The sequence below is a fragment of the Cohnella algarum genome, from assembly GCF_016937515.1.
Lineage (GTDB): Bacteria > Bacillota > Bacilli > Paenibacillales > Paenibacillaceae > Cohnella > Cohnella algarum.
The window spans coordinates 568,412-799,097 of sequence record NZ_JAFHKM010000002.1; the positions used below are offsets into that span (position 1 = coordinate 568,412).

The window sequence follows — 230,686 nt, forward strand, 5'->3', positions numbered from 1 at the left end:
CTGCAGTGATAAAGGAGGCAGCAGGCTTTCCCTGATGGCCGCTTCCGCCATCCGCGTTCGCGAGAACCTAGCAAGCTATAAAATTTTTGAATATTTCGTCTTATTCAAAACCACGCCCAGTACGCGGGCATTCGCATGCTCAAGGGACTGCCTTACTTTTTTGAGCAATGCTTTTTTGGTCTTGCCTTGGCTTGCGACGATAAACACGCCGTCGCATAACGAACAGATTTTCAGGCCGTCGGTAACCGTCAGCAGCGGCGGCGAGTCGAACAGGACGATATCGAAGTGTTGCTTGATGTCTGAAATGAGGTCCGGCAAATATTCTGAAGCGAGCAGATCGGATGGATGCAAAGGCGTGATACCGGAAGTCATGACGGATAGCCTGGGGATTTGGGTTGCCTGAATAACCGACTTCCATCCCTTTTCGTTCAATAACGCGTTCGTCAGACCGGATACATTGGAAAGCGAAAACAGGTGATGCAGGGACGGGTCTCTTATATCCCCGTCGATCAGAAGCGTTTTTTTCCCTTCTTGCGCATAGGCGACAGCCAGATTGGCAATCGTGGTCGACTTCCCGTCGCCGTTGCCGGGCGAAGTTACCATGATCGTTTTGACGGGATCCTCGCCGGATGCAAACTGGATATTCATTCGAAGAGCCCGATAAGCCTCGGATAAAGATGAGCTTGGGTTGCGGTGCACGATCAGTTTCGAATTAGCGGTTTGCGGCGGCATATGTCTGTTCACCTGCTTTGTGAGATGGTTGGGAAGGGAAATTGTTGCTCCTGCGAGGCTTCAAGTCCTTGCTGCGAATCACTTGAATGACGGACAAAGTCGGATAACCGACCGTTTTTTCGATATCGGCTTCCATTTTCACCGTATCGTCCAGGTAATTGCGCAAAATGACAAAACCGATAGATATCATGCACGATAGAAGGAACGCCAGCACAACATTAAGCATCGGATTTGAAGCCAAATTGACGGGAGGAGCGTTCGGATCCGCCGGAGTGAGAATCGTTACGTTATCCAGCTTCATAATATTCGGAATTTCGCGGCGGAACGTTTCGGCCACCTCGTTGGTCAACCTGACGGCCGTTTGGTAATTCTCGTTGTAGACCGTCACCGTCATGATTTGCGAGTCTTCCGACGAGCCGGCCGCTACGGATCCCATCAGCTGCTTGCCGGTCATGTTCAAATCCGGATTGGCTTCGGCAACCTTGTTCAGGATGGCCTCGGACAAGATGATTTCTTTGTACGAGTTGATTAGCCGAATGTTCGTGTTGATCGAGTTAATGTCGATCGAAGTGGTACCGTTGTTGGGATTGGCATAGTTAATAAGTAGTTTTGCAGAAGCCCGGTAGTATGGCGAAGCATTGTTGTAACTGTATAACGCGGTAGCAAGACATGAGATGATGACGACGAGTGCGATTAGCCACAGGTGTTTTCTGAGTAAGGCAAGTACTTCCTTTAATTCCATTCCTAATCCTCCGCTCGAAAAAAAGATTCAGCAATCTCGGCAGTTTTTTGTTACAATAAGGAACATTTCGGAGCTATTTATAAGATTATGATACAATTTGTAACTTGTCAACTGCTTTGCCGATCTTATCTTTCGTTTTTTTGAGAAACGAGCAGCGGCTCCGCTCTTTCGCGTTCAATGATTTCTTCCAGAGCTGTAAGCAGCGGATGACGGAGCTCGTGATTTTTAATCGCGAAATCCAGCGTCGTTAAAATGAATCCCAGCTTTTCGCCGACGTCGTACCGCTTTCCTTCGAATTCATAGGCGTATACCCCCTGGTCCTGGTTCAGCCTTTCGATCGCGTCCGTCAGCTGAATTTCGCCGCCCGCTCCGATTTCATGCTTTTCAAGGTAATGAAAAATATCCGGCGTCAATACGTAGCGGCCGAGAATGGCCAAATTCGACGGCGCTTTTCCTCTCGCCGGCTTTTCTACGAATTTGTTCACCTGATAGAGTCGGCCGTTGGCAAGCAACGGGTCGACGATCCCGTACCGATAGGTCTCTTCGATCGGCACGGACTGAACGCCGATAACGGATTGCTGGAGCCGCTCGAATTGATCGACCAATTGCCGGATGCACGGAGTTTCGGCCTCTACGATGTCGTCGCCGAGCAAAACGGCAAACGGTTCGTCGCCGATGAATTTGCGGGCGCACCAAATGGCATGGCCCAATCCTTTCGCTTCTTTTTGACGTATGTAATGGATCTCGACCTTGGAGGACTTGATCACTTCGCCAAGCAAATCGACTTTTCCCTTTTGCATCAGCATTTGCTCGAGCTCGAACGCGTTGTCGAAATGATCCTCGATGGCCCTCTTGCCTTTTCCCGTGACGATAATGATATCCTCGATGCCGGAATTGATCGCTTCTTCGACAATGTATTGAATAGTCGGCTTGTTGACGATCGGAAGCATTTCTTTCGGCATCGCTTTGGTCGCGGGCAGAAACCGGGTTCCCATTCCAGCGGCGGGTATAATCGCTTTTCGAACTGTTCTCATCCTCATCCATCCTTTTTATTGAAGTGGCATGATACAATTCGTATCACTTTTATACGTTCACAATACGATGTGTATTCGCTTACTGTCAATGCCTTTTTTCATTTCTTTTTTCATAAACTTTCGGCTTCCGCGCTGGAAAAGGATTGTAAGGGTTTACAGCATATTCCGTAAACTTTATCTGAAACATATTGTATCTTTTTCTGTAAAAAATGATACGTACCGTTGCATATTGTTTGATTTTCTGTATAATTTAATCCATGAGTAATGTCGGACTCTGTTCGAGGAGGCATCATGAGTTTAATTGCCGGTGTCGTAAAAACGGACCAAGCTGTCGATTTTCCGGCAGATGACGGACTTCGCCTCATGCAGGCGATGCGCAACTATCCCGCCGACGATTCGCGGGTCTGGCACGACCGTTTCGCGTTTCTCGGTTGCCATGCTCAGCGGGTGACTCCCGAATCGGTTCATGAAGTTTTGCCTCTATATAAAGAAGAACTCCGATTGGCCATTACGGCGGACGCCTTCCTGGACAACCGGGATGAATTGTGCGACAGGCTGCGGATCCCTTTTCCCCTTCGAAACGGAATGTCCGACAGCGAGCTGATTTTGCTGGCTTACGAAAAATGGGGAGAAGATTCCGCCAAATTTTTGCTCGGCGACTTTGCCTTCGTCATTTGGGATGCGGACAAACGCCAGCTGTTCGGCTCGCGGGATTTGACCGGCAGCCGGACGCTGTACTACGCTTTCGGACGGAAACGGGAAAAGTTCGTCTTTTGTTCCGCCGTCGCGCCGATGTTTTCCGTTCCGGGCATCGAGAGGGAGCTTGACCGCGACTGGCTGGCCGACTTTCTGGCTCTCCCTACGGCTCTCGACTCGACCGATCCCGGCTCAACCGCTTATCGGCACATCGGCCAGATCCCGCCGGGGCACTCCTTCACCCTGAGAAACGGCAGGCTCTCGCTTACCCGATACGGGTCGTTGGTATCCGAAGAACGGCTGAACCTGAGCTCCGACGGGGAATACGAGGAAGCGTTTCGCGACGTGTTCGGCAAGGCGGTTTCCGCCAGGCTTCGGACGCACAAACAGGTCGGAGCTACGCTTAGCGGGGGACTCGATTCCGGAAGCGTCGCGAGCTTCGCGGCCATGGCGCTGCGGCATGAGGGAAAGACGCTTTATACCTACAGCTCGGTGCCCGCGCCCGACTTCAAGCCGTGGACGGCTCCTCACATGGTCCCCGACGAGCGGCCGTTCATCCGGGAGACGGTCCGGCATGTCGGCAACATTCGGGACCGCTACCTGAATTGCCCCGGACGGAGCCCGTATTCGGAAATCGACGAGTGGCTTCGGATGCTGGAGATGCCGTATAAATTTTTCGAAAACTCCTTCTGGATAAAAGAAGTTTTCGAATCGGCCCGTTCGGAAGGGATCGGCGTGCTGCTGACGGGGGCCAAGGGAAACAACACCGTATCCTGGGGCTCCGCGGCGCAATACTGCGTTTTTCTGCTGAAAAAGTGGCAGTGGATTCGCTTCTATCGGCAAGCCACCCTGCTCAGCAAGCAGATGAAAATGCGCAGATCGCGGCTCTTCCCCAAGATCGGCATGCTGGCCGCTCCCTTTCCAGGCGGCTTTCCGTTCTCCGGAGCAAAGCCGGAGCGGACGTTTCCGTCCATGATTCATCCGGACTTCGCGGCGAAAACCCAAGTGTTCGAAAAGAAGGGCGAGCTGTTCGGCCGACTCGAGAACCCCAACGAGAGCATGCTGGAGGAACGGCAAAATTACTTGGGCAACCTGGCCCTGCTGAGCATGCAGGGCATGTCGGGCGCCAAGCTTTCGCTTCGCTACGGACTGTGGGAACGCGATCCGACGTCCGACCCGAGGGTCGTTCGTTTCTGCTTGTCCGTTCCGATCGAGCAGTATGTTCTGAACGGGGTCGGACGCTCGTTGATCCGCAGGGCAACCGAGCGGTACTTGCCCGACAAGATTCGGCTGAATATGCGCTTCAAAGGCGTGCAAGCGACGGACTGGGTTCACCGGATGCTGCCGAGCTGGCCGGAATTTGTCCGGGAAGCGAAGGCGATTGGCGACAGCGCGATTGCGGCCGAGTGCTTAAACGTCTCTCAAATTCGAAGCTCGCTGGTCAAACTGGAGGCGCAGCCGCCAAAGCCCGAGCTTGCCGTAGACCCCGACATGAAATTGGTCATGCGCGGCCTGATTGTGAACCGGTTTTTGAAAAGCTTCGAATAAATTAGCGTGAAAGGAGGTGAAATCGATGAAAAAAATGTGGAAAGAGCCGCAAATAGAAGTACTTAACGTTCGGGAAACGATGCTTGGAACGGGTTCGACGAATGTGGACTGGGTTTGGGTTGGTTCCCAACTCGACGCCGATCTCTATGACGACGGTCAGCAGACGGGCGGCAACACCGGTCCTATTCTGGCTTCCTAATCGTAGTTTCTAAGCTTCAAGCGGCCCTTATGCCTTCAGTTTTCGGGATAAGGGCCGTCTATTTCATGACCGACTGAGGCGGTGGTATTCATTCGTTTCGAACCTAAATTCCGCTATACCGCTTTCGGCTTCCGGATCGCCAGCGAGATCGAGTTTCCGGAGCTGCTTCCCGGTTCCGACCGCGGCCCTGCGGATATCGAAATCGGAATGGCCGATCTACTGGACGCATGGAAGGAAGAGGAAACGGCCAATCGCATTTATCGGGTCAAGGATAACCGGGTTCTTTTTCATTTTCCCGACGTCGCCATCGCTTCGATCAGCGACGGCCGTAAAATCGGCGTTTGCCCGCTGCCCGGCGTCGACGAACGACTCGTTCGCCTTTACATACTCGGGAGCTGCATGGGAGCCGTTCTGTTTCAAAAAAGGATTCTTCCGCTTCACGGCAGCGCAATCGTGATCGGAGGCAGAGCCTACGCGATCGTCGGAAATTCGGGCGCCGGAAAATCCACGCTCGCGGCTGCCTTCGTCGAACGAGGGTATTCCCTCCTGACCGACGACGTCATTGCGGTTTCCGTTTTGCCGGAAGCCGGAGGCGTTCCGCACGTCATTCCGGCTTATCCGCAGCAGAAGCTATGGCAAGAAAGCATCTCCTTGCTTGAGATCCAGGCAAGCGAATATCGTCCTTTATGGAACAAAGCGGACAAATTCGGCATTCCCGTCGTTTCGAAATTCGCGAGCGAGCCGATCCCGCTGGCGGGAATTTTCGAGTTGACGGCGGCCAAGCAATCGGGCGTGCAGCTGCATCCCGTCGAACGCCTCGAAAGCTTGCCGCTATTGCGTTACCATACGTACCGCAACTTTTTGATCGCTCCCTTGCATCTGGAGCAATGGCACTTCGACGCGTCGGTCGCGATCGCGCGCGCGACTCCGATTTACCGGCTGACTCGTTCTTCCGGCGAATATACCCTGCACGAGCTGCCGGGCCGCATTCTTCAAACCGTCGAAAAGGAGAGTATCGTGTTATGAAGGACCTTGCCGCAATACAGCCGGACACCACGGTTTGCCAGGTTCAAGGGCACGTGACGAGCGATATGTCCGGCGAAAAAGTGATGATGAGCATCCGGAACGGCAACTACTACAACCTGGGGGAAACGGGGGGAAGGATTTGGGAGCTCCTTCAAACCCCGACGACGGTCAGACGCATTGTCGATACCCTCGTTCAGGAATACGACGTTGATCCGCTGTCATGCGAGCAGCATGTGATTTCCTTCCTGCAGCGTCTTGTCGACGAACAGCTGATTCAAGCGGAGTAAACGGCAATGAGGAAATGGAAAAAGTTTCTCTCCCTTCGCTCCGATAAAAAGAAGCTTCTGTTGGAAGCCCTTCTCTACTTGGGCTGGGCCCGCATCCTGAAGGCGCTGCCCTTTTCGCGGGTCGCGCCGATGCTGGGGGAGCCGATGACGGAAACCTCCTACGACCGCAACCTCGCGAACGAAAGGATCGCCCTGCAAATATCCCAGGCGATTCGGGTCGCCAGCAAGCATACGTGGTGGGAAAGCAAGTGCCTGGTTTCGGCGATCGCCGGCATGAAAATGCTGCAGCGGCGGCGAATCGGCAGCACGCTTTATATGGGAACGGCCCGGGACCCATCGGGCAAATTGGTGGCGCACGCCTGGCTCCGCAGCGGCGGACTGATTCTTACCGGAGCCGGAGGGCTGGAGCAGTATACCGTTGTCGCCAAATTCGGCCAACGGATGCCGGAAACGAAAGGGATTCCCACATGAAACTCATCGTAAACCTTTGGAAGCAGCTGCATGCCTTTGCCGGATTCAAACTTTATCTTAACCTTTTTACGATGCTGCTCAGCAGTCTCGCGAACGGGATCGGGCTGCTGCTCCTGATTCCGATGCTTCATTTTGTCGGCGTCTCCAGCATTCAGTTCGGAAATATTCCGTTGGTTTCATCCTTGTTCGAGTCGTTAAGCGCGTTTACGATCGATATCAATTTGCCGATCGTCCTGGCGATCTATCTGCTGCTCACGATCGGACAAACGCTCCTGCAGCGGAATCAGGTGCTGCTGGATACCCGGATTCAGCAAGGCTTCAGCCGGCATCTCAAGGTGAAAGCCTACGGGGCGCTGCTGCAAGCCAATTGGGAGTTTTTCCTTAAAAAAAGAAAATCCGATTTCAATCAACTGTTGACGACCGAAATCGGGCGCGTCGCCCAAGGCGTATCCCTGATTCTGGGCTTCGTTTCGGCCTTGATCTTTTGTACGATTCAAATCGGAATCGCCTTCTGGTCGTCCGCCGCCCTGACCTCGTTCGTTCTGATCAGCGGCTTGATTCTTGCGTACTTCTCGCGCAAGGGCGTGTCGAAGGCCAAGCGGCTCGGCAAACAAACGACGGAGCTCTCCTTGGACTATTTTTCGGGACTTTCGGATCAGTTGAACGGGATCAAAGATATAAAAAGCAACCGGCTTGAGGTTTCCCATCTGAATTGGTTTCAGTCCGTCAGCGTGCAGATCGAGCGAAACGTGACCCGTTTCGTTCAACTGCAAATGAATACGAAGTTTTTCTACAACGTCGTCTCCGCGCTGCTCATGGTTGCGTTTATTTTTATCGCCCGCGTGCTCTATCAAGTCGAAATCGAGCAGTTAATTTTGATCGTCCTCATTTTCATCCGGTTATGGCCCTTCGTCATTTCCATTCAGAACAATATCCAGCAGCTCGGCTCCGTGCTTCCCGCTTTCAAGAGCCTGGACGATTTGCTTAACGAGTGCAAGCTTCATAACGAACGGTTTCCGGCGGAAACGAAATCCCCGGTCCGGCCGCTGCCCGTCGCGCAAGGGATCGAATGCAGCGGAATTTGCTTTCGCTACGATCCCGATTCGCCCGTCTACGCATTGAACGACATCTCGCTGCGAATCGCCGCCAATCAAATGACCGCCGTTGTCGGCAAGTCCGGCGCGGGGAAAAGCACGCTGATCGATATCCTTACCGGTCTGCTCCGGCCCGAGCGGGGCCGGCTGCTCGTCGATGGCGCGGCCATTACCGATGAAACGATTCCTTCGTACCGGCAATCGATCGGTTACGTTTCGCAGGACCCGTTCCTGTTTAACGCCAGCATCCGCGAAAACCTGCTGATGGTGAAGCCCGATGCGACGGAAACGGAGATTTGGGAAGCTTTGCGATTTGCCGCATCCGACGAATTCGTACGGAACCTTCCCAACGGCGTCGATACCGTCATCGGCGATCGGGGAACGCGGCTGTCGGGGGGCGAGCGTCAACGGATCGTGCTGGCGCGGGCGATTTTGAAAAAGCCGGAAATTCTCATCCTGGACGAAGCCACCAGCGCGTTGGATCACGAGAACGAAGCGAAAATTCAAGCGGCCCTGGAACGGCTGAAGGGAAGCATGACCATCATTGTCATCGCCCATCGCCTTTCCACCATTCGCAACTCGGACCAGGTCGTCGTTTTGGAAAACGGCCGAATCGTCGAACAAGGAGGATATGTTCAGCTTTCCAATGACAAAAAGGGAACGTTCCGAACGCTGTTGGAATATCAGATGGGGAGTTAACGTCCGTATCGCGTAAAAGGCCAGCCGCAGCTGACGGCTGGCCTTTCGCTATGGTGACGGGTCGTTCCCTTCATACGCGTTGTTCCGTTTCCGGCCGCGACCTTACCCGTGTCTGTCGCTAATTTCGCGATATAATTCCAATATCCGTCGGTTCGAAACCAACACCGTTCGCAAATATTCGTTAAGCTTGTATTCGAAATTTTGCTGCTCGCTGCTCGTCAGCCTCCAGCAGGCGGAATATACGAACAGCCCTTCTTCTTCGCGGAAATTTTCGATAACGGAGGTTAACCGGACCGTATGCAGCCCCAGTTGGATCTCCAGCATCCATTCGACGTCATCGCGCGCGGGAATCCGCAAAAAGGTCTGGAATCGGCAGCCTTTGAAGCTGATTTCCTTCAACAACACCTTTTGCTTGTTGCTGCGGATTTCTTTTTCCTGAATTTTTTTGATCGATATATCCGCAACCAGATGATAAATTTTGATCGGAAGGCAATCTCGGTAATTCAGTTCGTCTTCATCAGCGGCAAAGTCCAACGGCCTTCACTCCGATACCATATGTATCATAATCCTACTTTGAATGTATGATACATTTCGTATCTAGTCAAGGTTTTTTTTGACATTTGTGCTACAGAAACGTCATAATTATACTTGCTTACTTTTTTGATGTCGTGTAGGTTTAATCGTCATCCTTACGGATCATACTAACGATTAAGCGTTGCGACGTTTCGTCGCAATCAATGAAATTGTTTACTATTCGTATTATGATTGAACAAGAGAAACGCCTAAGGGGGACAATTAATGAATATCGGCAGCCGTATTGCATTCCTTAGGGAGAAACAAGGCTGGACCCAGGAGGAGCTCTCGTCTTCCCTCGGAATATCGCGCGCAGCCCTTTCCCACTATGAGAAAAACAGAAGAGAGCCCGATACGGAGACGCTGACGAAAATCGCGGACATTTTCAAAGTTTCTCTGGATTACCTGGTAGGACGTACCCAAAATCCGAATTCGACGTTGGAGACGGACGTTCGGCAGTTCGTTGAAGATCTTGAGCTCTCCGATCAGGAACTGCTCGAACGCTTCTCCCTTACGATTGACGGCCGCAAGCTTTCGCCGGAGGAGGCCAGGCGATTCATCGCCTTCGTCAGAGCGGAACGTCAATTAAACCAATAAACGAACTTTCGGATACAAAAATCTCTAAGGCGACGGATCGTTTCGGATCCTTTCATCCGTCCTTGGAGTTTTTTTGTTTGACTCGTTATCGCGGCTCATCGCTCTTGTATGTAATCATCTGCAGCGCTTCCAGACGTCGTTCCTCACGGATGCCCATCTGAATCATGATTTTTCGGATGTCGAGTTCCAATGGTTGAATGGATTCGTTCCTTTTGTTCGATTCTTTCGAAACACTTTCGTTTCTCTCCATTTCCACCCAATCCCCTCATTTTTCTAACCTCAAAAAAAAAACACCGACTACCCTTATTCTATAACAGAAGCGCCGCGAAGAATGTTGAACATTGTTGTCGTTTCCACGGAATTTAACCAGAATACTTACCATTTTTCCATATTTTAAGAGAGAAAAAAGGGGACTTTGGATCGATTACAAGTCATAAAGGCTTCGTCGGCCTTGAAAGGCGGCGAAACGCAAAGACACCCCCGAACCTTCCGGGGGGTGCCGCCGAACTTATTTAATTCCCGCCGACCCGGGACAAATCCCGCATGTTCGCTTCGAAGGCGGCGAGCAGCGCCTGCTCTCCGCTCAAGCCTTGGGCTTGAACTTTGGCGATTTGCTCCATCATCCGCTTGTAATCCTTCGGAATGACCTTGACGAACCGCGGGAGGAACTCCGTCCACTCGCCGAGCACGCGCGCGCCGAGCTCGCTGCCCGTATAGCGGACATGCTTCTCGACCATGCCGCGGACTTCGGCGATTTCGGTTTCGTCCTCCAGCTTTTCGAGCAGGATCATCTCGAAGTTGCAGCGCTTGACGAAGTCGCCGTCCCAATCGATGACGTAGGCGATGCCGCCGGACATGCCCGCCGCGAAGTTGCGGCCGGTGTTCCCGAGGACGACGACGCGCCCGCCGGTCATATATTCGCAGCCGTGATCGCCCACGCCTTCGACGACGACGTTCGCGCCGCTGTTCCGGACCGCGAACCGCTCGCCCGCCACGCCGCGAATGTAGGCTTCGCCGTTCGTCGCGCCGTAAAACGCGGTATTGCCGACAATAATGTTCTCTTCGGCTTTAAAGGTCGCCTTCGGCGACGGGTAGACGACGATTTTGCCGCCGGACAGCCCTTTGCCGATATAGTCGTTCGCATCGCCTTCCAGCGAAAGCGTCATGCCCTTCGGCACAAAGGCGCCGAAGCTTTGGCCGGCGGTTCCGACGAAATGGAACCGGATCGTATCTTCCGGCAGTCCGTCCTTGCCGTGCTTCATCGTCACCTCGTGGCCGACGATCGTCCCGACGACGCGGTTCGTGTTCTTGATCGGGAACGTCCCTTCGACGGACTGCTTGCTCTCGATGGCAGGCGCCGCCGCCTGAAGCAGCTGCTGCATGTCAAGCGACTCTTCCAGGCCGTGATTTTGGCTCTTCGCTTTGTAGCGGAAAGAGCCTTCCGGCAGTTGCGGCATGTGCAGCAGCGGGGCCAGATCGACGCCCTGCGCCTTGAAATGCGCGATCGCTTTCTTCGTGTCGAGGCGATCGGTGCGTCCGACCATCTCCTCGACCGTCCGGAAGCCGAGCTGCGCCATGATCTCGCGGAATTCTTCCGCCAGGAAGCGCATGTAGTTGACGACGTATTCCGGGTCGCCCATGAACTTCTTGCGCAGCTCCGGATTTTGCGTCGCGACGCCGACCGGACACGTATCCAGCTGGCAGACGCGCATCATGATGCAGCCGAGCACGACGAGCGGAGCCGTCGAGAAGCCGTATTCCTCGGCGCCGAGCAAGGCGGCGATCGCGATGTCGCGGCCGGTCATCATCTTGCCGTCCGTCTCGACGACGACGCGGTCGCGCAAATTGTTCAGGATCAGCGTCTGATGCGTTTCCGCCAGGCCGAGCTCCCACGGCAATCCCGCGTGGCGAATCGAGCCGATCGGCGAAGCGCCGGTGCCGCCGTCGTATCCGCTGACCAGAATGACGTCGGCGCGGCCCTTGGCGACGCCCGCGGCGATCGTGCCGACGCCGACTTCCGATACGAGCTTCACGTTGATGCGGGCTTTCGGGTTCGCGTTTTTCAGGTCGTGAATCAGCTCCGCCAAATCCTCGATCGAATAAATGTCATGGTGCGGCGGCGGCGAAATCAGGCCGACGCCCGGCGTCGTGCCGCGCACTTCGGCGACCCACGGGTACACTTTGCGGCCCATCAGCTGGCCGCCTTCGCCCGGCTTCGCGCCTTGCGCCATTTTGATCTGGATTTCATCGGCGTTGGACAAGTAATAGCTCGTCACCCCGAAGCGTCCGGAAGCGACTTGCTTGATCGCGCTGCGGCGGGAATCGCCGTTCGCGTCCGGAATGAACCGGGCCGGATCCTCGCCGCCTTCGCCGGAGTTCGACTTGCCGCCGATCCGGTTCATCGCGATCGCGAGCGCCTCGTGCGCTTCCTTGCTGATCGAGCCGAACGACATCGCGCCCGATTTGAACCGCTTGAAGATCGATTCGACCGGCTCGACCTCCTCGAGCGGCACGGGCGGCTGGTCGAACTTGAAGTCGAGCAGCGACCGCAGCGTGCGGATTTCCTCGTATTCGCCCTGGACGAGGGCGGAATATTTCTTATACAGGTTGTAGTCGTTGGCGCGGGTCGCCATCTGCAGCGTATGAATCGTCTTCGGATTGAACAGATGGTCTTCCCCGTCTTTGCGCCATTGGTAGTCGCCGCCGGAATCGAGTTCCGTCTCGGCGCCTTCCTGTTTCGCGTAAGCGCGGTAGTGCGGCTTCAGCGTTTCCTCGGCGATCGTCGCGAGTCCGATGCCTCCGATCCGGGAAGGCGTCCACGTGAAATATTTCTCGATCAGGTCTTCCTGAAGGCCGATCGCTTCGAAAATTTGCGCGCCGCGGTACGATTGGATCGTCGAGATCCCCATTTTCGACAGGACTTTGACGACGCCTTTATTGGCGGCTTTCAAATAATTTTTGACGGCTTTTTCGTGCGAAATGCCCTTCAGCCGGCCTTGGCGGATCAGATCGTCCAGCGTCTCGAACGCCAGGTACGGGTTGACGGCGCTGACGCCGTAGCCGAGCAGCAAGGCGAAATGATGCACTTCGCGCGGTTCGCCCGATTCGAGCAAAATGCTGACCTTCGTCCGCGTGCCCTTGCGGATCAGATGATGGTGCACGGCGGATACGGCGAGCAGCGACGGAATCGCCGCGTTGTCCGCATCGATGCCCCGGTCGGACAAGATCAAGATGTTGTGCCCGCGCTCGATGACGCGGTCGGCCGCTTCGCAGAGCAGCTTCAGCGCGCTTTCCAGCCCGGCTTCGCCTTCGTCGGCCGGGAAGAAAATCGGCAGCGTAATCGACTTGAAGCCCGGACGGTGCACATGGCGCAGCTTCGCGAAATCCTCGTTCGATACGATCGGCGAGACGAGGCGGATGTGGCGGCAGCTTTCCGGCTCCGGATTCAGCAGGTTCCGCTCCGGCCCGATCGTCGTATACGTGGAGGTTACGATCTCCTCCCGGATGGCGTCGATCGGCGGATTCGTCACCTGCGCGAACAGCTGCTTGAAGTAGTTGAACAGACGCTGCGGACGTTCCGACAGGACGGCCAGCGGCGCGTCGTAGCCCATGGATGCGAGCGGCTCCACGCCGCTGGACGCCATCGGCTCGATGATCTTGCGGATATCCTCGAACGAGTAGCCGAACGCCTGCTGGCGCTGCTGGACGCTGTCATGGTCCTCTTCCGGCAGCTCGGTAGCGTCCGGAAGATCGTCCAGATCGACGAGGTGGTCGTTCAGCCACTCCCGGTACGGATACTCGGACACGATTTTCTTTTTCAGCTCTTCGTCGGATACGATCCGGCCTTCCTTCGTGTCGACGAGCAGCATGCGGCCCGGACGAAGCCGGTCCTTCAGCACGATGTCTTCCGGCGGAATTTCGATGACGCCGGCCTCGGATGCCATGATGATCAGGTCGTCCTTCGTCACGTAATAGCGCGCGGGACGCAAGCCGTTCCGGTCCAAAATGGCGCCGATTTGCACGCCGTCGGTAAAGCCCATGGCGGCGGGGCCGTCCCAGGGCTCCATCAGCGTGCTGTGGTATTCGTAGAACGCCCGCTTTTCGTCGTCCATATGCTCGTCGTTTTGCCAAGGCTCCGGCACCATCATCATCGCGCAATGCGCGAGAGGACGTCCGGCCAGGTACAGAAACTCGAACGTATTGTCGAACTTGCCCGTATCGGACAAATCGTGATTGATGATCGGTTTTACCTTTTCCAGGTCGTCGCCGAACAGCTCCGATTCGAACAGCGTCTGCCGGGCGTGCATCCAGTTTTCGTTGCCGCGCAGCGTGTTGATCTCGCCGTTGTGAATCATATAATGGAACGGATGCGCCCGCTCCCAGCTCGGGAACGTGTTCGTCGAAAAGCGCGAGTGCACGAGCGCGATCGCCGTCTCCATGTCCGGATCGTGCAATTCCGAATAAAACTGCCCGACCTGCTCGGTCGTCAACATGCCTTTGTAAATGACCTTCTTGCTCGAAAGGCTAGAAAAATAGAACGAATCGCCGCCCGGAATTCCGGAATAGCGGATCGCCTTCTCGGCAAGCTTGCGAACGACGTACAGCTTTCTTTCGAACGCCAAATCGTCGGCAAGTCCGGCGGCGCGTTCGATGTATACCTGGCGGACGAACGGTTTGACGCGCTTGGCCGAAATGCCGAGCATGCTGTCGTCCGTCGCCAGCGTGCGCCAGCCGAGCAAACGAAGCCCTTCCTGCTCGACGATGGAGGCGAAAATTTCCTCATGTTTGGCCCGCTGGCCTTCGTCCTGGGTCAAAAAGACCATGCCGACGGCATAACGGCCTTCTTCGGGAAGCTGGATGCCGAGCTTGGACGTTTCTCTCTTCAGGAATTTGTGCGGAATCTGCATCATCAGGCCCGCCCCGTCGCCCGAATTCGGTTCGCTTCCTTGCCCGCCCCGGTGCTCCATGTTAAAGAGCAGCGTCAGCGCCTGCTCGATAATCTCGTGCGATTTGCGGCCTTTGATATGGGCGACGAAGCCCATGCCGCAGGCATCCCGTTCGTATTGCGGATCATACATCCCCTGCTTCGGAGGCAATCCGTTCACGAGCTCTTTCATCTTAAAACGCATCCTTTCTATAGGAGAAGATCTGGAAGAGGAAGGAACGATCAAACGCTGGCGGCACCGACTTCCGGGTCTATAACGCAAACGCTCGAAAGCGATCGGCAGCTGAGCGCCGGGCGGCCATCCCCCTTGTGCGAACCGTCCGGAAACTACTGCCTTTCGCCGTAAAGTCTGGTACAATAGTAACGCGCAACGAGTCGAAGCGGCAGCCTCGGCCAAACGCTTCGACGGTCAAGCCCGGAGTCCGACCCGGCTTGAGATGGTTTTTTATTGTTATGTTATTTTAACACCTTCGTTCGGAAAATGACAATTTAATATTTCGCCAATAGTTTGCAGAAAAAGACAGGGTTCGAATAATTATTCATGAGTGGAGGCTTGCGATCATGACTCGGAAACGACACGGCCTGTACGCCGGAACCGTTTTTCGCAAATTGGCCGCCGTCGCGCTGGCCGGGACGCTGGCATGGACGGCATCGGGGGCGCTGCCGGCTAACGCCGCGGAAGGGGATTCGGCAGATCGGGCGCCGACCGCCGCCGTCTCTTCCGCCGACGCGTATCGGATCGTGGTGCTGGGGGATTCCATCGGGGTCGGCTACGAGCCCGGAGTCGCCGCCGCTTCCGACGTTTACGGCTATGCCGACCGCCTGTACGAGCAGGCGCTCCTGCACGGCCGGGCGGAGTTCGCCAATTACGCCATTCTCGGCCTGAAAACGGAAGGACTGGCGAACCAGCTCCGGGGCGCGGCGGAGCGGAAGGCGCTTCCCGCCGCGGCCATTCAGGACTTCGCGGATCCGCGCATCGAGCAGCAAGCGGAGGCGGTCGCGGCGCTGGGGGCGAAGCTGGCCGACGATTTGGCGCAAGCCGATCTCGTGGCCATAACGATCGGGGGCAACGATTTTCTTGCGTTTGTCCGCGACCTGCTCGAAAAGCCCGCCGAAGAGGCGGCGCGGACGCTTAACGCGGAAATCGAAAGCAAACTGAATAATTATGCAGAGCATGCAGAAACGGCCGTCCGGCTCGTACGCGAGCTTGCTCCGAACGCTGTCATTCATATGTCGGATCAATATTTGCCTTTTCCGAGACAGGCGAACCCGGAGCTGTACGATCTTCTGATCGGGCATATGCGCGAATTGTCGGCCGATTTGGACGAACTCGCGGCCAAGCTGCAGGCGGAGAACATTCCGCTGAACATCGTTCGCGTCAGCTCCGCGTTTACGGGCTTCGAGCTTTCGTTTACCCACGTTTACGCGAACAAGGACATTCACCCGAACCAGAACGGCTACAACGCAATCGCCAAAACGTTTTCCGAATCGATATGGAACGAATACGCAAAATTGTCCGCCGCGAACAAGGGGTCGGCAGCTTCGCCCGCCGCTCCCGCCATTTACATCAAAGGCAAGCTGCTTGCCACCGCGAACAAGCCGAAGCTTCGCAGCAGCACGACGTTCCTCTCGCTCAGGGACGTGGCCGACGCCACGGGAGCGCAAGTCGACTGGAACGCAAAGACGCAGACGGCCCTGTTCAAATTGAACGGACGCGAGGTCGCGATCACGATCGGCTCGAAGACGCTGGCGGTCAACGGGGTCGAGCAGCCGCTGGCGGCTCCCGCCTATTTGGAAGCGGTCGGAAACGAGAAAAAAACGTACGTCCCGCTCGCCGCGATCGCGAACGGCTTGAATTACCAGGTCGTCTACCGTCCCAAGCTGTACAGCGCCTTTATCAATCCGTAATTTAGCTCGGTAACGGCTTTTTATGCAGCTTTAGTATATCCTGCCGCCGGCTTCCTAGTCCGCCGCCGAGATCAAAAAACGGGATGGCCCGGAACCTATCCGGACCATCCCGCTTCTATTTTTTACGGTTTTTCCACTTTAACGCGTATCGTGACCGTCTTGCCGTCGTATTTCGCTTTGACCGTCGTGCTGCCTTTGGCGACGCCCGTGACGACGCCCGATGCGTTTACCGTCGCCACCTTCGTGCTGGTCGCCGTCCACGTCGCGAGCGAAGTCACGTCGACCGTTTTGCCGTTTTCGTACAAGGCGGTCAGCTTCACGGAACCGGTAGTTCCCGGCTTCAGCGTCAACGGCCCGTTGGAGGCGGTAATTTTGGTCAGCTTCGCGGTGACCTTGAACGGGATCGTGAGCGTTTTGCCTTGAATCGAGCCCGTGATTTTGCCGCTGCCTTCCGCAATCGCCTTGACTCTCGCGCCGTCGACCGTCGCGACGGTTTCGTCCGACGACGCCCATTCGATGCGGGACGCGATCGAAACCTTTTTGCCGCTCTTCGTCTTGCCCGTTACTTTAATGTTTTTCGTTTTCTTCAACGTCAGCTCGATGCTCGTCGGATCGATCGTAAAGGAAACGAATTCTTCCTCGACCGTTACCGTCATTTTGACGGTGGCGTTCAAGTACGTGCCCGTCAATGTCGCCTTGGCCGCCGCCAGGCCTTTCCAGGTCGTTTCCTTCACGAGCAGATTGACCGAAGAGGAGGTCCACTTCACTTTATCCGTAATCGTCTCTTCATTGCCGTTCTCGTAGACGACCGTCACTTCCGGATAAGCGACCTCCGTGCCGATGATCATGCTCATCGATTCGGTCGAAGGGATCAGCAGGTGAACCTTTTCGTTGACGACGACTTCGAACGACCCGGAAAGCACGTCTCCGCCGCCGTTCGTCAGCGTCGCCGTCAGCGTCGCCGTTCCCGTTTTCAGCGCTTTCCACTTGCCGTCCTCGATCTCGACGACGGAATCGTTCGAGCTGGTCCACGTTACCGCGTCGCTGATGTCGATCGTTTCGTCGGCAAGCGTCTTGCCGCCGACGGAAGGCAGCGTGCCGCTCTCGTCCGCGTACGTGTCGATCGTTTCCTCGTCGATCGTCAATTCGGTAATGGTGGGATACACCGTGACGTTGAGCGTTTTCGTCAAGCCTTTGTACGATGCCGTAATCGTCGTCGTGCCGGCGCTCTTCGGCGTGACGTACGCCTTGCCGCCCGCGATGTCGACCGTTGCCGTCACCAAATTGGAGGACGTCCAGGTCACCGCCGTCGTCACGTCGGTTTTCGTCTCCAGGTTGTTCAGCACGTAGGCGCTGATCTCCTTCGGACCGCCCTGCAGCGAAATCTTCAGCGTTTTTTCCGGAGTGATGCGCAGCGCTTCGTACGGAGTCCGGACGACAAACGTAATCGTACCGGTTACGCCCAAATACGTCGCTTTGATCTCGGCCGTGCCGACCCCGACCGGCGTGACGGCCCCGTCTTCGTCAACCGTCACGACGCCGGTATTGCTGCTCGACCACGTTACCTTGTCCGTGACGGTTTCGGTTCCGCCCGCTTTCAGCGTAGCCGTGACCGTGAGCCCCGTGTAATCGTCGTCGCCGACGTACATCTCGATCGGACCGCTTTGGTCGAACTTCAAGCTCGAATAGGGCGAAGATACGGTCAGCTTCACCGAATCCGTGCGCCCCAGATAGCTGACTGTAATGGTCGCTTCGCCGGAGGCGAGCAGCGTCACGACGCCGTCCTCGACGGTGGCTACGCTGCTGTTCGAAGTCGACCAGGCCGCTTCGTCGGTCACGTCGGTCTCTCCGCCGCCGTTCGTTTCCTTGCCGATGGCATTCAGCGAAAGCGATTCGCCTTGCCGGATATCCAGCTTGTCGGCCAAAGCGGCCGATTCCCCCTGCTTGCGAAGCTCGATGGAGCTGTAGCGATATACCGAATTTATCGTGACGGTTGCCGTATAGCCGCTGTATTTGCCCGTAATCACGACATTTTTCGCGCTTGAACTTGCCGTAACGACGCCGCCGCTAACGGACACCGCCGAATTCGAGGAAGTCCACGTCGCGACCGAGGTTACGTCTTTTTTCGTCGTCGAGCCGCTTACTGTGGCCCACAGGGTCAACGCGATCGAATCTTCGTTTACGTACACCGTGTTCGAGGGAATCGAAGACAGTTCCACGGCCGTTATCGTATCCTCCGCCGCCGCGAGCCCGCCTGCCTGGCCCCACAATAAAGCCGCCACCAATAGGGCGACGATCCAACGAGTCGTCATGCGCTCCGGACGCCGCGGTTTTTGCGGAACCGCTTGAATCGCGTTGCTGTTCATCGGGTTGAATAATCCTCCTACTGATTTCTTTATCGTCATCATCCGATATTGTTATCGGCAATTCGTCCGAGATAATGAAGGGATAAAGGGAAATTCGGGAAAAAATCAGGCCATTAGACTCAGAAAAAGAAAGAAGGCCGGCAGCCGGATCCGGCCGCTCAGCCTTCCATTGATCTATCAAGCATTTGCGGGCGCTTGGCCGGCGCCGTTGTCGCCGTCCGGCTCGCCGGCCGCGCCGCGGCGGCGGCTCCGAACCGCAAACAGCGCGAGAATAAGCGCGACGAAGGCGACGGCGTATGCTCCCAGCGTATAAAGCTGCGTCCGAACCTCCGCGATCCCCCCTCCCGCGATGAGCAGGCGCAGCGCATTGATCGCGTAAGTCATCGGCATCCAGTCGCCGATTCGCTGCAGCCAGACGGGCAGAAGCTCCGCCGGATAGGTGCCGGCGCTGGCCGCAAGCTGAAGCGTCAGCAAAATGACCGCGACGAACCGTCCGACGTTGTCCGCCAGCGTGACGAAAAATTGCACGATGGTCATGAACGTAAGCGAAATGACCGCCGTGGCCAAGATGAACATCGGCACGTTCGGCACTTCCAGGCCGATCCCGAACAACAGCAGCGCATCCGCCAGCAGCGTTTGCGCCAGCGCCACGGGCGCGAACAGCAGCAGCTTGGACAAATACCAGCGGAAGCCGCTGCGGACCGGGCCGGCCGCATCCCGCAGCGGAAGGATGATGGTCGACATCAGCACGCCGACGTACAGGCCGAGCGCCAGGAAATAAGGCGTCATGCCGGTGCCGTAGTTCGGGATATCGGCGAGCTTGTGCTCCTGAACGGAAACGGGGGTCGCGAACATGTCCGCCTGTTCGTCGGTGCCGGCTCCCGCCGCCGCTTGCGCGGACGCCTCGCCCAGCTTGTCGGCGAGCTCGATCGAGCCGTCCTGCAGCTTCAGCAAGCCGCCCGCCAGGTCGGTCGTGCCGTCCGCCAAGCGGCGCGCGCCTTCATCGACCGCGTTCGCTCCCTTGACCGCGCCGCTTAATCCGCCTTTCAGGCTTGCGGCGCCTTCGGCGACCTCCTGCGCGCCGTCGGCCAGCTTCGCTGCGCCGGAGGAAGCTTCACCCAGCTTGCCGCTCAGCGCCTCCGCCCCTTGCCGCAGCTTCGCTTGCCCGGCCTGGAGCTCCTTCGCTCCGGCCGCCAGCTCGCCCTGCCCGGCGGCGAGCTTCGCCGCGCCGTCCGCCACGCTCGCGGTGCCTTGCTCCAGCGCGTCCGCGCCGGCGGCGACGGACTTCGCCGCCGCAAGCAGCTGCGCGAACGCCTCGTCGCCCTCCATGCCGCCGTTCGCCGCGGCATATTGCTCCAGCCCGGCCGCCAGCTGCGCCGCCCCGGCCGCAAGCTCGGCGCCGCCCGACTTCGCGTCGGCCGCTCCGTTCGCGAGCGCTTGACCGCTCGCGGCCAGCTCGCCGGCTCCCGACGCCAGCCGGCTCGCCCCTTCTTCCGCGTCCGCGGCCCCGGCCGCCAGGGTCTTGCCGCCGCTAGCCAGCTGCGCCGCCCCGGCCGCAAGCGTCCTGCTTCCGTCGGCTACCGACTGCGCGCCCGTCTGCAGCTTGGCCGCGCCGCCGGCCAGCCGGCCGACTCCTTGCTTCAGCTCCGACGCGCCGTCGGCCAGCTTCGCCAGATTCGCTTGCAGCTTCTCCGCGCCCGATTCCGCCTCTTCGGCCCCGTCCGCAAGCTTGGACGCCCCTTCGCTCGCCTCGCTGAATCCGCTCGCGGCTTCGCCGACCGAATCGTACACGGCTTGCGCGTAGGCCTTCGTCACCGATTGTCCGACGTCGGCTTTCAGCTTCTCCGAAGCCTCGGCCCCGATCCGGGACGACAAATAGTTCCACCCGTCGTCCACGTAGTACTCGATTTGGGCCGGCTGGGGCGTCTCCTCCTCCAGCGTCGTCGCTTTTTGCGAAAAATCGTCCGGAATGACGAACGCCATCGAATAGCGATGCTCCTTGAGCCCGTCCATCGCCTCCCGCTCGTCCGTGAAACTCCATTTGAAGCTGTCGTCCTCCTTCAGTTCGTCCGTCAAATCCAGGCCGATGTGAAGCTCCTTTCCGTCCATGAAGGCGCCGGCATCCTGGTTGACGACCGCCACCGGAAGCTCGTTGAGCTTGCCGTACGGATCCCAAAAAGCCCCGATCAGCATTCCGCTATATAACAGAGGGATGACGGCCAGGCCGGCGATCGACAGCATCGTCATTTTATTTCCGGCGAGCCGCTTGTATTCGGCTTTGACCGCTCCTCCGCGGTTTTTCTTCTTCATTTTTCTCCCGCTCCTTCTCTTTCCGCGTTTATAAGCACAATATTATTTGCGAAAAATACGAATTGACCAATTTGACCATTCGGTCAGTCAAAACCAAAAAAAGAAAGCGTCAGCGGTTAGCCAACCCTTCGATGCAGTACAATCGGAAGCTGTCGACGACTTCCTCTTTCGTAAGCGGATCGTGCAGATGAGCGCCTTCCGCCGTCAACGCCAAATACATCTTCAACATCATGTACGCCGTAAGCCGCGGGTCGCACGGACGGATTTCCCCTTTGGCCGCCGCCGCCTCCACATGCTTCGCGATATAGCCGATAATCGCCCGCTCGATTTTCTCCAGCCCTTGTTTGGCCATCGGAGTTCCGATATCGAGCACTTCCTGGGACAGCTTGGCCGCAAGCGCGTGCCGGTCGCGAAAATCGAGCACGCGATGAAGAACCTTGAGCAGGTTGTCCGCAAACGAAAGAGACGAATCCAGCGTCTCGTCGGCTGCGGCCTTCAGATCGCGGATCAGCTCCTCCATGATTACTTCGAATAGTTCTTCTTTGTTCGCGTAGAACGTGTATATGGTTCCTTTGCCGACGTTCGCAAGCTTGGCAACCTGGTCCATCGTCGTCGCCTTGTACCCGAACGAGGCAAACGAGCGGGCGGCCGCTTCGGTAACCTGCTTGCGCCGATCCGGCGTTTTGCGCTCCTGAGCCACCGCGCATCGCCTCTTTTCGCTAAAAAATGACCAAAATAACAAAACGGTCATTTCGTTCTGAAGACAACTTTATCACAGCCCGCCTCAATCTTCAAGCATTAGCTTTCGTATTCTTTTCGCAATCCTTCCAACAGTTCGAGCGAACGTTCGGACCACCGTTTAAGGCGGGCCATCCGCTCCATCTCGGCCGCCAGCGCCGTCCGGCGCGTTTCTTCATAGGAAGGAATCGCTCCGTCGTACGGCTGGACGGCCGTGGACGGAACCCATACTTTTTCGCGGTAAGCGGAAGCCCGGCGCTCATGAAAGATCGGGGCGTCCGGATCGTAAGGCCGGTGCAGGTCCCCTTGCGTCGGATGCTGAAGCACGGCCAATATTTGCACGAGCGTCCTTTTGCCGTCGATCTCCGCGATCTCTCCGATGTATTCTCCCGTTTTATGGCCCGCTTTGACGATTCGGCCGATTTCCATGTTCTTTTCCATGTTCATGTTCGGAACCTCCATGTTTTCGTTTACCTTTTGATTGGATTGTACCGCATCGGCCCGGACAACGCACGAGAGCAAATGGTACCATTTGGATGATTTGAGGAGGAATGCTAATTCGTTCCGAAGAATACTTGTCCCGAGTCCCGGAAGCGCGTAATATGGAATGTAGGTAAAGTGGAGGAATGTTTACAATGCGTAAAAAACGAGTTCTGCTGCTTTCCGAAGGATTCGGCACCGGTCATACGCAAGCGGCCCACGCCATTTCGGTCGGGCTTCGGCAGTTGTCTCCCCGGATTCAGACGAAAGTGATCGAGCTGGGGACTTTTCTCAATCCGGTTATCGGGCCGCTGATCCTGTCGGCATACCGCAAAACCGTGAGCACCAGTCCAAAGCTGGTCGGCAAGCTTTACCGGAACCAGTACGACAAATCGTTGACCCGGATGAAACGGTTCGCCCTTCACCGGATTTTTTACAATCATGTTTCGGATGTCGTGGGACAGCTCAAACCGGATATTATTGTTTGCACGCATCCGTTTCCCAATGCGGTCGTCAGTCGGCTCAAGCGGCTCGGGCTCGATGTGCCTTTGTATACCGTCATTACCGATTACGACGCGCACGCCACCTGGGTTAACCCGGAAGTCGACATGTACCTGGTCAGCACCTCTTCCGTTCGCAACAAGCTGATCGCGCGCGGCATTTCGCCCAATAAAATCGAAGTGACCGGCATCCCGGTTCATCCGAATTTTTGGCATCCGCACGACCGCGCCGAAATTTTAACCCAGTTCGGATTGGCGGACATGCCGACCGTGCTCATTATGGGCGGGGGCTGGGGGCTCCTGTATTCCGAGCAAATGGTCGAGTATATGACGACCTATGCGGACAAGGTGCAGCTCATTCTGTGCGTCGGCAATAACGAAAAAGCCCGGGAAAAGCTGCAGGAAGACCCCAAATTCCAACATCCGAATATCAAAATCATCGGCTTCACCAAAGAAATCAGCAAGCTGATGGACGTCTCCGACCTGCTGGTGACGAAGCCCGGCGGCATGACGTGCACCGAAGGAATGGCCAAAGGCATTCCGATGCTGTTCTACGAGCCGATCCCGGGTCAGGAGGAAGAAAACCTGGAGTACTTCGTCAAGCATGGCTTCGGCGAGTCGCTCACGTCCGTCGAGACGATCGACCGCTGGCTGCGGCTGATTCAGGAGCCGTATGCGGCCGATCAGCACCGTGGAACGCTGCTGGAGCTGCGGAACGCGGAATACAATCCGGCCAAATGCTCGCAGGCGATTTTGGAGCTGCTGGAATAGGCTTCTTGGCGGTCCGCAAGCGATTCGCAAACGAAAACGCAACCTTACCCGGGATGAAATGCACGCGCTGCATCTCATCCCTCTTTTTCGTTCGCGCGGCCCCGTCCCGCCCGATCCTCGGCATGCTTCTTGTCCCGACTCCTCGATTCGGCATCGTTCCGACTCCTTGTCCTCTCTCCTCGTTGCCAGTTCCTCGTCCCGACTCGTTCTGGCTTCTCATCCGGGCGAACGGATGCTTGGAATAATTTGGTGAATGGCCCTTGGATATACTCTCCAGATTTCCTCTTACTGCGATATCCCTTTCGCTCAGTGATTATTGGATAGCGGAAGAACAGGCGGTTTTTTTTGCAAAAAATTAGGGTATGATCCACGGACGTACTCTCGAAGTCCACCCTTATCGCGATATCCCTTTCGCTCAGTGATCGGATAGCGGGGACGCCTCCCAGCCGTGCGTTATTGGACCAGTTAAACTATAAAAAACTCACCTCTCCTGAGCAAACGGGATACCGGCACCAGGACGCGAAACAGCTACTACCCCTCCTGAGCAAACGGGATACCGGCACCAGGACGCGAAACAGCTACTACCCCTCCTGAGCAAACGGGATACCGGCATCAGAACGCGAAACAGCTACTCACCCCCTCCTGAGCAAACGGGATACCGGCACCAGGACGCGAAACAGCTACTCACCCCTCCTGAGCGAACGGGATATCGGCACCAGGACGCAAACAGCAACTCCCCCTCCTGAGCGAACGGGATATCGGCACCAGGACGCGAAACAGCTACTCACACCCTCCTGAGCGAACGGGATACCGGCACCGGGACGCAAAAAATAAAAACAGCCCGCCGGCAACAATGGCCTAGCGGGCTTATGGGGCGGGCCGGAGGACGAGGCTTATGCATGCACGGTAATTGCCCATGCCTTACGGGAAATTCGGCGAAAAAGAAACCGTGTCCGTGAACGAAAAATTTCAAAGAGAAACCGGTACCGATGACCGGTAACGATATCGATATGTTACCGAACCGGCTTTACAATCACGTCCTCGCGCCAGGTTTCCCCGGCAAACTCGAACGCTCCGATGACATCCGGCTCGGGCAGCAGCGAAGCTTTGACCGGATTGCCCGTGTGGTCCAGGTACGAATCCGCCGGCACATGGGCATGATACAGGCAGATCGCGTCGGCCCAACCGTCGCTTTCGACGAGCAGCCCCGTCGCCTCCCAAGGCGCGAGCTCCCGCCCGTCTGCCCGGACCGGAAGACGCCGGACGCTTACCGCCGGTGCCTCCGTACCGAAAGGGACGATAACGGTCGCAAGCTCCGCTTTGCCGACGGCCGACATCGCGCGCTTAACCACCGGATTGGCGGAATATCCGCTTTTCTCGAAATAGAGCCCCGATTCCAGGATCAGCTCGTCGGACAGCACGATGAACGGGCTTGATCCCGTGGCGGCGAAACGCTTCGGTCCCGGATCCGCATCCGGCTGCGGGTATACGAGCAGCGCGTTGGCGTCCGGACCGTTCGTGCGAATCCGGCGCCCGGTCGGGTCGTACACGGCCTCTCCCGGAGGCAGATGGAAGTATTGCTCGTACACGTGCCGTTCCTTCGCCTCGAACAGGTCGACGACGAGCCAGTAACGGTTTTTGACGAACAGCGTCTTCCGGGAGTGAATGACCGGATCTTCGTAGCGCGTATACCCGTAGTGGCTGGCGAAAACGTAATCGAACCGGCTTTCGCTGCGGAAATCCCATATTTTGCAGGCGGCCGTCGGCGGCGCTCCCCAATGGAGGCCCCTGACGTGCTGGTCCTGGCCGTCGACGACGACCGTATTGTGCGCGCGGGTCGAGACAACGTACTTCCGCTCTTTGTTCCATTCGTACAGCCCCATGCCCGAATCCGCCACGAGCTCCTTCCCGCCCGCGTAAAGAACGAGGCCGAGCGCGTCCGAATGGGCGTGGCCGTTGATGCCGACGCCGGCCCTCATCGCCATGTACATCGCGCCGCGTTCCCAGCTCTGCCGGGAGACGACATACCCGCCGACGGGAAAGCACGCGGCCGTCTCGCTCGGCGGCGCCGAAGGGAGGCGGCCGTAACGTTCGATCGCTTCCGGCCCGAGCCGCCACAGCAGCGCGAACGGCAGCCGCGCGTGCCCCGCGAATTTGAAATCCGGCCGCCCGAACAAATACGCGCCGAGGCTCATCGCGTCCCGCAGCTCCCGCACGTCGCTCGCGCCCGTATCCCCGATTCGCGGCAGCTCCCCTTCCGGCGTCAGCAGATGGTTCAGCACGACGAACATGTTCTCCAGCGTCTCCATGTATTCGGAAGCCTCGAGCTTCGCCGCCCGGAGCAGCGGCACCAGCTCGTACAAATCGCGCATGACGACCAGATGGTAATTCGGGCTCGCTTCGAACTGGACGCCGTCCGGATACACGTTTTGCCGGATGTACTTCGGCATCTCCCGCAGCCCGTAGGCGAGCCATTCGCCGGCCTCGCGCAGTTCCGGCAGCAGCAGCGCGACCTGAATCAGGCCCCGAAGCTGCATGCAGGCGTGGTTCCCGTGATCGGCGTGGTACTTCCGTACGTACCTGGCGTGCTGCGCGAACGACTTGACGAGTTTCATTTTCACTTCCGGCGCAAACGACGGGGAACCGAAGAAGATCGCGAACGGCTCCGCCAGATGGAACATCCGAACCCCTGCCGAAAGCGGCTCCCACGTATTGTGCTGAACCCGAAACGCGTCGCCCGCCGGGGCCGGGCAATCGTCGAGGAAATGACCGATCATTTCGTTAAAGCATGCCGCGTAAATTTCGTCGCCCGTCAGGGCGTAAGCGCGGGACAAAAACTTCGTATACGCAAATCTCGTCAAATGCAGCTGGTACTGCGAGCTGTCGTAAAGCCAGCCGTTCCAGTCGAACGCGCCGCGGGGGAAAACCGCCCTTTTTCCCTTGAACAGCGGAATGTCGCCCGAAACGATCCGGTCCGCTTCCGCAATGACCGCCAGCGCCTCTTCCCCGCCGCCGTAAGCTTCGCGAGCCGCCTTCATCAGCTTCGGCACGTCCCGAAAGGCGAAATAATACCGCCCTCCCTCGTCGGACCCGATCAGCCGCAAGTAGGCGTCCCGCGCTCCCGCCGCGTCCCCTTCGGCCGCAAGCCGCCGAACCTCGGCAAGCTCCGGCCGGTCAAGATCGAGCTCCCGCGCGAAAAAATCCCCGTCGGCCGGCAGCGGCACCGTAAAGCGCGGATCCTTCCGCAGTTCCTTGTAACCCAGCGTCTTCGTTTGCGTCATCCCAGACTTGCTCCTTTATGCATGCTCACGGGCGCAAAGCCCGCTCTATTCCTTGATCGAGCCCAGCATGGCTCCTTTGGCGAAATACTTTTGCAAAAACGGGTAGACGATAACGATCGGCAGCATGGCCAGCAGGATCGCGGCGTTTTGCACGTTGGGGCCGAGATTGGCCGCAAGCTGCGCGTCGACCGCGGCTTCCGCCGAAATGTTCGAGGACCCGATCGCCACCATCTGCCGCAGCAAAGGCTGAATCGGCCACTGCGTCGTATCGTTCAGATAGATGATCGCCGAGAAAAACTCGTTCCAGTATTGCACCATGAAAAACAGGGTGAACGTCGCGATAATCGGCTTGGATAGCGGAATGACGATCGAAAACAAAATGCGGAATTCCCCCGCTCCGTCGATTCGCGCCGCCTCGTCGAGACTTTCCGGCAAGCTCTGAAAAAACGTCCGGATGACCATGATGTTGAAGGCGCTCGTCGCGGCCGGCAGCACGATCGCCCAAAGCGAATCGATCAGTCCCAGGCTTTTGACGACGAGATAGTTCGGGATGAGCCCTCCGTGAAAAATCATCGTGAAAAAGATGAACAGCAGCAGAAACCGCCGGCCCGGCACGAATTTTTTCGACAACGCGTAAGCGAGCGTAATCGACACGACGAGATTGACGCACGTTCCCAGCACCGTGATGACGACCGAGTTTTGCAGCGACTTCAGAAAGGTCGGCGCCTGCAGCAAATAGTCGTAAGCGGCGAGCGTCCACGTTTTCGGCCACAAGTAGAAATTGCCGGCAAGCGATTCGGACGGAGGGCTGAACGAGACGGCGATAATGTACAGGAACGGCAGGATCACCGTTAAGCAAAACAGAACAACGAGCAGCGCGTTCAAGCTGTCGAACCATGGAATTTTGATTTTCATCCGGCGCCCCTCCTAGAAAATCCCGTCTTCGCCGAGCCATCTGGCCGCATAATTCGCCGCAACCACCAGAATCAGGCTGACGACCGATTTGAACATGCCGACCGTGATCCCGAAGCTGTAGTCGAACTGCTCCAGGCCGACGTGATAGACGTACAAGTCGAATACGTTGGAGACGTCCAGATTCAGGCTGTTCGTCATCAGGAAAATTTGCATGAAGTTCGAATCGAGCGACGATCCGAGCCGCAGCAGCAGCAGGATGACAATCGTCGATTTCAGGCTCGGCAGCGTAATGTGCCAAATATTTTGAAAGCGGTTCGCACCGTCGACCTTGGCCGCCTCGTACAGCTCCGGGTTAATGCCGGCCAGCGCCGCGAGGAAAATGATCGTTCCCCACCCCGCGTCCTTCCAGATCGCCTGGAACACGACGAGCGGACGGAACCATTCGTTGCTGACGAGGAACATTGCGCTCGTCCCGAACCAATCCTCGAGCAGGTTGTTGATGACTCCGGAAGGACCGAAGAAGGAGATCGTCATCCCGTAGATGACGACCCAGGACAAAAAGTGGGGAAGATAAACGACCGTTTGCGAAACGCGCTTGAACGGACCGAATTTAATTTCGCTCAGCATGATGGCCAGAATGATCGTCACCGGAAAGAACACGATCAAATTGTAAAAGCTCAGCAGCAGCGTGTTTCGGAGCAGCATGAAAAAATCGTCCGTACTGAAAAAATCCCGGAAATGCTGAAGCCCGACCCAGGGGCTGTCCCATATGCCGATAAACGGGCTGTAATCCTTGAACGCGAGCAGCAGTCCCCACATCGGGGCGTAATGAAAGACGACGAAATAAAGAATTCCGGGAGCGGCCAGCAAATAAAAGGGCCACAACCGCTTCATATGGCTCAGACGAAACGCTCCTGTCACGCTCGTTCCCCTCCTGTCCGGATCAAAAAAAGGGGCTTGAAACCCCTCTTTTCGATCTCTCTTTTCTAAAAACTATTGTTGGTCCGCATTGTATTGGTCGAGCAGCTCCTGCTTGATTTGCGCGCCGACTCCGCCGGCCCAGGCGTCGATTTCGGCCTGAACGGCCGGCCATTCGGCTTCGCCTAGCACGTACTGCGTCATGACCGCGCTCATCTTCTTGAAGCTGTCCGGATTTTTCGCCGCGGTCGGCGAGTTGTACGGCAGGAACGGGTTGGCAATGCCGAACTGGCTGATCGTATCCAGCGACTTCTTCTGCATTTCCAAAATTTCCGGCACCTTCGAGTTCGCGTACACGTACGGGTCGACCCGGTTTTCCAAAATGAACTGCGACGGCTTGTCGAGGTCGTACTGCTTCTTCTGTTCCTCCGTCTGCACGGCGATGCCGTCCTTGAATTCGCTCGAATGCACGCCGATGATGCCTGCCTTCGAGAAGGCGACGTTCTCCTCCGAGGCGGTGAAATCGAGGAAGTCGACGATTTTCTGCACCTTCTCCTCCGGCACGGAGCTCGGAATCGCCCACAGGCCGTAATAGCCGCCGAGAACCGCTACCCCTTTGTCGCCGTTCGGGCCTTCGAGCACGTCAATGATCGCGACTTCCGCGTTCGGGTCGGCTTGCTTGAGCTTTTCCATGTTCGTTTCCAGCATGTCGGAGACGTTTCCGGCGAACACGCCCGCGACGCCGGCCAAAAACTTGTTTCTGGACTGCTGCTGGTTTTTCAGCACGGGAGCGTCTTTGTCGATCAGGCCCTTGCTCCAGGCCTCCCGCAGCCAATCCAGGTACGCCTTTTGCTCCGGCGTTTCCGCGTCGCGGACCGCCTGGCCGTTCTCGACCGCCCAATCGTACGGCATGCCGAGCGCGAACTTGATCGGCAGCGTGCCGGCGAACGGTCCCGGGGCGCTTGCGCCTTCCGCTCCGAACAGGGCGAGCGGGACGGTTTTGCCGCCGCCGGCCGGATCGTTCTCCTTGAACACCTCGAGCGCATGGGTCAGTTCGTCCAGCGTCTTCGGAACGGCCAGATTGTATTTGTCCAGCCAGTCCTTGCGGATCAGGAAGCTCGCCTCGCCGCCGCCGTACAGGCCGCGCGGGCGGGGAATGCCGTATACCTTGCCTTCCACCCTGACGTTGTTCCATACCTTTTCGTCGATCAGCTTGATGTTTTCGGTATTTTCCAAATAAGGGGTCAAATCGTGGAACGCGCCCATTTGCACCAGATTGACGAATTTGTCGTCCTTCCCGCCCTCCATCAGCAGAAGATCGTACGAATCGCCCGCCGACACGGCTACGGACAACTTATCCTTGTAGGCTTCGGAAGGAACGAACGAGATGTCCAGCTTGACGTTCGCGCGCTTTTCCAGATCTTCCTTCGCCTTGTTGCCTTCCGTCACGGGCGGATCCCCGAACAAAATCGTCATCGCCTTGATTTCGGTCGGCGCCGCTCCTGCCTGCTGGGACGAACCCGGCTGCGCGGACGAACCGCCCGCGGAAGAATTGCCGGCCGCTCCTCCGTTATTGCCGGAACATCCCGCAAGCGCGGCTCCGGCCAGCGTAAACGCCGCCAAAGAGAGCAAAAGCTTTTTTTTCCCTTTCATGTTGTTCCCCCGTTTCAATGTAGTTCGGTTCGGTTGACTTCGGCTTACATATCGGATTATAAAAAAAGCGGTAAAGCGTTTACATGACAGATCCGAGCGAAAGTGTCGCCGTTTTTAACATTTGCTCGGCAGACTATACCCCGGCAATGGGCAGTGTACTATAATCGAATTACTTAAACCAACCTCCCAAAACGGAAGGGGTCCGCAAATGGCATCCCCGTTTTTTCATTTTTTGACCAAAAGCTTTTACGCAAAAATGATTGCCGTCATGTTCGCCGTGTCTATCGTACCGTTAATCGTATTGTCCGTCATCTCCATCTCGGTATCCAGCACGACCGTCGAAAGCCAGGTCAACCGGCTGAACGCGCAGCTGGTCAACCAGATCGTCGACCGGGTCGAGCTGACGATGACGAGGCTCCGCGAGCTCAGCGGCCAATACTCGTCGATCTCGTCCATCCAAAGCGCGCTCGTCGCGCCTTCCGCCCAATATTTCGACGACGTCGTGCGAAAGAGGGATCTGATCTCCGTCCTGGGCACGGCGTCCGCCGTCATCGGCAACGTGGAAGGGCTGCAGGTGTATTCCGCCGTGACGGGCGAGGTGCTGTCTTCGGCGGACGCCCCGAGCGCGCTCGGGGATTCGCCCTACAAGCCGGTGTTCGATCTTTTTCTCGCTTCGGGCGAAAACAACCTGTTCCTCGACAAGGAGTCGTTTCCCGGCCTCGAATTGCTCGACAATTCGACGTATTACGTCAGCCGCCTCCCGATCGAGCCCTACGAGGACATGAAAGGCGCGCTGCTCATTTCCATGAGCAATGCGGAATTTTTGCGCCAGATTCAAAATATCCAGCTGGGGTCCCGGGGCTCGGTGTCCTTGCTGACGCAAAACGGGGCCACGGTCGCCACGACAAGCAAGCTCGGCGCGGAAGAGGATGCCGAGCGCATCCGGCATATTTTGCGGCAATGGCAGGACGCCGGGAAGCCGGACCAATTCGCGATGGACGCTTCGATCATCTCGGTCAAGCAGACGTCCACCTACGACAAATGGATCGTCGTTTCGGAAATTCCGTCCGGGGAGCTGAATCGAAGCTCGGACATCATTCGCAAAACCGTGACGTATTTCCTCGTCGTTCTCATTCTGGTCGGCCTGCTCGCCATCGTCGGCTTCGGCTACCAGCTGTACCGGCCGCTGCAGGCGATCAAGCGCCAGGTGGCCGCCTTCAAAAAAGGGCGCTTCGACGCCCGCGTCACCCGGTTCGCGAATAACGAGATCGGGGAGCTCGGACGGATGCTGAACGCGATGGCCGGCCGGATCCAGGAATTGCTTGCGGACCTGCAGCAATCGGAGGATTTGAAGCGGAGGCTGGAAATCCGGGCGCTCCAGTCCCAGATCAACCCGCACTTTATGTACAACACGCTGAACACGATCCGCATGTTCGCCATGCTGAAGGATTACGACAAGATCAATGCGATCATGGGGCGGCTCGTCTCGATGCTTCGCTACTCGATGGAAAATGTCGACCAGACCGTTCCGCTGCGGCAGGAGCTGGATTACGTCCGCGACTACATCGAGCTGCTCAATACGCGCTACAAGTGCCGGTTGACGCTTCGCGACGAAATCGAGCCGGAGCTTGCGGACATGGAAGTTCCGAAGCTGAGCCTGCAGCCGCTCGTCGAAAATTCGGTATTTCACGGGATTTTGCCCAGGAAGGCGGAGGACGGCCATATCGACGTCCGGGTACGCGCGGTTCCGGAAGAAGGGAGCATCCTGCTGGAAATCGAGGACGACGGGATCGGCATGGAGAAAAACAGCCTGGAAAAGCTGAAGCTGCATTTGCTGCGCGAGCAACTGGGGGAAAATATCGGACTGCTGAACGTCTGGTTGCGGCTGCGGCTCCTGTTCGGCAAGGGGACGCATTTCGAGCTGGACGGCGCGGAGGGAGAAGGAATGCGCATCCGCTTCCTGCTTCCCGCCGAGGCGGTTCACGTAAAGGAGGTTGCCGATGAACAAGGCTAAAGTCATTCTCGTGGAAGACGAACTTCCGGCCAGAACCGTGTTCCGGCAAATGATCGGGGAACGGGACGATTTGTTCGAGCTCGTCGGCGAAGCGGAGGACGGCCGCGACGGCTTGGACCTGTTTTGGGCGCACAGGCCCCACGTCATCGTGACCGACATTACGATGCCCGGCATGAACGGTCTCGACATGCTGCGCGAAATCGAAAACAGCGGGGAGCCCCAGCCGCAAAAAATCATTTTGACCTGCCATCAGGATTTTCATTACGCGAAGCAGGCCATTCAGCTCAAGGCCGCTTCCTATCTGCTCAAGGACGACTGTCTGTCCGATCCGAAGCTGCTGACCCGGACGATGGAGGAGCTGACGTCCCGGTTGGCGTCTATCGACCGGAACCGGCAAAAGCAGCTTCAGCTGGAGCGGCAGGTCAGATCCAACGAGATCGAAATCGAGCGGAATCTTTTTCTCGATATGCTGCGCAGTCCCGCCGCCGAGGAAAAATGGCTGGAAAACCTCGAGTCGTCCGGCTTTCCGCAGCGCGGCGGGCGGCTTCACGCCATCCTGCTCGAGCTCGACAGCGGCTCCCTGCGCTTCTCGCTCGACCAGCTCGAAGAACTGAAGCTGTGGCAGTTTGCCGGAGTGAACGTGCTCAGGGAGCTGCTCGGCGGCTTTCCGGCGCGCAAGGTGATTTCGCTGGACAAGGGACGGTTTCTGGCGTTATACGCGGCGGGTCCGGAGCTTCAGGCGTTTCCGGTCGCGATCGACCAGGTGATCCGTTCGTTTCATGCGTTTTTGAAAATGAACGCCTTCGCCCTGCATATCGCGTCGGATAAGGGGCTTGCGGAGTGGACGGCGGCGCTTCGAAAGCTCGCGGCGGCCCCCTACCCGTTTTTTTACGGCGGCAGCCGGACGGCCGGGATCGGGGAATGCGACGGCTTGAACCGGTTCGAGCGGGTGCCGGAGCCGTACGGCAGGCACTGGAACAAGCTGCTGAAGCAGGCGCTGCTGGAATCGCGCCTGACCGAAGCGCCGCTGGAGAAGGAGCGGGCCTCCTTTTTCCGTCAGGCGAAGGAGCAAAACTGGGAACCGGAGCAAATTAAATCGCTGTACGGGAGGGTTTTTCTGGAATTGAGCCGGTTTGCGCCGGAAGCCGGGCAAAGATCGGGACTGGAGGCCGAATTCCGCAAAAAGCTCGACCAGAGCCAGACGTTCCAGGCCGTGCACGATACGACCGTCGCCTGCTTCCGCCAGCTGCAGCAGCAGCAGGGCGACGCGAAAAAAATCGACGCCTCCATTGCGGCGCTCGTTCAAAAAATGCACGAGGATTTGAGCTACCCCTACAAGCTGGAGGAGCTCGCCGCGTCGATCAATTACAGCGTCCCTTACTTCAGCGCCATGTTCAAAAAAACGACCGGGGAAAGCTTCATCCACTATTTGACTCGCCTGCGGATCGAAAAGGCGAAGCTGCTGCTGCTGACGACCGACCAGAAAACGTTCGAAATCGCCGAGGCGGTCGGCTTCGAAAACTACCGGTCGTTCAACCGCATTTTCAAGAAAGAAACCGGGATGTCCCCGTCGGATTTTCGGAAAGGGTAAGGCTCGGCCGATCGAAAAAAGCCGGCCCGCCGGGCAGCGTTTCATCTGCTTGACGGGTCGGCTTATTCGCGGGTTCTGCCCGATGAGTCTCGCTTGCGTTACAGCGCGCTGCCGCCGTAAAGGAAGCGGTATTCCCAGTGCTTGCCGGCGATCGAATCGACGCGCACGCCGCCCGATTCGTTCGAGTAGGTTTGCAAAATCTGCCCGTTGCCGAGGTAAATGCCGACGTGCGTAATGCGCGTGCCGAACGGGCTTTTGGACGTATAGTTCGAGGCGCTTGTCCCTTTGTAGGACATGAAAAACATCAGATCGCCGCGCTTCAGCTTCGTCCAGTCGGTCGTCACCTGCGACTTGCTTCGCACGTATTCCCCTTGGCCCCGGGAATCGGCCGGCAGCGTAATGCCGAGCGCGTCCTTGAACGCCTGCCTCACGAAATCGGAGCAGTCGAACGTCGCCGTGTTGCTGCGGCTCGAGCCGTACTCGTACGGCGTGCCCAAATACTTCATCCCCGCGGCGATGACGGCTTCGACCTGCGCGGATACCGAGTCTCCGCCCGTCGAAGGAGCCGAAGGCGCAGCCGGTGCGGACGGCGTAGACGGCGCGGGCACGCTGCCGGTCAGCTTGATGTATTTGGAGTTCGTGCTGACGTAGCCCGACACGCCGCTCGCATCCTTAACGGCATACCAGTAGGAATTGATCTTCGAGGTGACGGTGACCTGCTCGCCTTTTTTCAAATAGCGCATGAATGCGCCGGAGGTCGACGGTGACTTGCGGAACGAAACGCCGGACACGATGACGGCATTGCTCCCGTCGACCGCGCCGGTTGACGAGCCCCCGCCAATAAGATTGACGTATTTGGCTTGCGAGGAAACGTAGCCGACCTGGCCGGAAGCGTCCTGCACCTTATACCAGTAGCTGTTCGTCTTCTCCAGAAGCGTCAGCGACTCGCCCGATTTCAAATACCGCATGACGGTAGACGACGTCGACGGCGCCGTACGGAAGCTCACCGACGCCACAATATGGACCGACTGCGGCTCGGCGGCGGCGGCCATCCCCGCCGGCGCGATCGCGGCCATAAGCAAAGTTCCCGACAGTAACAACGTGATTCGTCTCATGAGTATAGGATCCTCCCGTGATGTCGACGTTGCGAAGCGCTCGTTCGGCTTCGGGGATTATTATAGGCAGCCCCTCTCAACGCCTTCTATCGGACCTGAATCACGGGAACTTGTCGCGGAATAGGAAAATAGAATTAAAAAAAACAAGGAAAAAAGAAGGAAGTTCCCCGCAGTGCAATGATGAGAGCGCCTCAAGGGAACCACCAATTACCAAGCCTTATTCCAGGCGCTTGTCCTAAAAACTAGAAAAAACAGTTCTCTATGAGTATTTTTTAATGTCGCTAGGGAATGACGATCGAGAACGTTTCGTTCGTTTCGTCCTTGTTCGCTCCGCATGCCGCCAGGCGGTATTCCGTGCCTTCGTCCGTCTTTGTTTCCGTCACGCTGCCGCAAAAATCGACGAGCTTCTGCGGGTTCCCAAACGCATCGTGCGCATTGTCGAACCGATACTGGATCGTCTCCCCGTCGAAGATCAGGTTGTAAAAGATCGGATCGCCTTCGATCGTATAGGCGGTGACCTGCACATCGTCCGGTTTCTTGCTTTCGACATTGTCCGCAAACCCGGTCCAGCGCTCCGCGTTCGCCACTCCGCGAAGCCCGATGACGACATCGCCGTTCCGCTCGGCGGCTTCGGACGTATATTCGAGCCCGTGAATCAGCTCGTACAGCTCCTTGGTCGCTTCCTCCGTCAGGTTGTAGCCGGTTCCGGTATCGCTGGCATCCATGTACATGCCTTTGGAGCCTTTCGCTCCCGCCTCGTCGACCCACAGATGAATCGCTTGCGGGACGCCGTCGCGCTCGATGACGACGTCGTAATCGGCAAACGCGACGTCCAGCAAGCCCGGAATTCGCTCCGCCGACGAGATTGCGCTTTCGAACGCCCGGATTTGCCCGGGCTCGGTAAACGAGCCGTACTCCGCTTCATTGATCAATCCGAAATTGACGAACCGGCTGACCGTTACTTTCGGCTCCGCGTTCGTTTCGGCGTACACGTCGCCCGGCACCGTCGTTTCTTCCGCCGAACGTCCGCATGCCGTCGCCAGAAGCAGCACGGCAGCCATCAGAAAAGCTGAAATTTTTCTCATCTCGAATTCCTCCCCCGGTTTAAGACGTTTTCGTTCCGAAAAAGTTTCAGAGCGCTTGGAGAAATTCGTCTCGCGAGCGACTCGAATCGGCCATCTGGCGACAAAAAACCTCCAGCCGTCGGCTGGAGGTTGAAGGCGCAGCGGCTTACGCTTGCTGCATGCGTTCCCGAAGCTTCTCGATTTCGGGATTTTCGAGATATTCGTCGTATGTCGTCATCCGGTCGATCAGGCCGTTCGGCGTAATTTCGATAATGCGGTTGGCGATCGTCTGGATGAACTGATGGTCATGCGACGTGAAAATCATCGTCTCGTCGGTTTCGATCAAGCCGTTGTTGAGCGCCGTGATCGATTCCAGGTCGAGGTGGTTCGTCGGCTCGTCGAACATCAGCATGTTCGCGCCGCTCAGCATCATTTTCGACAGCATGCAGCGCACCTTCTCGCCCCCGGACAGCACCGACGCCTTCTTCAGCGCTTCGTCGCCCGAGAACAGCATGCGGCCGAGGAAGCCGCGCACGAACGATTCGTCCTGGTCCTTCGAGTATTGGCGCAGCCAGTCGACGAGCGAAAGGTCGACGCCGTCAAAGTACGCCGAGTTGTCTTTCGGAAAATAAGCCGGCGTAATCGTGACGCCCCACGTCACCGAGCCGGAATCCGGCTGCACTTCGCCCGCCAGCACCTGGAACAGCGCCGTCTTCGCCTGGCCGCGAGGGCCGACGAGGGCGATTTTGTCGCCTTTGTTGACGACGAAGGACACGCCGTCGAGCAGCTTCTCCCCGTCTACCGTAAGCGACACGTTGTCGACCGTTACGATCTGCTTGCCCGCTTCGCGTTCCGGCTTGAACTGGATGAACGGATATTTGCGGTTGGAAGGCCGGATATCGTCGAGCGAAATTTTGTCGAGCATCTTGCGGCGGCTCGTCGCCTGCTTCGCCTTCGATTTGTTGGCGGAGAAGCGCTGGATGAACTCCTGCAGCTCCTTGATTTTGTCTTCCTTTTTCTTGTTTTGCTCCCGCATCAGCTTGAGCGCCAATTGGCTGGACTCGTACCAGAAGTCGTAGTTGCCCACGTAGAGCTGGATTTTGCCGAAATCGATGTCCGCGATATGCGTACAAACCTGGTTCAGGAAGTGCCGGTCGTGGGATACGACGATGACGGTGCCCTGATAACGGGCCAAAAACTCTTCCAGCCAGTTGATCGATTCGATATCCAGGTGGTTGGTCGGTTCGTCCAGCAGCAGGATGTTCGGATTGCCGAACAACGCTTGCGCGAGCAGCACGCGAACCTTCTCGTTGCCGCCGAGCTCCGCCATCTTCTTGTCGTGCAGATCGGTCGTGATGCCGAGGCCGTTCAGCAGCTCCGCCGCCTCGCTTTCCGCCTCCCAGCCGTTCATTTCGGCGAATTCCGCTTCCAGCTCGCCCGCCCGCATGCCGTCTTCATCCGAGAAATCCGCCTTCGCGTAGATGGCGTCTTTCTCTTTCATGACCGCATAGAGCCGCTCGTGGCCCATAATGACGGTTTCCAGCACGCCGAACTCGTCGTAGGCGAAGTGATCCTGCTTGAGCACCGCCAGCCGTTCTCCCGGCGTAATGTGCACTTCGCCGGACGTCTGCTCGACCTCGCCGGATAAAATTTTCAGAAACGTCGACTTCCCCGCGCCGTTCGCTCCGATCAAGCCGTAGCAGTTGCCGGGGGTAAACTTGATGTTGACGTCTTCGAACAAAGCGCGCTTTCCGTAACGCAGACTAACGCCGCTAACCGAAATCATGACTTCACTCCATTCTTGTTATCGAAAAACCGAATTGCCTATGGCGAATCGCATCGTTTCGCCGTGATGAAGCATGAAAATCCGATCTTCCGCAATATTCAAACGGCATCGTTCCGCTTCCAGCCGCTCCAGGGCGTCCCGGGGCGTGTCGTCCGCAAGCTTGAACGAACCGTAGTGCATCGGCACGAAATAATCCGCCCGGACGTCCCGGTAAGCTCTAAGGGCGTCTTCCGGGCTGATGTGCTGCGGAGCCATGAACCATTCCGGCTCGTAGGCGCCGATCGGCATGAGCGCCACGTCGATTTTGCCGAAGCGGCGGCCGATTTCCGAAAATCCGCGAAAATACCCGCTGTCCCCGGCAAAGTACACCGTCGGGCCCGCATGGCTTTCCATCACCCAACCGCCCCAATGCGAGTCGTTCGTATCCCACAGCGTCCGGCGCGTCCAATGCTGGGCGGGAACGAAGGTAAACTTGACGCCGTGCAGCGACACCTCTTCCCACCAGTTCAATTCTTCCACGAGGGGAAAGCCTTTGTCCAGCATTTTGTGGCGGAGACCCGCGGGAACGATCAGCCGCTTCGTTCCTCTCAACCTGCGCAAGGATGCCAGGTGCAGATGATCGTAATGCGAGTGGGACACCAGCACGACGTCGACGGGGGGCATGTCCGACAATTCCACGCCGGGCGGGGCGAGGCGCTTCTGAAGCGCCATTCGGCGCGCCCATACGGGATCGGTCACGATGTTAAGGCCGCACATTTGAATGAGAAACGTCGAATGCCCGATCCATGTAATCGAAGGCTCGGAACGGTTCGTTTGCAAATACCGCAAATCCGGAACGACGTTCGGAACGCATTCGCTGTAATCTCGGCTAAGGAAGTTCTGGAGACGGTCCTGACTCCACCGGAACAACTGGCGTCTGGCCGCGCTGTTCGCAGGGGCAGAATCCATGTTGACGAAGCGGTGTTTGCGCATGTAACCCCTCCGATGATGTGCTCATTCATACTATAGCAGGAATCGGGGGAATGTACCAACGGGGTCCCAAATATCCGGACATTTTTCCTCTGTAAATTTCATAGGAGCGGAACGCCTGCTCCAAATTTCCGGGCGTCACGAAGCAGGGGGACTTGTCAAACGTATAAAGGCTGGAGCGCATCAGCACCGAAGCGACGAAATGGGAACAAAAATACGTGTTTTTGCGGTGCAGCTCCTTTTTGAGCAGGACGCCGGCAAGCCCGAGCAAGCTGTAGCCGTAGCGGTCGCAATCGGCCATCATCGTTTCGACGTACTCGCGCATCCGATGATATTCCTCTGCGGGAACCGGACAGCGGAAAACGGCGCAATCCGCGTTTCCGTAAAAGGAATCGCGGAAATTTTCGCGGATGAGGCCCGCGAACAGCGGGTTGCGAAGTTTTTTTCTTCCGAAGCTGTATACTTCGTGCAAGCCGGGATCAAAAGCGATGGAAGCATGATTCAAATCGTCTTTCGTAAACCATTTGATCGTATTGCTGAACATCGTCCCGGTTGCCGAAAGCACGATATAAATATTCGCCGAGGGCGAATTCAAGTTTTCAATCGGCATGACGACCTCTCCTTACGAGCATCAAATACAATTTTATGCTAATGTAAAACGTGCGGGAAGAATACGTACGCCGGTTGTGTTTGCGGCTAGGACTCGAGACGAGTCTCGAACCCCGACTTAAGCCCGGGAAACTCGTCGATTCCCGCATTCATGAACGTTGACGATTGGGAGGCGAACGAAAATGAAATTGCTGTCGATCGAACCGACGCCCAGCCCGAATTCCATGAAACTGAACGTGGACGAAAAGCTGGCCCCCGGCGAACGCCACACGTATACATTGGACAAAAGAGACCAAGTTCCTCCTTTTTATTTGCGTCTTCTTGCGATTGACGGCGTCAAGAGCGTATTCCGCACGGCCGACTTCATCGCGGTCGACCGGCGTCCGAGCGCCGATTGGGCGGAAATTTTAGGCGCCGTTCGCGAGCTGTTCGGAGCGGGCGGCGTCGCGGCGGAAGCGCTGGGCGGACCGGAAGCGGGAGGCTTCGGGGAAGCGCACGTGCTGGTGCAAATGTATCGCGGCATCCCGATGCAGATCCGGGTTCGGCACGGAGGGCAGGAGGCAAGAGCGGCGCTGCCCGAACGATTTGCCGCGGCGGTGTCGGAAGCCGCCGGCGCGACGATGATCCGCGAGCGGAAGCTGGAGGAGATCGGCGTCCGCTACGGGGAGCCGCAGGACATTTTGGAGGAGATCGGACGCGAGCTCGACGCGGCCTATCCGGACGAGCGGCTGCGCGAGCTGATCGCGCAGGCGCAAGCCGCCGGCGCGGGCGGCGCGGAGGCGGCGCAGCCGGAGCCTCCCGCGGAGCTGCCGCGGGAGGAGCTGGAGCGGCGCTTGTCCGCTCCGGACTGGCAGACGCGGTACGCGGCGCTCTCCCGCGTCAAGCCGGATGCCTCGCTGCTGCCGCTGCTCGCCGCGGCCGTGCGCGACGCGCACGTCTCGGTGCGCAGGCTCGCCGTCGTTTACCTCGGCGACCTGCGCAGTCCGGAGGCGCTTCCGCATTTGTTCGAAGCGCTCCAGGACTCTTCCGTCGCCGTGCGGCGGACGGCCGGCGACACGCTGTCCGATCTGGGCGACCCCGCCGCGATCGGACCGATGACGGCGGCGCTCGCGGACGCGAACAAGCTCGTTCGCTGGCGCGCGGCGCGGTTCCTGTACGAAGCCGGCGACGAGACGGCTTTGGAGGCGCTCGAGCGCGTCGCCGCGATCGAGCCCGAATTCGAAGTGCGCCTGCAGGCCGAAATGGCCGTCGCGCGTATCAAGAGCGGCGAGGAAGCCGCCGGCTCCGTGTGGCAGCAGATGACGCGGGCGCGCGAGGGCAGGCAGGAGTGACGGCAGGCTGCACAAAAGGGACGGGACGGATCGGAGCCTCGCTCCGGCCGTCCCTTTTTGAACGCCTTGATCTTCAACCCAACGGGGTTGCCGCGCCATCTTCAACCTTTAGGCGTTATCGCCGCCGTCAACTTGCCCGATCATTCCGACCTCCGGTCGCGCCTCGTCGAAATCAATCATGTCGAATATCCGACCGATGATCCGCCTTGCCGGTATCAACCGCCCTGAATAGCCGACTTCCTACCGCATTTCCGACACTAACCGTCTGAATAGCCAACCTTGACCCTGCATTCCGGTTCCATTTTTCGGTTCACTTAAATCCAGTTCCCTCCGACCCGCTCTCCCCGCAAAAATAGGTCAATTTAATACGCGGCAACCGTTTTGTAATGAAACCGTAATATCGCTTTCACCTGTCCTTCACATTCAGGGGATACAATACAGACATGACCCCCCTTTTCATTTATATATCTCTCCACTGACCTGCGGCCCGAAGCTGCAGGTTCTTTTTTTACCGCGAACGGCACTATCCCCTTTACTCAGCACTATTCGTTACATCACCCTAACCTCGATATCCTTTCCCTTATCTACCGAACCCTGATTCCGGTATCCCCTTTGCTCAGTATCCTTCGCTAGGCGAACCCTAGTTCCGATATCCCTTTCGCTCAGCACCTTCCAGCCAGCAAATATAGACTCATTTGACGTTGAGAAAGCTAGGGTGCGTTTTGGCGAACTGGCCCGACTGACCCGACGGGATATCGAGACTAGGGTGCGTTTTGGCGAACTGGCCCGACTGAGCCGATGGGATATCGAGATTAGGCTGCGATTTCGCAAACTGCCCCGACTGACCCGACGGGATATCGAGACTAGGCTGCGATTTCGCAAACTGGGCCCGACTGACCCGACGGGATACCTTACAGCCTGATTTCGCGGCCTTCCTTCGAAGATCGGTAGATCGTTTCGATCAACCGGACCGCCCTGTAGCCGTCTTCCCCGGTAACGGCGGGATCGCGGTCCTGTTCGATCGCCTCGATCATATCGGCCAGCTGCATCCGATGGTACGCGGAAGAAATCGCCTTCGGGTCGGCCGCGCCCCCGAAGTCGCCCGCTTTCGCAAGCTCCGGGCGTTCCATTCCTTCCGCCGTCCAATGCTCGATCGTATATCCTTGGACGCGAATCGTTCCTTTTTCGCCATACAAACGCAGCGTCGAAGGAAATCCCGGCTGAAAGCTGGTGGATGCCATGATGGTGCCGAAAGCGCCGCTTTTGAATTGCAAAATCGCCAACCCCAAATCCTCCGCCTCCATCCGGTGCGTTTGCGTCGCCGTTTTGCCGAATACCGTCGTCACGTCTCCGCCGAACCAAAGAAGCAGGTCGATCGGATGAATGCCCTGGTTCATGAGAGCGCCGCCGTCTTCTCGGACGGTTCCGCGCCAGTCGGCGCTGTCGTAATAAGCTTGGGTGCGATAAAAAGGCAGCGAAACCTCCGCAAGCAGCAGCCGGCCGATCGCGTTTTGGTCGATCGCTTTGCGAACCGCCTGATAGTCCTCCGCGAAACGAGACTGGGAAATCACGGCCAGTTTTACTCCTTTCGTCCGGGCGGCCCGAACCAGCTCCCAGGCGGATTCCGCCGTCATCGCGATCGGCTTTTCGACGATCACATGTTTGCCGGCTTTAACGGCATCCAATCCGATCGCGGCGTGACTTCCGCTGGATGTCGTAATGCAAATGACGTCGATGTCCGGGCGGGCCAGCAGTTCCTTGTAATCCGTCGTCCAGAAGCAGCCCTCGCGCTCGCCCGTTTTAGCCGCCCGTTCTTCACCCCTGCTGGAGACGCCGACCAGCTTCGCCCCCGGAATGTCCTTCAACGCGGCAATATGCGTATCGGCAATCGAACCGCAGCCGACGATGCCAAATCCCCATTTTTTAGCCACTTTCGATCATCCTCCCCAAAATAATCGATCATAACCCGATGCCCAATGCCGAATTCCTTATCCCGCGATAAATTTTATGTATGCGATTACGATTATAACCGAAGATGCGCCGTGATGGATATCGGATGAACCCCGAATAGGCACCTGCGGATAGGCATTCGCATATGGTGCAGTATCGCTTGCCGGCCTAAAGACGAAGGAGGAACCCAACATGCCGAAACAACGGTCGACCCGCGTTCGGCCGATCGCTCGCCAAGCTTCCGGAAAACATGTGGCGAAACTTGCGTCGAATACACAAAAGATCAAAACGAAAGAACCCGACCAAAAGACGTCCGCCAAAAAAGTTAGACTGCATCAAAGCGGCCTTGAAACGAAGCCGTCCGTCCGCAAAATTCCGTGGTGGGTGCTGCCCGAAGAAGAACGCGCCCTGCTTCCCGGCGGGGGAGGAAGTCCTGGCGGTCCGGGGCTTTTTCCGCCGCCCCTGGGTCCGAGTCCGGGCCCCGGTCCCGGACCTGGACTGTTTCCGCCCGGGCCTGGTCCATTTCCCCCGGGGCCTGGTCCGGGACCGTTCCCGCCCGGACCGGGGCCATTCCCGCCCGGACCGTTGCCACCGGGGCCAGGGCCTGGTCCGTTTCCGCCGGGGCCAGGGCCTGGTCCGTTCCCGCCTGGACCCGGACCGTTCCCGCCCGGACCGTTCCCGCTTCCGATCCCGCTTCCCATTCCGGGTCCCGGACCGTTTCCGCCCCCGCCTTTCCCGGGTCCGGCGTTTATCAACGTTCGCGTCATCGGCGGATTCGCGTTTCCGGGAGCGACCAGTTCGACATTCGTGCCGTTTTATCCCGGAATCACGCTTCGCCAGGCCCTGATTTCCTCGGGCTTGGTCAGCTTCGGACCGCTGGGCCGCATTACATCCGTAGCCGGCATCCGCATTTTCGGCAGCGTCGGCGTCGGCATTTTTTATAACGGACGGCTTATTCCGGAATCCCTGTTGAACGCCCCCGCTCAACCGAACAGCACGATCGCGCTTCAATTGTTTTATCAATAAGGAGAAAAAAGCAAGGAGAAAAAAGCCGGATCGAAGAGCATGTTCTTCGTTCGGCTTTCTTCCCGGTTGGCTTAATTTGCCGCAGAACCGCAGCATTTTTTGAATTTTTTTCCGCTGCCGCAAGGGCACGGATCGTTGCGTCCGATCTTTTGACCGGTTTTGAAGCTGATGACGTCCCCTTGCCGCGCGGACGGCGGCGCCGCGAGCACGTTCGCCGGGACCGACTTGGCCCTGGCGGCGGACAGTTCGCTCGGACTGTATCCCTTCAGCACCCATTGCCGGGTGCTGTTGTTCATGGCAACGAGAATATCCACGACAGCCGATACATCCGCTTCGTCGCGGAATTCGAAATGATGTTGCACAATGCCGAAGGCGTCGCTGAGCGATTTGCCGCTCTTGAATTCGTCAGCGCACAGATCGGCGATCAAATCCGCTTCGCCGCGTTCGATCTTGTAGTTTCGGGTAAAAAACCGAACCAGATCAAGGTAAGCCTGGGTACGCTCGACAAATCCGGGTTCGCTTGCCTCCAGCAGCTGAGCCCGGGTAAACGGCCGATAGTCCAGCCCCGACCGCATCTCCTGTTCCGAAAGAACCGCTTCCGGGTCCTCGACATCGCGAAATCTAAAAATGCCGTCGTCGTCCACGACAAACGCGTCATAGCAACCGATCGCATCGACAATCATCTCGAAAAGGTCCCGTTCTTCGTCGTAGGGTCCCGCAAGCTCTTCGAGCATGCGCTCCAGCTCGGTTTCCGGCAATACGCCATAGTAATAAAGCAAGCCCTGCGTCAATTTGATCCGCTCGGTGTTCTTTCGCACGAGGTCGGGAATCCCCGCCAGGCCTTCCATCTCCTTCAGCCGCTCCACCAGCTCGACCGGCATGACAAGGACCGGCTTTCCCTTCACCTCCGCGGGAAACGCCAGCGCCCGTTCTCTCATATATTCGACGATGAGAGGGGAGAACTTCGGGCTGCTGATCAGCCCATCGTTTCGAATAAACGTTCTCAGCAGTTCCCAGCGGGACGAATCCCATAACTGGGTCAACCTCGCGGCCCCTTCGGGGAGTTCCGCCGCCACCGACTCGACGACCGCCTGACGGTTCCCGCCGGTTTTTGCTTCCCGCATATCGAGAAGCCTCTTTACCCTCCGCATTTCTTCAACCGTCAACAGCTTTAAGGCATCGCGCAGCCGGAGCGGCAATTCCGGCTCGATCAACCTCTTGCTGGCAAAGCCGTTTCCTTCGTTCGGCATCCTTGTCTTCATCCTTCCGCTTCGTACATGGGTCGGCTGCGAAAGTTATTTTCACCGCCCGGATTTTTCCGCTTTCTTTCACTTTATACTTTACGAACGCAATAGGGCAAGCCTGCACCCTCGCAAGTCCGCCCCCAAAATCGACCATTTTCGCGGACGACTGCCGTCTCGGCCCGCAAAAAGCCTCCATCCCGGCCGCAAAGCAAGCCGCCGTCTTTTCGGCCGAGGAGAGAAAAAACGCCGCCCGCAGCTCCCCTTGGGAACTCGCGGGCGGCGCTCAGGCCGTTCGCCTCTGCCTATTTGGCAAACGTCAGCTTGTCCAGATTTCCGACGTACCGCAGGGATGAGTCGGTCGATCCCTTGAAGACGACGCAGATGGTCTGCGTTCCGGACAACGTCCGAAGCAAATCTGCGCTTGCCGTCCTGTACGTGCCCCAGCCGCTGCCGGTATTCGGCAGGCTGACGGTGCCGACAAGCTCGCCGTCCTTGTCGTTCAACCGGATCTCCGCGACGACGTCGGCAGGCGTGCGGCTGGTCGGCGCGTCGTAGACGATTTCGACGCGGTTTTTGCCGGACGTGCCGAAGTCGAGGTTCGCGTAGGTCATCCATGCGCCGGCAAACGTGTTGCCGACGGTGGTGCCTCCGTTGTTGCTTTCGGTTTTCAACGGTTGGTTGTTAAACGTATTGACCGCCGTCGTCCACTCGGTGCGGTCCTCGAACTCGACGACGAGGTCGGGCTCGCTGAGCGCGAACGCCGCGTTGTCGTAGTTGCCGATGTACGGATGGTTCGTATCCGTCGTGCCGGTCAGCACGAGGTAGATGTCCTGAACGCCGGTCAGCGGCTCCGTCAGCTTGCCCGTCGCCGTCGCGTACGTGCCCCAAGAGCTTGCGGTCGGCGGCGTGCTCACCATGCCGACCCGCTCGCCGTCCGGGCTGCCGAGACGGACTTCGACCGCCGCGTCCGCCGCGACTCTGCCGCTGTTGCCGGAGTATTCGATCGCCAGCGTGTCGACGCCTTCGCCGCCGAAGTCCATCCGCTCGTAGGCGAGCCATGCGCCGTCGTACGTACCGGCGATCTGCAGCCCGCTTTTGCCTCCCTCGGTCTTCAGCGCGCCGCCCGACCATTCGTCGTAGCTCTCCAGCTCCAGCTTGGCATAATCGGTGCGAACCGGCTCGCTAAGCGAAAAGGAAGCATTGTCGAAGTTTCCGATGTACGGGTACGCCGAATCCGTCGTGCCGGTCAGCACGAGATAAATATCCTGGACGCCCGTCAGCGTCTGCGCAAGATCGATTTCCGCCGTTGCGTAGGTGCCCCAGGAGCTTGCGGTGGCCGGCGTATTCACCTTGCCGACGAGCATGCCTTCCGGGCTTCCGAGGCGAACTTCAACCGCCGCGTCCGCCGCGACTCTGCCGCTGTTGCCGGAATACTCGATCGCGAACTTGTTGACGCCCTCGCGGCCGAAATCCATATGCATGTAGGCCAGCCATGCGCCGGTGTACGTATTGGCGATTTGCTGTCCGCTCTTGCCGCCTTCGGTCTTGAGCGGCTGATTGTTGTATTGGTTTACGCCCGTCGACCATTCGTCATAGGTTTCCAGTTCCAGCTTGGCGTAGTCGGTCCGAATTTCCCGATAGCTCAGCGTCATCCGGTCGAAGTTGCCGATATACGGAAGCGCGCCGGTCGTCGAGCCTTTCAGGACGACGTACAGCGTCTGGGTTCCGGTCAAAGTTCTGGACAGCTGAACCCCGGCCGTCTTGTACGTGCTCCAGTCGCTGCCCGTAGCCGGCAGTTCGACCGTGCCGACCCCTTCGCCGTCCGGACTGCCCAGCCGCAGTTCGAGCGCGGCGTCCGCGGGCACTCTCGTCGAATTTCCGACGTATTCGACTTCAAAATAATTCGCGCCCTCGTCCCCGAGATCGACGTCCGCATAAGCAAGCCAAGCTCCGTCGAACGTGTTGGCGACGACGGTGCCGCCGTTGCCGCCTTCCGTCTTGAGCGGGTTGTTGTTAAAGCCGTTGACGGCCGAAGTCCATTCCGTATAGCTTTCGAACTCCAGCGTTCCGGGCGTTCCGCTGCCCGGCTCTTCGGGTTCTTCGGGGTCGACCGGTTCTTCCGGATCGATCGGACCGAGCGGCGGCAGCGGCTCCTTCTCCGGAACGGGCAGCGGTTCGGGCAGCGGCTCCTCCTTGACCGGAGGCTTCTCTCCCGGCGCCGGCTCGGTCTCGGGCTCCGTCACGACCGGCTCCGCGAGCCAAAGGGATTCGTAGACGTTGCCGTTGAAGGCGTCGACCAGATAGATATTGACCTTGAACTTGTCCGCGTTGACGTTGTAAATTTGCGTCAGCTCGAAGCCGCCTTTTTCCACTGGGAAGGACGTCGTCATCCAGGCGCGGTTTCCGCCGTCCATCAGTTGGAAAACGGCATAAGCCGAATCGGCATAGTCGCCCTTCAGCGTTCCCGTGACGCTGACTTCCATGTTGCCGGTCCGATCGACGTCTGCCTTCAAATCATAGACGTCCCACTGAATATCGGAGGTGTACGCGACATCGGAGGCCAGCGCCCGGCCGAAGGTCCGCCCCCGGCTCTCGTCCGCCTTGACGCGCACCTGCACCTGGCCGGCCTCGAAATCGAGCGGCCCAACCGTTTGGGGATTCGCCGCGACGGGCTTCCACGTCTTGCCGCCGTCCGTGCTGAACTCGTAGTCGGCCGGCTGCTCGAAGCCCGGGACCGCCGTCCAGCCGAACGTATTCGCTTTGTCGTCGACGACCGGCCCCGTCGGAGCGTCCGGTTTCTCCATCGGTTTGACTGCTTCGAGACGGAGGTCGAAGGCGATATCCGAACTGGTTGCATTCGCCTGGTGAACTTCGACGGCCAGCACGTTGGTGCCTTCGACCAGATAGGAAGGATCGATTTGGTAAGCGACCGCGTTCCTTTCGTCGTTTACGGTGACGTTAGCCAACGTATCGTAGCCGATCGTGCCGGAAGGCAGATTGGACCGGATGACTTCGTTCCCGTTCAAATAAACGACCGCGCCGTCGTCGCGAACGAGTTCCGCTTCAAGCTGAAGCAATCCTTCCGTATCGGACGCCTCGAACGTTTTGCGGAAATAGGTGGTCGGGTACTTGTTGTTCGCGTTCGCCCCGAAGCTCACCCTCGTTTTCGCATAACCCGTATTGTCGTACCCGAGCGGCGCGGCGCCGGAAGCCCAGGCGCTGTCGTCGAACGACGGGCTCGTCCAACCGTCGCCGGCATATTGCCCCTTGTCGTAATACTTCCAGGTCGATTCCGACGCGATCAGCTCTTTGCGTTCGAGCGAGCCGTCGATGTCGTCCGCGTATTCCGTCGTCGGCGGCGCCGCGCTTTCGGCTGCGCCCCAGCTCGTATTCGGCGTATCGCCCATTTCGAACGCCAGCGTGCCGCCTGCCATGATGTCGGCGTAGGAAATCCAGGCCTGATCGAAATTTTGGCCGTTCAGCGAGGCGGACTGAATGAAGCGGTTGTCCGAGGACACGTTGTTCGCCTTGATCGTAAACGTTTTGCCGCCGTCCAGATGAAGCGTCAACTCGTCGAAGATCGGGGAACCGATCAGGAAAATCGGGGTGCCCGGATTTCCCGGATACAGCCCCATCGCGCCGTACACGAACCAGGAAGCCATCGCCCCGGCATCGTCGTCCATCGACGGCAGGTAGCCTTCCGGATCCGCCCGGTAGACGCGGGCTTCGATCGGATACGCGTATGCCCCGTGGTTGTGGTATTTTTGCGTCACGACTTCCGTCGTATACTCCCTTACGTAGTACTGAGTCAGATAAGGATAACCCAAGTAGTTGAACAAATAGGGCACATGCAGATCGGGCTCGTTAATGGCTACATATTCCCCGATATCGAAGAAGTGCTGCAATTCCTTCGCCATTTCCGTTTTGCCGCCCATCAGCTCGGCCAGCCCGTCGATGTCCTGCTGGACGGACCAGCGGTACGTCCACAAGTTGCCTTAAAGCGTATTTGTCGACCGCGGTCACGTCCGCTTTGGCGACCGTACCGCCGTTCGGCGTGAAAAATCCGCGCTTGGTCCCGTTTTCGTCGACCTGATCCGGGTTCCAGAGCGATTTGTACGATTGGGCGACCGCCATATACTTGTTGTAGGTCTCCTCGTCGCCGAGCATTTCGGCAAGCTTCATCGTGAAGTAGGCGCTGAACGCCCTTTCCAGCTTCCCGGAGATTTCGCCGTCGCTTACGGAGAAGTTGTCCGCGTCGACCGCCATGCCCTGCAGCGCCTTGCGCGCGTCGAAGTCGGTGAATCCCTTCGCGTAGGCGTCCAGGATGACCGCGCCGTTGAACTCGTTCCGCACGGTCGGGCTCGGCCAATAGCCCTCGCCCCATTGGACGTACGAGCCTCTCGTGTCGTACAGGTCGACCAGCGATTTGACCATGTTTTCGTACTTTTTCGGCTCGAGAATGGAGAACAACGGGTATTTGCGATAGTCGTCCCATGTCGTCCAGCCGTTGTAGTATTCGAAGTCCTCGCCGAGCTCCGAAGCCTCGCGCACCGTGTTCTCGTCACGCGCCGCGCGGAACGTGCCGCCGGAGCTGGTGACGTTTTTCGGATGGAGGAAGGAGTGGTAAAGCTGGGTGTAGAACACCCGCTTGTTCTCCTCGTCGGCGCTTTTCACCTCCACCTTTTTCAGCACGTCGCTCCAGGCGCCGCGCGCGCGCTGATGCTGCGCTTCGAAATCCCAATCCGGGATGTCGTGCTCGCGCTCGAATTGCGCCTGCTCGACGCTGATCGGCGAGAGGCCGACTTTCGCCTGAACGACCGGGTTGTCCGCGGTGTCGAAATTCAGCCAAACGCCGCTGTTCGCCCCGGACCGTTCGGATACCTCGCCCGTTTCGTTCCCTGCCCAGGACGTGTACGAAGTAAAGTCGTGATCGAACTGAATGGAGAAGTAAAGCTTGTAATACCCGTGGCCGCAGACGTTTTTCGATTGGACCATGCCCGTAATCTCGTTGCTGCCGACGACCTTGAGATTCGCGTCCACCATTCCCGCGTACGAGTTGGACAAGTCGACGAGAACCGATCCGGTGCCGTTCCCCGGGAACGCATACCGGTGGAAGCCGGCGTTTTCGGACGCCGTCAGCTCGACCTCGACGCCGTTTGCCAGCGTCACGCCGTAATAGCCGGGGGAAGCTGATTCGCTGTTTTTGTCGTACGGCTCCTTGTATTCGTTGCTGTTTTTCGTGAAAGCGCCGGTCTGCGGCATCATCAAAATATTGCCGCCGGCGCCGCTGCAGCCGACGCCGCTGAAGCGCACCTGGGAAAAGCCTTTCAGGTTCTTGTCCTGATAGTAGTAGCCGCTGAACGCGCCGCCGTCGCTGTCCGGCCCCACATGAACGAGGCCGAACGGCAGCGTCGGTCCCGGATTGGTCTGCCCGTTGTCGCCCAGCGTGTTAATGAACGGGTCGACATAATCGATCGGCTGCAGATTAACCGCCGGTTCCGCCGGTGTCTGGCCGGGCTCCACTCCGTACAGCTCCACTTCGTAAATTCTCGTCGCATTGTTGTCGTAAGACGCCCGGTCGAAATAAATCATGACGTAACGGGCCGTGAACGCCGGGACTTGACGGTCGACGATCGTATGCGCGTTGTTCCGCACGACGTCGACTTCGACCCAGTTCTCGCCGTCATCGCTTTTCGCAAGCCGATAATCCTTCGAATTCCAGAATGGGCTGTTGGACGACTCCCCGATGGCCGCGTGCTGCACGATCCACTGGTTGATTTTGTATTCCTTGCCCAAATCAAGCTTGAGCCATTTCTTGGCGACGCCCGAATTGTCGCACCACTTGGTCGTCGTCTTGCCGTCGACCGCGTTGGCCGCCGCTTCGTTCGCATTGCACTGCCCCGAAGCCGTCGCCGTCGCGTTCAGCGCGACGTTCCAGGTCTTCGTCGTATCCGCGGCCGCGGACGATGCCGGTACGGTTTCCGCCGCGAATGCCGCGGACGGATTCATCGCGCCCAGCAGCAGCACTACCGTCATGACGGCCGCAATCAAGTTTTTAAACATGGCGATCGGGTCCTCCCGCTTTCGTATTAGTTCGTGACGTTCGGCAGCAGGCGATGGATCATCATGGCGACTTCGGCGCGCGTGACGGGGTTTTTCGGATAGAATCGTTCGCCGTCTCCCTGAATGAGGCCGAGGGACCGCGCCTCGTCGACAGAGGCCGCCGCCCAGGAGGAGATCCGATCTCCGTCGGCAAAGTCCGCCTTGCCCGCGCCGCTTTCGGCGAGGTCGAAATGCCCCGCCGCGCGGGCGAGCGCCACGACTGCTTCCTCGCGCGTAATTTCGTCGTCCGGCCGGAACAGGCCGTCATAGCCTTCGACGATGCCGAGCGAAGCCGCCTGCGCGACCTGTTCGGCGTAGTACTTGCCGGACGCCACGTCGCGGAACGGATTCGCCGCGTCCGCCGGAACCGCCGTTTCGTCCTGCCAGCCGACGGCGCGCATCAGCATCGTGGCGAACTCCCCGCGCGTAATGCTGCGGGCCGGCTCGTAGCGCGTCGCGTCGACGCCGGTGACGATATGCTTCGCGGCCAGCGACTTGACCGCCGTTTCGGCCCAATGCGCGGACAGATCCGCGAAGCTTTTGTCGTATTCGAGAATCGCGTACAGCGAGAAGTGATCGGCTTTGAACGTGAAAACGCCGTCCTTGAGCGAGCCTTTGATATATTCCGGCAACCCGCCGTTCACGTAGTAGACGCCCGCGAGGTCGGCCGCGATGGCGCTCGCCTGCTCCGGCGTCAATCGGATCGTCACGTAAGCGGGCTTGTCCAGATTGCCGATGTCCGTAACGCTCCCTCCGGCGACGTACTGAATGACGACCGAAAGCACGACGCCCGTCGGCTTGTAGGCCGGGTCCGCTTGAATCGACCGGCCGATCGTTTGGTTCGCTTCCGACGTCAGCGTCGCGTTGAGCACAAACCGTACTCTAGACGACGCGTCGTCGGAGCCGGCCAGCGCGCCGACCGAATAGCGGATCGAAACGGCCCCGGCGTTCAGGACCAATTCGAGATTTTTGTCCTTCAGCGCCTTGACCGAAGGTCCGGGCAGCTCGAGCGCGTCTCCGGACCGGATCGCTCCTTCGGGGAGCTCGATCGTCACCTCGCCGTCCGATTGTCGGATGGCCTCGTCCATCGCGCTTTGGCCGACGAGATACCGTCCGTCCGCCGCGAGCTGCGGCTTGACGACGGAGCCCGCCGCCGTCCCCGCGCTCTGCGGGATCGCGTCCGGATTCGCCGGAATCGGGATACCCGGGGTTGGCTCGGGATCCGGCGTTCCGGTCGGCGGTTCTTCGGGGTCCGGGTTGCCGCCCCCGCCGTCTCCGATCGTCCGAACGACGGAAAACGTCCCGCTGTCGACGGCCCCGCCGAACCCGGCGATCACCTCGTACGCTCCGTACGGCGCCAGATCGGCATCCGCCGGAATCGTTACGCTCGTCTCGTAGCGGCCCTCGTTTACCGCGATCTCGTCGATATAAAATACGGTCCGCGCGGGGCTTACGATTTTCACCGTAACTTCGCCCGTCTCGGCCGGAGTTGTGCCCGACATCGTGATCGTGCCGCCCCGCAGCACTTCCTTCGCGCTGATGCCCAGCTCGAAAGAAACGGCCGCGAACGCCGATACCGGCATTAGCGCGAATAGGGCGGCCAGAACGGCTGCTGCAACTTTTTTCACCGCGTTTGCTCCTCGTATAGTATTTTTTGAAAGCTCTTTTCGGTTAATTTCCAGCCCCCGAGGGGCTGGAAGAGCCATTCTAAATTTCCAGTTAGCTCCTTGAAAACTTAATTAGGGACTGGACTTTTCGGCATGCCTCTGGACAATGGAACTTATGGGTCCATTCGGGGAAATTCTTCTTGCTCCTGTAGCCACGTCTACATCAAAAGTCTGTTTCTCCGGTACTCGTTTGTGCTTCTTACCCGCTGGCCGTTCCCTTCGGCAACCCATGCCCGGCACTAGCAGATTCGGGGCAGCTCATGGCCCGAAGTGTGTTCTCATAGGCGAGGGTGATTGATCTGCGAGTGCGCCGGAGGCATCCCGGAGAGTCCGTTCCCTGAATTCCCTATCGAAAGGAGGAATTCCACTTGAAGCTGTTTGTCGGTATTGACGTCAGTTCGCAAGAACTGGAAGCGTGTTTCATGAACCCTGACGGCGACAAGCTTGAGACGCTTAAAGTGAAGAACGATTTGCAGGGGGCATCGCACCTGCGGGATCGTATCGTCGCCATGGCGGACAAGCAGTCGTCTTCCGAAATTCACATCGGGCTTGAGGCGACCTCGGTGTACAGCTGGCATCCTGCCATGTACATGCATCAGGATCCGGCGCTTCAAAAACGGAAGGCTAAGGTCTTCACCATTAACCCAAAGCTCATCAGCAAATTTCGAGAAGCATACCCGGATCTGGACAAGACCGATCGCCTCGATGCCTGGATTATCGCAGATCGTCTTCGTTTCGGCCGCCTGACGACCACCATCGTTTTGCAGGAGCAGTACGTCGCACTCCAGCGCTTGACGCGCATGCGTTTTCATCTCATTCATAATCTCACGCGAGAGAAACAGTACTTCCTGCAAAACCTGTTTTACAAGTGCAACGCCTTCACGACCGAAGTCGAGAGCTCTGTGTTCGGCCATGCCATTCTGGAGATGCTCTCTGAGAAGTACAGCCTTGACGATATCGCCACCATGGAAGTCGTCGATCTGGCCGATTACTTGCGAGACAAGGGCAAGAATCGCTTTCCCGATCCGGAGAACGTCGCCCGCTGCATTCAGAAGGCGGCCAGAGCCTCGTACAGGCTCTCCAAGGTCGTCGAAGATTCCATCGATCTGGTGCTTGGTGCGTCCATCCAAGCGATTCGGAGCATCCAGACCCAGCTTAAGGATTTGGACAAGGCCATTGAACGAATTCTCGATGGGATGCCCAGCTCCAAATGCTTACGCTCGGTTCCCGGTATCGACCGCGTGTACGCCGCCGGCATTATCGCCGAAATCGGCGACATTGAACGATTTAGCGATCAAGCCGCCGTGGCCAAGTACGCGGGCCTCACATGGCGTAAGCATCAGTCCGGCCCATTTGAGGCCGAAGACACCAAACGCATTAAATCCGGCAACCGATTCCTTCGCTATTACCTGGTTGAAGCTGCCAACTCGGTAAAGAACCACGATGTGGAATTCGGCGAGTACTACCGAAAGAAATACAGGGAAGTGCCCAAGCACCAACACAAACGCGCCCTCGTCTTAACGGCAAGAAAACTCGTGCGTCTGGTCGATGTGCTGCTACGCAACGACCAACTCTATACGCCTCGAAGGAAGGTGACGACTGCGAAGGATTGACGCCTCCTTTGCCAGAGTCCTCGACGGATTCCCAGTTAAAATCTGGTAAATACCTTGATTTTCAACTGGGTTTGATTTGATGTGCCCTTTTTTCTCGACTGAAACACTTGAATGCCAAGAAATTTTCCAGTTCATTCGATTTCAGGACTTGACATCATACCGCTGGACTCTCGTTCCGTCCATCACCGGTACACCTGCGCCCTGGCCAGCTGATCCGGCACGCTCGGATCGTTGTCGAACCGGTTCAGCACGAACACCTTGACGCTGTATTCGGTCCCGCTGACGTCAAAATATTGGGTTACGCTCAGCTCGTCGCGCGGGATCGGCACGGCATTGATCAATTGGGGCGTGTCCCCCTTGAGCAGTTGGAAGACGGCATAGGCCTCTCCGTCGTATTCCTCGAGCTTTTCGACCGTCGCATCCAGTTTGAGCCGCTCTCCCCGGGCAAGCTCGCCCTTGATTTGGTAAACGTCTCGCGCTCCGTTCAGCGTGTAAGGCTTGTCTGAGGCAAGGCTCGCGCCCGCCGGCCTTCCTTCGGCTTCGCTGGCCGCGACGCGCACCCGCACGTCGCCCGCCGCGTAAAGCCCGTCTCCGATCGGCTGCGGGTTTGCCGTCACGGGCGACCACGTCGCGCCGCCGTCCGTGCTGAATTCGTAGTCGGACAAATCGGCGTAGCCCGGCACGTTCGTCCAGCCGAACGTGTTGCGGCCGTCGTCCACGACCGGAGCCGTCGGCGCGGCGATTCCGCTGCCCGTCCATTCGACCGTGGCGGGAGCCGAGTTGTCGCGTTCGTCTACCGCCGTCACCGCGAATCGGTAGGTCGTCACTTCGTTCGTTCCCTCGATCGTGAAGCGATAGTCGGCCGCGCCCTCCGCAGCCGGCACGAAGGCGCTCCAATTCGCGCCCAGCCTTCCGCTCGTCTCGTAAATCCGGAAGCCCCGAACCGCATCGTTCTCGGCCGAATCCGCGGGTTTCGTCCACGACAATTCCGGCTTGCCGTCTTCCGTTTCCGATACCGACAGCCCTTGAACCGGCTCAGGCCGCCCGTCCGTCCGGACGATCGTATACGTATCGAACGGTTGTTCTTCGCCCGATCTGTACGATTCGATCGTGAAGCTGTCCTCCGTCATCCGGATGCCCGAGTAAATCGCCTTGTACGGCTGCTCGTATACCGCCGCATAGTACCGGTCGACGCCGTTTTTCAAATCGTAAAACTTGGTCCCGGACGCATTGTTGATCATGTACAGCGTGCCGTCCGGGTTCAGCGCGTTGCCGTTTTCGTCCGTCTCGACGCTTTCGACCGGCTTGTCGCCGTACATCTGGTGCGAGCGCATGTACGTATGGTCGTGGCCCTGAAGGACGACATCGATTCCAAGCTCGTCGAAGATAGGGTAAAGCGTTTTGCGCAGCTCCAAAATGTCGGCGTCCAGCGAATGTCCGCCCAGCGAATAGATCGCTTTATGAATCGCGACGACCTTCCACTTTTTGTCGGTCTCCGCCACTTCCCTCTTCAACCATTCGATCTGCTGCCTGAACGACTCTTTCTGCCGGTCGTCCCAGCCGATATCCATCGTATTGAGGACCATGAAGTGCGCATCGCCGTAGTCGAAGGAGTACACGGTGCCCTCGGGAAGCTCGTCGTCGATCGCACCGGTCGGGTAATTGAAATGATAAGAAAAATTGGAGTTATAAGGCCCTTCATGATTGCCGATCAGCGCCATCAGCGGGAGATCCATCAGCAAGTGCTGCGGTTTGCCGAAGTAGTCAAGCCACTGGGATTCCAGCGCTCCGGCATCCACCTGGTCGCCCGTCATCAACAAAAACTTGGCGTCCGGGTAGTCGGCCACGGCGTTCCCTAACGTTTCCGCCCACACTTCATAATCGTGCGTGTTCGAGCCCTGGGAGTCCGTCAAATAAAGAAAATCGTACGACGTCTCGCTGTCGGCCTCGGTCGTGAACGTCCCGGTCTCGCTCCAATTGCCGTCGCTGCCGACCCGGTACTTGTAAGCCGTGCCCGGCGTCAGGCCCTCGGCCAGCACCTTGTGGCTGATAAAAGAGCCGGTAGCGGAGCCGGTGATCCGCAGCGTCAGTGCCTGCGTCTCCTCCGGCTTGCCGACGAAACGCTTCGTCTGCGGCGAGCCGAACTCGGCGTCGGCCGGCACGATCTCGACGATGCTGTCCATGATGTTGGCCGGCGCCCTGTCCGGCCGGTCGTACCGCGTATACCAGGCGAACGCGCGGTTCGTCTTCGGACTGCCGTTAAACGACATCGCGATCGCGATCGGGGAATAGTCTACCGGTTCCGTTTCGTTCGACAGGTTGACCGGGCTGAACCGGAAGGCCGCCACCGGCGTGCCGTCCGCCTGCAGCAGGCCGGCTTGTCCGTCGTATGTAACGTTCAGCAGTTGGCCCGTCCTGACCGCCGTCTCCAGATGGAGCTTCAGCTCGGACGGAGCGCTGCCCGGCTCGACGCTTTCCAGCGCGATCGGCGAACCGTTTGCCGTCACGGCCAAATGATCCTTCAGTCCGTCCGGCAGCGTTCCCAGATCGGCATAGGTCGTCATCGTGACGCTAAGTCCGTCCGCCGCCGCGCTTGCCGCCACCGGGCCGTTGTAGGACGCCGGCAGGGTGAAGGCCGAGGCGGGCACGATCTCTTTGGCGAGCGTCGGCGTGGACCACCGCAAATACAGGTTCGATCCGCCGTAGTCTTCGAAGTACTCGACCTTGAAGTCGTACTTCTTCCCGCCTTCGAGGGCAACGGGCGCGCTCGTCTGCTCGACGTCCCAATCGTTCACCCAATGGTCAATGACCAATTGTCCGTCGATCCAGAGCCGGAAGCCGTTGTCTCCGATCATATAAAACGTATATTCGCCGGTCTCGGGCGGCGTGATTCGGCCCGTCCACCGTACGTTGGCGTCGTCCGAACGGCCTGTCCACGTTTGCAGCGGCTCTTCGAGATTCGAGAAGTTGATCTGCGTATCGATGACCGTCGCTTTATGTTCGCCGAAATCGAACGTCTCCGTTCCGGCGTAATACTCGCCCAGCAAGCCTTGATCCTTTCCGGCAATCGCGCTCGCGGCCAGCTCGACAGCCGGTTCGTTTCCGGCCGTTTCCAGGGTTTGCCCGCTCGCGGCCGTTTCCGCAGCCGTCTCGGCTCCCGCCGGTCCGCTTTCCGCCGCCTGCGCGAAATAGTAGCCCGAGCAAACGGAAGTCCACAGCATGACGGCAGCCAGCAAACGGCTGGTCCGCGCGGATAATTTTTTCACTTTGCGTTCCCTCCCGGTTGTGATGTAATGAATCGTTACAATGAGTAAGCATAGTTTTGTAGACGCCGCTCTTCAATTCATGCTCTATTAACGCAACGTTATCTTTTTGTTAAACTTCATAGAACGACAAAAAAACGCAGAACGAAAAGACCGTTCCCGGTCTCGTTCGTTTTGCGTTTCCGCGCAGCTTTTTGATTCCGTCTCTCGTTTGCAGACATTGTTCGGGAAATGAGCCGCTAGTCCCGATATCCCCTTCGCTCAGCAGCAACTATTCCCTATCGGCGGCTTCCGTCCCCTGCCAACGGCTTTTTATCCCCTATCGACGGCATCCGTACCGTTCCAGGAAACCCGGCTCTCATTCTCCTTCTCGGTTGCACGCTGCGGGTCGGACATTTTTTGCCCGTTCGGCCGGATTTGCGGACGATATCAACCCGAACGGAGAGGGAGATCGCATCGAGGAGCGCGGTGCGGCTTATCTACAGTGGATTTTGTCCAATCAAATCCGGTTTTTTCGCGAAGCCCTCGGGCTTGGTTGGATTTTGTCCAATCGAGCGAGGCCATTTTGTCCATTCCGACCGAAATCGCCGCTCCTCGTTGGATAAAATCCACTCTAGGTTGGATTTTCCGCGTTTTTCGCTTCTCCGATTGGATAAAATCCAACATAAGTTTCCGGACACGGGTATTCCGCCGCTTAAGCGATGCCCAAAGCAGGTTGTCTCGCCGACATCGGTTTCCTCTGCAGGCTTTCCGCCTCCATCGACCACCCAACCAAACTTCGTCGTCCTGAAGGACAGAGCATGCCGTTTTAGAAACTTGAACTTTCCGAATCGCGCAAAAAAAAACGTCCCCGCCGCGAAACGCTTGCCTCGCGCCGGGGACGTTTTTTTAGTAGAGGACGTCGGCCGCTCCCGCCTGCCTGAACAAGGCGTCGTTCCGTTCGACGGAACCGCCGTCCGCCACCAGCAGCATTTTGCCCTCGTCGATCGCTTCGGCGCACCGGTCCGCCCAGTCCGCCGGGATGCCCATGCGCTCCAGCGTTGCGTCGAATCCCGGCTCGTCCCGGTTCCAGTTCAAAAACCCGAGAACCGGAAACGCGGCCGCATTGCCGGACGAGCCGCCTCCTTGCAGGGTTCCGACAAAGGCCGCGGTCGGAACGCCGGCGTCTTCCTCGGCATAGCCGGCTCCGACGCCGTCCCTGCGCTCCTCTTCGCCCCGGATGCCGACCGCTTCTTCCATCGGAACGGTCAGCCCCCCGCTTAGCAGCGGCGAGTTTTCCGCATTTTTGACAATAACCCTTACCTGCGCTTCGTCCCTGCCGGCCGCGCGAAACCGCTCCACTGCGTCCATCACCTGCTGCTCCCGATCGAAAATGCCGATTGTCGTTGCCATCTGGCGTCTCCTCCTCGCGGCGCTTGCGAGAACCGCGATCGATTCGAGATCCGGTCCCGCAAACCCATTTGTTATCCTGCCTAGCGTTCCCCATTCGGGACGGCGTCATCGCCCGATCGAAAAAGGTTTTCGCGGCGCGGTGCCGATTACGGCTTCGGGATCGATCCGGTGGACGAGCGCCCTGGCGCGGGTCTCCTCCAGGCGATGGACGGTGCACAGCACGACCGGCGAAGCGGCGGCAATGCGGCTGCTTTTGTCCGGCAATTTCGTCACTTTGCGGTTCAATCCTTTAAGCAGGGCGTCTCCGATTTCATCGCTCCGGCTGCTGGCAATCCACAGCGTCCGCGTCATCGGGGAGCTTTTGAAGCCGACGCCCATTCCCCAAAACGCCAACGCGTATGCGACAAGGGAATGAAACGCCTCCGCCCACCCGATCAGCCATCCCGTGCAAAGCAGCAGCAGCGCGTTGAAGCCGTACAAAGCGTACACCGTCCAGTTGCGGGAAAAACGTTCGAGAAAATAGTCCGACAAGTCCAGGAATCCTCCGTACCGGATCACCCAGCCGATCCCGATCCCGAGGCACGAGCCGCCCGCGATCGACGCCAGCATCGGATTGACGGTCAGCACCGGAGCCGGATGAAGCAAAAACACCCCCGCGGAAAAAAGCAAAATGGAGAAAACCGCCGAGGGGCCGAAGCGCTTGACGACTTTCCGATAGCCCAGCAGCACGAAAGGAAGATTGAACAAAAACAGAAACAAGCCGAGCCGCATACCGGTAAAATGGGAAAATAAAGCCGACATTCCGGTCAATCCGCCCACGACCATCCGGTGCGGCATGAGAAACAGTTCCAACCCGACCGATGCCAGAATGGCGCCCGCCGCAACTCCCGTCCATTTTCGGACCGATCCTTCGGAAGACGGAACCGCGAAACGTTTCATCATGCAGCCTGACCCCTTCCTTTATATCGTTCTCAGCCGGAGGGGCTGTTTTCCTTTACACTCCTTTTGCTGAAATGAAACACTTTGTCGAGAAGCTTGTAGATCGCCTTCGTTTCTTTCGTCAAAAGCGGGCCGAGTACGGCCAGAATCAATACGTAGAGTGCGGCAAAAGGCTGCAGGATCGCCATTAATCCCCCGCTTTGCCCAGGTTGGCGACGATAATCGAAAATTCGCCGCGGGATACGATCGTAAGCCCGATGTTGGTCGAAGATTTGGGCGACAGTCCGGCGGACCGCCCGGCCAGCATGCCCGCGGCGAAATTCCCGATCAGCGTAACGATCACGGCTCCGACCGCAAGCACGATCGTCCTGCCTTCGATCAGCGTCGCCGGATCGATCGACAGCCCGAAGCTGAAGAAAAACAACGCGCCGAAAAAGTCGCGAAACGGCACGATCAAATGCTCGATCCGCTGCCTGTGCACCGTTTCCGCCAGCACGAGACCGACCAGCAGCGCCCCGATCGCTTCCGCCACGTGCAGCGTTTCGGAAAAACCGGCCACGATAAACAATACCGCGAAAATAATGAGCAAAAACACTTCGTTGGAACGGATATTCAGCGCCTTGTTCAGCAGCGGAACGGCTTTTCTTCCGATGATGAGCAGCGCCAGCATGAATCCGAGCGCGATGCCTGCCGACACCAGAACGCCGCCGAGCGAAGCCGAACCGCTCAGCACGAGACCGGAGAGAATCGATAAATAGACGGCGAGAAACACGTCTTCGAACATGATGATGCCCAGAATCATTTCGGTTTCCGGATTGGCCGTCCGCTTCAAATCGACGAGCACCTTCGCCACGATCGCGGACGAAGAAATCGTCGTGACCCCCGCGATGATCAGCACTTCCTTGAGCGGAAAGCCCATCGCGAAACCGAATGCCAGTCCGAGCGTGAAATTGATCGCGATATAAATGCTTCCGCCGACGACGATGCTTTTCCCCGCTTTGATCAGCCGGCCGACGGAAAACTCGAGTCCGAGATAGAACAACAGGAACAGGACGCCGATCCGCCCCATGACTTCGATCAGCGGGGCGCTGTTAATAAAGCGCAAGTCGAAGTGGCCCCAATGAAAGGCGTGCGGGCCGACGGCCATCCCGATCAAAATGTAAAACGGAATGACCGAAAACCTTAGTTTGGTGGCCAGCAGACCTACCGCCGCAACCAGGGCGATGGCGATTCCGATTTCGAGTACGATGTGCGTCAGATCCATTTAGCCGCCCCCGTTCGCGAGAATTTCCTTGAACTTTTTCTGCTGATGTCTCTCGCCCATGACGACGATGGTCGCTTCCGGGGTCAGCACGTAATCGGGGCCGGGGTTCGTTTGTTTTTGCTGGTTTTTGGCCACGACCGCGATGACGGTGACGCCGGAATTTTTGCGGATGTTCAATTCGCCGATCGTTTTGCCGACGCATTTGCTCGCGGGCTCCAGTTTGTACCACTCGATCACGAGCTCGTCGAAAGCCATCTCGATATTTTCCAGCGATTTCGGCTTGTACGAGAGGCCACCGATAATGCCGGCCACCTGGCGAGACTCCTCGTCCGTCAGCGTAACCATGGAGATGGAGTCGTCCGGATCGTCGTGATCGAAGTGGTAAATCTCCCTTCGCCCGTCGTCGTGAACGATAATGACCAGCTTGTCTCCGCTGTCCGCAACCATTTGGAACTTTCTTCCGATTGCGGGAAGCTCGGATTCGCGAATGTTCATGGTTTGAAACCTCCACTATATTCATTTTTTAGGTTTGGCGAGCACAGAACGGCCGCGCCGCCGTTTCCGCGCCCTTCTCATCGGTGCTCCGGCCGCTTATCGGCTTAAATGGGTACGCGAAAACAAGCGTACGGCCGTGCCGAAAAAAAACGAACGCACCTACGTTGCGAAAACTTCGAAATGGAGAATGCCTTAAAATCGCGCTTCGTTTGAAATCAAAGCGAGCGCCAACGCAAATCGAATATTTGAAAAGGGGGTTAAAAATCAAGACACGAAATTGGAAGTAAATTTAAGAGGAATTAAATAAAGCCGTTTAAGACGGAGGGAAATCGCGGGATACGCGTACGACAAACAAACCCTCGGGCGATCGATTGCGCGCTCGGGCTTGACGAGTCTGAACAGCAGGACGAGCAAAGCGCCCGCGGCCGCCAACGCTTTCTTCGCGAAGGACGTTTGCGAAGCTCCGACGGCGTTCGAGTTGGAAACCATCAGCTGCCCCATCGTCACGCGGTTGTTCTCGCTTATCAAGCTTTCGGACTCGGGAAACGGGATGAAGGGAATCGACAAAAAAAGCATAAAAAACAGCAGCAGCCATTTCGTCGTCGAGCGGGTCTGTTTTGTCCGTGTCATTTCGCTCACCTCCTCGTCCGCTCAAGATTTGCATCAACCGATAAGTCAAGGATACCACAAGACGGGCTTTCGGGCCAAACCCGGTCACCCTATTTTTATCATATTCCCGGCGTTTTAGCCGTATCCATTTTACATCAAGCGGTTTGCAGCCGCGCTTCGGAGGTGTGCAATGAGCAACCAGGCGCTTCAAATCGGTTATGTCAGCACTTACGTGCCGAAAAAATGCGGTTTGGCCACCTACACCCATCATCTAAGGGAAGCGGTGGGTGCGGTCAAAAACGCCTCCTCGCCCGATCCCGTCATCGCCCTGTGCGATCCGGAGGAAGCGGGCCTTTACGACGAACAATTTCATTTTCCGCTGCGGCGGCACGAACCCGCGGATTACGTCGAAATGGCCGATATCGTCAATCGCAGCCCCATTCGGATTTTATCGCTTCAGCATGAATTCGGCATTTTCGGCGGCGAGGCGGGGGCGTACGTGCTGGAATTTCTGGAGCGGGTTAAAAAGCCGGTCGTCACCACTTTCCATACCGTGTTCGAGCATCCGAGCGAGCCTTACGCTTCGGTTCAGGCGAAAATCGCGGCCCGAAGCGAGCATATCCATGTCATGAACCGCAGGGCCATCGGTTATCTCCACGACAGCTTCGACATTCCGTTGGACAAAATCTCCTTTATTCCGCACGGGAGCCCGGTTCCGGACCGGAAAGAACAAAAGTCGACGCGCCTGAAATACGGATGGGAAAATCGCAAGGTGCTGTTCCAATTCGGCCTGCTCAGCCGGAGCAAAGGCGTGGAATCGCTTTTGCGGGCGGTTGCCCAAGCGGTGAAGGCCGTCCCCGACCTTCTCTATATCATCGCCGGCCAGACGCATCCCGAGGTCCGCAAGCGCGAGGGCGAAGCGTACCGGGAGGAGCTGTCCTCGCTCGTCGAGCAGCTCGGCCTGACGCATCATGTGCGGATGATCAACCGCTATTTGCCGGAAGACGAGCTGACGGCGCTCATTTCCGCTTGCGACCTCTACGTTACGCCGTATCCCGGCTTGCAGCAGATTACGAGCGGAACGCTCGCTTACGCCGCCGGCCTCGGGCGCCCGATTTTGAGCACCCCGTACAGCTACGCGAAGGATCTTGTGCAGGGCTACGAGGGACTCCTGCTTCCCTATGGAGACACGGAAGCCTGGAGCGGAAAAATCATCGAGCTGTTTACGTATCCCGAGCTGCTCGCCCATTGCGAAAAATGGATGGCCGACATCGGCAGCAGCATGCAGTGGCCCCAGGTAGGAGCGCAGTACCTGGGGCTGCTCGAGCGCGTGGCGGCGAAAACGTCCTGGAGCATGGCGGATGTCGGCTAATGCCGCTTATCGGCGGCCCGGTGCGCCCTCCTTCCGTCATCTGCGCCGTTTGACGGACGACACCGGGTTGCTCGAGCATGCGCTCGGACGCATTCCGAGACGCAAGGAAGGCTATACGACCGACGACAACGCGCGCGCGCTGTGGGCGGTATCCGAGTGGCTGGCTCCGGAACGCGCGGAGCGGCTCGCTCCCGGCGAGCGGGAACAGCTGGCTTCGCTTGCCGACGTTTACCTGGCCTTCCTGCTCTGGAGCCAGCGCGAAGACGGATGGTTTCACAACAACGTCGCCTATACCCGGATTCCGGAACCGGAGTCGGCATCCCACGATTGCCAGGGCCGATCCCTGTACGGATGCGCTGTCGCCTGGGTCCGGCTCGAAGCCGGCCAGAGGGAAACGGCCTTCGTCATGCTTCAACAGGCGATGGGGACGATCGGCCGGATCGGTTCGCTGCGCGGGCGGGCGTTCGCCCTCGCCGCGTGCGCCGAGCTGCTCGATGCCGCCCGGCTCGGAATGATCGTTCTGCCGGACGGCTGGCGGGAGGAGCTCCGCGACCATCTGTTTCGCCTGGAGGAGCTGCTGCTCGACGCATACCGGGAAGGGTCGCGCGGCGACTGGCATTGGTTCGAGCCGATCATGACCTACGGCAACGGCGTTCTCCCGTGGGCGCTGCTCCGGGCGTACCGCGTCACGCGGCGAACCGAAGCGCTGGAGGTCGGACTCGACAGCCTGTCCTTCCTGCAGCAGGCGATGACGACCGAAGGCGGATGGTTCAGGCCGATCGGGAACGAGCAGTGGCGAACCCGCGAGGTTGCGAGCCGCTGGGACCAGCAGCCGCTGGAAATCTTCAAGCTCGCGCTCGCTTTCGAGGAAGCGGCGACGGCGCTGGAAGCGGCGCGGAAAGACGGCGTCTTCCTCGTCGTTTCGCCGGATCTCGCCAACGGCGGGAGCGGCCGGCGCCGGGAGACCGGCGCGCTGGCGGCGGCTCGCCCCGCGATCGGATCCGCCGCTTCGGCCGGCAAGACCGCGTCCGAAGCCGTCCTGGCGGCGCCTGGCGATATGGGCGGCTTGGCCGGATTGGAAGGAACGGTCGCCGAAATCGGCGAGTTTATCGCGACGCTGCGGCAGCTGCGCAACCGCTGTCTCGACTGGTTTTTCGGGGGGAACGATTTGCGGGTGCAAATGGTCGATCCCCGGGACGGATCGTGCTGCGACGGCCTGCAAAAAAACGGGCCCAACATGAACTGCGGCGCCGAGGCCGCGCTTTCGTATTTGATGACCGAGGCGCTGTGCGCCCCGCGTTGATCGGGAATGTTTAGAATTTGTTCAGAGGGGGGAGATACACTGGAAAAAAAAGCGAGATTTTCGCCGCCGGAGGTAGACATACATGACGATGTCCAGAAGAAACGAGCCGTTTCGCTACGCATTCCATCCCGGACAGCCTTGCTTGATTCGGCCGTACGAGATCAACGGAAATCGCGTTGCAAGCGGCAAACAAGCCGAAGCCACTATGCTGGACCTCAGCCAAGGCGGCGGCAAACTCGAAACCGCGTTGAATTTCCGGCTTTCCCATAACGAATGCAAAATCGTGCTGTCGCTGAACCTGACCCGGACCCTCGAATTGCGCGGAACGCTCGTCTGGGAGGAACGGAGGGCTCACGACTACCAGTACGGCGTCCGCTTCGACGATGCTCATCGGCAGGAAATCACCGACGAGTTGAAAGCATTCGCGAAGCTCAAGCATCAGCAGGCGGAAGAAGCCAAATTGGCCCACGTTTGACCCGAGGGGGCCGGCAGCGGAAATCGCGCTCCCGGACACCCTCGTTCGTTCACCGCTCGCGAAGCCGTTTGAGCGCTTCCCCGAAATCGTCCGGCAGCGGCGCGCTTACGGACAGCTTCTCCCCGGTCCACGGATGGAACCAGAGAAGCCGCTCCCCGTGCAGCGCCTGCCGGGAAATGAGGCCGCGTTTGCCGCCGTACAAGCCGTCTCCGGCCAGCGGGTGGCCGATGGCCGACAGATGGACGCGAATCTGATGCGTCCTGCCCGTTTCCAGCCGCAGCCGGACAAGCGTGTGGTCCCCGAATCTCTCCACCACCTCGTAATGCGTAACCGCCGGATCTCCCGTTTCGCTTACCCTTCTCCGCGTGGAATGATGGCGGTCCTGCCCGATCGGCTTGTCGATTTTCCCCTTGTCCTGGGCGATGACGCCTTCCGCCAAAGCCAAATAAATCCGCTCGATCTTTTTCTCCCGCATCGCCTTGTCGTACTGGTAGTGGGCGAATTCGTTCTTCGCGTAGAGAACCGGTCCCGTCGTTTCCTTGTCGATACGGTGGATATGCCGGATTCTGACGTTCTGGTTCGACATTTCGTAATAGGACGATACCGCGTGGGCAAGCGTCCGACGCTGCCCCTTCTCGCTCGGATGCACCTCGATGCCGGACGGCTTGTTCACGACGAGCGTAAAGTCGTCTTCGTACAACACGTTCAGCTCCATCCAGTCCGGCGGAAAATCCCGCTCTTCGTCCGGAAACAGCTGCAGCCGGAGCGTCGATCCCTGCAGCTGCGCGCCCTTGGACTGAAGCAGCTTCGCGATGAGCTTCGGCGGAAGCGGCGTAAGCTTCATGGCCTGCGGCAGCGGCGCGCCTGCGGCTCCGTCCGGAAGCTTGACGTCCACCCAATCGCCCCGCCGTCTTCCCAGCTTCGGCGGCGCGCCCGCCGCCGCGCCGGCGGGGAGCCTGCGGCCGCTTGCCGCCGCGCCGCCGCCGACCGTCGCGGCAAATTTGCCGCCGGCCGCGGCGGACCTGCCGGCGCCGGCGGTTCTGCCGCGCGCTTCGGCGAACCTCGCCCCCGCCGCGGCCGATCTGCCTCCCGCGCGGGCGATTTTGCCGCCCGTTTCAGCCCGCCGGCTGCCGGACCCGGCTCCCCGGCCCGCCGCCGCGGACGCTTTTGCCCCCGGCTTCCCGCCGCCGGCCTTCGCGGTTCTTGCGCCCGCCCTGTCCGTTCTGTGATTCCGTTCTTGATTTCGCTGCCGGTTCCTGCCGGATCCGCTCATGTTTTATCCACTCCGATCGCCGGTTTCGCACAAAATATACGGGAAGGGAACGCAATTGTCAAATTGCGCCTTGCCGATTCCGCAGCCAGCTTCGAAGCGCCCATTTCCGTTCCCTGCGTTTCATGTATTTGGGCAGCGTACGGTAAATATCCAGGCATTCCCGGTTCGCCTGGCGGGCTTGCTCCTCCCGGCCAAGCCTCGCATAGACGGTTCCCAGCCGAAAGTAGGCTTCGCAGGAGGACGAATGAATTTCCTGGAACTGGCGCAAATAATCCAGCGCTTTTTCCGCGTCCCGGTCCGCGTACGCTTCCGCAAGCCGCAAATAAGGCAGCCCGTATTTAACGCGGGGGCTGATGTCCAGCGCCTTCAGCATCGCCTTTTCCCCTTGCTCGATTTGGCCGAGTCCGAGCTCGGCAAGTCCCAAATCGCTCCAATACTCCGCCGAATGTTCCATTTGGCGCTCGATGCCGAGCAGCACCTCGCGGGCTTCGCGGAACTTTTTCGCCTCGATATGCAGGTGCGCGAGCTCGGATTTGGCGGAAACGTCATGCGGATTGACCGCCAGCTGCCGCTTCAGCTTCGCGGCGGCGCTGCGGCGGCGGAACGGGCGGACGAGACTCGGCGTCAAGCCGATGAAGCGCCGCTCCAAAAAATAGAGAACGATCAACAGGACGAGCAGCGCCACGAATGGATTGCCCAGCAGCGCCCACAGCAAACCGAAAAGAAAAAAAGTTTTCATTTCGTCTTTTTCCTCCCTCTGCTTTCTCGTTGCCGATTTTCCCCGGATCGTTTCCCGCTATGGCGTAACCGGCCTGACCCTGCGCGTGGCCGGGGCTTCCAACGGATTGTCGGGCCAAAAGTGCTTCGGATAGCGTCCTTTCAAATCTTTTCGCACTTCGAAATACCCGGTCCGCCAAAAGCTCGCCAAATCTTTCGTCACCTGGACCGGACGCTGGGCGGGGGACAGCAGGTGCAGCGTCAGCGGCACCCGCCCTCCGGCGATGCGCGGCGTCTCCGGCTGGCCGAACATCTCCTGAAGCCGGACCGCGAGCGCCGGAGCTTCCGGATCCGAATAGTCGATCGGCAGGCGCGATCCGCTCGGAACGACGACGTGCGTCGGAGCGGCTTCGTCCAGCTTGCGGCGCCGTTCCCAGTCAAGCGACGCTTCCAGCGCGCTCGCCAGCTGCAGCCGCTGCAGGTCGGCCCGGCTTTTCATGCCGTGGACGTGCGGGGCGAGCCATTCCGGAGCGGAAGCGGCAAGCGCCTCGTCCGACCAGTCCGGCCAGGTTTCGTCATGGCGCCGCAGGAACCGAACCCGTTCCTGAAGCTGCCTCGCGGAGCGGGTCCAAGGCAGCAGGCGCAGCCCTTCCGTTCGGACGCCCTCCAGCAAAGCCGCCGTCACCGCTTCCGGATCCGGCCGGGAAAGCGGACGCTCCGCCAACGTGATCGCCCCCAGCTTGCGAACGCTTCTGGCGCGCACCGCCTGGGCGCCGGCATCCCATGCGACCGATTCGGTTTCCTGAATCCAGCCGGCGAAATGCCGCTCCAGCTCCGCTTCCTCCAAAGCCGCGGCGAGCTGGATGCGCCCCTCCTGGCCCTGGTCGTCGAGCTCCGCGACGACGACGAATTCCGCTTGGGCGAGCGGCGCGTTTTCGGACATGACCGCCCCCCTGCCGCCGCTTAGCGTATAGCGCCCGGGACCGCGCCGGCGGCCGATCCGGTCGGGATAGGCGAAGCCGAGCAGAACGCCGATCGCGGAGACGGACCGGCCGCCGGTCGCCGGTGCCGGTCCCGCCGGAGCGTTCGCACCGCTCGCGGACGGGCGGTTCGCGCCCGCCTCATGCGGGGCGGGCAAAGCCGGCGCGGCGAGCGAGCGGCGAAGCTCCCTCGCCTCGGCAAGCAGCCGTTCGCGCGCGCGCTCGTCGACGGCCGCCGCGGCGGCCCCGCCCCGCAGCGCTTCGACGCGCAAGCCGATGTCCGGGCTGCGGCCGGCTTCGCCCCGCAGCGGATCGCGGTCGCCGAGCAGCGCCGCCAGCTCGCTCGCGAGCACGGTATGGCCGAGCACTTCGGCCATGAGCAGCATGTGCGCGAGCCGCGGATGCGCGCCGAGCGCAGCCATGCGGCGGCCGTGCGGCGTCAGCGCGCCGTCCGCCGTCAAGGCGCCGAGCGAGCGCAGCAGCTCGACCGCTTGCGCGTAAGCCGCTGCCGGCGGCGGGTCGAGCCAGGCCAGCTCGAGCGGATCGGCGACGCCCCAAACCGCCAGATCGAGCGCGAGCGCCGCCAGGTCGGTTTCGCGAATTTCCGGCGCGCCGGCCGGCGCGAGCTGCCGGTCCTCCTCCTCCGTCCACAGCCGCCAGCACGCGCCGGGGGCGACGCGTCCCGCGCGCCCTCGCCGCTGGTCCGCGGACGCCCGCGACACCCGGATCGTCTCCAGGCGGGACATGCCGGTGCGCGGCGAAAACCGCGGCACCCGCATGAGTCCGCTGTCGACGACGATGCGAACCCCCGGCACGGTCAGGCTCGATTCCGCCACCGACGTGGACAGCACGACCTTGCGCCGTCCCTCCGGACTCGGCGCGACGGCCCGGTCCTGCGCCTCCTGCGGCAAACTGCCGTGCAGCGGCGCCACGTCCACCGGCCGGCCCGCGAGCGCCGGCCGCAGCCGCGCCTCCGCGCGCCGGATTTCCCCGGCGCCGGGCAAAAACACGAGCGCGTCGCCCTCGGGATAGAGGGCTAGCGCCTCGAGGACGGCCGCCGCGACGGCGTCCTCGATCGGCCCCTCCGCCCGCCGCGCCGCGTACCGCGTCTCGACGGGATGCATGCGGCCGGGGCACTCGATGACCGGCGCCCCGCCCAGCAGCTCCGCGACCGGCTCCGTCGCCAGCGTCGCGGACATGACGAGCAGCCGCAAGTCGTCCCGGAACAGCTCGCGCGACTGCAGGCACAGCGCGAGCCCCAGATCGGCTTGCAAGCTCCGTTCGTGGAATTCGTCGAAAATGACGATTCCGACCTCCTCCAGCGCCGGATCGGCCTGCAGCATCCGCGTCAGCACGCCTTCCGTTACCACCTCGATCCGGGTGCGCGGCCCGATCCGCGTGTCCATGCGCACGCGGTAGCCTACCGTTTCGCCGACCGTCTCGCCCAGCGAGGCCGCCATAAAACGCGCGGCGCTGCGGGCCGCGAGCCTCCGCGGCTCCAGCAGCACGATTTTCCTTCCCTGCAGCCACTCTTCCCGCAGCAGCGCGATCGGCACGCGCGTCGTTTTGCCCGCGCCCGGAGCCGCCGCCAGCACCGCCATCCGCTCGGTTCGCAGCGCCTCCGCCAAGTCCGGGATCGACCGGTCGATCGGCATCGATGACATTCCCGCTTCCTCCCCGCAATCCGTTTCTCTCTTCAGCTTATCATGTTTGCCTTTCGCCGATAAATTCGGCCGCTTGGGCCAGCCCCGCTGCCGGCTCTCCGACGCCGAAATATTCGAGGCCGACGTAACCGCCGTAACCCGCTTCCCGCAACGCCTTGAAGACGTACGGGTAGTTGATTTCCCCGATGTGCAGCTCATGGCGGCCCGGGTGCCCGGCCGCGTGAAGATGCCCGATCAGCGGGAGATTGGCGGTCATCCTCCGGATCAGGTCGCCTTCCGTGATCTGCTGGTGATAAATATCGTAAAGCGCTTTAACGTTCGGGCTGCCGACCTCCCGCAGCAGCGCGAACGTTTCCTCGGACGAGGACAAAAAATAACCGGGGTGATCGACCGCCGTGTTGAGCGGCTCGACAAGCAGGGTGATGTCGGATGCCTCCAGCAAAGGCGCGCACTCCCGCAGCCCGTCGATCATATGCTGAGTTTGAACGGCCCGCTCGACGCCCGGGCGGTCCGCTCCCGTCTGGGTAATCAAGCGTTTGCAGCCGAGCCGGCCGGCCGCCTCGATCGATTCCTTGAGTCCCCGGATATAATCGCCGCGGGCTTCCGGATCGAGAAGCGTGACGAATTTCGTGCAAAACGCCGCCACCTCCAGCCCGTGCTCATCTTTCGCTTTCCGGATGGCGTCCAGATCCTTGTCCCACCACGACCAAAATTCGACCGCGCCGATTCCCGCTTCGCGCGTTTGCCTCATCGCCTCCGCGCTGTCCGTTCCGCGGAACACCGCGTCGATACATACCGACAATTTCATGAAAAAAGCACCCCCGACGTTTAAAAAGGCGGCCGCCGGCGAACCCTATTCGATCGCGGCCTCCGTGCACGTTCATTGTACACCGCCGGGCCGGCCGGCGTAACCCGTCCTTTTCCCGAAATGGGCGAACGGTCCTTGACAGAAGGCGGGCAAAAGGATAATTTTATATTGACATATCAGTAGGTCAAAAAACGGCAATGGAGGTCCCGAGCATGTCTCCCCGCACGAAAGAGCAAAACGAGGAAATCCGGTCGGCCCGCGTCAAGCAGATGATCGCCGCCGCGGCGGAAGTGTATTTGGAAAAAGGAATGGCGTTCGAGATGCGGGACGTGGCGTTCAAGGCCGGCGTCGGGTATGGAACCGCCTATCACTACTACTCCAACAAGCATCGGCTCGTTCGCGACATGCTCGACCAGGCCCTGGAGCGCGCGGCGGCGCTGACGGCGGAATCCATGCGGACGGAAGCGCCTCCCCGACAGCGGCTGAACGATCTGGGCAAGCGTTTGGCGCGGCTGTGGAGCGCCGATCCGGCTTGTCTGATTTTGTACCGGATGGCTTCCGAAAAATTCCACCAGCTTCCTCCCGAGGATGCGGCCTCGCTCGGCAAAGCGTTTCAGACCGGATTGTTCGAGCCGATCGAGCGGGCGCTGCTCGAAGAGTCGGGGCCGAAGGAAGCCGAACGGTCCGCCAACGTCTGGCTGGGAGCGCTTGTCGGCTGCGCCAATCTGTGGCTGTACCACGATCGCTCGCGAATCGGCGAGCCGGATTGGATCGAGCTTTTATATGAAGGACTTAAACGGAAGGAGAAACAATTATGATTACGTTAAAATCCGCCCAGGAGATCGAAAAGCTGAAGGCGGTCGGTGCGCTCGTGGCGGAATGCCATAAGGAAATCGCGAGAATGATCCGGCCGGGCGTTTCGACCTGGGACATCGAGGAGCTCGTCGACGACAAGCTGACCCGCGCCGGGGCGCGAGCCTACACGAAAGGGTACAAGGGCTACAAGTACGCCACGTGCGCGTCGGTCAACGACGTGATCGCGCACGGATTCCCGAACAAGACGCCGCTCAAAAACGGCGATCTCGTCAAAATCGACATCGTTGCCCAGCTCGACGGCTGGGTCGGCGATTCGGCGTGGTGCTACGGCGTCGGCGAGCTGTCGCCGGAAGCGCAAAAATTGATGCGTGTGACGAAGGAATGCCTCGACATCGGCATCTCCCAAGCGGTCGTCGGCAACCGGATCGGCGACGCGATGAACGCGCTGCAGAAGCACGCGGAAGCGCAAGGCTTTTCGTTGGTTCGCGACTTGGCCGCCCACGGGGTCGGTCAAGAGCTGCACGAGGAGCCGAGCTTCATTCACGTCGGCACGCCGGGCAAAGGCTTCCGCTTCAAAGAAGGCATGGTGTTCACGATCGAACCGATGGTCAACGCCGGAACGTGGCGGATGACGATCGATCCCGACGGCTGGACGTGCCGGACGGCCGACGGCAAGCTGTCGGCGCAATTCGAACACACGATCGCGATCACCAAGGACGGCCCCCTTATTTTGACGGATCAGGGCATTTGACCTTGCCTTTCGTTACTTGACGACGAGCAGCAGACGGTTGCGGGAAGGATCCTCCACCAGCCAGCCGCCGTCCTGCTCGGCGACCGCGATCCCGGCTTCGCGGATGCTCGCGAGCGTCGGCTCCAGCGCTTCCCGCGAAGCGAAAGCGATCGTGTAGAAGTCAAGGCCCGGCGCATTATCCGGCGCCGGAGGGGCGCCGACTCCCGCCCAAACGTTCAGGCCGATATGATGGTGATAGCCGCCGGCCGAAACGAACAGCGCGGAGCCACCGTAATTCGCCATCAGGCCGAAGCCGAGCACGTCGCAATAAAATTCGCGCGCCTCGGACAAATGGCTGACATGCAGGTGGATGTGCCCGATCTTGGTTCCGGCGGGAAGACCCGCCCATTCGTCGTCCCCCGCTAGAGCGAGCAAGCCGCGAATGTCGACCGCTTCGGTTCCCATCGCCACTTCACCGCTCGCCGTGTAGTTCCATGTTTCCCGCGGACGGTCCGCGTAAATTTCGATGCCGTTGCCGTCCGGATCGTTCAAATAAATCGCCTCGCTGACGAAATGATCGCCCTGGCCGATCGGAACGTTCCGCCTGGCCAGATTGCGCACCGACAAGCCGAGCGCTTTCCGCGTCGGGACAAGAATGGCGAAATGGTACAGGCCGGCCGTTCTTCTCCGTTCGGTCGCGACGGCGCCCGAAAGCTCTTCGATGATCAGAAGCGGCTCCGTGCCCCCTTCCGCCGTCAGTTGCGCGACGCTGCCCTCCCGTTTCAACAGCTTGAATCCGATGACTTCCTCGTAATATTGAATCGACCGCTGCAGATGGCTTACTCTCAAATGCACGTTGCCGATTTCCGTTTCCGGATGAATGCGGTTCGCCATTTCGAACATCCTCCTGTCGATCCGCACTCCGAGTCGATAGCGGATCTTACGATAAGTAGATTACTTTTCGTAAGTATCATACCGTATTCAAGCATGAAGGTCAACGAGGCGAACGAATTCCTTTTAAAAAAGTGTCCACCAGCAGCCGAAACGTAACGTCCAGTTCGAGCGGCAACCCGAAGGCGCCCTGGCGTTCGAGCGTCACGAAGCCGTGCAGCATGCTGCGGACGACTCTTACGGCATGAAGGGCTTCATCCGCTTCGATATCGTAATCCTTCATCGCCTCGACGAATCGACCGACCAAGTCGCCGCCCGCTCGCGCCAGCTCCTCGTCGCCCGGCTCCGGAGCGCGTTGCAGCGCTTCGTACAGTCCCGGGTGCAAGCGGGCAAAGGAAACATAACTTTCCGCTATGGCGCGAATCCGCTCGTCGCCCGCAGTGCCGGAAGCCGAGGCGTCGATCTCCCCGGTCAGCAATTCGATCCCCTTTAGCGCCAGCTGACGCCGCAAATCGGCCAGCCCGTTCACGTGGTTGTATAGAGAAGGAGAGCGGATTTGCAGCTTTTGGGCGACGGAAGCGAGCGTCACCGCCTCAAGCCCTTGCGCGTCGGCAAGTTCGGCCGCGGCGCGAACCAAAGTAGGCAAATCAAGTCCGATTCTTGGCATCATTATGACCTCCGAAACTTTGTTTCAAGTAACGATCCGCTCCATCGCCTGCTGCGGATGCTTCAGCATTCGGCCGTGCCCGACGGCAAGCAATGCCGGCCGAAGCCCGGTCAGCTTTCGCGCGCTGGCCAGCGCAGTTTCCTTGTTCCAGGTGGCGAACGCCGGAAACGGAAAGCCCGCCTTCAACTGGCCGGAAACAGCCAGGCCGCCGCGCGTCTGCAACGCGTCGCCCGCGACGAGCGCGCGGTTGCGCGTGTCCAGAAACGCCATCGAACCCGGCGTATGTCCCGGCGCGGCGACGGCGAGCAGCGACCCGACGCGGTCCCCGTCCCGCAGCAGCACATTCGGACGCGTCCGCACCTTTTTCGGGACGCCTCCGCGAATCGGGGTTTGCGGTTCGCCCTCGTCCAGCGACACGTCGCCGGCGAGCAGTCTCGCATCCCGCTCCGAAATGCAGACCGGAACATCCGGAAGCGCGGCTTTCAGCGCATCGAGCGCGCCGACATGGTCGTCGTGGGCATGGGTAAGCACGATCCGCGCGATCGGCTTGCCGATTCGCTCGGCCGTTTTCAGAATGCCCTTGACGCTGAAAGGCATACCCGCATCGATCAGCGTAAGCCCGTCATCCTCCTCGACCAGATAAACGTTCACCGGAAAAAAACGAGGCATAAACGTCAACTGCCAAATCGTATCCTCGCGAATCACTCTCATCGAAATCGCCCCCCGCTAAAACTAACTTCATTAGTTTTGTTGTTGTTTTCATTATAAACTAATTACATTAGTTTTGGCAACCGCAAATCGCTGTTTCGAGTCTCGCCTTCCGGCATTCCTCATGTGTCGGGCCGGGCTTGAGCTTGATATTGTTCGACGCAAGCTTGGCAAATGCATGCTTTTGCCCGCTTTTCCGGAGGGATGCGGTCGCGAAGCGCTTTCGGTATCGAAACCTTTTTGCACCAGCAGTCTTCGATCGGTTTTCCGGCATGGACGGCGCATCGGTTCGGCTGCCCGCAAAGCGGACATTCGGCTGGATTTATCAAGACCGGCTTCCCTCCCCCGAAAATATACGGAACCATTTCCGTTCGCCCGTCTATTATAGCAAATCCAGGCGAAGAGCAAAGGGAGAATCGCGGTCGCCGCCTTCGTTCGGCGGAATTTCGCCCGCGCTATCCCTATCGCTCAGAGGAGCCGACTTTTTTCGAGGCTTGAGTCCGTTTTGCTCGACAAATCCCGCGCTTTCGCTCGTTTCGGAAAAACTCTCCCCCTCGGCCGATCTACTCCGATTTTCTCCCTTATACGACGATATCCCGTTGACTCAGCCAGTTAACTCCGCCAGTCGACTCGGCCAGTTGACCCGGCCAGTTGACTCGGCCAGTTGACTCCGGCTAACTCAGCCAGTTGACTCAGCCGGCGAAGTCCCCCCTCTGCGCCTAACATACGAGATTTTTCTCCCTTTTATTTGGAATTTCAGCATTCACAAAGGAACAAATGTTTGGTATAATAAAGCAGAACAAACGTTCCCTTTCGATCGGAGGAATGCGCCGTGATCGAGCTGATGTCCTTTGAGGAGTTTTGCGAGTTGGTTCGCGATGAAAGCCACTGTATCCGGATCTTGTTTCAGGCAAAATGGCCCCATGGCTTCCGCTGTCCTCGCTGCGCGCATCCTCACGCTTCCGTCACTTCCACCCGCCGGCTTCCTTTATACGACTGCCGCGCTTGCGGCAAGCAAACATCGCTTACGGTCGGCACGATTATGGAGGGCAGCCGCACGCCGCTTCGGCTCTGGTTTCAGGCTCTTTTTCTGCATGCCCAGCCCGACGATATCAATGCCGTGCAATTGTCCGAACGGATCGGCGTTACCTATAAAACAAGCTGGCTCATGTGCCACAAAATTCGTCATGCCATGCGGCAAGCGGAGGACGGACAGCTGCTCACCGGCACCGTCTGCATGATCAACGCGATATACAGCGAAAAATTCCGCGCCTCCGCAGAAGGGCACAAGCAGGAACAGCCCGTGATCGTCGGCGCCAGCGTGGGCCTCTGCGAGGAGATGTCCCGGATCAAAATCAAAAAGCAGCCCAAAACGCCCCGCAGCCGGGCGCCCGAAATATCCGATCGGGATCGGTTCGAGGAGGAATGGGTAGACGAGGAGGCCGATGTCGATCTTCGTTGGCGCCTCATGCGCTATCGTTCCGGAAAGCTGAAGCGGATTTTCAAAACCGCCGAAAACTGGCTGGCGGACTTATTTCGCGGCATCGGCAGCAAGCATCTGCAGGCGTATCTGGAGCATTTTTGCTATTTGTGGAACCGGCAAGCGGGGATGATTTTCATCGAGCTGTTAATCGACTGCGCAACGCGATCCACCATCACCTATCCGGCTTTGACGGGACGCCCGGCAAGAGCAAGCACGTTCGCTCGCTTGCCGCTATTCCTCCCGCCTACTTCCCATCTGCAAGTTGAGTTGAATTGAATGAAACTCTATTTGACGATTCTTGCCCACGATTCGGCCTATTTACGGGTCAGCTTCCTAATGATTTATTCTGATTTGATTCCATCCATGCGACGTTCGATGTTCATGCTGGTGCCGATTACCGTTTATGTCCGTTCCGGTTTCATGCCGCCGAATGTCTTTTATATGCCGCTACGGTTTTACGCCACCAATTGCTGCCAAGCCACTGCGATTCCACGCTATCGATTATCTTCTATAAACCATTCCGCTTTCATACCGTGGATTATCTTTTATAAGCCACTACGGTTCCACGCTGCCGATTGACCTTTCAGTTCCATGCCATGGATTATCATCTTTTATAAGCCATTACGGTCTCATGCTGCCGTTGCCCTTAACGGTTTCACACCCAATTTCAAAAAGCTATTCCGATTCCATATTACAGCTAATTACCGTCTACGGTTGTTCCGTTTCTTTTGCGATTATCGGGTTTCTGCTTACCGTGGGGATTGCCTCAGGCACAATAATAACGCAGTTTCATTTCCTGAGCGAACGGGATTTCGTAACTAGCGGTTTTTTTCGGCAATGTGTCCTGGCGGGAATTTCGCGACTAGCGAATTCTTGTAATAGTTGGTCCTTGGCGGGATGATTGTGACTAGCGAATTTTTTGCGGCAATTTGTCCCGATGATTTTGTGACTAGCCAATCTTTTACGGTAATTCGTTTTGGCGAGCTTCTGAGCGAACGGGATATCGTCGTAAGGGAAAAATAAATGGATAGTCTCCCCCAACCCGCCGTCCCCAAAGAAAACGGCCTCCCGAATCGAGAGATCCGGAAAGCCGAAAAGTTTATGCCGAACAATATTTGAATCGAAGAGGATGCCGCTGCCAACGGGTTAAGCCCGCGCCTCTTTCAACCGGAACGTCACGCTGCGGAAATCGCCGCGCATATTCGGTACCGGCAGGCCGGCGTACATCAGCTCGTCGCCGCCGTAAACGCGATCCGTTCCGAGAAGCGAGTAGCTTTTGTCGGGGTCGAGGCCTTTGAAGCGAAGCCGGCTCAGCGGACCGTTCGGCACCGCGAGCGTCCGGACGTATACGGCGTAGGCCTCGGACTTGTCCTGGGATACGAACTGCCAGGCGGTTTCGTTGCCTTCGAACGGGCTCAGCAACCGGTAAAAATCGCCCTGCTGAACCAGGCCGCGGATTTCTTTGTATTCCTCGACCTGGGCTCGGATGGCGGTTTTCTCGTCTTCCTCCAGCTTGGACAGGTCCAACTCGTAGCCGAAATTGCCGGACATGGCGACGTGTCCCCTGATTTCGATCGACGTGAAGCGGTGCACCTGATGATTCGGGACGGCCGACACGTGACTCCCCATCGCGCTGACCGGATAGACGAGACTCGTGCCGAATTGGATTTTCAGCCGTTCGATCGCGTCGGTGTCGTCGCTCGTCCACGTTTGCGGCATGTAGTACAGCATACCCGGGTCGAAACGTCCGCCTCCCCCGGCGCAGCTTTCGAACAGGATGTGGGGGAACGCCTTCGTGATCCGCTCCAGCAGTTCGTATAAGCCAAGCATGTACCGGTGGGCCGTTTCCCGCTGCCGCTCGGGCGGCAGGGCGGCGGAGCCGATTTCCGTCATATTGCGGTTCATGTCCCATTTGACGTAAGCGATCGGCGCGCTCGAAAACACGTTTTCCAATTGCTCGTAGATGGCGTCCCGCACTTCCCGGCGGGAGAAGTCGAGCACCAGCTGGTTGCGCCCCGTGGTCCGCCGCCGATCCGGCACGTGCAGGCACCAGTCCGGGTGCGCGCGGTACAAGTCGCTGTCCGGAGAAATCATCTCCGGCTCGACCCACAGGCCGAATTGAAGCCCTTGATCGTTGACCTGAGCGGCCAACCCCTCGAGCCCGCCCGGCAGCTTCTCCTTGTTGACGAACCAGTCTCCGAGCGAGCGCTTGTCGTCGTTGCGGCGGCCGAACCAGCCGTCGTCCAGCACGAACAGCTCGATGCCCAATGGTTTGGCCGCCCGAACGATCCGCATCAGCTTTTCGGCATCGAAGTCGAAATACGTGGCCTCCCAGTTGTTGATCAGGATCGGACGCTCTTTGTCCCGGAAAGCGCCGCGGCACAATCGGGTGCGATACAGCCTGTGGAACGTCCGGGACATGCCGCCCAGGCCTTCGGGCGAATAAACGAGCACGGCCTCGGGCGATTGAAGCGACTCCCCGGCTTCCAGCAGCCATTCGAAGTCGAACGGGTTCAGCCCGATCGCAACCCGGGTCGTCGCAAACTGATCGACCTCGGCATACGCCGTAAAGTTGCCGCTGTATACCAGGTTGAAGCCGTACGCGTCGCCCTGGTCCTCGGTCGTATCCGGAGAAACGACGGCCAGAAACGGGTTATGCTGGTGGCCGCTTGCGCCCCTGCGGCTCTCGATCGACAGCATCCCCGGCGCGAGCCCTCGCCGCTCGATATGCCGCTCGCGCGTCCAGGTTCCCGACAAATGCAGCCCGTCGAACCGGGCATGCGAGAAATCGACGTTTGCGCTCAGCAGCCGCAGGACGCGTACCGGCCGTCCGCTTTCGTTCACGATGCGAACGGATCGCGCGATCGCGTCGTGGTCGCGGAACGCGGTGTAGCTTGCGATCAGCCGCAGCCCGGCTGCGGCGTCCGCGAGCTCGATTTCCAGCGTTTCGGCTTCGCCCTCGCTTTCGGCGTATACCGAAGGAAGCCCCTCCAGCGCCGGCTTGCCCGCCATAATCCGGTGCCCGGCGTATTTGAACTCGCTGATCGTCGTGCCGTCGGCGAGGCGCACTTGGTAAGCCGGAGCGCGAAAATCGCTCGTGCCGTACCCCGGATACTCCTGAGGCAGCGTGTCCAGCGAAAAGGTTTCATCCTCCGGAAACGGGTTGGGCTGGAAGGAAGGCCTTGACGTCGACGGAATCGGGTCCCCGAACGCCGGGGCTTTGACTTTGCGGCCCCAGTAAACGTGGGCGAGATAGCCGTCTTTTACGATTCGCAGCGCATAGCTGATATTTCCCGATTGCAAATGAAAGGTACGGGTCGACGCTTCAAACTCGATCGGCAAATTGTTCACACCCTCTGCTAATTCGCTTTGGAAAGCTTAGTTGTCGAACAGCTTCAAATATTTTCCGTACCCTGCCCCTTCCATTTCTTCCTTCGGAACGAAGCGCAGCGCGGCCGAGTTGATGCAGTATCGAAGCCCCGTCGGTTGGGGACCGTCCGGAAAGACATGGCCCAAATGGGAGTCGGCGTCCGTACTGCGCACCTCCGTGCGGATCATGAAATGGCTGTAGTCTTCTTTTTCCCGGACGTTCTGCGGTTCCAAAGGCTTCGTGAAGCTCGGCCAGCCGCAGCCGGAGTCGTATTTGTCCGTCGAACTGAACAGCGGTTCTCCCGACACGATATCCACGTAAATGCCTTCCCGGTGATTATCCCAAAATTCGTTGCGGAAAGGAGGCTCCGTCGCGTTGTTTTGCGTAACTTCGTACTGCAGATCGGTAAGCCTCTCCTTCAGCCGCCGCTTGTCTTCCGGCGTATTCCAATGGGCGGCGATAAAAGCGTCCCGGCCGGACCCTTTGCGGTACATCCGGTAACGGAGCGGATTTTTCTTATGGTAGTCCTGATGGTATTCCTCGGCGGGATAAAACGGCTGCGCAGGCACGATTTCCGTGACGATCGGCCTGCCGAAGCGTCCGCTCGCCGCAAGCTCCTTTTTGGATCGCTCGGCTTCCCGACGCTGCTCCTCGCTGTGATAAAAAATGGCAGTGCGGTACGACGACCCCCGATCATGAAATTGTCCGCCCTCGTCGGTCGGATCGATTTGGCGCCAGAACAGGCCGAGCAGCTTCCCGTACGGCATCAGCTCCGGATCGAACGTGATTTGGACCGCTTCGGCGTGGCCGGTCGTCTCGGAGCAGACCTCTTCATACGTCGGATCGGGAACGTGGCCTCCCGTGTAACCCGACACGACCCGAATGATTCCGGGCAGCTCCTCGAACGGAGTCACCATGCACCAGAAGCAGCCTCCCGCGAACGTTGCCAGCTCATAAGCGTTATCTTGACGACTCGTATCGCTCATCGTCGAACCTCCCCGTAATGTTTATGCCTGAATGTTTTTGTTCCTGCCTCTATTTTAACAGAGTCCGGCCGCAAATTCATGAAACGGGAACGATCGGGAACACTAGCGGCAATCGGCCGAAAAGGAGGAAGAACGTTGTCCAAGCAGCAAGGGCACGGCGCCAAAAACACCCAAACGAAAACGTCCGACAAAAAAGGCAACAGTTCCGGCAACAACCACTGATCAGTTCAGCTTGATCCAGCTGTGATAATCATGGATGGCGATCCCCGCAAAGGCGTTATGCTTTTTGTCGATCAACGCGCTCGCTTTCGCCAGCTGCTCGTCCATGAAAGCCGCGCTTTTTCCGGAAAAGGTTACCGCCGCGCCTTCGTCGATCCCCTTCGTTTCCACCGCGACGGTCGCGGGGACGCCGAGATCGGCCGCCTCGGACAGCTCCTTCGCCGCCATGGCGGCAATGGACTCGGCCGAGTTCCGGTAGGCCAGAATCGTCACCGCGTCCAGCTTGCGGATCATCCAGAAGCTGAGCGACTCGTCGCTGGTCGCGGAACGGTACTGATGCAGCCAGAACGGCAGGTCGGCCGCAAGCGGCAAGCCGATCTCGCCGGCGCGTCGGGCCAAATAGGAGACGTTTTTTTGCCATTGCGCGATCAGCGTCTCGTCTTCCATGTTCCAGGAAGCCATGGCATAAGGCTCGATGTCGACATGAAGGCCGGAAAAGCGCTCCTCCGGGGCGGCTGCGGCCTGGTACGTCTCGACCCAGCCCAGAAACGCGTCGATTCCCGCGCGCCCGCTCAGGAGCCCCCAGGAGGCTCGTCCGTCGAGCGCCTCGACCGCGATCCCCCGCGCCCCCGCTTCGCGAATGAACGCCCCGTACTCCGCCGGCTTCACGTCGCGGTTGATTTGCAGGTAGACGACGTTAATGCCTTTCCGTTCCAAAAAGTCGAGTATCTCGGCGCCGGATTCGCGAATTTGCGGCGTATCCCACAGCCAGGTCGCCTTGATCGCGGGTTGAGTTGCTTGGGCTTGGCCATCTTGATCCGCTTGATCCGCTTGCGCCGTTTCGGCGGCTTGCGCTTGCGGCAGCTGCCACCCGAATCCGATCATCGCCGCGACGGCCAGCAGAAAAGACGCTCGTCCCATGAAGTTTCGCAAATTTGATCATCCCTTCGCGTAATGTTAAAATGACCGCCATGAGAAAAAAACGCATTGCCATTGCCGCTGCGGCGGCAGCCTTGCTGTTGATTGCCGGCTTGGTGAAGTGGTGCGGCCCGTCCACGGAAAATATAAACCGCAATTCCGCAACCTGGGTCTGGGATTTGAAATCGCTGCTCGACGAAAACGGCGGCAGCGCGGACGGCATCGTCTCTTTCATGCGGGAACGCGACGTCCGATACGCGTACGTGCATACGACCGACGATATGGGCGCAGGCGAAACGAACGAAATGTTCCGTTCCTTCATCCGAAAAGCCGCCGAAGCCGGAATCGAGGTCCACGCGCTCGGCGGGGAACGCGATTGGGTACTGCCCGGCAAGCGCGGCGGGATGAGCGATTTTCTCGCCCGCGTCGCCGAATACAATGAAACGGCGGAGGAGGCGGAAAAATTCGCCGGCATCCATCTGGACGTCGAGCCCTATTTGCTGGACGAGTGGGAAGCGGACGAAGCGCTCGTCGCAAGCCGCTGGATCGAAATGATGGAGGAATTCGTCTCCTTCGCCCGGCTCCGCGGCCTCGAGACCGGCGTGGACCTGCCGTTCTGGCTCGACCGCATTCCCGCCAAGGCCGGCAACGGCGATTCCGTTACGCTGGACCAATGGATGATGTCCTCCGTCGATTCGGTCGCGCTCATGTCCTACAGGGACGAAGCCGAAGGAAACAACGGCGTCCTCTCGCTCGTCCGGGGCGAAATGGACCACGCCGCCGAAACCGGCCGCACCTTGTGGATCGGCCTCAACGTCGCGAAGGACAGCGACAACCTCCTGACGTTTTACGAGGAGGGTCCCGACAGCTTCCGCGGCGTCGCCGACCGCATCCGACGGGAATACGGAGACTCCCCGGCCTTCGGCGGCATCGCCGTGCACGATCTCGCCAATTGGATGCGAATCGAAAGTTGAAAAAAACGCCGGCCCCTTTGTCGAAAGGGCCGGCGTTTTTTTGCCGTTTGCGCTTATGCCGCATCCCTCCCGGCTCAGCCCGCGGACGGCTGAACGACCGGAAGCTGCTGCTCCACGGGAGCGCCCAAGCGATGAATATGAGGCAGGTCGAACTCTTTCAGCGCATTGCGCGTATCGACGATCGGCACGCCGAGCGCGGCCAGTTCGCCGTAAGCGAAGGCGTCGTGATCGGTCACGAGCACGAAGCAATCGTAAGCGCGGAATTTATCGAGATGATAGGCGACCGAACGGACGGTTTCGCCCTCCTGGTCCTTGAACGACGTCGCGAACGGATCGTAATACTCGACGAGGGCGCCGCCCTTGCGGAACAGCTCGTACAGCTCCAGCCCGGGCGATTCGCGCAAATCGTCCACGTTCGGCTTGTACGCCATGCCGAGAATCAATATTTTCGAGTTTCGCAGCGACTTGGCGTCGCGGTTCAATATGTTCGCCGTCTTGTTCATCACGTAATAAGGCATGTTCGTGTTGACCGATTGGGCCAGCTCGATAAAGCTGCTGTAGAAACGGTAGCCCTTCGCTTTCCACGACAAATACATCGGATCGAGCGGAATGCAGTGTCCGCCGATGCCCGGGCCCGGGTAAAACGGCATGAAGCCGAACGGCTTCGTGCTCGCCGCCTTGATCACTTCCCAAATGTCGATCGACATCCGCTCGCACATCATCGCCATCTCATTAATGAACGCGATGTTGACGCTGCGGAACGTGTTTTCGAGCAGCTTGGACATCTCCGCCACTTTGGGCGAGGAGACGGGGACGACGGTTTGCACGATATTTTCGTAAAGCAGGACGCCGAGCTGCGAGCAGGCGGGCGTCGTGCCGCCGAGCACTTTGGGCGTATTGTAAGTAGCGAACTTTTCGTTGGACGGATCGACCCGCTCGGGAGAAAAGCACAGGAAATAGTCTCGCCCGACCTGAAGCCCGAGCCGGCGCAGCTCGGTCTCGATCAATTCTTCGGTCGTTCCCGGATAGGTCGTGCTTTCCAAAATAATGAGAAGCCCTTTTCGCATATGCTGCTTGATCCGGTCGACGACATAGACAATATACGAAGTGTCCGGGTCCTGGTTGGCGCTGAGCGGCGTCGGCACGCATATCGATACCGCGTCCAGATCCGCCAGCACGGAGTAGTCCGTCGTCGGCCGAAACTTGCCGGAGGCCAGCGATTCGCACAGTTTGTCGTCGGACACGTCCTTGACGTAGGACTCGCCGCGCTGAAGCCGGACGACCCGATTTTCGTCCACGTCGATGCCGTGCACGGTGAAGCCCTGGCGAACCATTTCGACGGCCAGCGGCAAGCCGACATAGCCAAGCCCGATGACGCCCAGCTTGGCCTGCTTCGTTTCGATCGCCCGGTAAAGACGCGAATAATTGGCGTTCATAATTGAATTCCTCCTTATTGGGCAATAATGGGCAAACGTTTTATAACAACCGTTCGATCCGGGCTTCCAGCTCGACCGGGGAAAACGGCTTGGTCACGTAATCCGCGACGCCGAGGGCAAAACATTTCCGCTTCGTTTCCTCCGCCCGGTTGTCGGTGAAAACGACGATTTTGCCGGCCGCCTCCGGATCTTCTCCCTTGATGCGGGTCAGCAGATGGTAGCCGTCGATGCCGGACAGGTTGAGATCCGTCACGACGACGTCGGGCTTTTCCCTGCGGAACAGCTCGAGTCCGCGCTTCCCGTCGCGCGCGGCCAGCACGCGATAGCCCTTCATGCGGAGGCGCAGCTGCAAATAGCCGCTCTCCTCCTCGTCGCCGTCGACGAGCAGCACCGACTGCGAACCGCTCGCCGCCTTCCGCTCGTGAAACAGCGCGATTTCCTCGCCGGCGGGCAGCTGCTCGAACCGTTCGACGACTTCGTCGAACCATTGCGGATTCCGTTCCGCCCGCTCGCCCACGCCGGCAAGCATGACGACGTAGTCGCCCGCCGCGATTTTCGCCAGCAGCCCCTTGACCAGGAGCGCCATATAATGCGTTTCGCTCCAGGGAGAATCGAACAGCAGGAAAGCGGCCCGACGTTCCGCCGGATCGGCCAGCGCTTCGACCGGCATCCGACGCTCGGTCTCCAGGAGCGAACGCACGGCATGCAGCATATCGTCGAACGCCCCCATGCTGCGGACGAGCAAAATGCCGCATTGGACCGGCTTCGCCTGCTTGTCGAACCAATATTTTTCCAACACCGCTTGATACATTCTGTCATTCAGCTTGCTTGCGACCGAAGCGCTGCTCATCTATGCCTCTCCTCCTGTCATTACGGTCGATGGCTTCGTTCCCGAATCCTGATTCCAGCTTTGTCTCGTCATGACGCCCCAGGAATTGTTTTTGCGCAAAAATTCGATGTGTCCCTGCAGCCGCCAAAGCACCCCGATCTGGTAGTAGCCCAAAAACATGAGCGCGGCGAAGCCGATCATTTTGAACGTATCCTTCACGCTCGGGTAGCGGCGGAACGCCAGCTCCTCCAGCACGAGACTGCCAACGGCCAGCAAATAGCCGTTCAAAAAGTTGATGATCGCGAACGTCAGCAAAATCGGCCACTGCGTCATATCCATCGCGACGTACCCGACGAGCGCCAGCAGGCCGGTGAGCTTGAAATACGGGTTCAGCGTTTCGAACAGCACGTTGTACGGAACCGTCAGCAGGCCGAACACCTTGTACTTCGGATTGAAAAACAGGTCGCGGTTTTCCAGCATGTTTTTCAAATTGCCGCGGCCCCAGCGCTTGCGCTGGCTGCTCAGAATCCGGTACGAGTCCGGAGCCTGGGTCCAGCAAACGGCGTCCGGGCAATAGGCGACGCGGTACGGCAGCTTGTTTTCGAGCATGTACCGGTGAAGCTTGATAATGATGTTCATGTCTTCGCCGGGGTAGCCGTCGCGGTAGCCGCCGACTTTGACGACAGTGTCCTTGCGGAACATCCCGAACGCCCCGGATACGATAATGAGGCCGTTAATATGGCTCCAGCCGATCCGCCCGCCGAGAAACGCCTTCATGTATTCGAGCGTTTGGAACATCGGCCACATTTTTTTCGGCAGGCGCACGTCCGCAATGTCGCCGTCGCGGATCGTGCAGCCGTTCGCGATCCGGACGTTGCCTCCGATCGCGACCGTTTCCGTCGGGTTTTCCATGTAGACCCGCGACATGCGGATAAGCGCGTCCTTCTCCAGCAGGGAATCCGCGTCGATCGAGCAGATCAGCGGGTAGTGCGACAGGTTGATGCCGGCGTTCAGCGAATCGGCCTTGCCGCCGTTGCTTTTGTCCACGACGTACAAATTCGGGTAATCCGGGTTATAGTACACCGTCTTGATTTTCGTGCAATCGATCTCGTAATGCACCGTCTCGTCCGTTTTCGGCCGCAGCCGGAACGCCTCGATCAGCACCTGCAGCGTATTGTCCTTCGAGCCGTCGTTGACGACGATGACCTCGTACGTATGGTAGCTCAGCGTAAGCAGCGACTTCACGTTCTCGATGATGGTCAGTTCCTCGTTGTACGCGGGAACGAGCAGCGAGACGGGCGGCGCGTACTCCGAGCCGGACAGCGACCGGAAGCGCGAATACACCGCTCCTTTGATCATTCCGTAAACCCCTTTGTACGACAAAAACAACACGACAAAATAAAGCAGGCTGACCGCCATGACGTAGTACATGACGACCGTGCCGTAGCCGAGCAAAAGCTCTCTCATTTCATACCTCCTGGAAACGCCATTTGCTCGCGGATGACGGCCTGCGCGGCTTCGGCCGAAGGGCCGGCGTTTTTCGCGTTCGCCGTCCGGTAAAGCTCCGCAAGGCCTTCTTTTCCGTATTGGGCGAGACTTTTGGCGCCGTTGTAGCGAACGTGCCATTCGTCGTCTTCAAGCGCTTCGCGCAGCGGAGCGACGCTTTCGGCCCGGCCGCTCCGGCCCAGCGCTTCGGCCGCGAGCGCCCGGATCTCCCAATCCGGATGGGCGAGCATCCGCTCCAGCCGTTCCGCCGGCGTGGCGGCTCCTTCCAGCGTCAGCAGCCGGGCCGCCTGCAGGCGAACCTCCTTCTCTCTCGAGCCGGTCAGCCCGATCAGCCGCTCCGTGAAATCGCCCGGCGGGCGTTTTCGCATCGCCGCCAGCGCCAGCAGCGTTTTGCCCTCTTCCTCGCTCTGCAAAAAGTCGGCGACGATCCGCGAGCTGTCCAGCTCCGATTCCAGCAAAATATCCGCGATCAGCTCGTAAGAGTCCGTCCGGTAAGCCAGCAGCGTCAGCGCCATTTCGCGCAATTCGCCAAGCTGGCCGGCGCTTTTGGCGATCGCCCGGGCGACGATGAACGCCAGCGGCCCTTTGACGGACTTGAGCAGCCCAAGCATTCCCGGAACGGCCCGGCTGGCGCGCATGCAGCCGAGCCGGTGCGCGGCGTCGAGCTTCACCCACTCGAACGGGCTTCCGAGCCTCGCGAGCTCGGCCTCCGCGAAGCCCATCTCCTCGCACAGCGCGATCAGCTTCGCTTGCTGCACGCCTTTGAGCCGCTCGATCCAGTGAAGCAGCCGGTCCTGGACGAAACGGCTTTCCGCGGGCGTCGGCGGCGTCGGCGGCGCGTGAAGCTTGTCCGCGCCGTCCAGATTGGCGAGCACGTACGTAAACCAGTCGTCGTATTTGGCGTTCGTTCGTTCCGCGAGCTTCCGTTTCCGGTTCCCGGACAATTTCAACGCGAACAGGACAATAAGCCCGATGGCGATCAACGCCAGCATGGCCAAAATGAAGTAACGGGCCATTTGCAAATTCGAATACACTTTTTTAGCCTCCCGTTTTCGGCTTGCCGCCGATTTCGCGGTACGCGTTCTGCATCATGAAATAGCCGGTCTTCAGCCGTTCCGTATACGCGACCGTCTCCCAGCCATCCCATGCGTACAGCGGCGCTTGCGACAGGTCGTACGGTCGGCCGCCCGCCTCCTCCGCATTCAGGCCCGAAACGGCGTTCGTCTGCTTGTCGACGATCCACGGGACGAAGCGGATGCCCGCGATCGTCTCCGTCTTGAACGCCTTGTCCGGCATTTCGTAACTCACGGCCTGAAGCGAGCTCGGATCGGCGATGCCGAGCAGTATCCATGGAACGCGAAGCTCGATGAAGCCGCCTTCGTACTGCCACATCGCAAGCGAATCGAACGCCGGCGAGGCGGGACTGTTCGTTCCGCGCCTGAGGCCGCCCACGACGACGTTCTCGTAGGGATGGGCGGTTTTCGTATCGGGCGGCTCCATCTTCAGGCTCAGCGGCAGCCTCCATTCGTTAAACAGGCCGGAGTCGTCCGCCAGCTCCGCTTCCGACATGTCGATCATGCCGTAGACGAATCCGTACAGCCGCTTTTCCATATCGTAGTTGGCGGCGATCCGAACGCCCGTCTCGTCGTCCTTGCCGATCGTCACGAGCGTTTCCAGCCCCTCGTTCAGCGTGACGCCCGGCAGCTCCTTGCCGTGGCGGTTGCCGCCGGGCAGCGTGTCCGCGCCGATATGGAGCGTCTCCTTGTCCGGATCGAAATCGCGGTCAAGCCGGATCGACAAGTAAACATACGCTTCGTCGTGCGCCGCGTAAATCGACTCGACGCCGGGGACGCTTGCGGCAAGCTCCGTTTTTTCCGTCTCGTCCAGCTCGTCCCAATCGCGGCCGTCTCCGTCGATGCGGAGCTTGTCCTCCAGTCCCGGGTACATGCCGAGCAGCCCGAACTGCTTTTCGTTCGTCAGCACGTTGAGCCAGTAGGCCCGCCGGTCCTCCGGCAGCTCCATCGGCATCGTGTTCCACGTCTTCTTGAACCACTCGTCCTGCCACATGAACAGGATCGCCCCGGCATAGCCTTCGCCGCGGATCATTTTCGTCATGTCGGCGTCGATTTCCCCCTGCTCCGCCTCGTTGTGGCCGCCCTGCGAGCGGCCGAGCGGGCCTTCGTGGGAGACCCCGGCCGAGGACGGCACGCCGTACTCCGTCACCATGAGCGGGATGTCCTTGTGGTATGCTTTCAGTCGCCGCAAATACGCCGCGTACGTATCCGTCCGCCCGTCCTTGTCGCCGACGCGGAAAAAATCCGGATAATACGGGTAGGCATGGTAAGAGGCGAAGTAGCCGGCGTTCCAATCGACGGGCCGGACATGCGTCGCGTCGACGCTGACCATATCCTCGGTAAACAGCGGCTCTTCCGGGTGGGACAGCACGTCCGTCGTCACCCAGTTCGTGAACGTCATCGGATGCTGCCAGCCGTAGGCGATCTCCGTCGCGGCGGCGCGGTCAAGCATCCGCGCGAGCCAGGCTTCGAACGCCGTGGCGCCTTCGGAAGCGGCGAAATATTCGCCGGCGAACGCCTTTTTGTCGGCGTGCAGCTCGTTCGTGTTCGCGACCATTTCGGGGTCCCACTCGGTGCCGATGCTCCACGCGAGCAAATATTGCCCCGCGTTCGTCCGGTAGCTTCCCGAGCTTTTGCCCGGGGACTCCGGCTCCTCCAAATCGCCGTACACGGCTTTGACGTCTTTTTCGATCTCCGCGAGGAATGCCGCCGTAATCTCTTCGTCGTAGGCGTCGCGCTTCTCGATCAGCTGCTCCTCCGGCGACCAGATGCCCTGTATGAAATAAAGCGGATCGTCCGCGTGTTTGTTGTTGAACTCGACAAGGCTCGAGTAGAAGACCGGCTGATGGCGCGTATAGACGCGAATGACGTTCGCGCCCATCTCCTTGATTTGGGCGAACCAGCGCATGTAATCGTCCCGCGCGATCGGAAATTCGCCGGGAAAATGTCCCGGGACCGTCGCGCCCAGGTTGACCCCTTGCACGAAAAGCGGCTGCCAGGCTCCATCCTCATAGATCTGGATGACCTCGCCCTCGGTCCGGAATTTCAGCCGCGTGCCGTCTTCGGCCGTCAGCCGTTCCACTTCCTTGTCCGCGTAAACGAAATGGCTCCACAGGTAAAAACCGGACGCGCAGACGACCGCAAGCAGCCCGATGCCGAGCAGCCGCTTGGCGCCCCGGCCCAAGCCGCTCCGCCGTCCGCCCGTGCCCGCCATTATTCGACGGTTACGCTTTTGGCGAGATTTCGGGGCTTGTCCACGTCAAAGCCCCGCGCAACGGAAGCGTAGTAAGCGAGCAGCTGCAGCGGAATGGCGGCCAGCGCCGGCATCAGCATCGGATGCGTATCGGGCAAGGGCAGCGCCCTGCCGGCCTGGCGCGCCAGCTCTTCCGCCTGCGAAGCGGGCGCGACGCCGAGCACGCGGGCGCCGCGCGCCATCACTTCGCGGATATTGCTGACGGTTTTCTCCGTCAGATAAGGATCGGTGGCCAGCGCCACGACCGGCGTGCCCTCCTCGATCAGCGCGAGCGTGCCGTGCTTGAGCTCGCCTGCCGCGTAGGCTTCGGAATGGATGTACGAAACTTCCTTCAGCTTGAGCGAAGCCTCCATCGCGGCCGCGTAGTCCATGCCGCGGCCGATGAAAAACAGATGATCGCGGGCGGCGATTTCCTCCGCATAAGCTTTCACTTCCGCGGCGGATTGCCGCAGCGCCGTTTCCGCCTGATCCGGCAGCGCCTGAAGCGACCGGACGACTTCGCCGATGTCGGCGTCCGCCATCGTTCCCCGCGCGCATGCCAGATGCAGCGCGAACGCGTACAGGACGAGAAGCTGCGTCGTGTACGCCTTGGTCGAGGCGACCGAAATTTCCGGGCCGGCCCAGGTGAACAAGACGTCGTCGGCTTCCCGGGCAACCGTGCTGCCGACGACGTTCGTCACCGCGACGGCGTAAGCGCCATGCCGCTTGGCCTCGCGAAGCGCGGCCAGCGTGTCCGCCGTCTCGCCCGATTGGCTGACGACGAGGACGAGCGTGTTCGGCCCGACGATCGGCGAGCGGTACCGGTACTCCGAGGCGACGTCCGCCTCGGCCGGGAGCCGGGCCCATTTTTCGATCGCCTGCCGGCCGACGAGGCCGGCGTGGAAGGCGGTGCCGCAGGCGACGATATGCACGCGGTCGAACGCGTTCAGCCGTTCCTTCGAAAGCTTCAGCTCCGGAAAGTAGATCCACGGGTATCCGGTGAGCAGACGGGTGCTCAGCGTATCGCGGAACGCCTGCGGCTGATCGTGGATTTCCTTGAGCATGAAGTGGTCGTAGCCGGCTTTTTCCGCGACGGCCAAGTCCCAATGGACGCGAAACGGCTCCTTTTTGATAAAGTTGCCTTCGATCGTCATCAGCTTCGCTTCTTGCCTGGTCAGCACCGCCATTTCCCCGTCGTCGAGGATGTACACGTCGCGGGTATGCTCCAAAATCGCGGGAATGTCGGAGCCGATAAAATGCTCCCCGTCGCCGATCCCGATGATGAGCGGGCTGTGCAGCCGCACCGCGATCAGCTTGTCCGGCTCCCGCGCGGACAGCACCGCCAGCGCATAAGCGCCGCGCATCCGGCGCGTCGCCGCCTGCACGGCTTTGACGATGTCGCCCTCGTAATGCGAGGCGATCAGATGGCCGATCACTTCCGTGTCGGTTTCCGACACGAACTCGACGCCGCCGGCGACCAGTTCTTCTTTCAGTTCCATGTAATTTTCGATAATGCCGTTGTGCACGACGGAAATGTTTTGCTCGCCGCACGTGTGCGGATGCGAGTTTTGGTCGGAAGGCTTGCCGTGCGTCGCCCACCGGGTATGGCCGATGCCGATCGTGCCGGCCGGCATTTCCGTCTGCTCAAGGCGCCGTTCCAGATCGGCGATCCGCCCTTTCGCTTTCACGACCCGGAGTCCGCCTTCGGCGCAAACCGCGATTCCTGCCGAGTCGTAGCCGCGGTACTCCAGCTTTTTCAATCCCTCAAGCAAAATGCTCGGCGAAGACTTGTCGCCGATATATCCCATAATTCCGCACAAATTCGATCACTCCAGACTCAGCATTCGATTGCGTTGCTGTCGATTCCGTTGTTGCACCATGTATCATAAACCGGGCAAAAGCGGCTTGCCTGAGAGATTTCTAACATTGCGTGTAGGAATTCTCACAATCGGCCCAGGAAAAACTTACAATTCTTTCATTTCCAAAGCGGCTGAAAGCCCCGAAATGTCCGGCGCGGCGGGAAAAAAAAGAAAATCCCGCCGCAATGCGTCGCATTGTAGCGGGATTAAGATTTTATTATTTGGATTTTAACGTCTTTCGCAGCCATAGCTCATATTCCTGCGGAGTATCGAGATCGACCGGCATCGGCCCGGGCGAATCGACAAAACGGACATCCTTCCGATGAAGCGCCAGCACGTCCCGCGCGCCGACATCGCCTTCGACGGCCAGCAGCTCGGGAAACAGCCGCCGGTCGAGCAGCACCGGATGGCCGGGCTTCCCTTCGTAGCGCGCCTGCGCGGCAAGGCAGCCCGTCTCCCGGTACAGGCCGATCGCCCGGTCGATCGTCTCGGCCCGGAGATCCGGCTGATCGCCCAGCAGGACGACCGCCGCCGCTCCCCGCAGTTCCTCGATCCGGCGAATGCCCGCCGCGAGGGAGCCGCTCAGCCCCAGCCCGGGCTGCGGATTGACCGCAAACGCGACGGGCAGGCCGTCCAGTTCCCGGCGGATGGCGGCTTCTTCCGTCCCGCACACGACGACGATGCCGGATGCGGACGACGCGCGCAGCGCCGCGCTCGCCACATGGCGGATCAGACTCGTTCCGCAAGCGGGGAGAAGCGGCTTCGGCCTGCCCATCCGGGTCGACAGGCCGGCGGCGAGGATGACGATCCACACGTCCTCGCGAGGCGATTGCGCATCCCGGTGAAGCGATTGCGCGGCCGCATCGGCAGCATGGAGTTCGCCTTGCGTCTCGGGTTCATGCGGCATTTCCGTCGCCTCCTTCGGTTAAAGCCAGGGCGCCCGAACGAGCACGCCCGCCTCCTCCAGCGCTTCCCGGACGCGGCGCGCGAATGGCAGCGCGTGCTCGCCGTCCCCGTGGAGGCATATCGTGTCCGCGGCCAGCGCCACTTCCGTCCCGTCGCCGGTTACGACGACGCCCGTTTCCGCGATTCGCAGCGCCTGGGCGACGGCCTGCTCTTCTTCGCGGATAAGCGCATCCGGCTCGCTTCGCGGAACAAGCGTCCCGTCGGCCCGGTACGCGCGGTCCGCGAACGCCTCGCCGGCGGTGCGAAGGCCTGCCCTGGCGCCGGCCCGGATCCACTCGCTGTTCGCAAGGCCGAACAGGATGAGCCCGGGATCGACCTTGCGCACCGCTTCGGCGATCGCTTCGGCCAGCGCGGCGTCGGCTGCCGCCATATTGTAGAGCGCCCCATGCGCCTTCACATGCCGCAGCCTTCCGCCCTCCGAGCGAACGAACGCCTCGAGGGCGCCGAGCTGGTAGACGGTCATCTCGTACGCCTCGTCCGGAGAAACGCGCATCTCCCGGCGCCCGAAGCCGGCCAGATCGGGCAGCCCCGGGTGCGCGCCGATCGCCACGCCCCGCTCCAGCGCGAGCCGCACGGTCCGGCGCATCGTCCGGGGATCGCCGGCGTGAAAGCCGCAGGCGATGTTGCACGAGCTGACGAAGCGGAGCAGGTCCTCGTCCCGTCCGATCCGGTAAGCGCCGAAGCTTTCGCCCATATCGCAATTCAAATCCATTCGCTTCAATCGAATCCGCCTCCCCGCGTCGCTTTCGCGCGGACGCCGGCCCGAAGCGCGGCCAGCGCCGCTTCCGTCCATAAATTCAGGCGCTGCGCTTCCCATAGCTCCGTTAGCCGAAAGCGGACGCGGTCTCCGGGCCTGAGCTGCGCAAGCAGCGGCAGATCGGCCGCGATCGCCTCGGCGATTCGCGGATAGCCGCCGGTCGTCTGCCGATCGGCCATCAGCACGATCGGCTTGCCGCCGGAGGGCACCTGAATCGTGCCGAACGCGACGGGCTCGGACAGCATTTCATCCTCGGCGGAGCCGGGGGGCGGGATCGGATTCGTTCCCGCTCCCCCCGTCAAGCGATAGCCCATCCGGTTCGACTCCGGATCGACGACGAACGCCTCCGCGAAAAACCGTTCGACGTAGGAAGGCGAGAACCGTTCGTACTGCCCTCCCGGAAGAACGCGAACGACCGGTTCGGCGCCGTAGGCCGGCAGCATGGACGCCGAAGCCTGCCAGCCCGCCCCGGCAAACGTCCGCTTGCCGTTCGGACGCTTCAGACGCTCGCGCGCAAGCAAGGTTAACGCGGCAGCGCAACCGCTTGGCGTCAATCGTTCCAAGACATCGCCTTCCTGCAGCGCCCGGCCGGAAAATCCTCCGATCCCCGCGGAGAGCATCGTGGATCGGCTCCCCATGACGACCGGCACGTCGAACCCGCCGCCGATCGCCAAATAGGCCCGGCAGCCCGAACGGGCGGCGCCGAAGCGCAAAACGGCCCCCGCCGCCACGAAAAGCGGCTCCCAAAGCGGCGCCGCTTCCCCGTCGATCGTCGGGGACAAGTCGGCGCCGGCGATCGCAATCAACGCTTCGCGCTCAAACAGCAGCGCCGGCCCGAGCAGCGTCATCTCCAGCGCCGCCGCGTTTGCGGCGTTGCCGACGAGAATGTTGGCCGCCCGGTACGCAAACGGATCCATCGCCCCGCCTTCGACGATGCCGTACTGCCGGTAGCCGAGGCGTCCCGCGTCCTGCACCGTCGTCAGCAGGCCCGGCTTCAGAACGGAAACGCTCATGTTTCCGTCTTTCCCCATTCGTCGAATTGGCGCTTGCCGATCGGAATAAATTTGACGGTTTGTCCCACTCTCAGCAAGGTCGGCGGCGTCCGGTCGGGGAAAAACAACGAAAGCGGCGTACGCCCGATCAACTGCCAGCCGCCCGGCGAGTCGGCCGGATAGATGCCCGTCTGGCCGCCCGCGAGCCCCACGCTTCCGCGCGCGACGAACAGGCGCGGCGTCGCCCTGCGCGGGACGGCAAGGCGCGGATCCACGCCGCCGAGATATGGAAACCCGGGGGCGAAGCCGAGCATGTACACCTTGTACGTTCCGGAAGCATGGATACGGACGACCTCCTCCGGCGTCAGGCCGCAGCGGACCGCCACCGCTTCGAGATCCGGTCCGTTTTCGCCCCCGTAGCAGACCGGAATGCCGACGACGTCCTCGTCTTCGTCCTCGATCCGTTCGAGACCGACCAGCAGCTTCTCCAATAGATCGCGAACCCACAAAAACGGGCTTTCCTCCGGTCCGATCGGACCCATCACCGTGCGGTCCCGTATGCGCTTTCGGTACATCGCCATGCTATCGTAATAAACGGCGACCGACGTAAACGCCGGCACCGCTTCGATCATCCCTTCGAACGGCCGTTCCCGCAGCGCGCGGTAAAGCGCCCGCACTCGCCGGTGCGTCTGGGGATCGATGTCCGTCCCGAACTTCGCGATGACGGCCGCATCGCCGAGCGCCGTGATTTCCGGTTGCAGTTGCACGAGCGTTCACTCCTCCTTGAAGCCTTTGGAGTTATCATAGACCGCCCGACCCGAGACTGCAATAGCCTTCCGTAGCTCCCTTCAGGGTCCTTTTTCCTCGTCGGACGGGGGCATCGAGCGCCGTTCTCCGCGGCCTGCCCGGCGCAGCGCCTCCCGCAGCAAATATTCGATATGGCCGTTCACGCTTCGCAGTTCGTCGGCCGCCCACCGTTCCAGCTCCTCGTAGAGCTTCGGATCGATGCGAAGCGGGAAACTCTTTTTGGCCGGCATCTTCTGTCGCGTTCTCCTCTTAGTAGAGGCTTCCCGCGTTAACGACCGGTTGGGCGGAGCGGTCCGATACGATGGCAACCATCAAATTGTTCATCATGGCCGCTTTTCTTTCTTCATCCAGAACGTATCCTTCTTTCTCCAATTGCTCGATGGCGGCTTGCACCATGCCGACGGCTCCCTCCACGATTATGTGACGCGCCGCCACGATCGCGGATGCCTGCTGCCGCTGCAGCATGGCGCCGGCGATTTCCGGAGCGTAGGCCAGGTGAGTCAATCGCGCTTCCAGCACTTCCACCCCGGCCGCCGCAAGCCGTTCGTGCAGCTCGCGCGTCAGCTCCGCCGCGACGATTTCCGTATCCCCGCGAAGCGATACCCCTTCCCCGCCGCCGTTGTCGTACGGATACTTCGTGGCGACATGGCGAAGCGCCGATTCGCTTTGCGTCTCCACGAATTGCTCGTATTTGTCTACCTCGAACAGCGCTTTCGCCGTATCGATCACCTTGAACACGACGACGGCCGCAATTTCCACCGGGCTTCCCTCGATGTCGTTCACCTTCAGCGTAGCGCTGTTGAAGTTGCGTACCCGCAGCGACACCTTGCTCCGATTCGAAAGAGGCACGACGAAATGGATGCCGCTTTTGCGCACGGTTCCCAAATATTTTCCGAAAAACGTAATTACCGCCGCTTGATTGGGCTGAATGACCGTAATGGAGGTCAGCAGAAGAAGCGCGGCCAACGACGAAATGCCTCCGAGCGCCCACCATTCCTGGGCAAACGTATAAACGGCGGCTCCCAGTAAGGCCAACGTAAGAACAAGCGCAATAAATCCGTTTCCGCTATAACCTTTGAATTCCTTCATGAAAAGTGCCCCTCTCGTGGAAGTAGATCATTTTGATGTTTGTATGATATCACTTTTTCAATTATATGTAAAACTTTAGGGGCGCCTCAGCAGGTCCGTCAGTCAATGTGCTACGTTTCCCCAGTCTTATGACGGTATCCCCTTCGCTCAGCAGCTGCCCGGTCGGCTGGCTGACGACCCATTTCAGCAGTAACGTAACGCGGCTCTATGTTTCCCTTCGCCAGCCTTATGACGGTATCCCCTTCGCTCAGCAGCTGCCCGGTCGGCTGGCTGACGACTCATTTCAGCAGTAACGTAACATGGCTCTATGTTTCCCTTCGCCAGCCTTATGACGGTATCCCCTTCGCTCAGCAGCTGCCCGGTCGGCTGACTGACGACCCATTTCAGCAATAACGTAACGCGGCTCTATGTTTCCCTCCGCCAGCCTTATGACGGTATCCCCTTCGCTCAGCGGTCTCCCCCTCCAGAATTAGCCACATTTTCAGGTTCGGATCCCTTGTTTTTCAAATAGGAGTAAAGCTCTTTGCTTAAATCGCAACTAGAAACCGGCACCTTTAACTTTCAGAAGGATTACTGAGCCAGCGGGATATCGTCACAAGCGCGCAAAACCGCAGCACCTACTGAGCCAGCGGAATATCGTCATCAGTCTGCAAATACGCAACACCCACTGAGCCAACGGGATACCGTCACAAGCGCGCAAAACCGCAGCACCTACTGAGCCAGCGGGATATCGTCATCAGTCTGCAAATACGCAACACCCACTGAGCTAACGGGAACCCGTCACAAGCGCGCAAAACCGCAGCACCTACTGAGCCAGCGGGATATCGTCATCAGTCTGCAAATACGCAACACCCACTGAGCTAACGGGAACCCGTCACAAGCGCGCAAAACCGCAGCACCTACTGAGCCGGGGGATATCGTCATCAGTCTGCAAATACGCAACACCCACTGAGCCAACGGGATACCGTCACAAGCGCGCAAAACCGCAGCACCTACTGAGCCAGCGGGATATCGTCATCAGTCTGCAAATACGCAACACCCACTGAGCCAACGGGAACCCGTCACAAGCGCACGAAAAAAGGCAGGCCCCTAATGGCCTACCTCGCCTCGGATAAAATGCAGTTTTGCGACTCGTTTCTTAAATGCTCCAATTGCTGCGTGACCTCTTCGATCATCCGGACGAAGGAGAGCAGCCTTTGAGCGCTTGCGGCTTGATCTTCCGCGTATCCGGCGGCAAGCTCCGACTCCTGCCGAACTTGCGAAAGCAGCCGGTTGACGCGAGACAACCGATCCTCTACGGATTTCAAGGAGTCCTTGGACATGCTGGCAAGCTTGGGGATCTCAGCCGCCCCACTTCGAATCCCCGCCCGTATTCGTTCGCTCTGGCCGCCTCGATCGCCGCGTTCAGCCCTAAAATATGCGACTGGTCGGCGACTTCTTTCATGACCGTTCCCAGCATTTGCACGAACGGACTTCATCGGCCAATTCCTTGATGCTGCCGTGGGTAACCTTTTGCGATTCCGCCGTGCGGTCCGCCGTTTCCGCCGTGCGGTCCGCCGTTTCCGCCACGTGCTCTCCGCTGCCGCTGAGCTCAGTCATCATGGAAAACAAATCCTGAACGGCGGCGTTTACGCCCGTAAGGAGATTTTTTTGTTCGGCCGCCAGCCATGATGTCCGTCAGCTCGGGAATGGCGCTTATTCGCCGGTACAGCTCGTCCACGAGCCGGTCCGCCACTTTGTTAAATTCGTTTTCTTTTCCATGGAGCATAGACAAATCCCGATCCGTTATGCCGACGTAGTCCAACTGTTTTTTCCGATCAGGGTGCAATGAGATCAAGCGAATCCCCCTTCTGTCATTCCAAGGATGCTTATCGCCGGAGGATAGGCTTTATCAATGGGTACTATTACATATATCGGCAGCAATTCCTGATTCCGCAATAGGAGTTTACGCATATTTTACAATGATCTCTCCGCTTGACATTGGAGCTTTTAACCATTATCATGAACATATGAATAATTGCTCATATATATAAATTGCTTTTTTGCTGTTCGATTTCGTTTTTTCGCATATCATACGTTTGGCAGACGTTTCGCCGCTGCCGGGCAGCAAAGGGGTTTTCCGGATGACCAATCATACGCATTCTCACGATCACGAGCATTCTCACGATCACGAGCACGATCTCGAACGATCGCCGAGCCGCGGACATTCCCATCATCACGGGGGCCATAACCACCATCACGGCCACCATCACGGACACCATCATGGACACGACCATGCAAGATCCGGCAATAAAAAAGGGCTGGCCATCGCCCTGTCCATTACGGTCGGCATTATGGCGCTCGAGTTCGTCGGCGGCTTATGGACGAACAGCTTGGCGCTGCTGTCCGACTCCGGGCACATGCTGAGCGACGCCAGCGCCTTGCTGCTCAGCCTCGTCGCGATCTGGTTCGCATCGAAGCCGTCTTCCCCGAGCAAAACGTACGGCTTTTACCGGTTTGAAATTTTGGCCGCGCTGTTCAACGGCATCGCGCTTTTCGTCATTGCGGGATTTATCGTGTGGGAGGCGATTCAGCGGTTCGGCAATCCTCCCGAAGTCGCGAGCGGATCGATGATGGCGATCGCGGCCGTCGGTCTGCTGGCGAACCTCGCGAGCGCTTGGGCGCTTATGCGGCAAGGCGACGTCAAAAACAACGTCAACGTAAGAAGCGCTTATCTCCATGTGCTGGGCGACGCGCTCGGCTCGGTCGGCGCCATCGTCGCGGGCGTTGTCATGCTTGCCTTCGACTGGTACGCGGCCGATCCGATCATTTCGGTCTTCGTCTCCCTGCTCATTTTGAAAAGCGCTTGGGGCATCATTCAGCATACGGTTCACGTTTTAATGGAAGGAACGCCTTCGTCCATCGACCAGGCCGAGGTGAAGGAATCCCTGATGGCCATCGACGGAGTCAAAGACGTTCACGATTTGCATATTTGGACAATTACTTCGGGCTTCGACTCGCTAAGCTGCCATGTGCTCGTCGAGGACGGAAAAGACTGTCAAGGCGTTCTGCAAAACGCCATCCGCCTCATCGAGCAGAAATACGGCATCGAGCACACGACGATTCAGGTGGAATCCTCGGCGATTCATCACCGGGAGATCAAAGTTTAGCCGCCGCTCGCAGGCAGCAGAGAAGCCGAGGGCGCCGGGGCTTGCGTCCTCAAGCCTCGGCGTTCGCTTTGTTTCGGTCGCCGACGACGACCGTAAACTCCTGCTGCTTGCCGTCGCGAACGACCGTCAGCGTCAATTGGTTGCCGATCTTGGCTTCCGCTATGCGGTCCTGCAGATCGTCCTTGTTCTTTACGTTCTCGCCGTTGATCCGAACGATGACATCGTATTGACGGAGACCGGCTTCGTACGCCGGCGTTCCCGGCAGCACCTGCAGCACCATCGCGCCCTCGCGGGAGCCGAGCTTCAGCCGGTTCATCCAGGATTCGTCGATGTCGGAAACGGAAACTCCGATGTAGGACGACGGAATCGGCGTTCCGGATTCCAGGTATTCGATCAGCGGAACGACCGTGCCGCTCGGGATCGCAAAGCCGATGCCTTGGGCTTGGGTGCTTTTGGCCGTATTGATGCCGATCACATGTCCGCTTAAGTCGATCAGCGGCCCGCCGGAGTTGCCGGAGTTGATCGAGGCGTCCGTCTGCAGCAGATGCCTGTATTCCCTTTGTCCGCTGCTGCTCACGACCGGGATGTCGCGCTCTTTGGCGCTGATGACCCCGACCGTCACCGTGTGCTCGAAGCCGAACGGATTGCCGATGGCCACGACCCAATCGCCCACGTTCAATTGATCGGAATCCCCGAACGACAGCGTGGAGAATGAACGGCTTCCGTCGATTTTGAGCACGGCGAGGTCGTGTTCCGCGCTCGATCCCAGCAATTTCGCCACGAACGGCTCGTTTTCTCCCTGGACCGTCACTTCGATCCGATCCGCCCCGCTGACGACATGCTCGTTGGTCAGAATGTAACCGTCGGCCTTGTAGAAAAAGCCGGAACCGGCTCCGATCCGCTGCAGTTCTCCGCCTTCCGAAGCTCTCGGCTGCTGCTCCGGATCCCCGAAAAAGTACCGGAAAAACGGATCGTTGAAATAAGGCGACGTCTGCCTGCCCGACTTGGCGTACGTTTCGATCAGGACGACCGCCGGATTCGAAGCTTGCACGATGTCGGGGATCGAATGGGTCTTGCCGGCCGACAGCGCCACGTTCATTACCCCGCCCTGCCGGACGGCTGAACCGGACGCATAGCTTTCTTCCGGAGAAGGCCCGACGAAAGGATTCACTCCCGCGGCGACCAGCAACATCGCCCCGACCGCTCCGCCCGCGACGGCGGCTGCGGCTCTTGTCCATTTTCCGCGAAACATCATCAAGATTCCTCCCGCAAAAATTTCTGTCGGATTAATCCATAACGTTTCCACCCTTTATCATAATTTCCATCCTTAAATCCGCCTTAAACGCAGGTGAAAAAAAGATGAATTTCGTCCGAGCAGCCATCGGCAAACCATCGCCCCGATTCGGCTGAAAGTTTGCTTCGGCGTTCGGTTGAAATTCATCTCCATGCCGTCTGCCTTTACATCTCCGCCCGTCTGCCCTCCGCTTGCCGGACGCGGTCGGAGGAAACCGCGCTTCGATTGCCGAGCAGCAGCAGCGCCGAACCGATCAGCAGCACCCCGTTGAGGACGAACACCCAGCGGATCGGAATCCAGCCGCCAAGCGCGCCCCCGACGATCGGGCCGAGCATCGTCGCCAGCTGGGTAGCCGACTGGTTCAGGCTGAATGCCCGTCCTCGGAACTCCGGCTCCGTCACCTTTACGATCAGCGCGTTCAATGCCGGATAAACGCCGGCGAAAAACAGTCCGTAAACGAAGCGGAGCGCGCCGAACCCCGCGTAATGGCCGACGAAAAACTGCAGAATGTTGCCGATGCCGCCGCCCAGGAGCCCGATGACCAGCACTTTGACGAAGCCGATCCGGCTTCCGATTTTCCCCCATTGCGGCGCCGCGATCAGCGTGGCGATGCCGACCGCGGAAAAGATAATGCCCGATTGCAGCGAAGCCTCGTCCTGATCCGCGCCGAGCTCCATTACGTATACGGTAAGCAAAGGCTCCAGAATCATGACGGAAAACGTAGCCAGCGCCACGAGGCCGAGCGCGCTCGCGAAGGCGCGATTGGAGAACGCCAGCTTGATGTCTTCGCGGACGCGCGAGCGTTTGGCGCTGCGGTTGAAGTTTTTCTCTTTGACGAAAAAATGGGCGATCAGCGCCGAGACAAGCACGATCGCTCCCGAAAACAAAAACGATTCCCGGTTGCCCATGTAGTGGCTCACGACGCCGCCGACAAGAGGCCCGATGATGCCCCCCGTCGCGCCGGACGTCGCCATAATGCCGAGAGCGTAACCGGAATTCCGCTCCGGCGTGTTCGTTCCCACCAGCGCGATCGATGCCGGAACGTAGCCGGCCAGCAGTCCCTGGAACACCCTTACGACGAGAAACAGATACGGATCGTGCACGAAATACGTCAAAACGTAAAGAACCGCCAGGCTATAGCCTGAGCGGATCAGCATCGGCTTGCGGCCGTATTTGTCGGACAACGAACCCCAATAGGGCGCGATCAAGGCGCTGGCCAAAAAGGTGATACCGAAAGCCAAGCCCGACCAGAGCTCGAGATGGCTCGTTACGCCGAGATCCGCATGCAAAAAAAGCGGGAGAAACGGGATCGAAATCGAATACGCCGTGCTGCAGAAAAAGACGCCTACCCAAAGCACAATCAAATTTCGTTTCCAAGAATACTCCATTCCGCCGTCACATCCTGGTGGTTTTTCGTCTCCGGATCGACCGGTAGAGGTAAATTCCCCCTATGATGAAAAGAAGCAGTAGCGCGCCGACCGCATAAGCGATATGCTCGAGATTCGGCACGTTCACAACCAGCTCGAAACGGTTCGCCTCGAACAAATCGACGTTCCATTGATGCGTTCGGCCGCCGTCGGTCACTTCATCGGCGTTGCTTCCGTCCGCCTTGATCGGCAGCGTCAACACGATCGCGAACTTGAGCTGGCTTTGAATAAGCTTCTTCATCAAGTCCGGCAGCGTCGACAGTTGCCCGATCCATTCCTGCTGGCCTTGCTCAAGCATCGGCGCCAAATCGAGGGTAACCGCCACCGCATGCTTCGTGTAAAACCATTTTTTCTCTTCGGCATCCTCCACTTCGATGCCCTCCGGGAGGTCGGTCAAATCGCCGCTGTACTCCCTGAGATCGACGCGTCTGGAGGCCTCGATTTGGGCTTGTCCGTCCCGGTCGGTAATCCGAACGCCCATTCCCGCCTGTTCGAAGCGTTCGGCCAACTCGTTCATAATATCCGCTTTGCCGATGGCGGTTAAAATTTGCTTGCTGACCGAAAGGTCGAGATCGAGATCGGCGGTCCCGTTCCGGTTGATCGTCACGTGCGCTTCCCCTTGGGCGCAAGAGGAAAGCAATAGCACGCTTCCGACCAAAAGGGCCAACAGCTTCGTCCATTTTCGAGCGCGTCCGTGTTCGTTCATGTGTCACCCGATTCCATAGTTGTCTGCTTTTATTCTATCAGAATCGAACGACGGAATGGAGGTCGGGGACAAATTTGTACGACTATTCTGCAAGTTTTTCCGTGTCGCTTCGTTCGGGCGGCTTGAGCAATCCCAGCTCCAAACAGTGCCGGACGGACAGCATCTTCAATTCCCCGCCGAACCGAATGCCGATCGTGTCCCGCTCCAAGCCCGCAATGACGCCGATGCCGAACGCCCGGTGCCACACTTCCGAGCCGACCGCCAGTTGCGACGCATCCGAAATCGCGTCCGGATCGCGTTCGCGACGCTCCGTTTTGTCGGGCGGCCCGCCCCGATCGCTCGCGGCGGCTTCCGGCTTCGCCGGCTCCTGCAGCCGGCGCACCGCGGCGACGAACGGGGACTCCTTCGTCTCCATTCCGTCCTTCCACTTGTAAGTCAACAGCTTCAGGTCCCGCTTCGCCCGGGTCATGCCGACATAAAACAGCCTCGCCGCTTCCTCCATCGCTTCCGGCCGCCCGGCTTTTTCTTCGTCGGTCTCCTCCTTCGAGGGAAGAATTCCGTCAATCAGATCGATCATATACACCCGCTCGAATTCCAGCCCTTTGGCGCTGTGCAGCGTGGACAGCGTTACCGCTTCCTCGCCCTTGCGGGTCTTGGCTTTTCGCATGACCGCCTCCAAATAGGTAAGCCGCGCGGCGAACTCCTCCATCGTGCCGAGCGTATCCGCAACCGATTCCAGCGTGTTCAGCACCCCGGCCAGGTAGTCTTTGCGGAACCCGAGATTTTCGCACATTTTGTCCAGCGCCTTCTCGTAGCCGAGCTTGCCCCGGATCGTGCGGATCGCCTGAAGCGGCGGCGCTCCTTTCATCTTTTCGATCGTTTCCTTCAATTCTTCCAGCAGCTTGGGCTGATAGTCCTGAAGGGGCACGCGCAGCAGCAACTCGTCGAAAACGTTGCCCCCGCCCGCGGCCGCTTTCAATTGCGCCATCTGCTGCTTCGTAATATACCCGCCCATCTTGGCATGAATGCGCTCGAGCAAATCCGGGCGGCGATCGTTGAACGTCATCCGCATGAAATTCAAAATATCCTCGACGACCCAATGGGAAAAAAAGCGGTAATCCGAGTCCTTCATATAAAACGGAATCCCCGCGCGCTCCAGCTCGTTCGCCAGCGCGATCGCCGAGGAATGGTTGCGGTACAGGACGGCGGTTTCGCTTAAAGGGGCCGTCCTGCCAAGCTGCTCCGCCAAATATTTCGTCTGGACGCGATGGTCGTTGAATTGCCGGATGCGGACGGGCGCGTGCGGGGGATTGTCCGTAAACATATTTTTGTCGTATCGGGCTTTATTCCGCTTGATGAAGCGGTTGGCCACCTCGACGATCTGCCTGGAGGAGCGGTAGTTTTGCTCCATCATCAGCACGGCGGCCTGCGGGTATACTTTGCGAAAATCCAGCAAATATTGCGGCTCCGCCGCCCGCCACGTATAAATGCTTTGGTCGTCGTCGGCGACGACGCACAGATTGCCGTGCCCGCGAACCAGCTTTTCGACGATGCGGTGCTGCGCCAGGGACGTGTCCTGGCTTTCGTCCGTCATCACGTAATCGTACCGGCTCTGATATCGGCGGAGCAGTTCGGCGTCGGTCTCCAGCGCTTCGTTCGCGATCGTCAGCATATCGTCGTAGTCGATGAGCCGCAAGCCCGGATCCGACCGCTTGAACGCCTCGTATTCCCGGACGATGTCCGCGGCGCGAGGTACCCCGCATTTTACCTTTTGCCATTCGGCGGGGGGCAAAAGGCGATTTTTGACGAGACTGGCATACGTAAGCAGCTCCTCCATCTGGTCCTCGGTCGGCAGGTCGTGCGCGATTTGCTGGTAAAGGTTGCGGAGGATAGCCTTTTTGTGCAGCGGAAACGGACCGGATTCCGGCGGCGTCCCGTCGTTCCCCGCATCCCCTTCGATCAGGCGGTAGGCGACTCCCTTGCGGCGAAAATGCTCCCTTGCCATCTCGTAAGCCAAACTATGGATCGTCGAAAAACGCACGCCGCCTTCCGCCAATCCCGGAAAAAACGAGGAAAACCGCGCCTTCATATCGCCCGCCGCCTCCCGGCTGAAGGTGACCGCGAGAATGCGGGACGGAGAAACGCCTTTTTCCTCGATCAAGTAGCCGATCCGCATCATCAGCGTCGTCGTCTTGCCGGATCCCGGCGAGGCAAGCAGCAGCAGCTGCCCTTCGGTCCGCATGACCGCTTGTTTCTGCACTTCGTTCAACTTAACGCCGAGTTCCCTTTGTTTACGGCTCCAATAATCTTCCTTGCCGGTCATTTTCGTTTCCCTCTCTATGGCTCTCTTGCTTCGTACCTGAATTTTTTTCTATTATAGCATGGGTAGTTCGCTATTCCTCCCCAAAACTCGGTATTCGCGCCCATCCGAATCAGGCGCTTTCCTGGACGACAACAAGGGCCGAAGCGTCTCCGCTTCGACCCTCTTGTAACTGTTTTTACTCTGCCTGCCCTGCGACTTCCAGCAAGCGCAAAATTATGACGGCCGCCTCCGCGCGGGTAGCCTGATCGAACGGAGCGAACCGGCCGCCGGATTTTCCGGCGACGAGGCCCGCCCGCCCGGCTGCGGCAGCCGCCGCCTTCGCCCATGCCGGGATATCGGCGCTGTCGGAGAAGCTTTCGGCCGAAGCCTCTTCATCCGGCGGCAGCTGCAGCGCCCGCGCGATCATCGTCGTCATTTCCGCCCGGCTGATCGGCGCGGCCGGACGGAACGTTTGATCCGCATAACCGCTGACGAGGCCCGAATCGACCGCCGCGGCTGCGAGCGGGCGAGCCCAACCGTAGATCGCTTCCGAATCGGCAAAATTCGGAGCGCCGCCATTCAACGAAAGCCCGAGCGCGCGAACGAGCATCGCGACAAATTCGACGCGCGAGATCGCTTGATCGGGCAGGAAGCTCCCGTCCGCATACCCGGTAACGATTCCTTTTGCCGCGGCTTCAAGGATCGCCGTTTGCGCCCAATGTCCCCCGATGTCCGAGAAATCGGCCGCCGGAGGGACCGAAGGCTCCTCTTCCGCCTCGTCGTCAGGGACGGAGAAAACGGCAACCTTCGAAAAACGAGCGATTTGCGCCGCGAAGACGTCGCCTTCCGTTCGACCCTCGATTTCAACCCAACGCTCGAGACTTTCGTCATAGAAGAACAACGCCGCTCGGCGTTCCTCTCCGACGCTATCTGCCGCGAACTTCATGCGGATCGCAACAGGCTCCTTGAGGGCTCCGCCGAAGCTGTTGAGCAAATCGAAAACCGGACTCAACGGCCGATAGTCTGCCGGAATACGTTCGGAGTCGACCTCGCTTTTTTTGATCGTCAGCGTAAACGCGCCGTCATAGGCATTCCCCGGAATTATGAGTTCAAGCTCGTCTCCAAAGCCGGCCGTGCAGCCCGAGGCCCCGCATACGATATAGCGTTCGTTCGGATTGGCCGGAATCGGGACGGGCGTTTGCGGAGATGCGATCGGGTCGGCAACGATCACCCGAACTTTCGCCGTTATCCCTTGCGGATTCGTTATCCCCTCGGGAAGCGCCAACGAGCCTTCGAACGCGTAGGTTCCCGCCACGTTTCCGTCATAGGCCGGGGTCCCGCCATCCCACATGACGTTAACGTTGATTCTGGCGCCGTCGTTAAGCGTGACTTCCGCCTGGGCGGGCAAAGCTACGGCATCCAGGACCGTTCCGTTCGCGACTTCAATGTCTTCCAAATCGCTTATGCCCGCAATCGTCAAAGGCTCGGGTTCCGTCTCCTCTTCCACGGAGAAAACGGCAAACTTGGTAAAATGGTCAACCTTGGCCACGAAAGTCGAGCTTGCAACGGTGCCCGCCACTTCTACCCATAACGCGGTCTCTTCGTTATAGTAGAACAATGCCGCCCTGCGCCCGTCTCCGATTCCGTCAAAATCGAACGCGAAATGGATCGTAATCGGCGTTTTAAAGTTCCCGGCAAAGCTTTTGAGCAGTTCGAAAACCGGGCTTAGAAGCCGGAAGCCGGCCGGAACGAGGTCCTCCGCATGTTCTACCTTTCGCATAGTCAACGTAAACGGGCCGTCATAAACGTTGCCGGGAATTTCAATGCTGAGCTCTTCCCCGAAGCTGGCCGTACAGCCCGAAGTCTCGCATACGACAACAACCTCGTTCGGCGGCTCCGGATTTGCCGGATCGGCGACGACAACTTCGACTGACGCTTTAAAGTCATCGGGATTCGTCACGCCTTCCGGCAGCGTCAACGTTCCGGTGAAGGTATAGGTTCCCGGCGTATTTCCATCATAGCTTGGGTTGCCGGTATCCCATGCGACGTCGGCCATCGCAACCGTATCGTTGCTGAGCGCAACTTCCACCTGGGCCGGGAGATCCACCTCCGCAAGACTCGTTCCATAAACGACCGTAATGACGCTCGGTTGCATCACTCCCGCAACGGTTATCGGCACAACCGGCGCGGCGTCCACGATCACGTTCACCTTCGCCGTAAGGCCGTTCGGGTTCGACACGCCCTCCGGCAGCGTCAGCGTGCCGGTGAAGGCGTATGTGCCCGCAACGTTGCCATTGTACGCCGGGCTGCCTCCGTCCCACGTCACGTCCGCGTTCGCAGTATCCCCGTTGCTCAGCGTGACCTCTACCTCCGTCGGCAGGCCGACCGAGCCCAGCTCCGTCCCGTTCGCGACCGGAATATCCGCCAGTCCCTCGACGCTCTCCATAGGCGCGGCGTCCACGATCACGTTCACCTTCGCCTTCAGGCCGTTCGGGTTCGACACGCCCTCCGGCAGCGTCAGCGTACCGGTGAAGGCGTACGTGCCCGCAACGTTTCCGTTGTACGCCGGGCTGCCTCCGTCCCACGTCACGTCCGCGTTCGCAGTATCCCCGTTGCTCAGCGTGACCTCTACCTCCGTCGGCAGGCCGACCGAGCCCAGCTCCGTCCCGTTCGCGACCGGAATATTCGCAAGGCCGCTCACGCTTTCGACCGGCGCGGCCCCTACGACGACGTTCACCTTCGCCGTCAAGCCGTCCGGGTTCGACACGCCCTCCGGCAGCGTCAGCGTGCCGGTGAAGGCGTATGTGCCCGCAACGTTGCCATTGTACGCCGGGCTGCCTCCGTCCCACGTCACGTCCGCGTTCGCAGTATCCCCGTTGCTCAGCGTGACCTCTACCTCCGTCGGCAGGCCGACCGAGCTCAATTCCGTCCCGTTTGCGACCGGAATATTCGCAAGGCCGCTCACGCTTTCGACCGGCGCGGCGCCAACGATCACGTTCACCTTCGCCGTCAAGCCGTTCGGGTTCGACACGCCCTCCGGCAGCGTCAGCGTGCCGGTGAAGACGTACGTGCCCGCAACGTTTCCGTTGTACGCCGGGCTGCCTCCGTCCCACGTCACGCCCGCGTTCGCGGTATCCCCGTTGCTCAGCGTGACCTCTACCTCCGTCGGCAGGCCGACCGAGCCCAGCTCCGTCCCGTTCGCGACCGGAATATTCGCAAGGCCGCTCACGCTTTCGACCGGTTCCGGCAGGTTGACGGTAAACGTAAATTCCTCCGTTTCTCCAACCTCGTAGCCGGCCGAATAGTCCTCCTTGTACCGTACAAGCACGGTTAAATCCCCTTCAAATAAAGGTTCCTCCCCCGGCACGTAGGGCGTATATGTAACTCCGCCATCCGTCGAGTATTCCATCGAAGCGTCGAGCCCGAAAATCCGATTGGCGGCATCGTCAACCATCAACCCGGACGGCGCCCCGACCTTCAAGCGGATGACGGCCCCGGCGCTATAGCCCCCGCAGCCAGGTAGCTGCCGTCTTCCGATTGCTTCACATATTTCAAATTGCCGGCGCCTTCGATCCACTTCTGCCACTGCTTGGTTCCGTCGGAGGCCAACTTTAGCAGCATTCCGTTTCCGTCCGCATTGTCTCCGCCGCTTACGATAAAACCGCCGTCTTTCGTCGACGAAATCGAAAAAGCCAGCGACGTTCTGCCGGCGGGATACGTTTTCCGCCAGATTTCGTTCCCTTGCTCGTCGACCCGGATGACCAAGGCATCTTGCGAGGACGTATAGGCATTGCCCACAAGCATATAGCCGCTCTGATCTTCCAGCCGATAAATTCCCTCTAGCACCGAGTCGGCCGAACCGTAGGTCCGCTCCCAGACGACTCCCCCTGAAAGATCCAACTTCATGGCATAGCCGATCGAGTCGCCATCGCCGACGACAATATAGCCTCCGTCCGCTGCAATCGCGCTGCGAACGTATCGATCGTCGCTTCGAGCGATCACGAGATCGGAAGAAGTTTTAACGCCGTTCTCGTCCGTCCAAAACAAAACGGCGTCCCGATTCAATCCCACGGAGGCCGTATTGTGATAACCGATCACAACGTAACCGCCGGAAACGGGAAGGACCCCCGAACGCCGCCGTAAAGCGGCTCCGAACGTTGCCACAGCACATTGCCGGCGCCGTCGAGCTTCCCGTATACCCACTTGTAATCGGGGTCTGCGCTTCCCGCGTAAACGTAACCGCCGTCAGGCGTTTCCCCGACGCTCATCAGAGACGGCAAGTCCCCGCCGATCGTTTCCCTGGACCATTCTATCGCGCCGTCCGGTCCGATCTTCATGACCGTCCCTCTGCCGGCGCCGATAAATCCCCCGTCCGAGGTCGGCTTGAATCCGGAAAACCCGCTAAGCCCGCTGTAATCCGTCTTCGCGTACGCGAGCCGATCGCCGGCTTCCGCCGCCCGAACGGGAACCGCCAACGCCGGAACGAGCAGAACGAACGACATCAGCAAACCGATCAGCCGCTTATAGCGCCTTATTTTCGACATCGGTTACCTAACCTCCAGCTCTATCAAATCGGAAATAAACAGAATACTTCTATTTTAAAATAAAAAGGCATGCAAAAAGTCCCCCCTGAGGGGGATGCTGAAAACGACGGCTAAGACATCGCACGCTCATCGTTCCCTATGCTCCGTCCTTTCGCCGCCTCGGGCGGCCCGCAGCACGGCTTCGCCGCGATTTTTCACGCCCAGTTTATCGTAAATGCGTCTGCGGTGCGTCTTCACCGTCTCGTAGGCGATGCCGAGCCTGCCCGCGATTTCCTTGCCGCTCAGCCCGTCCAGCAAACCTTCGTAGACATCCATTTCCCTGGGCGTAAACAACGCGCTCAGCGGATGCGCCTCTCCTTCCGCCTCGCCGGGAGCTTCCATTCCGGCCAGAACGGTCCGCACGAAGGAAACGGAGGCAGCCGCAGAGCCCCGATAACGGCCTTGCCGCTTCGCCGCGGCCATCTCCCGCAGCAGGCTCCGCAGCGGCGGCCCCTCGTCCATCAACAGGCGAACGAAATCGTTCGCTTCACAAATTCGCAGCGCCTCCTCCAGTTGGATGAGCGCTTTTCGCAGGTCTCCCTGCTCGTGCAAGTATCGCGCCTGCAGCGCCATAATCTCGACCGCATCGAGCAGCCGTTTTTCCCGCTGGGCCGCATGCAGCAGTTTTTTGAGCAGGACAAACGCCTCTTCCCCCCGCCCCTTCTCCAGCAGCACCCGCGAGAATAATTCGTAATCGTATAGCAGATAAACGGAAACCGGATCGGAAACGCCCAGCCCGCTGCGCTCGCCCCATTCCAGCGCGGCAGCCGCATCTCCTTTTAAAAGCCGCAACCGGCACAGCTCCATATCCAGCTGCTCCACCCCGCGTTCGAACTCCATTGCCCCCATCCGCCACTTGCCCGACTCCAAAATTTCGACGGCTTCGAAAAGACGGCCTTGGGCCCCCTTAATCCTCGCCAGGCAGATCCAGCCGGGAACCAGCTCGTATTCCGACCGGTTCGGATTCCGCTCCGCCCATTTCACGCCTTCGGCGGCGTACCGTTCCGCGGCTTCGAGATCGTTCCAGATATAGAGCATTTCCGCATGGTTAACGAACAGCCGCCCTAAAAAAACAGGATTAACGGCCCTGTATAATTCGGCCAACTGAAGCGTATAAGGCTCGGCAATCGCCCTGGCGACTTGTCCGCTGCCCATTTTGTAGGCACGGGCCGTGGCCGCCTGCAGCGGGGCGTCCGGCTGGCCGAAAATAATTTTGATTCCGTCCGGAGCATAGCGGGCGACAAGCTCGTAGTGCTTGCGGGCTTCGGCCAAATCATGGCGTCCGAACACCATGATCGTGCCGCGTACATAGTGCGACATGGCGAGAAACCGATTCCGCTCCTCCTCGCTCATGTCCTCCGAAGCGGCAGCGAACCAGCTTTCGGCTTCGCCCATCAGTTGTTCGGCCAGCAAGATGTCGTTCGCATCCTCCGCCACAAGGGAATTGACATAGGAAAAAAACAACGCCGGATGCGTCAGCAAAAAAGGAGTCGGGATCGAGGACAGCCACTTGCGCAGGTTCGACCATTCCCAATCGATAATCCGGGAGGCCATCTTTTCCAGCACGAAGACGGCCCGCTTGTAATCGCCGCCCAGCAAGTAGTATTCGACGGCCTCCTCCTGCAAGTTCCGCTCCTCGCACCAACGTCCCGCCGCCTCGTACAGCGAAGCTGCCCGCTCTTCGCCTTCAAGCTCGAGCCGTCCCCGCAAAAATTCGGAAAACAAATGATGGAACCGGAACCAGCTCCCCTTCGAATCCAGCGGGACGACAAACAGCTGGGCGCGTTCGAGCTCTCCGACGAGCGAACCCGCGTCCTCGAAGCCGGTTACGCCGCGGCACAGCGACGCATTCCAACGCTTTAATACGGAAATTTTTCGCAAAAACGAACGCATTCTCCCGGACAACCCCTCATAAACCTCTTCCATTAAATATTGCCGGACCCGGCGGCTATCCCCGGCGAATTCGCGCACGAACGAAGCGCTGTCCTCCAGGCTCCGCATCGACAACAACGCGAGCTTGAGTCCGGTCACCCAGCCTTCCGTCCGTTTGACCAGTTCCGCGGTCCCTTCCTTTCCCAGCGCGACCCGCGCCTCGCGGAAGAAGCTTTCCCCTTCCCGGGCATCGAACCGCAGATCGTCGGCCGACAAACGCAGCGCCGTTTGCCTTGCTTCCATCCGCGCCGCGGCAAAGCCCGGCTCGGTCCGGCTGAGCAGGCAAAGATGGAGATGAGCCGGGAGATGCTCCGCTAAATAGGCGACTCCCCGGTTCAGCCGGTCTTCCCGGATGAGATGAAAGTCGTCCAATACGATAAGCAGAGGCCCGGATAACCGATTCAACACGTTCAAAAAGTAAATGAGCCCTTGTTCGAAGTTTCCGGTATGAAGAGGAGACAGCACCGGCTTGACGTCGTCCATAAAGCCGGGTCTGAGGCGATCGATGGCGGCCGCGATGTAGCGCCACATCCGGGAACCCTCGTTATCGCCTTCATCAAGCGAAACCCAGGCGGCGTCGATCCCGCATTCCCGAATCCATTGGCAGGCAAGCGTCGTTTTGCCGAAGCCGGCCGGAGCGCATACGAGCGTCAGGGCGCCGTTCAGAGCTTCGCCCAGTTTTTGCGTCAAGCGGTTCCGTTCGATCAGGGAAGGAGCCGGTCGGGGGATTTCCAGTTTGGAATGAAGCAGCGATTCGGTAAGGAAACGGGGTTCGGAATCTGGTTGTTCCATATGGGAGCTCCTTCGCGTTCTATCGAATAAAGCTAGTATAAACCTAAATTACGAAAGCCTATAGAATCAGGCTTTTGAAGACGCAGAACTTGGATTTCACAACCAATTATGGAGGCAGAATATGCAGTCAAAATGGAATGCGAGCAAAAATGCCGTTACTTTCCCCCTCCCCACATGAAGGGGCAACGGGATTTCCAAGACACAAATTGGGATTATCGTTTATTCCAATAAAATACTTTTTCGCTCCATTCGTCGCCATGCCCACTGGTTTTGGAAAGACGTACTCAGTTTCAATGTCATTTGGCGGGCATGCTGGACAAACACACCTGCACAAACAAAAAACGTTCGCCGGAACCGCTGGATGGTGTAGGATCGGTGAATCGGCTCACAACAATGATGCTTGAATCGCTCAAAGAGATTATAGGCGAGCAGCTTTAAGAGCAGGTCGATTTCATTGGCGGCAAACGACTGCGTTGGAATGCGGTGGATGGCAAAGCCATTCTTGCCTTCCTTGATGTAGTTCTCCATGCAGCAGCGCTGGTTGTAGAACCGCCACACATCGATGGCTTCCCATTCCTCCGTTGTGACCATGGCTTCGTATTGCCAAAGCAAATCCAGTTCCAACTGAGACTGATCCCCGTCCCAACGCGGCATTTTGCGGATGACAGCAACACGACGCATCTTCTTCCAACCGATCGCTTGGTAGGCCAGCACGATGCCTTCAATGATCCAGTCCTCGTCCACAAAGCGTGTCCAATGCGCACAGGTTTTGACTTGGTCCTGGAGACGACTTGTCCATTTCAGCTTGCCGACGTAGCCGATCTGACGGGACTCCCAGAACGCGTAGAAGTCTTCTCCGCCAAAGCCTTTGTCAAACCGGGCATAGCGTACGTGGTGGGATTCCAACAACGCCAGCGTTTGCCGGGCAAACGAAAGGACGTCGGTCGAACTGCTCGTGTTGCCGGGACGCAGCGCGGCATTCACTAGCATTCGCGACTGCCCTTCGTACACGAGAAGGGGATGATAGCTCTTTCGGCCGCGCTTCTGACTGTTAAAACCGACTTCCGCTCCCTGCTGGTTGCCGTACACCGTCTCAACAGTCGAATCCAGATCGAGAATCAAGGAGTCGGGTAGCTGCGGTGCAATGATTTCGACATTCAGGTTTCGCAGGGCTGGCGCTAAATGGTCGTGGGCTTTGCCCAGACGAAGCAATTCCTTGTTTAACAATGTGTGATGCGGCACCCGGCCGCCCAGCGCCTGGGCGATCAAGGCATCACCTTGTAGGGATTTGAAATGAAAGAGACGTTCGCAGCCCAAAATCCAGCCGATGATGAGCATCTGCAGAATGCGATGCGTCGGAAAGATGGCATTCGCCGCTTTGGCTAGTCCAAGGCTCCGAAGGGCTTGATTCAAACCGATGTTTTCAAGAAATCCGAGGATCACCTTGCTTCCTGCAAAATTTGTTGCATTTCTCATAGAAAATGCCGTTTTCAATGACGCGATTTTTGTGGTAGACTTCACCTTAAGGGTGCTCCTCTCTTGGTTGGTGATGTTCTAGGCAAACACCATTCTACCAAAGATCTGGGCACTTTTTCATGTTTTTATGAGGTGGTACTTTCGTAATTCAGGATAAACGATGATCGCGACGAGAAGAACCCCGAACGGCGATCGGCGTGCTGCCTCAAGTCCGCGTGGCGCGCTGCTCAGGTCCGCGTGGCGCGCTGCCTTGAGTCCGCGTGGCGTGCTGCCTTGAGTCCGCGTGGCGTGCTGCCTCAAGTCCGCGTGGCGTGCTGCCCTCGAGTCTATGCGGCGTGCTGCCTTAATTCATTTCCGGAGTTTAGCTTTTTCCCGCGTTCGCGAACAGGAGGGAGAGTTAGGCCGTCCGCCGGCTTTCAGAATAAATCGGAACTCTGGAGGGAGCCTAAGTATTCATAATGATAGATTTTGCCCGAGGTTCCCTTGGGAACGGCGCGGAATCTCCCTTTTCGGACAAGCTGGCGGCAGTATTTGATAACGGTTTGCTTGTGGAGTTCAAGCTCGCTTGCCGCCGCGGATGGTCGAACCATCCGATTGTGGCGAATCGCCAAACGCATCAACTGCCGCTCGATTTTTCCGAAAGTGCGGCCTACGGCAAAATCCTTCTCGTTCGCCGCCGCCAGATACGGAGCTAAAATGCTTCGAACCATCCCTAGCACGAACGGCGGATTCTCCTTCATCTCATCCAAGGAGATGGAGATTACGTAACATTCTTGCGACTGCAAGAACAGCGTCCGATTCAGATCCTTTCGATATTTCGAACGATCCGTGCCATGCGAGCCATAATCCATAATTTCAAACACAAAACGAAGCCCGCCCAAAATCCAGATAAAATCCACGAAATACGACCGTCCCCGCCAGTCCTTAACCTCATATTCGGGATGCAAACCCGCAAAATGCCCCACGAGGGACCACCATATTTTTTCGGCAAACATGCGGTTTCCATAACCATGCCCTCGTTTCAGCGCATCCAGTCGTTCCCCTTGGCGCTTCGACAAGTGCTCCTTTATCCACTTTTCATGCTCGATTTCAAAACCCAATATTCTCACCCTTTCCCGAAATAAATAAAACCCCGATCCCTTCGCTATGGAAGGAATACCGGGGCATGCTTCGCCACAATATGAATCCAATATATAATTACCAAATTATCCTATGCGTTGCAAGAAGTTTTTGAAAAGTCTTATTGTTGCCGCCGAAAGATAACGTCCAATTGCTGGCGGGATTGCCTGTCCGAGAGTTGCTGAATATAATGACCGTATCACAGAAAAGGAAAAGGATGCCTCCCATGTATGTGGGCCTGCGGGAACAGGCTCACGGGATGCATCCCCCAAACAACATGGTCATTGTATCAAAGTATGAGCTGGATGAGAAGTCACCCGGCGTTTTTTGTTCGATGTGCAGAATTGGTTCCCTCTCCCTGCTGTGGAGAAGCGCTTAGTGTCATTGGCAGTCGGAAGCGGAAGCTCACCAGCGAGGACGGAGATCGCCGCTTGCTCGTCATTCGCCGGCTGCGTTGTACACAATGCCGGAAGATCCACCATGAGCTCCCGGATTGTGTGGTGCCGTACAAACGGTACGAATCGGCATGCGTGGAACAAGTCGTATCGGAACATGCGGCTCCATCTACGGTAGCGGCAGATGACGCGACTTTGCTTCGCTGGAAGAACTGGTTTCGCGAACAGACCACATACCTGCTCGGAGCTCTAAGATCTATCGCCATTCGCTTTCATCAGGACCCTGCGAAGAAGCCGTCCGTCTCTACGCAGACTGCACATCACCCTTTCGGACACTACGTCGGGGACGCCCCCGGCTGGCTGGCGCGAATTGTCCGCCCGGTCGCAAATTCAAATTTGTGGTTACATACCCGTTCTGCATTCTTGTCCGGCAAGATGCTGCGGTAGACTCATCTGGAAGTCTACCAAGCGAGGTGCAGAACAGATGAAAGATCAGAAGAAAGCAGAGGCCGTCGCGTCGGAACGCATGCAGCTCCTGTCGCCGCTGCTGGCGGAAGGGCTGGACACCGCCAAAGCCAGCCAGATCAAGCGACAGATATGTGAGCAAACTGGACTCTCCGAGCGGACGCTGCGCCGGTATCTGGCCAAGTATCGCCAAGACGGCTTCGGCGGCCTGAAGCCACGAGGCAAGGGACGCCAGCCGTCAGAGGAGATCATTCCACCAGAAATTGTGGAGCAGGCCATTTTGCTGCGCCGGGAGGTGCCCGGCCGAAGCGTTGCCCAGCTCATTCAGATCCTGGAATGGGAAGGCCGTATAAAACCCGGGCAGATCAAGCGCAGCACGCTGCAGGAAAGATTAGCAGAGCGCGGTTACAGCACGCGCCATATGCGCATGTACGCCGAATCGGGCGTCGCCGCACGGCGGTTCCAAAAGCGCCATCGTAATCGCTTGTGGCACTCGGATATCAAGTATGGCCCGTACTTGCCCATCGGCCCCGGAGGTACCATGAAGCAGGTATTTCTGGTGACGTTTATCGACGACGCGACGCGGTTTGTGCTTCATGGCGAATTCTACCCGGTCATGGACAAGACCATCGTGGAGCACTGCTTCCGCCAAGCCATTCAGAAGTTCGGCGCTCCCGAGGCGGTCTATTTCGACAACGGCAAGCAGTACCGGACCAAATGGATGACGAGGGCATGCTCCAAGCTCGGGATCCGGCTGCTATTCGCGAGGCCCTACTCGCCGGAGGCGACCGGCAAGGTCGAACGGTTTAATCGCGTGGTGGATGCGTTCCTGAGCGAGTCCGCGCTTGAGAAACCGAAAACGCTCGAGCGGCTCAACGAACTGTTTGCCGTATGGCTGTCGGAGTGCTATCAGAACAAGCCGCATTCGGCGCTGGAGAACAAGCGTAGTCCGGAAACGGCGTACCGTAGCGACAAGCAAGCGCTTCGGTTCGTGGATCCGGACGAGCTCGCGAATGCATTCCTGCACTGCGAGACACGCAAGGTCGACAAATCCGGCTGCATCAGCTTCATGGACCGGAAGTACGAGGTCGGCCTGCCGTTCATCGGCTGCACGGTGGATGTGGTGTTCGACCCTGCGGACATCACCGAGCTTACGATCGAGTACGAAGGCCATATACCTTGGCGCGTGCGGGAACTCATCATCGGCGAACGCGCAGGCAAGCGGCCGCAGCTTCCGGAGCATATCGGTCCGCTGCCGGCAGATGCGTCAAGGCTGCTCGCGGCAGCGGAGGATCGCAGCAGGAGTCGCAAAGCGGAGCAGGCGCCGGCCGTGGCTTATCGCCGGATGACCAAGGAGGACGGTCATGTTTGAGTCCTTCTACGGCCTTACCCGCTCACCATTCTCCCGGGACATCTCGACCAGCGAGTTGTACGAATCGGTCACGCTCGAGGAAACGCTCGGGCGTCTGGAGTACGCTGCCCAGCGGCAGTGGTTTGCGGTTGTTACCGGCGATTGCGGCACGGGGAAGACGACGACGATTCGGCGGTTCACCGAAGTGCTGGATCCGGCAAAGTACAAGGTGCTCTACCTATCGGACTCTAAGCTGACGCCGCGGCATTTTTACAAGGGGTTGCTCGAACAACTCGGCTGCGAATCGAAGTTCTACCGCGGCGATGCCAAGCGCCAGCTGCACCGCGAGATTGAGCTTATGCGCGGTATTCATCGATTGCAGCCGGTTGTCGTCGTCGACGAGGCCCATCTGCTGGATCGCGAAATGCTGGAGGAAGTGCGTTTCCTGCTCAATTTCAAGATGGATGCACAGAGCCCTATGGCGCTCATCCTGGTCGGTCAAAGCGAGCTGTGGGATCGCCTGAATATGCAAGCGTATGCGGCGATCCGCCAGCGGATCGACCTGCAGTGCAAGCTGCCGCACTATGATCGTGCCCAGACCGGCGATTACATTAGGCGTCACATGACGTTCGCTGGCGCGGAGCATGACATCTTTACCGACAGCGCGATCGACGACATCTACCGATTCTCGAGCGGCGCCGCAAGGCTGATCAACAAAGTATGTACACATGCACTCATCTACGGCTCACAGAACAAACATCGGATCATTGACGATCATATGGTCAAGCGTGTCATCCAGGGAGAATTATCGTGATTCTCCCTTTTCCTTAAACATCAGGGGACAGATTGACCATCACCAGCAGGACAACTTACACCGTCAACTGGCGGGCATTATGCGTTGGCAGTAACAGTCTTATGCTAGCCGTTTCCGGCAAAATTACCTTATACGATTTTTCACACAAAGTCGTGGCATCCGGTGGGTACATGCCCGATTTTGTATGATTTTTCGTACAAACTTTGGGATGTATCCGCTTCTCAATTCATGGTTGTACGATTTTCCATACAAAATTGCCGCATCCGACCGATAATCTCGCGTTTTTGTATGATTTTTCGTACAAATCCCGGAATGTATCCGTTTTCACACCCTCATTTGTACGATTTTTCATACAAAATTGCCGCATCCGACCGATAAACTCGCATTTTTGTATGATTTTTCGTACAAATCCCGGAATGTATCCGTATTCAGGCTCGCGATTGTACGATTTTTCATACACCCCCGTCCACAAACGGCATACCGCCTTTGACAGCAGAAAAGCCGATCCTCCGGCAGATTCACCTGCCAAAAGGGGCGGCTTTTCCGAATGTCAGTCAAAGCAAATGCGCACATCAACCGCGGTAAGCGACGTAGCTGGACGGATTTTCCCGGACGAGCACCTGCAGCAGCTTCGGCTTGTTCGGAAGGGCTTCGAGCTCCTTGTCGATCATATGGAACAGCGTTTGCGCGATGCCTTCGGTCGTCGGGAACGTCTCGGAAAATTCGGGATGGTCGTTGAGCACCGTGCTGTCGAATTTGTCGTATACCATTTCGTTGATCGTGCCGAAGTTGACGAGGAAGCCCGAATCAGCCAGCTCGTTGCCGCCGATCGTGATGTTGACGATAAACGTATGACCGTGCATATTGCGGGACTTGCCCGCGCTCTCGTGCGGATTGAAATGCGCGGAGGCGAGGTGGATATCTTTGTTCAGTTCGAATTTGTAGTTGTGCGCGACAGACGGATAATATTGAAAAAGCATAAGGTCACATTCTCCTTTCGGTAGCTCGATGCGTTCCGGTAGCTCGATGCGTTCCAGTAGCTGGATGCGTTCCGGTAGCTGGATGCGTTCCGGTAGCTCGATGCGTTCCAGTAGCTGGATGCGTTCCGGTAGCTGGATGCGTTCCGGTAGCTCGATGCGTTCCGGTAGCTGGATGCGTTCCGGTAGCTCGATGCGTTCCGGTAGCTGGATGCGTTCCGGTAGCTCGATGCGTTCCGGTAGCTCGATGCGTTCCGGTAGCTCGATGCGTTCCGGTAGCTGGATGCGTTCCGGTCGTTAGGCGCGCCGCCGGGCCGGAACTCCGGCCCAAGGGCGGCAAAGGAACTAGCGCAGGCTTGTTACGCCCGCACCGGATTCGCCAGCGGCTCGAAGCCGTCGATGCGGCATTCGGCCGTGTCGCCGTCCCGGATCTGCACCGCTCCCGGCGTTCCGGTCATCAGGATATCGCCGGGAAGCAGCGTCATGAACCGGGAGTGAAAAGCGACGGCGAACCACGGACGGTACCGCATGTTGAACACCTTGTTCGTATGCTTGACCTCTCCGTTAAGCGCCGTATGAACGGTCAAGTCCAGGACGTTCTCCAGCTCGTCCGGGGTCACCAGCTCGGAGCCGAGGCTGAAAAACGTGTCGAAGCTTTTCGCCCGCGTCAGAAACCGCGGGTTGCGCGCGTGAATGTCGGCCGCCGTCATGTCGAGCGTCGCCGCGAAGCCCGCCACGTACCGGGAAGCTTCCGCCTCGGATACGTTGCGGCATGTCCGACCGATCACGATCGCAAGCTCCGCCTCGGCGTTGATCCGGCCGGCGTCCGCCGGCAGCCGGATCGGCTCGCCCGGCCCGATCAGCGACGTGTCGGGCTTCATGAACCCGACCGGCTCTTCGGCGGGGTCGACCGTTTTCAGCTCCTCGGCGTCCTGCACGTAGTTGAAGCCGATGCCCCAAATTTTGCGCGGGCGCCGGTAGAGCGGGGCGCGCTCATAGCTTCCCGGCGCAAGCGCGGGCATGCCCGCAAGAATCGATTGCCCGCCTTCGGCCAGCCAGGCGCGAACGTCCGCCAGGGCGCCGGATTCGATCAGCTCCAGCATGCCGGTCGGCCAGCTTCGTCCGGCCGACCGGTTCAGCTCCTCCAGCGTGACAATGCCCCGCGCGGTCTGAACGGCCGCCTGTTCAAGCCCGTCCTTGCGAATGGTCGCGAGCCTCATCTTCATAACCCCGCCTTTTTATTCGTCGATTGTTTCGGCCGTTTCGCCTTCCTCGATCCCGGCAAGCAGCGCCTCGGACCGGGCCACGAAGCCGTAGCATTGCTTAACGTTATACAACGTCGCCGCCTCGCAGTACGGCGGCGAAGTCGTGGCGCTGCAATCCGACAGCAGCACGCCGTCGTAGCCGAGACAAACGGCGTCCTGCAGCGTCGCCATCACGCATTGATCCACGTTCACTCCGGCAAACAGCACGGTGCTCACGCTCAAATTGCGCAAAATGCTGTCGAGCGGCGTATCCCAAAACCCGCTCATCCGGTATTTGTCCACGTAAATATCCCGCGGGTCGGCGTCCAGCTCGGACACGACGGCCGCGCTCCAGCTGTCCTTTTCCAGCACGCGGGAGCCGTTGTTCGGCAGGGGGCCGCCGATGCCGATGTCGTCGCCGGACATATTGTATACGTGAAGCACGGACGGGCTCAGATTCATCCTGTCGGCCCGGTTTCCCCAGTTCAGCCAAATGATCGGGACGCCCTCGCGGCGCAGCGCGGGCAGGAGTCGGTTCAGCGGCTCGATCGGCTTTCTCGCCGGGCGATAGTCCGCCCCGATGTAGTCCAGCCACCCGCCCGGGCTGCAAAAATCGTTTTGCATGTCGACGACGACGAGCGCGCTGCGGCCGAGGTCCAGCGTCAGCCGCTGCGGCTCGGCATCGAACGACACGGGCTGCGGCTTTCCCTTCGCCCGGCGGAGATCGACGCGCTCGCCGGATACTTTCCAATGATTGCGGGCATGGCCCAGCGTGTGCATGGCGGTCATAGGCCACCTCCGATAGCTTGTGGTCAAGTTGCGGTCCGCCCGGGACCGAGCCGTTCTTCCCAATCCGCCGCCCAGTTCAGCAGCTTGCGGTCTTGGCCGGGACCGGCGACGAGGGACAAGCCGACCGGGCAGCCGCCGACTTCCGCCCAAGGGAGCGTTATTTGCGGCAGGCCGCCGATCCCGGCGATGCAGCTGAGCTGCATCGTGCGCGAGCGGCGCTCCTCCAGCCGGTCTCCCTGCATGTTGCGCAAAAGCGCGGGGCCCGGCGCCGTCGGAATAACCAGCACGCCGTCCTCGCCCAGGAAGCCGCCGAGGCGCTTGCGGATATCCGACACCGCCCGCCGTTCGGCCCGTCCGGCCTCCGGATCAAGCGTGGACGTCCAGGCGAACCGCTCCGCGATGCCGGGCCCGAAGCGGGGATTCGTCCGCTCGATCCATTCGCCGTGCTCGCGCCAGATGTCCAGGCCCTGCACGACCCGGAACATGCGCATCCATTCCGCGAGCCCTTCGGGCGCGACGGTCGCGCTTTCGCGGGAGGCGAAGGCGGAGGCGATTTGCTCGACGAACGGCTCCAGCGCCTCGCGCGTTTCCGGATCGGCCGCTGCCATCGCGTCTTCCGCCACGATCAGCCGGCCGAAAGCCGCGCCTTCGTCTCCGGCCGGGCCGAGCAGCGGCTCGCCGGCGCGCTTCAGCAGCTTCGCGGAGCCGGCCATCCAGCCCACCGTGTCGAACGTGACCGACAGCGGAATGACCCCCTCGATCGCCACCCGGCCGTGCGTCGGCCGGAAACCGTAAATCCCGCAGTAGGACGACGGGATCCGCACGGAGCCGCCGGTGTCGGTGCCGATGGCGAAATCGGCCAAACCCGCCGCGACGACGACGGCCGACCCGCTGGAGGAGCCGCCCGGGATGCGGTCCGGCGCCTTCGGGTTGACCGGCGTGCCGTAATGGAAATTTTCCCCGTTCAGGCTGAACATCAGCTCGTCCGTATGCGTCATCCCGTCCAGCCGGGCGCCGCTTGCGAGCAAAAGCTCGATCGCCGCGGCATGACGGTCCGCGGCCTCGTGCGTGCGTTCCCAGTCCGGGTTGCCCGCTCCTGACACATGGCCTTTGACCGCGAACACGTCCTTGGCCGCGAACGTCAGCCCGCTCAGCATTCCTTCGGACAAAGGCTCGAGCGTCAGATCGCGCCGGCTGTAGGCTCCCCAACGATCGCTCATCGCGTTTTCATTCCTTTCCGCACAAAATGCGCAGGTCTTCCTCGTCCAGGCTTGCCGGAACGCCCCTCTTGATCAGCGCGGAAAAGTCCTCGTCCGGGATCATCGTCGTGAACACGTACAGGCGGCTGTCGCCGGTGTTTTCCACCTGGTGGTTGAAGCCCGGGGGCACGACGAGATGGGCGCCCGCCGAAATCGGAATTTCCCGGTCGCCGACGATGGCGATGCCGGTTCCGTGCAGCACGTAGAAGTGCTCGAACGCCGCCTTGTGCGTGTTCGGAGGCGTTTTGCCGCCCACGTCGAAAATTTCGACGCAGTTCATGAACGGATAAAAATCCCCGTCGCTGAGCAAAACGAATTTGTTCGTGTCTTTCGGAGAAATTTTGTATACCGGCAAGCTGTCCGCTTTCCCTGCCAACGGTTGACGAATATCCATGGCGCCTCTCCCTTTCCAGTCGATCTGATTTTTAAAACGGAAACTGCGATCCCCAACAAGCCAGTTGCGAAAAACGGGATTTCAGCCCGCGATGCGAAGCCGCGCGAACGCCGCCGCCGTTTCGGCCGCCGCCTTCGCCGCTTCGACGATCAGGGCGCGGTTGGCCGCCGCGGAGCGCCCTTGCGTATGCGCCTCGATCGCCCGGATCAAATACGGCGTCACGCCCTTGCCTCCGCTTCGGCCCTCGGAGCCGGCCAGCGCGGCCTCGATGACCGCCTCCATCTCGTCTCCGTCGAACGCGTCGCTCTCCGGGATCGGCACGCCGAGCACGATGCCGGTGTTAAGGCCGAGCCGCCAGTGCGCGCTGGCCATCGCGGCGGCTTCTTCCCCGGACCGCACCTGAAGCGCCGAAAACGCCGATTCGCGGACGAAATAGCCCGGGAACCGGTCGCTGCCGTACGACCAGACCGGCACGCCGAGCGTCTCCAGCGCTTCCAGGCTTTTGCCGACGTCCAGAAACGTCTTGATGCCGCCGCATACCATCATGACGGGCAGGCTCCCCATCGCCGTCAGGTCTCCGGAGATGTCCCACGTCTCGGCGACGTCGCGGTGGACGCCGCCGAGGCCGCCGGCGAGCGCGACCGGAATGCCGGCGCGGGCGGCAATCCACGCCGTCGTCGCCGCCGTCGTCCCGCCGCTGAGCCGCCTGACGGCGGCCGCGCCCAGATCGGCCGTCGTCAGCTTGACGCGCCCTTCCGCCTGCGCCAGCCGCTCGAGCTCCTCCCGCTCGAGGCCGATGCGGATCTCGCCGTCCATCATCGCCACGACGGCCGGTTCGGCCCCGCGCTCGCGGATTGTCCGCTCGATGTCGAGCACGAGCTCCAGCGATCTCGGATACGATAGGCCGTGGGTCAGCAGCGTCGACTCGACCGCGACGACCGCCTCTCCCCGGTCCAGGGCATCCCGTACGCGCAGTGAAAATTCCATCGCCAGCCCCCCTTTTTTCACGTTACAAATTCAGCTTGAATTCGAAATCTTCGATGACGGTCGTCCCGGCGCAAACGAACCGGCTAATATCCGACGGCCCGCAGCGGTGAACGACCGACGAAACGAGATCGTGCGTATATACGAACGGATCGCGGCTCGTATCGAGCACGAGAAACGTCGCGTCCTTGCCCGGCTCGAGCGATCCCATCGCGCGGTCCAGCTTGAGCGCCTGCGCTCCCGAAAACGTGGCCGACCGCAGCAAGTAGCTCGAATCGATCGAACGCGGCTCCTTCGTCGCCCCGCGCGTCACCCGGCTTGCCGTGTCCATTTCCCGGAACAGGTCGGGGCTGGAAAACATCATGTTGTCCGAGCCGATCGAAATCGGAATGCCCCGCGCGAAAAACTCGTGCAGCGGCGGAATGCCGTCCCCGAGAATCAGATTCGTCCGCGGGCAGCAGGCGATCCGCTGGCTGCGGGCCTTCAGCTCGACGAGGTCGGATTCGGTGGCATGGGTGAGATGCACCATCAGGTCCGGCTCGAACGCGAACGCCCGCTTCACTTCCGTTTCGCCGAACGTTTGAAGCGAGTTCTCGTGATCGCGCGGAGATTCGCTCAGGTGAATGGCAAACACCTTGTCGCCGACGATTTCCCGGATCTGATGGTAGACTTCGAGGCCGAAGGCGTTGATGCTGGAAATGCCGAACCCGTCGGCCTCCTCCGCCACCGCTTCAAGCTCCTTGCGCGTCAGCTCGAAGCCCGCCTTGTAATCGGCCATCGGCCGCCCGAGAATGACGGGCCGGATCGGCAGCCCCCGGCTCGCCTTGCGCAGCGCCCGGATGCCGTCCAGTCCGCCCTCGCGGAAATCCCCGAACGCGGCGACGCCGGATTTCAGCATCTCCTTGAGCCCTTGCCGGATCGTCTCGATCAGGCGCTCCTCGGACAGCTGCTGCAGGTAGCGGTGCTTGAGGCCGTTCGGCGGCAGCACCGCGTCCTCCACGAGCATCCCGGTTCCGAGCTCCTTGGCGCCCGTGTCGGCGATATGGGTATGCGCGTCCACGAACGCCGGAATGACGAGGCCGCCCTTCAGGTCGATGCCGTGCTCGCGCGGCTGCCGCTCGATGGCGGCGATTTTGCCGTTTTCCACAATCAGCGTCGCGTTTTCGATCAGCTCCAGCTCGGGGCCCGCCGCGACTGTTCCGTTCACATAGACTTCCATTCCACGTTCACCTCGTTCGTTTCGATGTTTAGCGGATTCCGCGCCAGCATGTCCTCGATTTCCTCCGCGGACGGATAGTGGACGGAGCTGCCCGAACGGCTTACGGCCACCGCCGAAGCCGCCGTCGCGTAGCGGACCGCCTGGCGGATGTCTCGCTCCTCCAGATAGCGGTTGACGAACGCGCCCGCGAAAATATCGCCCGCCGCGAGCGAGTTGCTCGTCAGCACGCGGACCGACGGGCTGACGATATACCGTCCGTCGCCGTATGCCGCGCTCCCCTGGCGCCCTCTCGTGCAGACGACGACGCGGGGGCCCCAATCGGCGATGCGCGCCAGCTTTTCGCGGAGCTCGTCTTCTTCGGGTCTTAACAAATGGACCGCCGCTTCGTTGGCGAACACGATATCGATGTTGCCGAGCGCGTTTTTGACGCCTTCGACGCCCCAGCGCCGCACGGAGGACGGCTCAAGATCGATGGATCGGGAAATGCCGAGCCTTCCGCACTCGGTCAGCAGGCAATCCACGTAAGGTTCCAAAAACAGATGCGTATGCAAATGATCGGTCCGGGACAAATCGAAGGCGGCCACTTCCTCCGGCGCAGGCAGCCTCGACGGCTCGATCGGCGGGGACAGCAGCACCGCCTTCTCGCCGGTCCGGTCGACCATGATGATCGAAGTCGGCGTTTGCGTATTCAAAATCCGGTGCAGCGACGGCTCGACGCCTTTGGTCTCCAGAATGTTCTGCACCTGCCAGCCCATCGAGTCGTCGCCCGCCCAGCCGAGCACGTTCGCGCGCGAGCCCAGCTTCGCCGAAGCGGCCGCGAAGTGAACGGCCGGTCCGCCCGGGGACCAGGACACCGTTTCCGCAAACGTTTTTTCGTCGTACCCGGGCATGCGCGGAAGGATGAACAAGCCGTCCATGACGACGTTGCCAAACGTTAAAATGCGTTGCTGTTTCATAGGCCTCAACTTCCGATTCCGGCCGGCTCCGCCGGCTGCCTGAACGCAAAGCCGGGAACGGCCAATGTGGTGGTTTTGTCGAACAGCAGGCCGTTGCCGGCATGCAGGTCCAGCAGGACGCGCTCTCCGGCTTCCGGTATCCATTTGGCATGCACGAGCGCCGTCAGCTTCGTCCGCGAAGCTTCCGTGCGGACGTGCACGAGCGCCGACGAGCCCAAATGCTCGATGACGTCGACGACGGCGGGAATGCCGGGAGCACCGCTTCCGCTTTTCGCGACTCCGATGTCTTCGGGACGGATGCCGAGCACGAACTCCTTGCCTTCCCACTCCCGGCTTTCGCCGCCGCTGCCCAGGTCCGCCGGAAGGAACGCGTCCAGCGCCTCGACGCCCGGCAAGCCGTCACGCACCGCGCCTCGGCACGGCTGCAGATTGATCGGCGGGTCGCCGAGAAACCCGGCCACGAACAGGTTGGCCGGCCGCTTGTACAGCTCCAGCGGCTTGCCGATTTGCTGGATGACGCCGCTTTGCAGCACGGCGATCCGGTCGCCCATCGTCATCGCTTCCTCCTGGTCATGGGTGACCATAATGGTCGTAATGCCCAGCTCCTGCTGCAGTTCGCGCATTTCCAGCCGAATTTGCCGGCGCAGCTTGGCATCGAGATTGGAAAGCGGCTCGTCGAGCAGCAGCAGCGACGGCCGCAGCGCGATGGCCCTGGCAATCGCCACCCGCTGCTGCTGGCCGCCGGACAGCTGCTTCGGGTAACGTTTTTCCAGCCCCGTCAAGCCGACCAGCTCCAGCACGGACTTGATGCGCCTGCCCATTTCCGCTTTCTCCGTCTTATGGCACTTCAGGCCGAACGCGATGTTGGCCTCCACCGTCAAATGAGGAAACAGCGCGTAATCCTGAAAAACGAACCCGATGTTGCGCCGATTCGGAGGCAGGTCCTGAATCTCTTCCCCCGCCAGCCGGATTTTGCCGACGTCGGGCGTCTCGAAGCCGCCGATCATTCGTAAAACGGTGCTTTTCCCCGAGCCGCTCGGCCCCAGCAGACAAATGAATTCGCCTTGCTCGGCCTGCAGAAAAACGTCCTGCAGCACCTCCACGCCGCGAAACGTTTTCGACAGTCCCTCCAGCGCCAGTTGACTCATGAACGTTCCTCCTCTCCCGCATTTCGCGATCCTTGCCGCAGCCTATTGCGGCCGTTCATTCCATACGCGGCTCTTCGCGCGAGTCATGGCTCTATTTTACCGGTTTACGGCCCCGGCCCAGGCAGCTCCCCTGCCGCGGCCAAGCCTTTCGCCTTACGCCTTCAGTTGCTCATCCAGCAGAACGATGCCGTCCAGCGCCGTCACGATCGCGTGCTCGAAGCCCGCTCCGGCCACGAACGGCTCGCCGGTGACGAAATTGTCGCCGATCGCGTTGACGACGCCGCCGCGCAGGCCGAACAGCGTCGTCAGCGTCAGCAGGATCGCGGCCTCCCGCTCGACGTTCAGCACGCCGGCGCGGTGCCACATTTCGAATTGCTGCTTGTGCTGCTCCTGAAGGTAACCGTTCAGCGCCGGGCGGCCGACGCCGACGTATTCCGAGTCGGACGAGCGGGTGACGCCCAGATGGTGGCGGAAGCCGTTCGTTTCCGCCGCGCGCTTCATCGCCGCGACGAGCCGGTAATCGGCGATGGCCGGGAATTGCTTCGGCGCGTAGCTTTGGCTCGTGCCGTCGTCCCGGACCGCGCCGGTCGCGATGACGAGATCGCCGACGGACAGCGACTCCTGCATCGCGCCGGAGCCGCCGACGCGAATGTACGTGTGGGCGTTCGTATTGGCCATAATGTCCATGAGGATGATTTCCAGCTCCGGCCCGCCGCTGCCGCAGGAAATGACCGAAATGTCGACGCCTTTATAGGTGCCGGTGTACGTTTTGGCCATGCCCGTGTCGGACACGAGCCGGTGCGTATCGAAATGCTCCGCGACTTCCTCCGCGACGTCCTTCTCGCAGCCGTGCAGCGGGTCCTTGACGACGAAGATGACGTAGGGCGCGATCTGATCCGCGGTAATCTGGGTAAAGGCAGGCTTGCCGTTTATCGTAAAAGGTCCGATTTTGTTCATCATCTCGATGATAACCTCCAATATTCGAATGGGATGGAATCCGCGGCCGGCAAGCGCAACCCGCAATGGCGGCGGAGAGCCGAACCGCGGTTAAAAATAGCGCGACCAGCGGGCGAATTTTTCGCCGATGAGCGACAGGATGAAAATGACGAGCGTAATGATGGCCGACCAGGCGAGCACGATCTGGTTCAAGCCTTCGCTTCGCTGCTCCGAATAGACCCGGACGGGGAACGTCGGCGAGCCGGAGCTCGAGATGAACATCGTGAGCGTCACGTCGGTAAACGACATGAGCAGCCCGAACACCGCTCCCACGATAACGCCGGGCAATATGATCGGCAGCGTGATTTTGCGGAACGTCGTCCACTTGCCCGCGCCGAGGCTGTGCGCCGCTTCCTCGAGCCGCGGATTCGTTTCGCGAAGGCTTTGGATGACGATCCGGAAAATAAACGGCGTAATCATGACCGCATGCGCCAGCACGAGCGAAACGAAGGAGCCCGACAGCCCGATCATGCCGTAAAACTGCAGCAGCCCGAGCGACCAGATGACAAGCGGGAAAAACAGCGGGGCGAGCAGCACGGACTCGATCCATTTGCTATCGCTTTTGCGGAGGGCGAGCGATGCCGGAATCGTGATGGCGAGCGAAAGAACGGTCGCGATCGCGGACAGCCGCAAGCTGGTGACAATGGAATTGCGGTATTCCGAGTTGTCCGCCATCTCCCGGAACCAGCGGAAGCTTAACCCCTCCAGCGGAAACGAGAAATAATCGGCCTTGTTGAAAGCGACGATCACCATCAGCAGCATGGGCGCCAAAACGAACAAAAAGGCCAGATAGACCGCGATCCGGTGAACAACCTTGAGCGCCCCGTAAGCGACGCGGCTGCCCGCATTCGGCCGGTTCATTGGCGATCCCTCCCCGAGGCGTTGACCGAACGGTTCAACAAAATGGTAACGGCCGCCAAAACGACCAGCAGCGCGATGGAAATGACCGAGGCGAACGACCAGTCGAAAATTTGAATGGCCTGCTGGTAAATGATTTGCGCCAGCAGCTGGATTTTGCCCTGGCCGACGATGCCCGGCGTCGCGAAGGAGCCGAGCGTCCCGCCGAACACGAGCGCGCTGCCGGCCATCATGCCCCCTTTGGACAGCGGGAGCGTGACGCGGACGAACGCCGTGAACGAGCTTGCGCCGAGGCTGGACGCCGCGTCCAGCACGTTGGCCGGAATGGACCGCAGCGAGTTGACGATGCACAGCACCATGAACGGCAAAAACCCGTGCACGAGCGCGACGACGACCGCGCCGTACGTGCCGAGGAAGTTATGGGGCTGCGACAGCAGCCCCATGTCCCTCAGCGCGACGTTGATCGGCCCGTAGCGGGCGAACATGAGGTACCAGCCGAGCGACTGCAGCAGCGCTCCGCTGAACAGCGGCGTAAGCACGACCGTGATCAGGGTCGTCTTGACGAACGATTTCGCTTTATAAATGTGGTAGGCCAGCAAATAGCCGACGACGAGCGAAACGGCGACGACGATGACCGCCAGCAGCAGCGTCGTTCCGATCACCTTGATGAAATAAGGATCGGAGAAAAACCGCGAAAAGCTGCCGAGCGATAAATCCCGCTCCCACATCGTCCGCTCCGGCTGATTCGCCTGAAAGCTGTTGATCAGCAGCACGATAGCCGGAATCAAAAACACGGCCCAGTAGACAAGCATGGCGGGAGAGAGCAGCGCCACCTTGGACCACAGCTGTCTTTGCCCCGCCGGATTCGGCCGCCGGGACTCCGCGATTGCTTTTTCCATCCGCCTCTCCCCCTTTCAAATGTTGGACATGCTTACGTCAGTTGGCGAGAATTTCGGTGTTCCATTTTTGCGTCCAGTCGGACCGTTTGGAAATGATGTAATCCCAGTCCAGCACTTCCAGCTTGCTGACCGCTTCCTCGCCGTACACGATTTGCGCGGCAAGGTCGTCCGGCACCGTCACTTCCTTGTTCGTCGGCCCGAAGAACAGATCCGTCGCGAAATGCTCCTGCGTCTCGACGCCGATCGCGAGATTGACGAATTCCTTGGCCAGTTCGGGAACCTTCGTGCCTTTGGCGATGACGATCGTGTCTTTTGCCATGACCGGTCCCGGGCTGTTCGGGGATACGAATTCGACCGGAAAGCCCTTCTTGATATATTCGTTCGCGTAGCTGTTGAAGATAGGCGCGGCCAGCACGCTGCCGTTTTTCATTTCCAGGAACAATTCGTCCAGGTTGGAATACGACATCGGAACCGGGCCCAGCTCTTTCAGCTTGTCGAAGTTCGCTTGATCGTCCTGCTCCGTTTTGCCGAACGCTTTGCCGGCAATCGCGACAAGCGCGTCGCCCTCGAAGCCCGGATACGTCGGGAACGCGACCTTGCCTTTCAAGTCCTCGCGCCACAGATCGGCCCATTCGGCGATCGGCTCCGTCACGAGGTCTTTGTTGTACACGATGCCCAGGCCCATGAACGTCATGCCGTAGCCGTTTTCCTGAGCGGCCGGGTATAGCTGCGAGAAGTTCGGAATGCTCGGATCGACCGGATCGGCGACGCCGTCGTCGATCGCCTGCTTGGATTCGTACAAATTCAGGAACGCCACGTCCATCGTCGGATTGCCTTTTTCGGCGTACATTTTGGCGAGGCGGTCGCCGGTTCCCCCGAGCACAAGCTCGACGGTGGCGCCTTGCGCTTCCAGCGGTTCGACGACGTATTTCTCGATCGTTTCGGCGTACGATCCGCCCCAAACGCCGACGACGAGCTTCTGGCCTTCGAAGCTTTTTTCGCCGGATGCGGCCGGAGAAGACGAGGCCGAGGATGCCGACGGAGACGCGGACGGGGATGCCGGACTCGAGCTGGCTCCCGAATTGCCGTTGTTGCTTCCGCAAGCGGACAAGACGAGCATGGCAAGCACGACAACGGACGACAGCGATGCGATACGATGGTTTCTGACCCTTTTCACTCCAATAGCCCTCCTCAGATGCTTTGTATGTTAGGTTCTGAGGAGAGTATACGAGACAATCGAATTTTATGTAAATTAACATAACGCCGTTTTGGACGCACAACCTAAAAAGCGGTCTTTTTTTGTACGGGAAACTAAAATAAGCGTCAATCTCTTTTAAAATAGTGATCGAACCCAAAATTATTGTTATATTTTATTACACGAAAATTCTTTATACTAATAGAAAAGCGAGGGGACGCCCAATGCGTACGAGATACGAAGGGCGCGTCTGGAACGACCGGTTCCTGCCGCGGCTCACCACTAAAGAAATCGCCGACATTCCGAAGGAGAAAGCGCTGCTCGTCCTGCCGATCGCTTCCGTCGAACAGCACGGCCGCCATCTCCCCGTGTTTACCGATTCCCTGCTGAACGAGACGCTGATCGAGGGGGCGCTTGCGCTGCTGCCGGAGGAAGCGCCGGTATGGCTGCTGCCGCCGCTCTCCTACGGAAAGAGCAACGAGCACGACGGCTTTTCCGGAACATTCTCGCTGTCGACGGCGACGATGACGGCGATTTTGTCGGAGCTGATGGGCTGCATGCATAAGGACGGCTGGAAAAAGCTGATGATCGTCAACAGCCACGGCGGCAACCCGGAACTCATTACGCTGGCGGCAAGAGACGCCCGGGTGGAGCTCGGGCTGCAGGTGTTCTTCGTCAACACGGCCGGCTTGTACGCCGATGAATCGTTTACGGCGAGGGAGCTGGAATACGGCATTCACGGCGGGGCGCTGGAAACGTCGCTTATGCTCGCAGCCAAGCCCGAATGGGTGAAGCCGGAGCACTACCGGGCCGAATATCCGACCGTGGCGGAATGCTCCTGCTTCAAGCTCGGCGGCGACGTCTCGCTTGCGTGGACCACCCGCGACCTGTCGGAAACCGGGGTCATCGGCGATCCGACCGGGTCCACCGAAGAAATCGGCCGTCGGATGTACGAGCGGGTGACACAGAAAATGTCCGAAATCGTGCTGAGCGCCGTCTCGACCGACTATTAAGACGCAGGCGCCCGTTCATCCAGAAGGGGGAAACCGACATGCATCTCACCGTAGAAGAAGCCCTCCGCATCTATCCGTTGTCCCGTTCCCGCATCGTGGCGGGGGCCGAAGGCGCGGGCCGCGTCATCAAATCGGTCAACATGATGGATGCCCCGGACGTCTCCGACTGGGTCAAAGCCGGAGAAATGCTGTTTACGACCGCCTTCGCCATCAAGGATACGCCGGAGGATTTCCTCCGGCTGCTGCAAAAGCTGAACGAACGGGGCTCGGCCGGACTTGGCATCAAGCTCGGCCGCTATTGGAAGCAGATCCCCCGGTCGTCATCGAGGAAGCGAACCGGCTTCATTTTCCCGTGCTGGAGCTGCCGTACGAATTTACGTTCGCCGACCAGATGAACGCGCTCGTCGAAGCCGAAATCGAGAAAAGCACCCGCAAGTTGCACGACGCGCTGGACAAGCAGAAAAGCCTCATGCGCTTCGCCATGCAGCCCGGCGATTCGGCCAATCATTTTCAGCGGATCGGGGACATTTTGTCGTATCCGATCGTCATCGTCGGCGCAAGGGGGCAAATTTTGTACAACACGTGCGATTGGCCCGAAGCCGAAGTGCTGAAGGATTGGCCGTGGAACCCGAAATTCGACAAATCGCGCTCGCTCAGCGGCTGGCGCTGCACGATCCCGCTCATCCAGGACGGCGAGTGCTGCGGTTTTCTGCTCGTCATGCCCCGCCATGCGACGATCATCCAGGAGGAGGAAGGGCTTTTTCACCAAGCCGCCGAGATTCTTTCCTTCCATATGGACCGGTTTCAGGACGAGCGCCAATCCGTGTCCGGCTACCGCTGGTCGCTCGTGCTGGAACGCTACTTGCAAAAGCGGATTACGCCCGAGCAATTTCTCGAGCAAACCCGCGCCCTCCGCCAAAACGTTCGCGACTGCGCCTACCTATGCGTCAAAACCGCGATCTATCCGGAATCTCCCGGCGAGGACGCTCCCCACAAAGGGCTGCGAAAAATCCGCCGCGAGCTGATGTACCACCCGTATTTGAGCCCGATCGGCTCCCACCATCTTTTTGTCGGCAGCGAAATGGTCACCCTGTTCGCGCTGCCCGCCGAATCCCGGGAGCTTTCCGTCCCCGACTTCGTGCAGCGGATCGTCTCCGCCCTCGAGGAGGTCGTCGGGTCGGCGCCTTCCCCGGGCTACCGCTGCTACGTCAGCAAGCCGAAGCTGAAGCTGGCCGATATTCTGGAGGCGAGCGACGAATGCGACCATGCGAAAAGCATCAGCGAACGCCTTTCGTTCGGGCGCGCGGTCACGCTGTTTTCGGATCTGGAGCTGAACTACGTTTTTCGCCACATCCCCCGGGACATTCTGGCCGGCTACAGCGACAACCTGCTGCTTCCGCTGCTCGCGAAGGACGAGGAGTATCGGGCGGAAATGCTGAAGACGCTGGAAGCGTACATGGCCAACGAAGGGAACGTCAACGAGACGGCCAAGGAGCTGTTCGTCCACCGGAACACGGTGCTGTATCGGCTGGAGAAGGCGAGCGAGCTGCTGCGGATCGATTTGAAAAAAATGAGCGACCAGCTGCAGCTCAAGCTTGCGATGCTGTTCCGGCAGCTGGCGGAGGCGGAGGACGGGGCCTCCTGAAGGCTGTCAGTCCGTCCCGGCGGCCCTGCTGACGGGGGCGGGGCACCAGGGCGGGCCTGGCAGGAGGTGCGGTGCCTGACAGGAGGTGGAGCGTTAAGGGGGCGTTCAGCTTATTCATGTTCCCAGGGGAGACGTTTTGTCGTTTCCGGCGCCGCTTTAAGCTCCAGATCCCGGTACGACGGAGAACAATAATGGAGAATTTTACATTTCGGATTTCTCCACTTCGTGCCAGCGATAACCGAGCAGAACAGGCGGCATATATATCGGCATGATCCATGAATATTTGAGTTCAAGGTTCAAGTTTCCGAGCCAGAATCTTCCTTTCTCATCCAATTGCATTTTCCATTTTCCGCTGGCTACGGCTTGTCCTCGATCAACTCGTTCTCGGGCTTCCTCGTAGGAAAATTCTTCTCCTTTATTGCGTTCAATTTCTGCCAGGGCCAGCTCATAATTCCGCTTTTGTTCCAGTTCTTTCTCTTCGGTGAATTCAGAGTCGTATACCTCGGAAAAGTCCAAGCCCTTGAGTTTGTGACTTTCGATCAAGTCTTTGAACGCTTCGGTCACAAATACCAATGTAGTAGCTCGTTCTTTAAATTTGAAAATATAGGTGTCTTCAGGTATTTTTTCGAAATCAAACACAAGCTTATTGAACCCTGCAAGTGAACCGTCTTTGAAAGTTTGAATATCGGATCGCTTCCAGTCCACACAATCCAGCACCTTCGTCACATTAACCATGTACAAATCCAGCTCTTCATGGATCAAAGGCAGAAACTCGACTTCATCTTTTACAAATGGTTCAATCGCTTCCTTGACACGTGCAGAAATAACCGGCTTTGAAGTTAAAAACACCGGAAAATCCTTGTAGCTATTTTTTGTAGCTGTTTTTACCTTTGCTGGCGACCACAGATCAAGCTTAGGTGTTCCATCAAAACGGGACGTAATTGGATGGGTCTTATCCCTGTCCGATATGAGCACCATTGATTTAATATGGTTGTTCCATCCATAAGCTTTCATTTATCAGCACCCAATTTCAAGATGTGTTCACACTTATAAAGCAGCGGAGGCCTCGTCATCCAACTCTTTAAATTTCGGATTTCTCCACTTCGTGCCAGCGATAACCGAGCAAAACAGGCGGCATATATATCGGCATGATCCATGAATATTTGAGTTCGAGGTTCAAGTCTCCGAGCCAGAATCTGCCTTTCTCATCCAATTGCATCTTCCATTTTCCGCTGGCTACGGCTTGTCCTCGATCAACACGCTCTAAGGCTTCCTCGTAGGAAAATTCCTCGCCTTTATGGCGTTCGATTTCCGCCAAAGCCAACTCGTAGTTCCGTTTTTGTTCCAGTTCCTTCTCTTCGGTGAATTCAGAGTCGTATACAACCGAAAAATCCAAGCCTTTGAGATTTTGGCTTTCAATCAGGTTTTTAAATGCTTCCGTGACGTATACACAAATCCTAACAGTCTCTTTAATTTTAAACATATACGTACTGGCAGGAATCTTTCCAAAATCGAATACAAGTTTATTGAAGCCGGCAAATTTCCCTTTAGTCGTCAACTTAACATCAGATCGTTCCCAGTTGACACAATTCAGTACATTCGTCACATTAATCATGTACAAATCCAGTTTTTCATGCATCAAGGGGAGAAACTCAACTTCCTCTTGTACAAAGAGCTTGATTACTTCTTTGACACGAGAAGAAACGACAGGTTTTCCAGTAATATATTTTGGAAAGTCATTATAGGATTCCTCGCTATTGTAGGATTCTTCGACGATCGTTTCTACCAAAATAGGTGACCAAGATTGGAGCTTGGATCCTCCCTCAAACCTAGAGGAAATCGGATGGCTTTCGTCATTGTACGATGTAATTGGCACGGATTTATAATGACTTCTTAGTTCATAAATTCTCACTTCGTTCACCTCATTAATTGTTTAAATTTCCAAGTTTCAATCTTCCATGAAGTAAGTCTTGACGGATATCGTTCAACACTTTCACTATTTCATCGCGATCATCTCTTACAGGATCAATTTGTTTAAGCACAAACTCAAAATACTCCGACACGTGATATCCATTATGAGTTGTCATGGTTTGCCCGTCTATAACAGTAGTGGAGGCTCCTTTTCCTGGAGGCAAGTAAACTCCATTTGCAGAGGAATTTAGATCGATTCCATTTTCATCCAATATATCCTGAAGTTCCTTAGCAAATCCATTAGGTGACGGTTTCTTATAAGGCACAATATGGTGAGCAGCCCAACCATTTGGCTTTTCCAGCCCCGTTGCCTTTTTAATTTCAGCTTCCAAGATAGCAGATGGAGTCCCTTTTACCCTGTTGGTTAATTTATTTGGACTCACATTAGCGTAATTTTGAATCTGACAAACATCAAGAAGATTATGCGTCAGAATGCCAAGGTCCGAGATATAATACGTATGAAAATCGCTAACTGTAAAGTTGTAAACCTGTTTGACTTCATATCTGACAGTTATTGCATCAACTGTGAGAAGATTACCGGTCTCGGTTTCTAGCTGATCGCCGGGTTTTAGTTCATCAGCCGGTACCCAACCTTCTCCCTTTACCCAGAAAGGATGATTACCCGTTGTCTCTATCGTTGTATCGCCGATTTTTAAGGTGAATATTTCTTCTGTCTGACTGCTGAAAAGTTTCTCGACCGGTTTAAAGGCTTGGACGCCTGTATCCGTATATTTGGCCAGAACGAGGTCGCCGACTTGTATATCCTCTACCGGTTTAACCCCGTCTTTGGTCGTTATACTGGTTCCCTCAGGCAAACAACCGCATGGGTTCGATTTATAAATCTTGTTGAACTTCTTGGCACCCGCGATTCCGTTCCCCACATACGGAACGATGGAAGCAGTGGATAACAATGCACCAGCATAATCACCGTTTACAAGGTATATCACACCATTTAATACATCAGCACTCTCTCCGATAAATGGAATCATACCAATGGTGGTGATCGTACATTGTAATTTCGCTAAATCTGTTGGTTCGTCATCACAACTAACCAGTTGATCGGCCTTCTGCCAAAACATTCTGAGCCCGGTCACGCCGTACATATCCCCGAACCAAGCCTCATACGCGGTTAGAGGCGGAGTCCACGTATCCGGATCATAAACATACCGCTCAAAGTAGTTATAGCATTGTTTGCAGCTATTGATATCCTTGGCCGTAATCTCTTTCCCGTTTACATGCGTATACGGAACAGGAATGACGTTAAGCCGGTTCAAGGGATCGTTAAATACCTCTACACGATATGCCGAGGCGTCTTTTTTCTTCGTACCGTCCATTCGGTACACATAGATTTTGTAATTTCCGCTTTTCGCCCAGTAATACGTCCTGCCGGATTGCGAATAGGAACTGGCGAACAAATTTTTAGAGGATGCGGTTGAATTAACCGAACCGTCCCACCGGATGGTCGTGCTCTGACCGGCCTGGAAATTGCCCGTCATCGTTGTTTCATAAACCGTGTAGGCGTCCTGTCCGGTCGTGACCTGAATGAACAATTGGGAGTGATTTTTTTTGTGCTTGTAATTGACTTCTACATAGTCTCCGGAATCAATCGTAGCATCGAAGCTGTTGCTCAAATTCGCGCTGAATGCCCGGAGCGCTGCCATTTCCTCTCCGTAATTGCCGTGAGTATAAGAAATTTCATTTAAATCGGCAGACAATTCATAAGCATAACCGGAAAAATTCCACGCGAGGGCTTGCCTGTTCGTATGAAGGACATCGTTTTCTACCCGCAAATAATAGATGCCCGCATCGAGATTAAAGACCTGCTCGCCCTCAAGGTCGAAATATCCCCTCACATTCCCGTTCGCATCCTCAATAGCCCCTTCTCCGGCGGAGAGGTACAAACTGATCTGGCGAGGCTCCGTCAGTTCGATGCGATAATAATCGACGTCATACAAGGACGTTATCGTGGCCGGATTGCCGTTGGCGTCGGTGTCGACCAATTGTCCGAAAGTCAGGCTGCGGGCGGAAGTTCTGCTGGCTTGCTCCATCGATTCCACAACGAACCGTGCCTGCAGGCCATTAAAGGAACCGAAGCTTCTAACGACTAAATAATAGGTCGTTCCCGCATTCAAATTTACTTCAAGCTTGGAGAACAGCTCTCCATAGGGTTTGTAGCTTTTGACATCGTCATTAAAATCAATCAGATTTTGCAAATCCGGGTCCGCATATAATCCGATCTCCGTATCGTTCAGTTGCGCCAGTCCGGGATAGTTTGCCGTAAAAAACCGATACGTTCCCGAGTGCGAAGGAGTAAATTGCAAATAGGCGTCTTCTCCCCGCGGCACGGACAAATCGACGGGTTGCCCCAACTGCATCGCCGCAAATGACGCTTCGCCCGCAGATGTAGCCGTCAATCGCGCAAATACTTTACCGCCATTGACTTCGTTAACTTGCACATAGTACGGAGTTCCCGCACTCAAATTCACGATAACCTCGGAATAAACCGAATCGTTCTTGTCATCGTTATAGCCATTCGTAATGGGGATGGCCATGTCCAGATTGGAGTATACAGCGAGTTCGGTATCGTTAGATCTGGAAGCGGAACTTCCACTGTACGGACTGGTTGAAAAACGGTATTTTCCGTTCTGGGCCGGAATAAAGACGTATACATTGCTGCTGCCCGACTGCTGATGGATATCAACGGGCTGATCCAGTTGAAGATAGGGGATGGTCGAGCTGACTACGTCCGCCGTCACGCGAGCGCGAAGACGCGTGGAATCGAAGCCGGATACCCTGACATAATACGTTTGTCCCCCGACCAGACTGATGCTAATTTCCGAAAACACGGTATCGTCGACATCGTCGTTAACGGCGAGAGCCTTGGTCAGTTGAAGATCCGAATAAATGCCGAGTTCCGTATCTACGGTAGCTCCGGAACCGCCGTATGGACTCGTATAAATGCGGTAAACCCCGGTTGTTGCTGGCGTAAAGCTATAGAGTTGGCTCGTCCCGGCGAGCTGATCCATATCCTCGGGCTGAAAAACGATCAGTTCCGGGATCGTTGTGGAAGCCTGAATCGAGCTATAGCTGCTTGTACCCCCGGAATAAACGGCAGCTACTTCCAGCGTGTAGGTTTGCATCGGACTCAAATTCGTAAAGGTAAAAACAGGCGTCGTCGCAGTGCCGGCTTGCGTACCATCGATTTTAAGAAGGTATGAGACGGCTTCCGGCATTGCATCCCATGTCAATTTGATGCTATTGGCCGATGGAATGTATTCGAGGCCTGTAGGAGCCAAAAACGGTTGTACCTGTATTTCACCAAGAATCAAGGTATATGGGGATGAGCTGAACTGACCGCTGAACCCGATGACTTTTATATAATAGGTTGCCCCTTCCGCAACTTGAAGGGTAATGAATTCAGAAGCGCCCGTGCCATTGGAAGATTGACCCACTTGAACGCCCGATTGATTATAAACGTAAAGTTCATAATCCAGGGCGAAGGGTATCGTCAATTGTATATCAAGCTCGCCTGTTTGGTCGGTTGTTAGCTTGTAATAGTCAATATCGCTGCCAGAAGAAATGTACGAAATATAACTGTTCCCCGGGACTACGCTTTTTGCGGTAAGGAACGTATCGTTCGGTTCGTACGTGTCCGGTCCGACTCCCGACTGGGCAACATAAATAACAAAAATATCGTCAAAATTCCCGGTTCCGATAGACGTATACCGGTACTTGATGTGATACGTGCCTGTCGGCGTAGATGATGTTGTCTGCCAAGTGAACGGGATGGCAACATCCAACTGAGGGTTCAATATCGTTCGGGTCGCGACGATGTTGGAAGGATTCGAAACTGGATAAACTTCTACGACAATTTGCGTATGCGGGTTCTCGCCGTGCTCGTTTCCTTCCAATTTTAAGGAAACGGTGACAGAGTCCCCGGGATAAATCGTCGCGCCATCGTTTTGTTTGTCATACGATGCGATTCCGATTTCGCCTTCGGGCTCGGACGGCAGTACCGTATTTAAACCGGACAGATTCTCATCGGAAAGAGGAGCTATAGGACCGGAAATCATGCCTTCCGCTTTCGCAAGGTTGATCAGTCCATGTCCGTACTCATTTGCCATTCCTAGAACGGTTGCATGATCATACAGTTGCTGGATGATTTCTTGTCCCGTCAAGGAACGTTGATTCGACCATAATAGAGCTGCCGCTCCCGTAACATGCGCTGCCGCATTGGAAGTTCCCGAGGCAACCCCATATTCTCCGTTTATTTTGGTACTTAAAATGCCAAACCCGGGTCCTACTAAATCCAGCTCGCTTCCCGTGCTTGAAAAGTCAGTTCGATGATGGGAAGGGTCGACGGCTCCGACCGCTACAACCTCCGGATATTTTGCCGGATATTGAACCGTATCGGTGCCCGACCCCATATTACCGGCTGCTGCAATCACAAGGATGCCTGATTCAACCGCATCTTGAATCGCTTCATGCAACATTGCGCTGTATTGGGAAGAAACAAAACTCATATTGATCATGTCAATATCATTTTGTATCGCCCAATCGATACCTTGAATAACCGAACTGGTCTGCCCATCTCCGTTGGCATCCATGACTTTGACAGCATACACTTCGGCTAACGGAGCCATGCCAAGAACACCGATCCCGTTGTCGGAAGCGGCAATCGTACCGGCAATATGCGTTCCATGCCCGTTATCGTCCCAATAACTTCCGGAGGATTCGACGAAAGAAACTCCTCCTGCAATTGCCAGATCCGGATGGTCGGATATCCCCGTATCGAAAACGGCTACTTTAACCGACCCCATACCGGGTTCTTTTTGCGTTTGAACCATGTAAGAACCTGAAGAGTGAATCCCCCATGGAATCGTTTGAGCGCTTTCCTTGACTGATTCGCTTTCTACTTCCGTAAGAGCGCTCTCGGCGATTTCTATTGGCTTATCTTCCTCAATGGAGGCTATCTTAGGATCCAAAAGCAGTTGATTCACTTCGTCCGTATTTAATTCCATGTACAGAGCGTTAAAAGAATCAAAGCTCTTTACGTTATAATAATCAAGCTTGTATCCGATATCCGATTCCAATATATCCCGGCTGTTCTCCGCCACTCCATATAACTGGTCTGAAACCAAAATCCTGCCGGAATTCAAACTAATTTCAGGAGTTGTACTTTTCTGAACATTCCAATCTTTGTATGTATCCAAAACCGTTGATTCGCTGACCCGATATTCGGGATTCAATCGTACCAAAAATCCGCCTCGCGGCTTTTCACTATAAACACTTCTCGTTACGCTCATTGTCGATAAGAGACTATCGATTACGTCCTCGTCTACTTTAGTTCCCGAATATACGGATTCCAGGTTTGATAGAGAACTTCCTCCGCCTGGTTCCCCAAAATTGTTACTTGCCTTAACTGAACTGGTTAAGAATTCAAAATTTCCTGCCAATAAAGATAAAATCAGGAACAAGGATAAGACTTTTTTCAAGCACATTTCCTCCTGTTCGACATAGTATCCCATTACCTCCCAAGGAAATAATAGTAATTTAATATTACTCTGTTACTTTAAAATCAGACAAACTCTAATTTTGTAATATTTTGTCGAATTCATAGTTGCTATGAAAATTTAAACCTTTATACCCGAATTTCTGTGCACATAATAATCACAAATCAGGAGTAAATACCTATCAGATTAAACATTTCAACCTGAATTACGAAAGTACCACCTCATAAAAACATGAAAAAGTGCCCAGATCTTTGGTAGAATGGTGTTTGCCTAGAACATCACCAACCAAGAGAGGAGCACCCTTAAGGTGAAGTCTACCACAAAAATCGCGTCATTGAAAACGGCATTTTCTATGAGAAATGCAACAAATTTTGCAGGAAGCAAGGTGATCCTCGGATTTCTTGAAAACATCGGTTTGAATCAAGCCCTTCGGAGCCTTGGACTAGCCAAAGCGGCGAATGCCATCTTTCCGACGCATCGCATTCTGCAGATGCTCATCATCGGCTGGATTTTGGGCTGCGAACGTCTCTTTCATTTCAAATCCCTACAAGGTGATGCCTTGATCGCCCAGGCGCTGGGCGGCCGGGTGCCGCATCACACATTGTTAAACAAGGAATTGCTTCGTCTGGGCAAAGCCCACGACCATTTAGCGCCAGCCCTGCGAAACCTGAATGTCGAAATCATTGCACCGCAGCTACCCGACTCCTTGATTCTCGATCTGGATTCGACTGTTGAGACGGTGTACGGCAACCAGCAGGGAGCGGAAGTCGGTTTTAACAGTCAGAAGCGCGGCCGAAAGAGCTATCATCCCCTTCTCGTGTACGAAGGGCAGTCGCGAATGCTAGTGAATGCCGCGCTGCGTCCCGGCAACACGAGCAGTTCGACCGACGTCCTTTCGTTTGCCCGGCAAACGCTGGCGTTGTTGGAATCCCACCACGTACGCTATGCCCGGTTTGACAAAGGCTTTGGCGGAGAAGACTTCTACGCGTTCTGGGAGTCCCGTCAGATCGGCTACGTCGGCAAGCTGAAATGGACAAGTCGTCTCCAGGACCAAGTCAAAACCTGTGCGCATTGGACACGCTTTGTGGACGAGGACTGGATCATTGAAGGCATCGTGCTGGCCTACCAAGCGATCGGTTGGAAGAAGATGCGTCGTGTTGCTGTCATCCGCAAAATGCCGCGTTGGGACGGGGATCAGTCTCAGTTGGAACTGGATTTGCTTTGGCAATACGAAGCCATGGTCACAACGGAGGAATGGGAAGCCATCGATGTGTGGCGGTTCTACAACCAGCGCTGCTGCATGGAGAACTACATCAAGGAAGGCAAGAATGGCTTTGCCATCCACCGCATTCCAACGCAGTCGTTTGCCGCCAATGAAATCGACCTGCTCTTAAAGCTGCTCGCCTATAATCTCTTTGAGCGATTCAAGCATCATTGTTGTGAGCCGATTCACCGATCCTACACCATCCAGCGGTTCCGGCGAACGTTTTTTGTTTGTGCAGGTGTGTTTGTCCAGCATGCCCGCCAAATGACATTGAAACTGAGTACGTCTTTCCAAAACCAGTGGGCATGGCGACGAATGGAGCGAAAAAGTATTTTATTGGAATAAACGATAATCCCAATTTGTGTCTTGGAAATCCCGTTGCCCCTTCATGTGGGGAGGGGGAAAGTAACGGCATTTTTGCTCGCATTCCATTTTGACTGCATATTCTGCCTCCATAATTGGTTGTGAAATCCAAGTTCTGCGTCTTCAAAAGCCTGATTCTATAGGCTTTCGTAATTTAGGGCTTGCTGAACAAATCAAAAATTCAACAGTAACAAGGGTTTGGCGCCTCTTTTGTCGAATTTAGGTGCAAGGAAAACGAGGGCTAACCCGTGAAAAACCTTGCACTTGGAGGCGTCCGAATTGTATCAGCGAACCGAAAGCCAGATGATCCTGCCAGGCGATTTCTTCCTGCCATTCGGCGGAAAACTCGCCGAAGATAACCGTTGGGTGCTGCTCGCCCAAATGATTCCGTGGTGGAAGCTCGAAGAGAAGTACGCCAAGAACTTCAAGAAGAGCCTCAAGGGTCAAAAGGCCGTATCGATCCGCGTCGCACTTGGCGCTCTCATTATCCAGGAACGGCTGGGCACCGACGACCGCGAGACGCTTCGGCAGATTCTGGAGAACCCGTATCTGCAGTACTTCCTTGGCTTGCCGGAATACCAATACCGCCGTCCGTTTCATCATTCGCTTATGACCCACTTTCGCAAGCGGCTGGGCGGCGAGATCATCGATGAAGTGAATGAGTGGATCGCACTCGAAGAATCGCGCAATAACAGCGAATCTCCAGATCAATCGGACGACGACGATGATCCAAGCGGCGGAGCTGACGCGCACACATCCGATGAATCGGCAGAACCGCTGCCTCGGCAGATGGAACTGACGAACGAGGGTGAACTGCTGCTGGATGCGACCTGCGCGCCGGCGGACATCGCCTACCCGACGGATCTGTCTCTTCTGAATCAGGCCAGAGAAAAGCTGGAGCAAATCATCGACATCCTGCATGAACCGGAACGCGGAAAGACTCGCAAGCCAAGAACATACCGGGAGCGTGCCCGCAAAGCCTATCTGGCGGTTGCCAAGCAAAGGCGCGTGAAGCCGCGCACGATGCGCAAAGCAATCGGCAAGCAACTCAGGTTCGTTTCCCGTGATCTGCGCATCATCGCCGAACTTGCTTCCACGGGCGGCCTGACGCGGCTGCCACGCCGCATGTACAAGGAACTTCTGGTCATTCAGGAATTGGTTCGCCAGCAGCAAGCGATGTACGACAAACGTACGCACAGCGTACCGGATCGGATCGTCAGTATCGCGCAGCCGCACGTGAGGCCGATCGTGCGCGGCAAAGCCCGCGCGAACGTCGAGTTCGGGGCGAAGCTGGCGATCAGCGTGGTGAACGGCTACGCATTCCGGGAGCAACTGTCCTGGGAGAGCTTCAACGAAGGTCAGACGCTGCAGGCCGCAGTGGAACGCTACCGCGCCAGGTTCGGCTATTATCCCAAAGCGGTGCTGGCCGATCAGATTTACCGCACGCGGGACAACTTGCGCTTCTGCAAGGAGAAGGGAATTCGACTGAGCGGACCGCAATTGGGGCGTCCGTCATCCGCCGATCAGCAGGAGCAGAAGAAAATCGCCAAAGCGGATGCAGCCGCGCGCAATGCGGTGGAAGGCAAGTTCGGTGAAGGCAAGCGCAGCTATGGGCTTGGCCGTATTCGAGCGCACCTTCAGACGACCAGCGAGACCGTAATCGGGCTGCAACTGCTGGTGATGAACCTCGAAAAGAGACTCCGGGTTCTCTTTTTGCCCGTTTTGCAATGGCTATTGTCGAGGCTCCCAGTTCGTTTGCTCGTGTCACCGTAAAATGTGACCCGTTCAGCAAGCCCTAATTTAGGTTCAATACCGATTGTCATTCCAAAATTCTAACCCCAAGTGCGGCGGTTTTCCATTCCGTATCCCGTCCGAACCCATCCGCTTCTCATCGGCTATCCCGGCGTCATGCGGCGGGTTGCGAATGGCGGGCTGAGCGGGGCTGGCGGCGCTCGGCGGGCTGAAATGGGTAAATTTTACCCAAATGAGCGGGGCTGGCGGCGCTGGGCGCAAGCCCTGAACCGGGCCGGCATTACCGAGACGCGCGAAGGATCCAAAGGGGGCATTCGCCTGTCCAAAAAGGCCGAAGAAATTACGCTGTTCGACATCTTCCATGCCATCGAACAGGACCGCCCGCTGTTCCGCATGGAAGTGCCGGCGGCGCTCTCCGGCGAGCTGGTCGACCGGATCGCCAGCGCGACGATCCGATCGCTGCGGCAAGCCGAGCAGGCGATGACGATCAGCCTGCGCGGCGAAGGGGACTGACCGTTTGGAACAACGACAAAAAAAGCGATCCCCGCCGTCCGAATGCAAACGGCGGGGATCGCTTTTTCGCATTCCCGATTACGGCCCCTCCCGTGCCGGCAGCCATCTGAAAGTGGCTGCCGAGCGGGCAGGCAGCGTATACGCGAACGACTGCCGCCGCCATACCGCTTCGAAGGTACGCGGCCGGTCGCCGGTATTGACCGCGATCAGGACGATCGTTCCGTCCGGATTCCGGAAGGCGACGTTCTCGATGCCCGCGGAGGCCGGCGAGGAGTCGATCCGTACCGCGCCGCGACCGACAAATTTGCTGACGTGGCCGAGCGCGTAATATTCGACGTTTTTCACGGCTTCCCCGCTTCCGGGGTCGATCGTAACGACGCCTCGGCAATCGGCGCAGCCTCCGTTGGCCGGGCCGCCTTCCGGATCGAGGGCCAAATTCCAGAGCAGAATCGTTTCCGCCCAGTTGCGGGCGGCGCCGATCATCAGCTTCGACATCAGCCAGGCCAGATTGCTTCCGAAATCCTCGCTCCAGCTTCCGCCGCTGCATTCCGTAAAATACACGGATTTGTCGGGAAAAGCATCGTGTACGCCCGTCATCGCATCCGGCTCGCCGCTGTAGCAGTGGTATGCCGTTCCTTCCGTATACCGGTTGGCTTCCCCGTCGCTCAGCACGGTTTTGGCATAGTCCTCTCCGCCGTCCCAGTTGTGGTCGTAAGCGATGATTTTCGTCTCCAGCCCGCTTTTCTCGAATGCCGGTCCCAAAAAATCGCCGATAAATTTCGCCTGTTCTTCGGCCCCCATGCTCATGCTCGGATAGTCGGGCGAAGTAAATTCCGGTTCGTTTTGGACCGTGACCGCGTCAATGGGGATGCCCTCCGCCTCGTACGCTTGAATATAGCGGACGAAATATTCGGCGTAAGCCCGGTAAATCCGGTCGTCGGCAGCATTCAAGTACCAGCCGTTAGGGGTGGCTTCCCCGTGCTTCATCCAGGGCGGAGCGGTCCAGGGAGTGCCGAGAACCTTCACCCGTTCATATTGGCGGACGATTCGCTGCAGCGCGGCGATGACTTCGGCATCCTTGCCGACCGAAAAGCGGGTCAGCCCGAAATCCGTCTCCCCGGGAGGCAGATCGTCGTAGGTGTAGCTGCTCGGATTGCCGTTTTCGTCCACCGAAAAATCGGAAGCGCCGATCGTATGGCGAACGTAATCGAGGCCGATTCCGCCGTCGCCGAAAAGCTCTTCGAGCAGCCGGTCCCGCTGCGGTTCGGACATCTTCGAGTTGATCAAATAGGCGCTCGAACCGGTAAGCGCCGCGCCGAAGCCCCGCATCGTCTGATACTGCCGCCCGGCATTCACCTCGATGACCGCGTCGGCAGCTTTGGCCTTCCCGCTGAACGCCGTTTCCGGTTGCGGACTCAGCAGGCTGCTCCGATCGGCCGTCGTCAGCCACGCTTCCGCGATCAGGACGCCGGCCGGCGAACCGGTGCCGGCGCCGGGAATCGACGCCAAAACGACGAGGGCGGCCAACGCCCCCCATATTCGGCAAAGGATTCGCGTCCCCTCCTCTCCCCCGAAAGACGAGGAAGAAGCCGAAGCTCAAAGCTCCGGCTCCTTCCCCCAAACGGTCGTTATTTCCCCGACGGGCTTCCGACGACGACGGAAGTTTCCAGACGAATGTCGGCCGAAGAGCTGCCGATATAGACGGGAACTTCGCCTTCCAGCATGACCCATCGGTCCGCTTGTTCGTCCCAGTAAGACAGCGCTTTTGGATCGAGCTCGATCTCCACGCGCTGCTGCTTGCCGGGCTGAAGCTCGACCTTGGCCCAACCGGCCAGTTGCTTCGGAGCCGTGGTCACGTCGGTCGGCAACTTGCCGGTGTATACCTGCACCACTTCCGCCCCCGAAACGTCGCCGGTATTGCGCAAATTCAGGGACACCTTGATTTTGCGATTGTCGGCATTGCCGCTTACCGTCGTTTTCGCGTTGCGGTATTCGAAGGTCGTGTAGGAAAGGCCGTGTCCGAAGGCGAACGCCGGCTGCAGTTCGTTCTTCTCGTAGCCGCGGTAGCCGACCATGACGTCCTCGCTGTATTCCGCCACGCCGCCGACGCCCGGGAATTGCGTCTCGGAAGATACCGGCGTGTTGTTCTCGTCCACCGGGAACGTAACCGGCAGCTTGCCGGAAGGGTTGACTTCCCCGAACAAAACGTTGGCGATGGCATTGCCTTGTTCCTGCCCGGCGTACCAGGCTTGCACGATCGCTTTTACATCGTCTTTCCAGCCGTCCATTTCAACCGCTCTGCCGCTCATCGAAACGACGACGGTGTTCGGATTGGCGGCCGCCACCTCGGAGATCAATTGTTCCTGATTGTTGGGCAAATCCAGATCGGAACGATCGATATAACCTTCGCTTTCATAAGTGCGAACGACGACGATCGCGACGTCGGAACGGGCGGCGAGATCGACCGCTTCCTGCATCGTCGGGTCGACTGCATCGGCAGGCGGAACCCAGCCCAGCCGGATCAAGCCGCCGAAATCGGAATCGAGCGTGTTCGGCCAGTCGGTGCGATATTCGATGCGGATATCGTGTTTTTCGCCGGCGACGAGGTTCACCTTCGCTTCGGTCGTTTCGACGGTTTCGCCCTTGTTGTCGATCAGCAGTTCGCCGTCGAAATACAGCTTCCCGGAGCCGAGGCTCGTAATCGACAATGTGTACTCGCCGGTTTCCGGGGCGGCGATGGAGCCCGTCCAACGGGCCGACATCATGCCGTTGAATGGGTCCGGCAATTTCGTCAGCTTCGAGGATTGCCCGTTCAACCCGTCGTAGTTATAGAAACCGAGGTTCATGTTTACCTGGCGTTCGGTGCGGACAAGCGACGGATCGCCTTCCATTCGGTTGTTCGTCCAATATTCCCCGTGCAACCCCGAACCTGCGGCCGCTGCGCCGTTTCCGGAAGCGGCGCTTTCCGGGAAGAGCAGCGAAGAAGGCACGGCCGACGGACCGTTCAGAATATCGCCCGTGGAAATCGGATCGGTTCCCGGGGCATATTCCACTTGCACGCCGCTTCCGGCCTGCTCGCGAATCGCCTCCAGCGGGCTCACGGTGTACGTCGGCTGCACGAGGGAGCTTCCGCCGACCGTGGCGTAGCTGTCCGCATCCGGTCCGATGACGGCGATCGAGTCCAGCTTGTCCTCGTCCAGCGGAAGCGCGTTATCCTCGTTCCGGAGCAGCACCATCGTTTCCTCGGCGATTTCCAGCGCGGCTTGCCCGTGCTCCGCCGCGGGGATTTGCACGTTCACGGCCGGCTTGTCGAACAAGCCCTTATCGAACATCTGCACCAGAATTCTTTTCGCCATGCCGTCGATTGTTTCTTCGCTAACCTGACCGTTTTGAACGGCGGCCAAAAGCTTGTCGCCCCATTGGCCGTAAGGCACGCCCGGCGTTTCGAGGTCAAGTCCGGCGATCGCCGACTCCGCGGTGCTCAGATTGGCGCCGTAGTCGCTCATGATAAAGCCGTCGAAGCCAAGGCGGTCTTTGAGCAGCTCCGTCAGCACCGTCGGGTTTTCGCAGGCGAATACGCCGTTGATTTTGTTGAACGAGCACATGGCGGCGCCGAGGTCCGCTTCTTCCACCGCCGCGGCGAACGGGCGCGTATAGATTTCCATCATCGCGCGCTCGCTCGCCTCGGTATCGACCGTAAAGCGTTCCGTCTCCTGGTTGTTCAGCAAATAATGCTTGGCGGTGGCGATGACGGGATATTTTTGCACCTCGTTCACATAGGCGACTCCGAGCTTGGATTGGAGAAGAGGATCTTCGCCGAGCGACTCGAAATTGCGAGAGCCCCAGGGCAGCCGGGCGATATCGAAGCCCGGGCCGAGAAGCACGTTGTGGGTCGTATTGTACGCTTCGTTGCCGATCAAATCGCCGTAGCGTTTCGCCGTTTCCGTATTCCAGGTCGCGGCCAGCGCGATCGGGGTCGGAAAAGCGGTCGATTTTTTATTCTGAATTTCGGGGTTTGCAATACGAATGCCGGTCGGTCCGTCGGCCATCGTCAGCGCGGGAATTCCCAATCGTTCAATCGGAGCATTGTAAAAACCGTAGTAGTTGTTCAAATTTCCCGTAACGAATTCGACCTTTTCCTCAAGAGTCATCTCCTGAAGCACCAGTTCGGTTCGCTCTTCCGGGGATTTGGATGCGTCCAGCCATGGTTGCGTCTCGGCCGCCGCGGCCGTATGAAGCGGCGATACGACGGCAATGCTCGTAACCACCGCAGCGAGCATCGCTCGAAACGGTTTTAACGATTTTTTCATCACTTGATGTTGTCCTCCCTCAAACGGTGTTGAATGTCATGATGTCGTTTTCCCTTGATCCGACAGCCTCTCCCTTTCCGGCTGTATGTACCGCATTCACCTCCGTTGCGTACTGTCAAATCGGGCCGGCCTGTCGGGGAACCGCGCGGTCGTGACGGAAACCGGATTAACCAAACTAAACAAACGTGAATAATCGGAAAATTAAGCCCGACGTCTCCCGAACGCGTCCCCGTTTAGCGGTTATCGTGCGTTTGCGTTTCCGGCCGGTCCTTTCGGCTCCGACCCGCACAGCTTCAACCCGCAGCCCTTGGCCGCCCAATACAACCGTAAACCAAAATTTTGCGAAATGCACTCCCAAATATTGGGTTGATGAATGGAATGGATGACATGATTTGTAAGTAAGCGTTTCAAGGCAGCGCTTAACATTAAATTTTTTTTACCGCATTCAGGTTGATTATGACCGAACCCTTATAAAATAGTTCAAATTGTGTCCTAAAATATTACAAAATATTAATCTTCGAAAAACAGGGTCTGGACAAGATTCGGGGCATGACCTTCTCCAATAAGCTTTGGGCGGCAGGCACCGGGAGCTCGGCCAGGGACAACTGTCGGCCCTTGGCGGGTTGAGTTGGGTCGCCACGACCCAACTGGAGCGGCAGAGGGCGTGCAGAGGCGGTGAGGTGAGTCATGTTTACCCAACTTAGCTCGACTGTCGGCCCTTGGCCGGTTGAATTGAGTCGCCACGACCCAACCGGACCGATAGCGAATGCGCGGAGGCTATAAAAAAAGCGACCCCCTCGTCCGCCCACGAACGAAAGGGATCGCTTTTTTTACACCCGCTTACAGGCTCATTTCCAAAATCGCCTTCACGTCGTCCTTTTCCAGCTTTTTGAACGAGCCGATCGGACCGAAGAGTACCGCTTCCGCCGCCATCCGGTCCAGCTCCTCGCCGCCGATGCCGAGCTGGCCGAGCGTCGCCGGGGCGCCGATGCGCGTAAAGTACGCGCGGGTCGCCTCGATGCCCGCGAGCGCAATTTCGTCGTCGCTTTTGCCGGCCGGATCGACGTTCCACACGCGAACCGCGTATTGAACGAACCGGTCCACCCGCTCCTTGTACACATATTTCATCCAGTTCGGGAAAATGATCGCCAGTCCCGCCCCGTGCGCGATGTCGTAAATCGCGCTCACTTCGTGCTCGATGCCGTGCGTCGCCCAGTCGGTCACGACGCCGAGCGGCAGCGTGCCGTTCAGCGCATATGTACCGCAAAGCATCAGGTTGGCGCGGGCTTCGTAATTCGATCCGTCCGCAAGCGCGATTTCGCCGTTTTCGATCACCGTCTGCAAAATCGATTCCGCGAACCGCTCCTGCAGCGGCGTATCGGTCGTCCGGGAAAAATATTGCTCGAACACGTGCGACATCATATCGACGATGCCGTTCGTCGTCTGGTCTTTCGGAACCGTAAACGTCAGCTCCGGATCCAGGATGGAAAATTTCGGGTAGATGAGCTTGCTCCCCATCCCCCGCTTCTGCTTCAGCTCCCAGTTCGAAATGACGGCGTTGCCGTTCATCTCCGAGCCCGTCGCCGCCAGCGTCAAAATCGTGCCGAGCGGCAGCGCCTCCCGGATGACGGCTTTACGTACGCAAAAATCCCATACGTCTCCCTCGTAAGGAACGCCGGCCGCAATCGCTTTGGAGGCGTCGAGCACGCTGCCGCCCCCGACGGCGAGAATGAAATCGACCCGCTCCCGGCGGCAAATCTCGATGCCTTTGTTGACGGTGGACAATCGCGGGTTCGGTTCGATCCCCGAAAGCTCGAATACCGCCGCCCCGATGCCGTCAAGCTGAGCCTTCACCTCGTCGTACAAGCCGGTCCGTTTGATGCTGCCTCCCCCGTATACAAGCAAAATGCGCTTGCCGTAAGGCTTTACCAGTTCGCCGAGCTGCGCCACCGTCCCTTTGCCGAACACGAGCCGGGTCGGGTTATACAGTTGAAACGAGTTCATACAGCTGGATTCCTCCTTCGGAGTTCGAATGGCCATCCCGTATATTGTACCATGTTTCGTTGTTCGAAGAGGAGGCCGGGCCGGGCCGGGCGCAAGGTGCCGCGCAACGCCGATCCCCCGGCGCAACCGGCCAAACCGGATGCCGAGCCTGAAGCCGAACAGCAGTCCACCTCGACGCCTATGCTTTTCAGTATTGCCGATCAACCTTTCAACAATCCGATGGATAATATTTTAATTCCTCTGAATATAATGTCCTTGGAAGGTTAAGCCGGAAGGGGGACGGCGACTTGCGCGCGAACGGAATCGGAGCTTCCCTGTGGGCGTTTCTGGCTCGGGTCAAATGGCTTCAGGTCATTTACGTGGCCGGAATCGTCGGCATCGTCGCCTTCAGCGTCTACTCCCTGATTCGCATCGAATCTTCGCCGGGCTCCGCCGCCCGGCCTCCCGGGCCCGCCCCCTCCGCATCCGGCAAAACCGCGGATACGCTGACGACGCTGATCGTGAAGCCGATCGTGGAATCGGAGACGAACCAGGTCATATTCCGGGGCCTTTTTTACATATTCGTATGGCTGCTGCTGTTCCTTGTCGTACCGGTCGCGCTCATGCGGTTGCGAAGATTTCGTTTTTTTCAAGTGGAGTTTGAATTGGAAACGGAAAAGGCGGCGATGCAAAACGCGATTGTCACGTCCTCCAAAGCTTCGCTCATGGCTTATTTGACCGGGAACGACGTATTCGTCAAGACGCTCGCCTGCCTGGACGGCAACTCGATTCGTTTTCAGACCGTGCTCAAGACGCTCCTCGAAGAAATCCAGACGGCCTATCGCGAAACGTTCAACGCCGCCTTCGTCTTCGAAGTGTACGAAAACGACACGCCGGCGAAATACCGGCACCTGGCCCAGGATTCGCTGCTTACGAACAAAGCCGCCTGCTGGAATAAACCGAACAACGACAGCCCCTTCAAATGCAATTTGCTGGTCTACCGTCACGAACTGGACGACGGCGAGTACCTCGTAACGGTGTGGAGCAGTTATTCTACCCAATTTGACTTATTTGACCAGCAAGTTTTGCCGCTGCTGCATAATGTAATTATGAGAAATATCGAAACGATCGAGCTGATGGTCGTGGCCACTTATCCCGTAGATTGACTTTCCTGTTTGAAAATCGGGGAGGAGAATTTACTTTATGGATCGAGGAGTTGAAGGGATGAACGATAAAAAAAATGCTCCCATCAATGCGGCGAACGTCATCAAGCGGGCCGCCGATATGTTGACCAGGCCACGGGAACCTTCCAAGTCGGCCTCGGAAGCGATGAAGAACATCAAGGTTTCCAAGGACGATCCGCTCGTCAAACCGTTCACGAATCCGCGTTGATTCGAACGGGCTGATCTGCATGCCGCCGCGGCGGCTTGTGGGACAGCCTATTTTTTTATGAAAATAATGGAGTACGTTTCGACAAATGATTCTGATTTTCGTTATTTTTCGATATAATATAGTCAGTGGTTACAGAAAGGAGCAATCCGGCTCATGAGGGCGATATTGGTCGATGACGAAAAGCTCGCGCTGCAGCACTTGGAGAATCAACTTCGAAAAATGTCGGGAATCGACATCGTAGGCGTCTATCAGCACTCGGAGGATGTGCCGGGGGCCGTGTCCGAACTGAGTCCCGACGTTGTTTTCCTCGATATCGACATGCCTGTCATGACCGGAATCGAAGTCGCGGAACACATTCTGATGCGGGCTCCCGACACGTTCGTCGTTTTCATTACCGCTTACGACGAATACGCGATCAAGGCTTTCGAGCTCAACGCGGTCGATTATTTGCTGAAGCCTCTCGACTACACGCGGCTTCAAACGACGATCGAAAGACTCAAGCATCGGCTTGCGCACAAGCCGGCAGCGAAACAATCGGCCCCGGAACCGATGCTTCGCTGCTTCAAAACGCTCCAATACGGCGGCTTGGAGCCTGTCGTCCTTCCTTGGCGCACGGCCAAGGCGCAGCAATTGTTCGCTTATCTCGTCCATCATCGGGGCCAGCAGGTTCGCAAAGATACGCTGATCGAGCTGCTGTGGCCCGAAGTCGACCTGAAGAAAAGCCTCACCCAAATGTACACCTCGATGTATCAGCTGCGGCAGGCTCTGCAGGCCGTTCAGCTCCCGGCGAAGGTTCACAGCCTGGATAAAGGCTACCAGCTCGATTTGCAAGGGGTGCGCATCGACGTCGACGAATGGGAACGCAAGCTGTCGGAGCTTGCGCCGCCGGACGAGCATAACCTGGCGGAGCACAAGCAGCTGCTCGAAATCTACCGCGGGGACTATTTCGAGGATTACGATTACATATGGGCGGAAAACGAAAGAGAGCGCCTGCGGACGCTTTGGTACGAGCACGCGCTGAGCGTGGCGGACTGCCTCGACAGAATCGGCCGCTATGCGGAAGCGTTGTCTCTTTATCATAAAATTCGCGACCAGTTCCCTTATTCCGAAGAAATTTACTTGGCCTTGATGAAGCTTCATCACGCCCACGGCAACCTCACCGCCGTTCAAAAACAATACCACGAGCTTTGCGAGGTGTTGACGGAAGAATTCGGAGCCGCGCCTTCCCCGGAAATCCGGGAGTGGTATAACGAGCATATGGACCCGGTCTCCTCGTAGCGGGCGCTTCGGCCCGGCGCGCGGACGGGAGCGGTCTTTTCGCCCTCGAGAGCGGGGCGTTTCGGTCGCGGCGCGCGGACGGGAGGATTCTACTCGCCCCGGAGGCGGGGCGCTTCGGTCGCGGCACGCGGACGGGAGCGGTCTTTTCGCCCTCGAGGGCGGGGCGTTTCGGTCGCGGCGCGCGGACGGGAGCGGTCTTTTCGCCCTCGAGAGCGGGGCGTTTCGGTCGCGGCGCGCGGACGGGAGCGGTCTTTTCGCCCTCGAGAGCGGGGCGTTTAAGTCGCGGCGCGCGGACGGGAGCGGTCTTTTCGCCCTCGAGGGCGGGGCGCTTCGGTCGCGGCGCGCGGACGGGAGCGGTCTTTTCGCCCTCGAGGGCGGGGCGCTTCGGTCGCGGCGCGCGGACGGGAGCGGTCTTTTCGCCCTCGAGGGCTGGCCGTGCCCGCATGGACGCCGTCCCCTTCTCCGTTTCGCCGTCGCTCCCCCTCATGCTGCCGGTTTAACTCCGCATAAAAACGCTCGGTCGGCTTGCCGCGCATCAGGCCGCTGTTGCCCGGTCGCCGACTTGGTCGCTACTTTTCCCCGGCTTCGGACATTCGAATAGCGCCGGGCTCCGATAGCTGAAGCAGTTCCGGCAATTCGTCCCAGGAGACGATGCGCGGAAGCCGAAGCTGCCGATTGTAGGAGTTGTCTTTGACATAGACGTTCAAAGTCAGATCGGACAGCGTTTCCAGCACCGCGGGCTTGTCGTCGAAATAATAATCCAGCCCGAGCTCGCGAATGATATGAACTTTTTCCGTATCGCTCATCCCGCAAAAAAAGCGGTCCGGCGCTACCGGAAATCCCGCCTTGACGAGCCAGCTTTTCGTCCGATCGCCGTATATCGCATCCCTGGCCGTTATGTAGTAAATCTCATGTCCTTCCCGGTCAAGCCGTTGAAGCGCCTCGACCGCTCCCGGGAACGGAGGACAATCGGTAAAATAAATCTCGTCCCGCAGGGCGTTCCACATTTCCTTCCCCTCCTCGGACGTCATGCCGAAAGGTTCATGAATCGGAACCGTCGTCAGCTCGCGAAACCTCTCCAGCGGAATTTGCCGGTTCAACTTCTTGTTGTACAAATGAAACGCGTATTCCCGCAAATTGATTAACGTATCGTCGATGTCAAAGCCTAATTTCATCCGGTAAACTCCTTAAGGGGAAAATGGAAGGCATCCGCTCCGTTCGGATCTCGGCAGCCCGATTGGAGAGGATAAGCTCCCCCTTATTCTACCAGATTGGGCCGGTGCCGCCTAACCGATAAGCGCGGGACCGGTGATGGGGGCGAAAGATGTAGTGCCCCCCGTGCGCTACATTGAGGCTGCGCGAAGCGGTTGCGGCACATGTAGCGCACCCCGTACGCTACATCGAGGCTGCGCGGAGCATTTGCGGCACATGTAGCGCACCCCGTGCGCTACATCGCGGCTGCGCGGAGCATTTGCGGCACATGTAGCGCACCCCGTGCGCTACATCGCGGCTGCGCGGAGCATTTGCGGCACATGTAGCGCACCCCGTGCGCTACATCGCGGCTGCGCGAAGCGGTTGCGGCACATGTAGCGCACCCCGTGCGCTACATCGCGGCTGCGCGGAGCATTTGCGGCACATGTAGCGCACCCCGTGCGCTACATCGCGGCTGCGCGGAGCGGTTGCGGCACATGTAGCGCACCCCGTGCGCTACATCGCGGCTGCGCGGAGCATTTGCGGCCCATGTAGCGCCCCCCGTACGCTACATGTCGTTATTTTCTCTGATGCCAGCCGTTTCGGGCCTCACTATTACGGTCTCCAGGGGCCGTTATTTGCTCGCATCACGGAATATTTCGCAATTAGCGGCCTTTCGTGACCCGTTATTTCCATTGCCACCCCCTTTCCGGCCCCACTCGAACCAATTAACGGCCTCCAGGGGCCGTTATTTACTCGCCTCGCGGGATATTTCGCAATTAACGGCCTCCAGGGGCCGCTATTTACTTGCATTGCGGGATATTTCGCCATTAGCGGCCTTTCGCGACCGTTATTTCCGTTGCCAGGCCGTTTCCGGCTTCACTGAACGAAATTACGGCCCCTAAGTCCAGCCGCGGCGGCCAACCAAACGCGCCTCCCCCGCCTTGCTTGCGCGAGCGCGCTTATTGCTCGTGCTTTTTCAGCAGGATGACCGCGTTGTGGCCGCCGAAGCCAAACGAATTGGACATGCCGATGCGCAAGGATGCGCTTCGGGCCTCGTTCGGCACGTAGTCGAGATCGCAGTCCGGATCGGGCTCCTCCTGATTGATCGTCGGCGGAACGATTCCCTCCTGCAGGCTTTTGACGAGCGCGATCGCCTGGGCGCCGCCGGCCGCTCCCAGCATATGGCCGGTCATCGATTTGTTCGCGGTAACCGGGATGCGAAACGCTCGCTCGCCGAACAGCTTCTTGATCGCCGCCGTCTCGGATTTGTCCCCGAGTCCCGTGCCGGTCGCATGGGCGTTGATGACGTCGACGTCCCGCGAATCGAGGCCCGCTTCCCGAAGCGCCATCTTCATCGCCTGGTACGCGCCGGCTCCTTCCGGATGGTTCGCCACCATATGGTAGGCGTCCGAGCTCGCCCCGTAGCCGATCACTTCCGCATGGATCCGGGCATTCCGCCGCAGCGCGTGGGACAGCGATTCGAGCACGACGATCCCGGCTCCCTCGGCCATGACGAACCCGTCCCGCTTCCCGTCGAACGGACGGCTGGCTTTGGACGGCTCGTCGTTCCGCGCCGACAAGGATGTCGCGTTCGCGAAGCTCGCCAGCGCGATTTCGGTCACCGCCGCCTCCGTTCCGCCCGCCACGACCGCGTCGAGGCTTCCCGAACGAATCCAGCGCCACGCTTCCCCGATCGCCGTGTTGCCGATCGAACAGGCCGTTACCGGCGATATCGACGGTCCGGTAAGCCCGTACCGGATGCCGATCGTCGCCGCCGCCATATTCGAAATCATCATCGGCACGAGCGTCGGACTGACTCTCTCCGGCCCGCGGCCGCGCAGCGTGTCCGCTTGCCCGAGCAGCGTTTCGATGCCGCCGATCCCCGACCCGACGAAAACGCCCACCCGCTCCCGATCCGCAAGTTCCAGGTTCAGGCCGGAATCTCCGAGCGCCTGTTCCGCTGCGGCCAAAGCGAATTGCGTAAACCGATCCATCCTTCTCGCCTCTTTCGCGCCGAATCGCCCCGCGGCATCGAAATCCCGCACCAGGCCCGCGATTTTCGTTTTATGCCGCGACGTATCGAACGTATCGATCAGGGAAACGCCCGATTGTCCGCGAACCAGCCCGTCCCACAGCCGCTCGGGATCGTTGCCCAGCGGCGACACGACGCCCATCCCCGTAATGACGACTCTTTCCATCGCTTATGCCTCCTTGTCGCTTCCTAATCGCATTAGATGATCGTAGTTTGTCACACTCGATATCCTATTACAAGTTGTAGTTAATCCTAGTATAATAAGTAATAGGATATAGAAGTGGTCTGGAGACCGGTCTCGGAATGGATCTGACAATCGATCTGGAAGTGAATCTGAGCAATCGATCTGACAATCGATCCGGAAGCGGATCTGGCAATGGATCGCGGAAATACGGAACGATAGGCATTCGAACCCCAAAAAAGGAGAAACCCGAATGAACCGGGAAACGAGATTAAAGGCGTTGTCGGAATTCCTCAAAACGAAACGGGCCAAAATCGCGCCCGAGGACGCCGGGTTCCCCGTCGGTTCGCGCCGCAGAACCCCGGGCTTGCGAAGAGAGGAGGTCGCCCAGCTGGCGGGCGTTAGCCCGACCTGGTACACGTGGCTGGAGCAGGGCCGGGACATTCGCGTTTCGGCTTCGGTCCTGAACTGCGTGGCGGCGGCGCTGCTGCTGAACGACGACGAGCGGAAGTATTTGTTTTCGCTGGCGCTGGAGGCCGGGAGCGGCGTTCCCGCGCTTGCGGAAGAGCCATCCGCGATCAGCCCCTCCCTGGAAATGATTTTGCGCGAGCTCCGGTACTGCCCGACGGTCATTTCCGACCGGCGCTGCCAGATCGTTGGCTGGAACGCCGCGGCCGCGTACGTGTTCCTCGATTTCGAGCGGCTCCCCCCGCAGGAGCGGAACATGATCCGGCTGCTCTTCGTCCGCAAGGAATTCCGGCGTCTCGCCGTCAACTGGGAGCATTTTGCCGGCGGGTTTTTGGCCATGTTCCGGGCCTATTACGGGCAGTACGTGCAGGACGAGTGGTACGAGCGGTTTATTGCCGAGATGAAGGAAAGCCATCCGGATTTCGGCGAATTGTGGGAGCAAGGTCAAGTCAGCTCCGCGCCGGACGTGGCTGTCGAATTCCGTCACGCGAAAGCCGGAAAAATGCTGTTTCACCTGACTTCGCTGCAAGTGCAGGGCAGCGCCGATTTGCGCTGCAGCGTATATACGCCGGCCCCCGGCACCCCGACGGAAGCCAAGCTGAGGCGGCGAATGGAGCAAAAATCGGACGAATCCGTTTCCGCCGATTAGGCCACCGGTCGTACCACACGAAGTTATTGCCGCCATTCTTCATTAACGTTTTTTTCAAACAACGAGTTGGCTACTGACCTGTAATAAGCGGTTCCTGGAAGTGCGCGGCGGCTGACCCGTTTAGAAAAACAGACGACCGCTTTTTGGTTTTTGACCGGAAAGTGATCTCTGATTTTTCTGGAATGAATTCCTAACTCGTCTTGCCGAAATCAAATCTCTCTCGTGTACATGTTCTGATCCTGCAATCGAATCAGTACTTTGCCAAAACGTCCGCCCTCCTGGATGACTACTTTGTCGGACGGATAGGCTTGCTCCAAATAGCCGGCAATGATGTTCCGATTCCGCTCATCAACGGGCAGACGGTGATGGCCAAGCCAGGTCAGAGCTTCCTGCAACGCCGCTTCTCTGGAGACTTCCTTCGTCTTCGCTTCCCGCGTGATCAGCGATTCGTAGGCATAACCTTTCAAATACAGCAGATGCAGCAAATATCCCATCTCTTTAAGTTGCGTATGGCGAGGCTGATCAGTGATAAGCGGCCAAATTTCATTCACCAGGCTGTGCTCCCCTGGAATGACCGGCATACTGATATAACAGAACTTTCGAGCGCACTGGAGCACCTTCTCCACAATTCCCCAATTGCGAATGACCGGGCACATCGAGACAAAGACGAGATCGAAGGCCTCGTTCCAGCCCTCGGCCTCTACGTCAATAACTTCAAACGGTACGGGTACAATTTTCACTTGATCTTCGGCGAAGTTCAAGATGTTTTCTTCCAGCAATTCGATCAGCGGGGGAGAAGTCTCTACGGCGGTTACACGAGCCCCTCGCTCCGCAAACGGTACGGAGAACACGCCCGATGCGGCGCCAATATCGAGCACGGAGGCATTCTCGAATTGGACGCCTTGTCCTTCCAGCCAGTTCATGATTCGTTTGGTTCGTTTCCTTCCCTCTTCGCTAAACGATTGTTCGTTGAACGTCTTGGCTTTGGGGTCAAAAGACCGGGTAGGATCAATTCCCTTCTGTTTCATCCGATTGATTATCGAATCGGACTCGTCTTTCCACGCTTTTTCCCAGTTTGCTGCATTAAAAAGATCGATCATGAGTATTCCCCGCGCTTTCCTTATGGTTTGTGGATTCCCCTAAACGAGCGGCCTGATTCATCCTGCCGCCTGTTCATGCTCCGGCGATTTCCCTTTACGAAGAAAAAGACCGAGTACAAACGCAACGAGGGCGATGAAGCCGCCGAAAATAAACGCATTGTTGATGCCCGCTGCGAGTCCGTTGGCAATTTCCGCTGGAGCCTGCGGATCGCTCGCCCCGCTCAAGTAATGCTTCTGTCCGCCCGACATAATACTGATGTACAGAGCTGTGCCGATTGCGCCGGACACCTGCTGCAGCGTATTCAAAATCGCTGTCCCGTGCAGTGCAGATGGTTTGGCAGTTGGTTGAGCCCGCTGTCTGTGCGGGCATCATGACTAGCGCTGAACCAGTCATTAGGGCGATGTGAACGACGACGAGGAACCCCGTGCTCGTCGTTTCATCGAATCGGGTGAATTGCCACAATGAGATGGCAACAATGGCCAGTCCGGGGATGATCGTTATGCGAGGTCCAAACTTATCAAACAGCTTGCCTGAGATCGGAGCCATGAGCCCGTTCACAAACCCTCCAGGAAGCAGGATCAAGCCTGATTTAAATGCCGTTACCATGAGTACACCTTGCATAAATATTGGAAGCATGATCGCCGACGAGAAAAATGTCATCATTAGCACAAACATAAGCACCACGATAAGCGCAAATGTCGGATACCGGAAAGCACGTAAATCCATAACAGGTTCCTTTAACAATAACTGTCTCCACACGAACAGCAACAAGGAAACACTGCCTGCAGCGATCGTCCAGACGACTGCTGGTTCCGACCAACCGCGTTCGCCGGCATTACTGAACCCATAAACGATTCCGCCGAAGCCGATTGTTGACAACACGATGGATAGGAGGTCCACTCGCGGTTTGGTGACTTTCGTCACATTCCTCAAGACAACGGCTCCTATAATAATGGAGAGCAGCGCAAACGGTAGTACAAGGTAAAATAGCCAGCGCCATGATAGTCCGTCAACGATTAATCCTAATATAGTTGGGCCAATTGCCGGGGCGAACATGACGACGAGCCCAAAAATACCCATTGCACCCCCGCGCTTTTCCGGCGGATAAATGGTCATGATAACGTTCATTACAAGCGGCATCAGCATGCCGGTTCCCATCGCTTGAATGATCCGCCCGACGAGCAGCACACCGAATTCCAGCGACACCGCCGAGGTCACCGAACCGACGAAGAACAAACTCATCGCCGACAGAAATATTTGCCGGGTCGTAAACCATTGCTGCAGGATTGCCGTTACCGGAACAAGCACGCCAACAACGAGCATATAGGCGGTGGAAAGCCACTGCCCCGTTGCAGCAGACACGCCAAACGATTTCATTAATTCGGGAAGGGCATTGCCCATTAAAGTCTCATTCAAACCGGCGACAAACATGCCGATAATCAGAGCAAACATGATTGGGCCGCGTTATGTTATTTAAGTCGATCATCCTTTTTTCCCCCAAGCTTCTGTATTCAGGTTACTGTTTATGACCGCGGCGACAAGTGCGCCCCTCGAAGCTGCAGCTATAGCCTGATGCATTTGCGATGCTGCATCTCCGGGACTGTATACACCCGGAACGTTCGTTTTTCCGAATTCATCGACAACGATCCCTCCCCATTCCGTGATCCCTCCGCAGTCCCGGAACGGCAAGCGATTGATCCTTCATGCCGACGGCAAACAATATTTTTTTGCTTGTAAAAGTTTGTCCTTTCTCAGTCTTAACTTGAAACTGGCCGTCGGTTCCCACAATCGACACCGCCGTATCCGCCACGAACGATACGGTGGGGTAGGCGCTGATCTCCTCTTTTGCAATTCACCGAAACTTACTGGGACTGATCCACATCGAGAAGCTTTTTATCCAACATAAAACCAAACCCCCATAGATCGATAATATCCATAATTAGATAACAAGAAGTGCATTACTTCTTGTTTACCTCGTGGCTGCAACGCTTGAACGCCTCATTCAATACCGACTGAATCGTATGTTCCTGCAAGTATTGGTGCAGATGCTGTTCCGCGCCGTTCATCACTTTTTCGACCAAACATTCGTTTTTTCTTGGACGTTTCTGATCCCGTTGTGCAGTCCCATCTTCCGCTAACAACCGATGTTGCCGCGAACTCGAATTCAAGCATTTAAATAACTGCTGTCTTCCTTCAATCACTTGAATCACATCCAGAAACGTAATCTGATCGGCCGGCCGTGCAAGCTCGTAACCACCGTTCACCCCCGGCATAGCACGTACGATTCCATCCTGCCTCAGCTTGGACATGATTTTGGATAAATAGCTTTCGGAAACATCAAGTGCCCCAGATAATTCCTTGATCCCGACGTTGTTGCAACGCTCCGAGTGTCCCAGGTGAATTAAGGCGTGTAGGGCATAATCTGTACTTTTGGAGAACTGCAAGTTTCCCATCTCTCTTCTCATCAATATCATTAATATAGACCTGCGTTATCCATAATAAACGATTCAAATCCAAATTGTAACGACATTCTTGATCCGAACTTCGCTTGTCATCAACTGTGTGCGGCTGTGAGCATACGGCGGGCGGAGATGAGCAGCCACGACACAACCGAAGCGGCAGCGTGCGCCTCCGGAGGAGGAGCGGTGAGCAAGGGTCTCCCTCGAAGCCGCCACGTCCTCCCGCTCGCCGCAATTACCGCCCGTGCACGATGACGCCCTTGGCGACGTTCAGCATCGGATAGGCCCCCATCACTTGGGGAACCTCGTCCAGCGCAAACCGGTGGCTGACCAGCCCTTCCACGTCCACGGCCTTGCCGCGGATGAGGGCGATCGCTTCCTCGTGGGTGAACGGGTTGACGAACGACCCCATAATGCGCAGCTCTTTCGAGAAGATCGCATAAGGCGAAACGGAAATTTCCGTTTCCGGCGACGACACGCCGAACAGCAGCACCTGCCCGCCCTTGCGGGCAACGGCGAACGCCAGCTCCATCGATTGGCGGCGTCCGACGCATTCGATGACGATGTCGGCCTTGCCGGCCCATGCCCGCACGGCCGCTTCGTCGTCCGCGCCCAGCGCCTCGAGCTGCCCGCGCTTGCCGGCCACGGGCTCGAAAACGGCGACGCGCGCGGCCTGCTTGCGAACCAGCTGCAGAAACAGCTGGCCGATAAAGCCGCCGCCGATGATGACCGCGGTGCTGACCGGCCGCACGTCAAGCTTCTTGTAGCCGTGCAGCACGCAGCCGAGCGGCTCCACCAGCGCGCCCTCGACGTCGCTGACCTCGTCGGGCAGCAAATAGCAGTTGGCGGCGGGAACGTCGCACAGCTCGCCCATGCCGCCGTCGCGGGTGACGCCGACCGCCTGCAGACGGTCGCACAAATGCGGCCGGCCGTTCCGGCAAAATTCGCAGGCCCCGCAATAAATGTTGGGATCGACCGACACCCGATCCCCGGCCTTGATGCCGACAACCCCGTCGCCGACTTCGATCACTTCCCCGGCCAGCTCGTGGCCGAGCACGATCGGCGGACGGACGGCCGCCGAACCCGGATGGCCGTGGTAAATGTGCTGGTCCGTGCCGCAAATGCCGCACGCCCGAACCGCGATCCGCACTTCGCCGTGCTTTAGCGCCGAAAGAGGCCGTCCAACCTCCACCGTCATGTCCTGTTTTCCCCTCAACACCGCTGCGCGCATGCTCTGAGCCTCCCCGGCTGCATTTCCCTGTATGCGATAGCGCCCTCCGGCCGGAAGCGCTTCAACGTTAAGCGTTAATCGTGCAATTCAACCGACTCTCGCTGCTTCCCGAACGCATCCAAATGGCATGGCAAATCCGCGCCAGTCGTTATGCGGCCATAGGAACGAAATTAGTATAGCACGATTTGCGGAGCCGCAATAGCAGGTTCACGTTCGCCGCGCCCCGGGGTCGCTCCTGCCGCTATACCCGTCATTCCTCGAACAATTCCTTCAGCACGGCGTCCCTGTTTTCGAGAAAACGTCTCGTAATGACATAATGCAGCGTGTCCTCGTAGCGGATTTCTTGAATCGGCAAAGCGTCGAAATCGAGAATTTGGGCGTTCGGATACCCGAGCAGGATGGGGGAATGCGTGGCGATGATGAATTGAGCCTCTTTCTCCAAATCCTTGATGATATGGAGAAGCGCGAGCTGCCGGGCCGGCGAGAGCGCCGCTTCGGGCTCGTCCAGCAGGTAGATCGCTTTTTTTCCGAATCGGTTGGCGAACAGCGAAAGGAACGCCTCGCCATGGGATTGTTCGTGCAGCGAACGTCCGCCGTAGTAGCCCAGGCTTTGCGGCATCGTATCGAGATGGGAGGCGAAATGGTAAAACGTCTCGGCCCGCATGAAAAAGCCGTTCGTCACCTTCGGCAGCCAGGAAAGCCGGATGTGCTCCCCGAGCGCCGAATGCGAGGCTTCCACCTCGTACGCGTTGTTTCTGCCGCCGCCGGCCGTGTTGAACCCGCATTGGTATGCGATCGCCTCGAGCAGCGTGGATTTTCCCGAGCCGTTCTCTCCGACGAAAAACGTCACGTTGGCGCGGAACGAAAGCGTTTCGAGAGCCTTCACGGCCGGTATGGTAAAAGGGTATTCGTCCCGGGAAAAGCGGTCGCTTCTCAGCAATTGCAAGCTCTTCAAGTACATCCGCGTCCCTCCGTTCCGCTCCGATCGGCGTTTTACTTGAAGATACGCGATCGCCGCGGAATTTTCAAGACCGCTTCCGCCTAGAACAAAATGACTCCGGCCGCCCCGGCCGCCAGCACGACCGCAAACGGCGACAGCTTGTACTTGATCATCGCCAGCAGGCTGCCGGCGGCGATGGCGAGGGTAAGAACGGTCGTCCAGGTGAAGACGGTGTCGCCCATGGCCGGAAATGCGAAATGAATCGCGGCGTAGGCGATCAGCCCGGCCACGATCGGCCGCAAGCCGTAGAAGGACGACTTCACCCATTTTTCCTCGCGGCGCCGGAACAAAAACGCCGAAACGAGCATGACGACGGCGAGCGAAGGCAGCACCATGCCCAGCGTCGCGAACGCCGCGCCCGCAAGTCCCGCCGTTTCGTAGCCGATCAGGGTGGCGCTGTTCGTGGCGATCGGTCCCGGCGCCATGCCGGCAAGCGAGACGGCCGTCTGATATTGCGCCTCGGTCAGCCATCCGTTCGCCGAAACCTCATGCTGAATAAGCGGAAGCACCGCGTACCCTCCGCCGAACGAAACGAGTCCGATTTTCAAAAAAACCGCGAACAATTCCCAAAGCATCCGTCATCCCGTCCTTCGTTCGTCTTGTCGTCAAATGTAGTATTCGGGATAGTAGAGTTCCGCCTTGCCGCCGTTCGGGCCGTTTTTCTCCGTTTTTACGTTCAAGCCGAGCCGTTCCTTTCCTTTGACGAGAAGGATGCCGACGACCAGCCCGGCGAGCACGATGTAAACGGGATTCAAATTCGTCGCGAGCAGGACGGTCAGCGCCGCGACCGACACGACGGCCGTCGAAACGTCGAACACGGACGACTTTGCCATCCGGTAGGCCGCGAGCAGCATCAACGCGATGACCGCGCCCTGCACGCCGGTCAAGGCGGCCCGGACTTTTTCCGAGTCCCGGAACCGGACATAAGCGAGGCTGAGCGCGAGAACGATAAGAAACGTCGGCAAGGCGATTCCCGCCACGGCCGCGATCGCTCCCGATATTCCCGCCTTTCGGTAGCCGACGAACGCCGCCGCGTTGACGCCGACGCCTCCCGGCGCGGAGCCGGCGAGCGAGACGAGATCGGCCAGTTCCTTTTCCTCGATCCAGCCTTTCTTGTGCGCCACTTCGCGTTCGATCAGCGGCATCATCGCATAGCCTCCCCCGAACGTCGCCGGGCCGATCCGCAAAAACGTCCAAAAAAGCTGTCCGATCATTCCGAGCCGTTCTTTCCCTTTCGATGTCATGATCGTCCGCCCCCTTGTACTTGTACCTCTATTGTAACATCTTAATTTCATTTTGGAATAAACTTTCGAAATAATTGGACGATCAAATGTATTTATAGCATTAATTTCGTTTCGTTTATAGATGATTAATTCCATTTTGAAATAAAATAGGCAAACCGATCGGAATTACGGGATGCAGGGGGGGCGGACTTCGGCTATAATAGAAAGAACATTTTTCATTCCCTATTACGGGCAAGCGAGGACTAGCGGTGGACAAACTCGAACGTCAGCTTCCGTCGGCGAAAAAGCTCGTGTACATGCAGATCGCCGCCAGCGAAACGATCTCCAAAGCCGAGCTCCTGGCCGCGAGCAAATTGACGAGCAGCACGCTAACGCGTTTATTGGACGAAATGGTGTCGGAGGGGCTTATTCGCGATTCCGGCCTTGGCCCGTCCAGCGGCGGAAGAAGGCCGATCCTGTATCAAATTCACCCCGATTACGGTTATTTGTTCGGGGTCGAGCTGTCGCGGATTCATTCGACGCTCGGCTTGTTTGATATGGAGATGAACCCCAAATCGCTCGTTCGCTGGCGGATGGACGAGGCGATGACGCCCGAACGGTTCGTCGAGCACGCGGCCGGCCTGATGAGAAACATTTTGAGGGATCATCAAATTCCGCCGGAGCGCATCCTCGGACTCGGCATCGGCGCCGTCGGTCCTTTGGACCGGAACGAGGGGCTCATTCTCGATCCGCTTTATTTTCCCGCGAAAGGCTGGACAAACGTTCCGATTTGCCGGATGTTCGAGGAGAAGACGGGGTTCCCGGCCACGCTTGAAAACGGCGCCAATACCGCGCTCATCGGCGAAATGTGGTCGATCCGCCACGAGCAAATCGAGCACGCCTTGTACGTGCATGCCGGCGCAAGCCTGCGTTCCGCCATGATGTCCCACGGCCACATCGTGCACGGAACGATCGACATGGAAGGCTCCATCGGCCAAATGATCATCCAGACGGACGGCCCCCGGCTCCATCCGGGCGGCAATTACGGGGCGTTGGAGGCTTATTCCTCCGTGCAGGCGCTGGTCAAGCAAGCCCAGGCCCATGCGAAAATAGGCGGCGGCCTCCCGACCGAGCGGTACCGGCTGCCGCCCGAGCAGATCAATTTCGACGTGCTGCTCGAAGCGCTGAACGACGGCGATCCGACCGTCCGGGAATGGTTCCGGCAGTCCGCCGTCTATTTCGGAGTCGGGCTTGCCAACATGATCAACCTGCTTCATCCGGAAAAAGTCATTTTGGGCGGGGCGCTCATCCATTCGAATTCGCTGTACTTCGACACCGCGGCCGAAACGGCTCGCAAGCACACTTATTATTATCCCGCTTACGAGCCGCAATTCTCCAGAAGCCGGCTGAAGGAGGACGCCGTCGTCACCGGAGCGGCGCTTGTCGTGCGAAACCGCTTGATTTTATAGCCTGGCGGCGCGAAACAAGCGTTTGCGCAGCGCCGATGCCAACTGCGTGCGGCTGTATGCGTTTGGCGGGTTGAGATGGGTAATATTTACCCAACTGGGCCCGGCCTTAGGCGTTTAGACGGGTCAGATGGGTAATATTTACCCAATTAGGCCTGGGCATAGGCGTTTAGCCGGTTCAGATGGGTAATATTTACTCACTGGCCCGGCCTTAGGCGTTTAGACGGGTCAGATGGGTAATATTTACCCAATTAGTCCCGGGCGTAAGCGTTTCACCGGTTCAGATGGGTAATATTTACCCAATTAGGCCCGGGCATAGGCGTTTCACCGGTTCAGATGAGTAATATTTACTCAATTGGCGCGGCCTTAGGCGTTTAGCCGGTTCAGATGGGTAATATTTACCCAAATTAGGCCCGGGCATAGGCGTTTAGCCGGTTCAGATGGGTAATATTTACCCAATTAGGCCTGGGCATAGGCGTTTAGCCGGTTCAGATGGGTAATATTTACTCACTGGCCCGGCCTTAGGCGTTTAGACGGGTCAGATGGGTAATTCACCCAACTGGGCCCGGACAAAGGCAAAGGCAAGGGACCGCGCCGTCGTCCGCCGACGGGCAGTCCCTTCCCTATTCGGCCATGCCGCGGGATGCGTAAACGAAGTAAAGCAGAAACGCCAAGCCCGCGAAGCCGATGAATCCGAAGCCGCCGAAAATGTCCAGCCTGGAGGAAAAATAGCCGAAGCCGACGCCCAGCAGCGTAAGCGCCACATTTTCCCCGAGCGATTGAAAGGACCCGATCGTCGCCCGCATCGAGGAGTCGATCCGATGCTGCAAATAACCGGAGGCGAGCGGCTCGAGGACCCCCGAAGCCAGACAGGCCAGAAACAGCGCCGCCAGTCCGGCCCATCCTTTCAGGAACGCGAGGCCGACAAGGCCGGCCGCGATGGCCGCGGTCGCGCCGGCAAGCAAGCTTCGGTAACCGAACCGGGCTTTCAGCCGGTACGCGAGCAGGTTGCCGGGCAGCCGCAGCAGAAAAATCGCCGCCGAGAACAAGCCGAAATAAAACACCGGGATCCCGATTCGATCGAGATAGGTCTGCCAAAATTCGTCGACAAAATGGATGGCCGCCCCGGCGATCATCCCCGTCAGCACGACGGGGCGAACGGACGGATGGCGGCGGAAGAAGCGAACCGAAGCGGACAAATAGGCGCGAATCGGGATCGGCTGCGTTTCGTCGTCCGGATTCCCGCTTCTTGCGGGTTCCTTCAGGGAAAGCGTCAACGCCAGCGCAACCAGCATGCTCAGCAAGGACAGCCAGTAGTTGAAGGAAAAGCCGAACCGGCCGGCCAGCAAACTTCCGCACAGCGCGGCGACGATGGTCGAAACGATGTCGATCGCGTTCAGGCGGCCGGCTATCTTTTCGAACAGCGTTTCCTTCCCGCCGGAAAGCAGCGAATCGTACAACAGCGCATCCTCGGCTCCGCTGCTCGCCGAACTTCCTACGGCTGCAAGCAGCACAACGGCCGCGAAATGCCAAAACTCCGTCGCGAACAACAAAATCGAAAATTCGCAGCAGCCCATCACGGCGGACACGATCAGCATGCGTTTTCGGCCCCACCGATCGGCGATCATGCCGGTAGGCACCTCAAGCAAAACGATCGCGGCTGCGAAAATCATTTCCGTATACACGACCATTTCGACGGTCATGCCCCGCTCTTCCCAAAACAGGCGTTCGATGACATAAGCGGGAATCAGATTGTAAAAAAAGCGAATGGCGTACAGCTTCCGAACGTTTGGCATCGCGCGTATTTCCTCCCCTGATTCGATTGAACGCGTTCAACCGATTCGGGGGCGCTCGCGAACGAAACGCCGCTGCCGCTAACGGGATTAACGATTAGCAGGGAGGTCTTGCGAACGTCATTAAATCGTCTCCTTTTCGGGCTTTGCTTCCATTATACTTTAATTTAGGGAGTTCGCACTTCGAATATCAAGGCTCCGCCGCCTGCGGCGTTCCGATCGAGCTGATCGGGTGGAGCTTCCCTTTATAGGCGAACGACGCATGCCCGGTCTCTTCCGAAACGACAAGGACAAGCGCGTCGGTCCGCTCCGTCAGCCCGATCGCCGCGCGGTGGCGCGTGCCGACTTTTCGGCCTTCGATCGCCGCGGCGGAAATTGGCAATACATTGGCCGCCGAAACGATATGGTCGGACCGGATGAGGACGGCGCCGTCGTGAAGCGGATTTCCCGGATAAAAAATCGCCTCGAGCAAAGAAGAGCTGAGCGAAGCCCGGACGGGAATGCCGGAGTGGAGCAGCGCATCGAGCGGATCGTTGCGCTGGATGACGATCAGCGCGCCGTGACGGCGCTCCATCAAATGCCGGACGCAAACGGACAAGTCCAAATACTGCGACGTGAACGAAGACAAGTAGCACTGCAAATAAAAAGAGGCGGCTAACGACTCCACCTGCTTGAACGAATCGCCGATATGCTCGAAGTCGCTCAGCAAACAATGGTTTTCGTTTTCGATCATGTCCAGGCTGCGCCGAATTTCATGCGCAATCGTGTTCAATCGCTGTTTCAGCAGTTCTTTCAACGGGGTTTCGTCGCACGTTCGCCTTTCCATTCCAGCCACCTCGAAACGATTCCGATCCAAATTCCGGATTTCCGTTTAGTATGCGCTCCCGCCGTCCGTCTTCATACGCAAAGCGGACCGCATCGCCCCCGGCGAGCGGCCCGCCCTCGGTCGGGTTATACGGCCAAGCCGGAATCGGCCGCCTCGCCATCAAGCCTGCGTTCGAACGCGAGAAGCGCGCCGTACCAAGCGAAATGGAGGTAGAACGCGGCCAGGATCCCCATGGCGAGCCAATTCGGCGCGAAAAACATGACGAACATTCCGACGAACAGAATCAAAGTCAAAGCCGCCGGACCGCGGGGTATTCCTTTTCCGTAATAAAAAGCCAGCCCCGTCAAAAGCGTCCCGAGCATCAGGCTCGGTCCGGACAGCCCCATGAAGAGTGTGCCCGGCATGCCCATTTGGACGTTCATGACGAATTCGTTCGCTTCGTTCAGCTTTTCCTCGGTATCGATATCGCCGAACAGCACCGGATAATCGAACATTTGCAGAACGGAGTGAGCGCTGTCGAAATAGAAAGATAAAAACAAAAGCACGTAACCGATCCAGCCCCACCATTTGATTCCGCTCGCTTGGCGGAGAAACATCCCGGTCAAACCGACGAGCAGCATGGGGATCCCGATATAGAGCGCTACGTGCGTCCATACGGCGGTCGGCAAGAACGTATCGAGTTCGTCCAAACCGGCGGGAATATCCTCTACATGGAGCACCATGACCACCGCTCCGATGACGGCGCCCAACATCGCCATCCACCCGCTAAAACGATAAAAACGCTGAAGTCCTAGCAACATCTTCTTTTCGCTCCCATTCCAAATTTCGGCTCGCGCCGTTTACGCCCCTAATCGTAGAGCCGCCCGCGTCCCGGCGGCAAGGGCATAATTCCCGGAGGGGCCGGGAATTGCGAGCCGCGAATTCCCGGCCGGCGGGACGCGGCCCATGATATACTGGACACGTCAGACTATAGATTCGGAAGGAAGAGCGGGATGCGCCTTTTGAACAATCGCATGTTGCGGATCGCGGCGGGCGCCGGGCTTCACGCGCTTTGGTGGGCGGCAGCGTCCGCTTCGGTTATCGTGGCGGTTTTCAGCCACTTTCTGGGGGTGGGCGTGTACGACGTTCCGTGCGGCGGAGCCGATTGCCGCAGCTTTCTCCAGTTGACGGAGGCTCAATTCGGCCACCTGCAGACGATCGGCGTAACGCCGGAGGCCTACGGCGGATTCATGGTCAGCCTGCTGACGATTCAAAACCTGTCGGCGCTGGCGATCGGATTTCTCGTCTATCGGTACGGCTGGAGAGATCCTTACAGCATCGTCGCCTCCCTGTTGATCCTGGTCGCCGGAACGATTTTCAGCACGGACGACACCCTGCTGAGTCCCTTCCAGTACCGGCTGTTTCGGATATTGGACGACTTCGGCTCCATGTATTTGTTCTTTTATTTTCTGTTCCCGGACGGCAGGTTCGCGCCCAAGTGGACGATCGTTCCCGCCGTCGCCTGGCTGATTCCGATGGGGGCGCATCTCTGGTTCGCCCCGGGAACGCCCCTGGACCATATGACCTGGCCGCCCGAGCTTCGAGGCGGGTACATGCTGTTCATGCACGGCCTCGTCATTGTCGCCCAGCTGTGCCGTTACAGGCAAAGCGCGTCGCCGGAGCGCAAGCGGATCGTTCGCTGGTTCATCGTCGGCATGAGCGCTTACTTGCTGGGCGGGGCGATCGGCCTTATGGCCCCGTTTGCCGACAACGGGATCTACCGGATGGCGACGATCACGCTGTTCTACGGAGGGCTTCTGATTTTGCCGTTTTCGATGGGCATGGCCGTGCTGGAATACCGGCTGCGCGGCATGGCCGTCGCGTTTAACCGGACGATCGTATACGCGGTGCTGTCCTTGATGATCGTCCTCGTCTACGTCGTGGTCGTCGGCCTGTTCGGCCTGCTGTTGCACGGACAGGTGACCTCTATGCTTGCGCTGCTGGCGACCGGGTTGATCGCGCTGCTGGGACAGCCTGTCCGGCTGCGGGTTCAACAGGCAGTCAATCATCTCGTGTTCGGCGTGCGCGAGGATCCGTACACCCTACTTTCCGGGCTCGTTCAGCGGCTAGAAGGGGCGCTCACGCATAAATCGCTGCTCATGTTCGTCACCGAGAAAGTCGCCCTGGCTTTGCGATTGCCTTACGCGGCGATCGAAGTGCGGCGGGACGGCGGGACCGAAATCGTGGCCGTCTACGGAAGCGCCCCGGAACGGAGTACCCGGATTCCGCTGACGGTGCAGGGCGAAGAAGTCGGCTGGCTGGCGCTGGGCATCGAGCGGGCGGCCGACCTGGTGCCGCCGGGAAAACGAAGCCTGCTGGACGACTTGGTTCGCCAGGTCAGCATCGCCGTGCAGGCGGAACGGCTGACCGAAGAGCTGCACCGTTCGCGGGAGCGGCTCGTCGGAGCGCGCGAAGAAGAGCGCAGGCGGCTGCGCCGGGATCTGCACGACGGTCTGGGCTCGAGCCTCGCAAGCATGATGCTGCGGCTCGATCAGGTCGCGCTGCTGCAGGATGCCGATACGGACAAGGCAGCCTCCCTCCTTCGGGAGATTCAAGCCCAGCTTCGCGAAGCCATCGCCGAGATTCGCCGGCTGGTTTATGCGCTGCGTCCCCCTTCTCTCGACGAATTCGGGCTTTTGTTCGCGCTGCGGGAGCTGACGCTGCAATTCGAGAACAGCGGGCTGCGCATTTCGATGGAGGGACCGGAGCGGCTGCCGCGGCTGAACGCCGCCATCGAGGTCGCCTTGTACCGAATCGCGCAAGAGGCGCTGACGAACGTCGCTCGCCACGCGCAGGCAAGCTCCTGCCGCATCCTGCTGGAGACGGAGGAAACGACGTTGAGGCTGGAAGTCCGCGACGACGGGAGCGGGATGCCGGTCTCGGTCAGGCCGGGCATCGGCATGCGGTCGATGAAGGAGCGCGCCGAAGAAGTCGGCGGAACGTGCCGTTTTCGTTCGGAACCGGGAGCCGGGACTACGGTGACGGCGATTTTACCTTTGGAGCTTGGAGGATGGACGAATGAATTGGAACGATGGGGAAAAGCTGCGGATCATGCTGGCTGACGATCACCCGATGTTTCGCGAGGGATTAACGGCGTCGCTGGGCTCGGTGCCGGAATTCGAGGTGGTGGGGGAAGCTTCGGGAGGCGAGGAAGCGGTTCGGCTCGCCCAGCAGCTTCAGCCCGATATAATCCTGATGGACATCAACATGCCGGGAAAAAACGGGATCGAGGCGACCCGGGATATCGTCTGGCACAGCCCCCATATCGGGATTCTGATTTTGACGATGTTCGACGATGACGCGTCCGTGTTTTCGGCTATGCGCGCCGGAGCCCGCGGCTATCTCCTCAAAGGAGCGAACAAGCAGGAAATCGTCCGGGCGCTCCAGGCGGTCGGGAGCGGGGAAGCCATCTTCAGCGCCTCGATCGCGCGGAGAATGATGTTTTATTTCGACGCGCTGACGAATAAGCCGGCCGAGCCTCTGTTTCCGGAGCTGTCGGACCGGGAGCGCGAAGTGCTGGAATGGATCGCGAAAGGACACGACAACGCGTTCATCGCGCGGAAGCTCGGCCTGTCGCTCAAGACGGTGCGCAACCACGTTTCGAACATCCTGAACAAGCTGCAGGTCGTCGATCGCGCGCAGGCCATTCTCATGGCGCGCGAAGCCGGGCTCGGCCAGCCTTAGGGCGGCCGGGCTCTTTTTATTCGTTTCGATCTATCCACGCATCCCGTGCGGGATGCGACGAGCGGGACGCCGGCGCCGCCGATCTGATGATATTATTTCAATCCACGCATCCCGCACGGGATGCGACATACCATCATCTGGAGTAGTATCGGACGGAAAGATTTCAATCCACGCATCCCGCACGGGATGCGACCAACGGACGCGGCCAATATATACCGGGTTTCGAAATTTCAATCCACGCATCCCGCACGGGATGCGACGACTTTCGGCGGCTCGTAGGGGCAGTACATTTTCATATTTCAATCCACGCATCCCGCACGGGATGCGACGGCCACCTCCGTAAGGAGGCTTGGGCTGGACTTGCGATTTCAATCCACGCATCCCGCACGGGATGCGACCCGCTTGCGGCCGTCCCAAACCCTTTCAGGCTGCTGATTTCAATCCACGCATCCCGCACGGGATGCGACTCGGGACGATGCGGACGAAATTATTGGATGGTGATTTCAATCCACGCATCCCGCACGGGATGCGACGCCTACGTACCGACGCTGGACGAAACGCTATCGGGATATTTCAATCCACGCATCCCGCACGGGATGCGACATAAACTTTTCTGCTCGCGAGGGGAAGGTGCGGAATTTCAATCCACGCATCCCGCACGGGATGCGACAGCGATTTTTCGCCTAAAATTACCCAAAAATATAACTATACGAGAGAAGAATCGCTTTCAAATCGAAAATAGAAGCCCAAAAAATGTTAATTATCCGAAGCAAATTCCAAAATTTAGAAGAAATTTGGTGCGAATCCCCCGGGAAAATCATGTGCGCTTCACATTCGCACCACGAGGATTCCCGCTACAAAATCAACGGGCCTTCCAAATCAAGGGACTCTTTCACTCCGAAATGCTCTACCTTGCCCTTATAATTGTTGCCCAATTGGTAAAAGCGAAGGCTGTCCTGTTCCTCGTCAATCAATTCCAGCAGCTTTAATTTTAGGATTTTAAACTCCGTGGCGTCAACTACGCATTCGAATACGGAATTTTGTACGCGTTGCCCGTAGGCCTGGCATGCCTTTGAAACTTGACGCAATCGCCTTTGTCCTGCGCTGTTAACCGTACTTACATCATACGTGATGAGTACCAGCATTGAGATCACCTACTTCCACAAAAAGGGCGGGTACTCGTCCAGATCGTTGCGCAAATGACGGGCCAACAGTAAGGCTTGAACGTGCGGGACCAGCCCCCAGGAAATTTTTTCTCCCAGATACGGATGCACGATCTTCTCCTGCTTCCTGTTCTGCCATGCGGTCAGAAAGGTTTTTCTTGCCTCGTCTTTCATGATGACGGCGCCGTTTTCTTTTTTCAAAAAGTCATCCTTGCCCACGATTCTCTTGTTTATGAGCGACAGCACGAACTTGTCCGCATAGATGCTTCGCAACTCTTCCATCAAGTCCAACGCTAGCGAGACCCTGCCCGGACGGTCGCGATGCATAAAGCCGACGTATGCGTCCAGCCCGACGCCTTCCAGTGCGGACGCCATGTCGTGGGCCAATAGCGTGTAGGAGAGCGAAAGCATCGCATTCACGTTGTCCAACGGCGGCCTTCGGGAACGGGAGCGAAAAACGAAATCCTCCTTCTGCTGAAGGATCATGCGGTCGAACAGCTTGTTATAGCACACGGCCGCTTGCCCTTCGAACCCTCTCAACCGCTCCAAATCTTCGCATGATCTTGCGTCCGACAGGATGGCTGAAAGCTGGGCCGAAGCTTCTTTAAAACGATCGACGTCGATGCGCAACGGATAGTCGCGCGTCATCCTCTCGATCATCCATTTCTGGTTATAAATTTTTCCGACGATAAAATTGCTCGCGATTTTCGCGGACATTCGCTCGTCTTCCGAGATCCGGTACTGCTTTTTTCTCAGGACGACGTTGCCCTGGCTTTGCCCGACGACTCTGGCCAGAAAACGGCCGTTCATCGTCAGAAACGTCAAGGAGATATTGCGCTCCGCGCAATATCCCATGAGTGCCGGGCTGGCGCCGGTGTATCCGAAAGCGACGATTCCCTCCAGATTGTGCAGCGGCAGCCTCCCCAATTTCTCCTGATCTTTCGTCAGCACCACGTTATCGCCGTCGAGCGCCAAATAAACGTCCGGTTGGTTGACGAACAAGGTGTTCAGCAGCTTTTTCATTCCTTGATTTTCCCTTCAATATAACTTTTGACCGTCCGTTTGTTCATCATTTCGGGCAAGCAAATGGATTGAAGGGAACAACTGCGGCAGTATGCTCCTGTTTTCACTTTGGGCGTGTACCTCCGCCGGTAATAATCCTGCATTTCGGCGACGACGGCTCGGACTTTGCTTTTGAGATCGGCAGTCAACGGCACTTCGACCCGGTGCTTGATCTCGTTGTAATACAGGTAGCCCAGATTGACTTCGCACAAAAGCATCTCTTCCAGGCAAAGAGCTTGCGCGGCAAGCTGCAAGACGTCTTCTTCGCCTTTTTTCGGCTTGCCGCGCTTGTATTCGACCGGATAGGCGACGTACCTGCCTTCCGCCCCCTGGATTTCAACTCCGTTGTCGTCCCGGATAAACTCGACCACGTCGCAGATCCCGGTAACGCCGAGGCTTTCGGATTTAACAGGCATGGCGCGAACGGTCAGCTTGTCTCCCCGCTTTTCTCTCGTAAACGGTTTGTCCGCATTTCGGTGAAGATGCTGCCCTTCGACCGTTCGAACATTTTCCGCCCATTGCTGTTCGATGTGAATGAACGCCCATTGCCGTTTGCAAAATTGAAAATGCTGAATGCCCGAAAGCATCAAGTAGGAGTCTTCTTTATCGTCCATCGATCGTTTCGACTTCCAATCCTTCCAGCGGCGATACGGAAAATTTGTAATCTTCGAACGATTTCGGCTCTTCCGCGGTTTTCTCCCACTTCAGGGAGCGATGGACCTTGGCTGATGAAAATTGGCCCAATTTGGACCGGTGCTCCCACCAGTAAACCTTGTGCACTTCCATGCTGCCTTCCGGTCTGGCGGACGAAGCGTCGTTTTCGAACAAAGAGACGAGCGCTTCTTTGATCTTGAGGGCATCCTCGTTCGTGAATCCGGTTTTTTCGGCTAGTTGCGTATTGATGCTGCCATAAAAAACGTAAACGCCCGCGTCGACGCGATGCTTCATGCCCATCGTATCCGAAGAACGCTTCTCCCCCGGTTCGGAGTTGACGCTTTTCGTAATTTGCGTGCTCGTAATATCGATCGGATCGAGGCTTGTCGCAGTGTGGATCGAAACGGGCCCCCGAACCCCGACGGAAACGCCGGCCCCCGATTTATCGGCTTTAAAAGCGAACACCTGGCCGAAACTGCGAACGTCGATCCATTCCTGGCAGGCGATACGGGCAAAGTCGTCGCTCGAGCCCGTCTTCGATTTCAAAATTTTCTCCAGTTCGGCATTGCCGTCGGCCCGTTCTCTCAAGCTGTTGTAAGCATCCGACTTGCGGTCGTTCGATTGGACGAAAATCGATTCGCCCATATCCTGAAGGCGATTGCGAATTTTCCGCTTCAGCGCGACGTCCGAAATCTCGCCGTAACCGTCGTAGTTTTGGCGAGGACGGTTGCCGTTCAACGGATCTCCGTTCGGATTTGCTTTGATGACGGACAAAACGACGGCAAAATCAATTTTTCGGTCCAGTGTGCTCATTCCGATCTCTCCCTTAATTAAATGGATTGTTCGCTTGCGTCGTCCTGACTTTCTTTCTTCTGGTAGAGTTCATGCCGCTGACTGTAAAAACCGAGCAAATACAACCCGGACAACGGCTTATTGTTAAACTGATCCGGCGGGATGCGCGAGCCGATTTCGTCGATAATCTTCGACAAATAGGTCGCCTTCGTTCCCAGTCTGGCTTGATACGGCTGCAAGCTCGTTTGAATGGTCGCCCATGTCCTCGCCGGATGCCGGGAGAACGCGTTCATATAGCGGATCGCATTGGTCGCACGGCTTTCTTCGGAACCGAGCGCCCGTCTCTCCAGCACGTCGGCGACAGCAAGCAATCGGCCGAACAAATAATCGCGCTCATTGTTATGAACGTCCAGTGCCACACGCTTTTCCTCCTTTTGATTGATTAAGGCGCATGCGATGCTCAGCGTCTTTTCCCACTCCCATTTTTCCATCGACACGGGATTGGAAGCGCGGTGCAAAGCGCTGTCCACGATGTCCTTCGGGATCGCCCGCTCGTCGACGATGCAGGGCAGCATGCGCTCCATCAGCCCTTTGACGATCTTCTCGCCGGCTCTGGGACCGTAAGCTGCAAAGGCGATGTCCTTCGTAGCGGGGGCTCCGAAAAATTGAACAAATTCGCCGTTCTCGTCTTTGCGGTATCGGTGCAGCCACACGCAAGACGAATGCCACCTGATCAGCCGGTTCAGATAAAATTCCTTGTTCAAATTCCGATAGTACAGGACCGCCATGCGCCCGGTCGTAGCCGAATCGAGAACGAGAATATTCACGTTCGCATTCATCGAGGACGACAGTCGGTTGCGATACCCGCCAAGCGCCTTGCCGAACTCGTCCGCGAATTCCTTGTTCGTAAACGAGATATTCGCTTTGACGACCGTCGTCTCCGGCGACAAGGAAAAGGAATCTCCCATCGGCTCCGGGACGCCCAGGTCGTCGTTCGCCCAAACGAGAAAAACGCGTTGGTCGACGATTTTTCCCTGGCGGTTGATAAGCCATTTCAGGGCGTTATGTGCCTTCTGCGAAACTTCGTAGCTGATGCTAGCCGCCTCGTTGCCGGTTTGAAACCGTCCGCGAAACGTAAAGCCGCTTGTGTCGTTGGCCGAAATCAGTTTGGCTTTGTCTGCGGCGTTCCGGATTTTGTTGGCGTGCCGGTCGGTGCTCGGACGCTTCTCCCCGGTAACGTAGCAGTAATCTTCTTCCCCTAACCGGCGGCCGTAAAAGCGCATGAAGGAATCGTACATCTCCGGGTCCTTCCACACTTTCGTCAATACCTTGTCGGGGGAGTATACATTGAAACGAACGAACAAACTCTCGACGCCGCCGACCATGACCGAGAAGACCGGCGGTTTGGGCGTATCCGGCTTGTCCCATTTGTCGAGCAGCCGATTGTCGGCGTCGACGTAGAGAACTCGGCTCTCCACCAGATCCTGAATCAGCCTTCCTTTTCGCAAGTACCGGTAAATGCTTCTGACTTTATCGACGGCATAGGGAGATTCCGCCCATTCTCCCAATTGCTTGATGTAAGAGGGAAAAGGGTCGTCCTTCTTGATCTCGCCGCCGTAAGCGGCGAAGTCCCCCGCCACGTAACTTAATTTATCGTGGAGCGGATAGGGAGCGATCTTGGAACCGGCGCGGCTCGCCGACTCTTCGGTGCAAGGAATCAGCGTACTTGCATCGTTCTTGTCGATAACGTCCGCCCAATGAAATTCCCCGTCCTCCGTTACCTGTACTTCAATATGCGCGTTCTGGGTCGTGTGGGAGACGGGCAGCAGCGTGAATTCCTGCTCGTTGTGCCTTCTCTCGATTTGACCGACCCGATCCAGGTTCGACTCGTAGGTCTGGTACAAATTAAGCAGCCAGCTCATGGATTCACCCCCTCTTCCATCTGTGCGTACAAGTCTTCGGCCGACTCGACATTGGCGGAATCGAACCGCTTCGGCTTCATTTCGGCCACCGTTCGAACTTGCGTGCATTCCTCCGGCCGGATGAACGTAATGACGCCGTTCCTCATGACCGGATTCCACAGCCGGATCTCCATCTGGTCACGGCCGGTTTCGTCCGGGTAACTGATGCCATGCACCATCGTGCCGAAATGAAGCTCTTCGATGCCGTCGTAGACCCCTTCCCCTTCGCCAAAAACGCACGGCTCGACATAGGCCTGACATTCCCTTGTTCCGAGGAAAATGTCCCGTCGCCCGCCAGCCTGGAGCGAACGTTTGAGGATATTGTGGTGCTTGTGCTCGTTGCGGTCGAACGCCAAATCCGGTCGGTTCAGATTGAACTCGAAATGAGCGCGAACCTGATAGCGTACGTCCCTTAAATACGTGTAGTTGGCCAGCGTATTCCCTCCGCCGTACTCCATCGGACGAATCCCCTTGGATTCCATGCGGATCGGGTTCAGGATCCGGACCTCGTCAATCAGCATCTGAAGTGTAGGTTTCCAATATATGGATTCCACAATCCCTTTCAGCGCTTGGTAGGTGGGAATCTGGTAGGACAGCTTCTCCCCGCCAAGTTTCGTCAGAGGATCGGTAAACAGGGCGTACTTGCCGTAAACGACAAATTCGATGGAATTTCGCATGGAAAGGACACCTCCTTTCTGGTTTCGACATTCTTTATATCCAACTTTATCCTAAAATCCAGTCATTGTAAAATATTTACCAAATGGTCGTTATCTCACATAACGCGGATGAAAAAATCAAATGATCCCCGCAGCGAACCCGCTGTCATTGTCCGAATCGACGCCGAAGTCGCGGTTATAGGCGCCTTCTTTTAACGCCAATACCTTCCCGTCCAGCAAACCGACTAGACCGTCGTTCTGCGCCAATCGTTCTTGTTCGTGGCGGAATAAATTGACGGTATACGGCTGCGCCCTTCGCAGTAATTTTGACAGCTCCGCTATGGAAGTCCCTCCGCTAAGCTCGGCAATGACCTCCTTGCCTTCGTCGCCATATGGAACCAGAACGGAAACGGTCGGACTATCGATGACCTGAAAGCGTTCCGCCGCCGTCCGATAACTGTTCACAATAAACAAACGAAGATCGTCTCCAGCGTTGCTCTTGTAGGCCTGATAGTAAGAATTATGCTGCCTCGGCACCGTCAACAGTTCGATCGCGCTTTTGCTTAGCGCCGGGATCGGGTAATCCAGACTCGTTTCGAACTCCTTAAAAAATTCCTGAAAATATTTGCGCATCGCCTGCTGGGACAACGGGCTGCCGCCGTGAAGACTCGGATCTTTTCGCAGGTCGGCGAGAATTTTTTGAGTCTCTTTTTTGCCGACTTTAATCTCCGGCAGATGCTTCAGATTTTCCTCCGCATGGTCGATCACATACACCTTCCGGATGCCGTTTTTGCCGTGCCGGTTGCATCGGCCCGCGGCTTGCGCAATGGAGTCCAACCCCGCCAAAGAACGAATGACGCAATCGAAGCTGATGTCGACTCCGGCTTCAATCAATTGCGTGCTGACGCAAACGACTTTTTCCTCGTTCCTTAAATGCTTCCTGACGTTCTCCAAAATACGATGCCGGTGCGCCGCGCACATCGATGTGCTTAAGTGATAAAGTGGAATTTCCTCTTTCTCAAGTCTCTCGTACAGCTTTTTGACGACGCCCTTGGTATTCAGAATGACGAGCGCGCTGCGAACCTCTTGCAATTGGTCCAGGACGAATTCAGCCAATCTTTCGGTATCCAGCGCTTCCGTCGCCCGGTCGACGATTTCGACTCTTTTGAACGCGTCGATGACCCTGTTCAGATCATCGATGATCTCGGCATCGGGGTTGACCGCCAGCTTATGTTCTACGAAATCCAGGGCGGGCTGAGTAGCGGTACAAAGAATCAAACTGGTGTTGCAATAGGTTTTGAGAAAATTCAGCGCCTGGTTAAAAAGGGAGACGCAGCGAACGGGGACCTTCTGAACTTCATCGAAAATGATGACCGATTCGCTCAAGTTATGGAGCCTGCGAACGTTCCGGCTTCCCGCGGCAAAAAACACGTCCAGAAACTGCACCATCGTCGTAAATACGATCGGCGAATCCCAGTTGTCCTTGGCCAGCTTTAATTTTTGCCGCTCATTGACGATGCCGTCCTCGTGCTCGTCTTCGTCGTGCAGATCGTCGACCACGTTCGAATGATGCTCCAGAACGTGAGCGTCATCCTGCAGGATGCGGCGAACCTCTTCCGCATTTTGCTCGATGATGGTCGTATACGGAACGACATAAATAATGCGTTTTTTCCCGTATTCCTGAGCGTGCTTGAGCGCATATCGCAAACTGGCCAGCGTCTTGCCGCCTCCCGTCGGGATGGACAATGTGTAAATTCCCGAGGGCTTGGCCGCAAACCGTTCGCATTGTTCGGACATGTCCCTTCTTAATTGAGCAATCGGGTGCTGGGCGTCGTCCCGAGCGCGGAACGAATCGAGCTTCGCCATGAGCTTATCGTAATAAACCGTAAACAACGTTGTCCGGTCCGGCTTGGATTCCTCTTTTTCCCCTTCTTCAAAGATTCTCGTATTGGTCCGGTCCGCATCGATCAGCGCGCTAAATACGAACTTGGTCAAAAACATGACTTTGCTTTCGTCGGATATCGGAGAAGGTTTGGTCATGAATCCCTGCAGCTCATCCGACGCCCGGGCAACATAGGAGCGAAATTCCGTCTCGTTCATGACGTTGGCAAGGAAATGCCGTTTGGCCCGGTCGAATTCGTCCAGCTCCTTTTTCTCGACGCGCTGCAAGTAGGGGGACTCCAGATCCGGGCTCAAAAAATCGAGCAAATAGCCATGATGCGACAAAATGGCGTTGCCGACGATTTCGGCCAGAATCCAGTCGTATCGGGATGGCGCACCGGTGTGGAACATTTCAAACAGCAGCTTCCCGCCGGCGGTCGAGTGGTCCACGCTGCCGCGCTTGGGCGGGGAATCGGGGTTTTGCACCGCTTGCTGTATGTATTCTCTGAATGCATGGGTATACTTGCCCATATCGTGAAGCAATCCCGCCAGCCCCGCAATGTGCTTGATGCCAACTTTGGCTCCGAACGATTCGGCCAAAACCTTCACTTCCAGCAAATGCGCTTCTACGCTTTGAATTTTTCCGTCGCTTCCCCGGATATGTGCGATATAGTTCATTGGCACCCTCCCGACTTGTAATCGATTCTATTGATCCTAATGTACCATAGAAAATTGACAGCCGGTTGCCAGCGAACGTATGTTTCTGTAATAATTTGATTTTAAATGGGTTGTTTTGGCGGGGGACTAGTTGAGGAGGAAATTTAAAGAAGACCACTTTGGGGAATCTGATAAATTAATGGCTATTTGTAGTCACGTGGTGGATTCTATGAGCGAATTGATTACCGCGAAAAGCTTAACGACGCAACCCCTATCCAGGAATGCGGGATGCGACCTTGAGTTAGCCTTCATGCCGAGAGTCCTTTACCCTTTGGTTCCCGGGAGAAATTGCATCTCTTACGAAATCACGAATTCCTTCACAGCACCTTATCGCATCTGAAGCCATTTCATTCGTTACATCAATCCCTAAATATCTAGCCTTAATGGGATAGTCGTTCAGATCCTCGCAATATTTTCGGATTTGATCTGGAATGATCATTCCTGCTGACTCTAATTTATCTGCTATAGCTTCCAGATCGTGTGACCTAAACTCCGCAATTCCTTTATAAAACACTAGAGATTTCAAAAACTTCTCGGCAGAAAGAGATGCGGTAAATGCAACAAGTTCAGGATTAACACCGCTATCCGACACTAGTTTGGCTGCTATTAAATCTTTTTCTGCCCCTCCATACCAAACATTGTAGTCATCGCTCATAAAGTACGATTCCCTCCCTCAAAACACTTTCATAAATCGTAGACTTCCTAAAATCTTCGTTCGTACAAATAAGCAAGTCTAGATCAACTATAGGAAATTTACTTGAGTGCCGCCTTCCCGCCCGTATGTTTGAACGAATATCTTTACTATCTTCTTCTACTAAAATAAGGATATCAAAGTCGCTGCTGGCGCCTGAATCCCCGCGAGCTCTTGACCCGAACAATACGATCCTCTCAATATTTTCAGGGTCCCTCTCTGCATAAATGTCTGCTATGATTTTCGCCAACTGTAAATCTTCGGGCGAAGCTTTATTCGTACGTACTACAACCTCACCAGAACTTAGGTCAGCATAAAGATGGCCCTCTCTCAGGCCATACTCGTTAAATAGCTTTTGGAGCTTCTCCTTCATCTCCTGAGGCACCTTTTCGATTCCCATAATACCACCTCAATCCACGCATCCCATGCGGGATGCGAACTGTCTGGATAACCATTGTTTCCAAGATGCCGAGATCTCATCCACGCATCCCACGGGAGGGTGCGACTATCTTTATTATATAATTATATACTCGCGTAAGCATAAAGTATTTCAATCCACGCATCCCATGCGGGATGCGACCAAGAAGCGTTATCCGAACTTCGACGTTAGTGCCATTTCAATCCACGCATCCCATGCGGGATGCGACATAGTCGTTACTTTTGCCATGGGGCTGCCTCCTCAATTTCAATCCACGCATCCCATGCGGGATGCGACGCGGCAACGCAGCAAGTGGCTCCTATCATCGAAATTTCAATCCACGCATCCCATGCGGGATGCGACTTGAGGCAGACACCGAACTTGCCCGGCTGAGACTTATTTCAATCCACGCATCCCATGCGGGATGCGACCGGCGCTCGGTTGACCAACTCTTGCCCCATCGCCGATTTCAATCCACGCATCCCATGCGGGATGCGACACAAGAAATCTTTAAAGTCCTGCCGCTCGGATGGGATTTCAATCCACGCATCCCATGCGGGATGCGACTCAAAACGGGAATCCGGTGGCGACTAGATATTATATTTCAATCCACGCATCCCATGCGGGATGCGACAATTTCAAACTATTGTTAAGTGATGGGAACGAGATTTCAATCCACGCATCCCATACGGAATGCGACTAATGTGCTTGGTTACAACGTTTATATCGACGGCTTATTTCAATCCACGCATCCCATACGGAATGCGACGTTGCATACCGTCTACGGTTACAAAGGCGGCTTGCATTTCAATCCACGCATCCCATACGGAATGCGACACCCATGCTAATGTCATATTAAGCATGATAAACCGGATTTCAATCCACGCATCCCATACGGAATGCGACCAACTCCGGCGGCTCGATTACTTTATCATCGACAGATTTCAATCCACGCATCCCATACGGAATGCGACCAGCGTCCCTCCCAATATTTCGTGTACCGGAAAATTTCAATCCACGCATCCCATACGGAATGCGACCCGGACGGCAACGCATACGGACCGGACGACATCCATTTCAATCCACGCATCCCATACGGAATGCGACAAAGGATGGCATCAAATACGTGCAAGTCGGGCCATTTCAATCCACGCATCCCATACGGAATGCGACTCCACGCCCGCGCATGGCGGGCGAACTACTTGTAATTTCAATCCACGCATCCCATACGGAATGCGACAACCTTCTGGGAACGTTTAGACCACACCATAGACATTTCAATCCACGCATCCCATACGGAATGCGACTGTAACTGCTGCTGACGCTTGTTTTCCTCTGCGGCAAATTTCAATCCACGCATCCCATACGGAATGCGACGAGAGCCTTTCTTTACATACGTGTATCCGATGACATTTCAATCCACGCATCCCATACGGAATGCGACTTGACTTTCTTCGGTACGGCACGTACCGGTTCTTTTGTATTTCAATCCACGCATCCCATACGGAATGCGACATTGGATGATGTCCACGGAATTTCGACCTCTCGGGTATTTCAATCCACGCATCCCATACGGAATGCGACGCGATACGGACAAAGACGTGTATCAATACCAAGGGCAAATTTCAATCCACGCATCCCATACGGAATGCGACGGGACAATGCTACTTTGTCCCCTTCAAGGACAACAAATTTCAATCCACGCATCCCATACGGAATGCGACCACGCACTGATGTCGTCAAACCCTGAATATGTTATTTCAATCCACGCATCCCATACGGAATGCGACTCCGTTCATCCGCCTTCTCGTCTCCCGCAATTGCTATTTCAATCCACGCATCCCATACGGAATGCGACAGCGATTTTTCGCCTAATATTCCCCAAAAATACATGTATTCGTGAATATAATGGCGCTATTATCGCAAATATAAAGCCAAATAGTGTGAATCCACCAGTCGGATATCCAAATTTTTGCAGAAATTTGGTGCGAATCCCCCGGGAAAATCATGTGCGCTTCACATTCGCACCACAAGATATGTACGGCTCTGAACGAGCCAAAAAAATAAAACCGATGCTCTATTTTAGCGTTTCGTGTCATCGAACGTCAACAAAGCCTTTTCCCTTTTGATGCATCTAAACCGGAAAAAAGAAGCGTTCAATCCACCTTGAACCGATACCCCGCCCCCAGACGGTGTCGATGTACGAGGGACTCGCCGGAACCGACTCCAGCTTCTCGCGGATTTTGCGAATATGGACGGTCACCGTGGAGCTGTCGCCGTTCGCTTCCAGCCCCCAAACCTTCTCGAACAGCTCTTCCTTGTGAAAAACCCGATTCGGATGCTCCGCCAAAAAAGCGAGCAAGTCGAACTCTTTGGTCGTCAATAATATTTCATCGCCGTTCACGAATACGCGTCGGGCGTTTTTGTCGATTTTGAGGCCCCGGATGGCGATTTCCGCCCGGCGGCTTTCCGCCGGCTTCGCCAGCCGCTCATAGCGGGACAGGTGCGCCTTTACGCGCGCCACCAGCTCGCCCGGGCTGAACGGCTTCGTCATGTAGTCGTCGGCGCCGAGGCCGAGGCCGCGGATTTTATCGATATCCTCCGTCCGGGCGGACAGCATGATGATCGGAATTTCCCGTTCCGCCCGAAGGCGGCGGCAAATTTCGAAGCCGTCCATGCCCGGAAGCATCAGATCGAGAATGACGAGATCGTAACGGCCGTTCAGCGCCTCGCGCAGTCCGCCGTCCCCCGTATGCTCCATCGTAACCGAGTAACCGCCGATTTCCAGGTAATCCCTTTGCAATTCGGCGATGCTCGTATCGTCCTCAATGATCAGAATGCGCTGCATCGTTCATCCGCCCTTCCGTCCCGTTTGCCGATCCCGCTCCCGGCTTCGGCAGCGAGAAATAGATCGAGGTCCCCTGACCCGGCGCGCTCCGCGCCTCCACCCGGCCGCCGTGGCCTTCGATAATTTGCTTGACGATGGCAAGCCCCAGTCCGCTGCCTCCCTGATCCGAATTGCGCGCCGGGTCCGCCCGGTAAAACCGGTCGAAAATATGCGGCAGCGCCTCGGGTTCGATTCCGCGCCCGTTGTCCTCCACCTGAACGACGAGCCAGTTGCCGGCGTCGCCAACCTTGATGCGGATCAGGCCCGGATTTTTGTCCATATATTTCGCGGCGTTTTCCAGAATGTTCGTAACCGCCCGCTTCAGATGGCTCCGGTCCGCGGGAACGCGCAGCGTCTCCAATTCGTCCGGAACGGCCAGCCGGCACTCGATTCCCCGCTTCTCCAGGTCGATCGCCATCGCGTCCGCGCATTCCCGCAGCAGGGCCGCGATCTCGACCGGCTCGAATTGAAAAGACAGACGGTTCAAGTCCAGCTTGGAAAACAGGAAAAGCTCGTCGATCAGACGGTCCATTTGCTGCGTTTTGGTGTGGATCGTCCGCAAGTAGCGGTCCAGTTTTTCCGGCGTGTCGGCGACTCCGTCGAAGATTCCCTCGACATACCCCTTGATCGAAGAGATCGGCGTTTTCAAATCGTGGGAAATGTTCGCGATCAGCTCTTTGCGATTGTTTTCGTACTGCATTTGCAAATCGACCGATTGCTTCAGCCTTCTGCGCATATCGTCGAACGACCGGCTCAAATCGCCGAATTCGTCCCGGCCGGACGTATCAATGCTTACGGCGAGATTGCCCTCCTTCATTTCCTTCGTGGCCCGCATCAGCTCGCGCAGCGGCCGGATGATGCTGCGGGAGACGAAATAGGTCAGGAAACCGTTCGTCAGCACGAAAATCACGAGCATGGCCAGGAACAGCCAGGGAACGGATTCGCCCAGGAAATCGGCCAGAAAGTCCCCGAACACATACAGGTCCATGACGACAAAAGCGCTCCCCTCCCGGCCGTCCGCAAAAGGGATCGTGATCTGGTCGAACAGCAGCCAGCCGTCCAGGATAAGCATGCGGCTCTCGACGGTATCGGCGGCCAGCTTTTCGAGCAGCTTCGGAAGCCGCGCCGGTTCCGGCTCGTATTCGAGGGACGGCGATACGAACGCGGGCTCCCCGCCCCGCACGACCACAAGCCCCATATTGATCTGCCCGAGCCGGTCGTCCAGCTCCTGTTGCGTCGCGGGCGCCAGCATCCGGGACGGATCGGTTTCCGCGTGCTCCCGGATGTCCGACACGACCGCTCCCTCTTGCCGCAAAATGGCCTGCACCGGATTGCCCTCGTACCGATCGAGCCGGTAAACCGAACCGAAATGCTCGGCGAACGAGCCCAGCATAATGAGCAGCGCAAAGCCCGACAGCAGCAAAGGCACGGCCAGCATGAGCAGATAGGACAGCAGAAGCCGCAACCGAATCGACATGTTTTCCAACCCCTATAACTCTTTCTTGTCGAACAGAACGTAACCGGCCGTAAAAAAAATCAGCCCCCATGCCGCGAGCAAAGCGAAGATGCCGGTCAACTGCGGCCATGCCGTCGGGCCGTCCGTCCACAGAAGGTGCCAGTCGGTATAGTGTACCGGCAAATAGGCGGACACGGCAGGCACCAGCAGCACGCTAAGCTTCAGCAGCGCGTACAGGACGATGAGAACGGCCAACGCGCCCGTCGTATTTTTAAAAAGCTGGGCCACGAAACCGGCCATCGCGCCGAGCACCGTCATCGGCAGCACCGATGCGGCAAAAGCCGTCGCCGTCGGCAAAATGCCGGCCGCCCAATCTTCCCTCCCCTGCAGCAGCAAGGCCGAAATCAGCGAAAAAAGGAGACCGACAGCCGTATACAAACACACCGAGAGGAAAATCGCGCCGATCTTCGCCGCGTACAGACGAAACCGGTCGACCGGCCGCGTCAGCGCCGTTTTCAGCGTTCCCGCCTCCGCTTCGCCCGTAAACAGGTCGACGGCGGTCATGAACGCAATCAGCGGCAGCAGAAACGAAGTGAACAGCCAGAGCACGCGCATCGGCAAATCGCCCGCGCCGACGAAGGCAAGGCCGTAGCCGGCCTGCACCCGGTCCAGCGTCAACGCCGCGCCGACCGGAACGAGCAGGCAGAGCGCCAGGAAAAACAGCGATTTTCGGCGCAGGGCGAGCTTGAACATCTCGTTGACCAGGCTTGCTTTCAGGGCATGCATACGTTTTCCACGCTCCTTTCGTGCCGAATCCGCTCCAGAAAATAGGCTTCCAGGGAACCGGCTTCGGCCAGCAGCTCCGGCATGGCGCCTTCCGCGATCATATTCCCTTTATACAGGATTCCAACCCGGTTGCATAGCGTTTCCATCTCGTGAACGAGGTGGCTGGACAGGAAAAACGTAATTTTCTCCTCCCGGGCCAGCCGGCGCATCAGCTCGCGCATGTCCGCCATGCTTTCGATGTCGAGCCCGTTCGTCGGCTCGTCGAGAATAAGCAGTTCCGGCCGGGACAGCAAGGCGCTTGCAAGGCCCAGCTTCTGCTTCATGCCGAGCGAGAAGTTTCCGACCTTTTCCTTGGCATAGGGGGCAAGCCCGGTCAGCTCCAGCACTTCCCCGATCCGGGACCGCCCGATCTCCGGGTAATATCGCAGCGCCAGCTCCAGGTTCCGGCAGGCGCTCATATAGTCATAAGCCGCCGGCGCCTCGATCATCGTTCCCGTGCGCTTCATCGCTTGCTCGTAACGCTCGGCCACGTCATTGCCGAACAGCACGGCCGTTCCGCGATCCGCCCGGCTCAGCCGGACGATCGCCTTCATCGCCGTCGTCTTCCCCGAGCCGTTCGGCCCGAAAAATCCGTAAATGTCGCCCCTTCGAACCTGAAGCGACACATTTTCGATGCCGCGCCCGTTGCGGTATTTTTTCGTCAGTCCCTTTAGTTCCAACACGATTTCGTCCCGGGGCTCCGTCAAGTTTCCGTTCACTTCGCTCGCCTCCTCTTATCCTCAAAGCTCGTTATATCTGCAGCCTGATTAGGTCTACAGCCTGCGCCCGGCCGGAAAGAGGAGAGAAGCTTTCGCTTCCGTCCTCTGTTTCCTCTGCGCCGCAGCGGGGATTTCCGGCCGCGCCGGTATCGTTACGCACCGCGCGCGCCGGCTCCCGGCACGCGGTGTTTCGCTGCATGGCGGCGGTCGGCCGCTTACGCAAACCGGAGTCAGGGCTGCTTCGTTCCGAACCCTTAGTCGTTATCGCGATCCGGAATGACTTCCACGTTTTTTCCCGTCAAATCGATCTTGTCCGGCACCGTGCTGTTGATGTCCGTCGTATCGAGCGCCAGGTCCAAAACGACCGTATGCTCCTTTCCGTCCGCATCCTTGCCGGAGTACGAGATGGCGATATCGTGCTCCGTAATGCCATAGTCGGGATCGGCCACCGCGTTCATCACGATGCTGTCGATCCGGACGTCGGACGAAAGCTCCGGCAATTGGCCGACGACGCGCTCCCACTCGTCGAACGCCTCGTCGCCCGGCTCGCCGTCCTTCGGTTCCTCTTCGTCGTAACGCGACATTTCCGTGATCAGCAGCGAGCCGACGGCGTTGACCGCGGCCGGAATGCGGCTTCCGGTCAGCTCCACCCGTATGTTGGACGTATCGCCGACTCCCGGCGTCTCCACGAAATACTGCTTCATGTTGCCGACCAGCGCGTCGATGACGTTTTCCGTCGTTTGGCTTATTTCGGTCGCCTGATCCTTCCATTCCTCGCGGTCTTCGGTCTCGCCCTCTTCGGAGTCGTCGCTGACGTAATACGTCTCGCTTCCGGCCGATTTCAGCACCGTCCGTTCCCCTATTCCGTACGCCTCGTAACGCTCCTCGCCGTTCAGGCCGCTTACCTCGACAATCGCGCTCGTCGCATCGGACGCGTCGTCGCTTTTGATGACCGAGCGCACGTCCAGCAGCTTCGAACCGTTGTCCGTCAGCGTCACGTTTACCAGCCGCGTTTCGTTCGATTGGGTCGCCGTCTGGCGGAGCGCTTCCTTGTACGTGTCGTAACCCGGCGTGCCGCCGACTCCGGCGAATGCCGTCGATACGATCATCAAGCTCCCTACCGCCAAACCTGCGCCAATCCATCCCGTTTTTTTCTTCATTTTCGATTTCCTCCTTAAATGTTGTGCGGAAAGGTTTTTCGCTTCCCATGACTTCATCGTAAAGGAGGTTCCGAAACTGCCGATAAACCGCTCATTAAAAGAGGAGAAACAATTTATTAAGAAAAGATTAATTGGGGGGATCAAAAAAGGCGAGCAACTGTTGGTGCCACATCCGCTCCGGCAGCGCCGTTATCCCGCCATGTAGTGCACGGGGTGCACCACATCCGCTCCGGCAGCGCCGCTTTCCCGCCATGTAGCGCACGGGGTGCACCACATCCGCTCCGGCAGCGCCGTTATCCCGCCATGTAGCGCACGGGGTGCACCACATCCGCTCCGGCAGCGCCGCTTTCCCGCCATGTAGCGCATGGGGTGCACCACATCCGCTCCGGCAGCGCCGCTTTCCCGCCATGTAGCGCACGGGGTGCACTACATCCGCTCCGGCAGCGCCGTTATCCCGCCATGTAGCGCACGGGGTGCACCACATCCGCTCCGGCAGCGCCGTTATCCCGCCATGTAGTGCACGGGGTGCACCACATCCGCTCCGGCAGCGCCGTTATCCCGCCATGTAGTGCACGGGGTTCACCACATCCGCTCCGGCAGCGCCGAAGTCTCTGCCTCGAACGCCTGCGCGGACTTACAAAAAAAGGCCGAAACCCGCGCGAACCGCGGGCCGGCCGTCGTTCCGGGATAAAGCCGCTAGGCGTTTTCCCACTTCTCTTTGAAAAACAGCTGGTACGCTTTGACCGCCAAAATTTTCACGATCATGTAGCAGGGGATGATGATGAGCATGCCGATAATCCCGGCCAGGTCGCTTCCGATGAGAACGAGCACGATCGTCGTCAGCGGGTGAATGTCCAGCTGCTTGCCGTAAATGTACGGCGCGATCAGATTGTCCTGGATTTGCTGGGCGAGCAGGATGATCACCAGCGACCAGAGCGCGATCGTAGGCGATTCGATGAGCCCGATGATGACGATCGGAATCGCCGACAGGAACGCTCCGACGAACGGAATGAAATTCAAAATGATGGCGATGACCGTGAGCAGCAGCGCGTACGGCAGGTCGATCAGGATAAATCCGATAAACATGAGCACGCCGAGCGCCAGATTGGCGATAACCCTGCCGATAATATAGCCGCTCAAGGCGTTGTCGATGTCGCCGACGACTTCGGCGGCATCGCCTTGAAATCGCTTGGGCACGGATCGGACGATCGCTTTGCCGAACTTGCCGCCTTCTTTTAACTGATAAAACAGAATCACCGGAAAAATAAACAGAATGACGGCAATGTTGGAAATGACGGATATCAGGCTGGTGACGTAATCCGTCAGGAAGGTGAACCCTTTGTTCAAATACTCGGTCACCTGGGAGATCACGCTCGTCCCTTCCGGGATGAGCCCCGAGAACGCTTCGTTTTGCTCCCATTCCTGCAGCTGCCTGCTTAAAGCGTTGAACAAATCCGGCGCGCTTTCGACCAGATTGACGAGCTGCTCGCGAAGCGACGGCCAAACGCCGACGATGAACCCCGCCAAAATGAGGGCGATCACCAAATAAATGAGCAATATCGCGGCCGTCCGGTTCATTTTGTTCCGGGCGAGAAAGTCGACGACGGGCCTTAGCAGGTAGTAGAAAAAAGCGGACAGCATCAACGGAACGGTAATGACGGTAAAAAGCGAAATCACGGGCTTGAAAATGAAATCGACCTTCGACCCCAAATAAAGGATCACAAGCAGCATAATGATGCCGAAGCCCAATTGCGAAAACTTTGAAAGTTTGATCATCCTATTCCCCCGTCATCTCCATATGTCCTGTTCCTATCATACAGGTCATTCCATTTACGTGTCGACCAAAGCTGCGGTTACATTAGTTTTAGCCAAAAAAAATCCCGATGACACCCGCGGTCATCAGGTAATGCTTTTGACGGAATTTATCCCTTTACGGATCCGGCCATCATGCCCGCCACGATCTTTTTGTTGAAGAACAGGAACAGGAGGAGCGGCGGAATCGTAATGAGCAGGATGTTCATGAACAGCAGGTTGTACTGGGAGACGAACTGGCTCATGAAGTTGTACAGGGTCAGCTGCACGGTCGCGTTTTTCGAGCCCGGGAAAAAGTAGAGCGGATTCGTGAAGTCGTTGAAAATCGTAACGGACGAGGTCACGATCACGGTGGCGGTAACGGGCTGAAGCAGAGGAAGGATCATCCGGAAAAACAGCCGGAACCCGCCGCAGCCGTCCATGATGGCCGCCTCGTCGATTTCGCGCGGAATGGTGGCCATGAAGTTCCGGTACAGCAGCACGCCGAACGGAAAGCCGAGCGCCACCTCGACCATGACCAGGCCGGTCATCGTCTTGAACAGCCCGATGCCGTCGAGCACCCAGATCGTCGGAACGATCGCGGGAGGAATGATCAAGCCGGCCAGCACGAAAAACGTAAGCCAGGGCGTGAGCCGGTCTTTTTTGCGCTGCATGACGAACGCCGCCATCGCGCAGACGACGATGAGGACGGCGATCGACAGGACGGTCAGCAGCGTGCTGTTGTAAAAAGCCAGCAGCAGCATGTAGTCGCGCGCCGTCACCACTTCCCTGACGTTGTCCCACAAATGGACGACGGACGGCCAGGCCATGCTCAGCTCGGACGCTTCCTTCGGATCCTTCAGCGCGTTCACCGCGACGAAATAGAGCGGCACCCAGAAAATGACGACGGACAGCAGCACCGCGACCGTTTCGACAACCAGCTTCCCGAGTTTCCGGTTCATAGGTCGACCTCTTTTCGGTTCAAGTACGCGGAGAGCGGATAAGCCAGCACCGTCACGAACAGAAACAGGATGACGTTGCCCGCGGTCGCCAGCCCGTAAAATCCGGCCTGGTACTGCTTGTAAATGATGGAAGCGATCAAATCCGTCGCGAAGCCCGGCCCGCCCTTCGTCATCGTCCAGATCAGATCGAACGAGCGCAAGCCGCCGATGAACGCCAGAATGATGACGGTATTCGTCGCCGGACGGCTGAGCGGAACGATAATGCGCCAAAATTTATCGAACGCGTTGCCGCCGTCGATTTGCAGCGCCTCGTAATAATCCGACGGAATCGACATAATGCCGGCGATATAGATGACCGTCGCGAATCCGACGCCTTTCCATACGTCGACGAGCGCGACGGACAGGAGCGCGATCCGGGTATCCCCCAGCCAGTCGGGGCCGGTTATGCCGATAGCGGCAAGCGATGTATTCAACATTCCTTCCGTCGGATGCATCATCATGCTGAAGGCGATGCCGACGGCGATCGTGCTCACCAGCGTCGGGAAAAAAACGACCGACCGCAAATAGGCTTTCGTTTTGATTTTCGCCGTCAGGAACACGCCGAGCAGCAAGCCCAGCACGACCTTCAGGGTGCACGCGACGAGCGCGTACACGAACGTATTGCGAAAACCGATGCTGAGCGAAGGCTCCTGAAAAAAGGTAGCGAAGTTCTGAAAGCCGATAAACTCCCAATCCGCCAGCGTCCATCTCGTCATGCTGAAGAAGAAGGACATGACGGTGGGCAAAATGAAAATCGCAACATAGATGACGGCCGCCGGCAGCAGAAAATAGTTGGAATACGTCCGCCTGATGACCTTGCTCATGCCGATCCCCCCAGCCTTGGAGTACATTCGGCCCTGCCGGGAAGAAGCAGGGCCGAAATCCCGATCCCGATTACCAGCCTTCAAGGCCGAGCTGCTGCGCCTGCTTTTCGACGTCCTTGTCGTACATTTCCGCCGCGTCTTTGGCCGATCGCTGGCCGGAGCCGACTTCGACCGTAATTTGCTCCAGGCTCGGCCCCTTGATCGGGGAGACGAATTCCAGCGCCGGAGCCGTCAGGTTGCCGTCGAAATACGGAATCATGTCTTTCACCACTTGCGGAGTGTCCTCCGGCAATTCCGCGCCTTTGATGACGTACGGCCCGGACGGCTTGGAAACGGTCGCCATCGCGGCCATGCCCTCGACGGAGGCGACGAATTCGACGAACGTTTTCGCTTCCTCGATATGGGCGCCGTTTTTGTAAATGTAAGCGGCTCCCGGCATCCATACCGTAAGCCCGTTCCGATCCGCGTTGTCCCCGGGCTGGGCGAAAAAGCCGATATTGTCCATCTGGTCCGGGAAATTTTGCAGCAGGGCCGGGATGGCGAAGGTCAGCATCGGATAATGGACGCCCTTCCCCTCCGCCAGCATCTTCAAGCCCGCGTCATAGGTCGTCGCGAGAAAATCCTTGTTCATGTAGCCGACCGTCTGCTCCAGCTTCTCGAAGCTTCGCAAAGCGGCGGGGGTGGTCGCGTATTTCGCCTTGTTGGCGGTATAATCGGCCGCGAAGTTCGGTTCCTGCGCCTGCACGTTGTAGTAATCGGCCAGCACGATCAGCTGAGAGGTCCACGTCTCCTTGTACGAGCCGATGATCGGCGTCAGGCCCGCCGCCTTGATCCTGTCGTTGTTCGCCATCAGTTCGTCCCACGTTTTCGGCACGGACAAGCCGAGATCGGCGTACACTTTTTTGTTGTAAAACCAGCCGCCGCCCATCGTCGAGCCCGCCGGAGCGCCGTAAATGTTGCCGTTGAACGTGACGGTAGGCTTGAATACGTCGACCACGTTCGCCTGGAACGGCTCGTTCGTCAAATCGAGCAAATTCTGTTCCGGGTTCAGCGCCTGCATCAGCGAGCCGGAATTGTAGAAAAAGACGTCGTTCATGTCGCCGGTGGCGAGCCGCGTCTTGACGAAGTTGTCGCCCTCGCTGCCCTGCGGGCGCGTTTCGTGCTCGACCGTAATGTTCGGATGTTTGGCGTGGAACGCTTCGATGAGCGCTTTCGCGCTGTTGACCGCGTCCTGCGTATTGTCGGTCAGCAGCGAAATGGTGACGCTCTTGGCCGGTTCGCTCTCCCGCGGCTCCGAGCCGCTGGCGGAAGCCGGAGGCGCGGAAGCGCTTGCATTTGTCTCCGGCGCGTTGCTGCCCCCTCCGCCGCAAGCCGCGAGCAGGCCGGCGATCAGCGTCGTCGCGAGCAGCAATCCGAATGCTTTCGATTTCGGCATGTTGCACATCCCCCTGTTCTTTTTCGCTTTTATGCGTTCGGGGCCCGGGCTCCCTATGCCTTGATTATAAGCGGACTTCCCCGCGCACGGGCACTGCCGCATTTCGTTGATCGACGTCCGTTTTTTTTTGGAACCTATTTCGGCGCCCCTTTCTCCTCCCGGTACTGGCCGGGCGTGAACCCGGTAACCCTTTTGAACACTTCGGAAAAATGCCGGTACGCTCGATAACCGACCCGCTCGCTGACGTCGTTCACCTTCATGCCCGCGGACAGCAGCTTTTTGGCGCGTTCGATCCGGATGCGGGTCACGTATTTGATGTACGATTCGCCGACGGCTTCCTTGAACAGCACGCTCAAATAAGAAGCGTTCATGCCGACGTGCTCCGCGACTTCTTCCAGCGACAAATCCCGGCTCAAATTCCGTTCGATGAAGCTCCGCGCCCGCTCCACCGACGCGATTCCCGACGTCCGGCGGCTTTCCCTGGACCGGTCGGCGATGCGCTCCATCTGTTCGCGGAACCATTCGGGCATTTTGCCTTTGGCGAGCATTTCGCGGATCTCGACATGCGGGACGAACGAGTCCGGCAGCGCCGCCGCTCCTCCTTCCCTGGCCGCCTCGAGAGCCAAATAAAGGAGCTTCACCATTTCCCGCTCCGCGACCTCGGGATCGATCTTCTCGGCCCGAATCCACGCGATGAAGCGGTCGACCCGTTCCATCAACCCGGCATAATCGCCCGCCCGCATGCACAGAATGATGTCCTCCTCCCGTTCCGACAGACCGCTCGGCGCCGTCAGCTTCGCTCCCAATTCCTCGAAGCGGACCAACCCCTTCATGTTCAAAAAAAGAGCGGAGCGCAGCGCCTTTTTCGCTTCCAGATAGCTGGCGCGGGCTTGCGCCGGATCGAAATAGGACCTGCCGCCGCCCACGGCCAGCTCCGCATGCTCGGCCTCCTGGGCGAGCATGTCCCGGAAGTCATGGGAAGGGGGAATAAAATGAAAGACGGCCGCAAGCCGCTCCTCGCCGCTTCGGACCGCAACCGCCTCGTATTCCGGCCGATCCGGAACCCGGAAATCGCCGGAGCCGGCGAAGACGGTCACGGCCGCGACATGATCCGCCTGCGCTCCGAAATGCTCCCGCCATTTCCATTCGGCGTCCGCCCCCAGCAGGAGCAGGTCCAGCGTCGCTTTTTCGAGAAGCTCCCGCCGGCTGTCCTCCCATTTGCGCCGGATCGCCAGCGTTTCCCGCTGCGCGCCGATTTTCCCGAGCGCCTTTCGAATCGCGTTTTCCATCGCCCGGATCGTTATCGGCTTTTCCAAATAATCCGCCACGCCCAATTGAATCGCTTGCCGGACGTAATCGAATTCGTTGAAGCCGCTGAACACGATGCAATACGTTTCCGGCGCTTCCCGCAGAACGGCTTCGATCAGCTGCAGGCCGTCCATGCCCGGCATCCGGATGTCCGTCAGGAGCAAGTCAGGCCGAACGGACCGAAACAGCGCGAGCGCCGACACCCCGTCCCCGGCCGTCCCCGCCAGCTCGATGCCGAAGCCCGCCCAGTCGATCGACTCCCGGAGCCCTTTGACCACGATAAATTCATCATCGAACAGCACCGCTTTCAGCACGCGGGTTCACATCCTTTGCGAAAGGTTTGAACTTTAGTTGGATCCTCGTTCCCAAGCCGGCCTCGCTTTCGATCGACAGCGAGCTGGACGGGCCGTAATACAGCAGCAGGCGTTCCTTCACGTTGCTCAAGCCGTAGCCCTGTTCCGTTTTGGCCATATCCTCGATGCCGACCCCGTCGTCCTCCACCGCGAACACGAGAAAATCCTGCTCCTTCTTTCCCGTAAGCCGGACCGTGCCCTTCCCGATTTTCGGCTCCAAGCCGTGGTAGATCGCGTTTTCCACCAGCGGCTGCAGCAGCAGCTTCAGCATTTCCATCCCCAATATCGAATCCTCCACCTCCTGCACGTAGGCGAACCGACGATCGTACCGGATGTTCTGAATCGTCAAATAATGCTCGACGTGCTTCAATTCCTTGAAGACGGGAATCGTCTCCTTGCCTTTGTTCAGGCTCAGCTTGAAGCTTTCCGACAGGGAGACCGCCATTTGGGCGATATCGTCGTTTTTTTGCAGCGTCGCCATCCAATAAATCGAGTCCAGGGTGTTGTATAAAAAATGGGGTTTGATTTGCGCCTGCAGCGTTCGCAGCTCCGCTTCCCGTTCCTTCAGCTCGGAGCGGACCAGCTTTTCGTTCAAATTCGCGTTCTCCGCCGCCATCCGCTTGAACGATTCGCCGATCGCGCCGACCTCGTCCCGCTCGAACGTTCCGCCGAAGTCCCGGGCCCCTTTGGTCCAGTCCACCATCATTTTTTTCAACTGAAGGAGCGGGCGGGTAATGCTGCCCGACAGGAAAAAGGAGATGAGCATCGCGACGACGGCGATGGAAGAGGCGATCAGCGTCGTGTACGTCGCGATTTTGTTCGATTGCCGCAGCAGCTCCTTCATTTCGATGACGTGGAGAAACGTCCATCCGGTCGTCTCGTTCGGATGCCGGCTGACGAGGAAGCCTTGCTTCTGCAGTTGGCTGACGACCGCGGGTTCGTCGCCAGGCTCCAGGTTTCGGAAGTGTGCGGAAGAGGCGGGATAGAGCATGGCGGCCACATCGCCCGCGGAAGCGTCGAGCGCGATAAATTCGCCGCCGTATTTTTGCGCCCCGGTGAAGATCGTGCCGAAAATCGATTTCGAAATGTTGAAAACGAGCATGCCGATCGGCTGGCCGCTGTGGCTGACGGGATCGCGGAAAAGCTTGACCGTGGAAAACGAATTTTGCGAGTCTCCAAGCACGTTGTAGCCGAAAAAAACGACTCTTCCCTGCGCGTCGACGGCGGTTCGATGCCACCGCTCGCCGCTTATGGCCGCAAGCCTGCTCGGACCTTCGTAAATGCCGGCGTCGTCGGTTCGCCCCAGACAGAACGCGTCGTAATCGACGTTGTATATGCATATCGACTCGATAAACCGGGAATCCACGAAATTATCGTTAATCATCCGCTGCAGCTCGGATTGCATCCGCTTGCGGATGACGCTCTGTTCTTCGTCGGTTCGGCCGACGCCGGCGACAAGGTCGTTGCGCAGGCTGCCGTTCAGCACGATGGCCCGGTTCAGGTTCGTAATGTTGCGGAACAGCAAATCCGCGACCTCGCTGGACGTCCGCAAATGGTCCTCGTTGACTCGCGCGTTCGTCTCCATGAGCGTGTCCTTGGCGACATTGAAGGAAAGATAGCCGAGCAAAAACAGCGGGGGAACTGAAAGCGCTATCAAAGCGAAGAGCACGCGGCTGCGAATGCGCCGGAAGCGAAGCCTGGCGAAAAAGCGATCTCTCAATCGTTTACCCTCCCGTACGGCCGGGAGCGGATCGGCCGCTCCTTGCGGTCGTCGTTTTTCAGCAGGGGACGATTCGATCCGGCCATGAACGCGGCCGTACATCCCCGCTTCGATTGTAACCTCGTACCGCCCGTTTGCGCACGCCTTAATTTCGCCTTCGCGGCAAACGGAGGCCAAGCGGTTCCCCGCCGCACCGGGGACGCCAGCCGCTAACAGGCGCGAGCCTGGCCGATATGCTCGCCGGGCGGCTTGCCCGGTTGGGCGCGAGCGGGTACCGCACCGGCGTCTTGCCCGGTTGGTGCGATCGGGTACCGCACCGGCGTCTTGCCCGGTTGGGCGCGATCGGGTACCGCACCGGCGTCTTGCCCGGTTGGGCGCGAGCGGGCACCGCACCGGCGTCTTGCCCGGTTGGGCGCGAGCGGGCACCGCACCGGCGTCTTGCCCGGTTGGGTACCAAGCCGTTCGGCCAAAACATCTTTTCGTCGCCGCCGAATGTCCCTTTTCCCGGCCAAGCCGATTCCCCCCGCGTCCTTCGTTGGAAAACATCCAACGAGGAGCGGAAGAAACGCAAAAAGCTCCGGCTATGCTGGAAAATATCCAACGAAAATCGGCGTTTTGAATCCATTCCGGACAAAAAGGCTTTTTTCATTGGATAAAATCCACTGTAACTCATCGTTCTCATGCACCGGGCGGTTTTACGTTGGACAAAATCCACTCAAGTTAACACTTGTGCCGAATGGGATGCTGCGCCCGACCAAGATTCGCTCCGATCCGGGACTGCGCTCGCGCCGGCAGCGGGCGGCGAAAATCCGGCGCAACCGATTGCGGCAGTGACAAAGTCTGTTACTATAAGGAGGAGACGTCATAGAGAGCGTTTACTTCACCAAAGGGGTCCTGAGAAAACATGTGGCTTTTGTACGCAGCGGCCGCCGCCTTCTGTTTCGGCATGCGCGCCATTTTGTACCAGTGGTCGTCGCGCAAGCCGCTTGACCGCAATCTGATGCTGCTGGGCGTTTTTTTGTGCGGCACGATCCTGACGCTGGCCGTCAACGCCTTCCTCGGGCAGCCGTGGACCCGGGGCGCCATGACCGGCATGGCGATGGGAACGTTCTCGTTCGTGGCCAACATGGCGATGTACCGCGGCTTCGCCGTCGGCAAAGCGTCGCTCGTCGCGATCATCACCGCGCTGCCGCCCGTCGTCGTCGCGGCCGGAGCTTACGCGCTATGGCGCGAAACGCTGAACGTTTGGCAATTCGGCGCGCTCTGCGTCATCCTGCTCGGCATCATCGTCATTCGTTATTCCAACGATCTGAAGCTGTCCAATCTGAACGGAGCGCAATGGGCCGTTCTCGCGATGCTCGGCTTCGCGGCCAACGACCTCTCCTCCAAGCAGTCCCAGCTCTGGAGCGCGGAGGTGCTTCCGACGCTGACGACGATGTTCGCGACGGGTTCGCTGCTGTTTTTCGCGGTCTGGTTCAAAATGTCCGTCCAGCCGAAACGCCGGGCCGCGGATTTGGATTCGCCGGACGGCACGGCATCGGCCGCCCGCTCGGCCGGGGCGACGGTGAACGCGGTCGCGGAGACGGAGGCGGACCCCGGACGACCGCCGCGCTGGCCGGCTTGGCGTACGCTTCTGTGGGGCATGACGGTCGGCCTGACGAACGCTTCCGGGATGATGCTCATCCTTCCCGCGTTCAAGTTGGGCGCGGCCGGACTCGTGTCCGCCGTCATCGCCACGAACGTGCTGCTCATTCTTCTGTTTACCCGCGTGTTCCTGAAGGAACGGTTCACGCGCGCGCAACTGCTCGGAATCGGCGTTACCATTGCCGGCGTGCTCCTGCTGCGGTTGATGGAATAGCCGCAAACGTTCAGGCGCTTAGCGGGTCGTTTTCATCGCCATTGCCGACTCAAGCTTAGCGTCGCGGTACGGCATGGCGGGATGTAATGTTGAGATGAGTCGCCACGACTCAAATGGAGCGGCTGCGGGCGTGCGGAGGCGGCGAGATGAGTCGCCACGACTCAAATGGAGCGGCTGCGGGCGTGCGGAGGCGGGGAGATGAGTCAATTTTACTCAAATGCGTTCGGCCATAGGCATAAAGCGAGGCCGAAACAGCAAATCCCCTCCGGGGAGGCACGCTTGCCGTTCCGGAGGGGATTTGCTATTGGCGGCTTATTGCCGCAGCGTCTTCAACGCGCCGCTCCATGCCACCACTTCATCCAGCATCGCGTTGACATTCGTCAGATGCAGCTCTTGCGGCTTGAACGTCGAGCCGTTTTCGAAATCGGTAAACAGCGAAAGCGTCGGGTGCGTCCGCACGTCCGCGATTTTCAATTCGCCGCAAATGCCGCGAAGGTGCTCGGCCGCGCGCGCGCCGCCCGTCGAGCCGTAGCTTACGATGCCCGCGGCCTTGTTGTTCCAGGCCTCGCGTGCCAGGTCGAGCGCGTTTTTCAGCGCCCCGGTAATGCTGTGATTGTATTCTTGAACGATAAAAACGAATCCGTCCAGGCTGGCCAGCTTTTCGTTCCAGGCCGCGATTCCCGGCGCGTCGGCTTCGCCGAGAAACGGCAGCTTGAAATCGGCGATATCGACGATCTCATAGTTCGCGTCGCCGCGCTTGTCCGCGATCCCTTTCACCCATTCGCCCACCTGCGGGCTTACGCGGCCTTGGCGCGTGCTTCCCAAAATAATGCCGATGTTCAATTTTTCCATTGTTTGTTCCTCCTCGTTCGCTTTTTCGAATATTTTATCCAACAAACCCATAACCTACACCAACATTCCTGAAAACTTCAGGTAATTACTTTTTGTTAGTTATTATATAAACAGAATTTAATGGTGTCAAGTTAGTTTTTTGAGAGATAGTTGGACGCTCGAGTTTGAAGGGGCGGATCGTTCCGAAAAAAAGCTGCGAGCGGCGAGCCGCTTGCAGCATCTTACAATCGATTCATTTAGCAATTAGACGTTGGCGATGCCGGGCTCCTTCGCGTCATGCTCCAACAGCGCCGCGGATGGCCTGAATGCTTTCCGCCCGGCTCGTCGGCGCTCTCGGCGCGAAACGGCCGTCTCCTAGGCCTTTCAAAATTCCCTTCCCGATCCGGCTTATTTGAACCGGGTTTTCAAACGCGCGTTCCGGCTATCGATCCCCGATTATCTCGTCCAGCTGCGCATGGAGGAAGCCTGCCGGTTCATCAAGGAGCATCCGTTCGTGCTGATCAAGGAAATCGCCGAGCACGTCGGCTATGCGGACCCTTTCTATTTCAGCAAGGTGTTCAAGCAGTATACCGGATACAGTCCCAGCGATTACAAAAACAAAGCCGAATAGCCGCTCATTCGATCGCCAGCAGCTCGCGGATGTCCCGCTCGGTGAGCGCGGAAAGCGCCTCTTCGCCGGGCCGGATCACTTCCTCCATCAGCGATTTTTTCTTTTGCTGCAGCTCGTGCATTTTCTCCTCCACGGTGCCTTGGGCGACGAGGCGAATGACCTGCACGACTTTCTTCTGGCCGATGCGGTGCGCGCGATCCTCGGCCTGCCGCTCCACGGCGGGATTCCACCAGAGATCGTACAGCACGACCGTATCCGCGCCCGTCAGGTTGAGCCCGGTGCCGCCGGCTTTGAGCGAAATGAGGAAAAGATCGCGCTCGCCTTCGTTGAAGCGCGCGCAGATTTCGACCCGCTCGGAAGCCGGCGTGCCGCCGTCAAGGTAAAAAAACGGCACGCCCCGATAGCCGAGCTCGCGGCCGATCAGCCCGAGCATCTCCGTGAATTGGGAGAATACGAGCATCCGCCTGCCCGCGCTGCGACAGTCCTCGATCGTCTGCAGCAGCTGCTCAAGCTTGGCCGAGCCGCCCGCATAGTCTTCGACGAACAGCTCGGGGTGGCAGCAGATTTGGCGCAACCGCGTCAAGCCGGCCAGAATTTTGATCCGGCTCTTCCGAAAGCCGTTCTCGTCCAAATGCTTCAGCGTTTCGCTCCGGAGCCGGGCCAGGTAAGCCGCGTAAAGCTTCTTCTGCTCCGGCAGCAGCTCGGACACCTGCATCGACTCGATCTTCTCGGGAAGCTCCCGAAGCACGTCGCTTTTCAGCCGCCGCAGCAGAAACGGGCGGGCGCGCCGCGCGATCGTCTCGCGCGAAAGCTCGCCGAACGCTTTCCGGTCCGGAAAAAGTCCGGGAAAAACCGCGTCGAAAATCGACCGCAGCTCCTCCAGCGAATTTTCGATCGGCGTTCCGGTGAGCGCGAACCGGTGCTCGGCGCGCAGCGACTTGACCGTTCGCGCGGTTTGGGTGGCGTCGTTCTTGAACGCTTGCGCCTCGTCCAGAAAAAGCGTATGAAACGAAAGCTCCGCATAACGCGCGATATCCCGGCGCAGCAGCGGGTAGGAGACGATGACGGCGTCGACGTTCGCCGCTTCTTTCAAAGCCGCGATCCGTGCGGATTTGGCGCCGTCGGCGGCGATCGCCCGGACGCCGGGCGCGAATTTGCGCAGCTCGCTCAGCCAGTTGTACATGAGCGAAGCCGGCGAAACGATGAGAGCCGGCTGCTTGCGGGCTCGGATTTCCGGGAGCGCGGAGACGAGGAAGGCGATGCTCTGCACCGTTTTTCCAAGTCCCATATCGTCCGCGAGAATGCCGCCGAACCGGTAATGGGCGAGCGTCTTGAGCCATTGGTAGCCGAATTGCTGATAATCCCGCAGCACGGGCGAAAGCGATTCCGGCACGGGAAAATCGAGATGATCCGGATTCCGCAAATGCGCAAGCAGCCGCCGGATCGACTTGCCCAGCCGGACGATGCCGCCGCCCTCGCGATCGCGGGCATCGAGCAGGTGAAGCGCGCGGGCGGCGGGAAGAGCGAACGAGTCGCCGATCCCGGTTTTGCTTTCGGGCAGCCCGATCTCGTTCAGGAAGCGGATCATTTCTTGAAACTCGGCCGAATCCAAAGGAAGCAGCGCGCCGTTTTGCAGCCGGTGGTATTTTCGTTTCTCGGCAAGCGAACGGATGACGTCGCGGATTTCCGATTCGGGAATGCCGTCCATCCGGAAGCGAAACTCCAGCCAATTCGTGCGCTCGTCCAGCTCCGCCGAGATGTTCGGCGACGGATTTCCGGCGTACAGTCTTTCTTTGACGGCGGACGTGGCGTAAATTCGGGCCAACTCTTCCAACTGCGGCACGATAAAATGCAAAAAATCGAACTCGCTCTCTTCGTCCTGCATGAAAAAACCGCTCTCGGTTTTGGCGAACGCCGCCGCCTCCAGCAGCTCCAAAATCCGCGCTTCCTTCTCCCCGTCCCGCACGAGAATGCGGGCTTCCCCCCGGCGCGCGTTCGGATCTTCCAGCGGATTGATGACGATGTCGCCGTATTGGAACTCCAGTCCGACCAAAAGCCGTTCCCGGACGCGGTCCAAATAAACGCGGGCGTCCAAAGGGGACTGCACGATGCGGTCGGAAACCGCCCGCGCGATGTGCACTTCTCCCAGCTTCATCAGGCCGGGGACGACCCGTTCCATGAACGGCTCCATCTGCCGCGGCGGAATCCGGAGCCGGTCCGCTTCGCCCACTCGCATCGTTTTCTGCAGTTCGGCCAGCCGTTTGCCTTCCTCCGGGCCCAGCTTCGCGAAGCCCCCTTCCGTCAGCGCCATCCCGTACGCTTCGAGAACGTGAATGTCGTTAAGTCCGCGGATGTCGAGCCGATAGCTCCCGTCTTCGTCCCGATCGAACTCGAACCGCAGCGGAAGCGGCTTGTCGGCATAGCGAACGCCGTCATGGACGCGCTCGCCTTGCCTGATCTTCGCGCGCGGCGCTTCGGCAAGCCGGGAGGCGACCGCCTCCCAGGCAAAAGGCGGGATCGGCAGCGTCCGCGTATCCCCGACTTCGCCCGTGTACAAAGCGCCGGCCGCTTCGCGCTGCAGCTTCTCGTGGCGCCGGACCTCGACGAGCCCGGCGAAAACCGCGTCGTCCGCGGCGGCGAAGCAATGCCGGGCCGGATCGTACTCGAAATGGCGGGAGACGGCCAGCTCTTCCCCCCGTTCGTAACGGCCGAGAAACTCCCGGATGTCCGGCACGGCGTATTGGCCGGACGGCCCGATCCGAAGCTCGATCCCGAGCAAATGCCGGCGAGGGCCGGCCGGGTACGGCGCTACGATAAACTCGGCCTCCAGCGGCGTTCGGGATTCGAACAGGGACCGGGAACCTCCGGAGGCCCGCGGCCGGTGCCGAAACAAGTCCAGCACGCGATTGACCCGCCGCGTCTCTTCCGCGTCCGGGGGAGCGTCGGCGTTCGTCGCTTCGGACGCTTCGGACGCTTCGGATGCCGGCCGTTCGCCGTCCGGCTCCCCGAATCGCTGGTTCGCCAAGATTTGCAGTAGAACTGCGGCGACGTGCTTGCAGTATTTATCGAACGAAAAGTTCGCGGAACAAGCGCATTCCGCCGCGACATTCCCGTCCCGCCGAATTTCGACGACGACCCGGCAATTGCCGTTGTCCTTCACGGCCGCTTCGTAAACCGAGCGCCCGGCATCCGTCTCGGCGAGGGTCAGCGATACCTTTCCCGCCCTCCGGCAGGCCTGTCCCTTCCGGTAAGAACTCGCTCCGCATAGCGATTGAATCATCCGTTCCGTAAGTTGAACGCTCATGTCTTGTCCCCTCAGCCTCTTCCCTCATCCGAATGAGGCGCGATAAAACTCCGTTTTCTAATAGTAACAGAAATCGCGGCCGGAAGAATATCCGGCTTGCCCGGCATCAAACGAGTGAAAAATCGAAACAACGGATACCCCCGCCCGAAACGCCGATCCATAATATTTTGAATTATCTGAATATATACAAACTTTGGTTGTGAATCCATGCAGAGGCGGCGAGGTGAGTCATTTTTACTCAAATTCAGGCAGCTTCATGCGTTGGACGGGGCGAGATGAGTCACCACGACTCATCTGGATCGACCGCGGACATGCGGAGGCGGCGAGGTGAGTCATTTTTACTCAATTGCTTGCGGATGGCGGGTGAGTTGTACGCGTCGCAAAGAACCTTCGAGCCGACCCGCGTTCGGCTTCGAAGGTTCTTTTGCCTGCCTGCTGTTCGCTCCGCCGTCATCCTTCTTCAAGGGGCTCGCGTTCGAGCTGCTTTTCGTTTTGGCCTAGCTTCTCCAGACTCCATAGCCGAGCTCCCCATAAAATGGGACGAACGGCGTCGCTCGATGACGATTTCGCCGAACCCCCAACTCCCTGATCGCGGCCCGGACGATCTTGACCCCGTACCGGTGCCCCGGTGATCCTCGCCAATGCCGTAAGGGGGAGCCGGTTTCGGTCAGGGCAGCTACGCCGCGGGGTTCGGCGCAACCGCGGGCTCAGCGCAACCGGGGCCTAACGCCGCCGCGGGATCAGGAGCTTTTCCTGGCGGCCTTGAGCCGGGCCAGCTCCGCCTGCACCTCGTCCTGATCGGACCAGTCCGACAGGCGGGCGGACATCGAATCCATCGTCCGATAAGCTATCGTCCCCGCTTCAAGGCGCATCACCTTTTGCTCCATTCGCTCGAAGCCGCGCGAAATTTTTCCGGCATCAGCCGAGGACACGGCCGCCGTCGCGCGCAAAGCGTTCATCGCGTTCGTCCGCGCCAGAAGGAACGTCAGCTTGTCGCTCAGCTCCTTATGCAGGTCCAGAAGCCGCTTCAACTCTTCGCGCAGCGCCAGCGTTTGTTTCCGGACCGCATCGCGCTGCTCCAAATACGTTTGCTGCAGCTTCGAATGGTGCAGCTTCTCCTGAATGGCAAGCGAAGCGATGTCGTCCTGGTCACGCTCGACGGCAAGCTCGGCCTGGCGGGCGCGTTTGTCGATGACCTGGCCGTTTTTCGCCACCAGCACGTCGTAATGCTGTTCGGCCGCAAGTTGAGTTTCCAGTGCCGAACGGGTTTTGTCGATCTGCTCCTCCAGCTGGCGGATATAATGCTTGGCCATGCTGACCGGGTCCTCCACCCGATCGAGAAGACGATGCACGTCCGCGGCTGCGATATCTTTTGCTCTAGAGAAAATTCCCATTCCAATCAGTCCTCCTTATGTTGTTGGCGTTCCCATTCGTCCAGGAACCGGCCCCGGCTTGCGCGCGTCTCTATCGAAGAAGGGAATACGGTAATCGCTCCGGGCGCTTCATGCCGGCGATTATTCGCGATTCTCCTGTAAACCATGTAAACGACGACCATCATCGCGATCCCCCACAGGGGCGTAAATAGGCTCATGGCGCAAAAAGCGGCGAATACGGCTCCCGTCCATCGGAGGACTCCCTTCGCCTTGGCGAAAAGAACGATGCCGCCGATCAGGAACGCGATTCGAAGCAGGACGGGCCATGACGAATCCATGCCGAATTCCGGGCGACCCTCGGATTTCATAAAGGGCGCGTAGCCGCGATGACCGTGGCGGAAGACGTCGTTCCATTCCTGGCCGGGATGGGGAGCCGAACCGAATAACAACGCGCTCATTTTAAAAACCGCCAGAACGACCAGAACGGAAATCGCACCGATCGCGATACCGATTAAAACCGAAGATCGTTTCATTGCACTCACCTCCTTTCCGTTGTCGACGCGCCCGTGCCGCTCTCGTTCCTTTTTTCCCGGCGACCGGGCTGTCGTCCATGTCTGTATGGTAAGGCTGGAACCTTTAATGAAACTTAAAAGGTTTTTTTCGGGCGGAACGAGCCGTTCTTGACAAACGACCCGGACCGCGCATACATTCGTATACATACGGAAATTCTGTACGTTCGCATACGGGAAAAGGAGGAAAACCGGTTATGCGCGAGGGAAGACATGGACACGGCGGGCATCGGGGGCATCGGAACGAGTTTTTCGACAAGCGTTTGGAGCTGTCAAGGCGCTATTCGTTGCCCATGGACGAGCAAACGCAAAAAAAGCGACAGACAAGGAGACGAAATCCCCAGTCTGTCGCCGGCAAGCGATAGTGCTGCCTTATTGGGCCCCGAATTCCTCCATCGCGTTGCGTACGTCATAATCGCTTAAATCGAGTTCCAGAGGCCGATCCAACGCCAGCTTCGCCAACTGGCTTCCCAAATAAGGCCCGACCGTCAAGCCCGACGCCCCGAGCCCGTTGGCCGTCAGAAGACCGTTCCAGCCCGGGATCGCGCCGATAACCGGCAGAAAACCCGGGGTAAACGGGCGAAACCCGACCCTCATCTCGCTAAACGTACTGTCGGACAAGCCCGGAGCCAGGGCCAAGCCTTTCTCCAATAGCTCCCGCATTCCGCCTGCGGTGATCCTCGTATCGTAGTCTTCGATGTCGTTCTCGTGCGTCGCCCCGATGACGATTTTCCGTCCTTCGAATGCCAGCACGTATTGATCGGTCGGCGGGATCAGGACGGGCCAGGCGCCCGTGTCGTGCTCCCCATGAACTTGAAGGTGCATGATTTGCGCTTTCTGATAGCCGACCTTGAAGCGGATGCCCAATGGCCGCATCAGCCGGCTCGCCCAGGCGCCCGCGCAAACGATCGTGACGTCGGCCTCGTAGCTCGTTCCCCCGACGGCCGCTCCCGTGACGCGGTCGGAATCGTACGTAAGCGCCGCATCCCCGCGGATCAGGACGGCTCCGTTTCGTTGCGCCGCCCGGATCAACGCGTCGCGAAGTGCGCGGCCGTCTACGCGGGCAGCGCCGCCGATCCGAACGGACGAATAGCCTTCCGCCAGCAATGGAAAGAGATTCCGGGTCTGTTCCCCGTCCAGGACGGCAATCTCGCCGATCTCCGGAGCGTCTTCTTTGCGCAGCCGCGCACGCTCCTCCAGCTTGCCGATTTTCTCCAAGTCGCGATGAACGCCAAGGGCGCCGACCCGGGCATAGCCGGTTTCGGTCTCCCCTTCTTCCTGCAGCTGTTCCACCATCTCGGGATAATATCGCGCGCCTGCTTTCGCCAGCGTGTACCATGCCCGATTGCGCCGCTGCGACAGCCAGGGGCAAATGATGCCGGCAGCGGCGTCCGTGGCTTGTCCTTGATCCTTGCGGTCCATGAGGAGAACCTCCGCCCCCATTCGGGCCAACTGGTACGCGGTCGACGCGCCGAGGATTCCCGCTCCGATGACGATGACTTTTTTCATGGGTCTTCCCTTCCTCTAGGTGAACCGGATTGCTTTAGGTTCGCTCGATATCGTCCTTCTTCCATTATACAGAATGCCGACCGCCTTCGCGGCCAATCAAAAAAGTCCCGAAGAACTTTCGTTCTCGGGACGGATTCCATACTTGATCATCCAAGCCGGTTCGGATCGTCGAAACATCGCGCAGAGCGCTTCCCCAACAACAATATCAGCCGTGCCCGCAATACGCAAGACACGGCTGACGCGCTTCTCCGAAGCTTAAGGTTGATCGACCAGCACGAGCAGCGAAGAGAACACTTCGCGCGGAACTCCGGGCGTATTGACTCCGTCCACCTTGTTGATCGGCGTGTTCTCGATCTCATACCGGCCCAGTTCGCCGTTCAGCGCCACGGCCGTAGAGGAGCCCCCGCCGTCCATGTTGATGGCCTGGTATGCTCCCAATTCCTTCATGTACAGTCCCAGCTCCTCGATATAGAAGCCGGTCGAATCGTTGGCCCCGCGCCCGTCGACCACCGCAAACAGCACCGTGCCGTCGCTGCGGATACCGGCCGCCGTCCGCGGATGACGTTCGGCATGCCGGTAATATGTTTGCTCGTCATAATTCGGATCGTTCGGATCCGAAATGACCAGACCATTGAAATCCTGGGCGACGCCGTTCCTCACAATCTGGAACTGTCCTCCGGAAGCCTGGACCAGGTCGTCTTTGACCGCTTCCCAATCCGCATCGTAATTGCCGATCATCGCGGTTCCGTCCTTGCGGATGCCGAAGAATCCGTGGAACGGATACTGCTTGCCGTCCACGCCCGAAATGCGGACCCCGTTAATGACTGAAGATCCGTCTTTAATCATATAGCCCTCCGGGCCTTCCTCGGTGTAAAACTCTCCGTTCACGCCCGCCACGACTTTTTTGCCCGGGATGACGGTGGTGGCCGCCTGGACATCGACGGTTGCCTTGATGGTGTCGTGCCCCTCGCTGTCTTCGGTCCGGATATAGTTGCCTTTCGCATCGGTCGGCGGGATCTGGTTGTCCTTGACGCCGACGATAATCGTGTTCTGCGGCAGCGTGATGTCCGCTTCGATCAGGTTGGCTTTTTGAATATGCCCGTTCGCGTCGACGAAATCCATCTTCCGGTGTTCGACGCCCGCGGACAGTTCCACGGTTTCGTCCCGGAACACCCGGTAAATGATCGAATTGGCTTCATCCTGCGGAAGCTCCTCGAAAGCTTGCAGGAACGGAAGGCCGGTCGCCGCGTTCATCTCCCATATATCGTCGAAGTTCCAGCCAAGCCGATCCCGATAGGTGGATGCGAGACCAAGCTCGCCGTCGGTCACGCTCTGTCCCTGGTTATTGCCGCTTGTTCCGCCCGTGACCGTCTGCCCTTGCACGAGAGCATTCGCCGAGGCGATGTTGCCTTCGAAGGTCGGACTGCCGTTGATCCTGCCCGCGATGCGGGCGATGCTGCTCCCGCCGTCGTTGGCGATCGTGCCCGCCGTCAGCGCATTGTTCCGGATCACCGCATCGGTGTAGGCGTAGCCGGACAGTCCGCCCGTATTGTTGCGCAAGGAATACACATCCGGAACCGCATAAGAGGTCGACAGCGTGGATCCGCCTTCGGATACCGCCACCAGGCCGCCGCTCTCGCCTCTGGCCTTCACGACGGCGTCGGAAAACACGTTTTTGATGACGCTGTAGTTATGAGCGGCGATGCCGCCGCTGCGGTAGCTGCCGACGATCATTCCGGTTACGAAGCTCTCCCGGATCGTCCCCCGGTTTTCGGCGGCGATGCCGCCCGCCCAAAAGCCCGTATCCGTCGTTTTGCCGACGACGGCGACATTCGTAAAGCCGATGCGGGAGATCGTCCCTCTGTTTTCGATGATGAAGCCGACTTTGGGACGGCCGGCATCCGCAACGACGGTCAGCCCGTCGATCGTATGCCCGTCTCCGTCCAGCGTTCCGCTAAACGTGTCAAGGGGAACGAAGTTCCCGGTCAGCTCGATATCCGCCGTCAGCCTGAAGTGGCCCGACGGGTTGGCGCGAATCAGCTCCAGGTCCGCCGCCGTCGCGAGCTCGACCGGCTCCGGTTCGTCCGCGAACTGCAGGACGGGACGTTCGAGCTCGGCGCTCATTTCCCAGACCGCGTCAAAATCCCAGTCCAGATCGCTCTCGTACGTCGTCTCCAGCTTCAACGCGGCATCGGTCACGGAAAGCCCCTGTTGATTGTTCAGCGTTCCGCCTGTCGCCCCGACGCCCTGGACGAGGGCGTTCTCGGAGGCGATATTGTTGATCAAGGAAGGCGCGGTGTTCAGGCGGCCCGCAATTCGGCCGATGTTGCTGCCGCTGCCGTTGTCGATCGTGCCCGCCAGCACCGCGTTATTTTCGATGACCGCGCCCGTGTAGGCATAGGCGGAAATGCCGCCCGAATTGTTCAGTTCCGAATAGACGTCCGGAATCGCATAGGATGAACGAATCGAGGAACCGCTCTCCGATACGGCAACGAGACCGCCGCTCTCGACTTTGGCGCTGACGGCCGCTTCCGCGTACACATCCTGAATTTGGCCGTAGTTGGTTACCGCGATCCCGGCGCTGCGGTATCCGCCGGCAATCGTGCCCGTGACGTAGCTTTCCCGGATCGTTCCGGTATTTCTCGCGACGATGCCGCCCGCCCAGTATGTGGAATTGGCGCTCAGTCCCGAAATGTCGACGTCGACGAACCCGATCCGCTCGATCGTCCCTCCATTGTCGACGATAAAAGCCGCCTTGGGCTGGCTTCCGCTTGCCGCGATCATCAGGCCGTAAATCGCGTGGCCGTCTCCGTCAAGCGTTCCGGTGAACGAGGGAATCGGCGTAAATTCACCCGTCAGCACGATATCCGCCGTCAATCGGAAATCACCGGAAGGATGGTTCCGAATTTGCTCGAGCTCCGCGGCGCTTCCGATCGGAATTACGCTCTCCGCCGATGCGGAGTTCGGCGCGGCGGAAGCCAGGATCAGGGATAAAAATACGAAAACAGACAATGCGAATTGCGAGACTTTCCGGAATGAATCCATTTCTTTTCCTCCTCGGCGATCGTTATTCGTTGTTCACCCATACCGGCGCTGTGGCCGCGAATTCCCCGTCTTCCTGATAGATTTTCGCAAAAAAATACCGGCTTTCGCAGGTCAAGCTAACCTTATACTCCAAATGCCGGCCGTCATGTTCGATCGCATGGAGCACTTCGCCCCGCTCGCCGACAATTTCCGCCTTGACGATCCGGCTGCCCGACTCCGGTCCGAACAGCGCCTTGATCTCGAATTCCAGTTCGCCCGTACGCGGAATGATCGAGCCCATAATGGCTCCGTTCACTTTGAACCATACGTGCAAGTGAAGCGCCGACGTAAAATAAACCCGGCGATGCCGGACCGCGTCGAAGAAGTGCTCGCGGGTCAGCTTTTCGACAAGTACGCCCGTGCGAAGCGTATTTTCCGTCCCCCATTGGCCGCGATGATTGTCCTGACTGCCGACAGGCGCCACATGCCAGCCCTTATCCAGCGCCAGGACGTAATAGTAGAGTCCGCCCAGTTCCTTGGATTCGATGGTGTTGATTTCGATCAGATGAAGCACTTCGTCCAGTTCCGGATCGTACGGCTCGAAGCCGTCCAGATGACGATTGCCGCACGACCAGGGGTGGTTCCACTGCTGGATCGAATCCGGGTACCGCTTCACGATGTCATAGTAAGCCGGAATCTCGTTGAGCTCGGTCTCGTAAGCGTTGAGGAAAAACTCCATGTTGTACGTGTTCATATGCCCGAACTGGTTGTACCAGGTCGTCTCCGCGCCGAACAGCGCCAGGAACGCGCCGTCCTCGGTTTTCTCCTCCGCGGTCCGTTGAATATCCGCCCACTTGCGGCTCCTGTTCCAGTCCAGATTGTGATCATACAGATTGCTATGCTCGGTAATGGCCAGAAAATCGAGCCCGGCCTCGTATCTGGCGTAGTCGTAAGCTTGCTCCGGCACGCCGATGCCGTCGGAGAACCCGGTATGGCTGTGCAGATTGCCGAAGTAGATTCGATATTCGCCGTTTTCGGGGGCGGGCAAAGCGGCAGGCTTCGGCCGGGGCGCGGGCAGCGGCGTCCGGCGGACGAAGGCCAGCCAGCGGATCATCAATGCTTGTCCGGGATCGACGGAAGCGAGCGTCAGGTAGACGTCGTGAACCCCTTTCAGCAGCGCCGGATTCTCATGCTTTAAGCTGCCGGCCAGAACGGACCAGCGCTTCCACTGCTTGAACAGCACGAGCTCTCCGATCTTCTCGCCGCGCAAATCGTCCGCTCTCACTTCGAGCGTAACCCGCTTCGACTTGTCGAGATCGGCGAACCCGAATTCTCCGCGCAGCTGATCGACGCCCCCTTCGGTAAAATCCACGCCGCGGTACAGAAGGTAGCTGCCGGCTTCGCCGCTCAGGACGACGCGGTCCGTCCGCCCCGTTTCGATCTCGTCCGTCTCGGCGGATTCGAAGCCTTGCGCCCGATCGTACGAAACAGCGGCGAACTTCAGCGGCGAACGCCGGGAGGCGGCTGCCGGTTCCCGTTCCGCCGGCGCCCGGCCGAACGCCTGGAAATGGCGAATCCCCACGGTCTCCCCCGTCGAGCAGTACGTAAGCGTTACCCGGATATAGCGGGCTTCGAAGTCCGTCTCGTATTGCTCCCCTCCGGCATCGGACTTTCGGCGCTCCGTTTTCTCGACAACGGTGTCCCAATTAAGCAAATCCCGGCTGTGCTCGATAAAATAGGTTGCGACTCCCTCCGTCCCCGCCTCCGTCTCGATGCGGAGGCGTTCCACCCGGCAGACCCGCTCCAGATCAAGCTGCCACCACACGTAGTACGGCGCGCCCGCCCAATGCGTATCGTCCCGCCCGTCCACCGCGAACCCGGCTTCGGTGCCGTCCGCCGCATTTTCCGCCGTCGCGCGCTTGCCTTCGCTCAGCAGCCCGGCATCCGCCGTAGGTTGACGATGATGATGTTCCAACGTCTTTCTCTCCATTCGATTAGGTTGAGTAAATATCTCGGGAGCCTCGCCGGCGCCGTTAGACCCGGTCAGCCCTTGACGGCCCCCACCATGACGCCTTTGACGAAATGCTTCTGCACGAACGGATACATGATCAGCATCGGAAGACTCGATACGACGATGACCGCGTATTTCATTCCCTCGGCCTGCAAAATTTGATCCATCAGGCTCGCGCCGTCGCCCCCGGCCATGTTGGACATATCCTCCTGAATCAACAAATTCCGGATGATCATTTGCAGCGGCAGCCGCGAGTGATCGTGAAGATAGATCAGGGCCGGAAAATACGAGTTCCAGTGCGCGACGCCGTAATACATCGTCATGACGGCGACGATCGGCATCGACAGCGGCAGCACGATCCGAACCAGCGTGCCGACATTGCTGCAGCCGTCGATAAAGGCCGCCTCCTGCAGTTCATAGGGAATCGAGGTTTGAAAATACGTTCGCATGACGATCAGATTCCACACGCTGACCGCGCTCGGAATGACCATAACCCACAGGTTGTCGTACAGTCCGAGCATGTTTTTGTAAGTCAAATAAGTGGGTACCAGCCCGCCGTTGAAGATCAGCGTAAAAGTAAAGATCAGCGACAGCGCGTGCCGGCCTTTCAGATCCCTCCGGGACAGCGCATAGGCGCCCATCGTCGTCATCGCGATATTGACGGCCGTTCCGACGACCAGATAAATCAGGGAGTTTCGATAGCCCATCCAAATATCGGGATTCCGGAAAACCTTGCGGTAAGATTCCAGCGTCACGTCCTGCGGCCACAGCCACAAACGGCCTTTCACGATCGCCAGGGGATCGCTGAAGGAAGCGCTGACGATATACAATAGCGGGTACAGCGTTGCGAGCATGACGATCGCGAGGACCGTATAGACGACAACGTCGAATAAGCGATCCCCCCTGCTCTTCGTCTTAGGGTTGAATTCCATGTATCGCTTCCTCCATCACCACAGGCTGGTGCCGCTTTTTCTTGCAATCCGGTTGACGGCGACAATCAATCCGAAATTGATGACGGAATTGAACAGGCCCACGGCGGCGGAAAAGCTGAATTGCGAACCCAGCAGGCCGATCTCGTACACATACGTAGAGATGACGCTGGACGAGCTGCGGTTCAAATCGTTCTGCATCAGGAAAATCTTCTCGAAGCCGACGTCCATGATAGAGCCGAACTGGAAGATCAGCATAACGATCGCCGTCGGGATCAGGCATGGAACGGCGATATGGAGAAGCCGCCTGAATTTGCTTGCGCCGTCGATCATCGCCGCTTCGTACAAACTCTTGTCGATGCCGGCCAAAACCGCGATATAGAGAACGGAGCTGAACCCCATGTTCTGCCACACGTCGGAGAAAACATAAATGGATTTGAACAGCTGCGGCTCCGTCATGAAGTAGACCGGTTCTCCGCCGAACAGGCGGATCGCCTGATTGACGAGTCCCGTCGAAGGCGACAGAAAGGCCATCACGATGCCGACCAGCACCACCGTCGACAGAAAATGCGGCATAAAGGCGACGGCCTGAACGCTTTTCTTGAACCATTTTCCCCGCACTTCGTTGACCAGGAGCGCAAAGAGAATCGGCATGGGAAAGGCGACCAGTATCTGATAAATGCTGATTTCCAGCGTATTCCGAATAAGCGTCCAAAATTGATAATTGTCGAAAAAACGCTCGAAGTGCTTAAAGCCGACCCATGGGCTTCCCCATATTCCTTTGGCGGCGGAGAAATCCTTGAACGCGATCTGTATGCCGTACATCGGCAAATATTTCAGGAGCAGAAAGTAAACGACAACCGGCAGGACGAGCAGGTACAAATCCCAATTTTTTCGAATGGAGCGCGGCAACAGCGTTCTCGCCGCCGGCCTCTCCGAACTCGCTGTCATGTAAACACTCCTTCGGCGAACGGTTCGCTATCCGCGGGAACGAGGGCGCTCCGGAACCCGTCCGGAGCTGCCCTTCATTCGCTTTCGCTTGCCTGCCGCTCAGCTTTCCCGGTAGCGGGTATAGGCGGCTTCGTAAATTTCCGTCAACCGGCTAAGCCCCATCTTCTCCAACTGCTCGACGTACGCGTCGAATTCATCGAGCGAAGCCTTGCCTTGCACGAACTCGGCGGTGCGCTGGGTAACGTAGCCGTAAATGTCCGCTTCCAGCGCCAGCTTTTCCGCAGCCTCCTCTTCGGTGAAGCTGAACGGCGCCCACAGCTCCTCCGGCAAATAGGGACGCAGATTTTCCGCGGCTTGCTTGGCCGCCGGTTCCGTTTCTCCTCCCTTGAAATACTCTTCCAGAATCAGCGTAGGCAGGGAGCCGCCCGCATAGGGCACATACTTCGATACTACCTGGTCGAAGGAGGACCCCTCCGGGATGTTGTTTACGATTTCGGGCAGAAACTCGTAGCTGCCGTCGGCGTTCTTCCGGTAGGATTCGCCCTCGATGCCGAGATACAGCATGCGAATGCCTTCTTCGCTGTAGAAATAGTCGATCCAACGCATCGTAGCTTCCGGATTTTCGTTCGTTTTGCCGATCAGGAACGCGCCTCTGGAGCCGATAGGTCCCCGCGCGCTCGTAAACAGCTTGTCGCCTTTCGGCCCCTCAAGCGCCGTATCCAAACCCGCGTAATCGTCGGCATTCGAATTGGCTCGGGCCACGATATTGCTGAACGAGAAGCTGCCTACCCGATTTTCTTCGTTTTTGGCCAGCACCTTCGTGCCTTCGTTTGTGAAAATTTCCGGGTCGATCAGTTTTTCCGCATACAGCTTGTTCAGATAAGCGAGCAGCTCCTTGTAGCCGTCGCTGGCCGGAATGAACCGCAGTTCGCCCGAAGCGGGGTCCGCGTCCCAGTTGACGTTGCCGACGCCTCGATTGCCTAGGCCGAACGCTCCGCGAAGCACGAGCACAAGATCGTCCAGGGAATCCGCGGTCATCGGAATTTCGTCCGTTTGCCGGTTGCCGTTCGGATCCTGATCCCGGAACGCCTTCAGAACCTCGTACAGCTCGTCCGTGGTCGTCGGCGATGCCTTGCCGGTCGCGCGCAGCCAGCTTTGATTCAGGAACAGTTTTTTCGTAATTTCGATGCTTGGAGAAGCCGTGAGGTTCGGCAAGGCATAAATACTGCCGTCTGCCGTAGCGATGCCTTTCTTGACGTCCGGGTATTTGTCGAGGATCGCTTTGAAGTTCGGTGCATATTGATCGATCAGGTCGTTCAGCTTGAGGAAGGAGCCTTCGGCCCCGTACTTGTCGATATCGTTGTCCGGCATCTTGACCCGGTAGAACATATCCGGGAGCTCGTCGCTCGCCAGCGCCAGGTTACGTTTTTCCGTGATGTCCGCCGACGAATATTCATCCCATTCGATATGAATGCCGGTCATCTTCTCGTATTCCTGCCAGACCCGGATTTCGTTCCATTCGCTCGGTTGTGCCGGGCTCAGCTGAACCATGGCCGTGAGCGTCAGCGGTTCGTTCACGATGGGAAACCCTGTCGGATTCAGCGCTTCCGCGCTCGCGGGAGCGGCGTTCGAGCCGGCGGGCGCCGACGATGACGGCTCCGCGTTGCCGCCGCTGCAGCCGGCGAGAACGATAGCAAGCGTCAATCCCGTCGCGAGAAAAGAAGAAAATGTCTTTTTCAAAGGTCGTTCCTCCCTGCCTATCGCTTCTTTTCAGAAAAGTTATTTTTGATTATTTTGAATTTTCGGATTATAATGACTGTACGTTTTCCTCGTCGGCCATGTCTTCGTTTTTCGTCCTGTGTTTGCTTTAAATGATAGAAATGCCCCCTTGCCCCCGAACCCGTCGGGATCGTCGTCTTTTATGTAAAATCCGGCCGATCGACGGCCGTCGATCGGCCGGATTTTATCTCGGGATGGCTACCTGTTTTTTTTCCGCAAAATTTGCCGGTACCGGTATTTGTACCTGTCGCTGCGGACATAGCTTTCGCAATATTCGATGTTCCGCTGCTGCGCCTTCGTCACGCGGGTAAGATGCATGACGGCTGCGTTTTTCTTCAATTGGAGCAGCGGAACGAGCTCGGCCGGGCAGTTGACCGCCTCCGATTCCACCTCGGCTTCCTCGGCCATCAACCCGGAACAGCGGAAGATCGTCAGGTATAGGCCTTCCTTCTCCAATTGCTCTTCCCCCGCTCCTTCCATGACGGACCAAGGCGTGTACGCCCGCTCCCACGCGAACGGTTCGTTCCCGATCAGCCGAAGCCTAGTGAGCTCCCATACCGGCTCCGACGGGGCGAGTCCGAGCAGCTTTTGCAGCTCCGGCGACGGCGAACAGGTCTTGAAGCTGAGAATTTTAAAATCCGAGGTCAGCCCTTCCTTCTCGATCTCCTCGGACAAGCTGTAGGAGCTTGTAAATTCATTGACGAAACGGGGAACCGATACGAAAGTGCCCTTGCCCTGCTTGCGGACGAGATAGCCTTTCTGGACGAGCTCCTTCAGCACTTCCCGCACGGTAATCCGGCTTACGCCGTATTCTTCGCACAGTTCGCGCTCGCTTGGAATTTGGGCGCCCGGAGACCAGACGCGCCGCTCGATCTTTTCCAGCAACGCGCTCCTCAATTGGTATTGCAGCGTCACCGGAAGCTTATCATCTAGCAAATCGGGTTCCTCCGCCTCATGACATTTTGGAACGGCCATCAAGTTTAACCTGTATGCAGAAGACTTTGTATCCGCCGTAACTGGTTATAACATTATAATATATCAACTAGATCGTCAATAGAGTTTACACAAGTTAACTATATTTAACGCCCGTTTTACGATTCGTTCTTCGGCGGGTTTTCCCGTATAAAATCATAGCAGCGCATGCCCGAATAGGGCATGCGCTGCTCGTCTTGCCTCGCTTATTGTTAAGCTTGAACCATTTGCATAAAGGGGCACACCTGTGTAGGCGTGCCCCTCCTATTTAAGCCCGAAGGGCTCGTTATTCATTCTCCATCGTGGCGATGTCGATCACAAAACGATACCGGACATCCGAAGCCAGTACGCGTTCCCAGGCTTCATCGATCCGATTGGCGGAAATCACTTCGATTTCGGGAGCAATATGGTGCTCGGCGCAAAAATCAAGCATTTCCTGCGTTTCGCGAATTCCGCCGATCATCGAGCCGGCATACGACCGGCGATGACCGATAAGAGACATGGCATGAACGGACAACGGTTCCGCCGGCGCGCCGACGTTGACCATGGTACCGTCCAGCGCCAGCAACGAAAGGTAGGCGTTCACGTCGACCTTCGCGCTCACCGTATTCACGATGAGATCGAACTTGCCGGCCAGTTTCTTGAACGTTTCGGGATCGCTCGTGGCATCATAATGGTCCGCGCCAAGCCGCAAACCGTCTTCTTTCTTTTTCAAGGATTGCGATAAAACCGTAACCTCTGCCCCCATGGCATGAGCCAGCTTCACCGCCATGTGCCCAAGTCCGCCGAGTCCCACGACAGCGACTTTTTTCCCGGGGGCGGCTCCCCAGTGGCGCAGCGGCGAATATGTCGTGATGCCGGCGCACAGGAGCGGAGCGGCGACGTCAAGCTCCAAGCCGTCGGGAATTTTAACCACGAAGTCTTCGGTTACGACGATGTGGGTGGAATAGCCTCCCTGCGTGTACTGCCCGTACCGGTCGATAGCCCCGTAGGTGCCGGTCATTCCATTCAGGCAGTACTGCTCTTCTCCCTTGTGGCAGTTTACGCATTCTCCGCAAGAGTCCACCATGCAGCCTACCCCAACGCGGTCGCCAACGGCATGCTTGGTGACTTCCGAGCCGATCCGGGTGACGATTCCGGCGATTTCGTGCCCCGGGACGAGAGGATATTGGACCGGTCCCCATTCGCCGCGGGCGGTATGAATGTCAGAGTGGCAAATCCCCGCGTATTTAATTTCGATGAGGACATCATGCGGCTGAAGGTCCCTGCGTTCGATCGTGGTCAGTTTGAACGGACCTTCCGGATGGAATACTGCACGTGCATTCGCGTTAATCATATCTATACCCTCCTGAAATCTATCATTATCGGTCCGCGACCAAAGCGAATAAACGAAATACATCGTTTAATCAACTTGCGTCTATTATTATGGATAAAGAAGAGCAGATCAATGGTCAAAGAAGCGCAAAACGTTGATATCTCAACACAATAATTGAAAATGTCAATTAACTCAGAAGGCCTTTTCGAAATCAGCATCTTCATCGGCGGCCTTCGAGCGGCAATACCCTCTTACTTCAGTTTTTTGCCGCAGCGGTCGTAGGGACAGTGGAATGGTGGTTCAAAAACGGCATGTCTTTGCCGCCTCGCGTTATCGCAGAACAGACGGGGATCTTGTTGGATCGGAATTTTGGATAACAACTTTCTTCAATTCGGACAAAATCCTCACCCGTGACTCGGGATGAGGATTTTGCAGGTTTCAAAATGGATCGGTATTTGAACCATTGAGATAGAAATGATGGATGTTGTTCAACTGTCATTTCGAGATCGGGAGAGGACCTGTCTGAACAATTGTCCGGTATTGAATAGGCGTGATGCCCTCCAGCTTCTTGAACTTTCGAATAAAATTCGTAGAGTCGACATAACCGACCCTCAGTACGATATCCCCAATGTCATGTCCGAATGAATAAGCAGCTCTTTCGCTTTCTCCATCCGAATTTGGTCGATATAGTGTTTCAAGGATTGTCCTGTCTGGTTTTTAAAGTATCTTGTCAAATAAGACGCGGAAAAACCGAATTCATCCGCTATCGATTCCAAACCGATCGACGGATCCGTGTAATGCTCCAGAACATAGATCCGGAGTTGTTCCAGCAGGTCGCGGTTTTTGCTTTCCTTCTGGCTTTCGATATACTTGCATATTTGTTGACAATAATCGATCATTAAGCGCTCCAGTTCGGAGAAGGTTTCGAAACGGGACGCAAACATTTGCTCGACCGTCAGATCGGCGTCGTCAAGCGGAATATTCATCTCAACGGTAGTTTTAATGACCGTATTGATCATATCGAAACAAATATATTCGACTTGCTCGATCGAGAGCGGTTTCGCGGCAATGCTTCCCATCATATTACGCAGCAAGCTCTCGACCTCTTCGCTGTTTCCTTGTTTGATCGCTGTTCGCCGCCTGACTTTATGGCGGGAAAAAGGCATGAATTCGCCATTCGGTGTGGCGGAGCCAAACCGAATAAACAGCCGACAATAGCCTAATCCCTTCTGTACAATGACGGTGGATTAGGCTATTGTCGATTAAAAAGGAAAATGCTCCCGAACCTTTGGCGAGGATCCCCGGGAGCATTCACTTCATCATGTCAAAAATACTTTATTTCGGCCTTTCTTGCAAGGCTTATTTACGCACATTCGGAAATCAATCTCCTGACGTCCAGCTCTGCTGTGAAAACTGCGGTCGGCTTCTCCATAAACACGGTCGTTATTGGCGAGGAATTGTGACGAAGCATGAGGTCATCCAGATCCCGATCTACCGTCGATATTGTCCTACCTGTAGAATAACAATCTCCCTCCTGCCGGAGTTCCTGATTCCATGGGCCCGGTATGCGACTTGGGTGCGAGAAGCGGCATTAAAGCGCAAGCACAAGGGATTCTCTTGGCGGCAGACGACAGAAAGCACAACAACTCCTGCCGTGCGTTATAGCCGCCGTACGTTGAAACGCTGGTGGGCAAGACATCTGCGCCGCGCAGCGGATGCAGCACTATGGGTTGCTGGGAAACTCGTAGCCCAGGGGGACGACACGGATATACTCCACCTTTACCCCACCATGATGAACCCAACGCCAATGGATACATTGGATTGGCTGGACAAACTGTTACCCCGATTCATCCCCGCTGGCGCATCCAGACGGGGCTATTGGACGTTTCTAAATGCGAGGTTACCTGTAGCATCACGCTTATAAATCCCTTCAGCATCCACCGCCAAGGAGCAAGGCAAACGAAAATCGCCTCCAAAATTGCTTTAAAAATCGCCTGGACGGCAAGTTGCCCTCCTGATCCCACAAAATATGCGCCCTCCCTGGCTTCTAGCGTCTATGCGATACTCTCATAGACCACAGGGAGAGGAGATTTAGCATGGATGAGCAAGCAAGGCAGCAAGAAGCCAACTTCCGTTATGGCTTAATTGCATCACTGGTTAGCCGCAAATTGGATCCCGGAGAACAGATGGCGTTGATGCGCGAAATTGTAAGCCATGAGTATGAAACGTCGTCGGGACAGCGAAGGAGAATTAGTCTACGAACGCTTGAGCGATATTTAAAAGCGTATCGCGAAGGCGGATGGGAGGCGCTGTTGCCCTCCGTCCGAGCAGACAAACTCACGACCAGGGAAATCCCCGAGGATGTGCTTGCCAAAGCGATTGCCTTAAAGCAGGAGCAACCCGGCCGAAGCGTCAGGCAGATTATTGCGATTCTGGAACTGGCGGCATTCGTGGCCCCCGGCACCCTGAAAGAAAGCACGCTTAGCAAGCAGCTTCGCCGCCGCGGCGTCACGCGCAAAGCGTTACTGAATACGGGGTGGAGCCACTTTCGCCGGTTTGAAGCCACGCACCGAAATAGCATGTGGCAAGGCGATGTGCAGCATACCCTTTACCTTCCGCATCCGGACAAGCCCGGCAAGAAGGTCATGGCCTATCTGGTTATTTTCATTGACGATTACTCTCGCTTCGTTGTGCATGGCCAGTTCTATTTCGAGGAACGTGTGGCCCGGCTGGAGGATTGCCTGAAGAAGGCGATTTTAAAGAACGGAGTGCCGGAAATGATCTATGTCGATAACGGCGCCATCTATTCTTCACACCATTTTGAGCGGATTTGCGGGCGACTGGGGGCAGAGCTTAAGCATACTCGCCCCGGACGTCCTATGGGACGCGGGAAGCAAGAAAAGTTCTTCCGATTTGTCGACCAGAGCTTTGTGCCGCGCTTTAAGCAGCGCCCAGTCGACCGATACCAAAAAGACGACCACCCGATTCGCATGTTGCCGCCGCATGAACTCATAGAAGTATTCTTGCTGGAGGAATCCCGCAAAGTGGACAAAACGGGATGCATCTCGCTGCTGGGCACGATATTCGAGGTCCAGACAGAGCTTGCCGGCTCGAAGATTCAGGTGCGATTCGATCCGCACGACCTGTCCGTCATCCAGGTGTGGAAGGACGGCCAGCGCTATGAAGACGCGAAGCCAATGAAGCTCCGCGATCCGAAAAACCGGCCGAAGCAGGATGAACCGAAGGCCGTCATGCAACCGCCGAAGACGGGCCTCAACTATGTGGAATTATTGGTGGAAGAACAGAAACGGCAGACCCGCGAAGCGCAAGGCGCTGCGCTTTCGCGAGCGATGAAAGAGGTGAATCGCTCATGATTCGTGGTTTCTTCGGGTGGGAGCGCGTTCCGTTCACCCGGGAGATTGAAACACGGCATCTGCACCGCTCCAAGCGATTCGAAGAATGTGTAGCACGGATGCAGTATATGGTGATGACTCGCTCGATTGGCTGCGTCACCGGTGAAATTGGCTGCGGCAAGTCGACAGCCGTTCGCTACTTGAAAGACCAACTGGATCCGAACAAGTACCGGTTTATCTATCTGTCGGATGCGAATCTGAAACCAAGGGACTTTTACCGTGAACTCCTCCACCACTTCGGCTTGCCGCCCAAGTTTCTGCGCAGCGAAGCCAAACGGCAATTCCAGCACCTCGTATGGGATTTGTACGAGAACCAGCAGAAGGTCGCCGTTATTGTCGTGGATGAAGCGCACCTGCTTTCAGGAGACATGCTGCAAGAAATACGCTTTTTGACGAATTTTCGTATGGACTCGATTTCGCCGCTTGCCCTGCTGCTCATTGGACAGCCGGAACTACAGGCCACGTTGCAACTGAGAATCTTCAAGCCGATTACACAGCGGATGAACGTGCGTTTTCATTTGGAAGGCTTGTCGCTCGAGGAGTGCCGCGATTACATCTCCCACCAATTGGAGGTTGCCGGAAGTACAGGGCCGGTGTTTACGACAGAAGCGATGGACGCCATATACGCGCATGCTCGGGGATATGCCGAGAGATAAATAACGTCTGCACCGCTGCGCTTCTGGATGCAGTGCTGCGAAAAGACAAAATGATTGATACCGTCCATGTGACGAGGATCCTAGCTGAATTTAAGGAACAGTGAGGGATGACAAATATGAATGAGATACGATTTCATGGAGATACCGAGCGTTGGAACGTGTACGATGGAGAAGAGTTGCTTTGCTCGCTACGTTGTGGTGATGCCGTGATGATTCAAGTAGGAAAGCACTTCTTGCCATCCAACCTTGAGCTCGATACGGACTGGTACGTGAAGTTTGGAAATTCGAAGTTCTGGCTCCACCGACATGCCAAGTACCGCGTCCGACCGCTGTTCTAACTGCTCTTCGGAGCAGTTTTTTTACGCCGACAAACAAAGGCGAAATATAATTGTCTCCGAAACGGCGGTGAGGAAAGCAAAAAGCCACCGTCATTGGCGGTTCCGAATCTACCGTCAATTAAAGTGGCTGATGACACCCAGAGTCATTTTCACCCACAATGACATTCAAGTTGGGATTAAACACCACTTCAATCCCTGGCTTTCCATCATTGTGCCCTCTAAATTTTCTCCAGTTCCATATTCTTAAAGTTTCAAGGTACATTTTTATCATTCCTCTTATCTAATAAGTATAAATAAAATGCACATGTTTTCGACTTTATCAATTCCCTAAAATTCCCAATTGAAGAATAAAAATATTTTTTCAAATTGACCTTTATTAAGGTACATATAATCAATGTCGCTACGTGATATCTGTATTTCGTCACCCATACAAAATGGTACTTGATGTCATACACCGAATGTCCGCCTGTTTGGTAGTCGACCACACCCCTCACCTCTAACTTCATGTTAGGTGTGGCCTGCTACACTGTCAACGCGCTGGAAGCTGACCGGCTAAAGCCGGTGGGTTTAGAAGTCCGGTGATTTAGGTCAGTTGTAACCGTCTCTTCGGCATAAAAAAAGAGGAAAACAACCCAACCAGCGCCGAAATGAGCAGGTCCGACACTGCCTCCATCATCACGGATTTCGGTTTTGGACATGCCAAAACACCGGTTTGTGGTCGCTTTTTCTTAAACCGGCACAGTCTTTTCAGATTTTGAACGATGGCCGTGAGCACCGCCTGCTCTTGCATGCAGTCCAATCCACGGCTCCGTGCGCGGCCCAGGCCATGCGCGACTTTGCTTTCGGCAAACACATGCTCGCACCGCGTCCGCAACTTTTGCAGATGACGGTAAGAACCCATAAGCTGAATTCGTTTGGCTTTGTTTCGAATTTGGATTTCCCGGATTTTGGCCAGCCGTTTGCGTTGTTTCTCCGGATCGTTCGTTTGACGTTTCCAAGCAGGTACATCTTCCAGTGTCAGGTTGCGAAGCGAAACCAGGGGAACAATCCCTTGCTCGAACAACGCTTGCAGATAATCTGTCGTACCGTAGGCTTTATCGGCAGAAAGCGTCCGAATCCGGATTTGCGGATGGGCAAAACGGATCGCGAAGAGCTGCCGCAAGCTCGTTTCACGCTCAGCCGTTCCGGACGCGATGCTCGCTTGCGTAGACAGAATGACGCCGGATTTGATATCCGTCACATCATGCACCAAATACCGCAAATGCGCTTCCTGACCGTTGCTCTTTTTGTACAAGCGGGCATCCGGATCCGTTACGCTGCGGTGGGTCTTGTTCGAGAACGTTTTGCCATGAAAATCTTCATGCGTCGCTTCGTCTTCCAGCAGCCGCTCTTTTTGCGCGGGCGGTGCGGGCGGCTGTCGGTCATCATCGGAATCATGGGCGACACCACCGGTCTCTTCATCTTGCCGGGCCATGCGAGCCAAATAGTCTTCAATCGACTCCACCGGGGCCAGGGTGATTTCTTTCAAGCTGTGAATGGATGCGTTGGCCCGTACCTGGGTGCCGTCGACGCCGACATGCACATCGGGTTGGACCAGTCCCGCGGCGATGCACTGATCGACGACATGTTTCATCAGCTTCTCAAAAACACCGTGCGTTCGCCACAATTTCCGGGTCTTCACCAAGGTCGTCCGATCCGGCAGGGACGGCCGCGATGAGTCCGGGCGCACGACGGATTCGAAATCCAGTCCGCAAAACCACAAATAGCCCGCATGCATGGGCAACAGTTGATACAATTCCCGTTCGGAATGGTTGAACAAATACGAAAGCAGCATCAGTCGAACCATCCGCTCCGGGTCAGCCGCCGGGCGGCCGGTACGTTCCGTATATAGAGGCGCCACCCAATCATGAACGATGGAAAAATCAAGCGCTTCGTTCAGTTGGCGCAGGATGTGCTTTTTCGGCACGAGTTCATCCATATCCACGAATTGGAACATCTGAGGCTGGATAGCCGATGACTTGCGGGCTTTCATACCTAATCACTCTTTCGATAGTCGTGTTACGATATTAATTCGACAAAACCGTGATAAAAGCCTGCTTACGCGGACTTTATCACCGGACTTTTAAGCCATCCTCATTAATGATTACAATCTGATCTTCATTATCTTGGGACTTAACCGCCACCGGCCAACCCCCAACTTGACGTGCTCGCTCAAACCATTTCTCATGAATGGCTAGCGAACAGGAGTAGAGACTCCCGTCAAACCAAATTCCATTTTGAGTCACGATTCCAATACCCGACTTTTCTTTCACTTGGTAACACCCCAATGTATTTGGTGATATTACCATATTTACACTCTTCGGATTTATTTAATCCGTTTACGGATATTTAATTTTTCTCATTTTGATTTCTATAATTTCGTAGAGCTCATTTTTCTCTTGAGCAGGGAGTGCACGAATACTGGTAAGCAGCTTTAACTCCTCGCTTGATATATAGGTTGGAGTGGGAGAGAAGGACACGTCATCTGAAAGCAGCCAATTAAGATCACATTGGAACGTGTTTTTAAGCGCAATGATCGTTTCACACGATGGCAAACAAACCCCACGTTCAATATCACTAAGCGTTCCTTGCGAAACGCCGATTTTCAGTGCAAATTCTTTCTGATTCAACTCATGCGATTTTCGGATAGTTCTAACTTTCTCGCCCAGATTCAAACCGGATCAACTCCAACAAAAGAAAATAACCCCGCAAATATTCCATTTACGGGGTTCATGCTCATGATGTCTGTTTAATCGGAGTAAATACTGAAACACCCAGCAGTCTATCCTGAAAATATCGTTTCGTTAGAACGCCTAAAGAAGGCAATAGGAAAGTGACCCTCCGGCTAACACAAAATGGCCAGGGGTAATACGTAAGGTTTCGGTTAACGCAACAATTAAGAGGCAACCGTATTGACTGTAACAGATACTCCTAATGACTCAAGCTTCTTTAGGGAGTTCTTGATAATGACGTCGCGCTTGCGTTCTTCATAATAGGTTGGACCAAGTTCGATATAGGGTTGTCTTCGCTTAAGAATATAGTAGGCCATGGACAATATGCTGTGAGCAACAGCGACCGTCGCTCGATTGGCTCCCCGGCGTGCCGCAATTCGATGATATTGGCTGGATAAATAAGTCTCTCTTGTCCTAGCCGCAGCTTTTGCGGCTTCGACGAGTGTACTTCGAAGCTTCTTATTTCCTTTACGGGTTTTCCCGGAAATTCGCTTCCCTGCGCTTTCGTTCTGACCTGGACACAGCCCTGCCCAAGAGCATAGGTGGGCAGCTGAGGGATACTGGTCCATATTCGGACCAATTTCGGCCAGGATGGTCTCTGCCGTTCTTCGTGCCACACCTGGGATGGTGTCGAGCAGTTCCAGGTCTTCCTCAAAAGGGAGCATGCGCCTCTTGATTTCTTCATCCAACCTACCGATCTCTTCGTCCAAATAATCGACGTGCCGAAGTTGGGCGCCCAGCATCAATTTTTGATGTGGTCCCATTAAACCGTTCAAGGCTCGCTTCAAATCTGCTTTTTTGCTTCTCAGCTTCCGTTTTGCCAGATCCGATAAAGCCTCAGGATCGGTTTCGCCGGCAATCATCGCTTCGATCATCGCACGTCCCGATTTACCGAGCACGTTGCTCGCTACCGAGGATAGCTTTATATTTGCACCTTCCAGCACCTTTTGAATGCGGCTGACTTCTCGAGCGCGTTCCTCGATGAGACTGCGACGATACCGGATCAATTCTCTCAGCTCTCGTTGCTCGCGGTTTGGGATGTAACTACCTTTCAATAGACCGTGGCGAAGCAGTCCGGCGATCCATTCCGCATCTTTGACGTCAGTTTTGCGGCCCGGAACATTCTTGATGTGCTGGGCGTTCACGACAAGTGCCTCAATCTCTTCGAGCTCCAACAGATTGTAGATCGGCTTCCAGTAAGGTCCTGTGCTTTCCATAGCGGCATGAGTGCATCCCTTGGTTTTGAGCCAATCCATAAGCAAGATCAAATCATCGGTCATGGTGCCGAACGTGCGGGTCTCTTTACCTTCAGGTGTGATGGTGCAGGCAACGATGTTCTTTTTATGAACGTCAAGTCCGCACACATGACTGTATACGACGTCCATTCGTAAAACTCTCCTTACGGCAGCAAGATTGAAGGGGCTGGTGCAACAACCACATATGGTTATTCTATCCTGCGTGCTTCCGAATTGGAGCAACAATCTGTGGTGCACCTGGTCGTTAGGGTCAGTCTAACACTCGGGCTCGAAGCACCATTGACTGCCGACCTGCCTTCGCCAGCCATAAGTAAATTATATCGCGTGCCTACATTTTCATCATCTGATGGTGCCGCGTTAGCGGCATGGGCGTCTAACACTTTATTTTTCAGTCTAATACTTTATTTTCACCGAACACAGGCATCGTAGAAGCTCCCCGCCCTCACTCCACCGTCACGCTCTTCGCCAGATTCCGCGGCTTGTCGACGTCGTGGCCGAGCGAGAGGGAGGCGTAATACGACAGCAGCTGCAGCGGGATGACCGACAGCGCAGGCGTCAGCAGCGGCAAGGTGCGCGGGATGGAGAACAAGGTGTCGACCGACTTGGCGATTTCCGCCTCCGCTCCCTCGTTCACGATGCCCAGCACGTCGGCGCCGCGCGCCTTCACTTCCTTGATGTTGCTGAGCGTCTTCTCCTGCAGCTCCTCTTGCGTGATCAGCGCGATGACCGGAACGCCTTCCTCGATCAGCGCCAGCGTGCCGTGCTTCAGCTCGCCGGCGGCGTACGCTTCGGAATGAATGTACGAAATTTCCTTCAGCTTCAGCGAGCCTTCCATCGCGACCGCGTAATCCAGGCCGCGTCCGATGAAGAACAGGCTGCGGTTGTGCGCGATCGACTCGGCGACTTCCTTGATGACCTCGCCTTGGGCGAGGATGCGCTCGACCTGCTCCGGCAGCGACTGCATGGCGGCCAGCACGCGCGCGATGTACGCTTCGTCCTGCGTGCCGAGCGTTTGCGCCAGATGCAAACCGAACAGGTAAAACGCGATCAGCTGTGACGTGTACGCCTTCGTCGAAGCGACGGCGATTTCCGGGCCGGCGAGCGTGATGATGACGTCGTCCGCCTCGCGGGCGACCGAGCTGCCGACGACATTCGTAATCGCCAGCACGCGCGCGCCGTTGCGCTTCGCTTCGCGCAGCGCTGCCAGCGTGTCGGCCGTTTCGCCCGATTGGCTGACGACGATGACGAGCGTCCTCGGCGTGATGATCGGCGAGCGGTACCGATACTCCGACGCCACGTCGGTCTCGACGGGGATGCGGGCAAGCTGCTCGATGACCGTCTTGCCGACGAGACCGGCATGCATCGCCGTGCCGCAAGCGACGATATGGACGCGGTCGATGCTGCGCAATTGCTCCGCCGTGATGCTTAGCTCCGACAGGGCGACCGAACGGCCGTCTTCGCTTACGCGTCCCCGCATCGTGTCGCTGTAAGCCTTCGGCTGCTCGTGAATTTCCTTGAGCATGAAGTGATCGAACCCGCCCTTCTCGGCGGTCATCAAATCCCAATCGACGTGGAACACGTCTTTGGAAATGAAGTTTCCTTCGATCGTCATCAGCTCGACGCCTTCGCGCGTCAGCACGGCCATCTCGCCGTCGTTCAAAATATAAATATCGCGCGTATGCTCGAGAATCGCCGGGATATCCGAGGCGATGAACTTCTCGCCTTCCCCGATCCCGATAATGAGCGGACTTGCGTAGCGCACCGCGACGAGCCGATCCGGCTCGTGCTCCGTCAGCACGCCGAGCGCGAACGCTCCGCGCATTTTGCGCACCGCTTTTTGCACGGCTTTGACGATGTCGCCTTCATATTCGACCGCGATCAGGTGCGAAATGACTTCCGTGTCCGTTTCCGATTGGAACCGGTGGCCCGCCTGCACCAGCTCTTCCTTCAACTCCAGATAGTTCTCGATAATGCCGTTATGCACGACCGAAAACTTCATCGAATTGTCCGTATGCGGGTGGGAGTTGGCGTCGGACGGCTTCCCGTGCGTCGCCCAGCGCGTATGCCCGATTCCTACGGTACCCTTCAGCGGGTCCCCGCTAAGCCGGCCCTCCAGGTTCGCCAGCCGGCCGACCGACTTCGTGATTTCAAGGCCTTGTTCGGTAAAAACGGCGATTCCCGCCGAGTCGTACCCGCGATATTCCAACTTTTTCAAACCTTCAAGCAAAA

At 57.8% G+C, this 230,686-nt stretch carries 178 protein-coding genes, 5 pseudogenes and 2 CRISPR repeat arrays (1 of these 185 only partly in view); of the genes and pseudogenes, 45 read left to right on the top strand and 138 right to left on the bottom strand.

What is annotated here, in order from left to right:
- Nucleotides 1-75: 75 nt before the first annotated feature.
- The 3 genes from JW799_RS02795 to galU form a co-directional block, all read right to left on the bottom strand.
- Nucleotides 76-732: a CpsD/CapB family tyrosine-protein kinase gene (locus JW799_RS02795; protein WP_080836067.1), complete on the bottom strand. Its 657-nt coding sequence runs from the start codon at nucleotides 730-732 to the stop codon at nucleotides 76-78.
- Nucleotides 713-1,474, bottom strand: a complete 762-nt coding sequence (locus JW799_RS02800) for a YveK family protein (protein ID WP_080836065.1) — start codon at nucleotides 1,472-1,474, stop codon at nucleotides 713-715. The genes JW799_RS02795 and JW799_RS02800 overlap by 20 nt, the downstream gene beginning before the upstream one ends.
- A gap of 125 nt (nucleotides 1,475-1,599) precedes the next feature.
- Complete coding sequence (gene galU / locus JW799_RS02805; RefSeq protein WP_080836063.1) at nucleotides 1,600-2,508, bottom strand: UTP--glucose-1-phosphate uridylyltransferase GalU; 909 nt, start codon at nucleotides 2,506-2,508, stop codon at nucleotides 1,600-1,602.
- A 291-nt stretch (nucleotides 2,509-2,799) separates the two neighbouring features.
- Here galU and JW799_RS02810 point away from each other — a divergent pair, with 291 nt between their 5' ends.
- The 6 genes from JW799_RS02810 (at nucleotide 2,800) to JW799_RS02835 (ending at nucleotide 8,528) form a co-directional block, all read left to right on the top strand.
- A complete protein-coding gene (locus JW799_RS02810; protein WP_205428606.1) occupies nucleotides 2,800-4,752 on the top strand; it encodes an asparagine synthase-related protein in 1,953 nt (650 codons plus the stop codon).
- 25 nt (nucleotides 4,753-4,777) lie between these two features.
- The gene (locus JW799_RS02815) at nucleotides 4,778-4,951 is read left to right on the top strand and encodes a paeninodin family lasso peptide (protein WP_205428608.1); all 174 of its coding nucleotides are present in this window, start codon (nucleotides 4,778-4,780) and stop codon (nucleotides 4,949-4,951) included.
- Nucleotides 4,952-5,032: 81 nt separating this feature from the next.
- On the top strand, nucleotides 5,033-5,977 hold the full coding sequence (locus tag JW799_RS02820; RefSeq protein WP_240353130.1) for a phosphoenolpyruvate carboxykinase (ATP): 945 nt from the start codon (nucleotides 5,033-5,035) through the stop codon (nucleotides 5,975-5,977).
- The gene (locus JW799_RS02825; protein ID WP_080836059.1) at nucleotides 5,974-6,264 is read left to right on the top strand and encodes a lasso peptide biosynthesis PqqD family chaperone; all 291 of its coding nucleotides are present in this window, start codon (nucleotides 5,974-5,976) and stop codon (nucleotides 6,262-6,264) included. Before JW799_RS02820 ends, JW799_RS02825 begins: the two co-directional genes overlap by 4 nt.
- A 6-nt stretch (nucleotides 6,265-6,270) precedes the next feature.
- Complete coding sequence (locus JW799_RS02830) at nucleotides 6,271-6,735, top strand: lasso peptide biosynthesis B2 protein (RefSeq protein WP_080836058.1); 465 nt, start codon at nucleotides 6,271-6,273, stop codon at nucleotides 6,733-6,735.
- Nucleotides 6,732-8,528 carry an ABC transporter ATP-binding protein gene (locus JW799_RS02835; RefSeq protein ID WP_205428609.1) on the top strand — a complete coding sequence of 599 codons (1,797 nt, stop codon included), beginning with the start codon at nucleotides 6,732-6,734 and terminating at the stop codon, nucleotides 8,526-8,528. The genes JW799_RS02830 and JW799_RS02835 overlap by 4 nt, the downstream gene beginning before the upstream one ends.
- 102 nt (nucleotides 8,529-8,630) lie before the next feature.
- Here JW799_RS02835 and JW799_RS02840 read toward each other — a convergent pair whose 3' ends face one another.
- The gene (locus tag JW799_RS02840; protein WP_205428610.1) at nucleotides 8,631-9,062 is read right to left on the bottom strand and encodes a hypothetical protein; all 432 of its coding nucleotides are present in this window, start codon (nucleotides 9,060-9,062) and stop codon (nucleotides 8,631-8,633) included.
- A gap of 264 nt (nucleotides 9,063-9,326) precedes the next feature.
- Here JW799_RS02840 and JW799_RS02845 point away from each other — a divergent pair, with 264 nt between their 5' ends.
- A complete protein-coding gene (locus tag JW799_RS02845) occupies nucleotides 9,327-9,698 on the top strand; it encodes a helix-turn-helix domain-containing protein (protein ID WP_080836052.1) in 372 nt (123 codons plus the stop codon).
- Nucleotides 9,699-10,210: 512 nt separating this feature from the next.
- On the opposite strand, the gene gltB is transcribed toward JW799_RS02845, so the two are convergent.
- Nucleotides 10,211-14,815: a glutamate synthase large subunit gene (gltB, locus tag JW799_RS02850; protein ID WP_205428611.1), complete on the bottom strand. Its 4,605-nt coding sequence runs from the start codon at nucleotides 14,813-14,815 to the stop codon at nucleotides 10,211-10,213.
- A 389-nt stretch (nucleotides 14,816-15,204) separates the two neighbouring features.
- Between gltB and JW799_RS02855 the strand changes: the two genes are divergently transcribed.
- Nucleotides 15,205-16,551 (top strand): SGNH/GDSL hydrolase family protein, encoded by a 1,347-nt coding sequence (locus tag JW799_RS02855; RefSeq protein ID WP_080836048.1) that lies wholly within the window; start codon nucleotides 15,205-15,207, stop codon nucleotides 16,549-16,551.
- A gap of 122 nt (nucleotides 16,552-16,673) precedes the next feature.
- On the opposite strand, the gene JW799_RS02860 is transcribed toward JW799_RS02855, so the two are convergent.
- The 4 genes from JW799_RS02860 to kapB form a co-directional block, all read right to left on the bottom strand.
- The gene (locus JW799_RS02860) at nucleotides 16,674-18,917 is read right to left on the bottom strand and encodes an Ig-like domain-containing protein (RefSeq protein ID WP_176220770.1); all 2,244 of its coding nucleotides are present in this window, start codon (nucleotides 18,915-18,917) and stop codon (nucleotides 16,674-16,676) included.
- A 177-nt stretch (nucleotides 18,918-19,094) separates the two neighbouring features.
- On the bottom strand, nucleotides 19,095-21,227 hold the full coding sequence (locus tag JW799_RS02865; protein ID WP_205428612.1) for a YhgE/Pip domain-containing protein: 2,133 nt from the start codon (nucleotides 21,225-21,227) through the stop codon (nucleotides 19,095-19,097).
- 109 nt (nucleotides 21,228-21,336) lie between these two features.
- The gene (locus JW799_RS02870) at nucleotides 21,337-21,927 is read right to left on the bottom strand and encodes a TetR/AcrR family transcriptional regulator (protein ID WP_245809737.1); all 591 of its coding nucleotides are present in this window, start codon (nucleotides 21,925-21,927) and stop codon (nucleotides 21,337-21,339) included.
- Nucleotides 21,928-22,025: 98 nt separating this feature from the next.
- Nucleotides 22,026-22,412 carry a sporulation phosphorelay system protein KapB gene (kapB, locus tag JW799_RS02875; protein ID WP_240353131.1) on the bottom strand — a complete coding sequence of 129 codons (387 nt, stop codon included), beginning with the start codon at nucleotides 22,410-22,412 and terminating at the stop codon, nucleotides 22,026-22,028.
- A gap of 188 nt (nucleotides 22,413-22,600) precedes the next feature.
- Here kapB and JW799_RS02880 point away from each other — a divergent pair, with 188 nt between their 5' ends.
- Nucleotides 22,601-23,716, top strand: a complete 1,116-nt coding sequence (locus tag JW799_RS02880) for an MGDG synthase family glycosyltransferase (protein ID WP_080836042.1) — start codon at nucleotides 22,601-22,603, stop codon at nucleotides 23,714-23,716.
- A 1,013-nt stretch (nucleotides 23,717-24,729) separates the two neighbouring features.
- Here the strand turns inward: JW799_RS02880 and JW799_RS02885 are convergent.
- The 4 genes from JW799_RS02885 to JW799_RS02900 form a co-directional block, all read right to left on the bottom strand.
- Nucleotides 24,730-26,997, bottom strand: a complete 2,268-nt coding sequence (locus JW799_RS02885) for an alginate lyase family protein (RefSeq protein ID WP_205428613.1) — start codon at nucleotides 26,995-26,997, stop codon at nucleotides 24,730-24,732.
- 45 nt (nucleotides 26,998-27,042) lie between these two features.
- On the bottom strand, nucleotides 27,043-27,912 hold the full coding sequence (locus JW799_RS02890) for a carbohydrate ABC transporter permease (RefSeq protein ID WP_080836039.1): 870 nt from the start codon (nucleotides 27,910-27,912) through the stop codon (nucleotides 27,043-27,045).
- Nucleotides 27,913-27,924: 12 nt separating this feature from the next.
- Nucleotides 27,925-28,806, bottom strand: a complete 882-nt coding sequence (locus JW799_RS02895; protein WP_080840837.1) for an ABC transporter permease — start codon at nucleotides 28,804-28,806, stop codon at nucleotides 27,925-27,927.
- A 99-nt stretch (nucleotides 28,807-28,905) separates the two neighbouring features.
- Entirely contained in the window at nucleotides 28,906-30,483 is a 1,578-nt protein-coding gene (locus JW799_RS02900; protein ID WP_080836037.1) for an extracellular solute-binding protein, read from the bottom strand.
- Between the two features lie 208 nt (nucleotides 30,484-30,691).
- Between JW799_RS02900 and JW799_RS02905 the strand changes: the two genes are divergently transcribed.
- Both JW799_RS02905 and JW799_RS02910 read left to right on the top strand, forming a co-directional pair.
- Complete coding sequence (locus JW799_RS02905) at nucleotides 30,692-32,497, top strand: sensor histidine kinase (RefSeq protein WP_080836036.1); 1,806 nt, start codon at nucleotides 30,692-30,694, stop codon at nucleotides 32,495-32,497.
- The gene (locus tag JW799_RS02910; protein WP_080836034.1) at nucleotides 32,484-34,088 is read left to right on the top strand and encodes a response regulator transcription factor; all 1,605 of its coding nucleotides are present in this window, start codon (nucleotides 32,484-32,486) and stop codon (nucleotides 34,086-34,088) included. Before JW799_RS02905 ends, JW799_RS02910 begins: the two co-directional genes overlap by 14 nt.
- 98 nt (nucleotides 34,089-34,186) lie before the next feature.
- Here the strand turns inward: JW799_RS02910 and JW799_RS02915 are convergent, their stop codons facing one another.
- From JW799_RS02915 to JW799_RS02935, 5 genes are all read right to left on the bottom strand, one after another.
- A complete protein-coding gene (locus JW799_RS02915; RefSeq protein WP_240353132.1) occupies nucleotides 34,187-35,203 on the bottom strand; it encodes a C40 family peptidase in 1,017 nt (338 codons plus the stop codon).
- A gap of 281 nt (nucleotides 35,204-35,484) precedes the next feature.
- Nucleotides 35,485-36,288: a DUF4362 domain-containing protein gene (locus JW799_RS02920; RefSeq protein WP_080836030.1), complete on the bottom strand. Its 804-nt coding sequence runs from the start codon at nucleotides 36,286-36,288 to the stop codon at nucleotides 35,485-35,487.
- Between the two features lie 145 nt (nucleotides 36,289-36,433).
- Nucleotides 36,434-38,053 (bottom strand): ABC-F family ATP-binding cassette domain-containing protein, encoded by a 1,620-nt coding sequence (locus tag JW799_RS02925; RefSeq protein WP_080836028.1) that lies wholly within the window; start codon nucleotides 38,051-38,053, stop codon nucleotides 36,434-36,436.
- 18 nt (nucleotides 38,054-38,071) lie between these two features.
- Nucleotides 38,072-39,025 carry an MBL fold metallo-hydrolase gene (locus JW799_RS02930; protein ID WP_205428615.1) on the bottom strand — a complete coding sequence of 318 codons (954 nt, stop codon included), beginning with the start codon at nucleotides 39,023-39,025 and terminating at the stop codon, nucleotides 38,072-38,074.
- 25 nt (nucleotides 39,026-39,050) lie between these two features.
- Nucleotides 39,051-39,632 (bottom strand): hypothetical protein, encoded by a 582-nt coding sequence (locus JW799_RS02935; RefSeq protein WP_205428617.1) that lies wholly within the window; start codon nucleotides 39,630-39,632, stop codon nucleotides 39,051-39,053.
- Between the two features lie 181 nt (nucleotides 39,633-39,813).
- Here JW799_RS02935 and JW799_RS02940 point away from each other — a divergent pair, with 181 nt between their 5' ends.
- A complete protein-coding gene (locus tag JW799_RS02940; RefSeq protein ID WP_205428619.1) occupies nucleotides 39,814-40,962 on the top strand; it encodes a conserved virulence factor C family protein in 1,149 nt (382 codons plus the stop codon).
- Between the two features lie 911 nt (nucleotides 40,963-41,873).
- Here JW799_RS02940 and JW799_RS02945 read toward each other — a convergent pair.
- On the bottom strand, nucleotides 41,874-42,893 hold the full coding sequence (locus JW799_RS02945; RefSeq protein ID WP_205428622.1) for a Gfo/Idh/MocA family protein: 1,020 nt from the start codon (nucleotides 42,891-42,893) through the stop codon (nucleotides 41,874-41,876).
- 826 nt (nucleotides 42,894-43,719) lie between these two features.
- Here JW799_RS02945 and JW799_RS02950 point away from each other — a divergent pair.
- Nucleotides 43,720-43,938, top strand: coding sequence for a hypothetical protein (locus JW799_RS02950; protein ID WP_176220769.1), 219 nt, complete (start codon nucleotides 43,720-43,722; stop codon nucleotides 43,936-43,938).
- 71 nt (nucleotides 43,939-44,009) lie between these two features.
- On the opposite strand, the gene JW799_RS02955 is transcribed toward JW799_RS02950, so the two are convergent.
- The 4 genes from JW799_RS02955 to JW799_RS02965 form a co-directional block, all read right to left on the bottom strand.
- On the bottom strand, nucleotides 44,010-45,188 hold the full coding sequence (locus JW799_RS02955) for a YecA family protein (RefSeq protein WP_176220768.1): 1,179 nt from the start codon (nucleotides 45,186-45,188) through the stop codon (nucleotides 44,010-44,012).
- Between the two features lie 296 nt (nucleotides 45,189-45,484).
- Complete coding sequence (locus tag JW799_RS29165; protein WP_275901496.1) at nucleotides 45,485-49,117, bottom strand: carbohydrate-binding protein; 3,633 nt, start codon at nucleotides 49,115-49,117, stop codon at nucleotides 45,485-45,487.
- Nucleotides 49,047-51,245 (bottom strand): glycoside hydrolase domain-containing protein, encoded by a 2,199-nt coding sequence (locus tag JW799_RS29170; RefSeq protein ID WP_275901431.1) that lies wholly within the window; start codon nucleotides 51,243-51,245, stop codon nucleotides 49,047-49,049. Before JW799_RS29170 ends, JW799_RS29165 begins: the two co-directional genes overlap by 71 nt.
- Nucleotides 51,246-51,271: 26 nt before the next feature.
- A complete protein-coding gene (locus JW799_RS02965; protein WP_176220767.1) occupies nucleotides 51,272-52,912 on the bottom strand; it encodes an S-layer homology domain-containing protein in 1,641 nt (546 codons plus the stop codon).
- A 407-nt stretch (nucleotides 52,913-53,319) separates the two neighbouring features.
- On the opposite strand from JW799_RS02965, the gene JW799_RS02970 reads away from it, so the two are divergent.
- Nucleotides 53,320-54,564 (top strand): IS110 family RNA-guided transposase, encoded by a 1,245-nt coding sequence (locus JW799_RS02970; protein WP_205428623.1) that lies wholly within the window; start codon nucleotides 53,320-53,322, stop codon nucleotides 54,562-54,564.
- A 182-nt stretch (nucleotides 54,565-54,746) separates the two neighbouring features.
- On the opposite strand, the gene JW799_RS02975 is transcribed toward JW799_RS02970, so the two are convergent.
- The 6 genes and pseudogenes from JW799_RS02975 to JW799_RS03000 form a co-directional block, all read right to left on the bottom strand.
- Nucleotides 54,747-57,830 carry a PA14 domain-containing protein gene (locus JW799_RS02975; RefSeq protein ID WP_338026210.1) on the bottom strand — a complete coding sequence of 1,028 codons (3,084 nt, stop codon included), beginning with the start codon at nucleotides 57,828-57,830 and terminating at the stop codon, nucleotides 54,747-54,749.
- A gap of 885 nt (nucleotides 57,831-58,715) precedes the next feature.
- Nucleotides 58,716-59,219 (bottom strand): hypothetical protein, encoded by a 504-nt coding sequence (locus JW799_RS02980; protein WP_080836010.1) that lies wholly within the window; start codon nucleotides 59,217-59,219, stop codon nucleotides 58,716-58,718.
- Nucleotides 59,220-59,324: 105 nt separating this feature from the next.
- Nucleotides 59,325-60,161, bottom strand: a complete 837-nt coding sequence (locus JW799_RS02985; protein ID WP_080836008.1) for a YitT family protein — start codon at nucleotides 60,159-60,161, stop codon at nucleotides 59,325-59,327.
- A 29-nt stretch (nucleotides 60,162-60,190) separates the two neighbouring features.
- Nucleotides 60,191-61,416: pseudogene (locus tag JW799_RS02990) on the bottom strand (cation:proton antiporter).
- A 6-nt stretch (nucleotides 61,417-61,422) separates the two neighbouring features.
- Complete coding sequence (locus tag JW799_RS02995) at nucleotides 61,423-61,917, bottom strand: cation:proton antiporter regulatory subunit (RefSeq protein ID WP_080836006.1); 495 nt, start codon at nucleotides 61,915-61,917, stop codon at nucleotides 61,423-61,425.
- 264 nt (nucleotides 61,918-62,181) lie between these two features.
- The gene (locus JW799_RS03000; protein WP_205428624.1) at nucleotides 62,182-62,547 is read right to left on the bottom strand and encodes a hypothetical protein; all 366 of its coding nucleotides are present in this window, start codon (nucleotides 62,545-62,547) and stop codon (nucleotides 62,182-62,184) included.
- Between the two features lie 169 nt (nucleotides 62,548-62,716).
- Between JW799_RS03000 and JW799_RS03005 the strand changes: the two genes are divergently transcribed.
- The 3 genes from JW799_RS03005 (at nucleotide 62,717) to JW799_RS03015 (ending at nucleotide 65,676) form a co-directional block, all read left to right on the top strand.
- Nucleotides 62,717-63,898, top strand: coding sequence for a glycosyltransferase family 4 protein (locus tag JW799_RS03005; RefSeq protein ID WP_080836002.1), 1,182 nt, complete (start codon nucleotides 62,717-62,719; stop codon nucleotides 63,896-63,898).
- Nucleotides 63,888-65,201, top strand: coding sequence for a hypothetical protein (locus tag JW799_RS03010; RefSeq protein WP_205428625.1), 1,314 nt, complete (start codon nucleotides 63,888-63,890; stop codon nucleotides 65,199-65,201). Before JW799_RS03005 ends, JW799_RS03010 begins: the two co-directional genes overlap by 11 nt.
- A gap of 82 nt (nucleotides 65,202-65,283) precedes the next feature.
- Nucleotides 65,284-65,676, top strand: a complete 393-nt coding sequence (locus JW799_RS03015; protein ID WP_080835999.1) for a PilZ domain-containing protein — start codon at nucleotides 65,284-65,286, stop codon at nucleotides 65,674-65,676.
- Nucleotides 65,677-65,725: 49 nt separating this feature from the next.
- Here JW799_RS03015 and JW799_RS29175 read toward each other — a convergent pair whose 3' ends face one another.
- From JW799_RS29175 to JW799_RS03035, 4 genes are read right to left on the bottom strand one after another with little or no spacing between them, the layout of a single operon-like run.
- Nucleotides 65,726-66,949, bottom strand: a complete 1,224-nt coding sequence (locus JW799_RS29175) for an RluA family pseudouridine synthase (protein ID WP_275901432.1) — start codon at nucleotides 66,947-66,949, stop codon at nucleotides 65,726-65,728.
- A gap of 58 nt (nucleotides 66,950-67,007) precedes the next feature.
- On the bottom strand, nucleotides 67,008-67,688 hold the full coding sequence (locus JW799_RS03025; RefSeq protein WP_205428626.1) for a tetratricopeptide repeat protein: 681 nt from the start codon (nucleotides 67,686-67,688) through the stop codon (nucleotides 67,008-67,010).
- 57 nt (nucleotides 67,689-67,745) lie between these two features.
- Nucleotides 67,746-70,310, bottom strand: a complete 2,565-nt coding sequence (hrpB, locus tag JW799_RS03030; RefSeq protein WP_205428627.1) for an ATP-dependent helicase HrpB — start codon at nucleotides 70,308-70,310, stop codon at nucleotides 67,746-67,748.
- Between the two features lie 40 nt (nucleotides 70,311-70,350).
- Complete coding sequence (locus tag JW799_RS03035; protein ID WP_205428628.1) at nucleotides 70,351-71,118, bottom strand: hydroxypyruvate isomerase family protein; 768 nt, start codon at nucleotides 71,116-71,118, stop codon at nucleotides 70,351-70,353.
- Between the two features lie 212 nt (nucleotides 71,119-71,330).
- Between JW799_RS03035 and JW799_RS03040 the strand changes: the two genes are divergently transcribed.
- Entirely contained in the window at nucleotides 71,331-71,936 is a 606-nt protein-coding gene (locus JW799_RS03040) for a TetR/AcrR family transcriptional regulator (protein ID WP_080835993.1), read from the top strand.
- Entirely contained in the window at nucleotides 71,933-72,685 is a 753-nt protein-coding gene (gene map, locus JW799_RS03045; RefSeq protein ID WP_080835990.1) for a type I methionyl aminopeptidase, read from the top strand. Before JW799_RS03040 ends, map begins: the two co-directional genes overlap by 4 nt.
- 12 nt (nucleotides 72,686-72,697) lie before the next feature.
- Here map and JW799_RS03050 read toward each other — a convergent pair whose 3' ends face one another.
- The 4 genes from JW799_RS03050 to JW799_RS03065 form a co-directional block, all read right to left on the bottom strand.
- Nucleotides 72,698-73,558, bottom strand: coding sequence for a VOC family protein (locus JW799_RS03050; RefSeq protein WP_080835988.1), 861 nt, complete (start codon nucleotides 73,556-73,558; stop codon nucleotides 72,698-72,700).
- A 100-nt stretch (nucleotides 73,559-73,658) separates the two neighbouring features.
- Nucleotides 73,659-74,225 (bottom strand): TetR-like C-terminal domain-containing protein, encoded by a 567-nt coding sequence (locus JW799_RS03055; RefSeq protein ID WP_205428630.1) that lies wholly within the window; start codon nucleotides 74,223-74,225, stop codon nucleotides 73,659-73,661.
- A 21-nt stretch (nucleotides 74,226-74,246) separates the two neighbouring features.
- The gene (locus JW799_RS03060) at nucleotides 74,247-74,933 is read right to left on the bottom strand and encodes an MBL fold metallo-hydrolase (RefSeq protein WP_205428632.1); all 687 of its coding nucleotides are present in this window, start codon (nucleotides 74,931-74,933) and stop codon (nucleotides 74,247-74,249) included.
- Between the two features lie 119 nt (nucleotides 74,934-75,052).
- Entirely contained in the window at nucleotides 75,053-75,295 is a 243-nt protein-coding gene (locus JW799_RS03065; RefSeq protein WP_205428633.1) for a cysteine-rich CWC family protein, read from the bottom strand.
- Between the two features lie 467 nt (nucleotides 75,296-75,762).
- On the opposite strand from JW799_RS03065, the gene JW799_RS03070 reads away from it, so the two are divergent.
- Nucleotides 75,763-76,689, top strand: coding sequence for a transposase (locus JW799_RS03070; RefSeq protein WP_205428634.1), 927 nt, complete (start codon nucleotides 75,763-75,765; stop codon nucleotides 76,687-76,689).
- A gap of 870 nt (nucleotides 76,690-77,559) precedes the next feature.
- Here the strand turns inward: JW799_RS03070 and JW799_RS03075 are convergent.
- The 3 genes from JW799_RS03075 to JW799_RS03085 form a co-directional block, all read right to left on the bottom strand.
- Entirely contained in the window at nucleotides 77,560-79,755 is a 2,196-nt protein-coding gene (locus JW799_RS03075) for an alpha-galactosidase (RefSeq protein ID WP_080835980.1), read from the bottom strand.
- Between the two features lie 36 nt (nucleotides 79,756-79,791).
- Nucleotides 79,792-80,769: a peptide-methionine (R)-S-oxide reductase MsrB gene (gene msrB, locus JW799_RS03080; protein WP_080835978.1), complete on the bottom strand. Its 978-nt coding sequence runs from the start codon at nucleotides 80,767-80,769 to the stop codon at nucleotides 79,792-79,794.
- Between the two features lie 222 nt (nucleotides 80,770-80,991).
- Complete coding sequence (locus tag JW799_RS03085; RefSeq protein ID WP_205428635.1) at nucleotides 80,992-81,921, bottom strand: hypothetical protein; 930 nt, start codon at nucleotides 81,919-81,921, stop codon at nucleotides 80,992-80,994.
- Between the two features lie 38 nt (nucleotides 81,922-81,959).
- Here JW799_RS03085 and JW799_RS03090 point away from each other — a divergent pair, with 38 nt between their 5' ends.
- Nucleotides 81,960-82,880 carry a hypothetical protein gene (locus JW799_RS03090; protein ID WP_205428636.1) on the top strand — a complete coding sequence of 307 codons (921 nt, stop codon included), beginning with the start codon at nucleotides 81,960-81,962 and terminating at the stop codon, nucleotides 82,878-82,880.
- Nucleotides 82,881-82,954: 74 nt separating this feature from the next.
- Here the strand turns inward: JW799_RS03090 and JW799_RS03095 are convergent, their stop codons facing one another.
- The 16 genes from JW799_RS03095 to JW799_RS03165 all read right to left on the bottom strand — a co-directional run bounded on the left by JW799_RS03095 (nucleotide 82,955) and on the right by JW799_RS03165 (nucleotide 98,264).
- Nucleotides 82,955-84,316 carry a nucleotide sugar dehydrogenase gene (locus tag JW799_RS03095; protein WP_080835972.1) on the bottom strand — a complete coding sequence of 454 codons (1,362 nt, stop codon included), beginning with the start codon at nucleotides 84,314-84,316 and terminating at the stop codon, nucleotides 82,955-82,957.
- A gap of 40 nt (nucleotides 84,317-84,356) precedes the next feature.
- On the bottom strand, nucleotides 84,357-85,166 hold the full coding sequence (locus tag JW799_RS03100) for a response regulator transcription factor (protein WP_080835970.1): 810 nt from the start codon (nucleotides 85,164-85,166) through the stop codon (nucleotides 84,357-84,359).
- Nucleotides 85,167-86,612, bottom strand: coding sequence for a glycosyltransferase family 2 protein (locus JW799_RS03105; RefSeq protein ID WP_205428637.1), 1,446 nt, complete (start codon nucleotides 86,610-86,612; stop codon nucleotides 85,167-85,169).
- Entirely contained in the window at nucleotides 86,609-87,685 is a 1,077-nt protein-coding gene (locus JW799_RS29505) for a HEAT repeat domain-containing protein (RefSeq protein WP_205428638.1), read from the bottom strand. Before JW799_RS29505 ends, JW799_RS03105 begins: the two co-directional genes overlap by 4 nt.
- A 4-nt stretch (nucleotides 87,686-87,689) precedes the next feature.
- Nucleotides 87,690-89,909, bottom strand: coding sequence for a glycoside hydrolase family 5 protein (locus tag JW799_RS03115; protein ID WP_240353133.1), 2,220 nt, complete (start codon nucleotides 89,907-89,909; stop codon nucleotides 87,690-87,692).
- 29 nt (nucleotides 89,910-89,938) lie between these two features.
- Nucleotides 89,939-91,777, bottom strand: coding sequence for a glutamine--fructose-6-phosphate transaminase (isomerizing) (glmS, locus tag JW799_RS03120; protein WP_080835964.1), 1,839 nt, complete (start codon nucleotides 91,775-91,777; stop codon nucleotides 89,939-89,941).
- 256 nt (nucleotides 91,778-92,033) lie between these two features.
- Nucleotides 92,034-92,723 carry a nucleotidyltransferase family protein gene (locus JW799_RS03125; protein WP_080835961.1) on the bottom strand — a complete coding sequence of 230 codons (690 nt, stop codon included), beginning with the start codon at nucleotides 92,721-92,723 and terminating at the stop codon, nucleotides 92,034-92,036.
- Between the two features lie 18 nt (nucleotides 92,724-92,741).
- Complete coding sequence (locus JW799_RS03130) at nucleotides 92,742-93,503, bottom strand: LamB/YcsF family protein (RefSeq protein ID WP_080835959.1); 762 nt, start codon at nucleotides 93,501-93,503, stop codon at nucleotides 92,742-92,744.
- Entirely contained in the window at nucleotides 93,500-94,552 is a 1,053-nt protein-coding gene (locus JW799_RS03135; protein WP_080835957.1) for a 5-oxoprolinase subunit C family protein, read from the bottom strand. Before JW799_RS03135 ends, JW799_RS03130 begins: the two co-directional genes overlap by 4 nt.
- Nucleotides 94,549-95,298 carry a 5-oxoprolinase subunit PxpB gene (gene pxpB / locus JW799_RS03140; RefSeq protein WP_245809733.1) on the bottom strand — a complete coding sequence of 250 codons (750 nt, stop codon included), beginning with the start codon at nucleotides 95,296-95,298 and terminating at the stop codon, nucleotides 94,549-94,551. Before pxpB ends, JW799_RS03135 begins: the two co-directional genes overlap by 4 nt.
- Nucleotides 95,299-95,379: 81 nt before the next feature.
- Nucleotides 95,380-95,568 carry a type II toxin-antitoxin system antitoxin gene (locus JW799_RS03145; protein ID WP_080835955.1) on the bottom strand — a complete coding sequence of 63 codons (189 nt, stop codon included), beginning with the start codon at nucleotides 95,566-95,568 and terminating at the stop codon, nucleotides 95,380-95,382.
- 19 nt (nucleotides 95,569-95,587) lie between these two features.
- Nucleotides 95,588-96,427, bottom strand: a complete 840-nt coding sequence (locus tag JW799_RS03150; RefSeq protein WP_080835953.1) for an SPFH domain-containing protein — start codon at nucleotides 96,425-96,427, stop codon at nucleotides 95,588-95,590.
- A 1,097-nt stretch (nucleotides 96,428-97,524) separates the two neighbouring features.
- Nucleotides 97,525-97,749, bottom strand: coding sequence for a hypothetical protein (locus tag JW799_RS29180; protein WP_275901435.1), 225 nt, complete (start codon nucleotides 97,747-97,749; stop codon nucleotides 97,525-97,527).
- The gene (locus tag JW799_RS29915) at nucleotides 97,731-97,886 is read right to left on the bottom strand and encodes a methyl-accepting chemotaxis protein (RefSeq protein ID WP_420830671.1); all 156 of its coding nucleotides are present in this window, start codon (nucleotides 97,884-97,886) and stop codon (nucleotides 97,731-97,733) included. Before JW799_RS29915 ends, JW799_RS29180 begins: the two co-directional genes overlap by 19 nt.
- Nucleotides 97,868-98,029 (bottom strand): hypothetical protein, encoded by a 162-nt coding sequence (locus tag JW799_RS03160; protein WP_176220764.1) that lies wholly within the window; start codon nucleotides 98,027-98,029, stop codon nucleotides 97,868-97,870. Before JW799_RS03160 ends, JW799_RS29915 begins: the two co-directional genes overlap by 19 nt.
- Nucleotides 98,019-98,264, bottom strand: a complete 246-nt coding sequence (locus JW799_RS03165; protein ID WP_205428641.1) for a globin family protein — start codon at nucleotides 98,262-98,264, stop codon at nucleotides 98,019-98,021. Before JW799_RS03165 ends, JW799_RS03160 begins: the two co-directional genes overlap by 11 nt.
- 286 nt (nucleotides 98,265-98,550) lie before the next feature.
- Here JW799_RS03165 and JW799_RS03170 point away from each other — a divergent pair, with 286 nt between their 5' ends.
- On the top strand, nucleotides 98,551-99,576 hold the full coding sequence (locus tag JW799_RS03170; protein ID WP_205428643.1) for a cation diffusion facilitator family transporter: 1,026 nt from the start codon (nucleotides 98,551-98,553) through the stop codon (nucleotides 99,574-99,576).
- A 49-nt stretch (nucleotides 99,577-99,625) separates the two neighbouring features.
- On the opposite strand, the gene JW799_RS03175 is transcribed toward JW799_RS03170, so the two are convergent.
- The 10 genes from JW799_RS03175 to JW799_RS03220 all read right to left on the bottom strand — a co-directional run bounded on the left by JW799_RS03175 (nucleotide 99,626) and on the right by JW799_RS03220 (nucleotide 115,197).
- A complete protein-coding gene (locus JW799_RS03175; RefSeq protein WP_080835950.1) occupies nucleotides 99,626-100,831 on the bottom strand; it encodes a S1C family serine protease in 1,206 nt (401 codons plus the stop codon).
- Nucleotides 100,832-101,034: 203 nt separating this feature from the next.
- Nucleotides 101,035-102,258 carry an MFS transporter gene (locus tag JW799_RS03180; protein ID WP_205428645.1) on the bottom strand — a complete coding sequence of 408 codons (1,224 nt, stop codon included), beginning with the start codon at nucleotides 102,256-102,258 and terminating at the stop codon, nucleotides 101,035-101,037.
- A gap of 7 nt (nucleotides 102,259-102,265) precedes the next feature.
- Nucleotides 102,266-103,003, bottom strand: coding sequence for a DUF3153 domain-containing protein (locus JW799_RS03185; protein ID WP_080835945.1), 738 nt, complete (start codon nucleotides 103,001-103,003; stop codon nucleotides 102,266-102,268).
- Nucleotides 103,004-103,085: 82 nt separating this feature from the next.
- On the bottom strand, nucleotides 103,086-105,326 hold the full coding sequence (locus tag JW799_RS03190; RefSeq protein WP_205428647.1) for an ATP-dependent helicase: 2,241 nt from the start codon (nucleotides 105,324-105,326) through the stop codon (nucleotides 103,086-103,088).
- A 175-nt stretch (nucleotides 105,327-105,501) separates the two neighbouring features.
- Nucleotides 105,502-108,786, bottom strand: coding sequence for an Ig-like domain-containing protein (locus JW799_RS03195; protein ID WP_205428649.1), 3,285 nt, complete (start codon nucleotides 108,784-108,786; stop codon nucleotides 105,502-105,504).
- Nucleotides 108,783-109,403, bottom strand: a complete 621-nt coding sequence (locus JW799_RS03200) for a hypothetical protein (protein WP_205428651.1) — start codon at nucleotides 109,401-109,403, stop codon at nucleotides 108,783-108,785. Before JW799_RS03200 ends, JW799_RS03195 begins: the two co-directional genes overlap by 4 nt.
- Nucleotides 109,400-109,849 carry a hypothetical protein gene (locus JW799_RS03205; RefSeq protein ID WP_205428653.1) on the bottom strand — a complete coding sequence of 150 codons (450 nt, stop codon included), beginning with the start codon at nucleotides 109,847-109,849 and terminating at the stop codon, nucleotides 109,400-109,402. The genes JW799_RS03200 and JW799_RS03205 overlap by 4 nt, the downstream gene beginning before the upstream one ends.
- A gap of 126 nt (nucleotides 109,850-109,975) precedes the next feature.
- A complete protein-coding gene (locus tag JW799_RS03210; RefSeq protein ID WP_205428655.1) occupies nucleotides 109,976-112,612 on the bottom strand; it encodes a winged helix-turn-helix domain-containing protein in 2,637 nt (878 codons plus the stop codon).
- 219 nt (nucleotides 112,613-112,831) lie between these two features.
- Nucleotides 112,832-114,133 (bottom strand): IS1380 family transposase, encoded by a 1,302-nt coding sequence (locus JW799_RS03215; RefSeq protein WP_080832311.1) that lies wholly within the window; start codon nucleotides 114,131-114,133, stop codon nucleotides 112,832-112,834.
- Nucleotides 114,134-114,504: 371 nt separating this feature from the next.
- Complete coding sequence (locus tag JW799_RS03220) at nucleotides 114,505-115,197, bottom strand: hypothetical protein (RefSeq protein ID WP_245809732.1); 693 nt, start codon at nucleotides 115,195-115,197, stop codon at nucleotides 114,505-114,507.
- Between the two features lie 315 nt (nucleotides 115,198-115,512).
- Between JW799_RS03220 and JW799_RS28245 the strand changes: the two genes are divergently transcribed.
- Genes JW799_RS28245 through JW799_RS03230 form a run of 3 tightly spaced genes read left to right on the top strand, consistent with a single transcriptional unit; the run spans nucleotide 115,513 to nucleotide 118,232 of the window.
- A complete protein-coding gene (locus tag JW799_RS28245) occupies nucleotides 115,513-116,049 on the top strand; it encodes a DUF6431 domain-containing protein (RefSeq protein ID WP_080832319.1) in 537 nt (178 codons plus the stop codon).
- Between the two features lie 37 nt (nucleotides 116,050-116,086).
- Nucleotides 116,087-117,439, top strand: a complete 1,353-nt coding sequence (locus JW799_RS03225; RefSeq protein WP_080832320.1) for a DDE-type integrase/transposase/recombinase — start codon at nucleotides 116,087-116,089, stop codon at nucleotides 117,437-117,439.
- On the top strand, nucleotides 117,432-118,232 hold the full coding sequence (locus JW799_RS03230) for an ExeA family protein (protein ID WP_080832321.1): 801 nt from the start codon (nucleotides 117,432-117,434) through the stop codon (nucleotides 118,230-118,232). Before JW799_RS03225 ends, JW799_RS03230 begins: the two co-directional genes overlap by 8 nt.
- A 572-nt stretch (nucleotides 118,233-118,804) precedes the next feature.
- Here the strand turns inward: JW799_RS03230 and JW799_RS03235 are convergent.
- The 13 genes from JW799_RS03235 to JW799_RS03295 all read right to left on the bottom strand — a co-directional run bounded on the left by JW799_RS03235 (nucleotide 118,805) and on the right by JW799_RS03295 (nucleotide 131,132).
- Nucleotides 118,805-119,212: a 6-pyruvoyl trahydropterin synthase family protein gene (locus JW799_RS03235; protein ID WP_080835931.1), complete on the bottom strand. Its 408-nt coding sequence runs from the start codon at nucleotides 119,210-119,212 to the stop codon at nucleotides 118,805-118,807.
- A 356-nt stretch (nucleotides 119,213-119,568) separates the two neighbouring features.
- Nucleotides 119,569-120,429 carry a fumarylacetoacetate hydrolase family protein gene (locus tag JW799_RS03240; protein WP_080835924.1) on the bottom strand — a complete coding sequence of 287 codons (861 nt, stop codon included), beginning with the start codon at nucleotides 120,427-120,429 and terminating at the stop codon, nucleotides 119,569-119,571.
- Between the two features lie 18 nt (nucleotides 120,430-120,447).
- Nucleotides 120,448-121,242: a cysteine hydrolase family protein gene (locus JW799_RS03245; protein ID WP_240353134.1), complete on the bottom strand. Its 795-nt coding sequence runs from the start codon at nucleotides 121,240-121,242 to the stop codon at nucleotides 120,448-120,450.
- Between the two features lie 23 nt (nucleotides 121,243-121,265).
- Nucleotides 121,266-122,462, bottom strand: a complete 1,197-nt coding sequence (locus tag JW799_RS03250; RefSeq protein ID WP_080835921.1) for an amidase — start codon at nucleotides 122,460-122,462, stop codon at nucleotides 121,266-121,268.
- 7 nt (nucleotides 122,463-122,469) lie between these two features.
- Nucleotides 122,470-122,895: a cupin domain-containing protein gene (locus JW799_RS03255; protein ID WP_080835918.1), complete on the bottom strand. Its 426-nt coding sequence runs from the start codon at nucleotides 122,893-122,895 to the stop codon at nucleotides 122,470-122,472.
- An 81-nt stretch (nucleotides 122,896-122,976) separates the two neighbouring features.
- The gene (locus JW799_RS03260; RefSeq protein ID WP_080835917.1) at nucleotides 122,977-123,882 is read right to left on the bottom strand and encodes a pseudouridine-5'-phosphate glycosidase; all 906 of its coding nucleotides are present in this window, start codon (nucleotides 123,880-123,882) and stop codon (nucleotides 122,977-122,979) included.
- A 22-nt stretch (nucleotides 123,883-123,904) separates the two neighbouring features.
- Nucleotides 123,905-125,098, bottom strand: a complete 1,194-nt coding sequence (locus JW799_RS03265; protein ID WP_205428657.1) for an amidohydrolase family protein — start codon at nucleotides 125,096-125,098, stop codon at nucleotides 123,905-123,907.
- Complete coding sequence (locus JW799_RS03270; protein ID WP_176220763.1) at nucleotides 125,083-126,054, bottom strand: carbohydrate kinase family protein; 972 nt, start codon at nucleotides 126,052-126,054, stop codon at nucleotides 125,083-125,085. The genes JW799_RS03265 and JW799_RS03270 overlap by 16 nt, the downstream gene beginning before the upstream one ends.
- Nucleotides 126,055-126,059: 5 nt before the next feature.
- The gene (locus JW799_RS03275; protein WP_205428659.1) at nucleotides 126,060-127,202 is read right to left on the bottom strand and encodes an ABC transporter ATP-binding protein; all 1,143 of its coding nucleotides are present in this window, start codon (nucleotides 127,200-127,202) and stop codon (nucleotides 126,060-126,062) included.
- Between the two features lie 153 nt (nucleotides 127,203-127,355).
- Nucleotides 127,356-128,162 (bottom strand): nucleoside phosphorylase, encoded by an 807-nt coding sequence (locus JW799_RS03280; RefSeq protein ID WP_205428661.1) that lies wholly within the window; start codon nucleotides 128,160-128,162, stop codon nucleotides 127,356-127,358.
- Nucleotides 128,163-128,249: 87 nt separating this feature from the next.
- Nucleotides 128,250-129,059 (bottom strand): ABC transporter permease, encoded by an 810-nt coding sequence (locus JW799_RS03285; RefSeq protein ID WP_080835897.1) that lies wholly within the window; start codon nucleotides 129,057-129,059, stop codon nucleotides 128,250-128,252.
- Nucleotides 129,056-129,955 (bottom strand): ABC transporter permease, encoded by a 900-nt coding sequence (locus JW799_RS03290; protein WP_205428663.1) that lies wholly within the window; start codon nucleotides 129,953-129,955, stop codon nucleotides 129,056-129,058. The genes JW799_RS03285 and JW799_RS03290 overlap by 4 nt, the downstream gene beginning before the upstream one ends.
- Before the next feature lie 37 nt (nucleotides 129,956-129,992).
- Nucleotides 129,993-131,132: an extracellular solute-binding protein gene (locus JW799_RS03295; protein WP_080835891.1), complete on the bottom strand. Its 1,140-nt coding sequence runs from the start codon at nucleotides 131,130-131,132 to the stop codon at nucleotides 129,993-129,995.
- 242 nt (nucleotides 131,133-131,374) lie between these two features.
- Between JW799_RS03295 and JW799_RS03300 the strand changes: the two genes are divergently transcribed.
- From JW799_RS03300 to JW799_RS03310, 3 genes are read left to right on the top strand one after another with little or no spacing between them, the layout of a single operon-like run.
- Complete coding sequence (locus JW799_RS03300; protein WP_080835888.1) at nucleotides 131,375-132,163, top strand: creatininase family protein; 789 nt, start codon at nucleotides 131,375-131,377, stop codon at nucleotides 132,161-132,163.
- A gap of 38 nt (nucleotides 132,164-132,201) precedes the next feature.
- Entirely contained in the window at nucleotides 132,202-132,558 is a 357-nt protein-coding gene (locus tag JW799_RS03305; protein WP_205428665.1) for a PucR family transcriptional regulator ligand-binding domain-containing protein, read from the top strand.
- Entirely contained in the window at nucleotides 132,462-133,808 is a 1,347-nt protein-coding gene (locus tag JW799_RS03310; protein ID WP_205428667.1) for a helix-turn-helix domain-containing protein, read from the top strand. Before JW799_RS03305 ends, JW799_RS03310 begins: the two co-directional genes overlap by 97 nt.
- 201 nt (nucleotides 133,809-134,009) lie before the next feature.
- On the opposite strand, the gene JW799_RS03315 is transcribed toward JW799_RS03310, so the two are convergent.
- The 3 genes from JW799_RS03315 to JW799_RS03325 form a co-directional block, all read right to left on the bottom strand.
- Entirely contained in the window at nucleotides 134,010-134,822 is an 813-nt protein-coding gene (locus JW799_RS03315; protein WP_205428669.1) for an imm11 family protein, read from the bottom strand.
- Between the two features lie 67 nt (nucleotides 134,823-134,889).
- Nucleotides 134,890-135,720, bottom strand: coding sequence for an imm11 family protein (locus JW799_RS03320; RefSeq protein ID WP_139787205.1), 831 nt, complete (start codon nucleotides 135,718-135,720; stop codon nucleotides 134,890-134,892).
- 13 nt (nucleotides 135,721-135,733) lie between these two features.
- Nucleotides 135,734-141,274, bottom strand: coding sequence for a S8 family serine peptidase (locus JW799_RS03325; protein ID WP_176220762.1), 5,541 nt, complete (start codon nucleotides 141,272-141,274; stop codon nucleotides 135,734-135,736).
- A gap of 325 nt (nucleotides 141,275-141,599) precedes the next feature.
- Between JW799_RS03325 and JW799_RS03330 the strand changes: the two genes are divergently transcribed.
- The 3 genes from JW799_RS03330 (at nucleotide 141,600) to JW799_RS03340 (ending at nucleotide 145,184) form a co-directional block, all read left to right on the top strand.
- Complete coding sequence (locus JW799_RS03330; protein ID WP_080832311.1) at nucleotides 141,600-142,901, top strand: IS1380 family transposase; 1,302 nt, start codon at nucleotides 141,600-141,602, stop codon at nucleotides 142,899-142,901.
- 297 nt (nucleotides 142,902-143,198) lie between these two features.
- Nucleotides 143,199-144,692 carry an IS5 family transposase gene (locus JW799_RS03335; RefSeq protein WP_205428670.1) on the top strand — a complete coding sequence of 498 codons (1,494 nt, stop codon included), beginning with the start codon at nucleotides 143,199-143,201 and terminating at the stop codon, nucleotides 144,690-144,692.
- 192 nt (nucleotides 144,693-144,884) lie between these two features.
- Complete coding sequence (locus JW799_RS03340) at nucleotides 144,885-145,184, top strand: Rrf2 family transcriptional regulator (protein WP_205428671.1); 300 nt, start codon at nucleotides 144,885-144,887, stop codon at nucleotides 145,182-145,184.
- A 78-nt stretch (nucleotides 145,185-145,262) separates the two neighbouring features.
- On the opposite strand, the gene JW799_RS03345 is transcribed toward JW799_RS03340, so the two are convergent.
- From JW799_RS03345 to JW799_RS03355, 3 genes are all read right to left on the bottom strand, one after another.
- The gene (locus tag JW799_RS03345; RefSeq protein WP_240353135.1) at nucleotides 145,263-146,711 is read right to left on the bottom strand and encodes a glycoside hydrolase family 30 protein; all 1,449 of its coding nucleotides are present in this window, start codon (nucleotides 146,709-146,711) and stop codon (nucleotides 145,263-145,265) included.
- Nucleotides 146,712-146,812: 101 nt separating this feature from the next.
- Entirely contained in the window at nucleotides 146,813-149,494 is a 2,682-nt protein-coding gene (locus JW799_RS03350; protein WP_080835867.1) for a beta-glucosidase, read from the bottom strand.
- 840 nt (nucleotides 149,495-150,334) lie between these two features.
- Entirely contained in the window at nucleotides 150,335-151,498 is a 1,164-nt protein-coding gene (locus JW799_RS03355) for an iron-containing alcohol dehydrogenase (RefSeq protein ID WP_205428672.1), read from the bottom strand.
- A 287-nt stretch (nucleotides 151,499-151,785) separates the two neighbouring features.
- Here JW799_RS03355 and JW799_RS03360 point away from each other — a divergent pair, with 287 nt between their 5' ends.
- The 3 genes from JW799_RS03360 (at nucleotide 151,786) to JW799_RS03370 (ending at nucleotide 154,147) form a co-directional block, all read left to right on the top strand.
- Complete coding sequence (locus JW799_RS03360) at nucleotides 151,786-152,643, top strand: hypothetical protein (RefSeq protein WP_080835852.1); 858 nt, start codon at nucleotides 151,786-151,788, stop codon at nucleotides 152,641-152,643.
- A 58-nt stretch (nucleotides 152,644-152,701) separates the two neighbouring features.
- Complete coding sequence (locus JW799_RS03365; protein WP_176220761.1) at nucleotides 152,702-152,869, top strand: hypothetical protein; 168 nt, start codon at nucleotides 152,702-152,704, stop codon at nucleotides 152,867-152,869.
- Nucleotides 152,870-153,022: 153 nt separating this feature from the next.
- Nucleotides 153,023-154,147: a response regulator gene (locus JW799_RS03370; RefSeq protein ID WP_080835849.1), complete on the top strand. Its 1,125-nt coding sequence runs from the start codon at nucleotides 153,023-153,025 to the stop codon at nucleotides 154,145-154,147.
- A 569-nt stretch (nucleotides 154,148-154,716) separates the two neighbouring features.
- On the opposite strand, the gene JW799_RS03375 is transcribed toward JW799_RS03370, so the two are convergent.
- Both JW799_RS03375 and fabF read right to left on the bottom strand, forming a co-directional pair.
- Complete coding sequence (locus JW799_RS03375) at nucleotides 154,717-155,322, bottom strand: 5' nucleotidase, NT5C type (protein WP_080835845.1); 606 nt, start codon at nucleotides 155,320-155,322, stop codon at nucleotides 154,717-154,719.
- Nucleotides 155,323-156,300: 978 nt separating this feature from the next.
- Complete coding sequence (fabF, locus tag JW799_RS03380; RefSeq protein WP_080835842.1) at nucleotides 156,301-157,539, bottom strand: beta-ketoacyl-ACP synthase II; 1,239 nt, start codon at nucleotides 157,537-157,539, stop codon at nucleotides 156,301-156,303.
- A gap of 268 nt (nucleotides 157,540-157,807) precedes the next feature.
- On the opposite strand from fabF, the gene JW799_RS03385 reads away from it, so the two are divergent.
- The gene (locus tag JW799_RS03385; protein WP_080835839.1) at nucleotides 157,808-158,671 is read left to right on the top strand and encodes a helix-turn-helix transcriptional regulator; all 864 of its coding nucleotides are present in this window, start codon (nucleotides 157,808-157,810) and stop codon (nucleotides 158,669-158,671) included.
- Nucleotides 158,672-158,880: 209 nt separating this feature from the next.
- On the opposite strand, the gene JW799_RS03390 is transcribed toward JW799_RS03385, so the two are convergent.
- From JW799_RS03390 to JW799_RS03425, 8 genes and pseudogenes are all read right to left on the bottom strand, one after another.
- Nucleotides 158,881-159,771, bottom strand: coding sequence for a class I SAM-dependent methyltransferase (locus tag JW799_RS03390; RefSeq protein ID WP_080835836.1), 891 nt, complete (start codon nucleotides 159,769-159,771; stop codon nucleotides 158,881-158,883).
- A gap of 57 nt (nucleotides 159,772-159,828) precedes the next feature.
- A pseudogene (locus tag JW799_RS03395) lies at nucleotides 159,829-161,224 on the bottom strand (MDR family MFS transporter).
- A 30-nt stretch (nucleotides 161,225-161,254) separates the two neighbouring features.
- Nucleotides 161,255-161,461 carry an FAD-dependent oxidoreductase gene (locus tag JW799_RS30390; RefSeq protein WP_425430070.1) on the bottom strand — a complete coding sequence of 69 codons (207 nt, stop codon included), beginning with the start codon at nucleotides 161,459-161,461 and terminating at the stop codon, nucleotides 161,255-161,257.
- 269 nt (nucleotides 161,462-161,730) lie between these two features.
- A complete protein-coding gene (locus JW799_RS03405; RefSeq protein ID WP_080840826.1) occupies nucleotides 161,731-162,216 on the bottom strand; it encodes an RrF2 family transcriptional regulator in 486 nt (161 codons plus the stop codon).
- Between the two features lie 250 nt (nucleotides 162,217-162,466).
- Nucleotides 162,467-163,462 carry a zinc-dependent alcohol dehydrogenase family protein gene (locus JW799_RS03410; RefSeq protein WP_205428673.1) on the bottom strand — a complete coding sequence of 332 codons (996 nt, stop codon included), beginning with the start codon at nucleotides 163,460-163,462 and terminating at the stop codon, nucleotides 162,467-162,469.
- Between the two features lie 250 nt (nucleotides 163,463-163,712).
- Nucleotides 163,713-164,423, bottom strand: a complete 711-nt coding sequence (locus tag JW799_RS03415) for an AAA family ATPase (protein WP_205428674.1) — start codon at nucleotides 164,421-164,423, stop codon at nucleotides 163,713-163,715.
- 80 nt (nucleotides 164,424-164,503) lie between these two features.
- On the bottom strand, nucleotides 164,504-165,037 hold the full coding sequence (locus tag JW799_RS03420; RefSeq protein WP_205428675.1) for a chromate transporter: 534 nt from the start codon (nucleotides 165,035-165,037) through the stop codon (nucleotides 164,504-164,506).
- A 30-nt stretch (nucleotides 165,038-165,067) separates the two neighbouring features.
- On the bottom strand, nucleotides 165,068-165,706 hold the full coding sequence (locus JW799_RS03425; RefSeq protein ID WP_205428677.1) for a chromate transporter: 639 nt from the start codon (nucleotides 165,704-165,706) through the stop codon (nucleotides 165,068-165,070).
- Nucleotides 165,707-165,954: 248 nt separating this feature from the next.
- Here JW799_RS03425 and JW799_RS03430 point away from each other — a divergent pair, with 248 nt between their 5' ends.
- A complete protein-coding gene (locus JW799_RS03430; RefSeq protein WP_245809730.1) occupies nucleotides 165,955-167,154 on the top strand; it encodes an ROK family transcriptional regulator in 1,200 nt (399 codons plus the stop codon).
- Nucleotides 167,155-167,774: 620 nt separating this feature from the next.
- Here JW799_RS03430 and JW799_RS03435 read toward each other — a convergent pair.
- From JW799_RS03435 to JW799_RS03445, 3 genes are all read right to left on the bottom strand, one after another.
- Nucleotides 167,775-168,947 carry an MFS transporter gene (locus JW799_RS03435; RefSeq protein ID WP_205428679.1) on the bottom strand — a complete coding sequence of 391 codons (1,173 nt, stop codon included), beginning with the start codon at nucleotides 168,945-168,947 and terminating at the stop codon, nucleotides 167,775-167,777.
- Between the two features lie 187 nt (nucleotides 168,948-169,134).
- On the bottom strand, nucleotides 169,135-169,770 hold the full coding sequence (gene cdaS / locus JW799_RS03440) for a sporulation-specific diadenylate cyclase CdaS (protein ID WP_080835822.1): 636 nt from the start codon (nucleotides 169,768-169,770) through the stop codon (nucleotides 169,135-169,137).
- 125 nt (nucleotides 169,771-169,895) lie between these two features.
- A complete protein-coding gene (locus JW799_RS03445) occupies nucleotides 169,896-170,570 on the bottom strand; it encodes a hypothetical protein (protein WP_080835821.1) in 675 nt (224 codons plus the stop codon).
- Between the two features lie 201 nt (nucleotides 170,571-170,771).
- On the opposite strand from JW799_RS03445, the gene JW799_RS03450 reads away from it, so the two are divergent.
- Together JW799_RS03450 and JW799_RS03455 are read left to right on the top strand one after the other, a co-directional pair.
- Nucleotides 170,772-172,871, top strand: a complete 2,100-nt coding sequence (locus tag JW799_RS03450) for a sensor histidine kinase (RefSeq protein WP_205428681.1) — start codon at nucleotides 170,772-170,774, stop codon at nucleotides 172,869-172,871.
- On the top strand, nucleotides 172,828-173,493 hold the full coding sequence (locus JW799_RS03455) for a response regulator (RefSeq protein ID WP_176220759.1): 666 nt from the start codon (nucleotides 172,828-172,830) through the stop codon (nucleotides 173,491-173,493). Before JW799_RS03450 ends, JW799_RS03455 begins: the two co-directional genes overlap by 44 nt.
- A gap of 26 nt (nucleotides 173,494-173,519) precedes the next feature.
- A CRISPR array of direct repeats spans nucleotides 173,520-174,163; the repeat unit is 33 nt; unit sequence ATTTCAATCCACGCATCCCGCACGGGATGCGAC.
- A gap of 184 nt (nucleotides 174,164-174,347) precedes the next feature.
- On the opposite strand, the gene cas2 is transcribed toward JW799_RS03455, so the two are convergent.
- From cas2 to JW799_RS03555, 20 genes and pseudogenes are all read right to left on the bottom strand, one after another.
- Nucleotides 174,348-174,638, bottom strand: coding sequence for a CRISPR-associated endonuclease Cas2 (gene cas2, locus JW799_RS03460; RefSeq protein WP_080835816.1), 291 nt, complete (start codon nucleotides 174,636-174,638; stop codon nucleotides 174,348-174,350).
- 9 nt (nucleotides 174,639-174,647) lie between these two features.
- Entirely contained in the window at nucleotides 174,648-175,679 is a 1,032-nt protein-coding gene (cas1c, locus tag JW799_RS03465; RefSeq protein ID WP_205428683.1) for a type I-C CRISPR-associated endonuclease Cas1c, read from the bottom strand.
- Nucleotides 175,676-176,332, bottom strand: a complete 657-nt coding sequence (cas4, locus tag JW799_RS03470; RefSeq protein WP_205428686.1) for a CRISPR-associated protein Cas4 — start codon at nucleotides 176,330-176,332, stop codon at nucleotides 175,676-175,678. The genes cas1c and cas4 overlap by 4 nt, the downstream gene beginning before the upstream one ends.
- Entirely contained in the window at nucleotides 176,322-177,185 is an 864-nt protein-coding gene (cas7c, locus tag JW799_RS03475; RefSeq protein ID WP_080835807.1) for a type I-C CRISPR-associated protein Cas7/Csd2, read from the bottom strand. Before cas7c ends, cas4 begins: the two co-directional genes overlap by 11 nt.
- Nucleotides 177,186-177,202: 17 nt before the next feature.
- Nucleotides 177,203-179,086, bottom strand: a complete 1,884-nt coding sequence (gene cas8c, locus JW799_RS03480) for a type I-C CRISPR-associated protein Cas8c/Csd1 (protein ID WP_205428689.1) — start codon at nucleotides 179,084-179,086, stop codon at nucleotides 177,203-177,205.
- Nucleotides 179,083-179,802: a type I-C CRISPR-associated protein Cas5c gene (gene cas5c, locus JW799_RS03485; RefSeq protein WP_080835801.1), complete on the bottom strand. Its 720-nt coding sequence runs from the start codon at nucleotides 179,800-179,802 to the stop codon at nucleotides 179,083-179,085. Before cas5c ends, cas8c begins: the two co-directional genes overlap by 4 nt.
- Before the next feature lie 117 nt (nucleotides 179,803-179,919).
- Nucleotides 179,920-182,340, bottom strand: a complete 2,421-nt coding sequence (locus JW799_RS03490) for a CRISPR-associated helicase/endonuclease Cas3 (protein ID WP_080835798.1) — start codon at nucleotides 182,338-182,340, stop codon at nucleotides 179,920-179,922.
- Between the two features lie 280 nt (nucleotides 182,341-182,620).
- Entirely contained in the window at nucleotides 182,621-183,034 is a 414-nt protein-coding gene (locus JW799_RS03495; RefSeq protein ID WP_080835795.1) for a HEPN domain-containing protein, read from the bottom strand.
- Entirely contained in the window at nucleotides 183,024-183,470 is a 447-nt protein-coding gene (locus JW799_RS03500) for a nucleotidyltransferase domain-containing protein (RefSeq protein ID WP_080835792.1), read from the bottom strand. Before JW799_RS03500 ends, JW799_RS03495 begins: the two co-directional genes overlap by 11 nt.
- Before the next feature lie 147 nt (nucleotides 183,471-183,617).
- Nucleotides 183,618-185,346: direct repeats of the CRISPR family, unit length 33 nt; unit sequence ATTTCAATCCACGCATCCCATACGGAATGCGAC.
- Nucleotides 185,347-185,644: 298 nt separating this feature from the next.
- Nucleotides 185,645-186,336: pseudogene (locus JW799_RS03505) on the bottom strand (response regulator transcription factor).
- The gene (locus tag JW799_RS03510) at nucleotides 186,314-187,852 is read right to left on the bottom strand and encodes a sensor histidine kinase (RefSeq protein WP_205428692.1); all 1,539 of its coding nucleotides are present in this window, start codon (nucleotides 187,850-187,852) and stop codon (nucleotides 186,314-186,316) included. The pseudogene JW799_RS03505 and the gene JW799_RS03510 overlap by 23 nt, the downstream one beginning before the upstream one ends.
- Nucleotides 187,853-187,864: 12 nt before the next feature.
- Nucleotides 187,865-188,617 carry an ABC transporter permease gene (locus JW799_RS03515; RefSeq protein WP_205428693.1) on the bottom strand — a complete coding sequence of 251 codons (753 nt, stop codon included), beginning with the start codon at nucleotides 188,615-188,617 and terminating at the stop codon, nucleotides 187,865-187,867.
- Nucleotides 188,605-189,375 (bottom strand): ABC transporter ATP-binding protein, encoded by a 771-nt coding sequence (locus JW799_RS03520; protein WP_245809729.1) that lies wholly within the window; start codon nucleotides 189,373-189,375, stop codon nucleotides 188,605-188,607. Before JW799_RS03520 ends, JW799_RS03515 begins: the two co-directional genes overlap by 13 nt.
- Nucleotides 189,376-189,629: 254 nt before the next feature.
- The gene (locus JW799_RS03525; protein WP_080835786.1) at nucleotides 189,630-190,535 is read right to left on the bottom strand and encodes a hypothetical protein; all 906 of its coding nucleotides are present in this window, start codon (nucleotides 190,533-190,535) and stop codon (nucleotides 189,630-189,632) included.
- 696 nt (nucleotides 190,536-191,231) lie between these two features.
- Nucleotides 191,232-192,311 carry an AI-2E family transporter gene (locus JW799_RS03530; protein ID WP_205428694.1) on the bottom strand — a complete coding sequence of 360 codons (1,080 nt, stop codon included), beginning with the start codon at nucleotides 192,309-192,311 and terminating at the stop codon, nucleotides 191,232-191,234.
- 146 nt (nucleotides 192,312-192,457) lie between these two features.
- On the bottom strand, nucleotides 192,458-193,288 hold the full coding sequence (locus tag JW799_RS03535) for a carbohydrate ABC transporter permease (protein ID WP_205428695.1): 831 nt from the start codon (nucleotides 193,286-193,288) through the stop codon (nucleotides 192,458-192,460).
- A complete protein-coding gene (locus JW799_RS03540; protein ID WP_205428696.1) occupies nucleotides 193,285-194,151 on the bottom strand; it encodes a carbohydrate ABC transporter permease in 867 nt (288 codons plus the stop codon). The genes JW799_RS03535 and JW799_RS03540 overlap by 4 nt, the downstream gene beginning before the upstream one ends.
- Nucleotides 194,152-194,221: 70 nt before the next feature.
- Nucleotides 194,222-195,586: an ABC transporter substrate-binding protein gene (locus JW799_RS03545; protein WP_205428697.1), complete on the bottom strand. Its 1,365-nt coding sequence runs from the start codon at nucleotides 195,584-195,586 to the stop codon at nucleotides 194,222-194,224.
- Nucleotides 195,587-195,720: 134 nt separating this feature from the next.
- Nucleotides 195,721-197,208, bottom strand: coding sequence for a response regulator (locus JW799_RS03550; RefSeq protein WP_205428698.1), 1,488 nt, complete (start codon nucleotides 197,206-197,208; stop codon nucleotides 195,721-195,723).
- Nucleotides 197,183-198,967: a sensor histidine kinase gene (locus JW799_RS03555; protein WP_240353136.1), complete on the bottom strand. Its 1,785-nt coding sequence runs from the start codon at nucleotides 198,965-198,967 to the stop codon at nucleotides 197,183-197,185. Before JW799_RS03555 ends, JW799_RS03550 begins: the two co-directional genes overlap by 26 nt.
- A 904-nt stretch (nucleotides 198,968-199,871) precedes the next feature.
- On the opposite strand from JW799_RS03555, the gene JW799_RS03560 reads away from it, so the two are divergent.
- Entirely contained in the window at nucleotides 199,872-200,825 is a 954-nt protein-coding gene (locus tag JW799_RS03560) for an EamA family transporter (RefSeq protein ID WP_205428700.1), read from the top strand.
- A gap of 312 nt (nucleotides 200,826-201,137) precedes the next feature.
- Here the strand turns inward: JW799_RS03560 and JW799_RS03565 are convergent, their stop codons facing one another.
- Together JW799_RS03565 and JW799_RS29920 are read right to left on the bottom strand one after the other, a co-directional pair.
- Nucleotides 201,138-201,728: an NADPH-dependent FMN reductase gene (locus JW799_RS03565; protein ID WP_205428701.1), complete on the bottom strand. Its 591-nt coding sequence runs from the start codon at nucleotides 201,726-201,728 to the stop codon at nucleotides 201,138-201,140.
- Nucleotides 201,729-201,951: 223 nt separating this feature from the next.
- Nucleotides 201,952-202,068 carry an S-layer homology domain-containing protein gene (locus JW799_RS29920; RefSeq protein ID WP_080835767.1) on the bottom strand — a complete coding sequence of 39 codons (117 nt, stop codon included), beginning with the start codon at nucleotides 202,066-202,068 and terminating at the stop codon, nucleotides 201,952-201,954.
- On the opposite strand from JW799_RS29920, the gene JW799_RS03575 reads away from it, so the two are divergent.
- Nucleotides 202,069-202,287 (top strand): helix-turn-helix transcriptional regulator, encoded by a 219-nt coding sequence (locus JW799_RS03575; protein ID WP_205428702.1) that lies wholly within the window; start codon nucleotides 202,069-202,071, stop codon nucleotides 202,285-202,287.
- A gap of 4 nt (nucleotides 202,288-202,291) precedes the next feature.
- On the opposite strand, the gene JW799_RS03580 is transcribed toward JW799_RS03575, so the two are convergent.
- The 11 genes from JW799_RS03580 to JW799_RS03630 all read right to left on the bottom strand — a co-directional run bounded on the left by JW799_RS03580 (nucleotide 202,292) and on the right by JW799_RS03630 (nucleotide 220,044).
- Nucleotides 202,292-205,591: a DEAD/DEAH box helicase gene (locus JW799_RS03580; RefSeq protein ID WP_205428703.1), complete on the bottom strand. Its 3,300-nt coding sequence runs from the start codon at nucleotides 205,589-205,591 to the stop codon at nucleotides 202,292-202,294.
- Between the two features lie 740 nt (nucleotides 205,592-206,331).
- Nucleotides 206,332-206,985: a PspA/IM30 family protein gene (locus JW799_RS03585; RefSeq protein WP_080835758.1), complete on the bottom strand. Its 654-nt coding sequence runs from the start codon at nucleotides 206,983-206,985 to the stop codon at nucleotides 206,332-206,334.
- A 5-nt stretch (nucleotides 206,986-206,990) separates the two neighbouring features.
- Nucleotides 206,991-207,497, bottom strand: coding sequence for a hypothetical protein (locus tag JW799_RS03590; protein WP_205428704.1), 507 nt, complete (start codon nucleotides 207,495-207,497; stop codon nucleotides 206,991-206,993).
- 408 nt (nucleotides 207,498-207,905) lie between these two features.
- Nucleotides 207,906-209,042, bottom strand: a complete 1,137-nt coding sequence (locus JW799_RS03595; protein ID WP_205428705.1) for an NAD(P)/FAD-dependent oxidoreductase — start codon at nucleotides 209,040-209,042, stop codon at nucleotides 207,906-207,908.
- Nucleotides 209,043-209,297: 255 nt separating this feature from the next.
- Nucleotides 209,298-212,087: a phosphodiester glycosidase family protein gene (locus JW799_RS03600; RefSeq protein WP_205428707.1), complete on the bottom strand. Its 2,790-nt coding sequence runs from the start codon at nucleotides 212,085-212,087 to the stop codon at nucleotides 209,298-209,300.
- Nucleotides 212,088-212,109: 22 nt separating this feature from the next.
- A complete protein-coding gene (locus tag JW799_RS03605) occupies nucleotides 212,110-214,041 on the bottom strand; it encodes a CehA/McbA family metallohydrolase (protein ID WP_205428717.1) in 1,932 nt (643 codons plus the stop codon).
- Nucleotides 214,042-214,109: 68 nt separating this feature from the next.
- The gene (locus JW799_RS03610) at nucleotides 214,110-215,009 is read right to left on the bottom strand and encodes a carbohydrate ABC transporter permease (protein ID WP_205428719.1); all 900 of its coding nucleotides are present in this window, start codon (nucleotides 215,007-215,009) and stop codon (nucleotides 214,110-214,112) included.
- Between the two features lie 15 nt (nucleotides 215,010-215,024).
- A complete protein-coding gene (locus JW799_RS03615; protein ID WP_080835729.1) occupies nucleotides 215,025-215,957 on the bottom strand; it encodes an ABC transporter permease in 933 nt (310 codons plus the stop codon).
- 99 nt (nucleotides 215,958-216,056) lie between these two features.
- A complete protein-coding gene (locus JW799_RS03620; RefSeq protein ID WP_080835726.1) occupies nucleotides 216,057-217,697 on the bottom strand; it encodes an extracellular solute-binding protein in 1,641 nt (546 codons plus the stop codon).
- Between the two features lie 237 nt (nucleotides 217,698-217,934).
- Entirely contained in the window at nucleotides 217,935-218,672 is a 738-nt protein-coding gene (locus JW799_RS03625; RefSeq protein ID WP_080835722.1) for a GntR family transcriptional regulator, read from the bottom strand.
- A 322-nt stretch (nucleotides 218,673-218,994) separates the two neighbouring features.
- Complete coding sequence (locus JW799_RS03630) at nucleotides 218,995-220,044, bottom strand: NAD(P)-dependent alcohol dehydrogenase (protein WP_080835719.1); 1,050 nt, start codon at nucleotides 220,042-220,044, stop codon at nucleotides 218,995-218,997.
- Nucleotides 220,045-220,283: 239 nt separating this feature from the next.
- Here JW799_RS03630 and JW799_RS29185 point away from each other — a divergent pair.
- Nucleotides 220,284-220,400, top strand: a pseudogene (locus JW799_RS29185) (TetR-like C-terminal domain-containing protein); the annotation flags it as partial.
- A gap of 118 nt (nucleotides 220,401-220,518) precedes the next feature.
- Here JW799_RS29185 and JW799_RS29925 read toward each other — a convergent pair.
- Both JW799_RS29925 and JW799_RS03645 read right to left on the bottom strand, forming a co-directional pair.
- Nucleotides 220,519-220,725 carry an AraC family transcriptional regulator gene (locus JW799_RS29925; protein ID WP_205432797.1) on the bottom strand — a complete coding sequence of 69 codons (207 nt, stop codon included), beginning with the start codon at nucleotides 220,723-220,725 and terminating at the stop codon, nucleotides 220,519-220,521.
- Nucleotides 220,635-221,117, bottom strand: coding sequence for a helix-turn-helix transcriptional regulator (locus JW799_RS03645; RefSeq protein ID WP_205428722.1), 483 nt, complete (start codon nucleotides 221,115-221,117; stop codon nucleotides 220,635-220,637). Before JW799_RS03645 ends, JW799_RS29925 begins: the two co-directional genes overlap by 91 nt.
- A 227-nt stretch (nucleotides 221,118-221,344) precedes the next feature.
- On the opposite strand from JW799_RS03645, the gene JW799_RS29930 reads away from it, so the two are divergent.
- The 4 genes from JW799_RS29930 to JW799_RS29935 all read left to right on the top strand — a co-directional run bounded on the left by JW799_RS29930 (nucleotide 221,345) and on the right by JW799_RS29935 (nucleotide 224,430).
- Nucleotides 221,345-221,947, top strand: a complete 603-nt coding sequence (locus JW799_RS29930) for a DUF6431 domain-containing protein (RefSeq protein WP_420830672.1) — start codon at nucleotides 221,345-221,347, stop codon at nucleotides 221,945-221,947.
- A 172-nt stretch (nucleotides 221,948-222,119) separates the two neighbouring features.
- Complete coding sequence (locus tag JW799_RS03650) at nucleotides 222,120-223,397, top strand: DDE-type integrase/transposase/recombinase (RefSeq protein WP_205428724.1); 1,278 nt, start codon at nucleotides 222,120-222,122, stop codon at nucleotides 223,395-223,397.
- A complete protein-coding gene (locus tag JW799_RS03655; RefSeq protein ID WP_205428197.1) occupies nucleotides 223,394-224,092 on the top strand; it encodes an ExeA family protein in 699 nt (232 codons plus the stop codon). Before JW799_RS03650 ends, JW799_RS03655 begins: the two co-directional genes overlap by 4 nt.
- 116 nt (nucleotides 224,093-224,208) lie before the next feature.
- Nucleotides 224,209-224,430 carry a DUF5348 domain-containing protein gene (locus JW799_RS29935; RefSeq protein ID WP_176220599.1) on the top strand — a complete coding sequence of 74 codons (222 nt, stop codon included), beginning with the start codon at nucleotides 224,209-224,211 and terminating at the stop codon, nucleotides 224,428-224,430.
- 401 nt (nucleotides 224,431-224,831) lie between these two features.
- On the opposite strand, the pseudogene JW799_RS29940 reads toward JW799_RS29935, so the two are convergent.
- The 5 genes and pseudogenes from JW799_RS29940 to glmS (JW799_RS03680) all read right to left on the bottom strand — a co-directional run.
- Nucleotides 224,832-224,915 (bottom strand): annotated as a pseudogene (locus JW799_RS29940) (IS200/IS605 family transposase); the annotation flags it as partial.
- Nucleotides 224,916-225,013: 98 nt separating this feature from the next.
- Nucleotides 225,014-226,462 (bottom strand): transposase, encoded by a 1,449-nt coding sequence (locus JW799_RS03665; RefSeq protein ID WP_205428726.1) that lies wholly within the window; start codon nucleotides 226,460-226,462, stop codon nucleotides 225,014-225,016.
- Nucleotides 226,463-226,808: 346 nt separating this feature from the next.
- Nucleotides 226,809-227,144, bottom strand: a complete 336-nt coding sequence (locus JW799_RS03670) for a helix-turn-helix domain-containing protein (protein WP_205428729.1) — start codon at nucleotides 227,142-227,144, stop codon at nucleotides 226,809-226,811.
- A 221-nt stretch (nucleotides 227,145-227,365) separates the two neighbouring features.
- Nucleotides 227,366-228,586 carry an IS110 family RNA-guided transposase gene (locus JW799_RS03675; protein ID WP_080831943.1) on the bottom strand — a complete coding sequence of 407 codons (1,221 nt, stop codon included), beginning with the start codon at nucleotides 228,584-228,586 and terminating at the stop codon, nucleotides 227,366-227,368.
- A 313-nt stretch (nucleotides 228,587-228,899) separates the two neighbouring features.
- Nucleotides 228,900-230,686 carry the 3' portion of a glutamine--fructose-6-phosphate transaminase (isomerizing) gene (gene glmS, locus JW799_RS03680; RefSeq protein WP_205428730.1) on the bottom strand. It continues 46 nt past the right edge of the window, so 1,787 of the gene's 1,833 nt are visible here — the last part of the coding sequence; the start codon falls outside the window, past its right edge; the stop codon is at nucleotides 228,900-228,902.

Excerpts from the sequence above, each read along its gene's own strand:
- JW799_RS02930 (WP_205428615.1), bottom strand. The coding sequence starts at position 39,025 with ATGCGCAAACACCGCTTCGTCAACATGGATTCTGCCCCTGCGAACAGC.
- fabF (WP_080835842.1), bottom strand. The coding sequence starts at position 157,539 with ATGGAAAGAGTCGTCATTACGGGGATGGGCGTCGTGTCGCCGCTGGGC.
- JW799_RS03535 (WP_205428695.1), bottom strand. The coding sequence starts at position 193,288 with ATGAACCGGAAACTCGGGAAGCTGGTTGTCGAAACGGTCGCGGTGCTG.
- cdaS (WP_080835822.1), bottom strand. The coding sequence starts at position 169,770 with ATGGAAAGGCGAACGTGCGACGAAACCCCGTTGAAAGAACTGCTGAAA.
- JW799_RS03515 (WP_205428693.1), bottom strand. The coding sequence starts at position 188,617 with ATGCATGCCCTGAAAGCAAGCCTGGTCAACGAGATGTTCAAGCTCGCC.
- JW799_RS03500 (WP_080835792.1), bottom strand. The coding sequence starts at position 183,470 with ATGGGAATCGAAAAGGTGCCTCAGGAGATGAAGGAGAAGCTCCAAAAG.
- JW799_RS02800 (WP_080836065.1), bottom strand. The coding sequence starts at position 1,474 with ATGGAATTAAAGGAAGTACTTGCCTTACTCAGAAAACACCTGTGGCTA.
- JW799_RS03055 (WP_205428630.1), bottom strand. The coding sequence starts at position 74,225 with ATGATGCCAAGAATCGGACTTGATTTGCCTACTTTGGTTCGCGCCGCG.
- JW799_RS03040 (WP_080835993.1), top strand. The coding sequence starts at position 71,331 with ATGTCTCCCCGCACGAAAGAGCAAAACGAGGAAATCCGGTCGGCCCGC.
- JW799_RS03265 (WP_205428657.1), bottom strand. The coding sequence starts at position 125,098 with ATGGAAGTCTATGTGAACGGAACAGTCGCGGCGGGCCCCGAGCTGGAG.
- JW799_RS03255 (WP_080835918.1), bottom strand. The coding sequence starts at position 122,895 with ATGGATATTCGTCAACCGTTGGCAGGGAAAGCGGACAGCTTGCCGGTA.
- JW799_RS03510 (WP_205428692.1), bottom strand. The coding sequence starts at position 187,852 with ATGTCGATTCGGTTGCGGCTTCTGCTGTCCTATCTGCTCATGCTGGCC.
- JW799_RS03100 (WP_080835970.1), bottom strand. The coding sequence starts at position 85,166 with ATGAGCAGCGCTTCGGTCGCAAGCAAGCTGAATGACAGAATGTATCAA.
- JW799_RS02880 (WP_080836042.1), top strand. The coding sequence starts at position 22,601 with ATGCGTAAAAAACGAGTTCTGCTGCTTTCCGAAGGATTCGGCACCGGT.
- JW799_RS02985 (WP_080836008.1), bottom strand. The coding sequence starts at position 60,161 with ATGATGAAACGTTTCGCGGTTCCGTCTTCCGAAGGATCGGTCCGAAAA.
- JW799_RS03180 (WP_205428645.1), bottom strand. The coding sequence starts at position 102,258 with ATGGAGTATTCTTGGAAACGAAATTTGATTGTGCTTTGGGTAGGCGTC.
- JW799_RS03650 (WP_205428724.1), top strand. The coding sequence starts at position 222,120 with ATGGATGAGCAAGCAAGGCAGCAAGAAGCCAACTTCCGTTATGGCTTA.
- JW799_RS03000 (WP_205428624.1), bottom strand. The coding sequence starts at position 62,547 with ATGACACGGACAAAACAGACCCGCTCGACGACGAAATGGCTGCTGCTG.
- JW799_RS02860 (WP_176220770.1), bottom strand. The coding sequence starts at position 18,917 with ATGAACAGCAACGCGATTCAAGCGGTTCCGCAAAAACCGCGGCGTCCG.
- JW799_RS02895 (WP_080840837.1), bottom strand. The coding sequence starts at position 28,806 with ATGAAGCGGTTGTGGCCCTTTTATTTGCTGGCCGCTCCCGGAATTCTT.
- JW799_RS03095 (WP_080835972.1), bottom strand. The coding sequence starts at position 84,316 with ATGAACGCCAATTATTCGCGTCTTTACCGGGCGATCGAAACGAAGCAG.
- JW799_RS03245 (WP_240353134.1), bottom strand. The coding sequence starts at position 121,242 with ATGACCGCCATGCACACGCTGGGCCATGCCCGCAATCATTGGAAAGTA.
- JW799_RS03415 (WP_205428674.1), bottom strand. The coding sequence starts at position 164,423 with ATGTACTTGAAGAGCTTGCAATTGCTGAGAAGCGACCGCTTTTCCCGG.
- kapB (WP_240353131.1), bottom strand. The coding sequence starts at position 22,412 with ATGAACATGGAAAAGAACATGGAAATCGGCCGAATCGTCAAAGCGGGC.
- JW799_RS03585 (WP_080835758.1), bottom strand. The coding sequence starts at position 206,985 with ATGGGAATTTTCTCTAGAGCAAAAGATATCGCAGCCGCGGACGTGCAT.
- gltB (WP_205428611.1), bottom strand. The coding sequence starts at position 14,815 with ATGAAAGAGCTCGTGAACGGATTGCCTCCGAAGCAGGGGATGTATGAT.
- JW799_RS03495 (WP_080835795.1), bottom strand. The coding sequence starts at position 183,034 with ATGAGCGATGACTACAATGTTTGGTATGGAGGGGCAGAAAAAGATTTA.
- JW799_RS03420 (WP_205428675.1), bottom strand. The coding sequence starts at position 165,037 with ATGCTTTGGGAATTGTTCGCGGTTTTTTTGAAAATCGGACTCGTTTCG.
- JW799_RS02980 (WP_080836010.1), bottom strand. The coding sequence starts at position 59,219 with ATGGCAACGACAATCGGCATTTTCGATCGGGAGCAGCAGGTGATGGAC.
- JW799_RS02920 (WP_080836030.1), bottom strand. The coding sequence starts at position 36,288 with ATGAGAAAAATTTCAGCTTTTCTGATGGCTGCCGTGCTGCTTCTGGCG.
- JW799_RS03600 (WP_205428707.1), bottom strand. The coding sequence starts at position 212,087 with ATGGATTCATTCCGGAAAGTCTCGCAATTCGCATTGTCTGTTTTCGTA.
- JW799_RS03525 (WP_080835786.1), bottom strand. The coding sequence starts at position 190,535 with ATGAAGAAAAAAACGGGATGGATTGGCGCAGGTTTGGCGGTAGGGAGC.
- JW799_RS02845 (WP_080836052.1), top strand. The coding sequence starts at position 9,327 with ATGAATATCGGCAGCCGTATTGCATTCCTTAGGGAGAAACAAGGCTGG.
- cas1c (WP_205428683.1), bottom strand. The coding sequence starts at position 175,679 with ATGAAAAAGCTGCTGAACACCTTGTTCGTCAACCAACCGGACGTTTAT.
- JW799_RS02835 (WP_205428609.1), top strand. The coding sequence starts at position 6,732 with ATGAAACTCATCGTAAACCTTTGGAAGCAGCTGCATGCCTTTGCCGGA.
- JW799_RS03285 (WP_080835897.1), bottom strand. The coding sequence starts at position 129,059 with ATGAACCGGCCGAATGCGGGCAGCCGCGTCGCTTACGGGGCGCTCAAG.
- cas2 (WP_080835816.1), bottom strand. The coding sequence starts at position 174,638 with ATGCTGGTACTCATCACGTATGATGTAAGTACGGTTAACAGCGCAGGA.
- JW799_RS02940 (WP_205428619.1), top strand. The coding sequence starts at position 39,814 with ATGAAATTGCTGTCGATCGAACCGACGCCCAGCCCGAATTCCATGAAA.
- JW799_RS03370 (WP_080835849.1), top strand. The coding sequence starts at position 153,023 with ATGAGGGCGATATTGGTCGATGACGAAAAGCTCGCGCTGCAGCACTTG.
- JW799_RS03595 (WP_205428705.1), bottom strand. The coding sequence starts at position 209,042 with ATGAAAAAAGTCATCGTCATCGGAGCGGGAATCCTCGGCGCGTCGACC.
- hrpB (WP_205428627.1), bottom strand. The coding sequence starts at position 70,310 with ATGTCATCGATGCCGATCGACCGGTCGATCCCGGACTTGGCGGAGGCG.
- cas4 (WP_205428686.1), bottom strand. The coding sequence starts at position 176,332 with ATGGACGATAAAGAAGACTCCTACTTGATGCTTTCGGGCATTCAGCAT.
- JW799_RS03210 (WP_205428655.1), bottom strand. The coding sequence starts at position 112,612 with ATGGAACAACCAGATTCCGAACCCCGTTTCCTTACCGAATCGCTGCTT.
- JW799_RS02925 (WP_080836028.1), bottom strand. The coding sequence starts at position 38,053 with ATGATTTCGGTTAGCGGCGTTAGTCTGCGTTACGGAAAGCGCGCTTTG.
- JW799_RS03315 (WP_205428669.1), bottom strand. The coding sequence starts at position 134,822 with ATGAAAGCTTATGGATGGAACAACCATATTAAATCAATGGTGCTCATA.
- JW799_RS03010 (WP_205428625.1), top strand. The coding sequence starts at position 63,888 with ATGTCGGCTAATGCCGCTTATCGGCGGCCCGGTGCGCCCTCCTTCCGT.
- JW799_RS02905 (WP_080836036.1), top strand. The coding sequence starts at position 30,692 with ATGGCATCCCCGTTTTTTCATTTTTTGACCAAAAGCTTTTACGCAAAA.
- JW799_RS03630 (WP_080835719.1), bottom strand. The coding sequence starts at position 220,044 with ATGATTAACGCGAATGCACGTGCAGTATTCCATCCGGAAGGTCCGTTC.
- JW799_RS02885 (WP_205428613.1), bottom strand. The coding sequence starts at position 26,997 with ATGACGCAAACGAAGACGCTGGGTTACAAGGAACTGCGGAAGGATCCG.
- JW799_RS03545 (WP_205428697.1), bottom strand. The coding sequence starts at position 195,586 with ATGCCGAAATCGAAAGCATTCGGATTGCTGCTCGCGACGACGCTGATC.
- JW799_RS02815 (WP_205428608.1), top strand. The coding sequence starts at position 4,778 with ATGAAAAAAATGTGGAAAGAGCCGCAAATAGAAGTACTTAACGTTCGG.
- JW799_RS02955 (WP_176220768.1), bottom strand. The coding sequence starts at position 45,188 with ATGCCGAACGAAGGAAACGGCTTTGCCAGCAAGAGGTTGATCGAGCCG.
- JW799_RS03225 (WP_080832320.1), top strand. The coding sequence starts at position 116,087 with ATGAAAGATCAGAAGAAAGCAGAGGCCGTCGCGTCGGAACGCATGCAG.
- JW799_RS02810 (WP_205428606.1), top strand. The coding sequence starts at position 2,800 with ATGAGTTTAATTGCCGGTGTCGTAAAAACGGACCAAGCTGTCGATTTT.
- JW799_RS03060 (WP_205428632.1), bottom strand. The coding sequence starts at position 74,933 with ATGAGAGTGATTCGCGAGGATACGATTTGGCAGTTGACGTTTATGCCT.
- JW799_RS03190 (WP_205428647.1), bottom strand. The coding sequence starts at position 105,326 with ATGACCGGCAAGGAAGATTATTGGAGCCGTAAACAAAGGGAACTCGGC.
- JW799_RS02995 (WP_080836006.1), bottom strand. The coding sequence starts at position 61,917 with ATGAACATTCGCGAATCCGAGCTTCCCGCAATCGGAAGAAAGTTCCAA.
- JW799_RS03150 (WP_080835953.1), bottom strand. The coding sequence starts at position 96,427 with ATGAAGGAATTCAAAGGTTATAGCGGAAACGGATTTATTGCGCTTGTT.
- JW799_RS03565 (WP_205428701.1), bottom strand. The coding sequence starts at position 201,728 with ATGGGTTTGTTGGATAAAATATTCGAAAAAGCGAACGAGGAGGAACAA.
- JW799_RS29175 (WP_275901432.1), bottom strand. The coding sequence starts at position 66,949 with ATGAGCGGATCCGGCAGGAACCGGCAGCGAAATCAAGAACGGAATCAC.
- JW799_RS29935 (WP_176220599.1), top strand. The coding sequence starts at position 224,209 with ATGAATGAGATACGATTTCATGGAGATACCGAGCGTTGGAACGTGTAC.
- JW799_RS02890 (WP_080836039.1), bottom strand. The coding sequence starts at position 27,912 with ATGAAAATCAAAATTCCATGGTTCGACAGCTTGAACGCGCTGCTCGTT.
- JW799_RS02935 (WP_205428617.1), bottom strand. The coding sequence starts at position 39,632 with ATGCCGATTGAAAACTTGAATTCGCCCTCGGCGAATATTTATATCGTG.
- JW799_RS03250 (WP_080835921.1), bottom strand. The coding sequence starts at position 122,462 with ATGAGCGATCGTTGGGGAGCCTACAGCCGGCGCGATCTGACGCTCGAG.
- JW799_RS03170 (WP_205428643.1), top strand. The coding sequence starts at position 98,551 with ATGACCAATCATACGCATTCTCACGATCACGAGCATTCTCACGATCAC.
- JW799_RS28245 (WP_080832319.1), top strand. The coding sequence starts at position 115,513 with ATGAGAAGTCACCCGGCGTTTTTTGTTCGATGTGCAGAATTGGTTCCC.
- JW799_RS03655 (WP_205428197.1), top strand. The coding sequence starts at position 223,394 with ATGATTCGTGGTTTCTTCGGGTGGGAGCGCGTTCCGTTCACCCGGGAG.
- JW799_RS03390 (WP_080835836.1), bottom strand. The coding sequence starts at position 159,771 with ATGATCGATCTTTTTAATGCAGCAAACTGGGAAAAAGCGTGGAAAGAC.
- JW799_RS03280 (WP_205428661.1), bottom strand. The coding sequence starts at position 128,162 with ATGATGAACAAAATCGGACCTTTTACGATAAACGGCAAGCCTGCCTTT.
- JW799_RS03015 (WP_080835999.1), top strand. The coding sequence starts at position 65,284 with ATGACGATGTCCAGAAGAAACGAGCCGTTTCGCTACGCATTCCATCCC.
- JW799_RS02915 (WP_240353132.1), bottom strand. The coding sequence starts at position 35,203 with ATGAGACGAATCACGTTGTTACTGTCGGGAACTTTGCTTATGGCCGCG.
- cas8c (WP_205428689.1), bottom strand. The coding sequence starts at position 179,086 with ATGAGCTGGCTGCTTAATTTGTACCAGACCTACGAGTCGAACCTGGAT.
- JW799_RS03035 (WP_205428628.1), bottom strand. The coding sequence starts at position 71,118 with ATGAAATTGTCGGTATGTATCGACGCGGTGTTCCGCGGAACGGACAGC.
- JW799_RS03125 (WP_080835961.1), bottom strand. The coding sequence starts at position 92,723 with ATGCCGCATGAACCCGAGACGCAAGGCGAACTCCATGCTGCCGATGCG.
- JW799_RS03135 (WP_080835957.1), bottom strand. The coding sequence starts at position 94,552 with ATGAGCGTTTCCGTTCTGAAGCCGGGCCTGCTGACGACGGTGCAGGAC.
- JW799_RS03235 (WP_080835931.1), bottom strand. The coding sequence starts at position 119,212 with ATGCTTTTTCAATATTATCCGTCTGTCGCGCACAACTACAAATTCGAA.
- JW799_RS03665 (WP_205428726.1), bottom strand. The coding sequence starts at position 226,462 with ATGAAAGCCCGCAAGTCATCGGCTATCCAGCCTCAGATGTTCCAATTC.
- JW799_RS02900 (WP_080836037.1), bottom strand. The coding sequence starts at position 30,483 with ATGAAAGGGAAAAAAAAGCTTTTGCTCTCTTTGGCGGCGTTTACGCTG.
- cas5c (WP_080835801.1), bottom strand. The coding sequence starts at position 179,802 with ATGCGAAATTCCATCGAATTTGTCGTTTACGGCAAGTACGCCCTGTTT.
- JW799_RS03145 (WP_080835955.1), bottom strand. The coding sequence starts at position 95,568 with ATGCCGGCCAAAAAGAGTTTCCCGCTTCGCATCGATCCGAAGCTCTAC.
- JW799_RS03350 (WP_080835867.1), bottom strand. The coding sequence starts at position 149,494 with ATGAAAAAATCGTTAAAACCGTTTCGAGCGATGCTCGCTGCGGTGGTT.
- JW799_RS03185 (WP_080835945.1), bottom strand. The coding sequence starts at position 103,003 with ATGAACGAACACGGACGCGCTCGAAAATGGACGAAGCTGTTGGCCCTT.
- msrB (WP_080835978.1), bottom strand. The coding sequence starts at position 80,769 with ATGAGCGATACGAGTCGTCAAGATAACGCTTATGAGCTGGCAACGTTC.
- JW799_RS03300 (WP_080835888.1), top strand. The coding sequence starts at position 131,375 with ATGCGTACGAGATACGAAGGGCGCGTCTGGAACGACCGGTTCCTGCCG.
- cas7c (WP_080835807.1), bottom strand. The coding sequence starts at position 177,185 with ATGAGCACACTGGACCGAAAAATTGATTTTGCCGTCGTTTTGTCCGTC.
- map (WP_080835990.1), top strand. The coding sequence starts at position 71,933 with ATGATTACGTTAAAATCCGCCCAGGAGATCGAAAAGCTGAAGGCGGTC.
- galU (WP_080836063.1), bottom strand. The coding sequence starts at position 2,508 with ATGAGAACAGTTCGAAAAGCGATTATACCCGCCGCTGGAATGGGAACC.
- JW799_RS03615 (WP_080835729.1), bottom strand. The coding sequence starts at position 215,957 with ATGACAGCGAGTTCGGAGAGGCCGGCGGCGAGAACGCTGTTGCCGCGC.
- JW799_RS03610 (WP_205428719.1), bottom strand. The coding sequence starts at position 215,009 with ATGGAATTCAACCCTAAGACGAAGAGCAGGGGGGATCGCTTATTCGAC.
- JW799_RS03305 (WP_205428665.1), top strand. The coding sequence starts at position 132,202 with ATGCATCTCACCGTAGAAGAAGCCCTCCGCATCTATCCGTTGTCCCGT.
- JW799_RS29915 (WP_420830671.1), bottom strand. The coding sequence starts at position 97,886 with ATGCTGGGAACGGTCATGAAAGAAGTCGCCGACCAGTCGCATATTTTA.
- JW799_RS29165 (WP_275901496.1), bottom strand. The coding sequence starts at position 49,117 with ATGGGCGGCAAAACGGAAATGGCGAAGGAATTGCAGCACTTCTTCGAT.
- JW799_RS03540 (WP_205428696.1), bottom strand. The coding sequence starts at position 194,151 with ATGAGCAAGGTCATCAGGCGGACGTATTCCAACTATTTTCTGCTGCCG.
- JW799_RS03355 (WP_205428672.1), bottom strand. The coding sequence starts at position 151,498 with ATGAACTCGTTTCAACTGTATAACCCGACCCGGCTCGTGTTCGGCAAA.
- JW799_RS02830 (WP_080836058.1), top strand. The coding sequence starts at position 6,271 with ATGAGGAAATGGAAAAAGTTTCTCTCCCTTCGCTCCGATAAAAAGAAG.
- JW799_RS03050 (WP_080835988.1), bottom strand. The coding sequence starts at position 73,558 with ATGGCGAACCGCATTCATCCGGAAACGGAAATCGGCAACGTGCATTTG.
- JW799_RS03530 (WP_205428694.1), bottom strand. The coding sequence starts at position 192,311 with ATGATCAAACTTTCAAAGTTTTCGCAATTGGGCTTCGGCATCATTATG.
- JW799_RS02910 (WP_080836034.1), top strand. The coding sequence starts at position 32,484 with ATGAACAAGGCTAAAGTCATTCTCGTGGAAGACGAACTTCCGGCCAGA.
- JW799_RS03105 (WP_205428637.1), bottom strand. The coding sequence starts at position 86,612 with ATGAGAGAGCTTTTGCTCGGCTACGGCACGGTCGTCATGTACTACGTC.
- JW799_RS03435 (WP_205428679.1), bottom strand. The coding sequence starts at position 168,947 with ATGCCAAACGTTCGGAAGCTGTACGCCATTCGCTTTTTTTACAATCTG.
- JW799_RS02855 (WP_080836048.1), top strand. The coding sequence starts at position 15,205 with ATGACTCGGAAACGACACGGCCTGTACGCCGGAACCGTTTTTCGCAAA.
- JW799_RS03290 (WP_205428663.1), bottom strand. The coding sequence starts at position 129,955 with ATGGAAAAAGCAATCGCGGAGTCCCGGCGGCCGAATCCGGCGGGGCAA.
- JW799_RS03205 (WP_205428653.1), bottom strand. The coding sequence starts at position 109,849 with ATGTCGAAAATAAGGCGCTATAAGCGGCTGATCGGTTTGCTGATGTCG.
- JW799_RS03365 (WP_176220761.1), top strand. The coding sequence starts at position 152,702 with ATGAACGATAAAAAAAATGCTCCCATCAATGCGGCGAACGTCATCAAG.
- JW799_RS02865 (WP_205428612.1), bottom strand. The coding sequence starts at position 21,227 with ATGAAGAAGAAAAACCGCGGAGGAGCGGTCAAAGCCGAATACAAGCGG.
- JW799_RS03580 (WP_205428703.1), bottom strand. The coding sequence starts at position 205,591 with ATGAGCGTTCAACTTACGGAACGGATGATTCAATCGCTATGCGGAGCG.
- JW799_RS03385 (WP_080835839.1), top strand. The coding sequence starts at position 157,808 with ATGAACCGGGAAACGAGATTAAAGGCGTTGTCGGAATTCCTCAAAACG.
- JW799_RS03410 (WP_205428673.1), bottom strand. The coding sequence starts at position 163,462 with ATGCGCGCAGCGGTGTTGAGGGGAAAACAGGACATGACGGTGGAGGTT.
- JW799_RS29180 (WP_275901435.1), bottom strand. The coding sequence starts at position 97,749 with ATGTCCAAGGACTCCTTGAAATCCGTAGAGGATCGGTTGTCTCGCGTC.
- JW799_RS03445 (WP_080835821.1), bottom strand. The coding sequence starts at position 170,570 with ATGTTGCTAGGACTTCAGCGTTTTTATCGTTTTAGCGGGTGGATGGCG.
- JW799_RS03175 (WP_080835950.1), bottom strand. The coding sequence starts at position 100,831 with ATGATGTTTCGCGGAAAATGGACAAGAGCCGCAGCCGCCGTCGCGGGC.
- JW799_RS03490 (WP_080835798.1), bottom strand. The coding sequence starts at position 182,340 with ATGAACTATATCGCACATATCCGGGGAAGCGACGGAAAAATTCAAAGC.
- JW799_RS03375 (WP_080835845.1), bottom strand. The coding sequence starts at position 155,322 with ATGAAATTAGGCTTTGACATCGACGATACGTTAATCAATTTGCGGGAA.
- JW799_RS03275 (WP_205428659.1), bottom strand. The coding sequence starts at position 127,202 with ATGAGTCAACTGGCGCTGGAGGGACTGTCGAAAACGTTTCGCGGCGTG.
- JW799_RS03005 (WP_080836002.1), top strand. The coding sequence starts at position 62,717 with ATGAGCAACCAGGCGCTTCAAATCGGTTATGTCAGCACTTACGTGCCG.
- JW799_RS03090 (WP_205428636.1), top strand. The coding sequence starts at position 81,960 with ATGAGAAAAAAACGCATTGCCATTGCCGCTGCGGCGGCAGCCTTGCTG.
- JW799_RS03270 (WP_176220763.1), bottom strand. The coding sequence starts at position 126,054 with ATGAAACAGCAACGCATTTTAACGTTTGGCAACGTCGTCATGGACGGC.
- JW799_RS03025 (WP_205428626.1), bottom strand. The coding sequence starts at position 67,688 with ATGAAAACTTTTTTTCTTTTCGGTTTGCTGTGGGCGCTGCTGGGCAAT.
- JW799_RS03230 (WP_080832321.1), top strand. The coding sequence starts at position 117,432 with ATGTTTGAGTCCTTCTACGGCCTTACCCGCTCACCATTCTCCCGGGAC.
- JW799_RS02825 (WP_080836059.1), top strand. The coding sequence starts at position 5,974 with ATGAAGGACCTTGCCGCAATACAGCCGGACACCACGGTTTGCCAGGTT.
- JW799_RS03240 (WP_080835924.1), bottom strand. The coding sequence starts at position 120,429 with ATGAGGCTCGCGACCATTCGCAAGGACGGGCTTGAACAGGCGGCCGTT.
- JW799_RS02795 (WP_080836067.1), bottom strand. The coding sequence starts at position 732 with ATGCCGCCGCAAACCGCTAATTCGAAACTGATCGTGCACCGCAACCCA.
- JW799_RS03675 (WP_080831943.1), bottom strand. The coding sequence starts at position 228,586 with ATGGACGTCGTATACAGTCATGTGTGCGGACTTGACGTTCATAAAAAG.
- JW799_RS03160 (WP_176220764.1), bottom strand. The coding sequence starts at position 98,029 with ATGATGACTGAGCTCAGCGGCAGCGGAGAGCACGTGGCGGAAACGGCG.
- JW799_RS03340 (WP_205428671.1), top strand. The coding sequence starts at position 144,885 with ATGGGTAAATTTTACCCAAATGAGCGGGGCTGGCGGCGCTGGGCGCAA.
- JW799_RS03560 (WP_205428700.1), top strand. The coding sequence starts at position 199,872 with ATGTGGCTTTTGTACGCAGCGGCCGCCGCCTTCTGTTTCGGCATGCGC.
- JW799_RS03260 (WP_080835917.1), bottom strand. The coding sequence starts at position 123,882 with ATGGAATTTTCACTGCGCGTACGGGATGCCCTGGACCGGGGAGAGGCG.
- JW799_RS03590 (WP_205428704.1), bottom strand. The coding sequence starts at position 207,497 with ATGAAACGATCTTCGGTTTTAATCGGTATCGCGATCGGTGCGATTTCC.
- JW799_RS03425 (WP_205428677.1), bottom strand. The coding sequence starts at position 165,706 with ATGACATCGAAAGGGAAAGAACGGCTCGGAATGATCGGACAGCTTTTT.
- JW799_RS03455 (WP_176220759.1), top strand. The coding sequence starts at position 172,828 with ATGAATTGGAACGATGGGGAAAAGCTGCGGATCATGCTGGCTGACGAT.
- JW799_RS29170 (WP_275901431.1), bottom strand. The coding sequence starts at position 51,245 with ATGTTTAAAAACTTGATTGCGGCCGTCATGACGGTAGTGCTGCTGCTG.
- JW799_RS29930 (WP_420830672.1), top strand. The coding sequence starts at position 221,345 with ATGTCAAAAATACTTTATTTCGGCCTTTCTTGCAAGGCTTATTTACGC.
- JW799_RS03065 (WP_205428633.1), bottom strand. The coding sequence starts at position 75,295 with ATGGTTCCGTATATTTTCGGGGGAGGGAAGCCGGTCTTGATAAATCCA.